The organism is Ruegeria sp. CDSC021 (assembly GCF_059610845.1).
The window spans coordinates 1-194,565 of sequence record NZ_JBXWOK010000008.1 but is presented as its reverse complement, the minus strand read 5'-3'; the positions used below and the strand labels follow the sequence as shown (position 1 = coordinate 194,565).

Here is a 194,565-nt window from a genome sequence, read left to right as displayed (position 1 = left end):
GATCAGACATGTTCACCGCTCGTTTTTGAACCGTGAATCACGCCGCAAAACGGAAATCAATGGGTCCTGACCCTAGAACTCTTGGGATGGACGACTAATACCTACTGTGATCCTATGCTGTCGCAGTTCATGGGCATTCAATGCGATCAGCTTCGTATATTGTAGGTATTTTGGTAGCCATTGCCGCCAGCATTGGCCTTTATTTGGTTTCTTACCAGTACTTCGTTTCGGAGGAGCTTTCGAAAGCTCAGGGCCGGCTCTCTCTCTACCAAAGCTCGGTAAACAGCGAACTCGAACGATTTTCCCACCTCACCTATGTGCTGTCACAGGATTCCTTTGTAATTGGAACAGCCGAAGGAGACGGCACCGGAGCTTTAAACCGACGCCTTGAGGATTTTGCGGAGCGGGCGGAGCTGGATGCTATCTACCTGATGGACGAAGACGGGATCACGATTTCCGCATCGAACTACCGCGACACAGGGAGCTTTGTTGGCCAGAACTACGCTTTCCGCCCATATTTCCAAAGTGCCATTTCTGGTAAACAGGGCCGCTTCTATGCCATCGGGGCGACGACTGGTCTGCCAGGATACTTCATCGCCAACGCAGTGCTTGACGACCAGGGAGATTCAACTGGTGTCATAGCGATTAAGATCGATTTCTCTAATCTTCAGGATAGTTGGAAAAACTCGGGCGAACAGGTTCTTTTGGCCAATGAAGACGGTGTCATTCTGCTTTCTTCGAACTCGGATTGGCAATATCGCGCGTTGACGCCATTGTCAGAACCACAGCGAGAGCGAATTCGAAACGCCCGGCAGTTTCCGGGGCAAGCCTTAGATGCGTTGGATTGGGTTGAGTTGCCAGGAGATCAGGCCAGAATTGCGGGGACGAAGCGCTTGCATCTTGCAGCAACGGATTTGCCTCATGGCTGGTCGCTTCACTATTTTGCAAGTGACGATCAGGCTGTAGCGCGCAGTTGGCTTGTAACTGCAGTTTTTGTCCTCTTGGCGGGGCTCACATTTATCTACTTCCAGATACAACGTGCGAGACGCGTCAGCGCTGCTTTGGCGCGGTCCGAAGAGGAAGAAGCAATGCTGCGCGAAGCAAATGAAAGGCTTGCCATCGAAATCGACGACCGCAAGACAGCCGAGCGGAGCCTCAGACGCACCCAGGGCGAGTTGGAGCGCGCAAGCCGACTGGCCGCTCTTGGGCAACTATCCGCGTCGGTCACGCATGAGCTGGGCCAGCCCATCGCGGCGATGCGCAATCATCTGGTGGCTGCAGAGATTTCATCTTCCGGGGAAACCAAGCTGCCACAAAAAATCGGCAGCCTGGTTGACAGGATGGAAGGGATCACACGCCAATTACGGTTTTTTGCACGGTCGGAGAGTGAGGCGTTCGACGACGTAGACTTACGCACTTCGGTTAATGCCGCGTTGGCTCTGGTTGCCCCAAACATCGAACAGGGCAAGGTGAAAATCTCAATTGATGCGTCGACTGGTCCGGCGTTTATCCGGGGCAGTGCCCTGCGGATCGAACAGGTCATCACAAATCTTTTGCGCAATGCCATAGATGCTACGGATGAAGCGGATGCGCCTGAAATCCATATCGCTGTCATGGCTTCTGATGATGAGGTCGTGTTGGAAATTCAGGACAACGGTCACGGGTTGGGCGAGGCAACGCTGGCAGAGTTGCAAGAGCCATTTGTAACCACAAGAGAGAGCGGGAGAGGCATGGGCTTGGGACTGGCCATTTCCACCAGCATTGTCAAAGATCACGATGGCACAATGACGGCCCGAAATCGAAATGGCGGCGGAACAATTTTCCGTGTCACCTTCCCGATAGCCTCAAATACTGAAGAAACGGACGAATGAACCTGCAGCAACCCTTCAAAGTTCTGGTCGTTGATGATGACAAATCGATGCGACAATCTCTTGTCGAGTTGCTTGAAGCCGCCGACTGGTCTGTCAACGCCTTGCCACGCGCGACCCAGGTGACGGAGCATCTGGCCAACGCCTCGCCCGATGTCATTTTATCCGATGTGCGTATGCCCGGCATGTCGGGCCTTGAATTGCTGGCCAGCCTGGACAGGCATGTGGCGCCTCCGGTGGTATTGATTTCGGCACATGGTGATATCCCGATGGCGGTTCAGGCCATACAGGACGGGGCATATGGGTTCATCGAAAAGCCATATGAACCACGGCGATTGCTTACGGTGCTGAGGCACGCGGCCGAACAATACCGAATGCGAAGAAGTAATGCCCGCCTCAAAGACCGTCTGTTCAAACTGTCAGGCCTTGACCGCATCCTGCTGGGCCAAACGGACGCCATTACAGACTTGCGACAAGAAGTACTTGATCTTGCTGATACGTCGGTTGCGGTTTTGTTGCAGGGAGATACGGGCACCGGGAAAGAGCTGGTTGCTCATGCTTTACATGATTTGGGCCGCTCGCCGGAGGCACCGTTTCTGGCGCTGAATTGCGCCGCATTGTCGGCCGATACATTTGAAGCGGAAATGTTCGGCGTCGCGGATGAATCCGACGGAAGGCTTGGGGCGGCATCGGGTGGGACCTTGTTTCTGGATGAAATCTGCTCGTGCCCACCAGCGGCGCAGGCCAAGCTGTTAAGGGTCATCGAAGATCAACAAGTGCTGCCGGTGGGGGCGGTGTCGCCGGTGCCGGTAAGCTTCAGGGTCGTGTCAGCAACCAACGAAGACGTTGTACTGGCGGCCGAGGAAGGCCGCCTGCGTCAGGACCTTTTGTTTCGATTGAATACTGTCGTCCTGTCCTTACCCCCGCTTAGACAAAGACGGGATGATCTGGTTCTGTTGGCAACGCATTTCTTAAACGAATACGCGCAGGTTTATGAGATAGACGTACCAGAACTTGATCAGGACGATTTGGCGGCTCTGCTTGCACATGACTGGCCCGGCAATGTGCGTGAATTGCGCCATGTCTGCGAACGGCGCATTTTGGCGGCCCGACGCGGAGGCGGTTCGGTGGCGCAGGCTATCCAAAGCGATCAGCACTTCGACGAAGTGCCGGATACCCTGCGCGATGCCGTTGCCGCATTTGAACGCGAGCTCATAGGCAAAGCCATCAAGGCGCATAAAGGCCGCATGGATGCCGCCGCCGAAGCGCTTGGGATTGGCCGCCGGACGCTCAACGAAAAGATCGTCAAACTTGGTCTCGATAAAGAGGCTCTGTTGTAGGCGAAAACAGCTCTGCGGAAATCCGCAGGGCGCCTGGGAAAACGCGCGCATTTTCCTTCATAGTCAGGACGCCGCGCATTCTGAATACTCCGCCCAAACGAATTGCATGATCTGGGAGGAGCCACTATGCGCAAACACCTTAACCGGGCGGCCATTGCCGCCTTGTCGCTGACCGTTGCATCCGAAGCACTGGCTGTCGAATGGAACGTATCCCTGTGGGGCAAGCGCCGTGCTTTCACAGAGCATGTCGAAAAGCTGGCTGAACTGGTGAACGAAAAGACCAACGGTGAGTTTACCCTGAACATCAGTTATGGTGGCCTGTCGAAGAACAAAGAAAACCTCGATGGGATTTCGATTGGCGCGTTTGAAATGGCCCAGTTCTGCGCTGGCTATCACCGCGACAAGAACCCCTCGATCACTGTCTTGGAACTGCCGTTTCTGGGCGTGACATCCCTTGAACAGGAAGTCGACTTGTCGATGGCTGTTTATCAACACCCGGCAGTCGTCGAGGATTTGGCACGCTGGGACGCGACTCTGCTGATGCCGTCGCCGCTACCGCAGTACAACCTTGTCGGGGTAGGTGACGCGCCGAAATCTCTGGCCGATTTTGAAGGTCTGAGTGTGCGCGCCACCGGCGGTATCGGTAAAGCGATGGAGACGGTCGGCGCAGTTCCGACTTCGATGTCCGCATCCGAAGTACGTCAGGCAATGGACAGCGGCATCGTCAAAGCCGTCAGCTTTGCACCACACGCCCATATGTCCTTTGGCACTATTGAAAACGGTACGTGGTGGACGACGAACCTGAACCCCGGAACCGTCAACTGCCCGGTCGTCGTGAATACTCTGGCACTGGAAGATCTGTCCGATGAACATCGTAAAGCTCTGCTGGGGTCGATAGACGAAGCGCTGGATCACTACGTTTCCCAATACCAAACCAAAACGATGGAAGCTTGGGGCCCCGAGCTGGATCAACGCGGCATCGAACGGGTCACATTCAGCGATGAAGAAATCGCGGCATTCAAAGAGGCCGCCGCCGCACCCGCAGCAGAAGCCTGGATTGCGGAAAACACCGAACGCGGTCTTCCGGCGCAAGAGCTCTATGACCTCGTGACCGGCAAGATCGCCAACGGTAGCTAATCCACTCACCACCCGGCGTCGGCCAAGCTGGCGTCGGGTGCCTTTTCCTCTGATAGCGGAGCACAACGATGGCCGGGTCATCCTTGGTGCTGTCCGACGACAGCCGTCTCAGCATTCTCGATCAACATCTCTACAAACTGGAGAGCTTTCTGGCCTTGCTCAGCGGTCTTGCGGTTTTCTCTCTGATGGTAATGGCCGTTGTCTCCGTCGGTGGTCGGAATATCGCCAATGCGCCGCTTCCCGGGTATGTCGACTGGATTGAACAGGCCATGCCGTTGATTGCCTTCATGGGGATATCTTATGCGCAGCGCGATGGCGGCCACATCCGAATGGACATGTTCGTTGGTGCACTTAAAGGCCGGACGCTCTATATCGTCGAATTCGTAACAACCGCCGTCATTCTGGCGCTGATCGTCTTGCTGATCTGGGGAAGCTGGGCGCACTTCGCGCGCAGTTTCGACTATGGTGCCCCACTGTGGAGCCGCGACAGTTCCATTGACATCAGCATCCCGCTGTGGCCCGCCAAGCTGTTGGCCCCCGTCGCCTTCAGTGTGCTTTGCATAAGGCTCTTTCTGCAGCTCTGTGCCTACGGTCGTGCGATTCGCCATCCTGACCAGCCGCCTATCGCCGTCCCGTTGATTCCCGATGCCGCCACCCAGGCTGCAATGGAAGCCGAGCATGTCTCGGGCCACGACAACTGAGGTAAATTCTGATGGAACCCATTGAAATTGGTCTGATCGTCTCGGGCGGAATGCTTGTTCTTGTGGTGCTGGGTATGCGCGTGGCATTTGCTGCCGCAACGGCCGGAATGGTTGGCCTGATCTGGATCTTCTGGGCCAAGTTTGGGTACGACCCAGCGCGGTTCGGCAAGGCTGTGACTGTAGCCGTCAAAACAGCGGGGCAGGTGCCGCATTCCAAGATTTCGAGCCAGGCGCTGAGCCTTATCCCGACCTTCATCCTGATTGGCTACCTCGCCTACTACGCGGGCCTGACCAAAGCACTGTTTGAGGCCGCCAAGCGATGGCTGGCATGGGTTCCTGGCGGGCTGGCGGTGTCGACCGTCTTTGCCACCGCCGGGTTCGCTGCGGTTTCCGGAGCCTCGGTTGCCACATCCGCCGTTTTCGCCCGCATCGCCATCCCCGAGATGCTGAAGATCGGCTACGACAAGCGCTTTGCTGCAGGTGTCGTCGCTGCAGGCGGCACATTGGCGTCGCTCATCCCTCCTTCGGCCATTTTGGTCATATACGCGATTATCGTGGAACAGGACGTGGGCAAACTGCTGTTAGCCGGTTTCATTCCGGGCATGTTCTCAGCTTTGATCTATGGCTTGCTGATCATTGGCATGGCTGTTGTGATCAAAGACTTTGGTCCCGCAGTCTCAGGCTTTACATGGAAAGAGCGTTTCATGTCTCTTCCGCCCGCACTGCCTATCTTGTTTGTCGTCGTTACCATCATCTTCTTTGTCTACAACCCATTCGGAGGCGATGCTTGGGGCACGCCAACCGAGGGTGGCGCAATCGGTGCCTTCGTTGTCTTTCTGATGGCGCTTTATCAGGGCATGCGTTGGTCCGAACTTAAAGACGCGTTGCTGGAGACGGCCAAGCTAAGCGTCATGATCTTTACCATCATCTGGGGCGTGCTGGTCTATGTTCGTTTTCTGGGTTTTGCCGAACTACCCAGCGCGTTCTCCGACTGGATCACCTCGCTTGAGATGTCACCAATGCTCATTCTGATCTGTATCCTGCTGGCTTATGCTGTACTGGGCATGTTCATGGATGCGATAGGTATGCTGCTGCTGACGTTGCCCGTAGTTTACCCAGCCGTCATGGCGTTGAACGGTGGTGAAGCGGTAAGTGCGGCCGATAGTACCTTTGGAATGTCCGGCCCGATGTGTGCCATCTGGTTTGGCATTCTGGTAGTCAAAATGGCCGAGTTTTGCCTGATCACCCCACCTATCGGGCTGAATTGCTTTGTAGTGGCTGGCGTGCGTGATGACCTAAGCGTTCAGGATGTTTTTAAAGGTGTAACGCCTTTCTTTCTGGCGGATGCAGCGACGATCGCAATGCTCGTTGCGTTCCCTGCTATCGTTCTGTGGCTTCCTGGACAGGTTTGAATTACATGGGATGATTTTTGAGCGCGGTTTGCCGGTACGGCTTAGACAAAGATGCAAGATGCGTGCCATTCATGCATAAGCAACGGCGACCAAACGCATAGATAGCTGGCGTCATTATCTGTTCAGTCGTGTAAAGGCGTGTCGACTGATTTGGGCCGTCCGCATGATCAGTTATTGGGTGGGGCAGGGGATCTTTCTGCAACGGCACCGGAGCCTGTTGTGAGCCCAAAGCAGAATCTTGGGAGATAGTGGAAAGAGCACTCCGCCGTCACCACGGCGAAGTGCTGAATAGTGTGTGTCTAGCTGCCCTTCGTCGAGCGTGCGAAATCCTGTAGAACGGTAACTCACGGTCTGCGGGACGGAGCCGACTTTTGCTCACGCCGCTTTTGCTGACGCAGAAACCCTTCGCAGGCGCGACACGCCATTTGTTGCATCGCAGAGGATTCTTCGTTTGCGGTCATTCATCGGCGCAAAATTCAGCCAATTCCAAACCGCCTTTTCGCTGCAGCTGGGTCCGGCAATCGAGGAGCGGACAAATTGGACTTTCCCATTGAAAATTTGAATGTCCGCTCTGCACGGCTGAGATAATCGGGCAGTTCAAAGTTTCATAGCCATCTCATGCCAAGTCATTCCTCCATGGTCAGAAGTCGATGGCTGTAAATAGCTGTATCCAAAATTCTCGTAGAGTGGGACGTGATGCTCTTTGCACATGAGATGGATTGTGGATTTACCCATCCTTTTCATGCGCCCCACGAATTCGACCATCAATGCCCGTGATAGACCCTTGCCCTGATGCGCGGGATCAACAACAACAGACATTATTACGACATTTGGGGCGTCGGGGTCATGGCCAACAAGCTCTTTGAACTCTTCATCAGACATTTCGACTTCATGAGCACATCCGCAATTTACAAAGCCAACTATCTCGCCTTCCATCAAAAGAACTAGGAAGCCATTGGGATAGACCTCAATCCTTTTAGAAATCTTTTCGAGCGTTGCTGCTTCGTCGCCTTCGTAGGCATCAATCTCTATTTCAAAGCAGCGAGTTGCGTCGGCAGGTTTGGCGTTTCGAAATTCTCTCATGTGCCTACACTATTCGGGATGGATAGAGTTGCAACGCCGCCGTTCGTACTCATCGCAGCATTGGTTACTGAGGGCTCACTCCCTGGTTTCGCCGCCTGAAGCGCGAACTATGGCTCCTGATTTCCCAACGTCCGCGCATTGAACAATAAGACACAAGATCAAAGACTTGACCCGATCCTCCTGTGGCCGGTTTCGATCAGCCGATCACAACGGCATTGCCGCGCGAGCATCGGGCCGCGCTGAGCCCAATCTGTCTTATGCTGCAGAACAGTCGAATGTCCGCTATTCTCTCAGGCGATCATCACGGTACGCGCCATCGCAATGACCTTAAGCCAGCGTGGAATAAACCTCGGCAATTCGTTGAAAGGTCCAAAAGCAGGCGATAGCCGCACATCCACCGGCTAAGCCCACTCGTAAGGACATCCACAAGCTGGAGTTCACGCGCCGACACATTATCAAGGCAGGCCAGAGCGCAAGAATAATGGCGACCTGGCCAAGCTCGACGCCAAGATTGAAGGCAAGTAGGCTTTGCCAGATGTTTGGAGATGTGACCTGCAAGATCTTGTGCAACACAAAGCTAAACCCAAGCCCGTGCAAGAGGCCAATCAGCGTTGTCAGAAGCACCATCGTGACTTCAGAGCGCGCATTGTCCTTAAAACCCACAAACGCCGCGACGGCTGCAAATATGATAGAAAGCGCGATTCCAGTTTCGACGGCAGGAACAAACCACGCGCCCGATGGTACAAACCCGAAAAACCCCAGCGACAGCGTTACGCTATGCCCAACGGTAAAACCAGTTGCACGCAGCAATAGCGCCCTGAGTGTCTGCGCTCCAATGACCAAACACACAACAAACCGAACATGATCCTAACCTTCGAGGATATGTCGTGTGCCTTCCCAGACAAAACTCAGGAATCCTCCGTACCCTTCTTGCTGAACCTCCACAGGGTCGGTCATCAGACCCCGAGACTGGAAAATCTGCGGTGTGTCAGACGCGTAATCGAGAATGAGGTTCGCCGTTTGGTCCTGATCCGGCAAACCGGGGTCCAGCACGTTGGCAATGCTGTACGATTGGACCGGGCCGTCAGTGTCATAATGCAGGACGAGATCGACAAATCGTGTCACCAACAAAAAGCGGTGGCGTTAAGGCCGTTTCGGTGTCTACTGCCTGTTGAGCCTCGGCTAAAGTTGCAAATCCGGGCTCAATTCCAACGCGATGCAAGCGAACGGCCTCAACTGTTCCTCTTAAGCGGTGGTCGTCGATCAACAGGTGCAACCCACCTTCGGCGATTTGCCCCAGCCCGTTGGGATCGCTCATTACAGCTTGCAAGTCGACAAAATGGACCAACTGACTGTTACTCATGGCATTGGTCGTGAATGGTGCAGCATCTGGCAGAGCGTCATCGTCCTGCTCGCCGACCTTGTCCGCAACCAGATAGGGCATGGGTGTACGCCTAAAGACGCGCAGATTATCCACGGAATGCTCGACATGCGTTACGCGGACATTGAGATTCAGCAAAAAATGCGCCGAGGCTGACAGCGTCAGTGACAAAATCAAGCTGACAAAAAAATACCGAAAGCAAAAACCTTTGGTCTTAAACACTTATGCATTTGGATCGCGAGCCTCGATTACAGTTAGTCCATCCAACTCCCATTGCCCGGCTTCTGGTATAACTTCAACCAGCGCCCTGAACGTAACGGCGCGTATGTGGGCGTGCCCCCAATGGCCGCCTTCGACTTTCACGGTCAATCTGACCAGAGTGCTAAATCCACCCGGTTTGAGGGTCGGATCAATGCGTTCTAATTTCAGGTCGCTAACATCGGTAACTGTAGCAAGACTGCCTCCTAGCGTTCGGTCGCGAGGCCACGTTCTGAGCAGCCTCATCTGACTGGTCCAAGTTGATTGTTAGTGCATCATTGGCCTGTGATCCATTGAGATGATGGTTTCGGGAGCTGGCGGGCGGTAGCCCAGTGCACTGTGGGGTCGACCTGCTGACTGAACGCGCCGGACCTCGCACTCAATGGCCGGTTGAGGTTTGGGGGATGATTGGTGTGATCCTGGTCGCTGCGGCTGTTCTCTACAGCGCGGTGATTATGGTGCAGTTCTCATACGATTTCGGGATCTATTCAGACGGGTATCTGAGCGTTCAAATGTGGATTCCGCAAGGCTTCCTACTCATCGGCATGATGATACTAATCCTTGCGGCTCTGGCTCGCATCTTTACGCTTCTGACGGTGCGCCGACCATGAGGACGTTTCTTATTTTGGCCGGTCTGATTGTCCTCTTGCTCACGGGTATGCCAATCTTTGCCGGGCTCGGGCTTACATCGCTAATCAAAATGATGCTGACGGAGGGCAACGTGAACAGCGCGGCTGATACGGTGTTTGCCAAACTGAACAACCGACTTCTTACGGCTATACCGATGTTTGCTTTCTTGGCTCACGTGATGATCCGTGCCGGCGTGGTTAAGGACCTTTACGATGCAGCAAATGCAATGGTCGGCCATTTGCGTGGTGGACTTGGGGTCGCCACGATCCTCTCCTGCACCATATTCGCAGCCATTTCCGGTTCGTCTGTAGCCACAGCACTTACTATTGGCTCGACGGCTATCTCGCAGATGAAGCGCTTCAACTACAGCCCCAGCAATTCCTACGGTGTGATTGCAGCGGGCGGTACGCTCGGGATTCTGATTCCTCCCTCTGGGCCTCTTATTCTCTATGCCATTGTAACCGAGGCCTCGATCGGAGCTCTTTTCCTAGCCGGGTTGGTGCCGGGTATCATGATGGCTGTCATATTCGCGGTTTGGGCGATGGTCAGCGCTGGGTTTGGGGGCACAGTTGTCTCTCAACCATTTGCAGGTATGGGCGTTATTTGGTCACGTATGAGACAGTCGATCTGGGCTTTGTTGATGCCGCCGGTGGTTTTGGGCGGGATCTACCTCGGAGTATTTACTGCCACTGAAGCAGCTTCTATTGGCTGCCTTTACGCGCTGTTCATCAGCGTAGTTGTTTACCGCAATTTCGGTCTGAACGACCTTTGGGTGACTGCGTTTGAGACTGTACGCACAACGGCGATGCTGTTCATGATCCTGGCTGCTGCGGCGCTGTTTGGTCACGCCGTAACCATTATTCGCCTGCCCATAGAGATCGTCGAGCAAGTGACGGCTATCGGCCTCAGCCCCGCCATTTTTGTCGTAGCCGTCATGCTGCTCATTCTGGTGCTGGGCATGTTTTTGGAGACCATCTCGATCATCCTGATCACGACGCCAATCGTTTTTCCTGTCATGCTGGCATTGGGGGTCGATCCAATTAGGTACGGCATCCTGCTAATGATCAACCTCGAACTTGCGCTGATCACACCTCCCGTGGGGATGAATCTCTTCGTCATCAAGGGCATTGCTAAAGCCCCTTTGTACGAGGTCATTCGCGGCGCCTTGCCATATGCAGCGCTAATGCTGCTGGGCCTGATCCTCGTCTTTGCATTCCCACCTTTGTCCACGTGGCTTCCCGAGGCGGCGGGGTTCGGCGGCTAAGCAACGCGTTCATGAAACTCCTTGAGTATTACCCTTTTCATCCTTAACGCCATGTCTCAGTAGGATTGGACCCCATGGCTAGGGCTCATTTGAGACACTAACCGTATACTTTCTGGGTCAGAAATGCCCGACGTTTAGGTTAGAATTGAATGACGTGATCCTCCGACTCATTGAGGTTTTGGCTGTCAATTGAGTCAAAGGTCAGTGGCGTTCCACATTTCTTGGTCTGGTCGTCATTTTGTGGATCAGTGTCGGAAAAAGTGAACTCTCTCCCCGTATTTCCCAAGTAGCATAACTTTGACAGCGAACGTTGTCAGTCACAGAAGCTGTCAAACGGGCCCGACCCGGAGCTGTTTTTAACCGGTGTCGTTACCGAAGGGAGTTGACCATGGCGAAACTACTTGATCCGTTTCAGCTCAAGCACCTGACGCTGCGCAACCGTATCGTCAGCACCTCTCACGCGCCCAATTACGTCGAAGATGGTCATCCGCGAGACCGTTACAGGCTGTATCACGAAGAAAAGGCCAAGGGTGGCGTCGCCCTGACAATGATCGGAGGATCGACGAATATCGCTGCCGACAGCCCCTCGGTATTCGGCCAGCTTTATGCCGGCGACGACAGTATCGTTCCCTGGTTTCGGAAGCTCACGGATGGCGTGCATCTGCATGGGGCCGCTATCATGTGTCAAATCACTCATATGGGACGCCGTACTGCTTGGGATGATGGGCATTGGTTGCCGGTTATTGCCCCGTCCGGCGTTCGCGAACGCGCGCACCGCGCCTTTCCCAAAGCAATGGAACAAGAGGACATTGAACGAGTGATCGGCGATTATGCCGCTGCGGCGCGACGTTGTCAGCAGGGCGGGTTCGATGGGATCGAGCTTCTGTCCCACTCGCATTTGCTGGGCCAGTTTCTGTCTCCGCTCACCAACCAACGCGACGATGCCTTTGGTGGCACGTTGAAGAACCGCATGCGCCTGACCCTGCAGGTATTGGATGCGGTGCGCGCCGAGGTCGGTCCGAAGTTCATACTGTCCATGCGCATCACCGGCGATGAGTTGATTGAGGGCGGGCTGAGCGCCGAGGACTGCATTGCCGCCGCCCGGATGCTGGAAGATAGTGGCCATGTCGACCTGCTCAACATCCTGGTCGGGGCACCCTACGATGATCTTGGCCTTGCTGAATGGGTGCGTCCTATGGGGCTGCCAGCCGCTCCGCATATTACTGTGGCCGGACGCATCCGCGAAGCCGTCAACCTGCCGATCCTACATGCAGGCGGCATCGCAGACATTGCAACGGCTCGCCACGCGGTTACAGGCGGCCATGTCGATCTGGTCGGCATGACGCGCGCCCAAATGGCTGATCCTTATTTGGTGGCAAAACTGGCGCGTGGGGAAGAGAATCGTATCCGTACCTGTGTCGGCCTCGGGTATTGCGTGGACCGGGTCAATCAGGGCAAGCCCGCCGTGTGCGGACACAATGCCGCCACCGGGCGGGAGCAAACTTTACCCCATGTCATTCCTGCCAGCCGCACCCGAAGGAAGGTGGTTGTCGTCGGCGGTGGACCTGGCGGTCTGGAGGCAGCGCGGGTCAGTGCCTTGCGCGGTCACGATGTGGTTTTGTTCGAGGCGTCAGATCGGCTGGGGGGGCAGCTTGTTTTGGCAGCCAAGGGCGGGACACGCAGGCAGATATGGGGTGTCGCCGATTGGTTGATTTCCGAGGTTAACACCCTTGGTGTTGATCTCCGCATGAATACCTTTGTCGAGGCCAGTGACGTGTTTAGAGAAGCCCCGGATTTAGTCATAGTTGCTACCGGAGGATGGCCCGAGCCAGTATCCATTCCAGGCGGCGATCTGGCGCTCTCCAGTTGGGAGGTTCTGTCCGGAGAAGCGCGTGTCTCGGGCGAAGTTCTATTGTTCGACGAGATTGGAGACCATCCCGCGGCAGTCACGGCCGACATGTTGGCAGGCGCTGGCCACAGCGTCGAACTTGTGACCCCCGACCGGGCGATTCTGCATGACCTTGGCCCAACGACCTCTGCCGTTGCTTTGCGCGATCTGGCAGCCAACGGGGTGACCTTTACCTGCCTCCACGAACTTCGTGCTCTAAGCCAAGAGGGAAACCGGGTGTGCGCCAGCCTGCGTCATACCTTGACCGGTGATATCACCAAACGTCTTGTAGACCACGTGGTCGTCGAGCAAGGTCTGATTCCGATAGACGAGCTCTATCATGACCTAAAGCCAGGTTCGCGAAACCTTGGACAGGTCGATCACAAGGCGCTGGTCAATGGTGCGTTCCCGTTCAGGGAAGAAGAGCCGGATGGCCAGTTCTATCTGGCCCGAATTGGTGACGCGATCGCAGGCCGCAATATGCACGCCGCGATTCTCGACGCTATGCGTATTTGCTGTTCAGCCTGAGCTGCGCTCCGAGCATTTTTCATCAGTTGCGGCGAAGGCAAAGCTGTACCTCGGCCCGCATCGAAATACCTTCAGGAAAGCAGAAGTTCGCAGCACTCGCACAGAGACCTAGTTTGCAGGCGAAAAGCAGATCTTAAGTTCGAAATACGATGCTTGCTCTACGCTGGAGGAAGCGGCCGCCCCAGCAAAGGGCTACCTAAACAATGCGGCATCAAAATACGCTCCCGATACTCAAACTTGGTGCTGTAAACAGGCTTGGCGGTTCAAAACCCACCGGTGCTGAAAACCAATGCTCGTTGAATTTTCTTGCAGAACCAACAGTACGGTGTTGAGATTGCTTTTGTCATTGGGAGGCTGGTCGGATGTTGATCTGGCCAACGCAATTAGATCAACTAGCGACTTAGAGCGACGGCCACTAACGACGAATTGACGAGTATCGCGCTGAAAATTTCGGCACGACACATAGGGGAGGAAAGAAATTGAAAAATCTGACGACGACGCTGGCGGGATCGCTGATAGCATTTGCGGCTTCGCTAACTGCGGCCCAAGCTGAAAAGCTGACGTTTTACTGCTCGGCACAGGAAGATTGGTGTCAACTCATGGCGCGCAGTTTCGAGGATGCCACCGGTATAGACGTCAATATGACCCGCAAGTCCTCGGGCGAGACGTTTGCACAAATTCGCGCGGAAAGTTCTAACCCTAAAGGCGATGTATGGTGGGGCGGTACCGGTGATCCCCATTTGCAAGCGGCCGAAGAAGGCCTGACGATGGAATACGTGTCGCCGATGCGTGACCAGCTTCACGACTGGGCGATCTCGCAGGCTGAAAGTGCAGGAAACAAGACCATCGGAATTTATTCAGGCGCACTCGGCTACGGCTATAACTCCGACCTCTTGGCCTCGAACAGCTTGCCCGAGCCCGCATGTTGGAAAGACTTGCTGAAGCCCGAATATAAAGGGCACGTGCAAATGGCGAACCCGAATTCCTCGGGCACCGCTTATACGACGCTTGCCTCGATGGTTCAGATATTTGGCGAAGACGACGGCTTTGAGTTCATGAAGGGCCTGCACTCGAACATCAACCAATACACCAAGTCGGGTTCGGCCCCAATCAAGGCCGCCGGCCGGGGTGAGAACACCATCGGCATCGTCTTTATGCATGATGCGGTCAAGCAGGCCGTATCAGGTTTTCCGGTCAAGGTCGTGGCCCCATGCGAAGGCACAGGCTATGAGATCGGTTCGATGTCGATCATTGACGGCGCTCGAAATGAAGAAGAAGCCAAAAAGTTCTATGACTGGGCGCTCAGCCCCGAGGCCCAGAACCTTGCGCTTGAGGTTAACGCCTTCCAGGTTCCGTCCAACAAAAATGCGGAAACCTCTGAAAGCGCACCTGACATGAGCCAGATCAAGCTTATTGACTATGACTTCAAAAAGTACGGCTCGTCTGACGAACGCAAGCGTCTCTTGCAGAAATGGGACGAAGAGGTCTCAGTACTGCCACAGTAAGTGACTGACACCACACCAAAAACGAACCACCCGGTTCTGATCTTCTGGATTGTTGCCGGGTGGGTTGGTTTCTGTCTGCTGCCATGGTTCATGGTGGAGGATGGCATTTGGTCATTCGTATGGCTGGTCGATGGATATCCGTTCGATGAAGATTATGCGCCCGCTGCTTTCCTGATCGGACAGGGCGAAAAGCTGTGGCTTACGCCGCTTTTGGTCCCGCTTACCTTGCCTTTGTTGATACTCGGCAAGCCAAAGTCCGATCCACAATATGCACGTATCCTGATTTTGGCTGGTGCCTTGGGTTTTGGCTGGCTGATTGCGCAAGGGTTCTCAATTGGCCTTCGCGGGTTCAATTTCGAATGGATGAAGGTGCTGTTCGGAGAACCGAAGATCCGCCAGTTCGGCATGGGATACGGCGCGATGATCTGCGCCACAGCGTTTCTGTTCCTTTTAACTCAGGGTATTGCAGCGCGCGGCGCTATCAACGGCGACGTTTTCGTCGTTAGCGCTATTGGTGGCGTAATCACCATTGTTACAATTTTCGTTTTCTTTCCAATTGCGAAGATGTTGTTTGCCGCCTTCGTTACCGAAGATGGTGTCTATTCAGTTTCGGTTTTTGCCTCGAAGTTCTTTGATGACCGACTTTGGGGCTTGGGCTGTTTTGCCGGTGCCAAATGCGGCGCCGCGTGGAACTCTCTGTTTCTTGCAGTTCTTGTGGGCTTCATCACGACGGCACTTGGACTATGTTTTGCACTTGTCGTCACACGGTCAGGTTTTCGTTTTAAACGCGGGGTGCGCGCGCTGACAGTTTTGCCGATTATCACACCGCCCTTCGTGATTGGTCTTGCACTGATCCTGCTGTTTGGGCTTTCCGGTTCGGTCACCAAATTTGTTGCTGAGATCTTTGGTGTGCAGCCTACGCGCTGGCTTTATGGTATGCCCGGGGTGCTGATCGCTCAGACTCTGGCATTTACGCCGATCGCCTTTCTGGTTTTGATCGGGGTGGTCGAAGGGGTGTCACCTTCGATGGAAGAGGCCGCCCAAACCCTTCGAGCCAATCGTTGGCAAACATTCAAAACCGTGTCCCTGCCTCTGATGCGTCCCGGCCTGGCCAATGCCTTCCTGCTTGGGTTCATCGAATCCATGGCCGATTTTGGCAACCCACTTGTCTTGGGCGGAAACTTCGATGTGCTTTCGACTGAGATATTTTTTGCCATCGTCGGTGCGCAATACGATCAGGGCCGGGCTGCTGTTCTGGCCATGGTGCTGCTGTTCTTCACACTTTCCGCCTTCTATGCGCAGCGCGCGTGGCTGGGGAAAAAGAGTTATACCACAGTTTCCGGCAAGGGCGACGCGGGTGTGCACCCCTTGATGCCGCGCGGCCTTGCCATACCGGTTCTGGGCATTGCAATTGCCTGGGCGGTTTTCACTGCCGTGGTTTACGGGATGATCATCTATGGAAGTATCGTCGAACTGTGGGGCGTTGATAACTCGCTGACGTTCAAGCACTACGTCACAGCCTTTTCGGTTCGCTTCGAAGAAGAAGGTATTCGCTGGACCGGAGCCGCCTGGGATAGCTTCTGGACCACAATCACCATTGCTGCCATTGCCGCACCGTTGACGGCCGCCGTAGGGTTGGTCACTGCCTATCTGCTGACACGGCAAAGTTTTGCGGGAAAGAATGCGTTTGAGTTTGGTACGATGCTCTCTTTCGCCATTCCCGGCACGGTTATTGGCGTAAGCTATATCCTGGCATTCAACGTGCCCCCGATCGAGATCACTGGCACAGGCGTTATCCTTGTCGTCAGCTTTATCTTCCGCAATATGCCGGTTGGGGTTCGCGCGGGTATTGCGTCTATGTCACAATTAGACAAGTCGCTTGACGAGTCTTCGCTGACGCTCGGTGCAAATTCCTGGCAGACTTTCAGGCGGGTAATTCTTCCTCTTTTACGGCCCGCTATCCTAGCTGCGCTGGTTTACAGTTTTGTCCGGGCCATGACGGCGATTTCGGCGGTGATATTCCTTGTTTCAGCAGAGTATGACATGGCTACCAGCTACATTATCGGTCGGGTCGAAAACAACGATTACGGTCTTGCAATCGCATATTCCACAACGCTGATCTTCGTGATGTTGGCGGCAGTCGGGATGTTACAAATCCTCGTGGGCCGTGTTCAGATCGGGCGACGTACACAACTCGGGACAGAGAAAACGACATGACCGAAACGACTATAGCAAGTAAAGCCGCGCCTGTTCGTTTCGAGGGGGTTTCGAAAGTGTTCGGCAGGGATGTGGTGGCTGTCGACAGCATCGATCTACACGTCCAGGCCGGCAAGTTGGTGACGCTTTTGGGCCCTTCTGGTTGTGGCAAAACGACGACGTTGCGCATGATCGCAGGTCTGGAAATGGCGACCTCGGGCCGAATTCTGATCGGCGACCGAGACGTGACCAAATTACCCGCTACCGACCGTGACGTGTCGATGGTATTCCAATCCTACGCGCTTTTTCCTCATATGAGCGTGCTGGAAAACGTCATGTATGGGTTGACCTTTTCCGGCTTCGACAAGCGCGAGTCCCGATCGCGCGCGCTGCATGGGTTAGACTTGGTTGGCCTGAAGGGCTTCGACAACCGTTTGCCAAGTGAACTCTCCGGAGGGCAGCAACAGCGCGTTGCCGTCGCTCGTGCGTTGGTTTTGGAACCGCAGGTTTTGCTCTTTGACGAACCTCTCTCAAACCTCGATGCAAAACTGCGCCGCCAGGTGCGCGAAGATATCCGCGCCATTCAGCAAGATCTCGGTTTGACCGTCGTCTATGTGACTCACGATCAGGAAGAAGCCCTTGCCGTTTCAGATGAGATTGTCGTCATGCGCAACGCTGCCATCGCACAGATCGGCACGCCGCGTAAACTCTATGATGCGCCGGTTGACCGGTTTGTGGCCGATTTCATTGGTGAGGCTAACCTGATCAGCTGCACTATTTATTCCGTCAAAGGCGATTTAGCCACGATCGAAATCGAGGGCTATCAACACACACTCCCCTCTCGTGGCCTAACGCCTGGTCCCGCAACACTGGCCGTGCGCCCGTCACGGATATTGATTGGATCTGATATCGGCATCCCGGCCAAAGTTGCCAAAGCGACCTATGTTGGCGTGCGGATGGAGTACACTCTGGCCGGTGCCTTCGGGCAGGTATTTGCTGTGCAGGACGACGTGGACGAGCCACTGGAAATCGGCTCGGAAGTCAAAATGTCTTTTGCCGAACGTGGCCCCGTTCTGTTGCCGGAAGGGTGACGTGGGTAAACTTTTAGTCGTCTCTCACCCGGAGGTCGTCCTTGAGCCAGAGAAACCAGTCACCGAATAGGGTTTGAGTGAAATTGGCCGCGCCCGAGCCGACACATTTTCACAAAGTAAGACCATGTCTAGCGTGACAGATATCTGGTCCAGTACCGAGCGAAAAGCGTCCGATACAGACGCTATCCTTGCAAAGCCTTTGGGGCTGGTCGCGAATTCCGAGCCTGGATTGAGTGAGAACGACCGAAACACTACCGGGTTCCTTCCTCCCTCGATATTCAAGGTCCGCCGCTGACACCTTTTTCAAGGCACCTATGTCCAGCTTCTGCAGTTGGGAAACAGCCCATGCCGCGCAACTGCGTATCGTTCGAACAGTCCTGTCAATCGTCATAAACCAAGACGGAAAAGACTTGGCCATTGTAACCCAAGGCGCGGTCGGAACACTGCTTTGGTGCCATCTTGCAGGGCAGAAAATCGATCGTCGGATTGTTCAACCTGGTCTGGGCCACTTCTGGCGTGCGGATATTAAAACTCTTCAACCTGAATTCGGGTCGAGCCCGATTGCCTGAAGGACGTCATTCGTTCCAAGCGTCGTCGCAGATCATTTTCAAGGTCCCGAACACGGCCGGTGTGCCAGCGATTACGCGACCACCGTCCCGGATCATCCCGTCGGCGTCTTGATCCTCGATCTCGCCACCTGCTTCGGCAATCATCAACTGACCGGCGAGGCAATCCCAGGCGTTCATGTGCTCTTCAGTGTACCCCAATAGACGTCCCGCCGCGACATAGGCCAGCGAAAGCGCACCGCTTGCATTGCGATGATAGAGAGCGCCACGTTCGATAAGGGCCGCAATCACCGGTATGACTTTTGATGCCTCGACCCGGTTCGAATAACCTATTGAGACGGTTCCACTTGCCAGCTCCACGCTTGAGGCAACCTGCATGGCGTGTCCATTCAAAGTGGCACCTTCGCCTCGGACCGCCACGTAAGTTTCACCAACGTTTGGCTCGAAAATCACACCGACCTGCGTCTGACTGTCCGAAACGCACGCTAAGACAATCGTCCAGGCCGGAATGCCATTGACGAAGTTCGTTGTCCCATCAATCGGATCGATCACCCAGTCAAAACCGCTGGAGCCAGCTTTTTCCGCGTGTTCTTCGCCATAAATCCCATCATCGGGAAAAGAGTTCACAATCTTTTGGCGAATGAAGGTCTCGACGTTGCGATCCGCCTCGCTGACCCAGTCTTGCGCGCCTTTTTGATCAATGACCAAGGTATCTCTGGAAGCAAAATACTCTAGTGCAAGCGCGCCTGCCTCTTCTGCTACCGCAACGGCGAAGTTTCTTCGTGCAATGATGTTATGCATAGGTCGGCTCACTTCCTGCTAAATGCAAAACCATCCCTAGTGGATGGGGTGTCAGAACACAAAACAGTGTTTGCCAGACAGAAATCCACTTTCTTCGAGTCGCCCGAGTTTCTGTCGAAAGAATATGCCAATCAAAGCACTCATTCACTTCCGTGCAGTGAAGTCGCCTATTGCTCGTGACCATTGCCGGATTTTGAGAACGCTGCATCGCAGCACTTGAAGTTGCGATGACGGTCCGCTTCGGGCTGCCTGCGAGAGCGGCCCAGAGATATTATATTTCAATGGCTTCGGAGATAGCCAAGGCATCTTCAAGTTCAACACCAAGATACGTGACCGTGCTGTCCATCTTTGTGTGCCCCAACAGAAGCTGGAAGGCGCGAAGCCCAAATTCCATATCCTGCGACCTGCATCATAGTCCGCTTTCGTTCAGTCGATCCAATGAGCCAAATCACATAATCACAATTGTTCCCTTCATATGTGGATGAAACGCACAGAAATATTTTGTTTCCATACCTTTGGTAACCTCAACTTTGGCGCTGACACCGTTTACCATCTCCCCAGTGTCCCACCCGAAGTCATCGGCTGTCGCGGTATGTGGCGCCAGATCCTCATTCGTCCATAGAATGGTGTCACCAACAGACACGTTCAGAAGCTTTGGCGTGAATGCGAATGCCTTGATCCTGACTTCATGGATTACGGGTTCTGCGGCTCGGGCCCGCGTTCGGGTTAAAGCGAGAGCGGCCGCCGATGCGACCGCTCCAACCATCACGCAACGGCGTGACTGAGTTTTTCCCATCACTGAAGCGCCTCGACCATCATTTCGGCGTGACCTTCATGGGCTTTAAAGATTTCAAGACCCTGCTCGAACAGGGCCTTCACCTCGGCATTGTCGATATTGGGGATCATTGTGTTCTCCACCAGATCATTCACCGCCTGATGATAGGCCAATTCATTGGCTGCATAAGCGGCATCAAACTCTGCGCCACGCAGCTTGACGAAGCCATCGATGATCTCTTCGGCATTGGCATTCAGCGTCTGGCTGAACGCGTTGTCCTGCGCTGACGCGCCCAGTTTGTCGAGCAAGCCCAAGGCCGCTTCGTTCACGGCAGTATGGTCGCGGATCATTGTGTTTGCGAATTCATGGATGCCGGGGTTCGACGACAAAGCCAGCGCCAGATAGGCATACCGAATGTCGATGTTGTCGGCCGTATAGGCAATGTGAGCGTATTCGAGATCGCTCATCTCGGCGACGTCTTGCGCAGAGGCTTGAGCGCCAGTCATGGCAAGTGCCACAGCAAATGGGGAAATCAGTTTCTTCATTTTGGAGACTCCACTGAGTGTTACGATGGCAATAGGAGTAATCCGACCCGGGAAGTGAGATACATGCGGGAACGTTCGATTTTCTGTGCAGATCGTTCAAGATACTGTACAAAAACGCCAAATACTGCCATGAAAATGCATGCTTGATTTGCTTAGCGATATCCTTACGAAACTGTCTGTTCAAGGCGCGCTCTATTTTCGAACTTCGTTGACCACCCCTTGGGGGATTGAAGTTCCCAAGTTCAATAACGTCGCCCGATTTCATTTTGCTCATAGGGGCAATTGCCTGATCGAAGTTGAAGGATATGAAAAAGTGGTGGCGCTGGAGCAGGGCGATCTGTTGATTGTTCCGCATGGCGCGTCACACAAGTTGTACTGCGCGGCTGAAACAAGAGATGCAGTTTTGCCGCTGGACACGGTAATCGAGCGGTCGGGATACACTGGAACTGGGGTTCTGGTTTACGGCGGCGACGGCGATGAACGTGACACGCAACTTATCTGCGGCCATTTTTCATTCGACCCTCATGCAAAACACATACTGTTGGAACGCCTTCCACCGATCATTCACCTAAGGAATTACGGGGAATCCGCTGGAAAATGGATGGAGGCGACACTGCGCATGATCGGAGATGAGGCCGGGGGTCTTCGCCTCGGTGGCGATCTCATTGCTTTGAAGATGTCAGAAGCCATTCTTGCGCAGGCAATACGTTCGTTTGTGGAAAGTGACGAATCCTCGAGGTGGGGCTTGAACGGATTCTCTGATCACCATCTGGCTCGGGCTCTTGACGCGTTTCACAAGGATCCAAGCGCATCCTGGACGATAGAAACAATGGCGCGCATTGCAGGCATGTCACGAACAAACTTTGCGGTTCAGTTTCAGAAAAAGATGGCGATGTCGCCAATGCAATACGTAACAGCTTGGCGGCTGGAGATCGCGAAACGCTGTCTTACTGACCCATCAAGTTCTGTTTCGGATGCGGCAGAACGCGCTGGATACGCATCGGATTCTGCTTTTGCACGCGTTTTCAAGAGGGAAATTGGCCTCTCACCTGCCGGCTTCCGTCGGCAGATCACATTATCATCGGCGCAATAAACCGGACGGGATCTGTTGCGAAGTTTTAACTTGCCACAGTGATATCTTTGTACCGGCGGACTAAGCCGCCAGCTCCGTAAATTGCCGAAACGGACAGACACCGGGCGTGATTTGCCCTTTGCGGATTATGTGCACCACTTCTATTCCGTCGAGCGTTTTGCCGTGGTTGTCGACGGCTGGGTAAAGATAGACCCACGCGCCTTTCCCCTTGATGTTGATCACACCATTCACGTTATAATAGGTATTGACAATGCCTATTATAGCACACAGATAGTGAGGCGTATCGTTAAGGTAGATCCGATGACTCGTACCATGCCAATTCGGCCACATATGTTTGACATCACAGCGGATGAAATCGCGACTTTGGTCAACCGGTTCTATGCGCGCATCAGAGTGCATCCTGATCTGGGGCCGGTATTTGACAGGGCAATCGAAGATTGGCCGGAACACGAAGAAAAGATCGCAGCCTTTTGGCGCGGCGCCATTCTACGAGAGACAGGCTATTCGGGTAACCCTATGCAGGTTCACCTGGCGAACTCTGAAATCCTGCCAGAACATTTTCGCCTGTGGCTCGACCTGTTCGAAGACACCGCAAAAAAAGCCCTTAAACCTGCAACCGCCGAAGCGTTCTCACATTTGGCCAGGAGGATCGGTAAGGGCTTGTCATTCGGAATTGAGAACTTTCGTCGAGAGGCTGACGCTCCGCCGGTGTTGTCATGACGGTCTCTGTCTATACCAAAGCTCAGGTCATCTCTGATCCTCCCGCACGCGTTGTCAAACGTTGGCTGCAGGCGGGCTGGGGCGACGTGAAACGCAACCTGGGATATTCCTTGCTTTACGGTGGTTCACTCGTAGTTCTGGGGTGGATTTGCGTTGCGGCCCTGATGCTCAACGATCTTGGTTGGGTTTTGTTGCCTTTGCTAGCTGGCGGCGTTTTGGTCGGACCACTTGCAACGATTGGTCTTTATTCCGTAGCAAGCGGTAAAACAGGGCTCAGAGCGGCCACGGGTCAGATTACTTTGGTGGGCGTCATACTGATGGTTTTTGCCCTAATCTGGATTCGCGCGGCCACAGTTATGTTCGCCATAGTCTACGGGCTGCGCCCATTCTCAAGCTTCGCAGATACGCTGCTTTTGCTGATTACTACGCCATCAGGATGGGCGCTGTTGATCGCAGGATCATTCGTTGGCGGGCTGTTTGCGGCATTAGGGTTTGCGGTGTCAGCGTTTTCATTGCCAATGCTGATCGACCGCAAGATCGATGGCTACTCGGCCATGGGGCTCAGCTTCAACGCCACCACTCACAACTTCAAGCTTTGCTTGTGCTGGGGAGCCATCATCACTCTTTTGACTTTGGTTGGAATACTATCCGGGCTACTGGGTTTGGTCGTGGTGTTCCCATTGCTCGGGTACGCGACCTGGCATGCTTATGCCGAGCTTTTTCATGGAGATGCATAAATGACCGAAGCGCTTCCAAAAGGCGTGGTGCACTATGCGACCTCGCGGTTCACGAATGAGACATTGCCAGAAAAGCTGCGCAAAGATCACAGCACCAAAGCGGGTGTCTGGGGTCAATTGGCTGTGCAACATGGGCAGCTTCTACTGTGCCGGGATGACAAGGATGACCTAGTTCTGGGCGTTGGGGATACTGCTGTGTTCGCACCACAGGAAACTCATTCGGTGAATCCGATTGGCGAAGTCGAGTTTGAAGTACGCTTCCACCGGCAGGAGGCGCCCGATGCTGCGTGAGAGTTTTCTTGAGGATGCTGCCGTCCTGTGTGCCCTTGCTTTGATCTTTGTCGGTGGCATAGCCATACTTGGTTGGGGGGTTCCTACCGCCTACGTGCTGCACGGTTGGTTGATCGCAATAGCCGCTGGTTGGGGGTTGATGTGGATGATCAACCGTTTGAGCGAGGCTCCAAAGGATATCCCTTTAGAATACAATGACAAGGTCATTCGGTTTGGTGTCATCGCCGCGCTGATTTGGGCAATCATAGGGTTCACGGTTGGCGATATCCTCGCCTGGCAGTTGGCGTTTCCAGCACTGAACGGTGATATGTTCTGGTCGAACTTCGGCCGGTTGCGCCCGGTTCATACATCTGCCGTGATTTTTGGTTTTGGCGGCAACGCGTTAATCGCGACATCGTTTTATGTGGTCCAACGTACCTCGCGCGCCAGATTGGCCAGTGAATCGCTGCCCTGGATGGTGTTCTGGGGGTACAATCTGTTCATGGTCCTTGCGGCGACCGGCTACCCCTTGGGGATCACCCAATCCAAGGAATATGCCGAACCGGAATGGTATATGGATCTGGTTTTGCTGATCGTCTGGGTTGGTTATCTTGGTCTGTACCTAAAGACGCTCTCTCGCCGAGCCGAACCGCATATCTATGTGGCTAACTGGTACTACCTGGCCTTCATCGTCGTCATCGCGATGCTGCATACGGTGAACAACCTCTCGGTTCCGGTTTCCATCGCCTATCCCAAAAGCTACTCGCTGTTTTCCGGCACACAGGATGCAATGACGCAATGGTGGTATGGGCACAATGCTGTTGGCTTCCTGCTGACCGCCGGGTTCCTAGGGATGCTGTATTACTTCTTGCCCAAAGCTGTGAACCGGCCGATCTACTCTTACCGAATGTCAATTGTTGGCTTCTGGGGGATCACCTTCCTGTATCTCTGGGCTGGTTCACATCACCTTCACTACACGGCACTACCGGACTGGGTTCAGTACCTTGGCATGACCATGTCGATCATCCTGCTGGTCCCCAGCTGGGCCTCTGTGTTCAACGGCATCCTTACGATCAACGGGGCTTGGGATAAGGTCCGGACGGATCCGGCGGTCCGGTTTATGATGGTCGCGATTCTGTTCTACGGACTGTCGACATTCGAAGGGTCGTTCATGGCAATCCGTCCGGTCAATTCGCTGAGCCACTACACGGATTGGACCGTCGGCCATGTACATGCGGGGGCGTTGGGCTGGGTCGCCTTCATCACCTTTGGTGCCATGTATAAAATGGTGCCCTGGATTTGGAAACGAGATGGCGTGTATTCATTGCGGCTGGAGGCATGGCACTTCTGGCTCGCCCTGAGCGGGACGCTGATTTACGTCGGCGCTATGTGGAACAGTGGCATCACACAATCGCTGATGTGGCAGACCTATGATGCGGATGGTGCGTTTCTTTATTCCTTCCTCGACAGTGTGATCGCAATGCATCCTTACTATGTCGCCCGTGCGATCGGGGGGCTGCTGTATCTGATCGGAGCGTGCATCGGTGCATACAACATCTACATGACGGTCAGTGGGCCGCGGCAAACCGAGACCAGGCAATCCGGACCTTTGGTCCAGCCGGCGGAGTAGCAGCCCATGAGTACACAACACCAAAAGCTCGAACGCCACTCACTTGGCTTTGCCATGGCCATCCTGCTGGTTGCATCAATCGGTGGCATTGTTGAAATCGCCCCTTTGTTCACCATCGAAAACACGGTGGAAGAAGTCGACGGCATGCGGCCCTACACTCCGCTGGAACTGGCCGGGCGCGATATCTATGTGCGCGAGGGCTGCTATGCCTGCCACAGTCAAATGATCCGCACCCTACGGTCGGATATCGAACGCTATGGGCACTACAGCCTGGCCGCCGAAAGCATATATGACCATCCGTTCCAATGGGGCTCGAAACGTACAGGGCCGGACTTGGCGCGAGTTGGCGGTAAATACTCTGACGCATGGCATGTGGCGCATCTGGAAGCGCCGCGAGAGCTGGTGGAAAGCTCGATCATGCCTGGTTATGCGTTTTTGTCTAACGCGCGGCTGGAAACAGGCCACCTGCCTGCCTCTTTAAGAGCCCTTAGCCGCGCCGGGGTGCCTTACACAGATGCTCAGATCGAAAATGCGGAAAAGGATGCTGCATGGCAAGCAGATGCCGAGCAATATTATGAAGGTGAACTGCAAGAAAGTTACGGTGAAAACGTTCAGGTCAGGGATTACGACGGGCACCCGAGTGAGTTGACGGAAATGGATGCCCTTGTGGCCTATCTGCAGGTTCTTGGCACATTGGCCGATCTGGATTCGGTAGATCACGAGGAGATTAATCGATGACACATGATACCGTTCTTGTCTTCTCCAAGACCTGGGGTGCAATCTACCTGCTGGTCGTCTTCCTTGCCGCAGTTGTCTGGACCTACTGGCCCTCACGGCGAAAAGTCTACGATGACGCTGCGCAATCTCCGCTGGACCATCAGGAGGATCAGCCGTGGCGCTAAAGGAAAAGGATCCGGTTTCCGGTACTGATCTGACCGGCCACGAGTGGGACGGTATCAAAGAGTTGGACACACCTGTTCCCTGGGCAGCCCGATGGGCTTTGTGGATCAGTATCATCATCGCAGCACTGTTTTGGGTGTTCTACCCATCCTTCCCAGGTGCGCGCGACTATGCAAAAGGGCTGTTGGGGTATTCATCCCGATCAGAGGTTGTTGCAGAACTTCAGCAAGCGAATGCTGATCGTGAAATGACATTTGCGCCTTTTGCGTCACAGGATCTCGAAGAACTGGCCGCAGACCCAACACTGGAGGCAAGGTATAGCGCGTCGATTTCCAAGCTTTACGCTGACAATTGTGCCGCTTGTCACCGGAATGATCTGAAAGGGCAGCCTGGTTTTCCCAATCTGGTAGACGGACATTGGCTGTGGTCAGGCGCACCGGAAGAGGTTGAGGCGACCATACGCTATGGGATCAATGCGCAGCATGACGATACACGGATTGCACAGATGATGGCGTTTGGCGCAGACGGTATGATCGAAAAGCAGCAGGTTGAAGAGGTTACAGAATTTGTCTTGGCCCTCTCTGGAAAGCAGCATGATGCGACGGCGGCTGGCGCCGGTAGATTGATCTTCGAAGAAAACTGTGCGGCCTGTCATGGCGATGACGGGCGCGGGGGCTATGAAATCGGCGCGCCCGATCTGGGTGATGAACGCTGGATCTATGGAGGCGACCGGGATGAGATTTACCATAGCATTTATCACGGTCGGCAAGGTGTGATGCCTGCGTGGGAAGGACGTCTGAGCGACGCCCAGATTCGAATGCTCACGTTGTATCTACTGTGGAATGCAGAAGATGCACCAAGTTGAAGAAAATCCACGATTCCGAAGGGCAATGTATCTGATGATACTGGCCCTTCTGGTCGGCTACATCGGGTTCAAGGCATGGCACCTTTCCGTGGCTTTCGAGGCATGGGAAGGACAGGCGATTGTAAAGGCTGTGCCTGGCGCGGCCAAGTAACAATCAAATTATTATAGGACTACAGTTTGCGCATTAATCGCTTGATGCCAGCGCATGACTGACTTCCAACGCTCGGATCAGGTTTTTCATGCCACGGTTTCCTTCCAATACGTCCTGTAAAGTCTTGGTGTCCAAGGCAGCAAAAAACGCCTCCTGAGCTTCGTTCAGAATTGGCAACAATCCACAAGCGGGCGTCATTACGCAACAGCCGCCGTCTTCCTTCATGCATTCCACCAAAGGTGTGCCGCGTTCGGATTTTCGTAGTAGGCCGCCAATCGATATCGCATTGGGAGGTAGGGCCATACGCATGCCACCGTTGCGCCCACGCATGGATTCTACATAGCCCTCGTGTGTAAGCCACTGCGAGATCTTGGCTAGGTGATTAAAGGGCAAGTTTTGCATAGCCGCGATTTCACGCGTCGACATCAACCCTTCTTCGTGGGTGGCAAGATGGATCAGGATGCGCAGGGCATAGTCGGAGAACTTGGTAATTTGCATAGTTATTCTTCCCATAAAAAATAGGCTTTGAAAATGCCTATTTTATTGACATCTTTTTCTTACCTTTATAATAGGCATTTAGAATACCTAATATAGGGAATAGCTCATGCAGCCCGTTGTGTTATTGATCTCGCTGATCCTGATGGCAGTGCTGTCACTTGTCTTCTGGTTGGCCGTGCGGGCTTTTGATGGGCCGGAACCCGGACCCAAGGCCAACTCGAAACGTTCGGGCTTGATCTGGGCAATGACGATTGTCGGCGTAATTGTTGCGGTTGGCACATTGCGACCGTGGCCGCATGCCGTAGCCAGCACAGACGACGCCTTGACCGTCTCTATCACCAGCGGACAGTGGTGGTGGGATATCGACACCGTCGAGATCCCCGCTGGAATACCCATAAATTTTAGCGCCACGACCGAAGACGTTACCCACGGATTGGGCATTTACACCTCAGACCTTCGCCTTCTGACGCAGGTCCAGGTGATCCCGGGCTACACAACCGAAGTCACGTATACGTTCGATGATCCAGGCTCCTACCAAATCCTGTGCATGGAGTTCTGCGGAGTGGCACATCAGGACATGGTCAACGAATTCGAAGTCGTCACGGTGGAGGAATAAATGAGCGCTGTATCTGAACTTGTCGTGGAAAAATCAAACGCCACTGAACCCCAGGTCGGGGCAGTTAAGCTGACCATGATCCTTTCTGGCGCGGTCTTTGCCTTGATGATGGTCTTTGGCTTGATCATGCGCGCCGCGCAGGGTCAATGGATCGAAGTGGATCCGGCATTGTTCTATCAGCTCCTGACGGCCCATGGTGCCGGAATGGTCGGTACAGCGGCGCTGTCTGGCGCCGCGATCATGTGGTATTTTTGCGGACGTCACATTGTCCTGACAGCTGCAATTTTCTGGGCTTTCCTTGCCCTGTTCCTGTTGGGTGTTGTCCTGATCCTAGGCTCGATCTTTATTGGCGGATATGGAGGCGCATGGACATTCCTGTTTCCGTTGCCCGCGATGTCCGGCGGAGCGTGGGAAGCGGGTGCAGCTGCAACTTTTATGCTGGGTTATGTTTCAATTGGCATTGGTTTTCTGCTTTACTACCTCGAGCTTGGCCGACAGATCCATGCCCGCTATGGCAATCTTGTCCGGGCGCTAGGTTGGAATCTGATCCTCGGACGTGAGGACGACAATCCTCCACCACCAACCATCGTTGCAGCGGCGGCGGTGACCATATTCAATTCGATCGGGATCATCCTGGGCGCAGCGGTTTTGGTGGCAAGCCTTGTCCATCTGCTGGTACCGGGATTTGAAGTATATGCGCTGCTGGCCAAGAACCTGATCTATTTCTTTGGCCACGTTTTCATCAATGCCTCGATCTATATGGCGGTGACTGCGGTTTATGAAATCCTGCCGGAATACACCGGCAAGCCTTGGAAATCGAACCGACTGTTTGCGATAGCCTGGAATGCCGTACTGATATTCGTGATGGCTGTTTACTGGCACCATCTGCTGCAAGATGTTGTCATGCCACCTTGGATGCTGGTGATCGGGCAACTGGTTTCGTACTTCAGCGGCATTCCCCTTATCGCGGTCACGGCGTTTTCCACATTCCTCTACGTGCGCGGCTCAAAAATGACCTGGGATCTGACGTCCTCGCTGCTGGTTCTGTCCGTGGCAGGCTGGGCGGTTGGCTCAATCCCCGCGTCGATCGATGGAATGATCAGCGTGAACAAGGTGATGCACAACACTATGTGGGTCCCGGGGCATTTCCATACCTACCTGCTGCTGGGCGAGGTGGCGATGGCCTTTGGTTTCATGGCCTGGCTGGTACGTGGCAAAACGATCGCCCAGATGAGCGGGTTGGACCGTGTCGCCTTTGTGACCTACCTCGCGGGTGCCGCAGGGTTTGTGACAGTGTTTCTGTTCTCTGGCGCGGCTTCGATTCCCCGCCGTTGGGCGGTGCACTACGAAGAATGGCTGACCCATGACCGCATTGGCACTTTGTTCAGCGTGCTTGTTGTGTTGGGAACGTTGCTCTTTGTTCTGCGCTTTGTGCTGCGTCTTGGGCGGAGTGACAGCTGATGATGGTCCGCGCTCTTCCCATCTGCAAGAGCCGTGCCTCCGATGACCAGCGCCAAAGTGGAAGTGAGCATTGAGAGTTTCATGAGTGTCTCCAATCAAATAATATCGAGTCGCTACTATAGCGAGAAATGCATTGCAACTATAATTTCGACTCGCTACTAAAAGTGTTATGAACACAGACCACCGCATACGCACGCTAATCAACCGTTTGGCCCGTATTGATGCTTCCGAAGGATGGGCGGGAGATTTGAACCCGACTCAGAGGATGGCGCTCGAGTACCTCGCAGAGGCGAACATGTTTTCGCGCTCGCCGTCGCAAGTTGCAGAGTATATCGGAACAACCCGTGGAACGATGTCACAAACGCTCAAGGCTTTGACGCGCAAGGGCTATGTAGAAGAGCATCGCAAAGAGCTTGATCAACGGTCGATCTCTTATGACCTGACCAAGGAAGGGGTCAAAATTGTACGTCAGCCGAACCCTGTTGCACAGGCAATTGGAGATATGCCCGTAGAAAACCAAGTCATGCTTGAACAGGGTCTGATGCAAAGCCTCAGTCTGGCTCTGGCCGCAAATGGAGGCCGATCATTCGGCCAATGCAAATCCTGCACATACCATGATACCACGACGGAAAACGGTTTCTGCAAACTGTTGGGTGTATCATTGGACGTCGGTGAAAAAGACAAGATCTGTATCGAGCACGAGGAAGCCAGATGAACCATTTTGATTTATCGGCGAACATCGACGGCATATTTGTCGGAGCGGTCAAAGATTGTTGGGAAGGCAAACCTCCATCGGCCATTCAAAAAGACAGGGTGGACGGGCGGCAGTTGATTACCTCGCTCGGATTTTCCGAGGATGCACAGGCAGATTTGACCGTGCATGGAGGCGAAGACAAAGCCATCCATCATTATGCTTTTGATCACTACTCGGCTTGGCAAGCAGAGGGCCTAATAGCACCCGGCACACTGCCAGTGGCGTTCGGTGAGAACATTTCAACAACGGGGCTGACCGAGGAAAACCTCTGCATTGGCGACATCCTGTCACTGGGTACGGCGGTTGTTCAAATCAGTCAGGGGCGGCAACCGTGCTGGAAACTCGGGCTACATACGGGGCACAAGGAAATGCCTTACCAGTTTCAGAAGACGGGCCGAACCGGATGGTACTATCGTGTGCTCGAACCTGGCGAAGTTGGTTCCGGTGATCGGATTACCTTGGTTGAAAGGTTAAATCCCAATTGGTCTGTATTGGCCGTCACACGTGCAAGGTTGACTCGTCGCATTCTGCCAGAAGATGCCGAGGTGTTGTCTCAGATGAAAGAACTGGCTCAAAGTTGGCGACAAGCGTTCTGCCGAATGGCGGAAGGCAACGCCATAGAGGATACATCGGCGAGACTAGGTGCCTGAGGCATTCTATGAAGCATTTAAGCCGTGGTTGGCGATAACGCACCTTCCTCGAACCGAAAACAATCGAGAATACGAAAGCAGCCAGCCGCCAAATATCAATCCTTTGGCAAACCGAACTCAATTGAGACATAAGCCTTAGCTTCGATGAAAGTTAGTAGCCTTGGGGCAGAACTACTTGACGTTAGGGTCAGAATTGAATGACGCAAACTGCTCATTGCTTGAGGACACCCTCTGATGGGCATGTTTCTCATATCACGTCGCGGCGAGGTCACCCGCCGCTTGAGCAAGAATCCAGTCAACCCCACGCAGAAAATCGTCTATTGTCAGGGGGCTGTCTTCTCCGCTCGAGGCTGAGAGCACAAACCCATGTGCATAGTCGATCAGCACGTGAACAAGAACATCACCGCCATCGCTGTTTTCGAGTTGGTCCGTGCTGACTTTTAATTCCTCGGCCACGTTCATGAGGTCCGCGCTCATGAGCGTTACATCGTCTAGGATTGCACGGAGTAGATTGGCGTTCTTCAAAGCGCAACCATAGTAAGTCGCCATAATGCAGCGTGCGCGTTTGACCGGGTTGCCACCATTCACTCCATCCAAGACGCCTGCAAAGGCAAGTTCCACCAGATCGGACAATAGTTGCTTCTTGCTACCTGCGTGATAGGTCACGGCCATCGGAGTGACGTCAAGCTGATCGGCAAGTATGCGAAACGATAGCGCATCAACACCTTTGCTTTGGGCAATCGGCAATGCGGCCTGCAGGATCACTTGCTTCGAAAGGCGCTGTGCAGCCTTTGACGGTCGCCCTGGTGGAGAAGCTTTCGTCACCTGGTTTTCAGTCTGTAATCGAGATCTACCAGACCGGAGGAAAAGCTGCTAAACGAAACCAATTCCAGATCAACGTCACCTTCTGTTTTACCAAAGATCCGAATGCCTTCACCGATCAGAATGGGAACCAAGGTAATCTGCATGTCCTCAATCAGCCCGGCTTTGAGGAAGGATTGGATGATTGCACCGCCATCCACATAAACTCGATTGTAACCACGCGCGCCAAAATCCTCCATCAAATCAGTGGGTGTTTTGTCTGAAACTTCAACTCTATCGCGCAGTTCATCTGGAATGCCTGAGGGTTTCATTGAGCGACTGAGAACCACCACCGGTTTCGTGTAAGGCCACTCCCCAAATCCCAGAACTGTCCGGTACGATCCGGACCCCATCACGATCACGTCGACGCTACTCTGAAACGCGGCGAACCCGTGATCTTCGTCGGCAGTGGGTTGCTTTTCCAACCAATCCAGCCTGTGATCTGGCCTTGCGACAAAACCGTCTAGGCTCATTGCCATCATGATATGTCCTGTCGGCATCTTCTGGGTCCCTGTGATTTATTTATATGCTGTATAATAACGGCTCTGAGGATACTCAAGGGGAATGACTGCTACGATTGACCCAGAATCCAGTCCGAGAAGGACTGTACTGCGCCGGTTGGAGCGGAGCTATGCGGTTGAACCAAAAAATACCCATAGTCGGGCAGATCGGTTTCCGACAACCGAAACAGTCTTTCAGCATTTAGATCGTCCCGAACCAGATCATCCATCAAAGCTATTCCCTGTCCGTCGATGACTGCTTGCGCCCGGACATTTGGGTCAGGAACGATTAGCGCATCTCTCCTTGATTGTCGGGGAAGCTTTGCGACGTTCAGCCAATCAGACCAGGCGTTGCTGTCATCACGATCTCTCAGCAGCGTAAGATGCGATATTGCCTCTTTCATTCCTAACTCTATCACTAGGTCAGCTGCCGCCCGGTCACCCACAGGATAGGGCGGCATGGGCATGAATGGAGTAACGGTGCCGCCGATCCAATTCCCGTTACCCCACCTGATTGCAAGATCCACATCCTGCATCTCAGCTTCTGAAAACTCGATCATCGGTTGAATGCGAATCTGTACGTCCGGGTGGCTTTGCATGAATGACATCAGGCGTGGCGACAGCCAGCGCGCAGCGAAATAGGTCGAGACCCCAACGGTTAGAGAACGCGTTGAAATCCCCTTTAATGCATAAATTTCAGCTTCGATTTCTTCATATCGGGTCTGGCAGATCGCGAGCAGTTTTAATCCTTCACCAGTGAGTGTGACACCACGCGATGTGCGCTGGAACAGGATCACCCCAAGATCGGCTTCAAGCGTTTTGATCTGATAGCTGATGGCGCCCTTTGTCATGTTGAGCGCCGATGCTGCCGTCGAGAAGCTGGAATAACGAGCAATCTCGGCAAATAGCCTGAGTAAGTCATGGTGATGAAATCGGGTACTCATATTCTTAGTGTACAAATTTTCTAAACGCTAAGAGTAGTTTTTTTCGATTTTCAAACATGTTTTTAAGGTCGACAACCGCATTCAAGCTCGTGGAGCGATGAAATGAAGTTGGACTTGTTGAACGCAAAAGCAAAAACACCGACACCGGCGGGGCACCGCGGCCGCGCGCGCAGGCGCCGCTTGGCCCGTAGTATTGCCCCTCCTGAGAACACACCGTTCACAGGTCGCAGGATACCTGCATACAATCTACTAAGTGAAACGGCCCTGACCCGGATCGAAGATCAAGCCGATTGGATTCTAAGCAATATTGGCGTCGAGTTTCGGGGGGATCGAACGGCACTGGATCACTTCGCCCAAACGGGTGCCCGCATCGATGGCGATCGCGTGCGGTTTGAATCGGGTCATGTCCGTGCGCTTTGCGCTACGGCCCCAAGTGAATTTCAGTTGCATGGCCGAGACCCGGTCAGAACGGTGACACTTGGCGGTGACAACGTTGTGCTGATGCCGGGATACGGCTCTCCCTTTGTCAGCGATCTGGTGACGGGCCGACGATATTCGACGCTGAAGGATTTCCGCAATTTCGTCAAACTGGCCTACAGTGCGGCTGCCCTGCACCATTCCGGCGGCACGGTTGTCGAGCCGACAGATATACCGGTGAACAAACGACATCTGGACATGATGCGGGCGCATCTGACGCTGTCGACCAAACCATTTATGGGATCTGTCACAGCACCCGAGCGTGCGCGGGATAGTATCGAGATGGCACGCTTAGTCTTTGGGCGCGGCTTCATGAAGTGTCACGCGGTGATGCAGGCAAATATCAACGTCAATTCGCCGCTGGTTTATGATGATACCATGTCGTCGGCTCTGCGTATCTATGCGGAGGCAGGCCAATGTGTCTGCGTCTCCCCAGCGATTTTCGCGGGTGCCATGGGGCCGCTTTCGCCGGCGGCGGTAGCGGCGCAAACTCTGGCAGAAGCGATGGTTGGCATTGCGCTTGCGCAACTGGTGCGCCCCGGTTGTCCGGTGGTCTTCGGCTCGTTCCACTCCACAATGAACTTGCGCACGGGCGCTCTAACCTTTGGATCGCCCGAGGCGAACATGACCACGATGGCACTTACACAATTGGGACGAAGGCTTGGCGTGCCTGTGCGGTCCGGTGGCGGACAGATCACCGCCTCAAATGCGCCAGATGGGCAAGCGATGCAGGACAGCACCGGTGCCATGTGGTCCACGCTTTTGTCCGGAGCCCATCAGGTCTGGCATGCGGCAGGCTGGCTCGAAGGTGGGCTTGTGATGTCCTACGAGAAATTCATCATGGATCTCGACCACTGTGGCGCGATGCTGAAACTGCTGCAGGGCTTCCAAACGAATGAGGAGGCATTTGGCCGTGATGCCTATTTTGAAACGGGCCCGGGCGAAAATTTCCTGTCGACCAAACACACGCTGCGCCACTATGCGGCAGCAAATTATGAGCCACAAATTTCTGACGCAGGGCCATTCGAGACCTGGTCTGAAAATGGTGCTCTCACGTCAGATCAACGCGCCACCGCGCGGTGGCATCAGATGTTGAACGATTACCAGCGTCCTGAAATGAAACCCGGCATACAAGCTGCGCTTGAAGACTTCGTGTCAGAACGCAAAGCGCGAATGCCGGATGAATGGTACTAGAACGGAATACCCAATACCTAAGAACTCTGCCGGGATTGCCAACTTGCTTGAGCAAGATTGAAGAACGTCGGCGCCTATGTCGTCAGGAGGACATTTCGCGGGCATAGCTGATCCAAAACTGGAAGGCATCTGATCGGGCATGGTGGTATAAAGCTGAAGTAAGTTGATAGCGGGGAGACGGGAGCTGATGGTGAACTGGTCATGGGCAACCAGAAATCTCTGAGTCTGCCAGAGTGACTTGTCGGGACCGATGATCTTTTCACGTTTTCGGGTTGATTGGTGGGATCCTTCAATCCGGTTACTTAGACCCTTGTGCACTGCGCAGTGCTGGGCTCAGGTTTTGGAAGACACTGAACAATTTCAAAATTTGATTTCGAGAACGAACTCACTTCGGTGTTTCCAGTTGCCTTTGTTCTCGCTCTTTTCTTGTCTTCGCATTGAGACCGGCTCGGGCCTATTCAGCAATTTCGTTGATCAATCGTGTCTCGAGAAGTTGACCGTTCTGGTATAGGACCGGGTAAGCAATCGATGCAATATGACTGTTGAACTCCCGGAAAGCCCGCAATGTCTCTAGATGAATATCACTGGTTTCGAAGCTTTCCGTTGTTCCATGCTGCAACCGGCGCAGGTGACGCTTGCGGCTTTCACGTTCCACGCGTTTGATTTCGGTTTTCTCAAGGCTGAGAAGCCGGGCGCTTTCCAGATCGTCTGAAACAAGTACATTTGATGCCAGTTTCATGTTTGCAAGAATACCTTCATGCATCTGAACAAGTTCGGACCAGCCATCTTGCGAAAAGCTTGAGCCTTTGGCCCGCATTTCACCGGCCAATACAGTCAGGCGTTTGGCAACAACGTCACCCGCCGTTTCAAGCCTGATCGCAAACTCCATAAGGTCGCGCGCGGTTTTAGCATCGTGTTTTTCATATAGCTCAGGGGGTATCGCGGCGACGAAGGCTCGAATACCCGAGAGGCACCGGTTTACGTCCTCGTCAATGGCCTGAACTGACCGGATCTGTTCTTTGTCTCCGCTGCGGTAAAGTTCAAGAGCAGGACGGAACATGGTTTCGAGAAGATCGCTCATCCGCAGCAGCTCACGCTTGAGGCTCGGCAAGGCCTGATTGGGATTTGCCACGTCTTCCATGTCCAATGCGCTGACCGGTTGTGCGGGTTGCGACTTCTGTACTTTCTGCTGGTCTGGCAAGAGCCTTTCGAGCAAGTTCTGCCAGTGTCCACAAAACGGAAGGGCTAAAACCAAAAGCGACAGGTTGAAAGCAAGATGCACGTTGACTAGCATTTGCCCCCCTTGCGGGTCGCCCAAAAGCCCGGTTCGTAGGGCAAAATTTGCTGCAAACAAACTAGCCAACGCCCAACTGCCTCGCAGCGCCAAATTTGCATAGGGTATTCGTCGGGCAGTCACTGGCATTCCTCGGGTTAGCCATACCGGAATGAAGGCCGAGCCAAAGTTCGCACCAAAAACCAAAGACATTCCGGCGGCAAATGGGATCGCTCCAATTTGCACAAGTGTCACACACATAAGGATGGCCGCAACCGAGGAATGCATGACGAAGGCTAAGGCACTCCCGACAAGAAATGCAGTGATATAGTCGCGCGACAAGTAATCCGCGACTGCGGGTAAAAATGCACTGTCCCGAATTGGGTCCATCGCCTCACGAAGGAACCGAAGTGAGATCAGGATAAAGGCAACGCCCATCAGAATGCGCCCTAGTTGTCGGGCTTTTTTGGCTTCGGTCTTGACGAATAGATAGCCTCCAATCGCCAGCAGCATTGGAATAAGCCAGTCCAACCGGAACGTAAGAATCTGGATGATCAGTGCTGAACCTAGATCGCCTCCGAGCACAATCGCCAGACCGGCAGGAAAACTCAACATTCCACTGGCAGCAAACCCAGAGGTCAACAGCGCCACTGCCGCCGAACTTTGCAGTACAACCGCCATCATCAGACCCACAAGTGAGGCCTGCAGGTAACTGTGCTGTCGCGTCAAAACGCGCTGGAACGACGCTCCATAGCTGCGCTCAATTCCAGTGCGTACCATTCGAACTGCAAAAAGCAGCAACATCGTCGCGCCAGCAAGGCTGATTAAAAAGCTGACTATCGCCATGCTCTACCTCACTCCCACGGTTTGCTTGGAATAACAGGGTGCGCTGCAATCCTGCCAACCAACGACCGGAGACCGACCCGGTGATTTTGCGGACGAGTAATTTCGATAAAACGCTCAGCGCCCGAGTTTGCTGAAAAAAATCGGACGCGCCTGTTCCACCGGGAAAACGCATTCACTTTCTTGGTGGTAGGCAGTGGCCCTTGGCGCCATAATTGAGAATTGATCTCCACGTCCATTGACCACTGTTTTCCTGGAAGCAGAGAGAGCAACGGCGTGTTTTGCTCTAAAGGTATGGCCACAAAGATTAACATTCGTCCTTAATCGCGTTGACAACAATGTCGATTGCACAGTCGAGATCCTTGCGCGTGATCGTTAGCGGCGGTGACAATGTAAGCACGCACCCCTGACTGATTTTGTAGCTTAGGCCAGCTTCCAAACAAGCATAATAGATCCGCTCGGCTCGTGCATTTCCAGGTGTCTTGTCGGCACGGTCATCGACAATTTCGACACCAAACATCAGACCACGGCCGCGAATGTCACCGACGATCGGGATATTCTGAAGCTCACCCATCAGACGATCCATAGCGTGCTCGCCCAACTCAGCCGCCCGGTCAACCAACCCCTCATCTTCGATGATTTGTATTGTGGTAAGCGCGGCGCGTGCAGTCACCGGGTTTTTTTCGTGTGTATAATGTCCAATGGCAAAGTCTCCGCAGACGTCCAGTTTGGTTCGCGCGATACAAGCTGCAATCGGCAGGATGCCTCCGCCAAGTGCCTTACCCAAGGTGACGATGTCAGGGATAATCTCGTCATGCTCAAAGGCAAACATCTTGCCGGTCTTTCCAAGCCCCGTGGGAATCTCGTCCATGATCAAGAGAGCCCCGTGACGATTACACGCCTCCCGCACAGCTTTCCAGAAGCCCGGTGGCGGCACATAAGGCACCGCGCGCATAGGCTCAGCGATGACCGCAGCTACGTCTCCCTCGCGTTCTAGAACGAACTCGACCATTTTTGCACAAGCCAACCCACAGGTATCTGGGCCGGCGTGATTGTACGGGCATCGGTAACAGGCAAAAGGTGCCACGTGCTCTGCACCCGGGAGAAGCGGGCCGGCTATATGGCTGCGAAATGTCGCCTCGCCGCCGACGCTTGCGGCGCCAAAACCGGCACCGTGGAAGGCATCCCAGAAGCTAATTGTTTTGAACCGACCGGTGGCAGCGCGCGCTATCTTGAGAGCGACCTCGTTTGCATCAGAGCCGCCGGTCGTAAACAGCATTTTCCCAAGGTCGTCTGGCGCGATTTCGGCGAGCTTTTCGGCCAATTCAACCGCGGGATCATTAGTGAAGCGACGGGGTGCGAAAGACAGGTCATCCAGTTGCGCCTTGATCGCGGTGATCAAACGGGGATGTCCGTAACCGATATGATGCACTGAATTGCCATGGAAATCCATGTAACGGCGGCCGTCTAGGTCTTCGACCCAAATCCCCTCAGCTTTGGCAATGGTGCTAACGCATGGCGAGGACAGTGACTGGTGGAGAAACGCGTTAGCGTCGCGTTTCAGCAAGGGTGAAGATTTAGGCCCTATAGATTCCTTCATCCATGCTTTTCGCGCGCTGGAAGTATTGGATTCGCCTTCCGTGTGGACGATTTGTGACATGCTTTTTCCTCAACGCCGCTTGTGAAAAAATGCGGACCTCGCAAAGTCCGCCAGTACCAGGGAGGAACTTGTGGTGCCCCGACCCGGGTCGGGACGGGGCACAAAAACTAGCGTGGCCAGGGCAGCGAGTAAGTTTTTACGTTAGTAAAAAACTTCATTGCCTCGATGACACCTTCTTTAACCCCATTACCGCTGTCCTTGATGCCTCCGAAGGGGGACATTTCGATACGGTATCCGGGTTGTTCCCAAATGTTGCAGGTGCCCACGTTCAGACCGTTGATAAAGGCAATCGCACGGTTCAAGTCGTTCGTACAGACGCCTGAGCTGAGGCCGAATTCGGTACCGTTCGAAATACGCATCACCTCGTCGTCATTGTCCGGAACCCGAACGATGGGCACAATGGGGCCAAAGGTTTCTTCCATCACCAGCTCGCTGTCATGGGGGACCTTATCGACCACGATGGGCGGCAGTAGTGCACCCTGACGGCCCGGATGATAGAGGATTTCTGCGCCGTCGGCCTCGGCCATGTAAACGCGTTTTTCGAACAGTTCAGCTGCCTTGTCATGGATGACACAGCCCAGTTCGGTCTCGGGGTCTTGTGGGTCGCCGAACTTGATCTTCTTCGCCTTTTCCAGAACCAATGGCACAAACTTGTCGGCCACGCTTTCTTGCACCAGAATACGTTTGATCGCAGTGCAGCGCTGACCCGAATTGCCGGTGGCGCCTGCCACAGCAATGGTCGCGGCCTTCTCAAGGTCCGCGTCAGAAAGATCGTTCAAAACGATCAGAGGGTCATTGCCCCCCAGTTCCAGAGCTTGCCGCTTGTAAACACCTTTTTCGGCGATCATCTTACCCACCGGCACGCCGCCGGTGAATGTGATGATGTCGATGTTTTCATTGGTGATCATCTCGTCGCCAATGTCACCTGGCCAGCCGGTAACCACTTGGAACATCTCGGGTGGTAGACCCGCGTCGTAGAGGATGTCAGCTAATGTCAGCGCCGTCAGCGGCGTCAGTTCCGTCGGCTTACACACCATGCAGTTGTTGGTCGCGATTGATGGCGCGATCTTGTGGCTGACCATGTTAAGTGGATGATTGAATGGTGTGATTGCCGAAATCGCATTCACCGGCTCGCGCATGGTGAATATTTTTCGATCTTTGCCATTATGGGTCAGGTCGCATGAAAAGATCTCGCCATCATCCTTCATCGCCTCAGCGGCGGCGAACTGATAGACATCTTGCGCACGCTTGGTCTCATAAATCGCATGCTGGTGACAGATACCCAGTTCCAACGTCAGCCATTTGGCAAGGTATTCACGACGTTCACCAATCAACTCGCCCGCACGCTGCAGGATCTGGCTGCGCTCATACCGTGTGAGCTTTGGAGTGTAATTCGCCGCGACTTCGAACGCTTTGCGCGCATGTTCTGCCTTGCCGGCGGGTACATGCCCGACAATCTCGTTTGTGTATGGGTACAGAACCGGCACCGTTTCGTCGGTAAAGACGATCTCGCCCCCGATGCGCATTCCTTCATTGCGGATTTCGATTTTAGACATGGTTTGATCTTTCATGGATTACTGCGCCGCCGCTGTAGTTGCATAGAAAAACGCATCAAAATTGCGCAACTCGGGCGCAGTCCCCAAGTCGATAACCCGGTTTACGATGAATGGAACTTCCTGCTCGGTCAGTCCACCGTGGCTGCGCAGCGGCTCGTTGAGAGCGGCCAGATCGTGGCGGTCTTCAGAGGTACCGATACAGATGTTTTCACCCGAGACCATCACGATATCACCAATGCGGTCACCGGGCAGTTCAAAACGCTTGATCGCTTCTTCCTTGGTCAACACGTGGGTGATGCCGGGTGTAGCTTTCAGTTTGCCGATGATGTCGTTGCGATCCGCGTCTTCGGGCAGATAGCAGGTGGCAAACGACCCGAGTGCGCCGTGGTGCACCACATAGGGGTCCGTGATCGGCAAGATGACACGGGCCGCGTCCTTGCCCAGCCATTCATCCACCAGATCCTGCACATATACCACGCTGGGCGAGCCATCGGCGTGGTGCTTGGGCTTCATGCCGTGGTCGGCGGTGACCACGATGGCAGCGCCCATGGCGTCCAGTTCGGTCAGATATTTGTCAAACATCTCATAGAATGCCTTGGCCTCGGCTTGATCGGGTGCGTATTTGTGCTGCACGTAGTCGGTGGTGGTCAGATACATCACATCTGGTTTCCACTCTTTCAGCAATTTGACACCCGCAGCAAAGACAAACTCGGACAACTCTGCCGAATAGACCTCGGGTTGGGCCATGCCCAACCATGCGCTTGCTTTCTCCTGACCATGCTCAGCCTGGGTCGACGTGTCGGACTTTTCCGCAGAGAAGCATTTGGCCCGGTCGTCGTCGAACTTTAGACCCGCCCCCAACAACGCGCGCAGCTTGTCCTTCGCAGTGACTATGGCCACCTTGGCGCCAGCGTCATAGAACTGCTTGAACACGGTCGGTGCACGCAAAAAGCGCACATCGTTCATCATCACTTCTTCACCACTGTCCGGATCAATCAGATAGTTTCCACAGATGCCGTGCACGATAGGCGGACGGCCAGTCGCAATGCTGAGGTTGTTAGGGTTGGTAAACGACGGGATCACCGAATGGGCCAGCCGGTCAGTGCCGGTTTCGCGCATTCGCTTGAGAGTCGGCATCAGACCGTCAGCAATAGCTTTGTCCAGGTATTCTGGCTCACAGCCGTCAAGGCAGATGGCAATGGCGGGCACTTTGGGCATCGGGTAGACACGCTCGTTGGCTTCAACAGGGGTGTGGATGGTCATTTGGTTTGTTCCTTGATCCTTAAGCGGCCAGTTTGGCGCGTTCTTCTAAAGCTTGGAGAGGAGGTGTGGCACTCGACACCCCCATTTTTTCCAAAGTTTCCTTGGCGGCAATTACAACTTTCCGCATAACCTTGTCGTCCATCTGACCGATGCACCCAACGCGGAAGCTGTCGACGACGGTCAACTTGCCCGGGTAAATGATGAACCCTTTTTCTTTCATCAGATTGTAGAACTGATCAAAGACAAAGTTATCATCGGCCGGGCAGAAGAATGTTACGATGATTGGGCTCAGCCAGCGATTGTCGAGCAGAGTTTCGAAACCCAGCTCACGCATGCCGGCGACCACAACATCCCTGTTGCTGGTGTATCGGGCTCCGCGACCGGAAACGCCGCCCTCAGCCGCATGTGCCCTGAGGGCTTCGATGAAAGCGGCAACCACATGGGTGGGCGGCGTAAATCGCCATTGACCGGTTTTGTTCATATGCGCCCACTGCGCGTGAACGTCCAGAGACAGCGAATGACTGTTGCCCTTGGCATCCTCAAGCTCGTTCTTGCGCGCGATTATGAACCCAAACCCCGGAACACCCTCAATACACTTGTTGGCGGACGAAACCATTGCCTCATAGCGGACTTCCGTAGGCTTCAACTCGATCGCACCAAAGGCTGACATTGAGTCGACAAGAAGCTTGCGACCAGCGGCGTAAACCGCCTCCGATATTTCCTCTATCGGATTCAGAATGCCCGAGCTTGTTTCGCAGTGGATAGCAACGACATGGGTGATCGTGGAATCATTCGCCAGAATCTCGGCAACTTCTGAACCACGCGGCGGCAGATAGTCGCCCTTGTCCAAGACAACATGATCGCGTTCCAGATACTCGAGCGTTTGCGCCGAGCGTTGACCGTAAGCGCCATTGGCCAGCACCAATGCCTTGCCATCGCGCGGAATGAACGAAGCCAGCATCGCCTCTACTGAAAACGATCCGCTCCCCTGCATCGGTACGCAGTCAAACTCATCGGCGCCCTCGCCAAGCAATGCCAAAAGACTGGAGCGTAACTCCTGGGTCATACCCCGAAAGTCATCATCCCAGCTTCCCCAATCCCTCAACATGGCTTCTTTCACGGCGTATGACGTGGTCAAGGGGCCAGGAGTTAGTAGATAGGGCTCGCCGAGACGCGGTTGTTCAATTTGAGGAAAAGAAGACGTCATAACCAAGCTCCAGATCAACGTTTCAAAGACACAGTTGCAGCAACCGCAGCTATATGTGAAATTGCAAATATCAATCTAATTATAAGCTCAGCCTATGCTCGAACCTTCAGGAGTTTGAAATGCGACATAGCCAGCTCAAAGCCTTTCATTTCGTGGCCAAATATGGTGGGTTTTCGCGTGCTGCAGAGGCGCTTTTTTTGACGCAGCCAGCAATCTCAGAGCAGGTTCGCAAACTTGAGCAGGATCATGATTTGTTGTTGTTCAAGCGTGAGCGAAAAAGAGTGAACCTAACCCCGGAGGGGACTCAGCTTTACCGGTACACCAAACAGTATTTTGAGATCGAGGATCAGATCGAGGACTATCTGTCAGAAACGAGGGCTGCGATCGACGGCGAGCTGCGGATCCTTGCCGATTCCGCGCACCACTTGACCGACTTTCTGGGACCGTTCCGAGAAAAATATTCGAACATTACGATTACCGTCCGCGCTGGCAACACCGAGGACATTTTGGAGGAGCTCAGATCTTACAATGCAGAAATTGGTGTTGTTGGCAGCGTGTCTCCCGGCAAGGACATGAGTGTTCTTAGCCTCGGTTCGACCGAGATCGTGGCATTCACGGCCCGCAGTTTGCTTCTCGCCTCAAAACCTACATTGTCCCTCGCAGAGCTGGCGGAGTTGCCTCTCATCTTCAGGGAACAGGGATCAAAAACACGCCAAAAGCTCGAAGATGAAGCCAGTAAACGGGGGGTGCCGCTGAAACCGGCGATTGTGGCCGAAGGAAGAGAGGCCGTCAGAGAGTTGGTGGCATCAGGTGCAGGTATCGGGTTCGTGTCCCAGGCAGAATACGGTCACGACGACCGTCTCAGACAAATCAAGCTGCAAGACGTCGACCTGCAAATGGGAGAAAGTATGATCTATCTCTCCCAACGGCGTGAGGTGAAGACCATTCGCGCCTTCATGAAATTCGCCAATTCTGTTCTAGAAGAAAAACAAAACCCCACCAATCAGTGATCGGTGGGGAGATGCCTAAATGGGTTTTCTTGTCAGCGGGTTCGCCAGGCTTGCGTGCGGCCGAGGACGCCTTTGGAAGCAATCAGGTGGATGATCCGCGCTGCGGCGTTTGTGTAGAAGATCATCATCCCCATTGCGGCAGCTGGCGCAATATCGCCCGCATCGTCCATGTTTAGCACTGCAATAGATGCCAACGTGGTTTTGGGCGAGTATAGGAACACAACCGCAGATACCGTCGTCATTGCGTTTACGAACAGATAGATTGATATGTCCAGCACGGCTGGCAGGCAAACAGGGACCGTGACACGGGCAAACAACTTCATCGTCGGTTGCTTGAGCGAGGCTGATACCGACTCGAATTCTCTGTCCATCTGCTTGAGCGCTGTCACTGCCGTCAGGTGCGACACAGTATAGAAGTGTGTCACCGTACAGATCACCAAAATTGCCATTGTTCCGTAGATACCGTTCAGCGGATTAGACGGGCTATTGAAGAAGAAGATGTATGACAGGCCCAGTACCATGCCCGGGATCGCCATTGGCAGCATCGCGAACATCTGAAAGATCGATCGACCTGTTCTAAACCCGTTCGACTTTTCAACCAGATAAGCACCAAAGAAGACGACTGAAGTACCGATCACCGCCGTCAAAAGCGCCAGCTTGATCGAGTTAATGTAAGAGCCCCAACCGCCACCATCCATCTTGTTGAAATCGTAGTTCTTCAGGCTCAGGCTCAGGTCGTAGGGCCAAAACTTGATTAGCGCCGCGAATTGGCACACAGCCAGCAGCCCAACGATGAACAAACCGATCAGACAGCAATAGACTAGAAAGAACCGATCTGCCTTTCGATTTGGGGTTGGCTGGTACGGGACCGACCGGGCCGACAATAAGGCAACCTGCTTTGATTGCACCATGCGGTCGATCGCGAACGCCAGGATTGCCGGGATCACCAGAACGACCGAGACTACGGCACCCATTTCAAAGTTCTGCTGGCCGATCACCTGCTTGTAGATATCAACCGCCAGAACGTTGAACTGACCTCCAATCACTTTTGGCAGACCAAAATCAGTTATGACCAGATTAAATACAACGAAAGCGGCCGAGATCAGACCATATCGCGCGCCGGGAACGGTGACCGTCCAAAAAGTACGCCACGGCGTTGAACGCAGGCTGACTGCAGCTTCGTATAGTCGTGCATCAGAGATCGCCAGCGCCGTTGAAATGATCAGGAAGGCGTGCGGGAAGGTGAAGAACACCGAGCCTATCACGATGCCAATCGGACCATAGATACTGGCGCCGAACAGCAACTCTTTTATCATGCCCTGATTGCCGAACAGATAGACCAGCGCGATCCCGGGCAAGAGCGAAGGCACCAGGATCGGAGCCATCGCAATCAGACGAAACACACCCTTGAACCGCATGCAACTCCGGTTGAGCGCATAAGCGAACCAGAACGCCAAAGTTACTGTGACAATGGTGCTAATTACAGAAATCCAAAGGGAGTTCTTGATAGAATTGAACAGTGCCGGGGTTGAGAAGTAGTTGACGAAATTTTCCAAGCCTCGCGATTGAACTGGCCTCAGCTGAACCCGCCGGAACTGATTGGAATCGAGCGTGACCCAATCCGTATTGTCTTGCAGCGTAGAACCGACAAGAAACCGCCCGGTGTCGCTTGTGTTACGGATTTGGTACATGACCGGACTGCGAAAGCTGAAATCGGGAAAAAGCTCGGTTACCGATAGCCGCCCGTCTGAGCCGGTAGACAGTTCGGTGCCTGAAAAAGCCCCGATTTGTTCGTTCAGTGTGTCGGCTGACAGGATGGTTCCGTCAAATTGCCCCGCTTCATCACTGACCTGAAACTCGTATTGTGACAACTCCATCCGATAGGTCGAGAATGACTTGGAAAGCATCGTGTAAAGCGGCAGGACCAACGTCGCGACCAGATAGAGTGCGATCACGATCATGCTGCCGCGCATCAGGACGTCATCCCTGCTGAGCTTGGGTTTGATGTCAGGTCCGGCTGGAAGAGTCCCCGGGTTGGTTGAAATCTCGCTCATGCTGCCGTCTCCGGAACATCGAAGGCCATTAGCCGGTTTTCGGGCAGCTCAATCACCATGGTCCTACCCTCTTCCAGTTCTAGGCGGCGCACGGCATTGATCGAAAAATCTGCGATCAGTTCCGAAGATCCAAATCGCTCGTTGCTTAAGCGGCATCGCCAGAATGAACCGAGGAATTCCATTTCATCGAGAGTGACGTCGATGCAATTCCTGTTGCCGCCGGTATCGAGATAACCAGCCTCATGCGGGATGATATCCTCCGGTCGGATCGCCGCAATCGCTGGCATTCCGTCGTTGAACGTGTGGCTGAGGCACGCAAAGGTCTTTTCGCCGACACTCAGTCGACCACCCTTGGTGACCTGAGACTGGATCTGGTTCATTTCCCCGATGAAGTCTGCCACGAACAAGTTTGCGGGTTCTCGGTAAATTTCTGTAGGTGACCCCACCTGCTCGATAACCCCATGATTCATGACCACGATCCGGTCCGCCATCGCCAGCGCTTCTTCCTGATCATGCGTAACCATCACAGTAGTCACACCCAGTTTGCGCTGCAGCTCTTTGATTTCGTGACGTAGATGGACGCGCACCTTTGCGTCCAATGCCGAAAGCGGCTCATCCAGCAACAAGAGACCGGGGTTGGTCGCAATGGCGCGGGCCAACGCAATCCGCTGCTGCTGGCCACCGGACAATTGCGCAGGATACTTTTTGCCTTGTTCAGGCAACCCAACCAAAAGAAGCAGTTCGCTGACACGAACGGCAATATCCGATTTGCTGCGACCAGTGTTTTCCAAGCCGAAAGCAATGTTCTTTTCGATCGTCAGGTTCGGGAACAAGGCGTAAGACTGAAACACAATCCCGAAATCACGCTCTGACGGCGGCAGATTTGACACATCCTTGCCGTCTTGCATGACAGTGCCCTTGGTTTGCAGATCGAGACCCGCAATCGCCCGGAGCAAGGTTGTTTTGCCGCAACCCGAAGGCCCCAGAAAGCAGACAAATTCGCCTTCGTTGATTTCCAGGGATATGTCCTTGAGTGCAAGAAAGCTGCCGAACGCCTTCCACAAATTCTGGATGCTTAGATACAGTTCACCGGGTGGGGTTTTCTGAAGCACGGGAGCGGTCCTCATATCTGCACCTCGGGAACGGCCGATCTGGGCCGGTTGAAGCCGGGCGCGCTGGTCGCGTTGTTTGGAAAAATAGAGTGGTGTGCAGAAGAGGTGCTTACACCTCTTCTGCAGGTTGGTTTACTTCGCTTCAGACTTCCCGTCATAGCGAGACTGCCATTCTTTCAGTATCGCCGCGCGGTTGTTGGCGGCAAATTCAAAGTCGTTGTCGATCATCGCATCCAGAAGACCTTCAGGGAAGTGCTCGACCGGTTTTGCGACGCCAGGATAGGCGACAACGGCGTACCCTGTATTGTACATCTCGTTGGCTTCCTTGGTGACGGTGAAATCAACCAGTTTCTGCGCGGCTTCGAGATTTGCAGTACCGGCAACAATAGCGGTCGCTTCCATGTCCCAGCCGACACCTTCTGACGGGACAATGATCTCAAGCGGCGCACCATCAGCTTTCGACTTAGCACCACGGAAAGCAAAAGAGATGCCAATCGGGATCTCACCTGCAGCAGCCAGTTTGCACGGCTTTGAACCAGAGTGGGTATATCGCGCGATGTTCTCGTGCAATCCGTCCATGTACTCCCAGCCGCCTTCTTCGCCGAACATCTGCAGCCAACTTGAAACATCAAGGAAACCAGTGCCCGACGAGTTCGGATTTGGCATGATCACCTGATCCTTATACATGGGGTCTGTAAGATCCTTCCACGAAGTTGGTGGCTTCAGTCCCGCCTTCTCGGCCTCGACGGTATTGTAGCAAACTGCCGCAACCCAAGCGTCCATGCCAACCCACGCCGGAGGATTGTCGCCATCGACAAATTTCGCGTCTAGGTCGCCAACACCCGCAGGCGCGTAAGGCTCCAGCATACCTTCGGACTTGAGCAACAACAGCGAAGTGGCTGCGAGACCCCACACGACGTCTGCCTGAGGGTTGTCCCTCTCGGCCAACAGTTTGGCGGTGATGATCCCGGTCGAATCCCGCACCCAGTTGATTTTGATGTCCGGATTGCTCGCATTGAACGTCTCAGCGTAGCGCGCCAGGTCTTCAGCTTCGACGGCTGTGTAAACTGTCAATTCGGTTTCAGATAACGCAACTGTAGCAGTCAAGGAGCTTACGGCCAGGGCTGCAAGAAATTTGGTCTTATGTTTCATCGTGATCCTCTGTCGGTTGATTATTCTCGGGAACGCCATTCTTGAGCAGCGCTTATTTGCAGTTCCATGCCCCGGCAGTGTGACAGATAAATAGATCAAGAAAAATCGATTATACCTTCCACATCATAAGCAAAACCTATGTAAGGCAATCCGCCCTAGCGCTCGGAATTGAGTGTCATACCCCATTGATATGAGATAGGAACTCTCCCTGCACCAGTCACCCAAGAGTTCCGTTCAAATCAGTACGCTTCGGCATTGGCCCATCGAACGGGCGGTGGGCTACGAAATCCGAGGCTACATACTGCTACCCGCAAGCACTATTCAGCGGAAGAGAAGATCAGGATCGTTCTGGACAGGCTCTAGGGTAAAGACAGCATTGCGGAGCTGTGCTGCCGGGCAGGCATCGCTCAGAGTCTGTACTATAGCTGGTCCAAAGAACTCCTTGAAGCTGGCAAGAAGCGCCTCGCGGGCTATAAGATACGTGCGGCGACCTTATCCGAAGTTAAAGACCTGCGCCTTGGACTCGTTATCCCGCAACTTCCTTCTCCTTAGTCCAACTTGTACGTCATCTTGTTAGGGCCAGAACCACAATTCCAACTGCCACGATTATCGCCGCCAGGAGCCTGTTGGATTTTGGACCCTCTCCAAACCACATCACACCAATTATTGAAGCGAAGATGACCGAACTTTCTCGGAGCGCCGATACGACACCCAACGGTGCGAAACTCTTAACATAGAGCACCAGACCATAGGCTAAGCCGGAAATGATTCCTCCTGCTAAACCTGACCAGACATATCTCTTTGGAAGTGCGATGAGGCGTTCCCATCGGGTCGAGAAGATGAACCCCGCCACGAGGATCTCGGCCACGAACAATACCGTGATATATCCAAGCGTATTCCCTGACAATCTCACGCCAATACCGTCAACCAAAGAGTAGGAAGCAATCATCAAACCAGTTCCGAATGCCGCCGCGATGCCTACCCAGTTCGTGCCCTTTCCAAGTCCGCCAAAAGACAGGCAACCGATGCCGGCCGAAATGCAGACAATACCGATCCACGCGCCCGGAGGAAGGAATTCACCGGCAAGAAAGACCGCTCCCAACGCCACTAATATGGGCGTTATCCCGCGCGAGATGGGGTACACCACCGATAAATCGCCGTAACGGTAGGCGGTGTTGAGAAACCAGTAGTATCCCCAATGAATCAAGGTGGAACCAATAATGTATGGAATTGCAGCCATTACTGGAAAGCCCGTAAAAGGAAGCACGGCAAGCGCAGGTATGGCATGCCCGATCGAGATTAATCCCAACATAATGGCCTTGTCAGGCGCGCCCTTTACGACCGCATTCCACAGCGCATGAAGGAAAGCCGCAAACAGTACGATGAGGATCGCATGTACTGTCATTGCTCGTCGCAATCAGCGAAAACGCCTTGTAGACACATATGATTTTGCACCTCTATGCGCTCTGCTTCATGAGCTGATCGACTGGTGTTCTACCAAATCTTCGCTTGTATCGCTGCGAAAGCGTCGTACAGGAAACAAATCCACAGGCCAATGCAATTTCTGTCATTTACAGGTCAGTGAATTCGGCGATGGCATGAGCCTTCTCCCACCGCTCTGCCATATAGTTTGGCTTTGAGTTCGTCATGGTTCGTAACGAGGTTAGGCATTGATTCGCGGTCAAAACTGTCCGGCTTCCGTGTCTTGAGAGAATTCAATCAGAATTGAAGAAAACGTATTATATGCGAAATGAACGCCGCAGGGCCCTATACCCGCCTCAAGGCCAAATCCGTTAACCATATTCAACACGCCAGCAGGCAGGATATCCGCGATCAGTTCACAGAACACCATGATCGTCGCTGGTGTTGCTTGGCCGGATTCAGGACCACGCAATAGCCAGCAGCTCCAGATTGTCGTCCAGCTTTTGCTCTATCCGCATGAGAACATTCGCGCGCTCGGTCACGCTGGTCGAACCTCAGGTATCGGCAGTCGAATGCGCTGGGTCCAGTGCGGCCTCAACGTCTGAAGCATCAGACCGTGCGATTTGGCCAATGGGCTGGCCGGTGATCGGACTTAGATTGTCAAAATACCGGCCTGCCTTTGGCTTGCAAAAGTCGCCTCCGATGAAATTGTCATAATGGGATAGAAAGGGCGAGATACTCGTTGGCGCGTGCAGATTGGTCATCTCATTCATTGAATTTCTCCATAAGTTCACGGTCGGGGTTTTTGACATCCCGCGCAACGGCTGATGCAGCGGTGTGGAATCCGGCCCACCGTTCTTGTTGTACGGCGACTTGGCTAACACGATGAATTTTCAGAATGTATCCGACCATAGTAGTATTACTTTGGTCGCTGCTTGGGGTCTTCCTTTCCGCAATCGCCGAGAGCGCCAAAAAATGTGCCTCGAATGTAAGCGCTTGCACGAATCAAATGTAAGCGCTTACAGTGTCGCTCAGAACTGCAACCTTTTCGGATCCTGTTTTATGTTCCTTACCGCCTCGCTGATCGTCTTTGTCATCTACTTCGCCAACGTCGCTCTGGGGGCCTTTGCAGCAAGCGCATTCCTTGGGGACGTGGGCGAAATGCTGGTTCTGTTTGCCGCGTCGATATTGTTTGTCGTCGCCATTCTTCAAAAAGAGGCTGACCGAAACAAAAAGAACGGCAGCTAAGGATTTCTGGGAGGAAACATAATGGACAAAGATCGCAAGGACCTTGCGTCGGCAGCACGCCGAAATTTTCTGAAATTGACGGCAACAGGCGGCTTCACGGCGGCCATGGTAGCTGGTGCTGCGGGGACGTTGTGGTCAACTGAAGCTGCAGCGCAAAGTGCCAGCGAAGAGCGCGACCGTGAGGCTGCCGCGGACCATATCATGGTTCTGGCAACTGCCTATCCAGTCGGTGCGTCGCGTGGTTATCCAATCATGCAGCTGGACCTGAAGGAAAACATCCAGAACGCGACCAACGGCAAGATCTATGTCAAACTCGCGCCTGGCGGGCAGCTGGGTGCAGGCGGCGCGCTGGTGCAGGCGGTGCAGGGTGGCACAATTCAGGCAGCACAGCATTCGCTTTCGAATTTCGCGCCGTTTGCGTCGACCGTTGACCTGATCAACATGCCGTATCTGTGCGGATCGAACCAGCGTTTCACAAACCTCGTCAACTCGCAGTTCTGGAAAGACTCGGTCGAGCCGAAGGTCGAAGAAAACGGCTTTAAGGCGCTGTTTTACATCAATATCGACCCGCGTGTCGTCGCCATCCGCAAGGGCGGCCCCGGACCGGTCCTGACACCCGGCGATCTGTCCGGCGTCAAGTTCCGCGTTCCCGGCTCGAAGATGCTGCAGCAATACTATCGCATGGTTGGTGCAAATCCGACGCCTGTGGCCTGGGGAGAAACCCCGTCTGCGATCAAACAGGGCGTCGCTGACGCGCTTGACCCGTCCGTGGGTGCGCTCGAAGTCTTTGGTTTCAAAGATATCCTGAGCCATGTGACTTTCACCCAGGCCGTGCCAGACAGCCAAGTTTATTCGTGCAACCTGGAATGGTTTAACTCAATGCCCGCCGACGTGCAGGAAGGGATCATGTGGGGGTCCGAGATGACCTCGCACCAGAACCTTGCCAAAGTGCCATCGGCCCGCGCCTACGCTATGGCCGAACTGATCAAAGCAGGTGTCGAATTCCACTCGCTCAGCGAAGAGCAACTGGCCGAATGGAAAGCCGCTGGTGGCTACCAACGGTCCGAATGGGACGAGTTCAAGATCGATCTGGCCGGGTCCATGGACAACTTCGCCAAGATGGAAGAAGCCGCAGGTACCCAAGGCAAGTACTACGTGCATGACGCTTAACAGTCGGGTCGGGCGTGCCTCCACGCGCGCCCGATCACCAATATTCTCCCGCCTCAGTAAAATCCAAACGCTTCAGCGCGGTTCGTTTTGCTAGGCAAATCAGCAGGTTCTCACATGAGCTTTTTGCGCCGAATTGATAGAGACGCCGAGCGCTGGTTGCTTCTGGTCTTCTACGTGATGCTTGTCATCACCATGGCGATCGAGGTGCTGCGCCGGGAAATATTCTCTTTTTCCTCGATCTGGGGCGAAGAAATTGTGCGGTACTCCTTCATCTATCTCGCATGGATTGGTGCTGCGGCTGCAGTGAAAGAGCGCGCGCATATCCGCATTGACGTGCTGATGCACTACCTTGGGCCGCGTCCGAAGGCTTTGCTGTATATCTTTGGCGACCTGGTGATGTTCGGTGTTGCTGTGATTGCCCTCTATTGGTCCTACGAAGCCGTGCATGTGTCTGCCAAATTCGGGTCGGTCACGGACGGGCTGCGCATTTCCAAAGTATGGTTCCTGATGGCGGTTCCATTGGGGTTCGGCCTGATCATATTGCGGCTGATTCAATCCCTACTGCGCGACATCCATTCTCTCAGAACGGGCAAACCCGTTTTTGAGGGCGACACACTCTTTGATTGAGGGATGAATTGAATGCTTTGGCAAACCTTTGATCAAACCGTCGAGCTGGGTTGGGATTTCTATCTCCCCGTTATCATATTCGTCTCGCTGATTGCACTGGCGGTTCCGGTTTGGGCCGCCATCGGGACTTCGGCGATCCTGATGCTGGTCATGTCCGGCGACCTTCCCCTGAGCCTTGTTGGTGAAAAGCTGTTCACCGGCATTGACGCCTTCGCGCTGACGGCGGTGCCGCTGTTTATCCTGACAGGGGACGTGCTGGTCCGAACCGGGCTCAGTCGAAAATTCCTTGATGTTGCCGAGGCATTGACGTGTTTCACCAAGGGTGGTTTCGGGTCTGCCACGGTTCTTGTCTGTGGCATGTTTGCGGCCATTTCGGGATCGGACGCAGCTGGTGCGGCCGCGGTTGGACGTATGACTATCGCACGCTTGGTCGAAAGCGGCTATCCGCGCCCCTATGCCTGCGCTCTGGTGGCGGCAGGCGCCTGTACCGGCATTTTGATCCCACCGTCGATCGCCTATATCATCATCGGCCTTGTTCTGGGGATATCCGCATCGACCTTGTTCCTTGCGGCCTTGATCCCGGGGATCGCGATCCTGTTGTCGATCCTGATCACGAACCTGATCGTTAACCGCATCTACGCCTATGAAGGTGGTGGACAGATGACGATGGCCGAATGGTTGGGTAATCTGGGCCGTGCTCTAAAATCCGGTTGGTATGCGTTTATCGTGCCGGGCATCATCTTTTACGGCATATTCTCGGGCCGCCTGACACCAACAGAAGCGGGTGCAACGGCCGTCGTCGTGACAATCATCATGGGCTTTATTCTGCGGACGCTGTCCCTTGCGGATTTTCCCGCCATGCTGGTCAGTTCGGCAAAGGTGAACGGCGTCATCCTTCCCATAATCGCTTTCTCGGCTCCGCTGGCCGAAGCGCTGGCCATCATGGGCGTGCCGCAAGGTTTTGTGACATCGGTGACCGGGCTGACGGATGAACCATGGTTACTGATCCTGCTGATGATCGGAATCCTGATCGCCGCCGGTTGCGTTATGGAAACCACGCCGAATATCGTGATCCTTGCGCCTATCCTGAAACCACTCGCGGACAACATCGGCATGAACGAGATACAGTTCTGCATCATGATGATCACAGCTCTTGGCGTAGGCTTCATCACGCCGCCATTGGGGCTCAACCTGTTCGTGGTGTCTGGCATAACCGGGGAATCCATCCTCAAGATTGCCGCCCGTGCCGTTCCCTTTGTTCTTTGCATGTTCTTGGTTGTGTTGCTGATTGCTTATATGCCAGCGATTTCGACTACGTTCTTGCCCGAAATCTACAAGTAGGACCTCGCTAAGATGAAACGTGAATACCTGAAAAAAGCGACCCTAACCGCTAAATCGGATGCTTCCGAAGTCCACGAGACGGTCAGGACAATTCTGGCTGATATTGAGGCAGGCGGAGATGCAAAGGCTATGGAATACGCCGCCAAGTTCGATCAGTACGAGGGCAATGTCCTTTTGACTGCCGAAGAAATCGAGGCGGCAGGAGCGCTTGTGCCGGAGAGGCTGAAAGCGGACATCCGGTTTGCGCATGACAACGTCAAACGGTTTGCCGAGGCGCAAAAGGCCACAGTATCCGATGTCGAGGTTGAAATCGTACCGGGCATGATTGCGGGGCAAAAGGCTATCCCTGTTGATGCGGCGGGCTGTTATGTGCCCGGCGGTCGCTATAGCCACATTGCTTCGGCCATCATGACTGTGACAACGGCCAAAGTTGCAGGTTGTCGCCACATTACCGCCTGTTCGCCACCCCGTCCCGGTGTAGGAGTTGCCCCGGCCATCATTTATGCCGCGAACCTGTGTGGTGCGGACAAGATTATGGCACTTGGTGGCGTTCAGGGTGTGGCTGCAATGACGTTCGGACTGTTTGGCCTGCCCAAGGCCAACATCCTCGTGGGCCCCGGCAATCAGTTTGTTGCAGAAGCCAAGCGCATTCTTTTTGGCCGTGTCGGGATCGACATGATCGCGGGCCCAACGGACAGTTTGATCCTTGCAGATGCAACAGCTGATCCGCATATCGTGGCAACGGATTTGGTAAGTCAGGCCGAACATGGCTACAACTCGCCTGTTTGGCTGGTCACAGATGACCGGGTGTTGGCCGAAAAGGTGATGGAGCTTGTGCCTGCCCTGATTGATGATCTGCCCGAGGTGAACCGCGACAACGCCTTTGCCGCTTGGCGTGACTATGCGGAAGTGATCGTATGCTCAGATCGCGAAGAAATGGCTGTTTGCTCCGATGATTACGCGCCCGAACACCTGACAGTGCAGGCCGAAGATCTGGATTGGTGGCTTGAGCGGCTCACATGTTACGGCTCGTTGTTCCTTGGGGAAGAGACGACCGTTTCCTATGGTGACAAAGCGACGGGTACCAATCATGTGCTGCCAACGTCAGGGGCCGCCAACTATACTGGCGGTTTGTCAGTCCACAAATACATGAAGATTGTCACATGGCAGCGTGCAACACGCGAGGGTGCCAAGCAGGTTGCCGAAGCCACAGCGCGCATTTCCCGCCTTGAAGGGATGGAGGGGCACGCCCGTGCTGCGGATGTTCGTCTGGCCAAGTATTTCCCGGATGAAGCATTCGACCTGACCGCAAATGGCTGATCCAAGATCACTGTTTGACCTGACTGGCCGCGTGGCCTGTGTAACCGGCGCCAGCTCCGGCCTCGGGCGGCGTGCGGTCATCGCACTGGCAAGTGCCGGGGCCCGCGTGGTGGGCGTAGCCCGGCGCGAGGACGCCCTGCAGCGCTTGCAAAACGAGGTCGGCGAAGATGTGGACTACGTTGCAGCGGATGTCGCCGACCGTGATGCACTCCCACACTTGGTAGAAGCGGTCAGCGCACCGTTCGGAGCGCCAGACATCATTGTGCACGCCGCTGGCATCAACATCCGTCAGACGGCGGATGACGTGACACCAGAAGGTTGGGATCAGACCGTGGCGCTGAACATCTCGGCTCCGTTTTTCCTGAGCCAGGCACTGGTGCCCGCCATGAAGGCCAAGGGGTGGGGGCGGATCGTGAATTTTGCATCGCTCCAAACCACGCGCGCTTTTCCCGGTGGCATCGCCTATGGGACGACCAAGGCGGGCATAGCCCAACTGACCCGCGCAATGGCTGAGGCCTGGTCGACCTATGGCATCACAGCCAATGCGATCGGACCCGGATTTTTTCCGACAGAACTGACCGAGGCCGTCTTTGCCGATCCGAACCGAGCCACGCGCAATGCCGTCCAGACCTGCATCGGACGCAATGGCCGTTTGGAAGACATGGACGGCCCCATGCTGTTTCTCTGCTCGGACGCGTCCGGTTACGTGACCGGACAAACCTTGATGGTCGACGGAGGGTTCACAGCAAAATGAAAGCGTTGGTCTACGAAGGTGTCGAAACGCTTGGTGTGCGCGAAGTCCCCAACCCGACGGTCGGCCAGGGCCAGTCGCTGGTTCGTATCGAGGCCTCGGGCATCTGCGGGTCGGACATGCACGCCTACCTCGGCCATGACGACAGGCGTCCTGCGCCCTTGATTCTGGGCCATGAGGCTGCTGGTGTGATTGAGGGCGGCGCGCGTGACGGCGAACGGGTCACGATCAATCCGCTGGTCAGCTGTGGCACTTGTCCCGCGTGTCAGACGGGCCGAGATAACCTGTGCCCGGACCGTATGATCATCTCCATGCCGCCGCGCGAAGGGGCCTTTGCTCAATATGTGGCAATGCAAGGCAGCAATCTTATCGTGGTGCCGGATCATGTTCCGTTGCAAAAGGCTGCACTGGCCGAACCTCTGGCCGTCAGTTGGCATTCCATACGGTTGGGGCTGACGGCGCTTGATCCGGGTGCCAGCCGCACGGCGCTTGTACTGGGGGGCGGGGCTATTGGTCTTGCCGCGGCCCTTGCCCTCAAGGCGCAGGGGGTCGATGACGTAACTGTTGCTGAACCAAGCGACAAGCGACGCACATTCCTGGAAGATCAATGCCTTGTGAAATCTGTACCCACAGGGGCAGGGCAGTACGGCATCGTGGTCGACGCCGTCGGATACGCGGCAACACGCGCGGCAGCTTCTGCCATGGCTGAACCGGGGGGTGTCATTGTCCACATCGGCCTGGGAGAAGACACGGGTGGCCTCGATATCCGGCGGATGACCTTGCAAGAGGTGACGTTCATTGGAACCTATACCTACACACCGGAGGACTTCCGGGATACCTGCAGCGCGCTTTTCGATGGCGCGCTTGGCCCGCTAGACTGGGCAGAACATCGCAGCCTGAATGATGGACCGCAGGCATTTGCCGATCTACGATCGGGAGCGGTTGCAGCCCCCAAGATCATCCTCGATCCGTGGGCCTGACACTTATGATCACCAACCAAATGGAGACACTTCATGTACTATAAAATCCTCGTCCCGATGGCGCTGGACCATGGCGTGTCGACTCATACACTTGAGATAGCCAACGCGCTGAGTGCAAAGGATGCCCAGATCTTCGCCCTTCACGTTCATGAGGCGCCCCAAGGCTCTGTTAGTGCGTATCTGGACGAAGAGATGGTTGCCGCCGGGTTTGAAAAAGCGCGTGCTGATCTTGAGGGCAAATTGTCTGGACATCCCGGTGTCACGCCTGTGATTGTAAAAGGACATTCGGCCCGCACTATCATCGACTATTCCGAGGCGCATGGCATCGACTGCATCGTGCTTGGATCCCACAAACCTGGTCTGAGAGATTATTTCCTGGGCTCCACAGCTGCTCGCGTCGTGCGGCACGCAGGCTGTGCCGTCCATGTGCATCGCGCGTCCTCTTGATGACGCTCTCCTCTCCTTTCAAGAAAGGCCCTTCTGCAACATGAACATAGACAAGAAGATCACCGATGATCTTGTCGCGAATGACATCTCGTTCGTGACGACGGTGCCCTGCAAACAGCTTGCGGGCGTTATCGAGGAAATAGACCAACACCCCGATATCTTCCATATTCCGTCGAACAAGGAAGACGAGGGCATGGGCCTGTGTGCCGGTGCGTGGATGGGTGGAAAACGCCCTGCGATCATCATGCAGAACACAGCCATTGGGGTGACGATCAACACTCTTGCGACGTTGATCCAGTATTACCGGATGCCGCTGCCGATGTTGATCAGCTACCGCGGAGAGCTGCGTGAGCCCGTGGCTTGCCAGGTGGAAATGGCGGTGCATACCAAGGCGCTGCTGGCACAGATGAATATCCCCACCTACCACTTCCATCACCAGAAGGATGTGGAAGAGCTGGATATGATCCTGAAGTATACCTTTATGTGCAACAAACCCGTGGCAATCCTGACCGATGCCAGTTTCTGGGGAGGCTATGGCGACCAATGATCCGTTCTGAAATCCTCAAGGAAATTGCACCTCAACTCCGTGATCAACTAGTGGTCTGCAACATTGGCATCCCCAGCCAAGAACTGCATGCCATCGACGATCAACCAACGAATTTCTACATGCTCGGCACGATGGGCCTCGCTTCGTCTATCGGCTTGGGTCTGGCGCTGGCGCAGCCTAAAACCGTGATCTCCATTGATGGCGACGGGTCGGTGTTAACCAATCTGGGCACCTTGCCAACCATTGGGAACAATATGCCTCCAAACTTTATCCTGATGATCATCGACAATGGATCATATGGATCAACCGGTGATCAGCCGACCTATACCGGGCGCAAGACCGACTTGGCGGGCATGGCGCGTGCGGCCGGATGTGACAATGTCGTTGAAGTGCAGGATGTTGATACCGGGAAAGCATTGCAAGAGGCGATGGACGCGCAGGTCGGCACGGTCATGATCGTGAAATGCGACAGCGGAAATGCCAAGATGCCAGTCATTACAATGGACCCGGTGATCATCAAGGATCGCTTTATGAAAGCGGTGGCTGGTTGATGAACCGCGCCGCGCGAATTCATTCCAGTGAGGATGCGCGGCGTTTGGCCAAGGCACGTCTGCCTTGGATGGTGTTTGACTATATCGATGGGGCCGCAGGGTCAGAAACGGGGGCTGCGCGTAACCGCGCTGCTCTGGATGACATTTGCCTTGAACCCCGGATACTGAAAGATGTCAGCCATCGGTCTTTGGACATGCCGCTGTTTGGCAAGATTGCCAAGCGGCCCTTTGGCATTGCGCCGATGGGCATGTGTAATTTGTCCAGACCTGGTGCAGATCTGATGCTGGCGCGGTTGGCCGCGCGCGCATCCGTGCCTTTGGGGGTCTCGACCGTGGCCTCAACCCCGCTGGAAAAAATGATCGAGGTCGCCGAAGGGCACGCGTGGTTCCAGCTTTATTTCAGCGGGGACGGAACGGGGTCATTCAAGCTGGCAAAGCGGGCGCAAGATGCCGGATACGAAACCCTGATCGTAACCGTCGACGTGCCCGAGGTTGGTCGCCGACCGCGTGAGTTGCGCCATGGTTTTACCATGCCATTCCGTATCGGACCCCGCCAATTTCTGGACTTTGCCCTGCACCCGCAATGGTCGCTTATGTCACTTGCCGCAGGTCGTCCGCAGATGGCAAATTTCGAGATGCCGGGCTTTGAATTCGACCGCACCGAAAGCCGCGCGAGGGCGACTTGGACAACATTGAAGGCTCTGCGCGATTTGTGGCAGGGCAACCTGGTAGTAAAAGGCGTGACCAACGCCGAGGATGCGCTGCAGTTGAAATCCGAAGGCGTTGACGCCATTCAAGTGTCAAATCATGGCGCACGGCAACTTGAAAGCGCACCCGCAGCCGTTCACGCGCTGGGCCGGATACGAGATAGCGTTGGTGCGGATTTTCCGCTATTTTACGACAGTGGCTTACGATCTGGCGAAGACGTTCTGAAAGCCCTCGATCAGAGCGCAAATTATGTGTTCTTTGGCCGCGTATTGCAATTTGCCATCGCCGCGGCCGGCGAAGAGGGTTTGCATAGACTGTGGAATATTCTCAGCGAAGAGTTGTCCAGTGCACTTGCTCAGGTTGGTCGGACGAAACTGACCTGAAGCAACGGAACAAATGTGAATGCCGTCGGTAACGCCTCTAACGCACACGATCCGGATGCCGTTACGAATTATTTTGCCCCGGACGCTGTGTTCGACTACGCCAGCGGCCCGAGGTGTTTGCCGGCAGGTTCGAGAGTGCAAATACCCTGAATTGGGAAGCGTTGGGAAACCTAAGCAACCATTCATTTCAGACGCGCATGCGTGCGCTTTGCAGGAAGCGAAAGCCGATCACGTTTCTCTCGCCGACCGCGATTTTAGCCAGTTTACGACTTGCATCACCGCGTGTTGGTTTGCGGCCGAACGCTCTATGAGGAGGTAAAAATCGCTACCACCGATGTCTCTTGCCGCACCAACCTCTACCAGGCGTCCTGCCTCAAGATCTCGGGAAACCATGAAACGGCTGACAAGGGCCACACCCTGCCGCGCGATGGCAGCGTCGACCGCAAGCGCTGTCTGGCTTAATCGAAGGCCGCGTTGCGATTTGTCACGAACCCCTAGGTTTGCAAGGTATCGCGGCCAAAGGTCATGCGTGTCATGAATTTTGGGCAGGTGTGCAAGGTCATCTGGTGTTAACGAATCGAATGCGTCGCTGATAAACTCGGGTGCGGCTACGGCAATCACCTCTTGTCTGAAAATAAGCGCCGCCCGAAGCGCGGCGCCAAACGGCGGCGATCCCTGCCGGACGGCAAGGTCGATCCCGTCGCTGTGAAAGCTGGAGACTTTTTCAGTGGCCATGATCCGCAAGTCGATTTCCGGATGGCTCTCTGCAAAGTCCGGCAGATTCGGGATCAACCATCTCGCAGCAAAAGTCGGGGTAACGCTTATTATAACCTTGTCCGGTTCCGGCTTTAGCTCGGCGGTTGCAGATCTAAGGCTCGCAAAGGCAACCGATATACGTGCGTGATAGCTACGGCCAACCGAGGTGAACTCCAATCCTTTGGGCACCCTTTCGAACAATGTGACTTCTAGGTGAGCTTCCAGCAGTCGCACCTGCTGCGCCACCGCCCCTTGTGTTACGCCCAACTCATCGGCAGCGGCGCGGAAACTGAGGCGGCGCCCAGCGACTTCGAATGCCCGTAAACCGTTGAGGGGAGGAAGATCAGCCATGAGACAATAGTATTTCTACTGTAATGAAACATCAAATCTCAATCGAACGATCCATCGAAACAGGATATTTTCACAGAATACAAAAGGGGAATCGTCAGATGGCAGTAGAAAAAGTAGCTTTGATTACCGCGGGCGGGAGTGGCATGGGGGCTGACGCGGCGCGCCGGCTTGCCAAAGATGGCTTCAAAGTCGGCATCCTCTCTTCTTCGGGTAAAGGCGAAGCACTCGGCGCCGAGCTGGGTGGTTTTGGCGTCACTGGTTCTAACCTCAGTGGTGACGATCTGACTGCTTTGGTCACGGGCGCGACGGAGCGTTGGGGCCACGTCGATGTCTTGGTCAATTCCGCCGGTCATGGCCCGAAAGGGCCCGTATTAGAGATCGGTGACGATGATTGGCATCAAGGGATGGAGGTCTATTTGATGAATGTGATCCGCCCAACACGGCTGGTGACACCCTTGATGCAGCAACAGGGCAGGGGGGTGATTATCAACATCTCTACTTTCGCGGCGTTTGAGCCCGATCCGCTGTTTCCAACATCAGGCGTCTTCCGGGCAGGATTGGCCGCCTTTGCCAAACTCTATTCTGATAAATATGCCGCAGAGAATATTCGCATGAATAACATCCTGCCGGGTTTCATCGACAGCCTGCCCGAAACAGAAGACCGCAAAGCCCGGATTCCGATGGGACGTTACGGTCATGCTGCGGAGGTCTCTTCGCTTGTCTCATGGCTGGCGTCTGAAGGCGGTGGCTATATGACGGGTCAAAACTTGCGCGTTGATGGGGGATTGACCCGAGCTGTCTGAGGCAACGTATCTGTTTGCACAACATCAAGCCTCAATGCATTTGTGCATTGCCTGAGGCAGTACAAAAGGAAGCGGGCCGGTCGGCACAATGCCGATCGGTAGGTTGATGCCGTAAACTTGCTGCATCAGGTCGTCGGTGAGGATATTTGAAGGTGTACCAGAGCCCCAGACAGTGCCCTGTGACATCACGTAAACACAGTCTGCAAATAACGCGGTGAGGTTCAGATCGTGCATCACCACCACCACACCTCCACCTTGGGCGGCAAAATCGCTTGCGATACCAAGGACCGTAAATTGATGCGCGATATCCAGGCTGGCAACCGGTTCGTCCAGTAAAAGCCAACTGGGATGATCGGCCCGTTGTGCCTGCCAGACCTGCGTCAAAACACGGGCTAACTGTATACGCTGCTGCTCACCCCCGGACAGGGTCTGGTAAGACCTCTGCTCGAACCCGGCTAAGTCGACATGTGCCAGGGCGGTAGTGACCGAACTGTCATCTTGTGCGGCCAACCCGTTTGCCAGCCCCAGTCTGACAATCTCGTGCACTTTGAAAGGAAAGGCCACGCTGGTCGATTGTGGCAGCACGCCCCGTTTTGCGGCCAGTTGCCAGGGCTTTAACTCTGAGATGTCGTGGCCATTCAGGGTGATGGTTCCGGTCGAGGCAATCTCTCCGGCCAATGCCTTTAGTAAGGTCGACTTGCCCGATCCGTTGGGCCCGATGATTGCGGTGACCTGACCGGGATCGGCCTTGAAATTCACGTCGTGCAAGATGTCCTTTCGGCCCAGACTGACGCAGATATTCTTACCTTGCATGATTTACATTCCCATAATGCCGTGGCGGCGCAGGAGGATCCAAAGAAAGACCGGTGCGCCGAGAATTGCCGTGACGATCCCGATTGGCAGTTCCGCCGGGGCCACCACGACCCGGCTGATCATGTCGGCGCATAGCAGCAGACTGGCACCCAGCAGGGCGGAATTCATCAAAAGCCTGTGGTGGTCCGGCCCGGTTGCCAGACGTAGCAAATGGGGGACCACAATTCCGATGAATCCGATGCCGCCGGACACGGCAACAGCGGCCCCTGTTGCACCGGAAACTGCAAGAATGGCGATGTTCTTGCTGCGCTGAACCGGGATGCCCATGTGATGGGCGACAGCCTCTCCCATCGCCAGACCGTTAAGCGCGCGAGCCAGAAATTGTGTGCTTGCAAGGGCAACCAAAATGATTGGCGCAGCCGAGGCGATTTTGGTCCAGGTTGCCCCAGCTAACGATCCCATTCCCCAGAACGTCAGGTCGCGTAATTGCTGATCATCGGCCATGTATACCAGAACACCCGATGCGGCGCCGGATAAGGCACCTAATGCAATGCCGGCCAGTAGCATGGTTGCGACCGAAGTCTGCCCCCCGCTGGTCGAGACACGGTATAGGATCAGAACAGACGCCCAGCCACCAAGAAAAGCAGCAATGGCCACTAACCCGTTTCCTGTCCAGACCAAAACCGACACTGGCAAGTGGCTGCCAAGGATGATGGCTGAAATTGCGCCCAGACCTGCGCCCGCGCTGACGCCGACAATTCCGGGGTCCGCCAACGGGTTTCGGAAAAGCCCTTGCATGACCACCCCTGAAACAGCCAGCGCGGCACCGACCAGAATCCCCATGGCAAGCCGGGGCAAGCGTATGTCCCAAAGGACAATCCGATTCAGGTCAGACAGGGACCGCCCATTGATTAGGTCGATCACCGCCATGTTTAACGACGCATCCGAAGCACCGACTGAAATGCTTGCGGCGCTGGTCAGGCCAAGCAATACCAGTAAGGCCAAGGTAACCCGCCGTGCGGTTGCTCGCCGATTGTACCCGGGTGCCTCGGCGCTCATATGATCCAACGTCAGCGTCATGAGCCACCTTCATCCTGCAGGGCTGCTGACAGATCAGAAATGGCACTGGCGGTTCGAGGGCCAAACCCAAGAAGATATGCACCCTGCATGCGGATCAGCATCTTGTTCTGGCCCGCCGGGGTCAGCTTGACTGCGGGCAGTGAAAAGAGCGCGGCATCCTCGGTATTATTATCACCCCGCCGATCCATCATAAGGATGACATCAGGCGCAGCCGACACCAGCGCTTCGGGCGTCATTGGCTTGTAACCTGACACTTTGGCGGCGGCATTTACACCGCCAGCCAATCGAATGATGCTGTCTGCTTGGGTATCCACACCTCCCACTGTGATCCGGTTATCCTGCACCGACAGAACAAACAGAACCCGTTTCGGGTTGGATCCTGCGGCACTACTAGCCGCCAATTCCGCCTGATTGATCTGGCGTATGGTTTGCGCTGCCAATCCCTCGGCAGCAACGTCAGTGCCCAGCACGGCCCCAACGGTTTGGATTTTTTCGACCACGCCTTCCAGAGAGAACTCATCCTTGATCGTGACGTATTGCACGCCCGCTTCCTGCAGAACCGCAATCGCCTCTGGTGGTCCTGAACCTTCAAGCGCCAGGACCAAGTCTGGTTCTACCGACAAAACGCCTTCGGGCGACAGCGCGCGTCGGTATCCGATATCGGGCAGGTTCATCGCTTCTGTCGGGTAGGTTGATGTTCGGTCGCGACCAACTAGCCTGTCTTGCTGACCCAGAGCGTAGACGATTTCAGTGATGGAACTGCCGATCGCGATGATCCGCTTTGGTTCGTCGTCCGCAGCCTGCGCGACCTGTGTACTTAGCAGCATAGCCAAGGCAGGCCAGATCACTCGCATCCTGTTCATGTCAGCGCGGCCTCGGGTTGTGGTTCAAGTTCGGCAACCAGCGCGTCCCAGACCGGGCGATGGTCGGTTTCGCCAGTGCGCAGACCGAATATCTGGAAGATCAGCCCACCTTCGGCATCGAACGCCTCGACAGAGACGGCGGGGCCGCGCTGCGTCGGTTTGGTGACAGCCCAGACCTCTGCAATATGGTCCGTCCTCAGATGCAAATTGAAACGCGGGTCTAGCACATTGAACCAGGGTCCCATCTGCTTGATCGTTCCGATACGGCCACCGTGAATTTCGATACATCCACGATTGCCAACAAAGATCATCACCTCAATCTCCTTGTCGCACACCTGTTCGAACATTGGTGATATTACCGACGGCGTCAGTTCCCTGACGAGCGGTTGGCCGGCGATGCGATAGGCCCCCAATCGGTTCATCTTGAGCTTTGAGGTCAAGCGCATGAACTGGTGGGTGTCCGTCATCTTGGCCCATTCCGCACGTAGGATTTCCGTCTTTTCGGGGTTGGACTTGGGCGCTTCGGTCGGTCGGCGCGGTTCTAAATCAAGAGTTTGCGATTGGTCCTCAGACGCAAGGGCGCTGACAAGCTTATCCCAATGGTCCAGATCCGATCCTTCGCGCAGGAATATCTTGTGCACCGCATCGCCTGCGGCATCAAAGACCTGAAGCGAGCGTTTCACACCGCTGTCGGTTTTGCGTTCGATCGCAAAGGCATGGACCCAATGGCCGGGAAACATGCGCAAATCAATCTCATCTGTCAGAACCATCGAGGCATGAGCACCCGAATGGTAGTTGTCGTATTGACCGACCTTTTCGATCACGCAGGAGATATTGCGCGTCAACCCCATAACCTCTCCCAACCCGTTGAGCATTGGGAAAAGGTCATCAAGTTTTGCCGTCAGCCGTGTAACGTCGTTCCCGGCGAAGGCAGCGACCAACTGGCCTTCGGTAAGTCCAATCGATTCTGCCAGATCGCGGTCACGTTTGCCGCTGTTTTGCGCATAGGCTGCACGAATTTGAGCCGGGGTGTTAGGCACCTTTTCCGTCATGGGTTTTCCCATCTTCGAGTTGATTTTCAGAGGTGCTGGCCCGGCAGCCGAATTGTTCGGGTGCCCGCTGGCGAGAGTCGGCGATGCGACAACGATTTATTGTTGACTGTTTTAGTAACCTTTATTAACGAGCACAAGTCGCCAAAAAAAGGCGGCTCCAAAAAACAATAAAACAGACTGACCAAAGCCAGCATGGCGCAAGCATTTCAGGTCCTCCTACTGTTTCGAAGGGACAGAGATGCGTGTGCAAATACGGAAGATAGCTTTGCTGGGAACGGCTTCGTGCCTCAGCATGATTGCGGCTGGCGCTATGGCGCAAGACCAAGACGATGGTTTCCTGGGCACCCTGATACTTGGGGAAAGCAAACGAGAGATTCAGACAGACACTGCCGTGCCGGTCACAAATATTGATCAGGAAGAGATCAACGACCGGCAGGCCAATACGGTTGCAGAGCTGATCGACTCGGTTCCGGGGGTAAGCCTGGTGAACGGCTCGACCCCTCAGGGATCGGGCATCAATATTCGCGGCTATGGTGCAAACGGCACGTTCGGAACCGACCAGAAGGTTCTGATCCTGGTCGATGGTGCCACAACGGGCGCGGAAGAGCTGTATCGGATCGGCAACCAGCTTTTTACTGACCCCCAGCTTTACAAAAGCGTCTCGGTCATTCGGGGCACTGTCGGGTCATTCGAATATGGGTCCGGGGTTGTTGGCGGTGTCGTTCAGCTGGAAACCAAGGACGCGTCAGATTTCACCGGTGGCGAGCCGGGTTTTCGGTTCCGTCAAACCTTTGAGGGGTATTCGAACGGCAACGGTTTTGCCTCGTCCTCTATCCTGGCTTGGCAGCCGAATACCCAAACGGAATTCCTGTTCAACTACACCTATCGCGATCAGGACGATCAGGAGGATGGAAACGGCAATACGATCGGCAACAGCGCGTTCACGCTGCCGTCGCTTCTGGCTAAGGGCAAATACAGTTTCGGCAACGATCTCGAACATTCGTTCACCGCATCCTACAACCAGTCCACATCTGAAGAGCGCGACGTCCCTTATGACTCGTTTGGCACCACGTCGGATGCCTTTGGTAATGTAGACCGTGATATCGAAACAAAGATCGGTATCCTGCGGTATCAATATCAACCCACTGGAAATGATCTGGTCGATCTGGATGTGAACCTCAGCTATTCTGAGCAGGCGATCGAAAGCAGCTATGTTTCCGGGTCTTCCAGCCTTGAAGGCACGCCATTCTTCCCCGGCATTCAGGCCCTGGCAGATGCCACACATAACTATGAAACGACAAAGCTGACGATCAAGAACACGTCGTATTTCCAGACCGGCATCGCCTCGCATGACCTGCGGGCCGGGATCGAGTTTATCAACCGCGAACGGTTGGACGCGGCCTCGGCCCCGGGTGGAACCGACCGTCGATTTGCCCTGTTTGCTGTGGACGATGTGCAGATCGGTGACAATCTGACGATTACCCCCGCGGTGCGATATGAGACGCAGGACATCGACGGTGATGATGACGCCGCGGCCCCGTTCAACGAAAGCTATGACAACAACGCGCTTATGGGCGGGTTGTCGGCGCGGTACGCGTTCAACAGCGGTTTCGCGATCTTTGGTGGTGCCGCCTACACGGAAAGCCTGCCGATCATCGATGATCTGGGCACGCCGCTTTACATGACGCAACCCGAGAGATCCCGCACGTGGGAAGCTGGTTTTTCCTATGATCGCGGTGACGTGTTTGCCGAGGGCGACGTGATCCGCGCCAAGGTCAATTTCTATCAAACGACCCTGTGGGATATCACCTCCTACGTCTCTGGCACCCCGTCTCAACCCCTGTCCGAAGTGGAAACAAAAGGCGCCGAGATCGAAGCCTCTTATGCCAATGCGGGTGGGTTCTACGTCGATTTCAACTCGAACATCGTGACGGGTACGGAAACCAGCGTCACCGGCGATGACTCGCGTTGGCGGAATGAGCCGTCGGATTCCGCGCGCCTGACATTGGGCAAGCGGTTCGGTCAGACGTTGGACGTCAGCTGGGAAATCTTCGGTGCCCGGGCCGGAACGGACTCGAGCGGGGACGCGACCGCGGGATACGGAGTAAACTCTCTGCGTGCGACCTACATGCCGCAAGAGGGTGTGTTTGAAGGCTTTGAGCTGCGCGCCGGTATCGAGAACATCCTTGATAAGGACTACCGCCCGAACCTGTCGACCCGCAATTCGACGGGCCGGACCTTCAAGCTCGGCCTGGCCAAAACCTTCTGATCCCAAGGAAAGGACCCGTTATGCGAAGTGCGGCAGCAAACAAAGCCAGCGCTGTCCTGTCGACCCTGCTCTCAGTCTTGGGGGCAGGGATCGCCAGCGCCGAAGACGTGCCCAAGACTGGCGGCGTATCAATCGAACTCAGCTCTGCCGAAGCAAGGGGGCAAAACTGTCTGCTCAGCTTTGTCGCCGAAAATATGCATGAGGTCGACATCAACGGTGCGGTCTATGAAACCGTCCTGTTTGGCAAAAACGGTGCGGTCGCGTTAATTACCCTGCTGGATTTCGAAGAACTGCCCGCAGGCCGCCCACGGGTCAGGCAGTTTCAATTCACCGACATGGCCTGTGACCAGATCAGCCGGATTCTGTTCAACGGCGTGCAGGAATGCATGACCCAGAGCGGTAACAAAGATGCCTGCATGAATGGCCTCAGTCTAAAAAGCCGCCTTGAAACTGAGATGATAGGATAAAGCCATGTCCAAAATGCTGCAAAAACTGATGGAAATCCTGCAATTAGGGGGCCCGGTGGTGGCGATCCTGATTGCAGCCTCAATCGCGACCCTCGCCTTGGTCTTTTACAAAATCTGGCAATACAAAGCGGCGGGGGTCGGCCGTCACGTCGAATTGTCCAGGGCGATCGACGCATGGGACCGAGAAGACCCCACGGCCGCCAGAACATACCTGAACAAAAGCCGTAGTTACCTGGCGCCGGTGATCGCAATGGCATTGTCCGGGAATGATCGCACCTTGTCCGAGCGGGTCGATGCCGAGGCTGAGACGCAATTTGCTCAGCTGGAACAGGGCCTCAATGTACTGGACATCGTCTCGCAACTTGCGCCCCTGCTCGGATTGTTTGGCACGGTGCTGGGCATGATCGAAGCTTTCCAGACTCTGCAGGGGGCGGGCAACGCCGTTGACCCGTCGCTGCTGGCTGGGGGCATCTGGGTGGCGCTGATGACAACAGCAGCGGGGCTGGCCGTAGCCATGCCGACGTCACTGATCCTGACCTGGTTTGAGGCCCGCGTGAACCGAGAACGCGTCTTTACCAACCGTGCGCTCAGAACAATATTTGCCCCCGGCCATGCCGAGGAGGCCGAGCAAACGGCAGGGGCCGCGATTACGGCACTGGCACATGGCGCTTGAGGTTCAAAGAAAGCGGCGCAAACGCCTGTCGATGACATCGCTCATAGATGTCATCTTTTTGCTGCTGCTGTTTTTCATGCTGACATCCACATTCTCGAAATTCGCCGAGATTGAGTTTTCGACGGCCTCAGTCGGCGGCGCAGAGCCAGACCAAGCCATCCGGTTTATTAAACTGAATGCAGACCGAATTCTGGTCGATGGTGCGCCTGTACCATTGGCGCAGGTGGCTCCAATGCTGCTCGACGCCAAATCCCAAGTTGCGCTCATCAGCCTGGGTCCGAGGGCAACCTCTCAGCAGCTGATTGATCTGTTCATCGTGCTGGCACCTGTCGAAAACCTGCGCACTCAGGTATTGGGCTGATGCAGTTGAAATCGAAGCCCAGACAAAGCCGAGAGCCAACCATCGCGCTGATCAATGTCGTGTTCCTGATGCTTATATTCTTCATGATCGCGGGCACCCTTACGCCGCCGCTCAACGGATCAGTTCAGCTTGTCGAAACGATGGATCTGGAGGGGCGCGAGCCACCTGATGCATTGGTTATCCGTGCGGATGGCACACTTGAATATCGCGGGGCAGAGCTGACCAATGCTGCGGCCTATGTAGAGCGGGCGGCTGTTGATCTGCCCCTTGATGCGGTTCGGATCGTGCCGGATCGATCCTTGCCTGCGGTTGCGCTCAAACAGATCAGCGATGACTTGCGCGGGTTGGGTGCAAGTCAGGTTTATGTCGTGACCGAAAGGGGATTACGGTGATAACCAAATCCCGCGCGGTGGTTGTGATTTCTGTCGCATTGGCCGTAGCGACACATGGCCTTGCGCTTTTGGATTATTTGACCGCCGAACAGGTGCAGGTCGAAGGTGGCGGAGAGGAGAGCGCCGCCGCGCTGGGATCTGTATTCAAGGACTTCGTCGCCGGAACAAATGCACCAGCACCGGCCAGCACGCGCAAGAAACCGGCAGCACCTCATCGGTTGCAACCCAAGGCCCGCCCTGTCAAGCAGCAGCGCACAACGTCGCCGCAAACTCTCAGCCCGGTTGTGAGCAGCGCTACGGCCGCGACCGCTGTTGCGCCAAGCCCTCTCAGGCCTCAGGACGCTGAAACACCGAACAGACAGGGTGATGCTGCTTCGGTGTCGCCGACCGAGGATGCCAAGCCGCCGGAACCGAAGAAACAGGCAAGCAATCAAACTGCCACCGCGCATGGCAACGCGAAACAATCGGGGAAAAAAGGCGACGCCACCGGGAAAACCACGAAAGGCGCGGCAAAGGTTGTTACATCCACGTCAGCGCTGACCGCATCCGGCAATGCCGACGCCAGCAACTACGCCGGACAGATTAAACGCAAGATTATCCGCGCCCGGAGAAAGAGCGCCAATATTCGAGGTGCCGCGTTGGTGGCCTTTCGAATAGCTGAGAACGGGACATTACAGGCGGTTGGAATAGTACGCAGTTCAGGGTCAAAGCGGTTGGATCAGATCGCCCTTGCCCAGGTAAAAGCGGCTGCACCCTTCCCGCCACCTCCGGCAGGGGTGAGACGAGATTATACTTTCGAAATCATCGGGCAGCAATAAGTGCCATATCCCATCGAGCCATAGGGCCCCTGTGTAAAGATGGGGACAGGGCTGCGCTTTGCGCCATCAACTATGTACACCGGTGATCATGGCGACAATTTCGTTCTTGTCGGTCTCGGCAGTTGTTCTGACGCCTATCTGTTCACCCCGGCGTAAAACGCAGATGCGGTCGGCAAGACGAAAAACCTGATCCAGGGAATGGCTGATTATCAAAATTGCCAGATTGCGATCCTTAAGTGACGCGACGAGGTCCTCAACCTTCGCAGTCTCTGCAACGCCAAGTGCTGCAGTTGGTTCATCCAGAAGGATCAATTTGCTGGCCCAATGGGTTGCTCGCGCGATAGCAATGCCCTGTCTTTGGCCTCCGCTCAAATCACGTATGGCTGCGCGCTCAGAGGGGATGCGCACGTCAAGCTGATCAACAAGGCTTTGGGTTTCGGCACGCATGCGTGCTTTATCCAGCAGTCCAAAGGGTTTGCGCGTCAGTTCGCGGCCCAGAAACATGTTCATATAAACCGGCTGTTCGTCAGCCAATGCGAGGTCCTGATAGACCACCTCAATACCATGTGATCGAGCCGCGCTTGCATCCGAAAAACCGACTTCTTCGCCGTCAAGCGCGATCTCACCGCTGGTTGGTCGATGCACGCCAGAGATGATCTTGACGAGCGTGGATTTACCCGCGCCATTATCACCGACCAGAGCCACGATTTCACCGGGGTAGAGGTCCAGTGAAAAATTCTGGATCGCGACCACTCCGCCAAAAGATTTGTGGATTTGCTTGAGGGAAAGAACCGGAGTCATTGCGCAAAGGCTCCCGGCCAGCTGACGTGGTCGCCAAAGCCGTTTTCGATTGAGGTAAGCTCTGGCATTCCGCTGTCTATGCCTTTTATCCCGGCAACCAAAGCGCGGGTCACAAAGGCCTGCCCACGGAAACCGAAGACAACCGTGTCGCCTGGTGCGGGGTTTTGATCGCTGTCGCTGTCGATCATGGCGTAGTAATCTATTGCGGAATAATCAGGAATTTCGACATTTCGCAGGGCTGACCGGCTGATTGTCGGGCTGCTGCTGACCAGCGCCCGAACCTGGTATTTCGGGAAAACCGGATCGATATAGAGCCCGCCGCCAAAGCAATAGGCTTTCCCGCCGTGATGGTGCGAGACCTCGGAAAGGTAAAGTACGGCGGGATCCTCAGGAAGGTCTTCTACCGCATGGAGAGGCGTCGTGCCATGTAGGCCATTGCCCGGTTCAACCTGCGTGGCCCCGGCTTCGGCTAATGCTGGAAGAACAGCTGAAGATGTCGTTCCGGGGGCATTGATTTCGATCTCCGTACGCCCAGCACGCGCCAGAGCTTCTGCAGCCATGTTGAGCGTGTGGAGGTTTGGGGTCGGCACAACCTTGCGGGCATCCTGGTCAAAAAGCAGGGCGGGAAAGGTTGTAATGCCTGCAAAGCGCCCGCCCTGCAGCGCATCCAAACGGTCGGCCACCGCCAGGATATCATTCGCGTCAAATCCTCCCTCGTGGCCACGATAGAACGTATCCCCTTCGGTCTGGATGCGCGCCATCAGTGCCTGTTCTCTCTCGGCCCGAGCCGAGGCGTCTGCCGCCTCTTTTGCCTTGTTGTCCGAGAATACCGTCCAATAGTCCGGGCGTAGTTTGGCTGCGGCGAAGAAAGCTTCTTGGCGGGGTACCTGTACAAGGTGACCCAAATGACCTGTCCTTAAGCCAGCGCGGTCACATGCCAAGGCGCAGGCCATATCCACGGCGACGGACCGGCTGATGCCACCGCGCATGACCGCCTGACAAAAGCCGGAATGGCGGCCCACCTGTTTGGTCATGGCAAAAGTTGTAAGGCCATGCCCACGGGCCACATCAGAGAAAAGGCGCGCGTTGCGTTCGACGACATCCAGGTCAAGCACATAGGCGTTTGCGGGGATCTTCCCTTGTTGATGCAAGGCCATGGCGGCCTCGATGAACTTGGGGTTGCGACGTATGAGAAGATCAAGAAACATTGGGTTGCTCCGGTGTCTATCGGCGGATTTCGCGGAGTGAAATTGCTACGGCGATCAGTATGATCAGCCCGCGTACGATCATCTGGTCCGAGACCTGAAGCCCCATCAGGATCAGCCCGTTATTCAGCATTCCCATCATGAGCGAGCCCAAAAGCGCACCTATTATGGATCCCTTGCCGCCATTAAGCGCAGTGCCACCTACGATGACAGCGGCAATGACCGTCATCAGGTCGCTTTCGCCCATTGTATATTTGGCGGCTTGAATACGCCCGGCATAGAGCAAACCAGCCAGCCCAGCGGTTGCACCGCACAAGGTTAGAACCATCAGCCGGATACGGGGAACCCTGATGCCAGAGACTTGGGCTGCGCGGGCATTGTCTCCAACGGCCAGAACGTGTGCGCCAAAACGTGTGTGTCGGTAGATGACATGGCCAATCAGCACTGCAATCACGGTCCAGATAACAAGTGAAGGTACACCAAACAGCTTGCCCGAGCCGAAGACCCCGGTGAAAGTCCCGTTAACGACAGGAATGGATCGCAGATCGGTCATCGAACGCGCAATTCCGGCAAATAATCCCATGGTGGCCAAGGTCACCAGAAATGATGGCAACCGCAGATAGGCCACCAATGCACCATTGAACGCGCCGATCAGAATGCCTGCGCCAAGCCCCGCTGCGACACCCAGGATCATTGGGCCGTTCTGCATCGCAACAGCTGCCGAGAGGGCTGCAACAGCTACGACAGAGCCAAAACTCAGGTCGATCTCTCCGGCTGACAGGGCAAAGACCAATCCGATGGCCATGATCGTGGCCGGGGCTGTCTGAAGGACGATATTTGTCAGATTCCGACTGGTCAGAAACCCGTCATCGTAGAGAGTGATCCCAAAAAACAGAAAGATCGCAAGAAAGCCGAAATAAATGACGCAGCGCTGTAGATCCAAGTCGCGCATACGTTGAAAAGCCTGTTCCATGGATGCCTCTGGGAATATCCGGTTGCGGCAGGTCGCCAGAGGCGACCTGCCCATCAGGTCTCTACTTCGATGTCAGACTGGCTGGTGCATCAATATTCAGCGAGTTTTGCCATCCATCGGCAACGTTGTCCGCTGTGACTGTCAATGCAGGGGCTACAACAAAGGATGGTACCTCCTCGCCCAGCAGGTCGAGCACGGCACTGGCGGCCATTGCACGCCCTAGTTCATAGGCTTCATCGGCAACAATCGCCGCGACATTACCACCCTGAACCATATCAAGGGCAATCGGCTCTGACAGATCCAATGTCACGATCTTGGTCGAGGTGTTTCCGTTCGTCCGCAGCGCTGCAAGAATACCCTCTGCCGGACCAGCCCAGGTTACGTAAATTCCACCCAGGTCTGGGTTTTTCAGCAGCATCGCATTGGCAATCTCTTCGGCGCGCGCAGGATCAGATATGCCTTGTTCTGCAACGATTGTGATGTTCGGGTAGTCGTTCTCAATCGTGGTCTTGAAAGCGTTGTCGCGCTGATTGGTCACGTAATAATCTGCGTCGTGATAAATCCACCCAACTGTTCCTTCATTGCCCATGGCAGCCGCAAGCGCATCCGCCGCTTGTTTGCCCATCTGAAACAGGTCATCCGTCACGATTGCCGCATAGTCGTCCGGGTGCTTGTAGCCGGCCGGCAGGTTCGAGAGGAAACTTAGGGCAACTCCGGCCTCTTTTGCCTCTGCAAATGCTGCGGCAGAGGTCACCGGGTCCAGAGGAAGCGACAGAATGATATTGGGCGATTTGGCCATGACCGTCTCGATATCGCTACGTTGTTTAGCAGCATCAAATCCTGCGCTTGTCACGGCAACGACCTCGATCCCCAGACGCGCAAATTCATCGCTGGCACCTGCTGTTACCGCATTCACAAAGTCGGATTGGTCATGCCACAGCAAAGCAGCGGAATATCCAGCCTCTTTCACCTTTTCGACATCATCATCAGCGACAACAACCATTGATGAAGGGGTGGCACTTTCCCCCGCTGGACCGATGGTTTCAGCGTATAAGCTGCCCGCCAGCGCGAACATCGCGGTAGCGGCAAATGTGCTTCTAACAAGTGACATGTTTGTCCTCCTCAGGTTGGATGCATTGCGAGCGTGTCCGACGCACCGAACTGCGCTATGAAAAGCGCAAAGGCCCGGACGGCGGCGAGGTATTCTTCGACCTCAATTCGTTCTTCAAAAGTATGCGCCACGGCGATATCCCCCGGTGCGCAGTAAACGGTTGGACAGCCGATCTGTTCTGTTAAAAATGGCATCTCAGACCAGTAGGGCGCGCCGCCGATTTCTACTTTTCGGGATAGAGTTTGCTGTACACAGTTTTGCAACAGGCGAACCGCCTCAGTATCGGGGTCGTTTTCAACTGGTGAGCCGCCCTTTGGATGATCACGACCGGCTGGGTAGTCGATGCACACCTCTATACCTGTAGGTAGGCGATCCAGGCCAAGCGCTGTTTCCAATGCTGCCACTGCATCATCAAGCATTTCGCCAGGTCTAAGTTTCCGGATCAGTGAGAGCCTGCATTCTCCGGGCACTGCGATAAACCCGCCGCCATCGATATGCGTCACCAGAACAGAAGAGGCACCGACAAGGTCATGACGCGGGCCCGCGTTCAGTTCTTTTTCATGATCCCAGATTTTCGACAGAAGCGTATGCGTTGCTTTCAATGCATCGACCCCCAATTCGGGTCGGCCGAAATAAGCTGTTTTTCCAGTTATCGTGATCTCGGCGATAAAGAACCCGATCTGGGCGGAATAAATGTCCAAACTCGTTGGCTCGACATAGATCGCGAAATCAGGACGGGGGATCTCGGCGGATTTGATGCGTCCAACCAGATCTTTCGCCCCGGCGCTGACGCCGCTGCCAGGTTCACCGCTTTCTTCGTCACCGATGAAGGCAAAGGTCAGACTGGCTGAAGGCATAACGCCAAGTTTTTGCAGCAGGCGATACCCGGCAATCGCAGCGCAAATCCCACCCTTGAGGTCGCTTGCCCCACGTGACCAGATGTGCCCGTCCTTTTCGGTCGCGCCGAATGGATTTTTGCGTGCATCGTCTTCCCAATATTCCTCCCAGCCCCGGATATGCACCGTATCCGTATGGCCCAAAATCATGAGGTTGGGTCCCTCCACAGAAGCAATTCCCCAGACATTTTCGCGTTCACCCGCGAAACAGCTCCGTCCGGTATTCAGCCCCAGGGCCATAAGTTGCTGGTCCAGAAAACGCGCAAAACGTGTTTCATTGCCCGTCACGCTTTCGATGGACAGGGCATTGCGCAACAGAGTCAGGTCTGCATCAGCATCCTGTTCTTGACGCAAGCGTTCTGAAAGAGCCATAGCGGTCATGACATACTTGCCTTGAAGGTATCGAGCGCTGGAGGTGGTACGTTGATCTCGGCACCTTTCTGACCCTCGGCGAAAAGAGAAATATGTAGGTGCGACAGGGCAATAGACACACCTCCGGCAAGGGCAGCATGCGGACCCAGCTTTGAGGGCTGGATCTCTATTTCACGGGGGTAGCACTGGGCGGCAAAGCGTCTGATCCGGTGCATCAACTCGTCACGCGCGCCGATAGAGCCCCCCATCACGATAAGGGACGGATCAAGGACCGCTACAATCGACGCCGAAGCCCGCGCGATCTGATAAGCGACATTGTCCAGCGTTTGCTCGGCTGCTTTGTCGCCGTTATTGGCAGCCTCAAAGATCGCAGGAACTGAGCAAGTTTTGCCCGTAAGCATCCTGTATTCGCCGATGATTGCATCGGTGGCGGTTACGCGTTCCAGCGCGCCTATTTTATGGCTTTCCTTTGCAATGGGATCGGCACCAAAGGGAAGAAAACCTATTTCGCCAGCTGCACCAGATGCGCCACGCAGCAAAATACCTCCGACGACGATTCCTGCACCAAATCCGGTTCCGACGGAAACGAAGACCAGATCATCCTGGTCGCTTCGATGATCCATCCAATGCTCGCCCAGAGCGGCAAGGTTGACGTCATTTTCGACAAGGATTTCTATCCCAAGCCGTTCGTTCAAAGTGCCAGCAAGATCAATCTGATCCAGCCCGGTTATGTTAGGCGCCATCAGGACCGCGCCGGTCCTGCTGTCCGGCACGCCTGGGACACCGACGACAGCTATTTTCAATTCGCCTGACGGGCATTGGGGGTCGTCTGCGGTTGCGCGAACCATACGGGCAACCTGATCGACCACTTGTCTGCCGCCGCTTTGTTCTGTCGGCTCTACGCGCTCGGCCAGAACGCGACCGGTCAGATCGCATAGTGCGACCCTGATCTTTGTTCCACCCAGATCGACGCTGGCGACCGTTGCCGCATCCGGAGCGATCTCATATACCACAGCGCGGCGTCCGACATGCCCCTCGGTCTGACCGACTGTCCGCACCCAGCCATCGCTTTCTAGGTTTCCGACAATTTCCGAGATTGTCTGTTTCGAAAGACCGGTCAGCTTCGACACGCTGGCGCGCGAAATGGGCCCATAGGTCGCAATCGCCTGAACGACCGCACTTTGAGACATTCGTCGAGAGATTTTCGTCTGCGTTGCCACGTCGATTCCATTTATTCGTTCTGTTACCGAACTAAATATGGAGTGCGATTTGAGTCAACCCGGTTTTTCTGCGCTAAAGCATGAAATACGAAAAATGAGCCTGCTGCGTCCGGGTCGAATTTTGGCTAAAGGCTTGGAAGCCGTTCTGAAAATTGGTGCTGGGTCAGAAGGTTTGGGTAAGGGTGCCCGAACCAGAAAGAATCTGATTGCGGGCTAAGAAAACCGGCTTATCCTAAGATGGCCTCGATCTTTTCAAGGGTCGCAATATTTACAGCCACGCCTTGTGTGGCCGATGCGACGCGTTTTGCGCGTCGGCCATCGCCAGGCAAATGTGCATCGTCTTGCGATCGAATGGCGTCGACGAGTTCCTCGATGCCCTGAGCAAAGCCACCCGACGACGATGTCGCCACAGGGTCGATCGCAATGAAAAACTGTCCGGTCTTGGGCGGGCCGCCAGCGGTTCCTGAAAAGGGCGAGGCGTTGATGCCCAGAGTGGCCCCTGTAAGAGCGGCCGCCATAACTTCGGTCAGAAGGGCCACACCGACGCCCTTGTACCCACCAGAAGGTGCCATGGAGCCCTTGAGGCCCACATTGGGATCAGTGGTCGGGTTGCCCTCGGCGTCCAATGCCCACCCAACGGGGATCGGCCTTCCTTCTCTGGCATGTTTCATGACCTCGCTCTTGGCGATTGTGCTGGCGCTTTGATCGATCAGCAGGGCGGGTTGCCCATCTGTACCGGGTACGGCAACGGAAAAGGGGTTGGTCCCTACAACCGGCTTTGCGCCACCCGATGGCGCGATCGAGGCTGGCGCGTTGGTAAAACCAAGCCCGACAAGCCCGGCCTGTGCCAGACGATAGGTGTGATAGCCCAGCACGCCGCAGTTATAGCTGTTGCAGATGCTCAGCACGGCAACGCCCTGTTCGCGCGCAGCGGTGATCAGCGTCTCATACCCGAGATCGATGGCTGAATGGGCAAATCCGGTTGCGGCATCTACGGTAACTACACCTGGCTTGGGCCGTGTCATGACCGGTTTGGCAAGCCCGTCGACCTTGCCACATTGGACATGCTCACAATAGATCGGGATATAGGCCAGTCCATGGCTTGCCACGCCGTCCGCCTCGGTTGCCGCGGTCGCAACCGCCAGCGGGCGGGCGTTTTCCGGTGAAGTCCCCGCAGCAACAAGCGCGCGAAACGACAGGTCTTCGATTTCGTTCAGAGTAAGGGTCCGGGTCTCGGTCAAATCAGTACCTCATCAGTCATTATCAGAAAGCCCGGCCCCTGCACCCAGCAGGCGGGATTCCTCGGTTGCGGGGGCATAGGTGCGGTGGGCAAAGCGATTCAGCGTTGCCCAAGCCTGATCAGTCGGGGCGGCGCGGGTCTGATGTGGGCTGGGGCCTGTACGCTGTTCCCCCAGCGAAACCACCACCCTGCGCGCCTGGGCGGGTAAGGTATCTGGGGTCGACACGGAATACCCATCACATGCCGCCAGATGCCCATCACAATCAAGCACCACACAGCCCTTGAGTTCACGTGCCGCATAGGCAGCAAAGGGCAGTAACAGGGCAGGGATTGCAATGTTGGCCATCTCAACCGGTCCGGCGCGCAGCTGTTCGGCACAATCCGACAGCAAGGTGCCAGTGGCCAGAGGGCACAAAGCGCCCTTGCCCTGCCATGGGCCCTGCATCGCATCTGGTCTGTGATCTGCCGGCGCCGCAGCCAAACCCAAGTCCAGCAGGTGGGCCAGCTCTGCAGTCCCGTTCAGCCCATGCCCGCACAACCAGCGTGTGGCTTTGGCGGCCTCTTCTGCCAGACCCCAGGCATACCCTGCCCCTCGGGCAGCGCGTTTAGAGGTGGCTTCGATCTCGTTCAGTGAATAGGTCATTGCGGCAACTCCGGATAAACCCACAGATCGGCATTTTCCGACGTTAGCTCATCAGGATATGGTGCGCCGGAATACATGCAGATCCGCACCCAGCGGTCCGACCGGGGGTCAAAATGGGTTGCCCCAAAAAACGACAGCTTGGCCCGCAGCATGTCGATAGGCAGGACAGTGGCGCTAATCGTGTTGTCGTGGATTTCACCATAGGGGGCTACTCGGCTCATTTGAGCGCGGCGCAGGGTGTGGCGATGTTCAGGATGGCGCAGCAGAAACTCTGCAACGGAGGAGCGAGTATCCCATTCGGCAAGCGCCTTATACGCCATCGCGGCGTCACGGGCCGGGGCAAGGGGCTGTTCGTAACCGGATATCGGTTCCTCAAAGCGCTCACCCAGTCGCGGCTCCAGCTTCTCCTCGGAGACATACCAGGCCCGCGCACAGTTTTCCGCTGCGTTCCAATCCAGATCCAAGGCCCAGCCAAAACTGTTACTGATCAGATCGCGCGCAGCGCCTACCGACATTGATCCATCAATCACATGGGCACTTGAATTACTGTCGGCCATACAACAGCTCAGCCCATCGACCAATTCGCCATAGGGCTCAAGGATAAGCGAGGCGAGCAGTTCCTGGCCCTCCTCGCTCAGCGCGGATTGCGACCACAGGATCAACCGATCCCAGGGTTGGTTCTGCGTCAGATCATCCCTGTCCAGATACCCAGAGATTGCCTGCAGATCGTTGTTGAGCGCCGCCAGCTTATCGCGCTGGACCGGATGCTCAGACTGCCACCAGGACATCGAGAGTTTGCTACGATCATAGATGCCACGGAATTGACGGGCCTCATCTTCCGAGGCGGTCAAGAGCGACCGTACCCGGGCGATGGCCTCCTCTCGCGCCATGATCCAGTTATTGAACAAGATCGGATGGTTGACGATGAACGGGGCCATGCCCAGACCTGTGGAATTGCCAATGCCGAGCCAACTGGCGATCTGCGGATCTAACTGCGCGGTTTGACCGCCGCCCTTCACTTGGGCCATATGCTGCACCAGATCGCGCACAAAGGTCCGGGTCAGGTAGACCGACAACATCTCGGTCTGGAACGGGCCGTTGACCTCGGGGCGACTGGCTGTTTTCTCGCGATCTGCAGCCCCAAACTTGCCGGAACCATACACGGCGGTTGTCCGCATCAGGTAGCCAACCTGATAAATCTGTTCCAGATCGGGTTGTTGACCAGCGGCCAGACGGTCGACCACATGTGCCCACAGGCGGACTGACCGGTTGGCGCGCGACAATGACAGTTCTGTCTCGCTGACGCGCCCGGCCTCTTGCACTGGTACGTTTTGCGACAGGCGGTGAATATCATCCGCCGTCGGAATGCCGTCAAATAGCGCGAAGGTGGCATCCCAGGCCTCGGCGATGACCCGGTCCGAGCGTTTTTCGGGCGGCAGATCATGGGCAAACGCCACCAGAGAATATGCGTGATCAGGGCCTTGCGCGGTATAGACCGCATGGCCAACGCCGTGTTCGTCAATCTCGAACGCAGGGCGGGAAAAACTCCAGTTTTCCTGCGCCATACGGCGGGTCAGTTGCCGCATAAAGCTGAGACGGCATTGATGCAGCGAGCCCAGCCGCGACAGCCGCATGACCATCGCGGGATCACGTCTGACATTTTCAGTCTGCACGCGTGTATTCATAGTGTTACCCTTGTGGGACGAAGTTCTCGGCAAAGAACTGATACCAGTTCCTGCCCATGATCCCGGCCACTTCGTCATCGTTCAGGCCGGTCGCGCGTAACCCTTGTTCGATGTTCCCAAAATCTCGGTTGTCCTGAAACCAGCCCGGCATGGGCGGAAAGCCTGGTGCCGAAGCGGATCCCTCGCCATAGTCGATTTCCTTGGTCCAGCGGCCAACCCGCATCCATTCCACAATGCTGTCGGGTTGATCCTGACACAGGTCTGTGCCGATCCCCAGATGCTGCGCGCCGTATTTGTCGGCGGCGCGTGCGATCATCTCGCAAAAACTGTCCAGCGTGCAGTCGGATTTATCTTTCAGATGGTGGGGATAAACCGAAAAGCCAAGCATCCCGCCATTTTCCGTCACTGCACGAATGACATCGTCACGCTTGTTACGCAGCGCGGGCGACCAATCATACGGGTTCGCGTGAGTGATGGCTATGGGACGCTCGGACCATTCTGCGGCCTCGATGGTGGAACGGTCCGCCGAATGGCTCATGTCCACTACAAGACCTACGCGGTTCATCTCTTTGATCACCTGCTTGCCCATACGGGTGATGCCTGTGTCATCGGCCTCATAACAGCCGGTCGCCAGCAAGGACTGGTTGTTATAGGTCAGCTGCATGAAACGGGCGCCAAGATCGTGCAGGATTTCGACTAGCCCGATATCGTCTTCGATGGGCGAGGGGTTCTGAAAGCCAAAGAACACAGCCGTCCGTCCCGTTTTACGAGCCGTATCGATATCGCTGGCCCAGCGCCCTTTCATGATCAGGTCCGGGTATTGTTCGAACCAGCGGTTCCATTTCTCGAAATTCAGAACCGTTTCGCGAAAGTTCTCGTGGTACGAGATGGTGACGTGGATCGCGTCCACGCCCCCGTCACGCAGTTGGCGGAAAATCTTTTCCGACCAGTTGGCATATTGTAGCCCGTCGATCCGCATCACACGGGGCCCGCGCTGATATAGGCGGTTTTGACCGTGGTATAGAACTCGGCCGCAGCCTTACCCTGTTCGCGCGGCCCGTAAGAGCTGTCGCCGCGGCCGCCAAAAGGCACGTGGTAGTCGGTGCCTGCAGTGGGCAGGTTCACAGTCACAACACCAGTGCGCGCATTGCGACGGAAATGCGTGGCGCGGGCCAGCGATTTGGTCACGATGCCCGAGGTCAGGCCAAAGTTGGTGTCGTTGACGACGCTCAGCGCTTCGTCATAGCTGCCAACCTTGATGACACTGGTCAGGGGCGCGAACATTTCTTCGCGGTTGATGCGCATGTCGTTGTTGGTGTTCAGAAACACGCCCGGCGACATGTAGAACCCGTCATGAGGCATCTCCAGCCGGGTTCCGCCACAGGCCAGCTCGGCCCCTTCGGATTTGCCCAGATCAACATAGGCCAGGTTTTCGCTCAGCTGCTGTTGGCTGACGACGGGACCCATCTGCACGCCTTCCTCCAGCGCGTGGCCGACCTTCATCGCTTGCGCACCGGCCACCAGCTTTTCGACAAACGCGTCATGGATACCCGCATGCACGACAAGGCGCGAAGACGCCGTGCACTTCTGTCCGGTGCCGCCAAACGCTCCTCCCAATGCCAGAGTAACGGCCAGATCCAGATCGGCATCGTCCATCACTGCCAGCGCGTTTTTTGATCCCATTTCCATCTGAACTTTGGTCAGGTTCTGGATGGCGGCTGCTGCGATACCCTTGCCGACCGGGACTGACCCGGTAAAGGAAATTGCATTGACCTTGGGGCTTTCGACCAGGCGTTGCCCGATGCTGCGCCCCGAACCCATGACCAGACTGAACAGACCTTTGGGGATGTCCTGACGTTCGATGATTTCGGTCAGTGCGACAGCGGATGCCGGGGTGATGTTGGCGGGTTTCCACACAACCGCGTTGCCATAGCACAGTGCTGGAGCAATCTTCCAAGAGGCAGTCGCGGTAGGGAAGTTCCATGGGCTGATGATGGCGACAACACCGACAGCTTCGCGGCGAACGTCTACTTCGATATCGGGGCGCACAGAATCCGCGTTCTCACCGATTTGACGCAGGCATTCAGCTGCGTAATAGGTAAAGAACTGCCCGGCGCGGAACACTTCGCCTTTGCCTTCGGCCAGCGGCTTGCCTTCTTCGCGCGCCAAGAGCGTACCCAGTTCTTCGGCCCGGACCATCATTTCATTACCGATAGCGTTCAGAACAGCTTGCTTCCGTTCGATGCCATAGGCGGCCCATTCAGCCTGTGCAACACGGGCTTGATCCAGCGTCGCCTCAAGCTGGTCAGCGCTGGCCTGTGCAAACATGCCGACCAGATCGCTCAGGTCCGAAGGATTGCGGTTTTCGATTTCAGACTCACCTGCCAGCCATTCGCCAGCAATCAGATTCAGTTGTGTCACGTTACGCCCCAGTGCGATTTCATTTGACCTAGGATGGATTTTTTGGCGAACATCAGTCAAACTCAATTAAATGAAACAAATTGCAGAAAAACTGAAGTATGGCGATCAAGATTGAAACACTGCGCAGTTTTTGCACGGTTGTGCAGACTGGTAATCTGACCGAGGCCGCCGACCGTCTTGGGCGAACGCAATCGGCGGTGTCGATGACGCTGAAGCAGCTTGAGGAGCACCTGGGTAAGAAGCTGTTCGAGGGAGAGCGCAAAAACCGACTGTCAGAAGTGGGTCGGCAGGTTCATGATTTGGCTTTGAAGCAGGTCAGACAGTTCGATCAAACAGTTCAGGATATCGAGGCAATAGCCAGCGCAGAGTACGGGCTGTTGCGGATCGTGTCTGTGCCGTCGGTGGCGGCTCTTGCCTTTCCCAAGGTGCTGAGTCACATGAATAGCCATTTCCCCGATATCAGGATCGAGCTCCGCGATACCGATACACAGCAGGTACTGGACGCAGTTGTGCAAGGAAAAGCGGATATCGGTATTGCATCCGGGTATCTTGCGCTAAACGGGGTCACAGCCACGCCCTTGTTCGAAGACAGGTTTGGGGTGGTTTGCACGGCTGCACACCCGCTGGCACAGCAATCAGAGATGCCAACCATCGAACAGGTGGCTTCGGTCCCCTTCATACGCAATGCTCTGTGCGATTTGGTTCAGTCCCCGCGGTTTCACGCGGCGATTTCGAAGGCCGGTGTGACCATTCAGAACACCCATTCACTGATCGCATTGGTGCGCACCGAGGAATGGGTGACGGTTTTGCCGCAAACCGTTGCACGGTCTCTTCCTGAGGCTATCGTCTTCCGTCCTATCGCTGATCTCGAAGATCAAAGGCAGGTGTATCTTTATGTCTCGCAACGCTCGCGCTTTCAAACGCTGACGGACGCGTTTGGGGACTTCATCCTGAAGCAGGATCTTGTACTGGGATCTGAGGACTGACTGGATAAAATCTGTGCCCCTGTCTGAGATGGCGCCGCTTAGGGGATATTGATGGCAGACAAGCCCACTCAAGAATCGGCTGCACCTATTTCAGGCCTCATATCGACCAAGATCAGAATAAACCGAAACTAATATTCGAGAAAGACGCATATATTGATTTGTGGCATGTTGTTCTTGATGGGTCATGTGTCGGCATGTTTGAATTTTCCTGTCAAACCGGCGCGCCCGGTAACTGGCTAAGAAAGGGGGATGGAACGTCATCCCGATGTCGTTTGGTAGGCGTACCGCTGCCCATAGGGTAAGAAGAACAGCGCCACGAACGCCCAACACGGAGAAATAATATGAACAAACTCACTATGTTACTGGGAGGCGCGTCGATGATGGTCGCTGTGCCTGCTTTTGCTGCTGACATTGTGATCGGTGTGCCGAACTGGCCATCGGTAAATGCAACAGCGCACATTCTAAAGGTTGCGATCGAACAAAATCTGGGGCTAGAGGTCGAGCTTCAGAATGGCACCAACCCGATCGTGTTCGAGGCGATGGATTCCGGCGCCATGCACGTACACCCCGAAGTGTGGATGCCGAACCAGCAGAACCTGCATGACACCTATGTAACCGAAAAGGGTACAGTTACCTTCAATTCCAATGGCGTTGAGGCGTTTCAAGGAATGTGTGTCGACAAAGCGACCGCTGATGCCAATGATATTCGGTCCATTGACGACCTGACCAATCCCGACATCGCGGCACTGTTCGACAGCAATGGCGACGGGCAGGGCGAAGTATGGATCGGTGCCCCCGGCTGGGCGTCGACCAACGTCGAGAAAATCCGGGCCAAATCATATGGCTATGACCAGGTCATGGAACTGACCGAGATAGACGAAACCGTCGCCTATGCGAACCTTGATAACGCGATCAAAGCGGGTGAGCCTTGGGTGGGTTTCTGTTATACGCCGCATTACGTGTTTGAACTGCATGATCTTCAGATCCTGGAAGAGCCGGCCTATGACGCGGCAAAATGGAATGTCCTGCAGCCCACGGATGATCCGGATTGGCTGGAGAAATCCGAAGCAGGTGTCGCCTGGGATTTGGCCTATCTGCACCTTCACTATGCCAAATCTCTTGAGGATGAGTACCCCGAAGTTGCTCGGCTGTTGTCCAACATGAAACTGGATACTGCCGCTGTCTCGGCCATGACTTATGCGCTTGTCATAGATGGCAAAGAGCCGCTCGCATATGCCGAAGAATGGGTCGGTGCGAACGAAGATGCAGTTCTGAACTGGATGTCAGAGTGATCGGTAACGCTCGGAACTGAATTACAGATAGGCCGCCGGGAATGCCTGGCGGCCTGTTTTGCATTGAAGGGGCAAGTATGACCGAAACAGTCGTTAAGCTGACAGATGTCTGGAAGATTTTCGGTGCGCGGGCAGAAGAGGCCATGACCGCAGTACGGGATGAAGGGATTGGAAAGCCTGAAGTTCTTGAAAGGTATAATTGTGTGGTCGGCGTACAGGGTGCGTCTTTCGAAGTCCCGCGCGGCGAAATCTTCTGCATTATGGGTCTTTCGGGATCCGGGAAATCCACGCTGGTGCGCCACGTGAACCGCTTGATCGAGCCGACCTCAGGCAAGATCGAGATTCTGGGCCAGGACGTATCCAAAATATCCGAGGCTGAGCTGCGCCGTATCCGCGCGCAGCAGATCGGGATGGTTTTCCAGCATATGGCGCTGATGCCGCACCGATCTGTCAGAGACAATGTGGCCTATCCTTTGGAAATTCGAAAAGTGTCCAAATCCAAGCGCTGGGCCGTCTCGGACCATGCGCTGGGTTTGGTGGACCTGACCGGGTACGAAGATCGCCTGCCCAAAGAATTGTCGGGCGGGATGCAGCAGCGTGTTGGAATTGCCCGCGCGCTGGCCTCTGATCCGGAAATCCTGTTAATGGACGAGCCCTTTTCTGCGCTCGATCCGCTGATCAGGCTGCAGCTGCAGGACCAGTTCAAAGCGCTGGTCGCCCAGTTGCAGAAGACCACATTGTTCATCACCCATGATCTGGACGAAGCTATCCGCATTGGCCACCGAATTGCGATCATGAAAGATGGTGTCATCGTTCAGATTGGCACACCGGAAGACATCGTGATGAATCCGGCCGATGACTATGTGCGCGAGTTTGTTCAGGGCATATCCAAACTGAAACTGGTCAAGGCGCATTCAATCATGGAGCCACTGGACAGCTATTCCGGCCCGACCGACGGCGCGCCGCGCGCGGATGAGGGGGCCGATCTGGATCAGTTGATCGACCTGGCTGTCGACACGGACCTGCCGGTGATCATCACCGATGCAGGACAGGACGTGGGCGTCGTGACCAAACCGCGCCTGCTGCGCGGAATTCAGGGGGGCAAGAATGACTGATGTAACCACCGAAGTGAAAGTCACCGCCGCCTCGGATATCGAGGTCGACCATGAGGCACTGGATCGGTCCATTCACGAGTTTGCTGGTCCGAATGGGGACTATTACGTCAAGGCGTTTCACAAGATCCATGATGCAACCAGCGCGGTTCCGAATACGTTCAATCTCTGGGCCGGGGTTCTGGGGCCTTTGTGGTCAGCATCACGAGCCATCTGGGGGATGTTCTGGACCTTTCTGATCCTGGAAATCATCGCTTGGGTTCAGATCGGGCGTGGTGCCTGGGGCAATCCGGGCGCTGACATGGTGGAACGTGCCGAACGTCAGCAGGCACGCGCCGACGAGCTGCTGGCGCGGGCGGCCGATGCGACAGAGAAGGCCGATATTGACCGTTTCACCAAGCTGGCAGCGAATATACAGAAAGCCGCCGATGCCAGCTTTGGAAAAGCCGCGGCCGCGCAGTCTGAAGCGCTGAGCATCATGATCACCGGATTGCTGATGCTGCTGGTCTTCAAACTGGCACAGGGCTTCTATGCCGACCGCGTCTATGAAAAACAGTATTCAAAATGGCGGACCGATCCGGACAGTACCGAAAGTGGCCAGTCCAGGCGAAATATGGTGCTGGGGGCTGTGCTTGTTGCGGCGATTGGGCCGTTGATCGTCTACAAATTCACGGTCAATGCTTCGCTGGCCATGTTGGATGCATTCCCCGAAAAAGAAGTGTCCGCACTGATATTGGGTGAGGGCGGCGGGACCCTGTTTTCAAACCTTGCAAGCTGGATGGAGGCGCAGATAGATGCGGCCGCTCTTGCTGGCGGGGACGTATTCGATGGGATTGTCGCTGGGGTTCGGTCGGTTCTGGATGCCCTGACCATTGCGCTGATCGGGTCGCCTTGGCCGGTTGTGATGCTGGTGATATGTGTGACGGCTTGGCGGGCTGCAGGCCCCCGAGTGGCGATCTTCACGGCGTCTTCATTGGCCTATATCGCCTTGCTGGGATATTGGGATGTGGCGATGGAAACCGTGGCGCTGGTCGGTGCGGCGGTGCTGTTATGCGTTGTTTTTGGCATTCCACTGGGCATTTGGTTTGGCAAGTCCAGGCGTGCCTACCGCGCGGCAGAGCCCGTGCTGGACTTGATGCAGACTTTGCCGGCCTTCGTCTATCTGATCCCGATTATCGCCTTCTTTGGCACCGGCAACCCGCCCGGCATTCTGGCCACGATCATCTTTGGCATGCCGCCGGTCATCCGACTGACCGCGCTGGGCATGCGCGGAGTGCCCGACAGTATCAAAGAGGCTGCTGTGGCTTTTGGGGCCTCGAAATGGCAATTGCTGAAGGATGTCGAGATACCTCTGGCCTTGCCGTCGATCATGACCGGGGTGAACCAGACTATCCTGATGTGCCTATCGATGGTGGTGATCATTTCGCTGATCGGTGGCGGAGGGCTGGGCAAGGAAATCCTTGAGGCGTTGCAATATGCAGCCAAGGGGCCCGGCCTGTTGGGCGGCTTTGCCATTTTGTTCCTTGCTATGGTCATGGACCGTATTGTTCAGGGCGCATTTCGGCGAGAAGACGAAAGAATCTGAACTTCTATGCCCTCTGCTCAGGCCGGGGGCATTTTTTTACCGGAGGATGAAATGGTCGACCGCTATGAGCAGTCCATGATGGACAATTTGTACTGGTGGGGCATACCGACGATGTTTCGCTGCCCCAATATCGGACCCGAGGGGCAGGATATTGCACTTGTCGGTGTGCCGCATTCGACCGGAAACGGGACAACCGAAAGGGATCAGCATCTGGGCCCGCGCGCCTTGCGGAATGTCTCGGCGGTACAGCGCAGGGTCCATTCGGTTTTTGAGATCGACCCCTGGAGCCGCGCGAAGATTGCCGATGTCGGCGATGTACCCTTCCCGCGCGCCAACGATAACGAAGACTGCATCGAACGCATTACCGCCTTTTACAAGGACATAGATGCGGCAGGTGCGCGCCCGGTATCCGTTGGCGGTGACCACTCCATTACCGGCGGGATCGTACAGGCGCTAGGATGTGGGAAGCTGGCCGGAGGAGAGCCGATCAGTTTTCTGCACCTGGATGCCCATACGGATGTGTTTACAAAGGTCGATCACTTTTTGGGGGCAAAGAAGTCGGCCGCTCATTGGGGGGCTTATCTGGCCGATCAGGGGCAGGTTGATCCTACCTGTTCGATGCAGATCGGCCTGCGAGGCCATCCGCGCAGCCTGGACTGGTTGCAGCCGTCCTACGACTACGGGTACAACATCGTCACCATGCGCGAATTTCGTCAGCGCGGGCTGGCCGATGTGGTGGCGCAGACCAAAGAGGTTCTGGGTGACCGGCCGGTCTATATCACCTTCGATCTGGATTGCCTTGACCCGACTATTGCCCCGGCGGTGTCCAATCTGGAGCCGGGCGAGAAGGGGTTCGACATTGATGAGGCCGTGGGCATTCTGCGCGCCGCGCGCGGCTTGAACATTGTCGGCGGTGACGTTGTTTGCATGATGCCCACCAAGGACAGCCCCAACGATATCACCGCCCTGACCGCAGCGGCGGTGATGTTCGAGATGATCTCGATGATCGCCGAAAACACCGGTTAGCGGCGGGCGTCCACAGCCTCTGCCAGAACACATAACAGCTCGAACATCAGTGAGATGCCCAGCCAGGCCGTGCCCCCAGCGGCATCGAAGGGGGGTGCGACCTCGACCAGATCAGCACCAACCAGATTGACACCGCTTAACTGGCGGATCACCTGCTGCGCCTGAAAACTGTTCGGCCCGCCGATCTCTGGCGTGCCGGTGCCGGGGGCATAGGTGGGGTCCACAAAGTCGATGTCATAGGTGCAATAGGTCTGACCTGTTCCGACGATCTCCCGCACCTCCGCCATGACATCGTCAATGCCGCGGTCGAACAGTTCTTCGATGCGGATGATGCGGATGCCCTGTGCCTCGGCCCAATCGATATCTTCTGTGTTATAGGCCGTACCGCGTATGCCGACTTGGACAAAGCGCTTGGGGTCCACAAGGCCCTCTTCAACGGCACGACGAAACGGTGTGCCATGGGTGTATTTGTAGCCACCGAAATAGCTGTCGAACAGGTCGGTGTGGCTGTCGAATTGAATAAGGCCCAATGGCTCCGACTTGGCCAGAGCGCGCAAGACGGGCAGGGTGGTCAGGTGGTCGCCGCCTGCGGTTAGCGGCGTTATGCCCCGTTCGGTCAGATCGTCATAGAAAGACGTGACTCGGTTCATGGTGTCTTCGATGTCCACCGGGTTCGGCGCGACATCACCCAGATCGGCGCAATTCACCATGGCAAAAGGAGCTACACCGGTGACCGGGTTCATTGCGCGGATCATGGTCGAATAGTCGCGCAACTGCCGAGGCCCATGCCGCGCGCCTGGGCGGTTTGTGGTGCCGCCATCCCACGGGATCCCGATGATCCCAATATCAACTTCGTTGATCCGGTCGTCTTTGGGGGTCAGTCCGGGAAGGCGCATGAACGTGGGGACGCCGGCGAAACGCGCAAGCTCCATTGCCGAGACCGGCTGAAAGAAGGGGTTTGTCATGAGGGCCTCATCTGAGTGTATGTGCTGCAAGCCTACTGGCTAGAGTCGGTCGACGTAAGTCTAATAGAGAATGCGAAACCGTCTGCGGATTTCAGCGTCCTGTTCTTCGGTCAGGTATTGCGGATGATGTCGTGCCAGGATGTCCTTTGCGTGCCGGCGGGCAACCGTCCACGCATCTGCGGCCCCTTCGGTCTGCCATGTCCGGGGTTCGTTCCGGTCAGCCAGCGCTGGATAGAAGTAGTCCCGTTCCATCGCAGCATAGGTGTGGGCGCTTCCCAGAAAATGACCGTCGCCCAGTACCGCATGACAAATGGCGTCGAATCCCAGGTTTTCGTCGGTCACTTCGATGCCGCGCAAAGCGCGATAGGTGTGAGAGTGCATTTCGTCGTCAAGGACGAACCCTTCGAAACTGACGCCCAGCAACGAAGCGGTCATGCCCGAGCTTTCGTAGATCAGATTGCCGCCAGCCAGCGCCGCAGCGAGCGAGGTCATTCCTTTCTCGGCCCCGTACTGTGCGTCGATAGCTTTGGCATCAGTCATCGAGGCGGCCACTCCCGAAGGCAGCCCCAGTGCGTTAGTGATCTGTGCCGACGCCGCGTTCAGGATGGCGGTCTCACCGCTGCCACCTGCGAAGGATCCTGTGCGTAAATCAACAATGAAAGGCCAGTTCGAAAACACCATCGGAAACCCAGGCTTGATCGCGTTGACCATAACAAGGCTGGCCAGTGTCTCGGCCAAAGACTGCGCCAGAAACCCGGCGAGTGTCGCGGGTGCTGTGGCGCCCGCCTGTGCGGCTGTAATGCAGGACATCGGGATATTATGTGCGATACATTCATAGACAACATCCACCGCATCCTCGCCATAGCGCAGCGGTGAAATCACCGGGCTGATATGGGCCTTCAGAAACGGCCGCTTAGCGAACTCACCCGGCCCGCCTGCAACGATGTCGAGCATTTCGACGATCGGGGCCACATGTTCGGCAAGGGTAAACGACGTGGCAATCGGTTTGGTGGTATTGCGAACCAGAGCGTAAACCGTGTTCACGTCCAGATCGAAAACATCTGGCAGATCAGTCGCGACACAGCAGCGCGTAAACCAGCTGACATTGGCCAGCGTATCCTGAAGCCGCGTGAAATCATGCAGATCGGCCAGCGTGGATGGGCGATAGTGGCCGCTCTCCAGATCCAGCGTCTGCACCGCCGCACCGCCGGTGCCAAAGAACACACGATTTCCGCCCACTTCGATCGAGCGCGCTTCGTCCCGGCCATGAAAGGAGAAAGTCTTGGCAGCGGACCCAATAGCGTCTTCAACCAAGTTTCGAGGAAATAGCAGCCGCCCTTGCTGTCCGGTTTGTGCACCGGCTGACCGCAGGTCGTTGGCCAGCCTGTCCGGGACCTCGCCCATGCCCAGAGTTTCCAGAAGCCTTAAGGCGGTATTGTATATTTGTTTGACTTCGGACTGTGTCAAAGGTTGAAAGCGACCACCGGCTTGCCCGGGGGGGCACGGATCTATGGCGGGCTCTGCTGCGCGTTGCGCAAGACGCGCATTTCGACCGCTTCTTTTACTGCCCTTTGACAACGCCCAATCCTTTTCATGTCAGAATTCCCGGAACCGTAAAAGGCGATGCGGGGTCTCTGCAAAAGGGAAATGCGCCTTTCAGAATCCTCAATCGTAGTTTCGATTTTTCAGCACAAGCCATTCGTAAGCTGTTGCGAAGACCCGTTTTCAGCAAAACCTATTGGGGTTCAGAGGAGCAAAGCCAATGAAGTCGCGGACAAAAGTAGTGGTAATTGGTGGCGGGATCGCAGGGTGCTCAACTCTGTATCACCTGACGCAAGAAGGATGGGCAGATGTCGTCCTGGTCGAACGAAACGAGTTGACCTCTGGTACCACCTGGCATTCAGCCGCGCAGGTGACGAATTTTGGAACAAACCAGACCATGGTTGGACTGAAATCCCATTCGATCAAACTGTACCAAGACCTGTCTGCGAATCCCGACTATCCCATCAATTACCACCATGGTGACGGCGGAATCAGGTTGGCGAACACCCAAGCACAAATGCAGGGATACCGTCATTTCGCTTCGATGGCCCGGGGGATGGATGTCCATTTCGAGGTTATTGATGCCGAAGAATGCGCTCGGCGGCACCCTCTGATCTCGACCGAAAACCTAATTGGCGGGCTGTGGGATCCTTTGGACGGGGATATTGATCCGGCTCAGCTGTGTCAGGCGTTGGCCCGGGCTGCACGTTTGGCCGGGGCTGAAGTGTACCGGAATACCCCGGTTGTCGGGTTGATCCAGCACAAGGATGACACCTGGACGGTACAGACCGAACACGGTGATATCGACTGTGACATCGTGGTGAATGCCTGCGGATATCGTGTGAACGAAGTGGGCGCCTTGATGGGAGTGCACCACCCCGTGGCCTCGATGGAGCATCAGTATTTTCTGACGGAAGAAATTCCTGCAATCCGCGATGCCGGCAACCGAATGCCTTTGCTGCGATGTCCGATCAGCGATTTCTACTGTCGACAAGAAAAGAACGGCCTCTTGCTGGGGTTCTATGAACAGGACTGCAAGACCTGGGGCATGGACGGGATCGATCCAAATTTTGTAAATGCGCTTTGCCCGGACGATCTGGACCGCGTGTCGGACGTACTGGAAGGCGCTTTTGCTCGGATGCCTGCGCTGTTAGAGGCCGGGATTCACACGGTCGTCAACGGGCCGATAACCTATACGATTGATGGTGCACCACTTGTCGGGCCGATCCCGGGCAAGCGCAACGCCTTCTGTATTATCGGCCTGCGGGCTGGATTGGGTGAGGGCGGTGGCCATGGTTGGCTGTTGGCCCAGCAGATTGTGCATGGAGAGGCCTGTTATGACACCTGGTGCCTGGACCCGCGCAGGTTCACCGACCATGCGAATGTCGAACTGACGGCATTGAAGGCGGTTGAGGATTATCAAAACGAATTTCGCTTTCACCTCCCGCATGAACACCGCCCTGCAGGAAGGCCCGCCAAGACCACTGCTTTGACCCCGGTTCTAGCGGCCGAGGGCGCCGAATTCACTGTCGTCAATGGATGGGAAAGGGTGGATTACATCAAGCCTGACCCCAGCTTTGAACCGACCCTCAGTTTCGATTTTGACGAAACCTATGATCTGGTCGGGGCCGAGGTGGCAAATGTTCAGTCCAATGTCGGGTTGTCCGAGGTGAATGGTTTCAACCGTATCGAGATTACCGGCGCGGATCGGCATGCCTTTCTGGATCGTCTGTTTTGCGGTGCTGTCACGCGCCGCGACGGCAGGATTGGGCTGGGCTATCTTTTGAACCATCACGGGATGGTCAAAGCCGAAGCGACTGTGGCGAACCTGCCCGCCAGCGATCGCGGCCCTGCCCGGGTCTGGTATGGCTCCGCGGCGGCAAGTGAATTCCACGATATGGATTGGCTAAAGCAGAACCGCCACCTCGATGAAGACGTGCATTTACGCAGTCTGACCAACGACTACACCATTCTGATCCTTGCCGGCCCGAAATCACGTGATGTGCTGGCGTCCTGCGCGCGCGGTGATTGGTCCCCGCTGGCTTTTCCATGGCTGAGCGTCAGGGAGTGCTTTGTTGGGTTCGCTCAGGCAACGGTGATGGCGGTAAGTTTTTCTGGCGAACTGGCATATGAAATCCACGTTCCCAACCCTTCGCTTTATAGCGCATATCTGGCGCTGCGGCGGGCTGGAGAGCACTTCGGCCTCAAGCTGTTTGGCGCTCGGGCGATCGACTCCATGCGGATGGAAAAGACGTTCCTGCACTGGAAGGCTGATTTGATCACCGAGTTTGATCCTTTTGAAACAGGTCTGAATCGGTTTGTGAGGTTGGAAAAGGGCGACTTCATCGGGCGCGATGCCCTGCTGAACCGTGATGCTTATGGGCCGCGGAGAAAACTCGTGCCGCTCCGGTTGGAAACCGAACAGGGATCTGCCCATGCCGGAGCTTCGCTGATGCTGGGTGACACGGTTGTCGGAACAATCACCTCGGGCGAGTGGGGGCACCGCACCGGCCTCAATCTTGCCCATGGATTTGTCGATCCGTCACTTGCAGAAATCGGGTGCAAGATAGAGTTGGATCACTGTGGAAAACGGGTCAACGCAACCGTGATCGCACCTTCGCCCTATGACCCGGACCATAGCAGGCTCCGGGCTTGACGCAGAACGGGTTGCAAGTTCATCATTGCAATGAGGGGCGTTCTTTGTTTCGCTAGTTTTGATGTAATCGAAACAACGGACTGTAAATGTGCCAAAGTCGCTAAGCCTCCGCTGGCTGGAAGTTTTTCAGTTGGTCGCAAAGTCAGGATCGATCCAACAGGTCGCATCGGAAACCGGTTTGTCTATCAGCACAGTTTCCAATCACCTACGAAGCCTTGAGACCGCGTTGGGCATTGATTTGGTGGATCACGGGCGTCGTCCAATGGGTCTGACACCTGCCGGTGAAGTCTATGCGCGCCATGTCCGCGATGGGCTGATCGTTTTGAAAAAGGCCGAGGCGGAGATCCGGTCGGGTAACTGGCGCCATGCGACGGATTTGAGGCTGGCACTGATTGATGATTTCGACAATCAAATCTCGCCAGACTTGTTTCGGTTTCTTGCGCATGCTTTGCCGCGCTGCAGTTTTCGGCATTTCACACGCCCCAGCCATGAGATCATTGCCAAGTTACAGGAACACAAGCTGGATGCAGGGGTGGCGACCCGACCGTTCGAACGGACCGAGGGCCTGATCGAATACCCGTTGATGCGCGACCCTTTTATCGTTGTTTTGCCCGGCGGGTTCAGTGGCATGCCCGAGGAGATGTTTTCATCAAACGCAGAATTGCCGTTGCTGCGCTATTCGCGTGATTACGTGATCGGCAAGCAAATTGAGATACAGCTCAGGCGAGGTAAATTTGATCTGCCCAACAGGTTCGAACTGGAATGCAATCAGTCGATCATAGGATTGGTCGCTGAAGGCACCGGTTGGACCATTACCACGGCCGCAAGTTTTCATAGGGCCCACAGATTTCACGACCAAGTTCGGGTGGTGCCATTTCCCGGCCGAAACTTTGTAAGAACAGTGTCTTTATTCACGACCGACGTATACCCCGAGACCACTTCGAAGCTAATCCAAAGAGCGATGGGAAAGCTCATCCGTCAACATTTTACCGACCCGATGTGCGCAAGTCACGCCTGGTTGAAAGGTGAGTTTCGCACCATGGAAAACGAGGCCGCCTGAAGTCAGCCGGGGCGCCCCAGCGATTGGCGTTCGACCAAATTGGTTCGCAACTGTACATTGCAACTTTCGGTGGGCTTTTCGATCAACCCAACCAGTTCCAGCGCAGCCCGTCGACCCATCTCGCGATGTGGGACATGCACGGTCGTCAAACCTGGATCGGTGATCTGCGCCAGTTCGATATCGTCAAACCCTGTGACGGATACGTCTTGAGGAACTCTAAGCCCCATCTCCTTGGCCCGGCGCGACGCACCGATAGCCAGAACATCGTTCCCGCACAGCACCGCTGTTGGTCGATCTTGCCGAGACATCAGACGGGAAAACGCCTCTGCCCCGTTTTCGATTTCATATGGCGTTTCTACGATCGTCAGCCGGTCATTTGGGATATTGTTGCGGCGCATTGCTTCTTGCACCCCTTCGATCCTCAGGCGGGCACGGTCGTTTCCGGTGCTGACACCAGAAATCATACCCAGGGTCCGGTGACCCAGCTTGATCACTTGATTTGCCAGTTCGGCCATGGCCGCACGGTTGTCAAATCCGACCGAAGGGACTGGTGCGTCTGCCTGAAACGACCACGCTATCAGAACCGGAATCCTGCGTTTTGCGAGATAGTCATAGATCCGCGAGTCTCGATCATGCCCGATCAGCAGCAACCCATCCGCCCCCCGTGCGACCAGGTTGCGTATCTGCTCTTCTTCGATCTCAGGCTGATAGGCCGAACTAGAGACAAGCAGGGTATAGCCATGCTGGCGCAGCTCTTCCTGAAAGGCCTGAAGTCCACGCGCAAAGATCGCGTTTTCCATGGTGGGAATGATGGCGCCGATGGTGTGCGACCGTCTGGCAGCCATAACACGCGCGGCAAAATTCGGCGTGTATCCCAAAGCGTCAACGGCAGACTGAACCCGATCACGCGTAGCCTGCACCACCAGGTTCGGAGAATTGAGGCAACGTGAAACCGTGGCGGTCGATACGCCCGCGAGTTTCGCAACATCCTCCAGGGTCGGTGCAGTTTTTGCCTTTGGCATTGTCAAACCTGAAATTTGATTTTGCAAATATGTGTAAGCTCTGCGCCGTTCAGGTGAAAGCGAAATGTAACCGCTTACAGAGATTGATTGCTTTGTCGCAGGCAAACCGGTGCTGGCTTGGCTCAGGAAAATACCAACCCGTCGCGAATTTGTGGTTGGTTATTCAGAATATATAAACTTCAAGTATAAAATATTTTTACTTGAAGGGATGCGCCACCTGGTCTAGCGTTTCAGGTAAAGCTGCGAATGGGGGAAGGTAACGATGCGTGTTGCATGTCTCGGCGGCGGGCCGGCTGGCCTCTATTTCGGGATTTCAATGAAGCTCCGCGATCCGGATGCCGAAGTGGTTGTTATCGAGCGAAACCGCCCGGATGACACCTTTGGCTGGGGCGTCGTGTTGTCTGATGAGACGCTGGATAATCTTGCCGCCAATGACGCAGCCAGCGCGACGGTGATACGTAAACACTTTGCCTATTGGGATGACGTAGCACTTGTGCATAAAGGTCAGCGCACCGTGTCCAGCGGCCACGGATTTTGCGGGATCGGACGCAAGCAACTGCTGCTCATTTTGCAAGACCGAGCGCGCGAGCTTGGTGTCGAGATGCGCTTTGAGACCGAGGCGGCATCAGCCTCGGACTATATGATGAACTACGACGTCGTTGTGGCTTCGGACGGGCTGAACTCCAAGTCACGGGCCGAGTTCGCAGATGTTTTTCGACCCGATATAGACCAACGACGGTGTCAGTTCGTCTGGCTGGGTACGCATCAGAAGTTTGACGACGCCTTCACCTTTATTTTTGAGGAAACGCCAAAGGGCTGGGTCTGGGCACATGCCTATCAGTTCGACCGGGATACGGCGACTTTCATCGTGGAATGCTCGCAACAGACCTTCGATGCTTTTGGGTTTGGTGAGATGACCAAGCAAGAGTCCATCGCTTTGTGCGAAGACATTTTCAAAGATCATTTGGGCGGCCATCCCTTGATGAGCAATGCCAGTCATATCCGCGGCTCGGCCTGGCTGCGGTTTCCTAGGGTCTTGTGCGAAAAATGGAGTTACAAAAACCTGGTATTGCTGGGAGATGCCGCAGCGACCGCACATTTTTCCATTGGCTCGGGAACAAAGCTGGCACTGGAAAGCGCTATAGCGCTGGCTGACTTCGTCCATAAAGAAGATACGCCTGAAGCGGCTTTCGCGCGGTATGAGGACGAGCGTCGTCTTGAAGTGTTGCGCCTGCAATCGGCAGCGCGGAACTCGGTCGAATGGTTCGAGAATGTCGAACGTTACCTCGATCAGGATTCGGTTCAGTTGAATTACGCGATGCTGACACGGTCTCAGCGGATCAGCCACGAGAACCTGCGCCAACGCGATGCCAACTGGCTGGGGCATGCCGAGGCCTGGTTCATGCAGCAGTCTGGGGGCGCTGTTGATGGTATGGCCCGGCCCCCGATGTTTGCGCCATTTCGCCTGCGGGGGATGCAGTTGAAGAACCGGATCGTAGTGTCACCCATGGCACAGTACAAGGCGGTTCATGGGTGCCCGGTTGACTGGCACCTGATCCATTACGGTGAAAGGGCCAAAGGTGGCGCCGGGCTGGTATACACCGAAATGACCTGTGTCAGCGCCGAAGGCCGGATCACCCCAGGATGCCCGGGGCTTTATGAGCCCGAACACGAGGCCGCATGGGCTCGACTCACCGAATTTGTCCATGCGGAAACCGACGCCAAAATATGCTGTCAAATCGGCCATTCGGGCCGCAAAGGTTCAACCTGCATCGGGTGGGAAGGAATGGACCAGCCGCTGAAGGAAGGAAACTGGCCTTTGATATCAGCTTCGGCCATCCCTTGGTCCGACGGTAACGCTGTGCCCAGCGCGATGGATCGTGCAGATATGGATAGGGTCACGTCCCAATTTGTGACAGCAGCCCGGATGGCAGATCGTGCTGGGTTTGACATGATCGAGCTGCATGCGGCGCATGGCTACCTCATCTCGTCCTTTATCTCTCCTTTGTCGAACACGCGCGACGACATGTATGGGGGCAGTCTTGAAAACCGTATGCGTTATCCGCTTGAAGTTTTTTCAGCTATGCGGACGACCTGGCCCAAAGATAAGCCGATGGCGGTGCGCATTTCTGCCAATGACTGGGTCGGACCTACTGGCGTGACGCCGCAACAAGCTGTGGATATAGCGGCGATGTTCGATGCGGCGGGTGCAGATATCGTGGACGTTTCCGCCGGGCAGACTTCGACCGATGCTAACCCGGTTTACGGCCGTATGTTCCAGACCCCTTTCGCGGACCGCATTAGAAACGAATGCGGCATCAGTACTATGGCGGTGGGGAACATCTATGAAGCCGATCACGTAAATTCGATTCTCATGGCCGGTCGTGCAGATCTGGTGTGCCTTGCCCGGCCTCATCTGGACGATCCGTACTGGACCTTGCACGCGGCTACGGCGTTGGGGGATCGGCAGGAAACTTGGCCCCGCCCCTATGAAGCCGGGCGGGATCAGGCTTGGCGCCTGGCAGATCGCAAGGCGGAAACGGCGGGTGAAGTATGAAACATGTCGTCATAACCGGCGGCGGCACCGGCGTTGGTGCGGCTATAGCCCAAGATTTCGCGAATGGCGGAGCAGCCGTTACCATTTTGGGCCGTACAGAGGCCAAGCTGCAGCAGCAAGCCTTGCCGTATGTCCTTTGTGATGTGACCGATGACAAGCAGGTCCGAGCTGCTATTGAAACAGCACGGGCAGAACGCGGCCCGATTTCAATAGCGATTGCGAACGCCGGCGCGGCCCATTCGCTTCCGTTTCATCGGATGACAGCCGATGATCTGCGGACCCTGACGGATGTGAATCTGGTGGGTGTTTTCAATTTATGGCAGGCGGTTTTGCCTGACATGCAAGCCGCTGGAACGGGCCGTCTGATTGCCATCGCGTCCACCGCCGGATTGAAGGGCTATCCTTATGTTTCCGGCTATTGTGCGACAAAACATGCGGTGGTCGGGCTGACGCGGTCTCTGGCGGGCGAACTTGCGGCGACAGGCATCACCGTCAATGCGGTTTGCCCGGGGTTTGTGGAAACGCCGATGCTGGATCGCTCGATTGCGAACATCGTCGAGAAGACGGGAATGAGCGCGGAAAATGCGGTGAAAAGCCTGAAAAAGATAAACCCACAGGGTCGTTTCATCCAGGTCGAAGACGTAGCAGGTGCCGTGAGGTGGTTGTGCTCGGATGCGGCAAATTCAGTCAACGGCCACGCGCTTAGCCTGTCCGGAGGCGAGATATGAACCCAAACCCGCTTCAAGCACCATTGGAAGATCCATCCAAAGAGAGGTTGCGGTTATGGCTGCGGCTGCTCAAGACCACGCGTGGCATCGAGGCAGCACTAAGAGAGAACCTCAGGGTAGAGTTTGACACGACACTGCCGCGTTTTGACGTGATGGCAGCCCTGTCGCGGTTCGAAGATGGGCTGAAGATGAGCGAAATCTCGGGTGCGCTGCGCGTTTCGAACGGGAATGTGACCGGAATCGTGGATCGGCTGGCTGATGACGGCCTGCTAGTGCGCGTACCTGTGCCTGGGGATCGTCGTGCCCATCGCGTACGCATGACACAAAAAGGATGCGAGGAATTCGCACGTCAGGCCGCGGCGCATGAGGCGTGGATATCCGATATGCTTGGCCAGTTTTCCGCCGAGGACGCCCGCACTCTGACAACCGAACTCACTATTTCGGAGGAAATCGATGGCCAGTGACGTCAAACATTTTCGCTGCGAAATCCGGAACCGAGTTGCAACGATTGCACTGAACCGACCAGAGCGTAAGAACCCTTTGACCTTCGACAGCTATGCCGAACTACGTGATTGGTTCAGGGATCTGGTCTATTCAGAAGAGGTAGATGCAGTGGTGTTCGCCTCAAATGGTGGAAATTTCAGCTCGGGCGGCGATGTGCACGATATCATCGGTCCGCTAACGCGCATGAAGATGAAGGACCTGTTGCTCTTCACGCGAATGACCGGAGATCTCGTCAAGGCGATTGTGAATTGTGGCAAGCCGGTGATTGCTGCGGTGGACGGTATTTGCGTGGGGGCCGGGGCCATCATCGCTATGGCTGCGGATTTGCGTATCGCCACCCCGCAGGCCAAATGTGCATTCCTGTTCACGCGGGTGGGGCTGGCAGGGTGCGATATGGGGGCCTGCGCCATCCTGCCTCGTATCATCGGGCAGGGGCGTACGGCCGAACTGCTCTATACCGGACGCAGCATGACCGCTGATGAGGGGCTTTCCTGGGGGTTCTACAATGCGGTGGTTGATCCATCCGAGCTTGACGCTACCACGCAATCTCTGGCTGACCGTATCGTGGCTGGCCCCAATTTTGCGCATATGATGACCAAGACCATGCTGGCGCAGGAGTGGTCTATGTCGATCGAACAGGCAATCGAAGCAGAGGCGCAGGCCCAGGCGATCTGTATGCAAACCGGAGATTTTGAACGCGCCTACAAGGCCTTTGTTGCAAAAGACAAACCAGTATTCGAGGGCGATTGATGGCAGATCAGAGCTTTCTTTCGTGGCCATTCTTTGACCCTCATCACCGGGGCTGGGCGGATCGGGTGCAAGAGGTTGCTCGGGGACTGACTATTGACCATGGCGACCCGGACCAGGCTTGTCGCGATCTGGTCCGCCAGCTGGGCGACGCTGGGCTGCTGCAGCCTACTTCGGACGAAAGCGGCCATTTGGATGTCAGGACGCTGTGCCTCAGCCGTGAAACACTTGCTCGCCATGATGGGTTGGCCGATTTCGCCTTTGCAATGCAGGGGCTTGGAACCGGTGCGATCTCGTTGTTCGGCTCAAAAGGCCAAAAGGCGCATTGGCTGCCGAAAACGCGCTCTGGTCAGGCTATCGCGGCCTTTGCATTGACTGAACCTCAATCGGGGTCGGATGTGGCAAATTCGACAATGACGGCTATCCGTGATGGCAACGACTTTGTCCTGAACGGTGAAAAGACATGGATATCGAACGGGGGTATCGCAGATGTCTACACCCTGTTCGCCCGTACTGGCGAGGCACCCGGGGCCAAAGGGTTGTCAGCTTTTATCATCACTCCTGATCTGAAGGGTTTCGAAGTTGTCGGGCGCCTGGACACAATCGCGCCACACCCATTGGCGACATTGCGTTTCAATGATGTGCGTGTGCCGGCTAGCGCGATGATCGGTCAAGCTGGCGCAGGATTTCGTATTGCAATGTCTGTGCTGGACCTGTTCCGCCCGACGGTGGCCGCCGCTGCGCTGGGATTTGCACGACGCGCGCTGGATGAGGCGCTGACACGGGTATCGGAACGGCAGGTGCAAGGCGCCCCGTTGTTTGAATTGCAGATGGTGCAGGGGCACATCGCCGAGATGGCATTAGATGTCGATGCTTCGGCGCTTTTGATCTATCGGGCAGCGTGGGCCAAGGACAGCGGAGCGGCGCGCATTACACGTGAGGCGGCGATGGCCAAGCTGTTTGCTACCGATCAGGCGCAGTTGATTATCGACAAGGCGGTTCAGTTGTTTGGTGGCGATGGGGTGCGTTCTGGGATGGCGGTTGAATCTCTGTACCGAGAAATCCGTGCCTTGCGCATCTACGAGGGCGCCTCGGACGTTCAAAAAGTAATCATTGCACGTCAGACGATGGCCGCGCACATGGAGGGAAGGTGATGCTTGGACCGTCTGCACATACCGACACGTTCAGCCGCGATAACCTGCCCCCCCAGGATCAGTGGCCCGACTTCCTGTTGGCGGGTTTTGCATATTCCGATCATGTGAATGCAGCATATGAGCTGACCGATGCCATGGTTGCCAAGGGCTTTGGTGATCATACCGCTTTGATCGGCAATGGTCGGCAACGAACATATAAAGAGCTCAGCGACTGGACCAACAGGCTGGCACATGTATTGGTCGATGACTTGGGGGTCGAGCCGGGAAACCGGGTGCTGATCCGATCGGCTAACAATCCGGCAATGGTTGCGTGCTGGCTTGCCGCAACCAAGGTGGGAGCGGTTGTCGTCAATACTATGCCGATGTTGCGCGCTGCAGAACTGACGAAAACTGTCGATAAGGCGGAAATCCAGTTTGCATTATGTGATACCCGGCTGATCGACGAAATGCAGTCCTGCGCCAGTGATAGCCGGTTCCTGCAGCGGGTCGTCGGGTTCGACGGAACTTCAAACCACGATGCCGAGCTTGATCGTCTTGCACTTGAAAAGCCGGTACAGTTCGATTGCGTTAAAACCGGGCGCGACGACGTGGCCTTGTTGGGTTTCACCTCCGGCTCGACAGGTGAACCCAAGGCCACCATGCATTTTCACAGAGATATTCTGATCATTGCCGACAGCTATGCGCGTGAGGTGTTGCAGGTCGTTCCGGAGGACGTTTTTGTTGGTTCTCCACCTTTGGCCTTCACATTCGGGTTGGGTGGTTTGGCGGTGTTTCCGTTGCGGTTCGGCGCGACTGCAACCCTGTTAGAACAAGCCTCGCCTGCGGGCATGATCGAGATAATCAAAAAATACAAAGCGACTGTCTGTTTCACTGCGCCGACCGCCTATCGGGTCATGCTGCAGGCGATGGATGACGGTGTTGATCTGTCTAGTCTGCGTGCGGCCGTGTCGGCGGGCGAGACCTTACCGCAGCCAATCTATGACGAGTGGATTTCCAAGACAGGCAAACCAATGCTCGACGGGATCGGCGCGACCGAGATGTTGCACATCTTTATTTCAAACCGGTTTGACGATCACCGCCCGGCCAGTACCGGCAGGCCGGTAACCGGATATGAGGCCAAAGTGTTAAACCCAGACGGAACTGAAGCTGCAGTTGGAGACATCGGACGCCTGGCTGTTCGTGGTCCGACAGGGTGCCGGTATCTGAATGATAAGCGGCAGGCGGGATATGTAACAGATGGATGGAATATCACTGGTGACAGCTTTCATCGGGACGCGGAGGGGTATTTTCATTTTTCTGCGCGCAATGACGACATGATTATCTCGGCCGGATACAACATCGCCGGACCCGAAGTCGAAGCCGCACTTCTGGCGCATGAGGCAGTTGCGGAATGCGCGGTGATCGGCGTCCCAGATGCTGAAAGGGGTCATATTGTCCAAGCACATGTTGTTCTGGCTTCAGGTACGGCTGATGACGCTATGCGCGAAGCCCTTCAGGCTCATGTGAAATCTATGATTGCCCCGTATAAATACCCGCGCTCGATCCGGTTCTGCGATGGTTTGCCCAAAACCGCGACCGGAAAAATCCAGCGTTTCCGACTGAAATCATGATCAATGTATCTAGAATATAGCGGACAGAAAGAATGTAAGAAAAAGACCGAATTGCCAAAGGCATAGACCGAACGTTGAGAATAATGACATAAATCGCGTTCATAGGGCCAACGAAGGGAGAAGACGATGAAGAGACTATTGGCGGCTGCAGCGATCACCGCGCTGTGCGCGACGGGTGTTACAGCGGAAGTTAAGGTGGGGATGATCACAACGCTTTCAGGCGGCGGGGCCGGTTTGGGCATCGACGTACGGGATGGGTTCATGCTTGCGATTGCTCAATCGGGGCGGGATGATATCGAGGTGGTGATCGAAGACGACCAGCGCAAACCGGATATCGCGGTACAGCTGTCAGACAAGATGATCCAATCCGAACGTGTAGATGTGATGACCGGTATCATCTGGTCAAACCTGGCGATGGCGGTTGTGCCAGCCGCCGTGAACCAGGACGTTTTCTATCTGTCACCCAATGCGGGCCCGTCACCTTTGGCGGGGAAGGGCTGTCACCAGAACTATTTCAACGTCGCCTGGCAGAACGACAACCTGCACGAGGCCGCGGGTGCATACGCCAATGGTGCGGGTTACAAGAGCAGCTTCATACTTGCTCCGAATTACCCGGCGGGTGTCGACGCGCTGACTGGCTATAAACGCTTTTTCGAAGGTGATCTGGCCGGTGAGATCTATACCGAGCTTGGCCAGACTGACTATGCAGCTGAAATCGCGCAAATCCGCGCAAGCGATGCGGATAGCGTCTTTTTCTTCCTGCCCGGCGGGATGGGGATTTCGTTTCTGAAGCAATATGCCGACAGCGGGATCGATCTTCCAGTTGTTGGCCCAGCCTTCAGCTTTGATCAGGGCATTCTGCAGGCGGTAGGCGATGCGGCGCTGGGCGTGGTGAACACTTCGCAGTGGAACAAGGATATCGACAACCCGACCAACGCTGCCTTTGTTGAAAGCTTTCAGGCAAAATACGGACGTCTGCCCTCGCTTTACGCCAGTCAGGGATTCGATACCGCCAACCTGTTGCTTGCCGCGCTTAACAAGGCTGACCCGTCAGATGCGGATGCCTTCCGCGAAGCGCTGAGGGCGGCGGATTTCAACAGCACACGAGGGGATTTCAGCTTTGGCCCGAACCATCATCCGGTTCAGACCATCTATGCGCGCGAAGTGATCAAAGAAGGTGATGTATTTACCAATAAGATCCTTGGCGTAGCTCTTGAAAACCACTCTGATGCCTACGCGGCCGAGTGCAAAATGTAACTGAATTTCTGCCTGCCCCTAAAAGTGGGGCGGGCAGATCACCGGAGTTTCCATGTCCTCGATCCTGATTATCGAGCAGATCCTGAACGGGCTGCAGTTCGGCGTCATGTTGTTCTTGATGGCTGCTGGCCTGACGCTGATCTTCGGGGTGATGGGCCTGATCAACCTGGCCCATGGCTCTTTGTACATGGTGGGTGCATTTGCCGCTGCAGCAGTTGCAGGGGCGACCGGGTCATTTCTGCTTGCTCTGATTGCTGCTCTGGCTGCGGCCGCACTGGCCGGGGTGATCGTAGAAATGCTCGTTATCCGGCGGCTTTATCAGGCACCACATTTGGATCAGGTTCTGGCCACCTTTGCACTGATCCTGATCTTTTCCGAAGGGACAAGATGGGTCTTTGGGTCTTTCCCATTGTTCCTGGATATTCCAACGGCACTTTCGGGTCCGATCACGCTGCAGGGCGGGATCGAATATCCCCTCTATCGCCTAACCCTGATCGGGATTGGTCTTGCTGTTGCAGTAGGTTTGTGGGCCCTGATCGAACGCACGCGTTTGGGTGTGCAGATACGGGCCGGTAAGAACGACCGGGAAATGATTGCCGCACTGGGCGTCGACATCTCGAAACTTTACACTTTGGTCTTTGCACTAGGGGCGGGGCTGGCGGGGCTTGCCGGTGCTTTGGTTGGGGCAATTCAGTCGGTACAGGTGGGCATGGGTGAACCTGTTCTGATCCTGGCCTTCGTGGTTATCGTAATCGGTGGCATAGGCTCGGTTCGGGGGGCGTTCATCGGGGCGCTGTTGGTTGGGCTAACCGACACGCTGGGCGGGGTTTTCCTGCCCGAGCTGTTCAAACTGTTCATGGAACCGGGAGCCGCTCAGAAAAGCGGCTCGGCTCTGGCATCAATGGGAATCTATGTCCTGATGGGACTGGTCCTGATCTGGCGCCCAACAGGTCTGTTCGGAGCCCGCGCATGAGAATGAATGAAAGATACATCAATGGCCTGATGATCGCCGGCCTGCTGGCGCTGCCCCTTTGGGCGCTGGCCGCGGACCAGCCCTTCACAATCACGCTTGTGACGCGGGCGGTGATCTTGGCGCTTGCAGCGGCTGGTCTGAATGTCATCCTGGGAATTGGGGGGTTGGTCAGCTTTGGCCATGCTGTTTTCTTCGGGATCGGCGGCTATGCGATGGGCATTCTGACCTATCACGCGCAGACCTACACGGCACTGGATCTGGGCTTGATTTCTATCGAAGGCAGTAAATCCATGCCCGTGATCTGGATAGTTGCGATGCTTACTTCGGGCATTGCTGCCTTTTTCGTCGGTCTTCTGTCCCTAAGAACGTCAGGCGTTTATTTCATCATGATTACGCTGGCCTTCGGACAGATGTTTTACTACTTCGCGATTTCTTGGGCGCAATACGGGGGCGAAGACGGATTATCCATCTATGTTCGCAACGGTTTTCCCGGCCTCAACACATTGGATCCGATCCAGTTTTACGGCATCTGTTTCGCGCTGCTATGTCTCGTCCTGTTCCTGTTTGCGCGGATGCAAGCCGCGCCATTCGGGCTGGCTCTTAATGCGACACGGCAATCTACGGCGCGAGTCGAGACTGTGGGATTGAACCCCATGCGGCTGAAACTTTTGGCCTTTGTTCTGTCCGGCGCTGTCACTGGTCTGGCCGGGGCGCTGTTTGCCGATCTCAACCGGTTCGTTTCGCCGTCTATGTTCAGTTGGCAGCTTTCGGGCGAATTGATTGTGCTGATAATCATCGGAGGTGTCGGACGCCTGATGGGTCCGGTAATTGGGGCTTGCGTGTTTGTCGCGCTCGAGCATTTTCTGGGTGAACTAACCGATTTCTGGCATGTATATTTGGGTATTGTTCTGCTGTGCATCGTTCTGTTTGGTCGCGGTGGCCTGATTGGGCTGCTAACCGGGAAAGAGGGGGCACATGTCTGATCCCGTCCTTGCCACCGAGAGTCTGAACAAAAGCTTTGGTGCGTTAAAGGCTACGGATAACGTCTCGATTGATCTTAGGCCAGGAGAGATCCACGCCATCATTGGTCCGAATGGAGCGGGAAAATCCACGTTGATCCAGCAGATCTGCGGAGGTTTGCAACCGGATTCGGGGCGTGTTTTGCTGGGCGGACAGGATGTGTCGGACCTTGGCACGCAAAAGCGGGCAAGGGCAGGGATGGGGCGGACGTTCCAGATATCGGAACTGTGCATGGAAGATACGGTTCTGGAAAATGTCGTGTTGAGCGCCATGGGGGCGGAAAACCTCGTATGGCGGTTCTGGAAACCTGCCTTGAAACGGCCAGAGCTGCTCGAAAGGGCCGAGGCTGCGCTGGAAAGGGTGGGCCTGGGCGATGAACGCGAAACGCGTTGCGCAAATCTCAGCCATGGTCAACGCCGCCAGCTTGAAGTCGCCGTGGCTTTGACTTTGTCACCTCGGGTCTTTGTTATGGATGAACCGATGGCCGGGCTTGGCGCTGGAGGGTCCAAACGGTTGACCGGGTTTCTTGACGGTCTGCGGGAAGAGGCGCCCATCTTGCTTGTTGAACATGATATGGACGCCGTTTTTGCGCTGGCTGATCGGATCAGCGTATTGGTCTATGGCAAGGTGATTGCAACCGGGACGGCAGATGAAATCCGCGCAAGCCGTGAGGTGCGCGATGCCTATCTGGGGGATGAGGCATGACTTTGTTGCGGGTAGAAAACCTGACCGCGACATACGGCGTCAGTCAGGCTTTATTTGGTGTCGATCTTTCTCTGGCGCAGGGCGAGGTTACAGCCCTTATGGGGCGCAATGGGATGGGCAAGACCACGACTGTCAAAGCCATTTGCCGGATGATCCGGTCCGAGGGCACCTTGTCGCTGAACAATCAGAATCTGCACGCTTTGCCCAGCTATAAGGTCGCGCGTCTTGGTGTCGGGCTGGTACCCGAGGGGCGCCGGTGCTTTGCCGACCTGACGGTGCGCGAGAATCTGATCGCCGCTGCCAGACCCGGCGAGTGGACATTGCAGAAGGTGGCTGAACTGTTCCCACGGCTAGAGGAACGTCAGGGCCAAAGGGCAGCCTCACTATCCGGCGGCGAACAACAGATGCTGGCTATTGGGCGCGCCCTGATGACAAATCCGCAGCTCTTGATCCTCGATGAAGCAACCGAAGGGCTGGCTCCGATCGTGCGACAGGAAATCTGGTCGGTCTTGCATCGCCTGAAACAGGAAACCAATGTTTCGATCCTGTTGATCGACAAGTCTCTGAAAGAGTTGGCGCTGGTGTCTGATCGCGCGGTCATTCTTGAGCGCGGTAAAACAGTCTGGTCTGGCGCGATGGTGGATCTCAGTCATGACATCACAGAAAAATATGTGGGGGTCTGATGACTTTTGAATTCCACCAAAAGGTTCTGTTCAAACATTGCGACCCGGCGGGGATTGTCTTTTTCCCGCGCTATTTCGAGATGATCAATGATTGCGTTGAGACCTATTTCGATCAGGTGCTATGCAAACCGTTTGAAGAGATTCATCCTGTTGGCGCAGTGCCTACCGCACAGATACAAACCCGATTTTCAGCGCCCAGCCGTCACGGTGACCATTTGATATTCCGGATGAAGATCACAAAGATCGGACGCAGTTCAGCCGAATACTCGGTCGTGGCCAGTTGTGCGCAAGAGGAGCGACTGACAAGCGTAGCAACGCTTGTTCATGTAGATTCAAAGGGCGGTCCAACGGCCTGGCCCGCAGACATCCGTAAAAAACTCGAGGCATTCAGGGACGACGCGCTATGAGCCACAAGACAATTCACCCCGATGGCTGGTTGCCTGCCAAAGGATATGCCAATGGCGTTTTGACCAAAGATGGAACGTTACATATCGGCGGGCAAATAGGATGGGACGCGAACAAGAAATTTGTCAGCGGCGGGTTCATCGGACAGATGAAACAGGCGCTGCAGAATATCGTTGATATTGTCGAGGCCGCTGGTGGCTCGGCCCGCGATGTGACCCGCCTGACCTGGTTCGTAACAGACAAACGCGAATATCTGTCTCTGCAAGCCGAAGTTGGGGCCGCCTATCGTGAGGTTTTCGGCAGGCATTTTCCTGCGATGTCAATGATCATCGTGGCGGGTTTGGTCGAAGACGAGGCCTTGTTGGAAATTGAAGCGACAGCACATTTATCCTGAAGGCAAGCGACATTGAAACGGGCCCAGCGGAATGAATTTGAGCGATTTTCACCATAGGAGGTGAGAATTCTGCCAAACCTCTTTTCTGAAATCACAGGGCCGCCGAAGCGGGTTGCAGCGGCCTAAACCGGGCTGGATTTTGCGCTCGTACCAGAGTGAAAAGGCCAACGTGCAGGGCGTAACCAAGTCATTTGGGCGACCGATTGAATGGTGAGGGGAGACAAAAACAAACTTCCGCCGCTATTTCGTCAGATCAATCACAAATTCATATCTCAAACAGATCCTCAACAAAACATGAGGGTCGACGCAGTGAAAAGAGTCACAAGGCATCTAAGTCTCGAAAGACGGCGGTTGTCGCTGATTGCGGCTCTGGCTTTTGCCTCAGGTTTCACTCTTTACTCACATATAGAGGCAACGCGTTTCGGATTACCCGTCCCGGTTGTTATCGGCCTGATCTATATGGCTGTCATTGTATGCGCGACGGCTTTATCCACCTATTTCCTTCCTGGCTTGCGCCGCGTCACGGATACGGTGGCGATGACGCGTCTGGCATTTGCTCTTTGGGTGGCCGGAACCCAAAGCCATGAGATCGCAGCCTCGCCCACAATCAGCGCCGCCGTTGTGGTAGGGGGCGCGATCTTCGTGTTGCAAACGGGTTCTTTGGTTCAAAAGCTGGCCGGTAATCGACCGGATTTCGGCTTTGTCCCTCACATTGTTGGAAACACGCGTCTGTTTCTGGCCTGGTTGGATAACGCCTGCGAATATCAGGGTGCCCGGGTCCAGCCGGTATTTGCAGGAAAGACGCCTCGAACGGTGGTCTGATGGCAAAACTCTGGTTTATTTGGTCAGCGTTGCACAGGCCGTCTGGGCCCATCTAAGGGCCAGAGGCGAAAGATGCGGCCCGACCTGTCTGAGAACCTTGGCATGATAGTCATTGATCCAGTCAATTTCTAACTGATTCAGCATATCTGGCATCAACATATCCGTCTGGATCGGGATCCAGGTCATGTTCGAGAACTCCAGAAATCCGTCATCTGCCTCGACAATTTCGAACAGGTTTTCGATGCGAATGCCGAACCTGCCGGCCTCGTAATATCCCGGCTCGATCGACATAACCATGCCAGGCATCAGGTCGACCGGGTTGTAAGGTTTGCCAATGCGCTGCGGATGTTCATGGACAGACAACCGGTGGCCAATTCCATGACCCGTACCGTGGTCATAATCCAATCCCAGATCCCACAGCGGGCGGCGACAGATTGCATCAATGTGATGGCCCTGTGTGCCTGCAGGAAAGCGCAGCGTGGCCAGAGCGTGAAAGGCCTTGAACACTGCGGTATAGGCCCGGTCATATCCATCAGGCCGCTGAGGCCCGAACGAAAAGCTGCGCGTGGCATCCGTTGTGCCGGTGTCGTACTGCCCCCCGGAATCCAGCAGGTATGTGCCCCGCGGTTGGATCGGAACGGTATTGTCGGCCTCGGTAGCGTAATGGCACATCGCGGCATTGCCATCGGCGGCCGAGATTGTGTTGAAGCTTTCGTGGATGAACCCATCCTGAGCGCGGCGGAAGGCCAATACCCGCTGTTCTGCTTCACGCTCGGTCACCGGTTCAGCCTGTTTCTGTACCTGAGCCGCCAGCCAGGCGCAGAATTCGGTCCAGGCGATCCCGTCCCGGATATGGCAAGCGCGCAACCCTTCCAGTTCCGTTGTATTCTTGCGGGCTTTGGTTTTGCTTAACAATCCGTTGACCGGCACGCCCTTTGCTCCGGTACGCTCCAGCACTTGTTTGACCGCCGTCGGCGAAAAATCGGGGTCGAAAATCACAGCCTGGCCGGGCGCTGTGAGATCACTGAGTGTAGACAGAAAACCATCCGGCGCCTGAACCGAAACATTTTCCGGCATGTGGTCAGTGACATCGGCATCCAGTTTTTGGTCAGACACGAACCAGTGAACCTGGCCCGAGCTTTGCAACAGAAGGAAAGAGTTGGGAACAGGGTTGAAAGCCACGTCTGAGCCACGCACATTAAGCAGCCAGGCGATGTTGTCGGGCTGAGTTTCCACCAGCAAGCCGGCCTCTCGGCGTGTTAGCTCAGTGGCCAGATCCGAGATCTTATCACCCGCCGCCCGGCCCGAAAACTGAAGTGGAAATGGCTCGATCTGTCCTTGGGGGGCAGCGGGTTGGTCGGTCCAGACTGCATCGACCGGATTTGAAGCCGTCGCTACCATCGCGGCACCGCTGCCTTCCAGCCCGTGCTCAAATCGGTCAAACCAGACCGGCGGTAGGTGCATCGAGTCAAAGCCGATTTTCCATCCTTTCTGTGCAACTGCGGCCAGCCAGTATTCGGGCGGCTCGTTAAACAGATGATGGTGCGAGAAAACAGCCTCGGCACACTGGTTTGCAGCCTGCACCACATAGCGGCCATCGACAAATAAAGCGACAGTTTCGGGTGTGACGATGGCCATGCCTGCCGAGCCGCTGAAGCCAGTTACAAAGGCGAGGCGTTCATCATGAGGGGCAACATATTCGCCCTGATGTGCGTCGTAGCGGGGCACGATAAAGGCATCCAGACCTTGTGCTTTAAGCTCTGCGCGCAAGGCCGAAACAATCGCGGATCGGTCGGTTCCGGGGGCATCAAGCATCGGCATTTATCTCTTCAACATGGTGACAGGCGACCTCGCCACGATTTTCAAAAGGCATCAGGGCAGGCACTTTGGTTTCGCATATGTTGCTGGCGTGAGGGCACCGGACATGGAACGGACACCCTGAGGGCATGTTCAGTGGTGAAGGCAGCTCTCCCTCAAGCCGCTTGACGGCACCGCGGTTGTCGGGGTCCAGCGAAGGGGCGGCTGAAAGCAGAGCTTGGCTGTAAGGGTGGGAGGGGGCGGAAAACAAGGTTTCGCTGTCGCCGATTTCAACGATCCGCCCAAGGTAGATTACCGCGACCCGGTTTGAAACATGACGGACAAGCCGCAGGTCATGGGCCACAAACAGGATTGTCAGATCAAGTTCCCGCTGCAGGTCCAGCAACAGGTTTACCACCTGCGCCTGAACCGAAACATCTAGTGCCGAGACCAGTTCGTCCGCAATCAGAACTTCGGGTTCGACCGCCAATGCGCGCGCAATGGCGATCCGCTGACGCTGACCTCCGGAGAATTCGTGCGGCAGCTTGTCTTGCGCGTCCTTCGGAAGGCGGACCAGATCAAGCAACTCGGCCACACGGTCGGGAATTTCTGCTTCTGGGCGCATGTTGTGAACGCTCAGGGCTTCGGCCAGAATTTGCCCTGTCGTCATCCGGGGATTGAGCGATGAATAGGGGTCCTGGAACATCATCTGAACCCGGCGGTTATAGGTGCGGTCAGCTTTGATTTCGCCGTCGAATATGTCCTGACCTTCAAAGTGGATTGAACCGTCGCTGGGCTTATGAAGGCGCACGATACACCGGGCTAGTGTGGACTTTCCACACCCGGACTCTCCGACGACGCCCAGAGTTTCGCCCCGGGTCAGATCTAGGCTGACACCATTCAGCGCCCGTACTTCGCGACCAGGACGCCGCGAAATGACATCGCCGATGCTACGGCCCATTGGGAACCGCAGATGCAGGTCACGGATTTGCATCAGGGCGGTCATGCGGCGTTCCCTTGGGTTTTGGTTATCGGGTTGAAACAGGCGACCTGTCTATGATCGGTGATCAGGGTCATCGCTGGGCGCTCTTGCGTGCAGGCGTCTATGCAGGCGGCACAGCGCAGTGCAAACGCGCATCCAGCAGGCAGGGCATCCAGTGCTGGCGGCACTCCGGGAATAGAATATAGCGGCGTGCGAGGAGCGATGTTTTCGGGCACAGACCGCATCAGACCCACAGTGTAGGGGTGATGCGGTGCCCGCAGCACATCGCGGACCGGCCCTTGTTCGACGATCCGCCCCGCATACATAACGGCCACGTTGTCGCAAGTCTGGGCAACCACGCCAAGATCATGGGTGACCAGCACAACCCCCATATCCATATCCTGCGCCAGTCGCAGGATCAGATCGAGGATCTGCGCCTGTATGGTCACGTCCAGTGCTGTGGTGGGTTCATCCGCCAGCAACAGTTTGGGTTCTGCGGCAAGCGCTATTGCGATCATGACCCGCTGGCGCATTCCGCCGGAAAATTGGTGAGGATAATCCTTCAAGCGTTGCGCTGCCGAGGGGATGCCGACAAGGTCCAGCATTTCGATTGCCCGATCCAAGCGCGCGGCGCGGGGCAGGTCGGTATGGGCGCGCAGGGTCTCTTCCAGTTGCAGTCCGACTGTCAGCAGTGGATTCAGCGAGGTCATCGGTTCCTGAAAAATCATCGCGATTTCGCGACCCTGAAACCGACGAAGAGCCCTGTCTGACATGGATATCAGATCACTTCCATTCCAGCGCACCTGGCCGGTCACGTCGCCATAGCGGCGCGCCAGCCCCATGATCGAGCGCAACGTGACGCTCTTGCCCGACCCGCTTTCGCCGACCAGCCCCAAAACTTCACCCCGGTTCACGCCGAAACTGACATCGCGCAGCGCAGGCAGCGCGCGACCGTTCTTGTGAAAGGTTGTGCTTAGCCCGGTAACTTCTAGAAGTTTCGTTTGATCCTGCATCGCTATCCCCGCGGTCTCAGCAGATCGGCAAGCCCATCGCCCAAAAGCGAAAAGCCAAGGCCGGTCAGAACGATGGCGATGCCAGGCATCAGGCTCAGCCACCAGGCGGTCGAGATAAAGTTGCGCCCTTCGGCGATCAGCACGCCCCATTCGGCCTGCGGTGGTTGCGCCCCCAAACCAAGATAGCCCAGGGATGACCCCAGCAGGATCACCAGCGCCATGTCGGTCATCCAATAGACGATAACCGGCGTTATCGCGTTTGGCAGCAGGTGGCGAAAGATGATGCGCCGGTCAGAATAGCCCATGACCACCCCGGCCGAGGCATAGTCATTCCCCATTTGAGCGATCACCTCGGCCCGCATCAGGCGCGCATAATAGACCCAGTAAACAACTGAAATCGCGATATACATGTTGATCAGGCCCGGCCCTAGAACCGCAACCACGGCAATGACAAGAACCAGGAAAGGAAAGGTTATTACAGCGTCAACGATGCGGCCAAAGATCATGTCCGCGATGCCGCGATAATACCCGACCAGCGCGCCAACCGTTATACCGGTGACCAACGCGAATACAGTCCCGAAAATTGCCATCTGCATGTTGACCTGATAGGCCCAGATGACGCGGGATAGGCTGTCGCGCCCTAACAGATCTGTGCCGAACGGATGTGCCCATGATGGTGGTTGGCGCAGGGCCTGATAGTCGATTGCGCTTGGGTCATAGGGCGCGAATACGCCGGGAAACAGGGCAAGCAGCACCGAAAACCCGATGATGATGCACCCGGCCACAAACCCAGGCTTGCGCAAGGCCCGCTGCATGAAGGTGGGGCGCTGCGAGGTGCTGTTGAAGGTCGCGTCACTCATTGCAGGCGCATCCTTGGGTCAAGGCGACTCTGAAACAGGTCGGTCATCAGGAAAACCACGGAAACCAGAACAGCAAATGTCAGGGTCAGCCCCTGAATCAGGGGGTAGTCGCGGGCAAAGATAGCCTCGAGCATCAGGCGCCCCATTCCGGGCACGGCGAATACGGTTTCGGTGACCAATGTCCCGCTCATCAGATTGCCGATGGACAGGCCCAGCAGGGTTACCGTGGAAATCAGCGCATTGCGCAGGACGTGGCGACCCAGAACCAAACGAGGCGGCAGGCCTTTGGCACGCGCGAACTGAACATATTCGGCGTCCAGAACCTCGATAATCGCGCTGCGCAGGTTCCGCATGATGATGGCCGAGGTGTAAAGCGCTACGGTCACTGAAGGCAGGAACAGGTGATAGAGCCGCTCGGTAAAGGTGTCGCCATATCCTCCGACCGGAAACAGGCGCAGCTGTGCTGCCAGAAAGGTCAACAGAACGAGGCCAATATAGAACACCGGCATCGACAGCCCGATCTGAAAAACGGTGCGGATCACCGCATCAGGCCAGCGGCCCCGATTGAGCGCAGCAACAAAGGCCAGCGGACCGGCAATCAGCAGCGACAAAACCACCGAATACACGGTCAGGAAGACAGTGATAGGAAGACGGTCAGAAATCACATTGATCACATCCGAGCGCATCAGGATAGACCGACCCAGATCGCCCTGCACGGTATTGGTAAGGAACAGCCAGAATTGCACCAGCATAGGTTCGGTCAACCCAAGCCGTTCACGGATGGCCTGGATGTCGGCGTCCGAGGCACGATCACCGGCCATCGCAATGGCAGGGTCTCCCGGTAGCAATCGAACAAGAAGAAAAATAATGATCATGACCAGAAAAAAGGTCGGGATCATCATCAGGAGTCGTTTGAAGATATAGGACAGGCTGGACAAAGCGAGCTCCGCAAATTTGTCCCGCCGCCTGAAAGCGGCGGGACCAGGGGTCTTACCTTAGCGGCTGACGGTTGCTTGATCGAAGATATTGTTGCCCAGAGGGGTCTGGACATAGCCTTCGACAGCCGAGCCAACTGCAACGGCAAAGGGGGTCTCATACATGAACAGCAGGGGGGCTGCTTCGGCATAGAGCTCTTGCATTCGGGCGAATTTCGCTTTGCGCGCCTCGGCGTCCATTTCACCGGCGGCTTCGTCGAACAGGGTGTTAAACTCGGCGTTTTCCCAGCCGGTTCCTACTGCCTTGGCCGTGGGTGTGTGGCCCAGCCAGCCCACCACCTGACTGGGATCATTTACATCGTTGACCCAGCCATAGGTGTGAATGTCAAACTCACCTGATCGGTTCTTAGCGCCGCGTGTTGCGCCGTCCACTTGCTCGACCACAAGATCGACGCCCAGAGGAGCCCACATCTGCTGAAGCGCCGCAAAGATGGTTGCATCGTCCGCAGAACCTGCCAGCGTGGTAAAGGTGATTTCGGTTCCATCGGCAAACCCGGCCTCGGCCAACAATGCCTTGGCCTTGTCCACGTCATAGCCATAGAGCGGGGTCATGTCGGCGGCATATTGGGTAGCCTTGGCCATCAACGGCGAGCTCATCGGTTGACCCGCGCCATGCAGTACCAGCCCGATCAACGCTTCTTTGTTGGTGCCATAGTTCAGCGCCTGCCGGACGCGGGCGTCGGCCAGTGGGTTTGCAGAACCATCGGCTCGGTTATCGCGCGTATTGATTGGCGAATAGATGATCCGCGTCGACGGATAGAGGTTCATGTTGATGTTGGAATCCTGCTCCAGCTCGGCCACGCGGCTGAACGGGATGAATTCTGCGGCATCAACTTCTCCGGCCTGCAAACTCAGGATGCGGGTTGCGTCATCCGGGATGATCTCAAAATGTACGGCATCCAGATACGGCAGAGCTTTGCCGTCTGCGCCCATGCGCCAATAGTTTTCATTGGCGCAGAAATCCATCGATGCACCTTGTTCAAAGCCACACAGATAGAAGGGGCCAGAGCCTACTCCGGCGGCTGTGGCGGCAAATATCGCAGCGGATTTTTCCTGATCTGTTGCACCTTCTGCGGCCTCAAAGGCCGCTTTGGACACGATTGCCGTGTTGAATGTGGCCAGCATGGACAGGATGGTTGGATCCGGGCTGCCAAGGGCAACCGTGATCGCGTTTCCATCTGCGGTAACCGCGTCGATCGAACCCAGCAAGCCAGCCCAGGGGCTCAGGTCGGGATTGCGCGCTCGGTCGAGGGAAAAGACTACATCGTCACCTGACATGGGCGTACCGTTTGCGAATTTGATCCCCTCGCGCAGGGTCAGTGAAACCGTTTTACCATCGTCAGAGACCGTATAGGTCTCAGCAAGGCCGGGCTCGACGGAATTACCGTCGGCACTGCTGCGCAGCAGGGTGTCGAACAGGCTGCCGACCATCCAGATATCGGGGTTGCGATCCGCATAGATCGGATCAATCAGGCGCGACCCGTCATAGCGTGCAAAGTTGAGTGTGCCGCCCCTTTCCTGTGCCAAAGCAGGCATGGCCAGGGTGGCGGCAACGGTTAGTCCCAAAACCGTCTTCAATTTCATAATCAGTCCTCCCGCAGAATGAATTCATGCTCGAGGTGACCATATCCGATTCTTAACAATACTAAAGCTTTTTTTAGTGGTGGGTGAAAAATGGCCAAATGTATTTAGGCTGACCTCTGTTCGGTTGGTTAATTTAACTTGTCACAAAGCCGGAATCATTGATCGGAGAGGTTGTTACCCAAAGCTCTACGGCTTCTACGTCCCCCAATACGACCGAGAAATGACGGGTAGATGTGTCGTGGTGAACGACGTCACCTGGCGACATAATGAAAACCTTGTCACCAAGGTGATATTCAAGCCGTCCCGAGATCAGATAGCAAAACGCCTCGCCCTCATGCCGCATCTTTTCGGAAACGTGCCCCGGGGGGCGATGAACGATCTGTGGGTTGAACAATGCACCGGCAAAACCAGGGCCCAGCTTCTCATAAAACCTGCCCCGCATACCCAGGGAATATGTCTGGCGGTTGTCCTTTGCCACATATTCGCTAAACACCTCGGGTACGCTGAGCAGCTTTTCGATGCTGGTTTGAAGTGCCGCGGCAATCGCCATCAGCGAGGTCAGCGAGGGTGAGCTCAGGCCGCGCTCGACCTGAGACAGAAAGCCCGTTGTCAGATCAGAGGTCTGTGCGACCTTGTCCAAAGTCAGGCCCATCGCCTTGCGCCGCCTGCGAATTGCCTGCCCCAGTTCGGTCGGCGTGCCCTTCGGCTTTGATTTGTCGCTCGCGTTTGCTGCGTTCATTCCCTGTCTCCCGGAATCGTGGGTTGCCGCGCATTCAACCGGATCGCAGAGGAAATATCAAAATTTTTTTAGCAGAGGTAAATTTTTTTGGGAAGATCCGGGTGTAAACCTTCAAACCCCTCAATTTTTCCAACGGCTTAGTATCTAGCAAAACAGAATCAGAGTTTGATTGAGTGACGCCGATCCGCCGAGATCATGTCGCGGATGTTCTGGACGATTTGTTCCGCATGGGCGCTCGCCAACCGGTCGGCCTCGGTGATGTCCTGGGCCGCTATAGCTGCGATTATGTCGTCATGTTCCAGGGAATACCGATCCGGTAACCGATCCCCAAAGGACGAATAATAGGGCCGCATGATCCGTTGCCCTTCGTTCAGCAGTCTGCGCGTCAGGCTTTCGTAATATGGGTTGCGCCCTGCTTTGGCGATTGCATTATGAAGCTCTGCGTTTTTTGCGATCATGGTCAGAACGTCATTTTTGGCAGCTGCATCTGAAAATTCCTGCTGCCGCATGCGAATGTCGCACAGATCCTGGTCCGTTCGGTATTCGGCGGCCAGCCGGGTTGTAACGCGATACATCAGGGTCATCGCATCAAAGAATGTGTGAAGATTCAAAAAGTCTATGGGCGCCACGATGCTCGCGCGGTTCGGCAGTGTCGCCACCAACCCTTCCGATGTCAGCCTGACAAGGGCTTCGCGGATCGGGGTGCGCGACATCGAGAACCGCTCGCTCAGCTTGGCCTCGTCTATGGCGCTGCCGGGCGCAAGGGCGAGGTCGATGATTTCGTCCCGCAGGGTTTCATAGACGAACTGAACGCCTGATCCACGTTTGCGGCCGGCTTCGACCGGCTTTCGTTTTTCCATGTCAGAGCATTCCCTAGCCGCTGGATCGCGGTCCATCTGCGTTCGCACATCAATTTTGCCACACGTACCGGTGCTAAGTCGAGTGTTAATCCCAGCCAAAAACCAGTTGTTTTTCACGTATTTTAGGGCCTTATTCCCTCTTGTCGAAAATTTGTCGACAAATAAAATATTTAAAGTAGACTGACGGCAAGATTACACGAATCCCTAACCCGGTGGGGCAATCCACCGGCCCGGCAAAAAAATACGGAGACCCAAATCGTGAACCCGAATGTCTTTTCCGGATGCATCCCGGCCCTGATGACGCCCTGTCGCGCGGATCGCAGTCCTGACTTTGAGGCGCTTGTGCGTAAAGGTCTTGAGCTGATCGAGACGGGCATGTCCGCGGTTGTCTATTGTGGCTCGATGGGTGATTGGCCCCTTTTGACCGATGCGCAACGTATGCAGGGCGTCGAGGCGTTGGTCGGGGCTGGTATCCCTGTGATCGTGGGAACAGGCGCGATCAATTCGGCCCTGGCAATCCAGCATGCGGCACACGCACAGAAAGTGGGCGCCAGCGGCTTGATGGTCATTCCCCGTGTACTGTCACGCGGCGCGTCCATGACTGCGCAGCGGCACCACTTCAAAGGCATTCTGGCCGCGGCACCGGATCTTCCCGCAGTGATCTACAACAGCCCTTATTACGGATTTACCACCCGTGCGGATCTGTTCTTTGATCTGCGCAAGGACCACCCGAACCTGATCGGTTACAAGGAATTCGGCGGCGCCGAAGATCTGCGCTATGCCTCCGAAAACATCACCAGCGGTGATGACAATGTTTCCCTGATGGTCGGCGTGGATACCGCGGTGTTCCACGGGATCGTGAATTGTGGCGCTACCGGCGCCATCACTGGGATCGGGAATGTGCTGCCCGATGAGATTCTGCATCTGGTGGATTTGTGTCAGGCGGCGGCCAAGGGCGATGCCAACGCGCGTGCCCGGGCGTTGGAGCTTGAGGCGGCTTTGGGCGTTTTGTCGTCCTTCGACGAAGGCACCGATCTTGTGCTCTACTACAAACACTTGATGGTTATGACGGGTCATCCCGAATACACGCATCATTTCAACGAAACAGATGCCCTTACTGACAGCCAGCGCGGCTATGTTGAACAACAGTTCAGACTGTTCCGTACCTGGTACGAGAACTGGACTAGTCAGGCCGATTCTTCGGCGCAAAATGCAGCGTGAGGATTGGGTATGTCGTTGAATAATGGATATGTTTTTCGCGGTCAGCACTTGATTGGCGGTCAGTGGGTTGGAGCTGATGAAAGCTTTGCCTCCAGCCCCGTCTCGGGTGAGGGGAGCAACTTTGCTGCGGGTACGCCTGAGTTGGTTGATCAGGCCTGTACCCTGGCCGAGGCCGCCTTTGGAGATTACGCCAATCGCAGCCGAGCGGATCGGGCCAAGTTCCTGAATGCTATCGCGGATGAGATCGAGGCCCGTGCCGAGGCCATCACCAGCATTGGCAGTGCAGAAACCGGTCTGCCTGAGATGCGTCTTCAAGGCGAGCGGGGACGCACGGTTGGTCAGTTGCGCATGTTTGCCGAATTCGTCCAGGATGGTGCGTATCTAGAGCGCCGCCATGATCTGGCGATGCCGGATCGCCAACCCGCCCCACGTCCTGACATCAAGATGATGCAGCGCCCGGTTGGCCCGGTGGCTGTTTTTGGCGCTTCGAACTTCCCCTTGGCATTTTCGGTTGCCGGAGGTGACACCGCATCGGCACTGGCCGCAGGTTGCCCGGTCGTGGTCAAAGGCCACCCCGCCCATCCAGGCACCGGCGAAATCGTCGCTGATGCCATTCAAGCGGCGGCCAAGGCGACCGGTATGCCCGACGGCGTATTCTCATTGGTGCAAGGTGGGGACCGCAGCATCGGAGAAGCATTGGTAATGCATCCAGCAATCCGTGCCGTGGGCTTTACCGGTGGGCTGGCCGGAGGCAGGGCGCTGTTTGACCTCTGCACAACGCGCCCAGACCCGATCCCGTTCTTTGGTGAATTGGGCTCGGTCAATCCGATGTTTGTTCTTCCAAACGCTATGGCCGCCAGAGGTGAAGAGATCGGCAAAGCCTGGGCGGGGTCAATGACCATGGGGGCAGGGCAGTTTTGCACCAATCCGGGTGTTGCCGTGATGATCACAGGCGATGATGCTGACCAATTTATCGATGCTGCTGCGAGTGCCCTGAGTACAGTGCCGTCACAGACCATGCTGACCGATGGGATTGCCGAGGCATTTCGATCCGGCCAATCGCATTTGGCCGAACATCCCGCCGTGCACACGATCCATCAAGGTTCCACTTCAGGCCGTTCAGCTGAACCGGCGCTATTCGAAACCGATGCCGAAGCGTTTCTGGCTGATCCCAGCCTCAGCGAAGAAGTGTTTGGGCCCGCATCGCTGATTGTGCGCGTGGGCTCGGAAAAAGAGATGGTTGCCTTGTCAGCCCAGCTGGACGGGCAACTTACGGCCACGATCCAGATGGATGACAGCGACACTGCGCTGGCGCAGCAACTCTTCCCGATTCTGGAGCGCAAGGCCGGGCGATTGCTGTTCAACGGCTTCCCAACCGGCGTCGAGGTGGTAGGGTCCATGGTCCACGGGGGGCCTTATCCTGCCAGCACGAATTTCGGCGCGACAAGCGTCGGCACAATGGCCATCCGCCGTTGGCTGCGACCCGTAGCATATCAGAACATGCCCGCCGCACTCAGCCCCGAAGATCTGGAAGGCTCGACGCAATAAGCGGTGAACCACAGGGCTGAGGCAAGAAATTCCTTCGGCCATATCAAAGGCTTTGGCCCCGGTGAACGGGGCCGGGCAAGGACACCCAGATCGGCTGTTCCGTATCATCCGCAACACTCTGCCATAGAAGCAGATCACCGGAAATTCCGCGTCATTCGACGTGCAAAATCGGGCTTTGGCCCATAACAGGAGGACAAGATGAAACTCTTCTCGAACTTTGCCGCCCTGGCGGTAACAGCCACGCTTGCAATGCCCGCAAGCGCCGCAGAAATTGAATGGAAGATGACCGCTGCGATTGGTGAAGGTTCATTCTTTTACCAGAACTTCATGGAACGATTTGCGGCTAATGTGGACACACTGACCGCGGGGCGCATGCATGTCCAACCTTTTGGCGCGGGCGTTCTGGCCCCGGCCTTCAAGGCGTATGAAGTAGTTCAGGACGGCATCGTCGAAGCCGGACATTCCACGCCGTCTTATCTGGTAAACCAGGACCCGACCAATGCCGTTTTCGCCAGCTTCCCCGGTGGAATGTCCGGCGAGGCGACCCTGCACTGGATCTATGAAGGCGGCGGTGAGCAGATGCTGCAGGATTTCCGCCGCGAAGAAATGGGTCTGCACACGCTGGTCGTCGGGGTCGGTACGTCCGAAGTTATGGCGCATTCGAACGTCAAGATCGAAACAACCAACGATCTGAAGGGCGTCAAATACCGGACCTCGGGCGCATGGGCCGCTGTTCTACAGGACAGCTTTGGCGGCGTTCCGACGGTTGTCCCGGGAAATGAAATCTACACTTTGCTGCAGCGTAAGGGTGTGGACGCGGTCGAATGGTCGACACCAGGAGGCAATATCTCAGAAGGTTTCCACGAGGTTGCGCCCTATATGATCATGCCCGGCGTGCATCAGCCGTCCTTTCTGTGGGAAGTCTTCGTCAAACAGGAAACCTGGGATGCTCTGCCCGAGGATATCAAGCTTCAGGTTACCGCAGCGGCCAAGCTGACAACATACGAAAGCTTCACACATTTCGGTCACGCGGACATTCAAGCCATGGCTGCCTTCCGCGACACCAAAGTTGAAATCATCAACATGGTACCAGCGGAATCCGAAAAGATCCGCGCCGCCGGGCGCGATTGGGCCCGTAGCCAGGCTGCCAAAAAAGCCGAAGACGGAAGCGCCCGGATGCAAGAGGTTCTGGACAGCTACCTCACCTATCAAGCGAACTGGGCCGAGAATTCGGGTTATTTGGTTCGCGACAGCGCCGAATAGGCTCTGCCCTGACATTGGTTGGATGACCGGATATTCGTGCCGGTCATCCGTTTCCGGGGACATACATGACCATTATTCTCAGAGTCATCGACGCGATTGCCGGGGCGCTGGCCCTGCTGGGTCGATGCGTAATTTTTGCCCTGATCGTGGCAATGCTGTACGAGGTTGTTGCTCGCTATGCGTTTGGTGCGCCGACGCTTTGGGCGTTTGATATCTCGTACATGCTGAACGGTTCGGTTTTTCTGCTTGGGGCGGCTTATGCCCTGCGCTGTGACGTGCATGTCAGGATCGACTTTCTGTCGCAGCGTATGCCAATGCGGGCGCAGCAGCTGTTGAACGGTGCTGTCTTTCTGTTGGTCATGACACCGATCACGACCATTTTTGCCTGGGTTGCAAGCAAAAAAGCCGGGAAAGCACTGATCACCGGAGAGGTCGAAAGTGTCAGCCCCTGGGCGCCGGTTGTCTGGCCGTTTTACACGGTCATCGCCGTTGGTCTGGCGGCCTTGGCGCTGCAATTCCTGGCTGAGGCGATCAAGTTGCTTTCGGGGCGCAAGAACCCTGGTGAGGCACCGGGCGAACTGGACGGCATGGAAGAAAACCAATGACACCATTACTGATGTTTGCAGCCCTTTTTGTGCTGGTCTTTGCCGGAGTGCCGGTGGCCTTTTCGCTCATCATCATCTCCGTCGCCTTTGGCTACATGGTGTTCGGCGAGCTGATCTTTTTGCAGCTTTATGGTCCGCTGCTTCATACGGCTTCGAATTTCGTACTGGCAGCAATCCCTCTGTTCATTTTCATGGGGGCGATACTTGAGCGTTCGGGGATCGCGAAACGTCTGTTCTTTGCACTGCAGTTGTGGCTGGGCGGCTTGCCCGGTGGATTGGCGCTGTCGACGATTGCAATGTGCGCGGTTTTCGCCGCCGCATCCGGCGTTGTAGGTGCGGTCGAGATAGTTGTGGGGTTGATGGCCATCCCAGCCATGACCAAAGCGGGTTATCGTAATGACCTCATCGCGGGAACAATCTGTGCAGGGGGCTCACTGGGGACAATAATTCCACCCTCGGTCATTGTGGTCGTCTATGCGTCGATTGCGCAGCTGTCGATTGGCAAGCTGTTTGCCGCATCTATCCTGCCCGGCCTGCTGATGGTGGTGTTCTTCGTGCTCTATATCTTGGTGCGCAGCATGGTCCGACCTGCTGACGCTCCTCCGTTGCCACAGGCAGAGCGCGCGATGCCAACCGGCCGTAAGATGAAGGTGACGTTGACGGCATTGTTGCCCCCGCTGGCATTGATTGTCCTGGTGCTGGGCTCGCTTCTGGCCGGTGTCGCCTCGGCTACCGAAGCTGCCGCAGTCGGGGCCGCCGGTACGATCCTGCTGGCTTTGATGTTTCGGGAACTAAACCTGAAACTGATGTCCGAGGCACTGAATGTGACCCTGCGCATCACCGCTATGATCATGTTGATCGTGGCCGGAGGCACGATGTTCACCAGCATCTTTGCGGTCACCGGAGGCGGACAGCTGGTGCGCGATACCGTTGCCGGGATCGGGTATGGCAATGCCGGTATCATCGCATTCTTTTTGTTGGTGGTCTTTTTCGCGGGCTTTGTACTGGACTGGGTGTCGATCGTTCTGATTTTCATTCCGATCTTTGCCCCGATCGTGAAATCCGCCGGAATCGATCCGATCTGGTTTGCCATGATGGTTCTAGTGGTGATTCAGACTTCGTATCTGACACCGCCAATGGCACCGTCGATTTTCTATCTTCGCTCAATCGCTCCGCGTGACATGAGCTATGGGCAGATGTATCGCGGCGTGTTGCCCTTTGTAGGGGCGCAAATGCTGGTTCTTTTGGTTATCATCCTGATCCCCGAAGTGGCGACATGGTTGCCAGAGATATTGGTCGGGCTTTGACATAGATCTTGGTCTTGCCCCTTCAGATGCCTGGCCCCTGTTCAATGGGCTAGGTCATCGCCCTAGTTGTTTCGAAAGATCTTTCGGTTCCGGTAACTTGTCCGCATTCTGCGCCGCCCATTGATGCATCTCATACAGCAGTGGAAGCAGGCTTTGACCCAGAGGTGTGAGGCTGTATTCGACATGCGGCGGTATGGTCTTGAAGTCTTTGCGAGAGACAAAGCCCGTCGTCTGCAACTCGGTCAGCTGGCGCGTCAACGTTCGATGCGTGATGCGTCCGAGGTTTCGCTGAAGCTGGTTGAACCGGCAGTCCCCCTGCGAAAGCCAGTAGATGATCAACAGCTTCCATCGACCTGAGATCGCTGAGATCAATGCTTCGATCTGACAATGATCCTCTAACTCATCATGTTTCAAGGCAGTATCCTATATGACCGTACTTGTTCGTGTGAACGTGCAATTTTAGATAGTGGTCAGAACGTTATGCCGCAACGGGGGGACCCTATGGCGAAGAAGAAAATTGTGATCATTGGCGGGGGCTATGTCGGGTTTGAAGTTGCCCGGGAACTGGACGCTTGCGCGGACGTCACCCTGATTGAGCAACGCGAAGCGTTCGTGCATCCGCCTGCAGCGATCCGCGCGCTGGTTGAACCCGCCTTGCTGGACCAGCTCATCCTGCCATACGACAATCTGCTTCAATCGGGTAAGGTCGTGCGCGGGCGCGCCGTTTCGGTCTCTGAAACCGAGGTCACTTTGGAATCTGGAGCTGTCTTTCCGGCGGACTATATCCTGATCGCCACCGGATCATCCTATGCAGCGCCGTTCAAGCCGTCGGGTGACAGCATTGCGGATTTTCAGCAAGCGAGCAAAGACGTCAGCGCGCTATTGGCCAAAGCGAATTCAGTTGTGATCGTAGGGGCAGGCGCTGTCGGGACAGAGCTTGCGGGCGAAACCGCCTCGGCACATCCGGGTAAATCCATCACCCTGGTTTCGTCGGATGATATCTTGTTTCCCAAGTACCCGGCCAAGCTAGGCGCGCAGCTCAAAGGTAAGTTGGAACGGCTGGGCGTCACTGTCATTCTCGGCCAGAGGGCGCAGGATTTACGCCATTTGGATCGGCCCTACGAAGGATCCGTGAGCTTGACCGACGGTAGAGTGATTGCGGCAGATCTTATATTTCCGGTGGTTGGATCGAAACCCCAATCGTCTTTGGTTCAAAGCCTTCCGGGCGTGTCGGCTGATGCATTGGGTAGGGTCAAAACCGACAAATGGTTGCGACCGTCAAGCTATCCGAATGTCTTCGTCGGCGGTGACATTGCCGACATTGGCGACGGAATGACAATCGTAGCAACGGCACGGCAGAATCCGTGGCTGATCAAAACGCTTAAGAAAGTAATCGAGGGCGCACCCGTTGAAAGTCAGAAACCCTACGCGCCCTGGAAAAAAGCACCCATTCTGGTGCCCCTTGGGCCGGTCATCGGCAGCAGCTGGCTTTTTGTGACAGTGGGTGACTGGATCACACGCAAGATAAAGGGGAAAGATATTTTCATTCCCAAATATCGAAAGGCTTTTGGGATTTCGAGCTCCGGAAAATAGTTCCTCCTGAACATTGCGATTTGCCAACGTTCAGGCATCCCACACAGATGATGTCTCTGACATTCGTGTTGGCCTGCCTCTAGTCGTGTGCGAGGTTGCGACTGGCTTGTGCCTGCTGAATATCTTTCGGCCATGTGGAACGGATATAAGCCAGAACATCCCATATGCCGTCATCAGTCAAAGTGCCTTCGAAACCCGGCATGCCACTGTTGAAATTCTTGACGCCGCGTGCGGCCAGTGTCTTTGCACCGCCGAATTTGGTGTAGTCAAACAAAAGCAGGCTATCATGGTGCCATGTGTGCCCGGTCACGTCATGTGGTGGCGCAGGCATCACACCGTCTTCACCCGGTGTTTGCCAGTTGGGTTGGCCTTCCAGGTTAACGCCGTGGCACGCGGCGCATTGATCTACGTAGAGCCTCTGTCCATTCGCCACGTCTCTGTCTGTAAACGTATGATCCGCGGCAACGCTGGAATAAACGCTGCATAGGACCAATATTAATAAGTGCCTGGTCATCTCCACCCACCTCAATTCGGAAGCGTCAGAACGGTTGTTAGTGTCGCCGTAGTTGTCAGCACCGCCAGAACGATCAGCGCCTCAACTTCGATGGAACGGGCGAGGTGCTGCGCCGCCTTGGTATCTCCGTCTAGCATTGCCGGAACAAATCGAAGCTTGTTCGCGGCGGCTAGGATCAATAGCAGCCCTACAAATAGTACTTTGAGCAACAGGGCCTGCCCATAACCAGTGGAGATGAGCGCTCGGAGATCACCAACAAGCAACCAAGCCATCCAGAAACCTGCGACGATCAATGCGGGTACCATCAGTGCCGCAGCTTGGCCAAACCTATGCCCAAGTGCAGCAGCGTCTGCAATTTGCTCAGGTTGAAGAGCCATACTCCGCAGCGGGCTGAATATGCCTACCCAGAAGGCTACACAGAGCAGGTGTGCTAGTAACAAGAGTTGGGTACCAAAATTCTCTAGATCCGATAGGTGCCCGATCTGTGCAAAGGACCACAGAGCCATCGTGCCACCCACAAGTGCGATCCCTAAACCAAAGCGCGGAACAGACAATCCGACAAGGATCATTGCTGCGCCTATCACTCGAAGAACAAATACATCGCCTACGGAAGTCTGCCAGAGTAATCCAAGCATTTCGGGGTCGACCAGCCCATCCGCTCCGCCCGTCAAGAGGGCACCACTAAGCATGAATCCCAGTGCCGTCGCGATGAGAGCAAGCCACGCCAAGGCCATGGATTGGCGTTTCATCGCCAGGCTTATCGGTGTGACCAAGCTGGAATAGAGACACTTAACGACCACAAGGCCAGTGGCCCCCGCAAAGCCGATATAGAGTGCTAGCTTTGCGAGGATTGCAGCAATTTCCCAGATGTCTGGCATGCTCATTCCACAGTAAAGGTAAACGCGCCCTGCATAGCATGACCATCCTCACCTAAACCGCGCCACTCGATGACATAGGTGCCCGCGCCATTGCCTGGCAGTGGAATTTTGAACTTCTGAGCAAATCTTGCCTGGTCGCCTAGATCCAGTCGTACTGCCCCGTGTTCTTCATGTGCCATCTCTATCCGGGTCAACCGGATGTCTTTCGAGAAATTGAGGCCAATTTCAGCGGGCACAATCGTTACTGTGGTTCCATCTGCAGGTGTTGTTTCTGTGGCCTTGGAATGCGCCAGCGCAAAATTGGGGAGCGCGGCCAAGAGTATAAGCGTTACAATCTTCTTCATGGGGCTATCCTCAATTTATTCCGTTGGCGCGCTGGATATCGCGAATGTAGGCGATCACCATAGCGACGTCACCTCGCGTCAAGCCGTCGACGGGTGGCATGTCTCCAAACTGCCAATGGTGACTTCTTACACCCTGTGAAACCGCCCTCTGAAACGCTTCATCAGCGTGGTGACTAGGTTCGTAAATCTTGTGGATCAGTGGCGGTCCTGCGCCGTCAATTCCGACCGCATTGACACCGTGGCAAGTGGCACAGGAGGCATCAAAGACCCGCTGGCCGATTGCTGCATTGCCCTCAATAGGCGGCATCTGAATTGCGACTAGGCCGTCTCTTGAAACTGTCGCCTGGGGGCTGGCTTCTTCGATTGGGTCTGAACGAAAAACTATGAAAGCGGCAACAGCCGAGACGACGCAAGCGCCGATTAACACGTGACTTTTCTTCATGGGTTGAACCTGACTTTGTAGAAGCTGGAAGTGCTGCGGCACATCGCAAACAGCCGCAAGGGCCGGTCACTTAGGCGCGCGCGGATTTTGGCAGCTTCAAAGGTCAGGGGGTCTGTAGGGGCTATCTGGTTCAGTCAACTTGGATTGGGATACAATCTGGAACTCTCGGTCAAGCTGATATTGATTCCACACGACTTGGCTGTTCGGCGAGATCAGTACGACGGCTTGGCAAAGCGAAGGGTTACACTCTCCGGTTCCGGCATTATCCGTGTCGTGATGGCTGCTTTGGGCCGAGATGTCAGGGATGCTTTTCACCGCGGCGGAGTGTCCCGCCGATTGCATATGGTCCCCGCAGTGAAGCCCGAGGCAGGCATGAGACTCGCCACCAAATCCGGCCAGAATGACCAGAAGACTCGTCAATAGCGCAAATGTGTTTCGTCGGATGACCATGATTCCGGACGCTAATGCAGCGGAACACACAAGACAACGCCTGCAGCTTCATTATGCCCCACGCCGTTCTAAAGGAAATTACGACGCTGATTTTCGTGATGGGGCATTCCCCGCTCTTGTCCGGCGCGCGATTCTCATCAAATGCAGAGAGTCCGGGTCTATTTTGATTTCTATCAGTCGGGCCTAGCAACTGATTAGCGGCCAAACGGCAACACAGGTCGCAACATTGTCAACGCGCAGAATCTCACTGGAACCAGCCAAGTTCCAGCCGTGCGGTGCCATTAATTTGGGGCAACGTTGTGGTCTGAGGGTGCTGGTGTTTCTGCTTCTTTGACCCGCGTTCAGGCGCGCTTATTGAGAACTTTGAACCAAAGATATATTTTGACCGGATTGCGAACGAAAAGGAAAGTTCATGATCAGAACTACTGCTCTGGCGCTCTTAGCGCTCCACTCGGCAACCTCGGCATTCGCAACTGTCGGGCTGTATTGCGAGGCCCCTGATGGATCAGGCGCTGTATTTGATGTCGGATTGGGAACTGTCCCTGGTCTCGCAGTCGTAAGCGCGACCATTCACGCAGACGGCAAACACTGGAGCCTTACTGAAGTCGATGGTGCGATACCAATCATCGTGGCACAGGGGGCCGATGTCGATATGCGTACTGTAATCGACTTCGCCGATCCCGAATACAGTCGGATCGTTGCCTCTGTTCGATTGATAACCGCTGTCGAAGGAGACGAATCCGTCACTGTAGGCACGCTCACAATTCCGGAAATCGGTGCCTTCCCGCTGGTTTGCGAAGGGCCGTAGCCGCCCGATGTTGTTCAATGTACGGGGCTAACTCGGCGGAAGCGGTCATCCCAAATTCTGCTTTGCTCAAATGTCTGAAATGGGCCGCGAGAGAGAGTAGTTTTAGATTGGGGGTGCTGCACGTTCTGTGACCAAATGTCTGGCTACGACTCTTTCGCGATGAATCATGTAAAGCCCTGCACTGATGATGATTGCAATACCAAGTAGGCTAAGCGTGTTCGGGAAGTCATTGAAGACAAGATAGCCGAACAGGGTCGCAACTGGCAGCTCAAAGTACTGCAAAGGCGCCAATGTGGCCGAAGGCGCGAACGAAAGCGCATAGGTCATCATCATGTGGCTCACCGTTGCAAAAAAACCAGCTCCCAAAAGCCACAACAAAGCGATGTCTGTCGGCCAAACAGGATCGAACAGCTCCGAACCAGAGCCTTGCGCAAATATTAAGATTGGAATGGAAAACAGGCTGGCAATCAGGCCAGTGTGGAATTGCAGAGCCACGGGATGCATCCGACGCGACAATCCTCGCGTCACAAGAATGTAGAAAGCGAAAGCAACTGCCGTACCAAGCGGAATTATTGCAACCGCGCCGAAGGCCGCGAAACTGGGCTGGATGACGAACATTACCCCAACAAACCCGACAAGAGCTGCCCCGACACGACGCGGACCTACGTCTTCACCAAAGTAAAACTTACCAACCAACAAGACAATGAACGGGGCCACAAACACGATCGCCAACGCATCGGCGAGTGGCATCACACGGATGGCAGCAATGAAGCAAAAAGTTGCGAACAGCAAAAGTAATGAGCGGAATGCGAGTACGATCAATTTGCCTCGCGCTACATGCAACGACAGCCCCATTATCCAGACGAACGGGGCCATCAACACGCACTGCACTACAAACCGAGCAGCCGTAATCTGCCCAACTGGTACGCTAGCCGATGCGAGTTTTGCAGCTACGTCCAGCAAAGGAGCGGTGAGGCAAAATCCAAGCATCAGTGCAACTCCTGCAAGGATGCGATCCGTAGATTGAGGTATGGAATCAGCCGAGGACATCTCATCTTGTAGAAACGTCGCTAAACGCGTGTCTGTTCTCTATGCGACGCGGAGCAAAAATCCCTCAACTTGCGAGTTGGGGGTGGGTTAGAATTTGCGCTAGCAACGAACAGCAGGTTCGATGAGATGCGCAGCAGCAGATGGCCGGTTCAAAATTGGTCTACAAGCTCTTGATCTCGATTGCGGCTGCGATGGCAAAGGCGTCTTCAAGCTCGACGCTTAGATGCCGAACCGTGCTTACCATCTTTGCATGACCCAAGAGCAACTGAACCGCCCGAAGATTTCCTGTCTTTTCTTGTCGAACTGCGTGACTTTGGTTCGGCGCATTGAGGGAGTTCCGTAGGCGCTGGCCCCAAAGCCAATGGGCTTCATCCAGTCCCGGACAATCCGCGCAAACTGGCGTGTTGAGATGTGCAGGAAAACCAAGTGATAGATCCGCGGTCACAGCAACTACTTTCTTCCCAATGGAGACACATACAAAAAGCTGTAATTCCGACCCCTGTGAAGCTCTTTGTGATTGATCTGCTTGTTCGCGAATTCGAATTGGTTACTATTGTCGCATGACAAATTGGAAGCCAACCCGAGATACGCTGAGTTCCCCGCTGCATACGAGCCTTGCCACGATGATTGCAGGCGCGATTGAAGACGGCAGTTTGTCACCGGGACAGAAATTACCAACACACCGGAAACTGGCCGATGACCTGAGGTTGAGCGTTAATACCGTCAGCAAAGCTTACGACATTCTGCGTCGCCAAAACCTGATCGATGGTCAGATTGGGCGTGGCAGCTATGTTGTCGACACTGACAAAACCGACGGACAGCCATTCAAGTTGGAGTCAGAACCTCGAAACTTGTTCGACATGTCGATTTCGCGCCCCTTGTTTAATGGCCTGCATGTTGAGGCGATGCAATCAACGCTGAGGACTTTGCATGCCGGGCTCGACCCGGCCATATATCTTTCTACACGTCCGAATGTAGGCCACGAGACTCACCGAAAAACGGGAGTCAAATGGCTTTCACATTGCGGCCTTGAGACAAATGCAGATTCAGTCCTCATGACGAACGGGGTAACGCATGGAATGTCGGCAGCAATGTCTGCGATATTGCGTCCTGGCGACGTCATTCTGTCAGATATGGTCACGCATCACCTCTTGGTTTCGAGTGTCGCATATTTCGGATACCGACATGTTGGCCTTGAAACTGATGAGCACGGAATCCTGCCCGATGCATTGGAAAAGGCGTGCGTTGATAAGTCCCCTAAAGCATTGTATTTATTGCCATCTCTTGCCAACCCTAATGTACATATGATGCCAGAGGAACGTCGGCGCCAAATTGCTGCAATCGCCCGCAAACATAAGCTGCATATTATTGAAAACGATGCGTTTGGTCCGGTCGCAGCGGATCGCCAGCCGCCTGTTTCGATGTTCGCACCAGAACTGTCGGTCTACCTGACAACGTTCACCAAATGCACGGTCAGCGGGTTGCGTGCGGGTTATGCCGTTGCTCCGGACCATTTGCTTCCTGCATTGACAGCGAGACTGATCGTATTTGGTTGGATGGCAACGCCGCTGATCTGCGAACTTGCCTCACGCTGGGTGGAAGATGGCACAGCACAAGCGCTGGCGGATTGGCAGCGCGCAGAAATAGTCAAGCGGTATCACATAGCAACGCAAGAGCTTGCTGGTTTTAAATGGACGGGCCATCCGGCCAGTTTGCATCTTTGGTTGCAGCTCCCTCCAGATTGGGATTCCAACAGTTTTGTCGCCCATGCCCGCGAACTAAATGTTGCGGTGTCCCCTGAAAGCCCATTCCTTTCTCCCAAGGCTACCCCAACAAATGCAGTGCGCATTTCGGTGGGAAGCATTCGCGAAATCGAACGTTTTCGCCAAGCTCTGAAGCTTCTGGCCGGTTTACTTTTGCGCCCACGCGAGCCTTTGCCGCAATTCGCTTATTAGAATGTAGCGCAACAATATAATAATTGACTCGCAGTACAATCTTCGGGATGTGGTGGAACATCACTAACAAAGAAGGTGATATCTGGGAGGATATGATGACCAAGACTGCACGTTTTACCCTGCGCGTCTGCGCACCCCTTGCTGCTGCATTGCTAACCTCAACTGCTGCTTATGCGGACAATTGGCGCTATGCTATGGAAGAGGGGCTGACAGATCCGCAAGGCCTGTATGCCACCAAGTTCAAAGAGGAAATCGAAGCCAACTCGGATCACACAGTCCAGATTTATCCTGTGGGTACGCTTGGTGAATCGGCCGACGCCATGGAGCAGGCCCAGGCTGGATTGCTGCAGTTCATTGATCAATCTCCAGGTTTCACCGGTGCGTTGATCCCAGAAGCCGAAGCCTTTCTGGTGCCATATATCCAGCCGACGGACCCTCAAGTCGTGCGCAAGTTTTTCAAAGAAGGCGTCGCTGTAAACGAGATGTTCCACGACATCTATCGCGAACAGGGACTGGAATTGTTGTCGGTGTTCCCGGAAGGTGAAATGGTGGTCACTACAATGGAGGAATTTCGGACACCTGCCGATTTGGAAGGTATGAAAATTCGGACCATGACCTCACCATTGCTTTTGGAGACTTACACGGCCTTTGGCGCTTCCCCGATTGCTATGCCTTGGGGCGAGCTGATCGGCGGACTGAAAACTAAAATGGTTGACGGGCAAGAAAACCCGGCAATTTGGATCGAGGCCTATGATCTGGATAACCTGACTAATGTGATGACCTATACCGGACATGGTCAGTACACGACTGCTGTGATGGCCAATGCCGAGTTTTACGACGCGCTAAGCGATGCGGACAAAGAACTTGTTCAGAATGCGTCGCAAGTCGCACTCGATTATATTCTTGATGTTGCCGTCGAACTGGATGCAACCGGTCTGGCAAAAATTCAGAAGAGCAATCCGGGTTACACAATAAACCGGCTAACCGAGGAAGAGCGTGCACCCTTTAAAGAACGTGCAAAAGCGGTCGAAGCAGCCTTTGTCGAAAGAGCGGGCGAACGTGGCGCTGCTATCCTCGAGCAAATGAAGAAGGATCTAGCCGCTGCGCAGCAGTAGCGCTTTGCCACAGGCATCCATCACGTTTGCGATGTGTTCGCCTGAAAAATCGGTGCAGGCCCAGAACCATAGTTCGGGCCTGCAATTTGGAAATAGTAAACCGGCGATCAGCCCATATTGCGAATGTTCGGGGGGAATATGAGCGAAACGACGAAGAAAAAGTCGGGCCTTGCCGGAATTGTTGATGGCATTGACAAGGGGATCGCTGCGCTTGAGCGGGTGATCATGGCCACAGGCGTCATTCTGATGGCAGTCAACACCATCGCAAATGTCATCAGCCGGTTTGTTTTCAACCACTCTATTATTTTCGCCGAAGAGTTGAACAGTATATTCATATTGTTGGTGACATTTGCTGGTATCGGCTACGCCGCGCGCCATGGTCGGCATATCCGCATGTCCGCCATCTCAGACGCGTTACCCGAACGGGTCAGAAAAATCTTGATGGTTGTAGTCACGGGAGTCACCGCTGTGCTGTTGCTGCTCTTGGCGTGGTACGCTGTGCAATACATTATCAGCATGTACGCCAAGGGGCGGGTCTATCCGGCCCTCGGATACCCTGTTTATCTCAGCTACATCTGGGTGCCGATTGGGCTGTTTGTGACCGGGGTTCAATACGCGCTCACTTTCATCAAAAACCTTCAGGAACCTGAAATCTACCTGTCAACTGACCTGCGAGAAGCAGATGCGCGGGAACTGGAAGTGGAGCTTTAACCATGGCACTCTTAATGTTTTCCGCAATGGTTGTCCTGCTGCTTATGGGTTTCCCGATGATGGTTCCCCTCATTGCCGGCGCGTTCATCGGCGTGATCGAGCTGTTTGGCACAATCGACAAAACCGAGTTTATGATTCAGCAAATGTTGGGTGGTATCCGGCCCTCTTCATTGATCGCCGTGCCTATGTTCATTCTGGCAGCGGATATCATGACACGTGGCCAGTCCGCAGGGCGGCTGATTGATATGGTCATGGCCTTTGTTCGCCATGTTCGAGGGGGGTTGGCCGTCAGTACAGCTGCGGCTTGCGCATTGTTCGGTGCCGTGTCCGGGTCCACCCAAGCCACGGTCGTTGCGGTGGGAACGCCACTCAGGCCCCGAATGCTGAAAGGTGGCTACAAGGATTCTTTCATTTTGGCCCTGATCGTCAACTCAAGTGACATCGCGTTCCTGATCCCACCCAGTATTGGGATGATCATCTACGGTGTAGTTGCCAAGGCCTCCATCCCTGAACTGTTCATCGCGGGCATCGGGCCCGGATTGTTAATCCTGTTCATGTTCTCGGTCTACAGTATGATCTACGCCAAAATAAATGACGTCCCCACTGAACCGGCCGCCACATGGTGCGAACGCGCGGCAGCGGTGAAACGGGCCTTGTGGCCGCTGGGTTTCCCGGTTCTGATCATCGGCGGCATCTTCTTCGGCGTTTTCAGCCCGACCGAAGCCGCAGCAATCAGCGTGGCCTATGCGGTGTTGCTGGAAGTCTTCATTTTCAAAACAATGAAAATCACCGGCCTATACCAGGTCGCCCTGTCAACGGGCATGGTAACGGCGGTAGTTTTTATTTTGGTGGGGGCAGGTGCTGCCTTTGCCTGGGTTCTGTCATTCGCGCAGATACCGCAACAGATTTTGGGCGCTCTTGGCATTGATGAAATGGGGCAGATCGGCGTCCTGTTCACAATCGCGATTGCGTTCTTCATCGGCTGTATGTTCGTGGATCCCATCGTGGTCATCTTGATCTTTGTTCCGATCTTTGCGCCCGTGGTCGAGAAAACCGGGCTGGACCCAATTCTGGTCGGCACTTTGATCACATTGCAGGCCGCCATCGGCTCGGCCACCCCGCCGTTCGGATGCGATATCTTCACGGCGGTTGCGGTGTTCAAACGTCCCTATCTGGAAGTAATCAGAGGAACGCCGCCTTTCGTGATCATGCTTTTGAGTGTCTCGGTCTTGATGATCTTCTTCCCGCAGGTGGCACTGTTTTTGCGCGACATAGCCTTTAACAAATAAAAGGAGCGACAAATGTTCAAATCAATACTCGCTGCTTTTGACGGGTCTGAAGGATCAGAGGCCGCCCTTCGCAAAGCCGCTGAATTGGCTAAGTTGTGTGATGCGGAAATGTTGGTACTGACGCTTTACCGTCATCATTCGATACTGGAAGGATCGATGTATGTCATCGATGCAGAAAAGCCCGATGATATTGACGGGATCATGCGCGATCACGCAAAGATAACTGCTGAACGCGGCGCGTCCATTGCGCGCGAGGCGGGGTGCGAGAACATCCGGGCCTTTGTCAAAGGCGGGCCGACGGCGCGGACTATCGTCAGCTTTTCCAAAGAACATGAGAATGACCTGATCGTCATGGGCAGCCGGGGATTGGGATCGATTGAGGGCTATTTGCTGGGCAGCGTCTCTCACAAGGTGACCAGCCTTGCGCAATGCCCAGTTCTGGTGGTGTGAGGATGGCAATGGCTTTGGATATACAATCTTCGACTTCGTCTGTGGCTCTCGCCCTGGATGCTCGCCCTGTCACACATCGTATCGGGCTGGTCACGCTGGCCACGGATCATACGACGGAAACTGACTTCGCACGCATTCTGCAAGGGCATGATGTGGGCGTATATGTAAACCGGATCGGGTTTGAAAACCCAACCACACATGAAAGCCTTTTGAAGACAGGGCCGCTGCTGACCGATGCCGCAGCAGAGATTCTGCCTGGCGAGGCGCTAGATGTATTGGTCTATGGATGCACGGCAGCTTCGGTAGTTTTGGGGAACGACAGAGTGGCCGAGCACATGAACAGCGCAAAGCCGGGCACGCCTTGCGTCACACCCAGCTCGGCAGCCTTTGATGCATTTGAGGCTTTGGGGGTAAAAAAAGTAAGCGTTCTTACGCCCTATACGCAGGATGTGACGGATTCTCTGGTCACCTATTTCTCGCAACACGGCCTCGACGTGGTGAACGCTGTTTGCTTTGGATTGTCCGATGATCGCGACATGGCGCGCGTCTCAATGGACAGCATTATCGAAGGTGGTGTTGCTGCGTGCGATCCCGATGCTGATGCGCTTTTTATTTCCTGTACGGCGGTGCGTGCCGCCCCATGTGTCGCACAATTGGAGGCCCGGCTTGGCAAACCGGTTGTTACCTCCAATCAGGCGATGGTTTGGCGCTGCATGAGGCATCTTGGGATTACTTCGAATTATCCCGCGGGCGGTATGTTGTTCAGTAAATAGGAAGAAAGTCAGGACAAGAGATGAGCTCTGAAATCACACTTCAGGATAGTTTTGCTGCGCGCGCGCGGATCGCACAGTCGATCCGGGTTACACCGACGATGTCTTCAGACGTGCTGAGCAAAACCACGGGCAGTGATATTCGCCTCAAGCTGGAGCAAGGCCAGATCACCGGTAGTTTCAAGCTGCGCGGGGCATCCAATGCTGTGTTGTCACTTAGCGATGCGCAGCGCGCCAAAGGTGTGGTAGGTGTATCGACGGGCAATCACGGGCGCGGTTTGGCCTATGCGGCAAAGCAGGCCGGGGTGCGGTGTATCATCTGCATGTCCGAGCTGGTTCCACAAAACAAAGTGGATGGGATCAAGGCGCAGGGCGCAGAGGTGCGCATTGTCGGGCGTTCTCAGGATGACGCACAGGTAGAAGTTGACAGGCTGGTCGCCGATGGGATGGTCATGCTTCCCCCGTTTGATCATCGCGATATCATTGCCGGGCAAAGCACCGTTGCACTGGAAATGCTGGAACAATCCCCGGATCTTGAAACGGTTCTAGTGCCGCTGTCGGGCGGCGGGCTGATTTCCGGCGTCGGGATGGTGATGAAGGCGGTTAATCCGCAGGTCCGCGTTATCGGAATTTCGATGGAGCGCGGGGCGGCTATGTATGAAAGCCAGAAGGCGGGGAAACCGGTTCTGGTCGAAGAACTGTCGACACTGGCCGACTCGCTGGGCGGTGGGGTTGGATTGGACAACCAGCACACTTTTGCCATGACTCGTGCCTTTGTCGATGATCTGATTTTGGTGACCGAGACCGAGATCGCTGCTGCCATCCGCCACGCCTATTGGCAGGAACGTCAGATCATTGAAGGGTCCGGCAGTGTCGGCATTGCCGCGCTTCTGGCGGGAAAAATCAAAGACCCAGGTCGGTGCGTCGCGCTGATCTCGGGGCGAAACATCGACATGCAGCTGCATCACCGGATCATTTCCGGCGAAGATGTAGATGTGACGGCGGAGGGCTAAAATGGCGCAGATTAAAATTCTGACAGAAGCCGAATTGCGCGATCTGGTGCCGCTCGATATCGATGCAGTGGACTGCATCGAACAGGGTTTTTCGACACTGGCCGGGGGCAAAGTGGTCATGCCGCCAATCATGACACTGATGGTTCCAGATCATAACGGTGAGGTATGTGTAAAGTCCGCCTATGTCCCGGGCATCGACAGCTTTGCCATGAAGATGAGTCCTGGCTTTTTCGATAATCCCAAGCTGGGCCTGCCCAGCACATCAGGCTTGATGGTGCTATTCTCAAGCACCACTGGCGTTCTGGAAGCTTTGCTTCTGGATAATGGTTATCTCACGGATGTGCGCACCGCCGCTGCGGGAGCGGTATCTGCGCGCCACCTTGCACGCGCGGATGCGACACGCGCGTGTATCATCGGTGCTGGTGTGCAGGCGAAGCTACAACTAAAGGCGCTGACCCTTGTGCGCGGAATCGAAAGCGCTGTGATCTGGGCGCGGGATGCGGCCAAGGCCGAAACCTTGGCTTCCAGCCTTCGCGAAGAACTTGGGGTCGACGTCACGGCCAGCACTGATAGGGCGGGTGCCGTGTCCTCGGCAGATATCATCGTCACGACAACCCTTTCGGACATTCCGCTGATCAAAGCGGACTGGCTGCAACCGGGGCAGCTTGTCATTGCGATGGGTTCGGATCAGGAACACAAGGTCGAGCTTGACCCGGGTTGTCTTGCCAAGGCAACGCTCTATGTGCCCGACAGCCAAGCCCAATGCGCCCTCAAAGGCGAGCTGCGCAGCGCCATTGCGGTGGGCATTTTCCCGGCTGATGGCAGGTTTGCTGAACTGGGTGATATCACCTCCGACAAGGCGCCGGGGCGACAATCCGACAGTGACATCATTATTGCTGACCTGACAGGTACGGGTGTCCAGGATACCGCCATTGCCACGCTTGCTCGCCAGCGCGCGGAAAACTCAGGCAAAGGCACCACGTTTTCAAGCTAACAACGGATTAATTCTATGCCAGAACCAAAACTCCACTTCTCACGCGATGAGTTCAGCCAGCGCATTGCAAAAAACCGCGCCGCCATGGCCGAACGTGGGCTTGACCTTCTGATCGTGACGGACCCTTCGAACATGAACTGGTTGACCGGCTATGACGGTTGGTCTTTTTACGTGCATCAATGCGTAGTGCTGAGTCTCACTGGCGAGCCGGTCTGGTACGGCCGTGGACAAGATGCCAATGGCGCGCTTCGCACCTGCTTTATGGATCCCGCCAATATCATCGGTTACCCGGACCATTATGTACAATCCACCGAACGTCACCCGATGGATTACCTGTCGGCACAGCTGGCCGATCGTAAGCTGGATAAGGGCCATATCGGCGTTGAGATGGACAACTACTGGTTCACAGCTGCGGCCTTTGCCGCGCTACAGCACCACATGCCAAATGCCAAATTTTCCGATGCGACTGCGTTGGTCAACTGGCAGCGCGCGGTAAAATCTGAAACCGAGCTGGAATACATGCGCCAAGCAGGCCGCATTGTGGGCCGTATGCATGAACGTATCTTTGAAAAGGTCGAGCCGGGCATCCGTAAATGCGATCTGGTGGCGGAAATCTATGATGCGGCCTTACGCTATGACGCACAGATCGGTGCGGGCGGAGACTATCCCGCGCTGGTGCCACTTTTGCCCTCAGGCGCGGATGCCTCAGCCCCGCATTTGACATGGGACGATCAACCAATGAAATCCGGCGAAGGCACGTTTTTCGAGATCGCAGGTGTCGTCAAACGCTACCACTGCCCGCTGTCGCGCACGGTCTTCCTTGGAAAGCCCACGCAAACATTCCTCGACGCTGAAAAGGCTGTGCTTGAGGGCATGGAGGCCGGGCTGGAGGCTGCAAAAGAGGGCAACCTCTGCGAGGATGTCGCCATTGCCTTCTTCAGCGTGCTAAAGAAATACGGGATCACCAAAGATAACCGCACCGGTTACCCGATCGGTGTCAGCTACCCGCCTGACTGGGGCGAACGGACCTTCTCGCTTCGTCCCGGCGACAAGACGGTTCTGCAGGAGAACATGACCCTGCATTTCATGACCGGCCTCTGGATGGAGGATTGGGGTTTTGAGATTACTGAAAGCATCCGCATCACTAGATCCGGCCATGAGTGCCTGGCCAACGTGCCCCGCAAAATGGTTGTGAAGGACTGAGTAATGACACCCAACCCAATTTCCCCGACGATCCCGCTGGATTGCGATGGTATCCACCACGGTTTCCTACGGCTGCCTTACAGCCGGGATGACAGTGCTTGGGGGTCAATTATGATCCCGCTAACGGTTATCAAAAACGGAGATGGGCCTACGGCTTTGCTGACCGGCGCCAACCATGGCGATGAATATGAAGGGCCCGTGGCGTTGCAAGAACTGACGGTTACGCTAAAGCCCGAGGACATCACCGGACGCGTGATCATCGTGCCTGCCTTCAATTATCCCGCTTATCGCGCCGGGTTACGTACGTCCCCCATCGACAAAGGCAATATGAACCGTGCCTTTCCGGGCCGGCCAGATGGCACCCCAACCGAAAAGATTGCCGACTATTTCCAGCGCGTTCTTTTGCCAATGGCCGATATTGCGGTGGATTTTCACTCGGGCGGAAAAACGCTGGATTTCGTGCCCTTCGCGGCGGCCCATATCCTTGAAGATAAAGCCAATGAAGCGGCCTGTTTCGCCGCGATGGCCGCCTTTAACGCCCCCTATTCGGTGCAGCTACTGGAGATCGACAATGTCGGAATGTACGACACCGCGGTCGAAGATATGGGTAAGGTTCTGGTTTCAACAGAATTGGGCGGTGGTGGCTCTGCAACAGCCAAGTCGATTGCTGTTGCAAAAAAGGGCCTGCGCAATGTGCTGATTCACGCTGGAATTCTGAAGGGCGAGATGCAGATTGACCCCACCGTGCGCCTGGATATGCCCGATGGTGACTGCTTTGTTTTCTCGGAAGACGATGGCCTCTACGAGCCGATGGTTGATCTTGGTGAACAGGTCAGCCAAGGCGATGTTGTGGCCCGCGTTTGGCCCGTTGATCGCACCGGGATTGCCCCGATTGAATACCGCGCCAAAGTTACGGGCCTTTTGATAAGTCGCCACTTTCCCGGTCTCATCAAAGCGGGAGATTGCGCGGCGGTGATCGGGTTGAACGCTGGATAACTTTATTCCCCGGAGGTGAGACCATGCGGCTCGACGCCCGCGATCTGGATATTCTACGGGTGCTTTCAACCGACGGGCGCATCACAAAAACGGCTTTGGCCGACCGCGTTGGCCTGTCGCCCACCCCCTGCTGGGAGCGGCTGAAAAAGTTGGAAAAAGCCGGGTTGATCAAGCGATATAGAGCCGAGATCAACCTGCGCAAACTTGGGCCACATGTAACTGTTTTTGTTGCGGCCGAACTGTCCGATCATACCGCTGCCAGCTTTCAGGCTTTTGAGGCCGCAATGCAACGCTATGAAGAAGTGTTGGCCTGCTGGGCGCTTGGCGGAGGATTTGATTACATCCTGCAAATCGTGACGCGCGATATCGATGCCTATCAACGCCTGATTGATGAAATGCTCAATGCTGACATAGGTCTGGAAAAATATTTTACCTATATTGTCACCAAACCAGTGAAGGGGCAGGGCGTTCCGCCGTTTTCCCTCATTGCTGGATGGCAGGAGTAACCCTCTGCCTGAGAGATGGTTGACAGCAGAATACTCTGCTTTGGACCCGAAATTTGGTCTCATCCTTTGCCTGTAATGCCCGACATTGTCGGGCATCGAGGGAGAGGTTTCCATGAAAGACACTGCACTTTCTGCGCGCGATGATATTGCTGACAAATCTTTGGCGCGCAGTTTTTCCTATGTGAATGGTAAATGGTGTGCAGCTTCGTCGGGTTACACCATCCGCGTCACCGATCCGGCAACTGGCGATGTTATCGGTGAGGCCGCCAGCCTTTCGGCAGAGGAATCCTCTGCCGCCGTGGATGCGGCACAAGCTGCCTTTCCGACCTGGTCGGGCCTCTTGCCACAAGACCGATCCGCCATTCTGCGCCGTTGGTTCGACCTGATGCTGCACCACAAAGAAGATCTGGCACGGATCATGGTACTGGAACAGGGCAAGCCCCTGTCCGAGGCGCGCGGTGAAATTGATTATGCTGCGTCTTTTGTAGAATTCTACGCAGAAGAGGCCAAGCGACCCAATATTGAAGGCGTCACCAGCCATCTGCCCGATGCCGAGGTCGAGGTTTGGCTAGAGCCGGTCGGGGTGGTGGCAATGATCACTCCGTGGAATTTCCCTGCTGCCATGCTGACCCGCAAAGCAGCAGCAGCCATGGCAGTGGGATGTACGGTTGTGGCTCACCCCTCAGGTGAAACCCCGTTTTCGGCCCTCGCGTTGGCTGAACTGGCGGAAAAGGCGGGTATTCCGGCGGGCGTGTTCAACGTGGTCACCGGCCAGGCCTCGACCGTGGTCGAACCTTGGACGAAAGACACCCGTGTTCGGGCACTCTCGTTTACAGGCTCCACCGAAATCGGACGGTTACTTTACCGTCAGTCCGCCGACACAGTGAAAAAACTTGTAATGGAACTAGGCGGGCATGCACCGGTGATTGTGTTCAAAGGGGCCGATCTTGAAATTGCGGTTTCTGAAACGATCAAGGCCAAATTCGCCACATCCGGGCAGGACTGTCTTGGCGCCAATCGGATATTTGTGGAGCGCTCAATTTACGACGCATTCTGCTCGCAGTTTACCGAAGCGACCCGCAGGCTGTCCCTTGGCATCGGTATGGACGACCCCGACATCGGCCCTCTGATGAATGAAAAGGCGGTTCAAAAGCAGGAAGAACATGTCGCCGATGCGCTGGCCAAGGGGGCCAAACTGGCGTGCGGAGGTGCAAGGGATCCTCTCGGCCCGCTGTTTTATCAGCCCACGGTTCTGACCGACGTGCCCGCCGATGCCGTGCTTATGTCAGAGGAAACATTTGGCCCTGTGGCGGCCATTGCGCCCTTTGATACCGAAGAAGAGGTGATCGCCCGGGCCAATGACACCGAATACGGTCTGGTTGCGTATCTGCACAGCCATGACCCACGCCGTATTTACCGCGTATCTCGTGAATTGCAATTTGGCATGGTGGCGGTGAATCGCACCAAGGTCACCGGCGCGCCGATCCCCTTTGGCGGCACCAAACAATCCGGTCTGGGCCGTGAAGGGGCAAGGCGGGGAATGGAAGAGTTTACCGAAATCAAATATGTCTGCCGCGACTGGGCATGAGGAGTGAAAAGATGCTGAAGAACGATCAACTTGACCAATGGGACCGCGAGAACTTTTTCCATCCCTCCACTCATCTGGCCCAGCACGCGCGGGGCGAAACAGCGACCCGTGTGATCAAAACCGCAAGCGGGGTCCATATCGAAGACCGTGATGGTACCAAATTGCTGGACGCCTTTGCAGGACTTTATTGCGTGAATGTGGGCTATGGCCGTCAGGAAATTGCCGAAGCGATTGCGGATCAAGCCCGCGAGTTGGCCTATTATCATTCCTACGTAGGCCACGGCACAGAAGCCTCCATCACCCTGTCCAAGATGATCCTTGATCGCGCGCCTTCGAACATGTCCAAGGTCTATTTCGGTCTGGGCGGTTCAGATGCAAATGAGACCAACGTCAAATTAATATGGTATTACAACAATATCCTGGGCCGCCCCGAAAAGAAAAAGATCATCTCGCGCTGGCGAGGGTATCATGGCTCGGGCCTTGTCACCGGGTCGCTGACTGGGCTGGAACTATTCCACAAAAAGTTCGATCTGCCGCTCACGCAGGTGGTTCATACCGAAGCGCCCTATTATTTCCGCCGCGATAATCTGGACCAAAGCGAAGCCGAATTCGTCGCGCATTGCGTTACTGAACTGGAGGCGCTGATTGAACGTGAAGGCGCTGATACAATCGCCGCGTTTATTGGCGAGCCGGTGTTGGGAACCGGCGGTATCGTGCCCCCGCCCGAAGGCTACTGGGCCGCCATCCAGGCCGTATTGCGCAAGCATGACATCCTGTTGGTTGCCGATGAAGTTGTGACCGGGTTTGGCCGCCTGGGCAGCATGTTCGGGTCGGAGCATTACGGCTTGGAATCCGATCTCATCGCCATCGCCAAAGGCCTCACCTCGGCCTACGCGCCGCTGTCAGGTTCGATTGTTTCTGAAAAAGTGTGGAAGGTGCTGGAACAGGGCACGGATGAAAACGGCGCCATCGGCCACGGCTGGACCTATTCGGCACACCCGATCGGGGCGGCGGCCGGTGTGGCAAACCTCAAACTGATTGATGATCTGAACCTGATCGAAAACGCAGGCAAAGTCGGCGCTTATCTGAAGCAGTCGATGAAGGATGCACTGTCAGCACACGCCAATGTCGGCGATGTGCGCGGCGAAGGAATGTTGTGCGCGGTCGAGTTCGTGAAGGATAAAGATAGCCGCACCTTCTTTGACTCCGCGGACAAGATCGGCCCGCAAGTCTCAGCCGCTCTTTTGGCACAGGATAAGGTCATCGCACGCGCTATGCCGCAAGGCGACATCTTGGGCTTCGCGCCACCGTTTTGCCTGAGTCGTGAAGAAGCTGATACCGTCGTCGCCGCAACTCTGCGCGCGGTTACAGCAGTATTAGGCTAGGGGATGTCTGTCTCGCCCACCCTTGGCTGAGTGGATAGTGGTCGACATTACCGCATCAAACTCCGGGGTGGGCACAGCACTCGATTGAGACCGCTTTGATTTGGCAATATTGCCTGGATCAGGCCGCAATTCCAAGATTCCTTACTATACGGCCCAATCCGGTCAAAGCGGCCAAGATTGAAACTTGAAACAAGCACACGTCACAATTGTCGCAATGTGCTACAGACCAGATATTATCAATCATGGGTGGAGCGGCGGAAAAGTCCGCAACGTGTGGGTTGTCATTCCTGTAGCCAGACAGACGATGAAGCAGGAAGAGCTCAAGCGGAAGTTGGAAGATTTCGAAGTTCCGCATAGGAATTTTGAAGAGATGTTCGAACCGGTCGCCGAAATTCTGTCAAAATCTTGGAAAGTATGGAAAAAAGCGACTATAGGGGCAAGAGAGCGCTGCTTAGAATGCAATTTGTTCAGAAGGGAAGTTACTCTTCCAAATCGGGTCTTCGAACCGGAGAATTATCTTTTCTATTCAGAGTCTTAAGTGACGCAAAATATCTGAATGAGGTTTTGGTGGGCCTAACGGGAGAAAGCTCGAACCAGCTTTTTCAGGTCCTTGAAGAATGGGAACACCATCTCGCATCGTTAGACTCTGAGAGTCTGAGGTGTGATAATGACCCATTCACGCCATAATTTCAACAAGATAGCGAAACCAGACGCGGAGAAACCAAAATACCCGCCGCCGTTCTCGCTGCGCCTGACTTATGAAGAACGGGCAAGGCTCGACGCTGAGCGGGGCGACAAAACCCTTGCCGCCTATATCCGCGAGCGGCTGTTCGGCGATGATGCTGCACCGCGCAAACGAAGCGGTAATAGCCCTGTTGGGGACAAGGAAGTCCTTGGCCGCTTGGTGGGAGCGCTTGGGCAGTCGCGCCTGTCTTCCAACCTTAATCAACTCGCCAAGGCGGTGAATACAGGCTCCCTGCCTGTCACGCCGGAAACTGAAGCTGAACTGATCGAAGCCTGTCGTGATATCTCCGAAATGCGCGATGCACTCCTGGCTGCGCTCGGAAAAGTGCCGGGGCGCGAGCCATGATCCTGAAAGCCAAAGAACGTGGCAACGCCCCGCAGCTTGGGCGCTATCTGCTGGCGATGCGGGATAATGAGCATGTCGAACTGCATGAGGTGCGCGGCTTCATCAGTGATGATCTGATCGGGGCATTCGGCGAAGCCGATGCCATCGCGCGGGGAACGCGCTGCGAGAAGTATCTGTTCTCAATGAGCTTCAATCCGCCCGAAGGTGTGAACGCCAGCATCGAAGATTTCGAAGACGCTATCCGCAAGGTTGAAGAAAAGATGGGGCTAGAAAATCAGCCCCGCGCCATCGTCTTCCATGAAAAAGACGGGCGGCGTCATGCGCACGCTGTGTGGTCGCGGATCGATAGTGAGCGGATGCGGGCGCTGAACCTGCCCCACTACAAAATCAAGCTGCGTGATGTCTCGCGCCAGCTCTTCCTGGAACATGGCTGGGACATGCCGCGCGGACTTGAGGATCGCCGCCTGCGTGATCCCCTCAGCTTCACGCACAATGAATGGCAGCAAGCCAAACGGGCGGGACTCGATCCGAAGGAGCTGAAGGCCGTCTTCCAGAATGTATGGAAGGCGTCCGATAACCGTGCGGCCTTCAAACAAGCATTGAAAGAGCGTGGGTTCTGGCTCGCCAAGGGTGATCGGCGCGGCTTTGTTGCCGTTGACTATCGCGGCGAGGTCTATGCCATTGCACGCTATAGCGGCGTAAAGGCAAAAGACGTTGAGGCCAAGCTTGGTGATCCGCAGACTCTGCGCTCCGTCAATCATGTGAAGGCCGAGATCGCAGGCGGCATATCTGCCAAGCTGCAACAATTCATCAAGGACGTGGAGCGCGATGCGGCACGGCGTTCATTGCAGATCAAATTCCAAAAGGCGGAGGTCGTTGGACGGCACCAGGAAGAACGCAGGCAGATGACCGAAGCCCATGAGAAGCGCTGGGAGGCGGAATCGCGCCAGCGTGCAGAGCGTATGCCGAAGGGTTTCTCTGGCATCTGGGATCGGCTGACCGGACGCTATGCGAAGATGAAAGAACAGAACGAGCATGAAGCGCTTGAATCCTTCCGCCGTGACCGCAGTGAGAAAGATACGCTGGTAGTTCGGCAGATTGAAGAGCGGCAAGGGCTTCAGCGGGAGATCATGGCTCAGCGGGAAGCATCGCAAGAAGAGCTTCTGAAACTGCGCGAGGATGCAGCACACTACATGCGCCTTGATCGGCCTGATCCCGATCACACGCGGACGAGCAAAAAGGAACGAAACCGTGATGAGGAAAACCGACAACGTGCCCAGCGTTCTAGGCACAGTCGCAGACGGGGCTTTGAGCCATGAAAGCCACTTTAATTTAAACTGCTAGCGCTAAGGAGGCTTGGCAGAGCCGAAGTCAAGAACCTCAGCAATAAAGCCTGCACCGTATTGATCAAATATTCGCAAATTTTGATTTTGCAGAAGACACCTTTGAACAAAAAAGCCAAATATTAAAATCTATTGCCGCGAGCTTTCTTGAACTTTGATCTCGGCAATTCTGGCGCGACGGTGCTCTGAATTCGTTCTAAACGCATGTGGTATTTTCTTGATAATTTCCAGAAAGCGATGAAAGTCCTGTACGTCCCACGCGTCGCATGCGCTGCCATGCAACCCTCCATACTCCATATCTTCAATCATCTCAGCGTAGCGCTGATTATACACACCAACTGCGCGTTTTAGCGCCGTCTCGTCTCCGGATAGCAGGCCGTTTAGCTCTTGATTCATTGCCGATCCAAGTCTGGTCAGACATCGGCCCAAGACATCTATCTCGTATGCAGACAAGCCCAACTTATACTGCTCTAACTCACCACCAAAGGCTTCAGCTAGGTCCCCCAAAGAAAGGGTTATATCTTTTTGGGTTTTCGATTCGATGGATAAATCAACGTAGCCAGAGCGCTCTTCATACTCAAAACGAATGCAAAAATCAGAATTGTCGTATGCGGCCACAATTGCGTTAATGCCGGTGAAATTATAACCCAGATCATCACTTAAGAAGCGGAACGCCACTTCGACAGAGTTAATAAATTCATTTCCCTTTATCTCTGCCATAGCCTCACCACTATTTGAACGAACACATATTTTTGCAGAGAGGATACCATGCAGACAATCATATTTTTGATCTCATCCACAGGCTGTCACAGGGCAGCGACGACGTGATGCCTGCCTATTTCCGATCAACCCGTGATCAATCCTGTAGTGCTTTGGGCGATAGCAGCCACAAACCGTCGATGCGTTCCCTGCGCATCCTCCTGTGACGTTCTAGCGTCAGTCCGAACCATCAGAGCCTTCATTGACCAATGATGTGTGCCAGGGCCGAAAGGCCCTGAGCGGTTCGGGGCCTCCTTGAAGCCAAAGGAGGATGACATGAAACTTGTCTCTCGATTTGAAGCGGCAACGCTGAGCACCGCCGAATTGTACGGTCTGCGTAAAGAGGCATTCATAGCCTTCACCGCCGCCCCGCGCGGCTCGCAGGAACAGCGCCAGGCGCTTGTCACGATGCGAAACGTTGAAGCTGAGCTGGCGACCCGTTCGCCAAGCCTGTAACTTCAGATGCGGCTGGCTGCATGGTCAGCCGTATTCCCTTGCTTTTCTAAATCTGGACAGTCGGTTGCGCATGCAACCGGACTAGGCCCGCGCCAATGAGCGGGGGGAGACCGTCACAGACCGGAGGCAGCGGTGGGAGATCACCCGTCCTGCACAAGCGGAGTGCGGAAGGATGGGGAGACCGCTGACCCCGCCCGCAGCACATGCGAAGGGCTTGGTCTTGACGGCGAAGGGGGTCGCAGACCCCAAAACAAGGAAGACAAAGTCAGCCCGCCCCGAAGGGTGCGCCAAACTAAAAATGTGGATCTATAGAGGTCTTAGCCGATTAGGCATAGCGTAGATGCGTAAGGTTCTTCTATGCTGATCGTATGAAAACGCCTGATTTACTTGAGTTTTTGCGCAGCGGCATGTCTATGACGGATGTCTATCAACCGGTTGTTGTTAAGGAACTGCTGCTAAACAAAGGCACCTGCACCAAGGCAGAACTAGCAACTGCTCTAGCGGGTCATGACCTTGCAGTGCAGGAATACTACGAACGCATCGTTATGCGTTGGCCTAAGATCACGTTGACCAAGCATGGCATCGTTGAATATGAGCGTAATGGCTCTATTTTTCGGCTACTCCCGTATCCCGCGCGCGCAGATGATCGTGATGAAGCGATGGCTATCTGCGATGAAAAGATCGCCACTTGGGTGGAGCGTAAGAGATCACGTGAACGAGCGCCTGATGCGGGAGCGTCAGTTCGCTATGAAATCCTAAAATCAGCTAAGGGCAAATGCCAACTCTGTGGCATCTCCGCAGAAGTGCGTCCCATTGATATCGACCACATCGTGCCGCGTTCTAAGGCCAACAAAGACGGAAAAGTCCGTTTGAATGGCAAACTTATCGACGTCAACGATCCGGAAAATCTTCAGGCGCTCTGTTTCTCTTGTAATCGCGCAAAAAGAGATAGGGACGAAACGGATTTCCGGCGTCGCGACAAGCTTGTACGCGACCATATCCCTGATCTGATCCGCGCCGAGGGGCGAAGCCCAGTTATCAAAGAGCTAAAAGGGAAAGCGTTGACAAGCGCGCTCTACGACAAGCTGACAGAAGAGCACGCGGAACTGATTGCTGCCAAAGATGAGCAGCATAAACGCGAAGAATTGGCTGATCTTATTGAGGTTATATTCGCCCTTGGCGATCAATACGGGGTGAGCAACGATGAACTTTTGCGCCTCGCGAAAATGAAAAAGAATGAGCGCGGCGGTTTCCGCAAAGGCTACTTTTACCAGCGCGATGAGCAGGACAAGGGACAAAATAATAAGACGGCTAGGAGCAAAAGATATTGAGCGCGGAGCAAGCTGATACAATCCATATCGCTCTGCCGGAATGGACAGAGTATCAGAAAAAGAACGGGCTTGACCCACTCGGCATGCAGAACAGCAGTGTCAATCTCTACCAGACGTTCCTGCCTGGTATCAGTAACGTGACTCTGCGTATGCGTTATTACGGCCTCTATGCTTGGCTTTGCCGAACCTACGCAAAGACTGATGGCTCAAATGATCCGGAGCGCTGGAAGACATTTGTGCGGCGCGCCGAGGCATTATACGCGCTCATCTCTTACCGTGCCGGAAATCAGGGAGGTGTAGCTGGAATTCAATGGGCCGAAAAAGCATATGAGAACACGCTTGGCGAAGTCATAGATTTTGCGGCGGCTGCTGATCCTGATAGTGAAACCAAGTATCTCAAACAGGCGTGGGGCGCATATGGTGCAGCCTATGGCAGCCAGCTTTTTGCGATCGGCATCTTCTGGGAAAGCCCGGATCATATTCTGCCAGTGCCGAGCAAGACCTTTGGTGATCGTCTTGCGCAAATCCTCGAAGATGAGCTCGGTGAGCTTGCGTCACTCTTCATAGAGCTCATTGCGCGCGGTTCAGCCTCCAAGCAGGAAATAGATAGGCTGGCACCGATAGTCCCATCGGAAATCCCGACTGCTGGCGATGAACGCGCGCTCTATCAAGACCTTTTGCTGTCCGCTCAAGATGAGGATGATCTGAATGCACGCTCCCGCCGTTTGAGCTTGCTACTCATTCTGAAGATTTCTGCCCTGCTCAAATGCGAACCCTCGGGCGATCAGGTGCGTTGGGTGCTTTACGCGGGGCAGGATCAGAACGGTCGTGCGCTTGAGCTAGAAGATCCGGCACTTGAAGATCAAAGGCAGCGCTGGTGGGTGTACCAGGCCAGTGACCTTTGCCACATTGCACTGGAAACACTTCTAAAATTCACGCTCGACACGCTTGGCAACCACAGCACAGGACTGCCGCTAGATCAGCTGATATCAGAGTGCGTCGATCAAATCCTTGACGTGGCAGTGCCGGCACCTGAGAGCTGGGCCGCTCTGCTGCAAGGAACCGAAACAGCGGCCAACCCCTACGAAGAAAGTAGTGAGCTGTCTGAATACCGGTTCTGCACAGACATCATGCGGGGCGCTGGGCGGAGAAACGAAAGCACTTGCTCACCGGAGATCGCCTGGAAAGCCGTGCAGCTTCTTGCGGTACTTCACAAGCGTGTGCGAGATGAAGAACATCCGGTCGAGGCTGAACTTGGTGGTTTCACTTCCGAGGCCTTCCAGACGATCCTGACAGAGACGCGGTTTCTAGATGAGCATGCTGATCTTCCGTTCCGTGAGATACTTGGCAAGATCATTGAGCTGAAGATCGTGCGGCGTCACCTATGGGTTGCCGCACGCAAATTTAGGAGCGGAGACTACACCTTCCTGATCGAGTCCGATGAAGGGAGGCTCCGTTTGCGCGAGAAGGATGGCCCGGTATTCACGAACCCTCGGCTGGGTCCGGCCATCACATTTCTTAAGGACGTTCATTTAATTGGCGGTCAGGGCCTGACCGACTACGGAGTGGAGGCCGTGACCGCTTCATGAGGCTGTACGAGCGATTTGCTGACAAGAATTTTCACACGAGCGTTGCCACCACGTTCAGTATTGATTTCGATTCCTATGAGTCAATCGCACTCTCACGGCTGCGCGGTGCCGGTTGTCGCAACAACTTGGTAATCGCAGATGGTCGCATGCTGAGCCATGCGCTAGGTGGTGCTTCGGAACTGCCACAACGCGCTGGCACGCATTACACGGTGAGCGGCGCAAGTGCTGCAGGCGTTTTCCACCCGAAGCTCTTTCTTCAATTTGGCAGAAAAGGAGGTCGGCTGATCATCGGTTCTGCGAACCTTACCCCATCGGGTCTCGCTGGTAATCTTGAGATCATTGGCACGCTCAGCTGCGATGAAGATAGCTCTGGTGAGCAGCAACTCATCGCTCAGGCCTGGCACTATGCCGCGCGCTTTGCCGACGGTGCGCAGCAGTCTGTAAACGACCAGATTGCATGGCTGCGCTCACGCGCCGGATGGCTCGAAGCCACGACGCCAGCGAGTGGCCCGGTTGAGCTAGCTGACGGCACGCTGGCAGGGCTTCTGCTCAGCGGTGAGACGGCCGGGATCGCGCGGCGCTTTGCTGATTTGATCGAAGGGCCAGTTACCCGTCTGATTGTCATTAGTCCTTATTGGGACCCTGAACTTGACGCCTTGTCTTATCTCACAGAGCGACTAGAGCCTGAAGGTGTCGTTGTCCTCGTTGATCCGGACACCAAGGAGTTCCCGAAAGATGCCGCGCATCGCATAGAAAATCTTAAACTCTATAATCGTGGCACGTTTCGCGAGGGACGCTTCATTCACGCCAAGGTCATAATCGCTCAAACGGAAAGTATCGATCACGTCCTATTCGGCAGCGCCAACTGCACGAGCGCAGCGCTCGGCGGCGCTAATTTTGCGGGCAGCAACGCCGAGGCCTGCCTTTACAGGGCACTGCCTGCTGGCACCCTTATCGAGTCTCTCAAGCTGGGCGACATTCTCACCGACGACCAGATCATCGCTGCGCATGATTTAAGCGAGCCTGACTATGCCGAGGACCTGCCACTGGCAGAGCTAGCTGCTAAGAATCCCGGCACCTTCGAGGGTCGAGCCGATAGCCTGATATGGCGCAGCAAAGCGATCGAAAATCCACAAGACTGCACGATCTCACTCCTAAGCATCCGTGGACTGCCGATCGCATGCACTCTGAAACCGTTGCTTGCTGGCACGGAGCAAGATAACCGCTATCAAATCGAAAGTGCTGATCAGCGTCCGGCCTTTGCACAGATCACTTTTCCGAATGGAATCAGGTCCTCTCCGGTGATCATAACCTGGATCGACACGCTGAAGCTGGAGATCAGAGAGAGGCGGCGCTCCGGCATCCAGAATCGGCTTGATGAGCTCGAAGGGGATACAGAAGCGAGCCTCGCGCTGCTCGATATTATGAACGAGCTTCAGGCACTTGAGAAAGACGAGAGCACGCCAAAGGCACCAATCTCGCTTCCGAAATACAGCGCAAATGACGATAGCAGCGCGCCTGAAAACCACACATCTCTAAGTTATGAGGAATTCATCGCAGGGCGTCGTCCTCGCACAAGCGGCCATGAGCTGTCATATAACAGCCTTGTTGGAAGTGATGTCTCAATCGTGCGCGTCATCCTCAATCGCATTATTGGCTTCGGTGCGGAGTACGAAGATCAGGCCACTGATGATCAGCATGACGGTGCCTTCGATCTTGGCGATGAAACCGAAGACGCCGAAGGTGCCATGGACGCAGGCGCTGAGTTTGGCACCAAGAGTCCCGAGCAAGAAGACATCGAGCAGGAGAAGCGTATCCGCCGTGCGCAGCAGCGCCGCGCGACGCAAGGCCAGCTCATTAATGCCGTGAAGAAGTTTCAGGAGGATATCAAGGGCCGTCAAAGCGCCAATGAGCCTCTGAAGAATTATGATCTTATCCGTCTCCGAGCGCTGATTATGATCCTTGCCACAGCAGCGTCACCGCATGCACACCAGAGCAAGGAAGCGAAGGATAATCCCTCAACACTTCGCGTGCTTCCGGTCGAAGGGGATAAAAATAGCTGGCCTGTGCTTATCGGACGCCTGCTCTTCACGTTCTTCGGCGGCAACAAACCGGCAATCAAGCTGTTGCATCTCACAAAAGAGCATGACCAGGTTCCAGGAGATTTCAACGAGTGCTGGGCAACCTGTTATTGGGCGCTTCAGGCGTGCATGAAGGCTCCACTTTCGGCCAAAGAGCAAAGCCGTATCGAAGGCTTGCTCAAGCCCATGGCGAAGACAGCCTTTTTGCTTACGCTCCCCTCAAGAGACGAGGTTCTTGCCAAGGACATCATCAGCGTTATGGATCAGATGAACAAGAGCTACGCTGAGCCACTTGGCATCGATCCTGCTCTAATCCTCAAAGGGCACCGTGCTTTAGTCGAAGAAACCTTCGCGGGTGCAGATGCCAAAAACCCGATCAGGGCATGATCGTTTTCAATTAAATGGAACACGAGAAAAAAGCGTTTTTTCAGTGCGTTAAGTCGACAGAGTTTCTGAACGGGACATCGCCCCGAAGCCGGATCGCCGAGGCGCCAAACAGTTAATCGGATGCGACGATATCACGAACCGTGTCAAAGCGGCGGACAATATGTTCCGTGGCAAGAGCTCGTTTAACGTCCTTGTCGTCTAAAAGCTTCTCGATCTGTTCGGAGACCAAATGCGGCGAGTCTCGAAACAACTCTTCAATTACGGGCGCTGCTGTGTTGCTGTAATAGACATGACGAACATTGCCATACCTCGTCTGGCCACCTGGGGTTCCAACATAGGTGAGAACCATCCATTTTATGATCTTTGATCGAACGTCGTCGGGGCAACTTGCTAGCCCTCCATAGTCTTTAAAAGATCGTAGAAGTTCCCCGTGTTGCTCATATACCGACCAGTTCGTGCCAACTTTCTTCATTTGATCAAAAACGTTCTCAAAGAAAGATTTCCGCGCAGCTTGTCTCAGATATGGGAAAACTCCAGCTGCTTGCGCAACGCGCGCCATGCGCTCATCAATAGTTCGACCAGCTTTTTCTTGAAGATACTCGCCAATCGCCACGCGAGCCGATTGCTGAGTTATATTCTTTAAGTACAACAGGCAGGAATAAGCGTTCTGTTGCACAACATCGGCGGAGCTCTTGTCTAGCGCATGCGAAATTAGATACTTGAGAATCTCTTCTTGTCTTGTCTGCGGTGCGCTCTCGTAATCCTCGAGCACTACTGCATCTGGTATTACAGGCGTTGCTTGTTCTATTAATTCTTTGAAATCTGTAACCTTAATGAGCTGAATGGGATCGCGCGATAAAATAACCTCAATGCAGGTTGTGAAAATATATACACAATCCTCTACCCCCGCTTCATACTCATCATCTTCGTGTTCTAGGTCGCGACGAATTTCATAGCATCGCGAGACCCTGCGCCATTCAGGGCGGCTGAGTAATCCCATTCTATAAGCAAGGTCAATTAGTTTTGCTGTGGGGTAATTTTCAACATCGTCTGCACTGGTGACAGGTGGAAGTTTGTTTTGTTTTGCTGCTTCAAGGGCAATGTCAGTCCCGGCTATTATGACCTTTTCCCTTAGGTCGTGTATGGCTGCGTTTAGCAACCGTTGGCATGCACTGCTTGGATCAACATCAAGCAGCCGATGCACTCGTTGAATGAGGCTCTTAGCCTGCCACTGTGGGCGTACCTGAGACAATAGTCCCGGAACATTGGATGCCTGAACTAAGCTTACGCTTGGAGATGCTATGATGTTGCTTGCCATTTTCTAGTCACTCCTAACGTTTGCTTTCGTGCTGATGATTGATTCAACACTCTTCTGCCAAGCAGCTTTGAAAGCTGGGTCGTTAGCAAAAAGCTTGTAGAGCTCCAACTCGTCTTTCCGTCGTTTAAGCATCACATCGCGCAGCATCTTTTCGAATGCGAGACCTCGGTTCTGAGGATCAGCGTTATTCTCATACTTATTCTCAAAATCTGGATGGGCTCGGATGCTTTCAACGATATTCACGAACTTGACCCGCTGTTCTTCTGGGGTTGCGCTCCAACCTTGAAACCACCTTTCGTTAAAACTTCGAACAATCTCATCCAGAGGATCTTTTTCAACTTCTCCTTCACGATAACCACGAGGATTGGCGTTCTGCGGATCAACTTGCGTTTCGGAGGCATCTAGCCCGATGTTGTGACCCAGCTTAACTCGCTCAAGTCCATAGGTGGAAAGATCGACGGCCTCGAGAAGCTCGTCTAATGTATCTTGATCCGGGTCCTGTATCTTCAGCTTTGGGACCAAGAATTTTAAGAACCAAAATAGCTTCTCCCATTCGACAACTTCGAATGGAATGATCGCAGCCATCTGGCCATATATTTTGACAAATTGTTTGACCTTGATCTTAAAGTCAATCTTGTCAGGGTTTTCCAGCTCAAGCTCTTCGTTGAAGCGGGCTGCTGCGCGGTCGATGATGGGGCTCAACTGCTGTGCATCGTCGCCTGCAAAATAACGAGCTGTGAAGTCATCAACCTCAGCTTTCTCGTAGATGCCAACATCGTCTAGTATATTCTTAAGCTCGTGGAGAACGTTGATATCCGTTGCCTCGGATAGCGTCGTCACAGTATAAAAAGGATCGAACGAAGTCTTGATTTCATCGACTGAATTAAAGAAATCCAGAATAAACAGGTCTTCGGTGCGTTTGCCCAGTTTGGCAGACGATCTGTTCAGCCGCGACAAAGCTTGAACCGCCAAGACGCCTTGAAGTTTTTTGTCTACATACATGGCCGATAGCTTGGGCTGATCAAAACCTGTTAGATATTTGTTGGCGACAACCAATAGCCTGAAATCGTCCGTCTCAAATTTATCGCGCGTGTCAGTTTCGGCGAAACCGTTCATTCCAGCCTCGGTGTAAGAAATACCATCGACTTCCTTCTCACCAGAAAATGCGACCAAGACTTTGAACGGATTTCCTCTCTCGTCCAACAGTTTTGCGATGGCTTTGTAGTATCGAATGGCGGCTTTGATGTCTTGGGTGACTATCATCCCCTTTGCCTTGCCCTTGAGCTTTTTGGCATTGACCACCTGATCAAGGAAGTGGTCCAACATGATCTCGGCCTTGGTGTTGATAGTCTGCTGACTGCGCTCGACGTAGGAGCGCAACTTTTTCTGCGCCTTCTTGGTGTCAAAATCAGGATTGTCTTCAATAGATTTCTGAATTTCGTAGTAACTTCTATATGTCGTGTAGTTCGCCAATACGTTGAGAATAAATCCTTCTTCTATTGCCTGCTTCATGCTGTAGAGATGAAACGGCTCAAAGCTTCCATCGGGTTGCTGCTCGCCAAATTTCTCCAGCGTTGTGTTCTTGGGCGTTGCAGTGAAGGCGAGATACGAGGCGTTGCCGCGCATTTTTCGTGCATGCATAGCGGCTAAAATCTTGTCTTGGGGATCAAGATCGTCTTCCTCAGAAGATTCAGTCCCAAGTGCTTCATTCATCTTTCCAGCGGCGATCCCGCCTTGGCCAGAATGGGCCTCATCGATGATCACGGCAAAGCGCTTGTCGCTCATGTCCGCGATGCCATCGATGATGAAAGGGAACTTTTGGATCGTCGTGATGATAATCTTCTTACCTGCTTCCAACGCGGATTTCAGGTCTGCTGAACGGAACGCCGGGGCCACGATGTTTTTGACTTCGGAGAAATCTTTGATGTTCTCTCGTAGCTGCTTGTCCAGAAGCCGACGGTCGGTCACGACGATTACACTGTCAAATAGAGGGCGCTCCATCCCTCGATCACCTGCGGCTTCGGTGCTCGCGGGGTAAGTTTCAATGAGTTGATACGCCGCCCAGGTAATTGAATTTGATTTACCAGACCCTGCTGAGTGCTGGATAAGATAGCTATGCCCAACGCCAGTGGTAGCAGCATGATCCAATAGCTTTCGAACTACGTCCAGTTGCTGATAGCGTGGGAAGATCAAAGTCTTCTTTGCTAACGGCGATTTGGCGTCACCCTCCAATAGAACAAAATGTTGAATAATGCCTGCAAGGCTTCGTTTCTCAAAAACCTCTTCCCATAGATAGGCGGTCTTGTGACCGTTCGGGTTGGGCGGGTTGCCTTCGCCCTCTTTGTAGCCCTTGTTGAACGGCAAGAAGAACGTGCCTTTGCCTGCCAGCTTGGTGGTCATGAACACTTCGTCGGTGTCCACGGCCATATGCACAAGGGCGCGACCAAACTGCAAAAGCGGCTGGGTAGGATCGCGGTCTTCGCGGTATTGTTTTTGCCCGTTGTACCGGGCGGTTTGCCCCGTCCAAGCATTCTTCAATTCCAGCGTGATCAGAGGCATACCGTTCAGGAACAGCACCATGTCGATCTCTTGCAGCGGGTTGGCTTGGCTGTAACGAACCTGCCGCATGACGCTGAACAGGTTGGCGTCGAAATTCTCATGCACCTTGGCCGAGGAACTAGCTAACGGCGCGGGATACATCAGCACCAGAAAGGCGTTGTCCACCTGCAAACCCTTTTTCAGGATATGCAGCAGACCCTTTTGCTTGATGATCCGGTCAAAGCGTTCCAGCACCTTGCGCTGCCAGTCATTCGGGGAATGCTTGCGAAGCTTGTCCAGCTCTTCGGATTGTGTGCCTTCCAGAAACTGCCAAAAGAGCTTGGTGTCGAGCGCATATTGCGCATCAAAATACTGTGGCAGGCCGATGCGGAACTTAGCCGGATTGTCGGGCTGCGGCTGGCCAGCCAGCTCTTCGCTGGTGTAGCCCGTCAGATGTTTCTGGATCGCCTGTTCCAGTGCGATTTCTTTTGTGTTGCTGACCATGCCCGCCCCCTTAAATCACTTTTATCTTGCCCGTCACTGCCGCATTGATCAGCGTGGCCTTATATTCTTTCAGCGTCTCGATCTGACGCTCTTTTAGTTCAATCGCCTTATCGACTTTGTCAATTTTGCTACGAATACGTGAAGCAATTTCCGCCTGCTCATCTTTGGGAGGAAGGGTCGTGTAAACTGTCTTTAAATCATTGGTATTAAACCTAAAAACTTTTACTCCGGTAGCACATTTTCTAAGTTCTTTTAGAAATGCTCTAGTCGAGTAAAATGTGTATAAATGGTCCAACAAATCAGAATCTGGCTTGATTAGAATTTGCTCCCCGCCCAACAGGCCAGCGTCATCCCTATTGTAAATTGCCGAATGACCCAAGTCTTCTACCGTTTCAGACGTCGAGATAATAATAGTGTCGCCAAAATTGACCACTTGTGACCTTTTGTAAAATTCTTCGTTTACATAAAAATTATAGGAGCTATCGACCTCATCAACTTTGTAAGTCTTGCCATATTGAAGGGCAACAAAATCACCCTCATTCAGCAATTCATCCTTGGCGAAAGCTGAATTCCCTCGAACAAAACGGCAAAGGCCAAACAATTTCTCTACCTCCCAATGCGCCGGGATTTGGCCTATCCAGTCGATTCCGCTGTCTTTCATGGGGGCGTCGGGGTTCAGGCCCTTGGTGACGGCCTCTTGGATGATGATCTGCTTGCGCTCGCGCAAAAGGGCAATCTGCTCCTCCTTGATCTTCACCGACCGATCAATCTTGTCGGATTTGTCGTCGAGAAATCGGGCAATGGCTTCTTGTTCTTCGAGGGGAGGAACAAGAAACGGGATGGCCTTCATCCGCGTCTTGTTCAAATCCCACTGGCCAATCCGAACCCCGTCAGACGCGCTACCAAAATAGGAGACATAAAGTTTGCTTCGGATCGCAATGTTGAAAAAACGCGGATAGAAAGGCTTCGCAAAATCAAAGACATAGTAAGCAGGGCTGACGATCCCTGTGTGTTCAGAAACCCCATAAGAACCCTGCCACGCCTTCATCTTGTTCATGGCGAACTGCCCTTCGCGAACAAGCTTGTAGTTGCTCAGGTCGTCGGGGATGAAGTTGTGATTGCTGTCCTGATCCTCAACATCACGCTCGATCACCCCCGCTTCGCGGGTGATCGAAAGAAGCTGCTTGTCGCCGTGGTTCTTCTTAGAGACCGGAGAAAGGCAAGAACCCAGCTTGGAAACGGTCCAATGGCTTGGAACGCTCTTGATCCAATCAAACCCGGAGTCTGCATAGTCTTCATATCGCGGATATTGCGGCAGCTGCATTACGCCACCTCCACGGTGGGCTTTTCTTCAAGTCCGAGGATATCCGCGATCAATCCGTCAGCCTGCGCCTCAAGCTCCAAGAGGTCAGCGGTTACTTTTTCAACGGCGCGTAGCGGTTTGTGGCGGTAGAAGTATTTGTTGAAACTGATCTCATAGCCGATCTTGACGCTGTCCATGTTGATCCATGCCTCGGGCACATGGGGCTGAACTTCGGCCAGGAAATAGTCGTGGATGCTGTCCTTCAGCGGCACGCTTTCCGCATCGCGCAGGTCTGAATTGCTCTCATAGGTCAAATAGGTGCCATCGCTTTGACGATAGTACCCGAAATCGGCCAGTTGCCCTTCGGTGCAGCCAAGGCGGTGCAGCAACGCATCCAGCTTGTCGCCTTTCAGCTTCAGCTCTTTGCCAATGACTTTTTCGGCGTCTTCGTCATACCAGCTGACCGCATTCAGGATTGCGTTTTTCTCGGTCGCGGATAGTTTGATCTTTTGCGCCTTCAGAGTCGCCGTGACGGTAACGCGGAAGGCGTTATAATCACTCGTCTCGCCCGTGCCGATGATGTCCATCAGGCGCAGCCCCGTGGCGTGCAAGTCGCGCAGAGATTGCCAATACTTCACGTCCAGCAACTTGCCCCGCGCCTTGGCATTCAGCGTGATCTCTTCATCCTCGCACCATTTCAGGATGTCCTTGGAATGGTCCTTCAGGAAGCCCGCATCATAAACCTGATCGCCGTGCTCCTCCCAAAGATGCTCCATTGGGGCGCGCAAGGATTTGTCAAAGCGCAGCGGTGCGAGACGTTCAGCGGAAAAGCCTGCGCTGCGGCGGTCGGGTCGTTCAATGGTGACCTTGTGATAGCCAAAGTCCTCATTGTCGAAAATTTGCACGGCGATGCCCGTGGGATCGCCGTTGTCGTCCAGCTCACGCTCAATCGGGTCAAATCCCAGATAGGCGCGGGTGATCGCCTCGATATGCTCGGGAGCGAATTCACAGTTCTTGTCGCCCAGGTTCTTGCGCAGCTTGCGATACAAAAGGTTCGCATCAATCAGCTGAACCTTGCCTTTGCGAGCGTCAGGCTTGGCGTTTGACAGAAGCCAGATGTAGGTGGTGATGCCGGTGTTGTAGAACAGGTTATTCGGCAGCTGGATGATCGTGTCCAGCAGGTCGTTTTCGATGATGTAACGGCGCGTATTGCTTGCGCCACCGCCTGCGTCACCTGTGAATAGGCTGGAGCCATTGTGAACCGACGCAATGCGCGAGCCCATTGGGCTATCACTTAGCGGCTTCATCTTCTTGACCATTTCCATGAGGAATAGAAGCTGGCCATCTTTTGAGCCCGGTGTCGCATCTTGTGTTTCGGTCTCGCCCCAATAGTCGGCCAAATCGACCTTGAAGCGCGGATCGATCACGTCCTTGCCGTCCTTGATAAACTTCTGCTCGCTGGCCCAGCTTTTGCCGTAGGGCGGGTTAGACAGCATGAAGTCGAATTTACGGCCCGAGAATTCGTCGGTGGAGAGGGTCGATCCGACCTTGATGTTCTCGGGGTTGTTGCCCTTGATCATCATGTCGGATTTGCAGATCGCGTAGGTCTCGTCGTTTATCTCTTTCCCGTACAGATAGACATCGCTCTTGGCTTGGATTTGGCCTTCGGGATCGATGACATAGTTTTGGCCTTCGGTCAGCATGCCACCTGAGCCGCACGCAGGGTCATAGATCGTAAGGACCGAGGGAAGCCGATCCTTGATCGGATCAAACATGAGGTGCGTCATGAGGTGGATCACCTCGCGCGGGGTGAAGTGTTCCCCGGCTTCCTCGTTGTTCTCTTCGTTGAACTTGCGGATCAGCTCCTCAAAAACGTAGCCCATGCCAAGGTTCGAAAGCCCAGCCATTAAGTTGCCGTCAGGGTCTTCCTTATCGGTTGGAGTCAGGTTGATCCGAGGTGAGACAAACTTCTCCAAAACGTCGAGAAGTACGTCCTTTCCTGCCATGTGGCGCATTTTGGCCATGAGGTCGAAGCGCTCGATAATTTCCTTAACGTTGTCGCTGAAGCCGTCGAGATATTCTTCCATGTTTGCCAAGAGGATTTGTCGATTGTTGGTAGTCGTGTCGTAAAGCTTTTGAAGCGTCCATTTGCTGGTGTTGAAAAAAACGTAGCCAGAAGCGGCTTTCAGTGGCTCGTCATCGAGCTCTGTGGCTTTCATTTCGTTGCGTTGAAATTCAACCTCTTCAAGCACAGCATCTTTTGTTGGTTCCAACAATGTATCCAGGCGGCGGAGAACGACCATAGGCAAGATAACATCTCGATATTTACCTCGGACGTAGACATCGCGGAGGCAGTCGTCCGCGATCGACCAAATAAAGGATATCAGTTTATTGTGGGAAGCTTCGTTCATGTTATCTCTGCTCATTGGGCAATATCATCTAATGTCCAACTTCTTGCCGGTGGCGGTTGGACGATTTTTACTCACCATAGCAAATCAGTCGGGCTTAACCAGCCTCAGTGAGGGGTCTATCCACAGACTTGCCATACGCGGCGGGGATTAGTGTGACTCAACTTATCAATCGGCGGTGTGGTGCTCATGGTTCGGAGCCGGTAAAGAGGCATTTCTCCAGGTCCGGCGAGCTGGATTCAGGGGCGGTGATAGGCCCTTGAGAGTGATCCAAATTCGGCAAGATGGCGGCATCCAATCCGCGCAGGGTTGGTCGATGGGAGGTCCAGGCAGGGAGAGCGAAGTCTCGCTCTTGGTCAGGGATGCAAGGGGCGCGAAGGCTCCTGCTCGATGGGGAGGTTCCAAGGTAAGGGCAGCTATGAAATGCTCCCTTCCATGGTCTCGATGAAGTCGCCTCCATGGCATGGTCAGGATTTCACAAGGGCAGGATCGCCCTTTGATCAATGGGTGCAGGGAGAGCGAAGTCTCCCGCGAGTGTTTGACCGGCGATACGGTCTAATGGCTCTGGCATGTGTTCCATGCCCTGACAGAGCCATGGCCTGGGGGATGCAACGGGGGCGCGCAGCGAGCCCCCTTGCCAAGAGGGTTTTGTACTACAAAACACATCTTGCAGCACCGCCTTAACACAAGGCTAAACGTTTGTATTACAATGACTTGCTGCGTCGCACCAATATACGCCCACACTGCGATGTAGCATCCTCAACCGTCGCTGAGGATGCTTTCCAGACGGGGTCCAACTTTCTCCTGTAACAGCGCAACAAGCTCAGGATCGCCGCGCTCATACTCGTCGGGTATGTGCAGCGTAATGATCCTGCTGTCGGCTGGCCGTTGCTTGAACTTCCTTCTGATCCGATCACGATGATGAGGTTCCATCGCGAAGATCAGATCGGAACTGGCAACAAGCTCCTTGCTCAGTGGTCTCGGAGCGTCAGGAGCTGTCCCTGCTGAGATCGCCTCAATACCAGTATAGGCCCTGAACACGTCTTCGGCGGTCGGACTTCTGAGCTTGTTGGCGGTGCAGACAAAAAGAACACGCATACGTACATTTATAAGCGTATTGCCTGACGATTGGAATCCGTCAAAACGTCGTTTCCCAAAAAATATGTTTCGCAAGAACTTGAACTTTGTGGGCCTGAGCCACTATCTGAAAAACTGCTGAGATCATCGACGGAGCTGCCCCGCATGCAAGCGGCATCCTAGATGCGGTGATTTCCCCATGAAGCGTGCTCACTGTCGCTAACCACTTTCGTGGTCTGAATGCGGTGTGGGTTAGTCAGTCGCTCTAGGGAAACAGCAAATGAACACCGGACATAATCCTAAACGTGAATCCCCGACGGGAGCTTTGCTCGTCGGGGCTTTCTTTATTGCGCTGGCGCATTACGCGCCCGCCATGCTCGGGGGCACTGACACAGCCGATGATCTTTACCTTGGGTTCTTCAAATTGGTCGGCGGTGCCGCCGTCTTTGGCGGTCTTGCCGGATACTACAAACAGTGGAGGCAAGCCCAGGATCGCAAAGAGACCGAAAAGCCCTCAGGCGTTTTTGGGAAAGCTGCGTTCGCGACGTTAGATGAGTGTGTGCAAGCGGGCCTTCTGAACCCGCAAGGGCTCTATCTCGGCCTGCTTGACGGTCAGCCCCTCTTCTACAGTGGCAAGGCCCATCTTCTGACCTGTGCGCCCGCGCGTCAGGGCAAAGGGATCAATGTCGTATTGCCGAACCTGCTGCACTATGGCGGGTCGGTCGTGGTGACTGATCCCAAAGGCGAACTGGCCGCCGTGACGGCGCAGCATCGCCGCGAGCGTTTCGGTCAGCGTGTTGTTGTTCTCAATCCGTGGGGACTTCATGGCCTGCCGCAGGATAGGATTAATCCGCTGGAAAGCGTGATTGCGCTTGCTCGTGATCCGGCGCGTCAGCGCGGCCTGACCGATGAGGTCAAGGTGATAGCCCTGCAACTCTACCCAGAACCCGAAGACACGAGAAACCGGTACTTCCGCGAGGGCTCCCGCACGATCCTGCGCGGTGTGCTACTGTATCTTGCGCTTCATGCGCCCAAGCGCTGCAACTTGCCGGAAATGTGGAGGGTCGTTGCAAACCCCTCGCGGCTTGCGCGTGCTGTCAGCGCCATGCAGCGCTCAGACGCATTGGGCGGTGTGCTGTCTGATCTGGGCGATGATCTGGCCTATCAGATCGACGACAATGCCGACCAGTTTGCCGATTTCCGTGCCGGTGCCGTGCAGGCGCTCGATGTCTATGAGCCTGGCGGCTATCTCGCGGCGGCTGTTAGCGGCTCAGATGTTGCGCTCGATGATCTGAAAAGCGCCAATGTCAGCCTGTATCTGGCCTTCCCGCAGGAGCGGGTCGCTTCGCACGGCGCGGCGCTTGGCCTGATCGTCAACCAAGCCATCGCGGCAGTCGCTCGCTCAGAGCAGAAGGGTGAAGTCCTGTTCATGCTCGATGAGTTTGCCAATATGGGCAAACTCTCGGGGCTCGCTGAAAGCCTGACTGCACTGCCAGGTCTGGGCGTCCGCGTGTGGATGTTTGTGCAGGAGCTTGCAGAGCTCACGCGCCTCTATGGTCCGCATACGGCCAGAACGCTGCTTTCGCAGGCGGAAGTCACGCAGTTCTTCGCAGTCCAAGATCACACGCTGGCAAAAACGCTCTCAGACGCTCTTGGGCAGAAGACCGTCAAGACGCACAATTTCAATCTCGGAAAATTCGATGACGATGAAGTCGGCGAAAGCCTGTCTGAGACCGGCAGGCCGCTCCTGGCGGCTGATGAGATCAGACAGATGGCGAGGGATGAACAGCTCTTGTTCATTAACCGCTTGCCTCCGGTGAAAGCGCAGCGCGTGCCCTTCTGGTTCATCTCACCATGGCGCGAATGGGCGCAAGAGAACCCTGTCGAGGGAAGTTTTCCAAGCCCCGAACCGCTTGTGCGGCTGAGCTACGAACTAACAGGCAAGAAGTGAGAAATGACCATGAGAAAATTTGAGATCAAAGTACTGGGAGCCAAACCGCAACGGCCTCCGCATGGTCCGGTCAAACAGCTGCGCGAGCGCATTGGCAAGGCGGCAAAGGTCGTCTTCATGCGCCCAAGGATGATCTTTCTGACCGCACTTGCCGGTGCGGTCCTTACCTTTGGCACGCCGCATGTCGGGTGGAAATACCAGTGTAGTCATTCCACGCGCGGTTTCGGCTCCTGCCGGTATGTGAGCTGGTGCGCCTACTACGGCGTCCAGGGTCGCAGGGTTGAAAGGCCACGTTACGGCGAGCGCTGCCAATTGGTGACTGTGTTGCCGCTCGATTGGAACAAATTGATGGGAGGGTCGTGAGATGACCGAATATTCTTACACACTCGATCTGGGAGAAACTTATGGGTCAAAGCTGCAATTGTTGGCTGTCCATGCAAGTTTCGATGATATCGAAGAGTTCGCAGCATTGATCCTCAGACACGCTTTGGATGTGATGGAGCTTGAACGTCAAATTGAAATCGAAATGACCAAAATTTCCATTGCGAAGTACGAATTTCAAAGATCGATATCCGGTACAGGAACGGACGACGATATCCCGTTTTAGTATCTGAAATTTGAAGCAACACAACACTTAGTGGTAAAATGAAAATAGGTATAAGAAATACCTATCTCCGGAAAGGTTAGGGAGATGAGAGACGAGTATAATGCTACCGGACGCAACGACCTTCAAAAAAGCGTTGCTGTTCATTCGAAACGGAAACTCTCCGTTGATGTTGAAAAGTATCAGGCTTTCCTTGATGGTTCCGACATGACCGATGTGCAGAAGGAAGATTTCCTGCAAGCGCTGTGGTCCATCATTGTCAACTTCGTTGATCTGGGCTTTGGCGTTCATCCGGCTCAAGAAGTCTGTGGAAAAGCTCCAGAGACCGGCGTTCAGGCTGCCAAAGAAGGCTTCGATGAGGTATCCTCAACCGAACCCTAAGACACCGATTACACCAATGAATTCAGCGCCTAAAGGCGGACTGGAGGTAAAATGAACAAGACTAATCATAAAGATCAAGAGGCTACAAAGGCAGTCATTTACTGTCGTGTGTCGAGCACGAAGCAAAAGCTGGAAGGTAGCGGCCTTGAAAGTCAGGAGCACCGCTGCCGCCAGTATGCAGAGCTTCAAGGCTATGACGTTGAGGCGGTGTTCCCCGATGATGCGTCCGGTGGCGGCGATTTCATGAACCGTCCAGGGATGGTCGCGCTTCTGAGTTATCTTGATGCTCAACCAGGTCGAAATTACGTCATCATCTTCGATGATTTGAAGCGGTTTGCCCGTGATACCGAGTTCCACATGAAGCTTCGTAGGGAATTCCAAACGCGCGGAGCGCGCATTGAATGCCTGAATTTCAAACTCGATGACTCACCTGAAGGTAAGTTCGTGGAAACGATCTTTGCGGCGCAAGGCGAGCTTGAGCGAGAGCAGAACCGCCGTCAGGTCATACAGAAAATGAAAGCACGCGTGGAGAAAGGCTATTCTGTCTTCAACGCGCCTGTCGGCTACAAATACGCCGCAGATCGCGCGCACGGAAAGATTCTGGTGCGGGATGAACCTGTGGCCTCGATCCTTGCCGAAGCTCTTGAAGGTTTCGCCTCTGGGCGTCTGCAATCGCAGGCCGAGGTAAAGCGATTCCTGGAGTCAAAGCCTGCCTTTCCGAAAGACACACCGGATGGCGAGGTTCGTTGGCAGCGTGTTCAGCGGTTGCTGTCGCACTTGAGCTATGCTGGCTACGTGGAAGCGCCGAAGTGGGACGTGTCGCCACGCAAGGGTCAGCATGAACCGATCATCAGTCTTGAGACTTTCGAGCGGATACAGGAACGCGTGCAGGGCAAGGCACGGGCTCCGGCACGCAAAGATATCAGTGAAGACTTCCCGCTGCGCGGTTTCGTTCTTTGCGATGATTGCGGGGAGCCGATGACTTCGTGCTGGTCCAAAGGCCGCTCGAAGCTCTATCCCTATTATCTCTGTGATACGCGCGGCTGCGAGAGCAACCGCAAGTCAATCCCGCGCGATAAGATCGAAGGTGGGTTTGCTGAGATTCTGAAGAGCCTTCAACCGACCAAACAGCTCTTCATGCTGGCCAAGGCGATGTTTTCGGACGCATGGGACATGCGGCTGGCACAAGCGCATCAGGACAAGGATGAGATTGCAAAACAGCTCCGCGATACCGAGAGGCAGATCGAAACGCTGCTTGAGCGCATCGTCGACGCCGAAAACCCGATTGTCGTGAAAGCTTATGAAGGCAAGATCGCGAAACTGGAGCGGAATAAGGCTGTTTTGGCCGAAAAATCCACTCGAATCGTGCCTCCGAAGGGTAGGCTAGAGGAGTTTATCGAACCGGCGCTTCAGTTTTTGGCAAGTCCTTGGAATATATACGAAAATGGTAGTTTGGCCTTCAGGAGAACAGTACTTAGGTTGGCCTTTGCAGAGCCATTGCGGTACTCACTGAATTCGGGTTATCGAACCGCTGAAATTGCCTTACCTTTCAAGGTGTTAGCGGAAATTTCAACGTCTAATTGCGATATGGTGGAGCCTAGGGGAGTCGAACCCCTGACCTCTTGCATGCCATGCAAGCGCTCTCCCAACTGAGCTAAGGCCCCATACAGGTACTGCAGAAGCAGTGGGCGGACGTTTATGAGACAGTGGCGCTAAGCGCAAGTCCAAAAACAGGCGTCGCCGTTAAAATTTTGCAACCAGATTGCAAATGGCGCGAGGCGGCGCGAGGCCGCCTCTGACCGTGATCAGCTATCGTCCTCTGCTGGAATGTCAGTGATGTCGTCCAGCGGAACTTCATCACTGCTGTCATCATCGTCATCCAGCAGATCATCATCCAGATCGACTTCGACATCGTCGTCGTCATCCAGAACCAGTTCTTCCTCAGGTGCGTTTTCGCGCGCCTTGGCCGATGCGGCATCTTCTGCATCTGCTGCGATCATCCGGCTTTTACCGGTTTCGAGTTCCACGATCTCGCCGGTATAAGGGCTAACGATCGGGTCTTTGTTCAGGTCATAAAACCGTTTACCGGTGGTCGGGCAAACGCGCTTTACACCCCATTCTTCCTTGGGCATGTCCAATCCCCTTGATATCAGGTGAGTCGTATCGACGATTCAGGTCAGGTGCCACAAGCAGCGGGCACTGTCAAAGCCTTTGAGCAGGAGAAACAGACCTATGGGAGATCACGCACTGCCAGGATCGCCTCCGGTGCCGCTGACATTGCGCAAATCGGCGCGGGCACGGCGGATCAGTCTGCGTATATCCCAGTTGGACGGGCGTGTTACACTGACCTATCCAAATGGCGTTGCTGAATCCGATGCGTTGAACTTTGCCCGCCAAAAAGAAAGCTGGATTCGGCAGCACCTGAGTGATCGGCCAGACCCCTCGGTGGTTCAATTTGGGCAGCATATTCCTGTTGAGGGCACCCAACGGCGCATTGTCCGGGCAACGGGCCGACGCGTTCTGTTGCAGGCGGATCAGATTTCAGTACCTGAAGGCGCTGAAGCGCGACGTTTGGCGCGCTTTTTGAAAGAACTGGCACGCGACCGGCTGACCGGCGCATGTGATGACTACGCAGCGATGTTGGGTAGGGCTTATGCCAGCATCTCCATTCGGGATACCCGATCGCGCTGGGGATCATGCAGTTCTGAGGGTGGGTTGATGTTTTCCTGGCGGCTGATTCTCGCTCCACCAGACGTCCTGCATTATGTTGCCGCACATGAGGTGGCGCATCTGGCCGAGATGAACCATTCCCCAGCCTTTTGGGCCCAGGTCGAGCGGTTATTCGGAGATTACAAAGAACAGCGGCGCTGGCTGCGTGACAACGGGGCGCAGTTGCATCAGTACAGATTTGATGCGCCTGCGAGTTGACCTGTGCGGTGTTTGTGATCACATAGAGACATGTTGAACACACGCCCCTCGGAAACGCAGACCGCAACGCATGACCGGGTGTACCGGGCCCTGCGATCCCGCATCATGCATGGCGACATCGCCCCCGGTCAGGCGCTGACCTTGCGGGGAATTGGCAAAGAGTTCGGAGTCTCGATGACACCGGCCCGCGAGGCGGTGCGTCGGCTTGCGGCTGAAGGGGCGCTGTTTCTGTCGTCCTCGGGCCGCGTCTCGACGCCCGAGCTGACCAATGACCGGATCGAGGAGCTTGCTGCGCTGCGGGCCTTGCTTGAGGTCGAGCTGGCCAGCCGGGCATTGCCCCGAGCGCATATTGCCCTGATTGACCGATTGCAGAGCATCAACATGACGGTAGCCGAGATGGTCACCAAACGGGATGCCGTTGGATATATTCGCACCAATCTGGAATTTCACCGAACTCTGTATCTGCGGGCGCAGGCCCCGGCGATGCTGGCGATTGCCGAAACCGTATGGTTGCAGCTTGGGCCGACGATGCGCGCGCTTTATGGGCGGCTGCGGCGAACGGAACCACCGCATCACCACAAGCTGATAATTGCGGCGCTAAAGGCCGGGGATGAGCCGGGTCTGCGCCTTGCGGTTCGCTCGGATGTTACACAGGGCCTGCGGATGCTGGTCAGCTAAGCGGCTTGTTGCCGAAGCTGCCGAAATCGCCCGGTTCGGTATCGCTGTTCTGGCCCCGGCGATTTCTCTGCGCTAGGCTGTGAGAAATCACAATAAGAGCAGTTTTCAACCATGATTGATCGACGGTTATTTTCCCTTGGGCTGGGCTCCGGCTTGTTGGTTGCCTGTACGGACAGCGTGCCTTCTCCTTCGGCGCCGGCCGCGCGCATGCAACCGGTTCGGAACGCGGGCTGGGACGCCTGGGTGGCGGGCTTCAAAAGCCGCGCGGCCGCACAGGGGATTTCGCAAAGCACAATTAACCGCGCCTTCCAGGGCGCCGGATATCTGCCCGGAGTGATCGAGCGGGACCGAAATCAGGTCGAGTTCAAGAGGTCGCTTGAAGACTACCTGGCGATTGCAACCTCGGATGAACGGATCGCGACCGGCAAGCAAATGCTGGTGCGTCATGCGGGAACGCTGTCTCAGATCGAGGCGCAGTACGGCGTGGACAAAGAAGTTGTCGTGGCGATTTGGGGGCTGGAAAGCCGCTATGGTGCGCGGCGTGGGGATGTGCCTGTTGTATCGGCCCTGTCGACGCTGGCCTATGACGGTCGGCGCGGGCAGTTCTTTGAGAGCCAACTGATGGCAGCGATGAAGATTCTACAGAACGGCGACACGACGCCTGCCAACATGACAGGCAGTTGGGCCGGTGCCATGGGGCACACGCAGTTCATTCCGACCTCTTATCTGGCCTATGCGGTGGATTTCACCGGCGATGGACGGCGCGATATCTGGTCCGACGATCCAACGGATTCGCTGGCATCAACGGCGGCTTATCTGGCGCGTTCCGGTTGGGTGCGTGGGCAGCCCTGGGGCGGTGAGGCCGGGACGGTATCCGGTACGCCGGTTGCTGTGCTGCAACCCCAGGTGCCAGGGCCCCGCATTGCCGTGTTCCGCAATTTTCAGGTGATCAAACGGTATAATAACTCGGACAGCTATGCGATCGGGGTAGGGCATCTATCAGACCGAATTGCCGGAGGGGCGCCGTTCCAGGCCTCGTTCGGCCCGGATGAGACTGGGCTGACACTTGAGAACCGCAAAGAGTTGCAGCGCCGTTTGACATCCGCGGGCTACGATACGCAAGGGGCGGATGGTGTCATCGGGAATAACACGACATCCGCGATTTCTGCGTACCAGCGGGCCAATGGGCTGCCCGCGACCGGAGAGCCCTCAGTTGCGCTGCTGAGGCAGTTGGGGGGCTGAGGGTTACGCAGCCAGCCCTTTTGAGCCGATGTCGAGGAATTTTTGACGACGATCTCTGATCAGGGCGGCAGAATCCTTGCCGTCCAGATCCTTGAGCATCGCCGTAATCGCATCCCGCACGGAGTCCACGGTCGCGGCGCGATCACGATGTGCGCCGCCTTTGGGTTCCGAAATGATCCGGTCGCAAACGCCCAGCTTGTGCAGGTCTTGCGCGGTCAGCCGCAACGCTTCGGCTGCTTCGCGCATTTTCTCTGAATCTTTCCAAAGGATCGAGGCGCAGCCTTCGGGTGAAATGACCGAATAGACCGAATGTTCCAGCATCGCGACACGGTTCGCCGTTGCAAAAGCCACCGCACCGCCTGATCCACCTTCGCCGATGATGACCGAGACCAACGGGACGCCGATCTTCAGGCACATTTCGGTCGAGCGGGCAATCGCCTCGGACTGGCCGCGCTCTTCGGCGCCTTTGCCGGGATAGGCGCCAGCCGTGTCGATCAAGGTGATAACCGGCAGTCCAAAGCGTCCTGCCATCTCCATCAGTCGGACAGCCTTGCGATACCCTTCGGGGCGAGCCATGCCGAAATTGCGTTCGATGCGCGATTTGGTGTCGCTGCCCTTTTCGTGGCCGATCACCATAACAGGTTGATCGTTGAACCGCGCCAGACCGCCGATCACGGCCAGGTCGTCAGCAAAATTCCGATCGCCTGCCAGAGGTGTGAATTCGGTGAACAGATCTTCCACGTAGTCTTTGCAATGGGGACGTCCAGGGTGACGAGCGACCTGACATTTTCTCCATGGCGTCAGATCGGCATAGAGTTCGTCCAACAGCTTTTCAGCCTTGGCATCCAGAGCAGCGGCCTCTGCGGCTACATCCATCTCTTCATTGGTGCGCGCCAGCGCACGCAGTTCCTCGGCCTTTCCTTCGATCTCGGCCAAAGGTTTTTCGAATTCCAGATACTGGGTCATGACGCCTCTCAACGCGGAAGTTCCCTGCTATATGGCCTGACGTTGCCCCGGATGCAACTCAGCAAGATTCAAAGGGTTGGTAGGGGTGCCCGTATTCACCCTCAAAAGGGCCTTGATGACCGGCCATTGCTAGCCTGCGAACGTTCTCAAACGGGCCAAAGCACAGGGTAGAGCGACGCGACCAGCAGCCCCGCCATCACCCAGTTGAACAGCATCAGTCGGTGTGGGTTCGTGAGAATCCGCGCCATCTGCTGCCCGAGTACCGTCCATGTGCTGACCGAGGGCAAATTGATTGCGCCGAAAACAATCGCGACAATGACGATGGCGTTCAGGGAGCGATCGGGGGTGTATACGGTTGTTGCTGTCAGGGCCATGGCCCAGGCTTTTGGATTGACCCATTGGAATGCTGCGGCCTGTAAAAACGTCATCGGTGTCCCCGCAGGTGCGCCCGCTTCGGCTGGGGACGAATGCGCAATTTTCCATGCCAGATACAGCAGGTATGCGACTGAAGCCGCTTTCAATACGGTATAGCTGATCGGATAGGCATCAAACACCTGTACCAGCCCCGTTCCGACCAGAAGGACCATGACTGTAAAGCCCAACCCGATTCCGAACATATGTGGGATTGTGCGTCGAAACCCGAAATTCGCGCCCGAGGCCATCAGCATCAGGTTATTGGGTCCCGGCGTGATCGACGAGACGAAGGCAAAGGTGACGAGGGCAAAAAGCAATTCAGGATTCATATCGCAGATAATTGATGGAATCCGCCCAAATGAAATTGCGTTTGCGCTGGTTATTGCGGTAATTCTGCAATTAATGATCAAGTTGGATGGAATAAATAGCCATATATTGCGTGAGCTGACACGTGATGGGCGGATAAGCAACCTTGAATTGGCCGATCGGGTCGGGCTGTCAGCCTCGGCCTGTTTGCGCCGTGTTCAGGAATTAGAGCGCGCGGGCGTGATCTCGGGCTATCGTGCTGTATTGAACCCACCTGCGCTGGGCATCGGCTTTGTCGCCTATATTGGCGTGGGGCTGGGCGAACATACAAAGGCCGCTCAGGAAGGGTTCGAGCGTGCATTGCAGCGCGCGCCTGAGGTGGTGGAGTGCCATAACATCACCGGCACGATCGAATACCTGTTGCGCGTGGAATGTGCCGATCTGTCGTCTTACAAAACTTTTCACACCGAAGTTCTGGGGACTTTGCCCCATGTCACGTCGATCACGTCCTATGTCGTCATGGGCTCGCCCAAGGATATGCGGGCCTGACATTGGAAAGATGATTCTGTACCGGCTTGCCGGAGTTGGATTCACGTTTTACTGTCTTGCCAAAGATTTGACCAAAAATGGGGACAACCCCAACCGGTCGTATTCAGGGAGAAGACGATGAAACTTGTTCGGACCGGAGCACTGGTCGCAACTTTGGTGATGATTTCGGGTGCATCTTTTGCAGCTCCGTTAAAGCTGCAACCTGCCAACCCACAGCCCAGCCCCAAGGCGGGATTGAATGTGAATTACTTTGGCACTGGCAATCAACACAAGAAGATCCGAGATCTGAGCCATGCAAAAAGCATGCTGTCTAAAGCGCAGCCCGGACAACCGTTGCGGGGCTTGGATTACAGGGACACCAGTAAGGGTCAGGACGTCATGACGTTTGACGGCGCTTACAATGTCGCCGCCGAAATTACGGGGTACATGCGGTTCGACTCTGCTGGAATCTACGAGTTGGAAACGTGGTCAAATGACGGGATAGAGGCATTCGTCGGAGGCCAGAACATTGGACAAGTCTCGGGCATTCAGGGCTGCGAGGCCAATCAGCGGACCGAAGTCGATGTGCCCAAAGCCGGGTGGTACGCGCTCAAGATCATCTATTTCCAGAAGCTCGGAACATCCTGTCTGATGATGAAATCTGGTAAAAAGGGCGAAAGGTTCACCTGGACCCCCAATGATGTCTTCGGACGGTAAGAAAAAGGCGCCCGATGAGGCGCCTTTCTACTTTTAGCTATTGGCAGCGATCAATTCGGCCTGGGCCACGACCACCTCGGCCTGTTTGATCGAGGCGATATCGACCAGACGCCCTTTGTAGACAGTCGCACCTTCGCCATTGGCCTTGGCTTGCTCCATGGCGGCCAAGATTTCGCGGGCCTCTGACACCGCCTCGTCCGAGGGGGTGAAGACCTGGTTGGCCAGCGCGATCTGTTTGGGGTGGATTGCCCATTTGCCGACCATGCCCAAAGTGGCAGAACGTTTGGCCTGCGCGATATAGCCTTCGTCATCGCTGAAATCGCCGAACGGTCCATCCACCGGCAGCACGCCATGGGTGCGGCAGGCGGCAACGATAGCGGCCTGCGCCCAGTGCCACGGGTCGGACCAGTGTTTTTCACCTTCGCGCAGCATGTAATAATTTTCCTGCGTGCCGCCGATGCCAGTTGTCTGCATGCCCATCGAGGCCGCAAAGTCGGCGGCCCCAAGGCTCATGGCTTGAATCCGGGGGGACGAGGCAGCGATTTCTTCGACATGGGCGAGGCCAGCTGCGGATTCGATGATGACCTCAAAGCTGATCGGTTTGGTACGGCCTTTTGCGCGTTCGATGGCGGTGACCAACGCGTCCACCGCATAGACATCCGCCGCACAACCGACCTTGGGGATCATGATCTGGTCCAGTCGATCTCCGGCCTGCTCCATCACATCCACGACATCGCGGTACCAGTAAGGCGTATCCAGTCCGTTGATTCGTACGGACATGTATTTGGTACCCCAATCAAGGGTGCTCAGCGCCTCGATGACATTGGCACGCGCTGTATCCTTGTCAGATGGTGCAACCGAATCCTCAAGATCAAGATTGATCACATCCGCCGCAGAGGCCGCCATCTTGGGGAACAGCTTGGTGTTCGACCCGGGGCCAAACAACTGACAACGGTTGGGGCGCGCGGGGGCGGCGGGTTGAATGCGAAAGCTCATCTGGACCTCGTGCAGGAAAGGAAATTGCGATTTTGTTGTCTTATGAGGTATTAAATTGCGCAGGTCTCCGCAAGCATGTTTGTGCATCTGCGGCAATGCAGTCGCAGCATTCGCCGCAATGCGCCGTGTCTCTGGTGATTAAAGTTTAATCGCTTTAAAAACTTGAAAGAATTTTGCGCAAGCTGCGATATTTGCGCGAAATTTTCCTGCGGGATCCAGCGATGCTGGGCGAAATCGAGAAACACTCGCCTTGCCCGTCCCATAGCCTGCGCCAGAATCAAAGGAGTGCACCGCAATGATCGAGACACCGTATCTGTTGTTTTTGGGCGATGCGCCCGACCAGCTGGCGGCCAAGGTTGCCGTTGGAATCAAGGACTGGCGTCCGGAAAACGCCGTGGGTCAATACCGGATGGAGGGCTGTAAAGCCGATCTGGGCCTGACCGACATGTCCCTGGCTAAGGCCAAAGAGGCCGGGGCCAAGACTTTGGTCATTGGCGTGGCCAATCGTGGCGGTGTGATCAGTCAGGAATGGAAAAAGGTGCTGGTCATGGCATTGGAGGAAGGTTTCGACCTGGCCTCGGGCCTGCACAACCTTTTGTGTGATGAACCCGATCTAGTCGCAGTCGCCGAAGCAACAGGCCGCAAGCTGCATGATGTGCGGGTTCCGTCGGTCGACTACCCAATCGCCAACGGCATCAAACGTAAAGGTAAGCGCTGTCTTGCCGTGGGCACCGATTGTTCGGTTGGCAAGATGTACACCGCGATGGCTATGGATGCCGAGATGCGCAAGCGTGGCATGAAGTCGACCTTCCGAGCTACTGGCCAGACTGGCATTCTGATCACCGGTGACGGTGTACCGCTGGACGCGGTGATCGCAGATTTCATGGCGGGATCGGTCGAATGGCTGACACCCGACAATGATGACGACCACTGGGATTTGATCGAAGGGCAAGGGTCACTGTTTCATGTGTCATATTCCGGTGTGACAATGGCGTTGATCCATGGCGGTCAACCGGACGCGTTGATCCTGTCCCATGAACCCACCCGCGAGCATATGCGCGGTCTGCCGACCTATAGTTTGCCATCTTTGCAGGCTCTGCGGGACACGGCGCTGGCGCTGGCCAAGGTTGCCAATCCTGAGTGTCAGGTCATCGGTGTTTCGGTCAACACGCAGCATATGAGCGAAGCAGACGCATCCGCCTATCTGGCACAGGTCGAAGCCGACATGGGGCTGCCCGCGACGGACCCGTTCCGTTTTGGTGCAGGCAAGCTGGTCGACGCGCTGGCAGCAGTATAAAGCGGTCTGGTCCCGCCGGCCCGGATCTAAATTGGAAAATCCGGGCGGCTCAGCCAGGAAAAGGTATGTTATGCAAATTGACGTCTCTCGCGATGTATTCAGGCTGGCTCAGGTCTTTACAATTTCACGTGGGTCACGGACCGAGGCCAAGGTTCTGACTGTACGCATTTCTGACGGCCAGTATCAGGGCTGGGGCGAATGTGTGCCCTATGCGCGTTATGGTGAAACACTGGATTCGGTCGAGGCTGAAATTGCCGGATTGCCCGACAGTTTCGACCGAGTGCAACTGATGGACCTATTGCCTGCGGGCGCTGCACGGAATGCCGTAGATTGTGCGCTGTGGGATCTTGAGGCCAAGCGTGCCGGTAAACGCGTCTGGAATCTGGCTGGGCTGCCTCAGCCGGGCCCCGAAATCACGGCCTATACATTGTCATTGGACACCGCCGAGGCGATGCAGGCGCAGGCGGCTGCGAATGCACATCGCCCGCTTTTAAAGATCAAACTGGGCACGCCGGATGACATGCCCCGACTTGAAGCCGTTCGCGCAGGCGCACCGGATGCGACAATCATCGTGGACGCAAATGAAGGTTGGTCCGCCGCCGTTTACACCGATCTTGCGCCACATCTTGTACGCCTGGGTGTGGCCTTGGTCGAGCAACCTCTGCCCGCCGGTGACGATGACGCGCTGATCGGGATGGAGCGCCCGGTTCCCGTATGCGCCGACGAATCCTGCCATGATCGTGCCAGCCTGCCCAAACTGAAGGGCAAATATGATGTGATCAACATCAAGCTCGACAAGACCGGAGGTCTGACCGAAGCGCTGGAGCTGCGCAAAGCGGCGATTGCTGAAGGCTATGACATCATGGTCGGCTGTATGGTCGGCAGCTCTTTGGCGATGGCCCCTGCGACATTGCTGGCGCAGGGTGCGATGGTAACGGACCTTGACGGACCACTTCTGTTGGCCGAAGACCGCGACAACCCGCTGACTTTTGATGATGCCGGAGTGTACCCGCCATTGGCGGCGCTCTGGGGCTAAGGAGATTGACATGACCCGCACCGTTTATGTGAATGGCGACTACCTGCCCGAAACCGAAGCCACAGTGTCGATCTTTGATCGTGGCTTCCTGATGGCCGATGCCGTGTATGAGGTGACCAGCGTTCTGGACGGCAAGCTGATCGACTTCGAAGGCCACGCGGTCCGCCTCAAGCGCTCGCTGGACGAATTACAGATGGCTGAACCCTGCGCGAAGGACGAGCTGCTGGAGATCCACCGCAAGCTGGTTGAGTTGAACGGCATTGAAGAGGGGCTGGTCTATCTTCAGGTCACGCGCGGCAGCGACGGCGACCGGGATTTTGCATTTCCTGCGGCTGATACCAAACCCACACTGGTTTTGTTCACCCAAAACAAGCCGGGTCTGGCAGACAGCCCTGCTGCCCGGAAAGGTGCCAAGGTCATCTCGATCGAGGATATCCGTTGGGGCCGGCGCGACATCAAGACGACACAGCTGCTCTATCCCTCGCTGGGCAAGATGATGGCCAAGGCCGCGGGCTGTGATGATGCCTGGATGGTCGAAGGCGGCTATGTGACCGAGGGCACCAGCAACAACGCGTATTTTGTCAAAGGCAACAAGATTGTCACCCGGCCCTTGTCGAGCGACATCCTGCACGGCATCACCCGCAAGGCCGTTCTGCGAATGGCAGCCGAAGCGCAGATGGTTGTCGAAGAACGCCTGTTCACTATCGACGAGGCCAAGGAGGCTGATGAGGCGTTCACCACCTCTGCCAGTGCTTTTGTCATGCCTGTGGTTGAAATTGACGGCACAGCGCTGGGCGACGGCACGCCGGGACCCATAGCCAAACGTCTGCGCGAGATTTATCTGGACGAAAGCCGCAAGGCAGCACTCTAAAGAAATCCCATGCTGGGCGTTTGTGTGGCATGGGGTGGTCGCAACGAATTTGACAACATTTGGTGCCGCGTGCAGATCTTGGTCGGGATGAACGGCGCAAAGAAGGTGCGGCACCAAAATCTCAGAGCGCGCACTGAACACGATAGTTGGTGATCCTGCATCCTGACAGGCCGCTTTGAGAATAGGCATACTCAGCCTGACAAAGGGTATTGGTATGGCCGAAACCAGGCGGCATATTACGCGCTGAGTTGCGGTTTTCAGGAGCCAACTTCACACATGATGATGGCGAAGCCCCTACGTGTTGCTGGTGTAGCTAGGGGGCAGAGGGCCGGAGATGCCCCGTCACACGACCAATGGGCCTCAATGGCCGCTATTGGTGCCGATGAAAATGTTGGTCTATCATGTCCTCCTGTGGTCCATTTCAAATGAGTTAACTTATGGCCGATCCATACTCTGACCTAGGCGCACAAGACACCGCCCTTCAAGAGCGGATCGCAACAGCAATGGAAGTGCGCTGTTTAGAGCCTGCGCAGATTGCAATTCGCAAAGCCTACATGGAAAACCTGAGTCTCCCCAAAGGTGCACGGGCGCTGGAGCTTGGTTCAGGAACAGGACACGTTACCCGAGATTTGTTGGAGCTTGCAGGAGCCGCAACGGCCCATGGAATTGAACCCTCGCCCGTCATGGTCGCTCGGGCCCAGAAGAGCTTTGGGGATGATGATCGACTTAGCTTCGATATCGGGGATGCCAAAAACACAGGTTTTGAAAGCGAGACCTTTGACCTTGTGTTAATGCACACGTTGTTGTGCCACGTCCCTGGACCTGAAGACGTTGTCCAAGAGGCCTTCCGCCTTTTGAAGCCCGGAGGTGTACTGGCAATTTGTGATGGCGACTACAGTACCGCAACTGCGCAGATCGCGGACTTTGATCCGCTCGATCAACTCATCAAATTCATGATCAATCAAAATGTCACTAATCTTTGGATAATGCGTCAGATTTCAGGCATCCTGGTCGATGCCGGATTTCAACTTGGGGCCCGGAAAGGTCATGGATATGTGGCAGAAGGGGAAGCGACCTATTTTCTCACCGTAATTGAACGCGGAGCGGACCGCATGGTGGAAGAGGGTCTGTTATTTTCCGAAACTGCAGAGGCTTTGAAATCAGAAGCGAAACGCAGAGTATCTGCCAAGATGTTTTTTGGTTTTATGTCCTATGTGAGCCAAATCGCAAATAAACCCAAGATCGTTTGACCGTTCTCAGTAATCGGGCAGACAGACATTGCACAGCATCCGGCCTTCTTGGTTCAAAGCGGACCCTACCAGTTACCAGTAACAAAAAAGGCCGCCCCAAACGGAACGGCCCTTTATTCACTGTCTCTTTACAGAGGATCAGGCGGTCAGAGCAGCCTGAGCCTGGGCGACGATCGCGCCGAACGCTTCCGGTTCGTGCACGGCCAGATCGGCCAGAACTTTACGGTCCACTTCAATACCGGCCAGGTTCAGGCCGTTGATGAAGCGGGAATATGTCAGGGCTTCGTCATGCGAACGTACAGCAGCGTTGATCCGCTGGATCCAGAGCGCGCGGAAGTTACGCTTGCGGTTCTTACGGTCGCGGGTTGCATATTGGTTGGCCTTGTCTACGGCCTGACGGGCAACCTTGAAGGTGCTTTTGCGGCGGCCATAGTAACCTTTGGCGGCCTTGATAACCTTCTTGTGACGGGCGTGAGTTACGGTTCCACCTTTAACGCGGGACATGTCTTAATCTCCTCTTATCGATCGTAGGGCATATAGCCCTTGACGATTTTGGCGTCGGGGGCGGACAGGGTGGTGTTGCCACGAGCATCGCGGATGAATTTCTTGGTCCGCTTGATCATGCCGTGACGTTTGCCGGCCTGGCCAGCAAGGACCTTACCGGTCGCAGTCACCTTAAAGCGCTTTTTGGCGCTCGACTTTGTCTTCATCTTAGGCATTTCCGTCTCCTTTCGGGGTTCGGTTCGAAACGCGACTCGGCATGCCATCTCGGCCGGTCACGCGATCAGAAGCGCCGTTTACGCAAGTTCGACCATACTGGCAAGGGGGTTTTGGCTGAATCTGCAATTTTAGCAGCCCAGTCAGGCACCGGGGCGACGCAGGCCGCCCCGGTGGTCTATTTAGTGACCGTATTTGCGGATCTCACCGCTTTTCAGTCTTTCACTATACGATGCCAGTTCCTGACGAACGATCTTCATCAGGAAGTAGAGCGCAAAGACGTTCACAACCGCCATCGCAAAGATCGCCGCATCCGAGAAGTCGATAACCGGGCCGAGGTTGGCCGCAGCACCGATCACCACGAAGACGCAGAAGATGATCTTGAACACCAGCTCTTTGGTGTGCCCCTCACCGAACAGATAGGTCCAGGCCTTCAGGCCATAGTAGGACCAGCTGATCATAGTCGAGAAAGCAAACAGGATCACCGCAATCGCCAGAACATAGGGGAACCAGCTGAACGCGCTGCCAAAGGCGGCAGAGGTCAGGCTGACGCCCGAGTTGCCGTCAACGGTCGCAATAGCGCTTCCTGCTTCGTTCAACATATAGTTGCCGGTCTCGGGGTCGATGATCAGCTGCTGTGTGATGATGATCACCAGCGCGGTCATGGTACAGATCACGACCGTATCGATGAACGGCTCAAGCAGCGAAACAAAGCCTTCTGTGATCGGCTCCTTTGTGCGCACCGCCGAGTGGGCAATCGCAGCAGACCCAACGCCGGCCTCGTTCGAGAACGCGGCCCGTTTGAAGCCCTGGATTAGAGCACCGACCATTCCGCCGGCCACACCAAGACCGGTAAACGCACCGGCAAAGATCTGACCAAAGGCCCAACCGATCATATCCGCATTCATGACGATGATGACCAGAGCCGCCGCGACATACATCACGCCCATAAAGGGCACAACTTTTTCAGTCACTCGCGCGATGGATTTAAGTCCACCGACGATCACCATGAACACGACAACCGCAAAGACCACACCGGTGATCCAACCCGGGTAATTCCCGACGATGCCTGCAATCTGCTGATGCGCCTGATTGGCCTGAAACATGTTGCCCCCGCCCAGCGCTCCAAGAATACAGAAGATCGAGAACACAACCGCCAGGATCTTACCTCCGGGCAGGCCAAGCTCGTCAAAACCCTTGGACATATAGTACATCGGGCCGCCCGAGACGCTGCCGTCTTCGTATTCGTTGCGATACTTTACGCCAAGTGTACATTCGGTGAATTTTGACGCCATGCCCAGAAGACCAGCCAGGATCATCCAGAAGGTCGCCCCGGGGCCACCAATGCCAACAGCAACGGCAACGCCTGCGATATTGCCAAGCCCGACCGTGCCCGACAGGGCAGTGGCCAATGCCTGAAAGTGGCTAACCTCACCAGCATCGTTGGGATCGGAATAGTCGCCTTTGACCAGACTTATCGCGTGGCCGAAAAAGCGCATCTGCACAAAAGCAAAGTATAGAGTAAAGACCGACGCCGCGATAACCAACCACATCACGATCCAGGGAAATCCTGTCCCGGGAATTGGTGCGAATATGAAGCTAACGAATGGCCCAGTGATATCAGCAAAAGCCTGATTGATCTTTTCGTCCAACCCGGGCGCCTCTTGCGCGGCGACGGGGCTGGCCATCAGGGTGGCGGCTGCCAATCCCAGTTGAGATAGTGTTTTCATTCCTGTGCCTCCCTCAATTCACGACCGTGACCGGTACATCGGCATGCATTACAAGGTTTTGCGTTGAGCTGCCGAAGATACGCTTTTTGAGGCCATCCGCGGACGAGCGTCCAACGACAATCTGTACGGCCTTGCTGTCTACCGTGATGGCATTCAGCGTTTCAGCCACATCTCCGTGGCGCACCACTCCGGTCGCGGCGAAACCCGCGGCCTTCAGGGCGTCGACGGCGGGTGCCACCACCCGTGTCGTTGCTAGTTCAATCTCCTCCTCACGCCGCATGTGCCGCTTTGCGTTTTCTTCAGGTGTCTGAAAAGTGTAGGGCGACCATTCAATGACATATGCAACCAGAAGCTCGCATGAACCAATTCTTTCAGCCAAATCTTTGGCGAAGGCGATGGCACGTTCTCCGGATTCTGTCCCGTCCAGTCCTATGACAATTTTTGTTGTCATCTCGTTCCTCCATTTATTGTTCATTTGACCGGGGCCCGTGCCCCCGGCAGGGCAGCCGGAACTTGGAGCATTTATTGTAGACTGCCCTCAAGTCAGTATCAGGAAAAATCACTAGGAAATGGTATTATTTTTGGTCTATTCTCAGTAAATTATCCCATTATGCGCCAAAATTACAGGGAATTTACCTAATGGACAGAGAATTGGACAAGATCGATCAACGCATCCTGCAGGAATTGGAAGCCAATGGCCGCCTGCCAATCGTCGAGCTTGCCATGCGGGTAAACCTGACCAACACCCCGTGCTCAGAGCGTGTAAAACGACTGGAAAGAACCGGCTATATCACCGGATACAGCGCCGTTCTGGACAAGGAGCGGTTGGGTCTCGGGCATATGACGGTTGTGCAGGTTTCCCTGGCTGCAACGTCTGAGAACTCATTGGATAAATTCAACGATGCCGTGCGCGATGTCACCGAAATCGAAAGCTGCCTGATGGTGGCGGGGTCGTTTGATTATCTGTTAACCGTTCGCACACGCGACATCGCCCATTTCCGCCAGACCCTGGGGGAAAAGATCAATAAGCTTCCGGGCATTCACCAGACCAGTTCCTTTACCGTGATGGAAATCGTCAAGGAACCGGTCGGGCAGAATGTCATACCCGCCTGATCAGCCAGGATCCGTGTTATAGATCAGCCTTTCGTCGCAAGGCGCGATCCGCAGGATATTGGTCGTGCCGGGCACGTTGAACGGAACACCAGCGGTGACAACGATCTGATCCGTGTCAGTTGCAAATCCACCAGAACGAGCAGCACGGGCGGCGCTCACGACCGCCCCTTTGAAACGCTCTAGCTCGGGCGTCATTACGCAATGGCAGCCCCAGCTCAGGCATAACCGACGGGCTGTTCCCTTTGCTGGGGTCATTGCAATGATCGGAACTCCGGGGCGTTCGCGCGCGGTCAACAGCGCAGTTGTGCCGCTTTGAGTGAAACAACAGATGGCCTTGATATCCGTTTTCTCGGCAATTTCGCGGGCGGCGGCGACGATGCCGTCGGCCACGGTAGTCCCCTTCGCCGTGCGCGATGCTGCGATAATCTGATCATAAGTGGGGTCGGCTTCGACCTCGATGGCGACCTTGTTCATGGTCTGCACGGCCTCGATCGGATATGAGCCAGCGGCAGATTCCGCACTCAGCATGATGGCATCCGTGCCTTCGTAGATTGCGGTTGCCACATCTGAAACCTCGGCGCGTGTGGGCATCGGGCTTTCGATCATGCTTTCCAGCATCTGTGTGGCCACAATCACCGGCTTGGCGGCGCTACGGCACCGGCGGACCAGACGTTTCTGGATCGGGGGCACCGCGGAAACCGGTAGCTCCACGCCCAGATCTCCGCGCGCAACCATAATGCCGTCAGAGGCATCGAGGATGTCGTCAAACGCTTCAACCGCAGCAGGCTTTTCAATCTTGGACAGGATCGAGGCGCGCCCATCGGCCAGTGCCCGAGCCTCAAAAACATCCTTGGCCCGCTGAACGAAACTCAGCGCCAACCAATCCACACCCAGCTGGCAGACGAATTCCAGATCACCACGATCCTTGGCGGACAACGCGGCCAAGGGCAGCACGACATCCGGCACGTTCACGCCCTTTCGGTTCGAAATTGTCCCGCCGACCTCGACGGTACAATTCGCATGATCCTGGCCGCAATCCTGTACGATCAGGCGAATTTTGCCATCATTGACCAACAGGCGCGCACCGGGTTCCAGCGCAGCAAAAATCTCGGGATGGGGCAGGCATACGCGGCCTGCGTCGCCCGGGGCCGGATCCAGATCCAACCGAAACACGGCACCCTCGATCAGCTCTTCCGCATCATTGGCAAATACGCCGACACGCAGCTTTGGCCCCTGCAGATCTGCAAGAATGGCGATAGGGCTGTCCAGATCCTTTTCGACCTGACGGATGATCCGGTGCCGCTCACGGATTTCGTCATGGCTGCCATGGCTCATGTTCAGGCGAAATACGTCGGCTCCGGCTTCGTGCAATGCGCGAATGGTGTCATAGTCATTGGACGCCGGCCCCAGCGTCGCCACGATTTTCACATTTCTCAGGCGTCGCATTGACCTTGTTCTCCTCAAATCATGTCCTGAATTTGCGTGAATGTTACCGCAAACATCGACTCTGCCCGCTTATTGCGCAATTCCCTTTCCGAAGCAACTGTCCTAAACCTGCCGGAAACAACATGACAGGCTTATGACGTATTCTCCGTTTTTTATCCATGGCGCGGATCGCCCTTCCCGCTGGCTGATCACATGTGACCACGCGACCAATACTGTTCCACCGGGAATCAATGGTGGAGATCTTGGCCTGCCGCGTGAGGATATGGAGCGCCACATCGCCTATGACGTGGGCGCCTATGAAGTATCGAAACATCTGGGTGAAATTCTGAACGCGCCTGTGATCGCGGCGAATTTCTCGCGCCTTGTGATCGATCCGAACCGAGGCGAGGACGACCCGACTCTTGTGATGAAACTGTATGATGGGTCAATCATTCCCGGCAACCGTAACGCCGATGCGGATGAGCGCGAGCGGCGTCTGAACATGTGTTACCGCCCTTACCATAGGGCATTGGCTGAGCTGGCCGCACTGTCCCATGCGGTGATCGTGTCGATGCATTCCTTCACCCGGCAGTTGCGTGGACGCGAACCGCGTCCCTGGCATGTCGGTGTGCTGCACACTCCGGATGAGCGTTTTTCGCGCCCACTGATCCACCGGTTGCAGGCTGAAAAGGACCTATGTGTTGGCGTCAATGAACCCTATACTGGCGTTCTGCCGGGCGATGCGATCGACAAGCATTGCACTGCCTTTGGCCGCCCTAATGCGTTAATCGAACTGCGCAATGACCTGATCGCCGACCACGCGGGGCAGCGCGCATGGGCCGAACGTCTGGGAATTGTCCTGGAAGACGCCCTTTCGCAAAGCGAATTGTGACTTTTGGTGGCTGAGAGCCTGCGCACCATTGAGCGACCACGCCCGAAACCCCATATATCAGGCGAAAGGAGGCGATCATGACGCAAGAGCTTTTGACATCTGTTTTCGGCTGGATGGCGGTGATCAACCTTGCTGTGTTACTATTTTCGACCCTGATGGTCGTGCTGATGCAGGATTGGGCGGCTGGCATCCATAGTCGGATGTTCCAAATGGACCGCGCGGATGTGAAACGTGCGTATTTCAGGTATCTGGCCAATTACAAAATTCTGGTGCTTATCTTTTCCATCGTGCCCTGGCTGGCGTTGAAACTGGCCTAGCGCACTGAGGTGTTGCTGATGATTGAAACGGCCCGCTTTGGTTGTTAGGTCATCTTGAACATATTGGGCAAGCATCCGGAACGAGAACATGGACCAGAAAACTGAAACCGAACTTCAGGCCGCCGCATTCCGCAGGTTGCAGCAGCACCTGATGGAAGACAGGACCGATGTTCAGAACATCGACATGATGAACCTGGCCGGATTTTGCCGCAACTGCCTGTCGCGCTGGTATCAGGAAGCGGCCAATGAACAGGGCATTGAGATGGACAAGGACGAAGCCCGCCAGATCTTTTACGGGATGACCATGAGCGAATGGAAAGCGAAGTATCAGACCGAAGCCAGTCCTGAAAAGCAGGCGGCTTTTGAAGTCTCATTCGAAGAAAATGTCGGCAAAAAGAGCTGAACGTGAAAATAGAAAGGCCCACCATTTCGGCGGGCCTTTTCTCAGTGAGGCGGCTGTCAACAAAGGTTTCACGGCGTCCGCTACATTCGCTTCTTACGGTTGTTCCGATCCGAAAGCGACTGGCGCGGCGAATTGCGCAAATGCCCAGCTTTACCTCAGCGCTCCTAAGATTTTGCCTTTAAGGCCTGCGCCCGACATTTACGCTTTCTCCGAATTAAGGGATGGTTCTTCTGCTGACTTTCAGTGCAAGAAAGGATGTCTTTGCTCTTACTGACGGGTATGAAACGTGTTGAAACTGATCAAGAATGCGCGGCTCTATACGCCTGAGCCTGTTGGTTTAGGCCATATTCTCACCGCGGGTGAACGCATTATTTACCTCGGTAGCACTCAACCCGAACTGCCGGATCCGCTTCAGGCTGAAGTCGTTGACGTCGAAGGTGCATCGGTTGTTCCGGGTTTGATCGACGGACATGCGCATATCACGGGTGGTGGCGGTGAAACCGGGCCAGCCAGCCGGGTGCCGCCGATGGTCCTGTCCTCGTTCACCCGTGCCGGGGTCACCTCGGTTGTCGGGGTATTGGGTACGGACGATCTGACCCGCAACACGCAGACGTTGGTGCAGCAGGCCTATGGGCTGCGGGAGGAGGGGCTTTCGGCTTGGTGTCACACTGGTGGCTATCACGTCCCTCTGACCACCCTGACCGGTTCCGCCCGGGGTGATATAGTATTCCTTGATCCGGTTATCGGCGTCGGCGAACTGGCGATCAGTGATCACCGGTCAAGCCAACCGACACTGGACGAGTTTCTGCGGATCGCAAGTGAGGCGCATGTCGCGGGCCTGATGACCGGCAAGGCAGGGATCGTGCATTGCCATATGGGCGACGGCGACAGGGGCCTGTCGATGTTGGAACAGGCTATCGCGACCTGCGAAATCCCCGCACGCGTCTTCAATCCAACTCATGTCAATCGCAACAAACCCCTCTTTGAACAGGCTGTCGCGTTGGCGCGGCACGGATGTTACATCGACGCGACCGCATTCCCCTGCGAGCATATCGAGCCGGGCATATCAGCCGCCGAGGCCTATATCCAATTTCGCGATCTGGGTGGTCGTGCGGACCGTTTCACCATCAGCTCTGATGGGGGTGGCTGCCTGCCGGCCTTTGACCGTGAGGGCAATCTGACACGGTTTGGTGTGGGGTTGTCCGACACTCTACCAGAAACGCTGCGCGAGCTGACCGACAAAGGAATGCCCCTGTCAGATGCGCTGGCCCCGCTAACGTCAAATGTCGCCGATCTGCTCAAGCTGCACCGAAAAGGCCGTTTGAACGTAGGTATGGACGCCGATCTGGTGGTTCTTGACGAAAACACCGCTGTGCGGCATGTGATGGCCCGGGGGGAATGGCATGTCCGCGATGGCCAGATAGCCCGGCGCGGCATGTATGAACAGATTTGAACGTCCGCGCGGTCCCCGGTGGCTGCCCGCTATAGCTCCGGAAGGTAGTTAAGATATGTGCCCTGCACCCATTGATGCAGAGACCCCGCGCGGGTTCATCATCCCGATCGGCGGTGGCGAAGACCGCGTCAAGGAAATGCAGATTCACCGCAAATTCGTGGAGCTGTCCGGCGGCGGCGATGCCGATATTGTCGTGATCCCGACAGCCTCGATGCTGGAAGAAACAGGGCCGGATTATAACCGCATTTTCTCTGAGCTTGGAGCGGGTCAGGTTGAGTTCCTGCCCATCTCGCGTCGCGCCGATTGCGACAATCCCGACTATGCCGAGATGTTGGACCGCGCCACCGGGATATTCATGACCGGCGGGAACCAGCTGCGCTTGTCGGCGATTCTGGGTGGCACGCTTGTTGCTCAGAAAATCCGGCGCCGGAATGCGGCGGGGATACCGATTGCGGGAACCTCAGCCGGGGCGTCGGTCATGTCCGAGCATATGGTTGCAGGCGGCAGCAGCAATTCCGCCCCAGCCGAAGGCAATATCACTCTGGCCCCGGGCATGGGTTTGACCAATGCAGTCATCATTGACCAGCATTTCACGCAGCGTAACCGCCTGGGGCGCCTGTTAACCGCCTCATCTTTCAACCCTTTCCTGATCGGGTTGGGCGTTGACGAAGACACGGCGGCCTTCATTGGGCCCGATAACGTCCTTGAGGTAGTGGGCAGCGGAACGGTCACTGTGGTGGATGCCAGCCATCTGACGCATTCATCGATGTGGGATGCCCGCCGCGGAGAGGCGTTGAGCCTTCTGGGACTTCGGCTTGACGTTCTGGGCGAAGGGTGCCGTTATGATCTGACGGCTCGCCAGGCGTTTCCGCCGGATGAGCATATGGCGTTCTGTACATTGCCGGACCTGTCCGGGGACGAGGGCGCCGGCGGGGGAAAATAAAAACTAACCAACAGGGTGCCTCATGAAAATAATTTCGACCAACGTCTTTGTCGGCCCGAATGTTTGGGCAAGTTTTCCGGTTATTCGCCACGTTATCGATCTGGGTATTCTGGAAGAATGGCCTTCGGCAAAAATTGGTTCGGAATTTATCGACGCTCTGGTCGCGGCACTGCCCGGTTTGGCAGAACATGGCTGTTCCTATCGCGAACCCGGCGGGTTCATCCGCCGCCTGCGCGAAGATGAGGGCACATGGCTGGGTCATGTGCTGGAACATTGCGCTATCGAGGTTCAAAACGTAGCCGGTACGGATGTGACTTTTGGCCGAACGCGCGGCACTGGCGAACCCGGCCAGTACAACATGGTCTATGAATACCGCCAGCGCGATGTCGGACTGGATGCGGGCAAGCTGGCGATGCGTCTGCTAATGCATCTGTTGCCACACTCCCTCAAGGACCAGGTGGATTACGATTTTGATCCGGATTTCAACTGGGATGATGAGTTACGCAGCTTTGTGCTGCGGGCGCAACGCAAAGAATTTGGCCCCTCGACCGGCTCGTTGGTCAAGGCGGCACAAGAGCGGGACATTCCGTGGATCAGGCTGAACTCTGGCTCGCTGGTGCAGTTCGGACACGGGAAGTATCAGAAACGCATCCAGGCTACCATCACTTCTGAGACCAAACATATCTCGGTCGAGATTTCCTGCGACAAGGAAGATACCCACAATCTGCTGAACGATCTGGGCTTGCCGGTACCACAGCAGCGCATGGTCTATTCGGCACGCGAGGCGGCAAAAGCAGCGGGGCGTATCGGGTTTCCTGTTGTCGTCAAGCCGCTTGACGCCAATCATGGGCGTGGTGTTTCGATCAATCTGAATTCAGAGTCCGAGGTCGAGGCCGGTTTTGCCGAAGCCAAGGAACATTCTCGCAGCAGGGCCATTCTGGTGGAAAGCTTCATCACCGGTTTTGACCACCGAATGCTGGTTGTGAACAACAAACTGGTTGCGGTGGCCAAGCGTGTCCCCGGACATGTCGTTGGCGACGGCACACACACGATTGCCGAACTGGTTGACATCGTGAACCAGGATCCGCGCCGTGGCATCGGACACGAGAAAGTGCTGACAATGCTGGAAATCGACAATCAGGCCAAACGCCTGATGGAGAATGCGGGCGTGACCGAAGAAACCGTGCTGTCGGAAGGCGAGATTTTCTATCTTCGTTCAACGGCAAATCTGTCGACGGGGGGGACAGCGATTGATCTGACGGATGTGGTGCATCCTGACAATCGTGACATGGCCGAACGCGCCATAATGGCGGTTGGATTGGATGTGGGAGGTGTGGATTTTCTGATCGACGACATCACCAAATCCTACAAGGATATCGGCGGTGCTATCGTCGAGGTGAACGCCGCCCCGGGCTTTCGGATGCACGTGGCGCCGTCCGAAGGTCAGCCCCGCGACGTGGCGGGCAGGGTGATCGACATGCTGTTCCCCGCCAATGAGGAAACCCGCATCCCGATTGCGGCGATCACAGGCACCAACGGCAAGACGACGACCTCGCGGATGCTGGGGCATATTATGAAAACCAGCAGCAAGACCGTTGGCATGACCTCGACCGATGGCGTCTATGTGGACGGTAAACTAAGCGTTAAGGGCGATATGACGGGACCGAAATCCGCACAGATCGTCCTGCGTGATCCGGCGGTCGATTTTGCGGTGATGGAAACCGCACGCGGCGGGCTTGTGCGGTCCGGTCTGGGCTATCAGCGGTCGAACGTGGCGGCGTGTCTGAATGTCTCGGCCGATCATTTGGGTCTCGGCGGCATAAACACGGTCGAGGAGCTGGCCGTTGTCAAGCGCGTGGTGGTTGAAAGCGCTGTGGATACTGCAGTGCTGAATGCCGATGACATCAACTGTCTGAAAATGGCCGACTACGCTCAAGCGGATCAGATTTTCTATGTCACGACCAATCCAGCGCACAGTCTGGTCAAGGAACATATCAAGGCCGGCGGCAAGGCTATCGTGCTTGAAAAAGGCATGAATGGTGACATGCTGACCATCTATGACAACGGGCTTCATATCCCGGTTCTGTGGTCGCATCTGATCCCGGCGACGTTGGAAGGCAAGGCAATTTTCAACGTCCAGAATGCGATGTTCGCCGCCGCGATGGCCTATAGTTTCGGCGTGGACCTAGATAATATCCGCCATGGGCTGCGCACCTTCGACACCAGCTATTTTCAGGCACCTGGACGGATGAATGTCTATGACGAACATCCCTTCAAGGTGATCCTCGATTATGGCCATAACCCCGCCGCGCTGAAAGCGATGGCGGCGCTGGCCGATCAGTTAGAGATCAAGGGCCGCAGGCTGTGCGTTGTAGCGATGCCTGGCGACCGGCGCGACGAAGATATCGTCGATGGGGCCGCCGCCCTGGCCGGACATTTTGATCATTTCATCTGCAAGGCAGATGACCGCCGTCGCGGACGCGGGCATGACGAGGTGCCGCAGATGATGCGTCAAGCCCTGATCGACAACGGAGTGGATGCCGCAGCCATCACGGTCATCCCCGACGAGGTCGAAGCGGTCAGTGCCGCGTTGGAACAGGCCGGACAGGGCGATCTGTTGGTGATCTTTGGTGATGACACAACGCGCTGCTGGAAACAGATCATCTATTTCAATTCTGATGGCGAAGAACCCGAGGTCGCACCTGTGGCAGCCCCCGCCGAAACCTCGTTCGAAGATATGTTCGAAGGCGACCAGAACCTGATCCGGGATGAGCGTGGCGTGCGTCTGGCCCGTGAAATCAGCGAAGACGCGGATTGAGCGGAGGCACCGGAATGGACCGGATCGAAGAGCTTGAGACCGCGCTGACAATAGAAAGCGCGACCGTTGACCATATTCAGGTGGATGACGCCCGGCGTCTGACCGGGCCGGGCCTGCTATGGAACCGACCCGGCGCTGTGATGGATGTTTTCTTCACTGATATCGACGCGACGCAGATCACCGACTTGTGGGAGAAGCATGCGCGCCGGGTTCTGGACGCACTGGGCTGGCAGGGGCAGGGTCTGATCCACCGTACCTTTACGGGCGGCGTCAATCTGGCGATCTCGGCACCGATGGATCAGCTCTATTCCGGGATATTCGCAGCGCAAACCGCCTGGCATTTCTGTGCTGCAGAACTGCTGGCATCCGAGCCCGGAGATTTCGATCAGATGGTTGCGGATGTCAAAGGCGTCATGGAAATGGAAGCCAATCCTGCGCTGATCGCCTTGATCGCAGCGGCTGAGGCGCATGGCGTGGATATCCTTTGCGATGATGACGAGGTGTCGATCGGGCATGGCACAGGCAGTCAGACTTGGCCTGTTGATGGGCTGCCCACCCCGGGTGAGGTGGACTGGTCTGCGCTGCATGATATCCCGGTCGCGTTCATCACTGGAACCAACGGCAAGACCACTACGACCCGGCTGCTTGAGGCTATCGCGCGCGCTTCGGGCAAGGTCGCCGGGCTAACCTCGACCGAGTTTGTCCGCGTGGGCGATGATATACTGGACCGTGGCGATTACTCGGGCCCCGGCGGCGGGCGGATGTTGCTGCGCGATAAAAGGCTGGAGGTTGCCTGTCTTGAAGTCGCCCGTGGGGGCATCCTGCGCCGGGGTCTGCCGACCCGCGCCGCCACGGCGGCGGCTGTCACCAATGTGGCCAACGACCATCTGGGCCAATACGGGGTCAACACGGTGCCGGAACTGGCCCAGGCCAAATTCGCCGTACATCGAACATTGGCCGAAGGGGGCGTGCTGGTTCTGAATGCCGATGATGACTTTGTCCGTGCCGAGGCGGAGAGTACCTCGGCGAATATCTGGTGGTTTTCGCTGGACGCGCAGAACGACCTGATCCGCCAGGCGCGCGATGCAGACAGGTGCTGCGCCTATGTGCGGCAGGGTGATATCGTGTTTTTCGACGGTGCGGCGGAACAGGTGGTGATTGCAGTTTCCGATGTTCCCCTGACCATGGGCGGCGCTGCGAAATACAATATCCTGAACGCGCTAGCGGCCTTGTGCCTGGCTTTGGCGCTGGACTTGCCCGTTCAGGCGGCTCGGGATGGATTGGCCGGGTTCAAACCAGACGCCAAGGATAATCCAGGCCGTTGCAACGAGTTCCGATACAACGGGGCACGGGTCTTTGTGGATTTTGCACATAACCCGCATTCGATTTCCGCCGTTTGCGATGCGCTGTCGAGCTTGCCAGCAAAACGGCGTTTCATCATGCTCAGCCATGCGGGGGACAGATCGGATCAGGATATCCGGGACGTAACCGCGACAGCGCTGAATTTCCAACCTAACGTGGTCGTCGCAACCGAGCTGGAAGGATATCTAAGAGGCCGCGATTCGGGGGAAATTTCTGATCTGATCGAAAAGACAGCGTTGGAACATGGGTATGGTGCAGAACAAATACTCAGAGCCGCTTCGCCCACACAAGCCGCATCAATGATACTTGAAAAGCTACAACCGGATGATATCGCTTTGTTGCTGGTTCTGTCCGATCGTGACGCTGTTCTCGCTATGCTCGACGGGTAAGAACAGAGGCGCGTGTCGGGATCACAGAGAGGGCGTGTTAGGAAATGAGTTTTTGGGCGGTCGGCAGTCCACATCCGACGCCCTCACCCAGTGTCAATACGGCCCTGTCGGACCTTCGTCCCTATCGTATATCCGCCTCATCCTCGGATTTTTTGTTTTGCGCATTGCATCATACCGTCCCGCAATTCGAGGCCGAGTAAGCTGGTGCGACGCCGTTCAAAGGGCATTGAGCCTCTGAGCCTCTGAGCATTGGCCGTCGGGGCAGGTATGATACCTGCCCTCAACTTGCTCGTGGCTGCTGAAACGGGCTCTAGCTGCCGGCAGAGACGCGCGACGAACCCTGCGGGATCACCTCGTATCCAGGCTCTTCTGGTTCGTCATCCGCCATTTCCGCAGGGAAGCCGGGGGCAAGGATGGAAAGACCGGTGGCGTCCTCTAACCGGCGGATAATGTTGGGCGATAGCTCGCGATCGCCATAGCGTGCAATGCCGTCGTCAAAAATCTGGCAAATCAAGGGTGAGACTTCCAGCGGCACATTGTTTCGTTCGGCAATACTCTGGAACAGGCCCACATCTTTTTTCACCAGATCCATGGTGAATGAGATATCGCGCGAACCGTTCAGGATTACCTGGCTTTCGGTAACATGGGAAAAGCTGTTACCGGACGAAATTTTGATCGCCTCGTAGGCTGTGTTCAGGTCCATACCTGCAGCCTTCGCCGTCACCAACGCTTCGGCATTGGCGACCAGATGGACGGTGGCCAGATAATTGGTAAGTACCTTGAGCATCGAGGCGCTGCCAAGTTCACCGGTATGCAGGATACGGCGTCCCATTGTCTTCAGCAACGGCAGAACTCGCTCGAACGTTGAGCGGTCACAGCCCGCAAAGATCGAGATATTACCAGTGTCGGCGCGGTGGCAACCGCCAGATACCGGGCAATCGACTGCGGCACCACCGGCGGCGATGACGATACCGCCAAGGCGTTCGGCTTCGGCTTGGTCAGTGGTAGACATCTCCAGCCAGATCTTGCCTTCTTTCACCTCTGGCAGCATCTCCTGCATGACAGCGTCCGATGCGGTAGGCGAGGGTAGGCAGGTGATGACGACATCGCAATCACGCATCAATGCTGCGGCATTTTCCGCCAACTTGGCACCCTTGTCCGCCGCCGCTGCCATCAGGTCGCGGTTTAGATCAAGAACCGTCAGGTCGATTCCGTTCCGCAACAGGCTGCCTGAAAGCTTTCCGCCGACATTACCAAGTCCAATGAACCCTACTTTCATCTTCTATTCCTTCCGAGTGTACGAAAAATCCAAACAAACAGATCCGCTAGGTGAGCGGTCGATAAGCGATTCCCGAGAACAAGGTGCCACCGACCCCTTTGTCTGATAAACGACGTTGGAACCTGCAATAACGCCAGGGCCGGCCGCGTTTGCCACGAAGTCGAAGCCAAGCGCCGGATTGGCCACGAATGTGGCAATCCTGACTTTCGTCGATGAGACGTCTGGTTTGATCAAGTCCAGATTTCCTGTTCGGATTTGAGACAATTCAAAAACTTGTATCGCGACCTGAGCTGCAAGTGAAAATGATAAAACAGGCTATCTACCACAAAAACTATTTGTCGCTAGATTAGATCAAACCCAATACCCATAGTTGGTTATGCAGCTTCGAGGCAGCGGCCCGGCATTTGAACGTTTCGCATATCGATGTCGACCTGTTCAAAGCTTGGCTGCGTGGACAGTTAGCCACGGCTTAGGTTCTGGACCTGTTAATTTGGTTGCCGTCATCCCGCCTGCGTGATTCATACCCGTGAGTTTCAGGGGTATGACATGAGCAATCTATTCT

Annotated in this window: 182 protein-coding genes, 1 tRNA gene and 5 pseudogenes; 114 read left to right on the top strand and 74 right to left on the bottom strand. The window is 55.3% G+C overall.

What is annotated here, in order from left to right; all coding sequences use genetic code 11:
• The first annotated feature begins 140 nt into the window (after positions 1 to 140).
• The 5 genes from AC2FGB_RS13955 to AC2FGB_RS13935 all read left to right on the top strand — a co-directional run bounded on the left by AC2FGB_RS13955 (position 141) and on the right by AC2FGB_RS13935 (position 6,458).
• Positions 141 to 1,871 (top strand): sensor histidine kinase, encoded by a 1,731-nt coding sequence (locus tag AC2FGB_RS13955; protein WP_142637614.1) that lies wholly within the window; start codon positions 141 to 143, stop codon positions 1,869 to 1,871.
• Complete coding sequence (locus AC2FGB_RS13950; RefSeq protein WP_496694057.1) at positions 1,868 to 3,208, top strand: sigma-54-dependent transcriptional regulator; 1,341 nt, start codon at positions 1,868 to 1,870, stop codon at positions 3,206 to 3,208. The genes AC2FGB_RS13955 and AC2FGB_RS13950 overlap by 4 nt, the downstream gene beginning before the upstream one ends.
• Before the next feature lie 126 nt (positions 3,209 to 3,334).
• Entirely contained in the window at positions 3,335 to 4,345 is a 1,011-nt protein-coding gene (dctP, locus tag AC2FGB_RS13945) for a TRAP transporter substrate-binding protein DctP (protein ID WP_281995470.1), read from the top strand.
• Positions 4,346 to 4,413: 68 nt separating this feature from the next.
• Positions 4,414 to 5,046 carry a TRAP transporter small permease subunit gene (locus tag AC2FGB_RS13940; protein WP_496694056.1) on the top strand — a complete coding sequence of 211 codons (633 nt, stop codon included), beginning with the start codon at positions 4,414 to 4,416 and terminating at the stop codon, positions 5,044 to 5,046.
• Positions 5,047 to 5,057: 11 nt separating this feature from the next.
• Positions 5,058 to 6,458 carry a TRAP transporter large permease gene (locus AC2FGB_RS13935; RefSeq protein WP_142637621.1) on the top strand — a complete coding sequence of 467 codons (1,401 nt, stop codon included), beginning with the start codon at positions 5,058 to 5,060 and terminating at the stop codon, positions 6,456 to 6,458.
• A gap of 597 nt (positions 6,459 to 7,055) precedes the next feature.
• Here the strand turns inward: AC2FGB_RS13935 and AC2FGB_RS13930 are convergent.
• From AC2FGB_RS13930 to AC2FGB_RS13915, 4 genes and pseudogenes are all read right to left on the bottom strand, one after another.
• Complete coding sequence (locus AC2FGB_RS13930) at positions 7,056 to 7,541, bottom strand: GNAT family N-acetyltransferase (RefSeq protein WP_496694055.1); 486 nt, start codon at positions 7,539 to 7,541, stop codon at positions 7,056 to 7,058.
• A gap of 327 nt (positions 7,542 to 7,868) precedes the next feature.
• Positions 7,869 to 8,396, bottom strand: a pseudogene (locus AC2FGB_RS13925) (HupE/UreJ family protein); the annotation flags it as partial.
• Between the two features lie 12 nt (positions 8,397 to 8,408).
• Positions 8,409 to 8,666 carry a hypothetical protein gene (locus AC2FGB_RS13920; protein WP_496694054.1) on the bottom strand — a complete coding sequence of 86 codons (258 nt, stop codon included), beginning with the start codon at positions 8,664 to 8,666 and terminating at the stop codon, positions 8,409 to 8,411.
• A complete protein-coding gene (locus AC2FGB_RS13915) occupies positions 8,632 to 9,099 on the bottom strand; it encodes a hypothetical protein (RefSeq protein WP_496694053.1) in 468 nt (155 codons plus the stop codon). Before AC2FGB_RS13915 ends, AC2FGB_RS13920 begins: the two co-directional genes overlap by 35 nt.
• Positions 9,100 to 9,512: 413 nt before the next feature.
• Between AC2FGB_RS13915 and AC2FGB_RS13910 the strand changes: the two genes are divergently transcribed.
• The 6 genes from AC2FGB_RS13910 (at position 9,513) to AC2FGB_RS13885 (ending at position 18,282) form a co-directional block, all read left to right on the top strand.
• Positions 9,513 to 9,791, top strand: coding sequence for a TRAP transporter small permease subunit (locus AC2FGB_RS13910; protein ID WP_496694052.1), 279 nt, complete (start codon positions 9,513 to 9,515; stop codon positions 9,789 to 9,791).
• On the top strand, positions 9,788 to 11,074 hold the full coding sequence (locus tag AC2FGB_RS13905) for a TRAP transporter large permease (RefSeq protein ID WP_496694051.1): 1,287 nt from the start codon (positions 9,788 to 9,790) through the stop codon (positions 11,072 to 11,074). Before AC2FGB_RS13910 ends, AC2FGB_RS13905 begins: the two co-directional genes overlap by 4 nt.
• Positions 11,075 to 11,462: 388 nt before the next feature.
• Positions 11,463 to 13,490, top strand: coding sequence for an oxidoreductase (locus tag AC2FGB_RS13900; protein ID WP_496694050.1), 2,028 nt, complete (start codon positions 11,463 to 11,465; stop codon positions 13,488 to 13,490).
• 479 nt (positions 13,491 to 13,969) lie between these two features.
• The gene (locus AC2FGB_RS13895) at positions 13,970 to 14,995 is read left to right on the top strand and encodes an ABC transporter substrate-binding protein (RefSeq protein ID WP_496690064.1); all 1,026 of its coding nucleotides are present in this window, start codon (positions 13,970 to 13,972) and stop codon (positions 14,993 to 14,995) included.
• Complete coding sequence (locus tag AC2FGB_RS13890) at positions 14,996 to 17,212, top strand: ABC transporter permease (protein ID WP_496694049.1); 2,217 nt, start codon at positions 14,996 to 14,998, stop codon at positions 17,210 to 17,212.
• Positions 17,209 to 18,282 (top strand): ABC transporter ATP-binding protein, encoded by a 1,074-nt coding sequence (locus tag AC2FGB_RS13885; RefSeq protein WP_496690062.1) that lies wholly within the window; start codon positions 17,209 to 17,211, stop codon positions 18,280 to 18,282. The genes AC2FGB_RS13890 and AC2FGB_RS13885 overlap by 4 nt, the downstream gene beginning before the upstream one ends.
• Before the next feature lie 575 nt (positions 18,283 to 18,857).
• Here AC2FGB_RS13885 and AC2FGB_RS13880 read toward each other — a convergent pair.
• The 4 genes and pseudogenes from AC2FGB_RS13880 to AC2FGB_RS13865 all read right to left on the bottom strand — a co-directional run bounded on the left by AC2FGB_RS13880 (position 18,858) and on the right by AC2FGB_RS13865 (position 20,969).
• Positions 18,858 to 19,649, bottom strand: a complete 792-nt coding sequence (locus tag AC2FGB_RS13880; protein ID WP_496690061.1) for an inositol monophosphatase family protein — start codon at positions 19,647 to 19,649, stop codon at positions 18,858 to 18,860.
• 271 nt (positions 19,650 to 19,920) lie between these two features.
• Positions 19,921 to 20,031: pseudogene (locus tag AC2FGB_RS13875) on the bottom strand (integrase); the annotation flags it as partial.
• Positions 20,032 to 20,097: 66 nt separating this feature from the next.
• Positions 20,098 to 20,445 carry a cupredoxin domain-containing protein gene (locus tag AC2FGB_RS13870; protein WP_496690060.1) on the bottom strand — a complete coding sequence of 116 codons (348 nt, stop codon included), beginning with the start codon at positions 20,443 to 20,445 and terminating at the stop codon, positions 20,098 to 20,100.
• Complete coding sequence (locus AC2FGB_RS13865; protein WP_496694048.1) at positions 20,445 to 20,969, bottom strand: DUF4142 domain-containing protein; 525 nt, start codon at positions 20,967 to 20,969, stop codon at positions 20,445 to 20,447. The genes AC2FGB_RS13870 and AC2FGB_RS13865 overlap by 1 nt, the downstream gene beginning before the upstream one ends.
• Before the next feature lie 139 nt (positions 20,970 to 21,108).
• Here AC2FGB_RS13865 and AC2FGB_RS13860 point away from each other — a divergent pair, with 139 nt between their 5' ends.
• From AC2FGB_RS13860 to AC2FGB_RS13820, 9 genes are all read left to right on the top strand, one after another.
• Complete coding sequence (locus AC2FGB_RS13860) at positions 21,109 to 22,062, top strand: AraC family transcriptional regulator (RefSeq protein WP_496694047.1); 954 nt, start codon at positions 21,109 to 21,111, stop codon at positions 22,060 to 22,062.
• A gap of 81 nt (positions 22,063 to 22,143) precedes the next feature.
• Entirely contained in the window at positions 22,144 to 22,782 is a 639-nt protein-coding gene (locus AC2FGB_RS13855) for a group III truncated hemoglobin (protein WP_496694046.1), read from the top strand.
• Complete coding sequence (locus tag AC2FGB_RS13850; RefSeq protein ID WP_496694045.1) at positions 22,779 to 23,519, top strand: DUF2189 domain-containing protein; 741 nt, start codon at positions 22,779 to 22,781, stop codon at positions 23,517 to 23,519. Before AC2FGB_RS13855 ends, AC2FGB_RS13850 begins: the two co-directional genes overlap by 4 nt.
• Entirely contained in the window at positions 23,520 to 23,810 is a 291-nt protein-coding gene (locus AC2FGB_RS13845; protein WP_496694044.1) for a TehB-like domain-containing protein, read from the top strand.
• Positions 23,800 to 25,419, top strand: coding sequence for a cytochrome-c oxidase, cbb3-type subunit I (gene ccoN / locus AC2FGB_RS13840; RefSeq protein WP_496694043.1), 1,620 nt, complete (start codon positions 23,800 to 23,802; stop codon positions 25,417 to 25,419). The genes AC2FGB_RS13845 and ccoN overlap by 11 nt, the downstream gene beginning before the upstream one ends.
• 6 nt (positions 25,420 to 25,425) lie before the next feature.
• A complete protein-coding gene (gene ccoO, locus AC2FGB_RS13835) occupies positions 25,426 to 26,157 on the top strand; it encodes a cytochrome-c oxidase, cbb3-type subunit II (RefSeq protein WP_496694042.1) in 732 nt (243 codons plus the stop codon).
• Positions 26,154 to 26,321 (top strand): cbb3-type cytochrome c oxidase subunit 3, encoded by a 168-nt coding sequence (locus AC2FGB_RS13830; RefSeq protein WP_281973918.1) that lies wholly within the window; start codon positions 26,154 to 26,156, stop codon positions 26,319 to 26,321. The genes ccoO and AC2FGB_RS13830 overlap by 4 nt, the downstream gene beginning before the upstream one ends.
• Positions 26,312 to 27,184, top strand: coding sequence for a cytochrome-c oxidase, cbb3-type subunit III (gene ccoP, locus AC2FGB_RS13825; protein WP_496694041.1), 873 nt, complete (start codon positions 26,312 to 26,314; stop codon positions 27,182 to 27,184). The genes AC2FGB_RS13830 and ccoP overlap by 10 nt, the downstream gene beginning before the upstream one ends.
• A gap of 25 nt (positions 27,185 to 27,209) precedes the next feature.
• The gene (locus AC2FGB_RS13820; RefSeq protein WP_496678063.1) at positions 27,210 to 27,335 is read left to right on the top strand and encodes a hypothetical protein; all 126 of its coding nucleotides are present in this window, start codon (positions 27,210 to 27,212) and stop codon (positions 27,333 to 27,335) included.
• 33 nt (positions 27,336 to 27,368) lie between these two features.
• On the opposite strand, the gene AC2FGB_RS13815 is transcribed toward AC2FGB_RS13820, so the two are convergent.
• A complete protein-coding gene (locus tag AC2FGB_RS13815; RefSeq protein WP_496791781.1) occupies positions 27,369 to 27,848 on the bottom strand; it encodes an RrF2 family transcriptional regulator in 480 nt (159 codons plus the stop codon).
• 91 nt (positions 27,849 to 27,939) lie between these two features.
• On the opposite strand from AC2FGB_RS13815, the gene AC2FGB_RS13810 reads away from it, so the two are divergent.
• The 4 genes from AC2FGB_RS13810 (at position 27,940) to AC2FGB_RS13795 (ending at position 31,314) form a co-directional block, all read left to right on the top strand.
• Positions 27,940 to 28,449, top strand: a complete 510-nt coding sequence (locus AC2FGB_RS13810; protein WP_496694040.1) for a cupredoxin domain-containing protein — start codon at positions 27,940 to 27,942, stop codon at positions 28,447 to 28,449.
• Positions 28,450 to 29,910, top strand: a complete 1,461-nt coding sequence (locus AC2FGB_RS13805; protein ID WP_496694039.1) for a cbb3-type cytochrome c oxidase subunit I — start codon at positions 28,450 to 28,452, stop codon at positions 29,908 to 29,910.
• Between the two features lie 169 nt (positions 29,911 to 30,079).
• Positions 30,080 to 30,625, top strand: coding sequence for a MarR family winged helix-turn-helix transcriptional regulator (locus tag AC2FGB_RS13800; protein WP_281995484.1), 546 nt, complete (start codon positions 30,080 to 30,082; stop codon positions 30,623 to 30,625).
• The gene (locus tag AC2FGB_RS13795) at positions 30,622 to 31,314 is read left to right on the top strand and encodes an MOSC domain-containing protein (RefSeq protein ID WP_281973215.1); all 693 of its coding nucleotides are present in this window, start codon (positions 30,622 to 30,624) and stop codon (positions 31,312 to 31,314) included. Before AC2FGB_RS13800 ends, AC2FGB_RS13795 begins: the two co-directional genes overlap by 4 nt.
• 252 nt (positions 31,315 to 31,566) lie before the next feature.
• Here AC2FGB_RS13795 and AC2FGB_RS13790 read toward each other — a convergent pair whose 3' ends face one another.
• From AC2FGB_RS13790 to AC2FGB_RS13780, 3 genes are all read right to left on the bottom strand, one after another.
• Positions 31,567 to 32,139 (bottom strand): TetR/AcrR family transcriptional regulator, encoded by a 573-nt coding sequence (locus tag AC2FGB_RS13790; protein ID WP_496690050.1) that lies wholly within the window; start codon positions 32,137 to 32,139, stop codon positions 31,567 to 31,569.
• Positions 32,136 to 32,654, bottom strand: coding sequence for a dihydrofolate reductase family protein (locus AC2FGB_RS13785; RefSeq protein ID WP_496694037.1), 519 nt, complete (start codon positions 32,652 to 32,654; stop codon positions 32,136 to 32,138). Before AC2FGB_RS13785 ends, AC2FGB_RS13790 begins: the two co-directional genes overlap by 4 nt.
• A 92-nt stretch (positions 32,655 to 32,746) precedes the next feature.
• Positions 32,747 to 33,619, bottom strand: a complete 873-nt coding sequence (locus tag AC2FGB_RS13780) for a LysR substrate-binding domain-containing protein (protein WP_496690048.1) — start codon at positions 33,617 to 33,619, stop codon at positions 32,747 to 32,749.
• A gap of 102 nt (positions 33,620 to 33,721) precedes the next feature.
• On the opposite strand from AC2FGB_RS13780, the gene AC2FGB_RS13775 reads away from it, so the two are divergent.
• On the top strand, positions 33,722 to 35,290 hold the full coding sequence (locus AC2FGB_RS13775) for a trimethylamine methyltransferase family protein (protein ID WP_496694036.1): 1,569 nt from the start codon (positions 33,722 to 33,724) through the stop codon (positions 35,288 to 35,290).
• A gap of 454 nt (positions 35,291 to 35,744) precedes the next feature.
• Here the strand turns inward: AC2FGB_RS13775 and AC2FGB_RS13770 are convergent, their stop codons facing one another.
• The 5 genes from AC2FGB_RS13770 to AC2FGB_RS13750 all read right to left on the bottom strand — a co-directional run bounded on the left by AC2FGB_RS13770 (position 35,745) and on the right by AC2FGB_RS13750 (position 43,092).
• Positions 35,745 to 37,409 carry a Na/Pi cotransporter family protein gene (locus tag AC2FGB_RS13770; protein WP_496694035.1) on the bottom strand — a complete coding sequence of 555 codons (1,665 nt, stop codon included), beginning with the start codon at positions 37,407 to 37,409 and terminating at the stop codon, positions 35,745 to 35,747.
• Positions 37,410 to 37,713: 304 nt separating this feature from the next.
• Positions 37,714 to 39,066 (bottom strand): (R)-1-hydroxy-2-aminoethylphosphonate ammonia-lyase, encoded by a 1,353-nt coding sequence (gene pbfA, locus AC2FGB_RS13765; protein ID WP_281973209.1) that lies wholly within the window; start codon positions 39,064 to 39,066, stop codon positions 37,714 to 37,716.
• Between the two features lie 107 nt (positions 39,067 to 39,173).
• Complete coding sequence (gene phnY / locus AC2FGB_RS13760; RefSeq protein ID WP_271949908.1) at positions 39,174 to 40,637, bottom strand: phosphonoacetaldehyde dehydrogenase; 1,464 nt, start codon at positions 40,635 to 40,637, stop codon at positions 39,174 to 39,176.
• Positions 40,638 to 40,640: 3 nt separating this feature from the next.
• The gene (gene phnA / locus AC2FGB_RS13755) at positions 40,641 to 41,885 is read right to left on the bottom strand and encodes a phosphonoacetate hydrolase (protein WP_271949911.1); all 1,245 of its coding nucleotides are present in this window, start codon (positions 41,883 to 41,885) and stop codon (positions 40,641 to 40,643) included.
• Positions 41,886 to 41,904: 19 nt separating this feature from the next.
• A complete protein-coding gene (locus tag AC2FGB_RS13750) occupies positions 41,905 to 43,092 on the bottom strand; it encodes a 2-aminoethylphosphonate--pyruvate transaminase (RefSeq protein WP_496690044.1) in 1,188 nt (395 codons plus the stop codon).
• A 119-nt stretch (positions 43,093 to 43,211) separates the two neighbouring features.
• Between AC2FGB_RS13750 and AC2FGB_RS13745 the strand changes: the two genes are divergently transcribed.
• Complete coding sequence (locus AC2FGB_RS13745) at positions 43,212 to 44,102, top strand: LysR substrate-binding domain-containing protein (protein WP_142637687.1); 891 nt, start codon at positions 43,212 to 43,214, stop codon at positions 44,100 to 44,102.
• Between the two features lie 32 nt (positions 44,103 to 44,134).
• Here the strand turns inward: AC2FGB_RS13745 and AC2FGB_RS13740 are convergent, their stop codons facing one another.
• The 3 genes from AC2FGB_RS13740 to AC2FGB_RS13730 form a co-directional block, all read right to left on the bottom strand.
• A complete protein-coding gene (locus AC2FGB_RS13740) occupies positions 44,135 to 46,156 on the bottom strand; it encodes a putative 2-aminoethylphosphonate ABC transporter permease subunit (protein WP_496694034.1) in 2,022 nt (673 codons plus the stop codon).
• Positions 46,153 to 47,268 (bottom strand): putative 2-aminoethylphosphonate ABC transporter ATP-binding protein, encoded by a 1,116-nt coding sequence (locus tag AC2FGB_RS13735; RefSeq protein ID WP_496694033.1) that lies wholly within the window; start codon positions 47,266 to 47,268, stop codon positions 46,153 to 46,155. The genes AC2FGB_RS13740 and AC2FGB_RS13735 overlap by 4 nt, the downstream gene beginning before the upstream one ends.
• A 132-nt stretch (positions 47,269 to 47,400) precedes the next feature.
• Positions 47,401 to 48,420: a putative 2-aminoethylphosphonate ABC transporter substrate-binding protein gene (locus AC2FGB_RS13730; RefSeq protein ID WP_271949918.1), complete on the bottom strand. Its 1,020-nt coding sequence runs from the start codon at positions 48,418 to 48,420 to the stop codon at positions 47,401 to 47,403.
• Positions 48,421 to 48,675: 255 nt separating this feature from the next.
• Between AC2FGB_RS13730 and AC2FGB_RS13725 the strand changes: the two are divergent.
• Positions 48,676 to 48,936 (top strand): annotated as a pseudogene (locus AC2FGB_RS13725) (transposase); the annotation flags it as partial.
• 49 nt (positions 48,937 to 48,985) lie between these two features.
• Here the strand turns inward: AC2FGB_RS13725 and AC2FGB_RS13720 are convergent.
• From AC2FGB_RS13720 to AC2FGB_RS13710, 3 genes are all read right to left on the bottom strand, one after another.
• Positions 48,986 to 49,825, bottom strand: a complete 840-nt coding sequence (locus AC2FGB_RS13720; RefSeq protein ID WP_496694032.1) for an EamA family transporter — start codon at positions 49,823 to 49,825, stop codon at positions 48,986 to 48,988.
• Positions 49,826 to 49,877: 52 nt separating this feature from the next.
• The gene (locus AC2FGB_RS13715) at positions 49,878 to 49,991 is read right to left on the bottom strand and encodes an AraC family transcriptional regulator (protein ID WP_496690043.1); all 114 of its coding nucleotides are present in this window, start codon (positions 49,989 to 49,991) and stop codon (positions 49,878 to 49,880) included.
• A gap of 405 nt (positions 49,992 to 50,396) precedes the next feature.
• Positions 50,397 to 50,615 (bottom strand): hypothetical protein, encoded by a 219-nt coding sequence (locus tag AC2FGB_RS13710; protein ID WP_496694031.1) that lies wholly within the window; start codon positions 50,613 to 50,615, stop codon positions 50,397 to 50,399.
• Positions 50,616 to 50,904: 289 nt separating this feature from the next.
• On the opposite strand from AC2FGB_RS13710, the gene AC2FGB_RS13705 reads away from it, so the two are divergent.
• From AC2FGB_RS13705 to AC2FGB_RS13655, 11 genes are all read left to right on the top strand, one after another.
• Positions 50,905 to 51,090 (top strand): hypothetical protein, encoded by a 186-nt coding sequence (locus tag AC2FGB_RS13705; RefSeq protein ID WP_142637697.1) that lies wholly within the window; start codon positions 50,905 to 50,907, stop codon positions 51,088 to 51,090.
• Between the two features lie 21 nt (positions 51,091 to 51,111).
• The gene (locus tag AC2FGB_RS13700; protein ID WP_496690041.1) at positions 51,112 to 52,260 is read left to right on the top strand and encodes a TRAP transporter substrate-binding protein; all 1,149 of its coding nucleotides are present in this window, start codon (positions 51,112 to 51,114) and stop codon (positions 52,258 to 52,260) included.
• 114 nt (positions 52,261 to 52,374) lie between these two features.
• Entirely contained in the window at positions 52,375 to 52,887 is a 513-nt protein-coding gene (locus tag AC2FGB_RS13695; RefSeq protein ID WP_281973202.1) for a TRAP transporter small permease, read from the top strand.
• A 12-nt stretch (positions 52,888 to 52,899) separates the two neighbouring features.
• Positions 52,900 to 54,228 (top strand): TRAP transporter large permease, encoded by a 1,329-nt coding sequence (locus AC2FGB_RS13690; RefSeq protein ID WP_142637703.1) that lies wholly within the window; start codon positions 52,900 to 52,902, stop codon positions 54,226 to 54,228.
• Between the two features lie 12 nt (positions 54,229 to 54,240).
• Entirely contained in the window at positions 54,241 to 55,548 is a 1,308-nt protein-coding gene (gene hisD, locus AC2FGB_RS13685) for a histidinol dehydrogenase (RefSeq protein WP_142637705.1), read from the top strand.
• A complete protein-coding gene (locus AC2FGB_RS13680) occupies positions 55,541 to 56,302 on the top strand; it encodes an SDR family NAD(P)-dependent oxidoreductase (RefSeq protein ID WP_282022013.1) in 762 nt (253 codons plus the stop codon). The genes hisD and AC2FGB_RS13680 overlap by 8 nt, the downstream gene beginning before the upstream one ends.
• Positions 56,299 to 57,279: an alcohol dehydrogenase catalytic domain-containing protein gene (locus AC2FGB_RS13675; RefSeq protein ID WP_496690040.1), complete on the top strand. Its 981-nt coding sequence runs from the start codon at positions 56,299 to 56,301 to the stop codon at positions 57,277 to 57,279. The genes AC2FGB_RS13680 and AC2FGB_RS13675 overlap by 4 nt, the downstream gene beginning before the upstream one ends.
• A 33-nt stretch (positions 57,280 to 57,312) precedes the next feature.
• Positions 57,313 to 57,726 carry a universal stress protein gene (locus AC2FGB_RS13670; RefSeq protein WP_282027722.1) on the top strand — a complete coding sequence of 138 codons (414 nt, stop codon included), beginning with the start codon at positions 57,313 to 57,315 and terminating at the stop codon, positions 57,724 to 57,726.
• Between the two features lie 40 nt (positions 57,727 to 57,766).
• On the top strand, positions 57,767 to 58,273 hold the full coding sequence (comD, locus tag AC2FGB_RS13665; protein ID WP_496690039.1) for a sulfopyruvate decarboxylase subunit alpha: 507 nt from the start codon (positions 57,767 to 57,769) through the stop codon (positions 58,271 to 58,273).
• Positions 58,270 to 58,824: a sulfopyruvate decarboxylase subunit beta gene (gene comE, locus AC2FGB_RS13660; protein ID WP_142637717.1), complete on the top strand. Its 555-nt coding sequence runs from the start codon at positions 58,270 to 58,272 to the stop codon at positions 58,822 to 58,824. Before comD ends, comE begins: the two co-directional genes overlap by 4 nt.
• Positions 58,824 to 59,915, top strand: coding sequence for an alpha-hydroxy acid oxidase (locus AC2FGB_RS13655; protein ID WP_496690038.1), 1,092 nt, complete (start codon positions 58,824 to 58,826; stop codon positions 59,913 to 59,915). Before comE ends, AC2FGB_RS13655 begins: the two co-directional genes overlap by 1 nt.
• Positions 59,916 to 60,143: 228 nt before the next feature.
• Here the strand turns inward: AC2FGB_RS13655 and AC2FGB_RS13650 are convergent, their stop codons facing one another.
• Positions 60,144 to 61,022, bottom strand: coding sequence for a LysR substrate-binding domain-containing protein (locus tag AC2FGB_RS13650; protein ID WP_496694030.1), 879 nt, complete (start codon positions 61,020 to 61,022; stop codon positions 60,144 to 60,146).
• A 98-nt stretch (positions 61,023 to 61,120) separates the two neighbouring features.
• Here AC2FGB_RS13650 and AC2FGB_RS13645 point away from each other — a divergent pair, with 98 nt between their 5' ends.
• Positions 61,121 to 61,825: an SDR family oxidoreductase gene (locus AC2FGB_RS13645; protein ID WP_496694064.1), complete on the top strand. Its 705-nt coding sequence runs from the start codon at positions 61,121 to 61,123 to the stop codon at positions 61,823 to 61,825.
• Between the two features lie 24 nt (positions 61,826 to 61,849).
• Here AC2FGB_RS13645 and AC2FGB_RS13640 read toward each other — a convergent pair whose 3' ends face one another.
• From AC2FGB_RS13640 to AC2FGB_RS13625, 4 genes are read right to left on the bottom strand one after another with little or no spacing between them, the layout of a single operon-like run.
• Entirely contained in the window at positions 61,850 to 62,638 is a 789-nt protein-coding gene (locus tag AC2FGB_RS13640) for a heme ABC transporter ATP-binding protein (protein ID WP_496694029.1), read from the bottom strand.
• 3 nt (positions 62,639 to 62,641) lie between these two features.
• Positions 62,642 to 63,718 carry a FecCD family ABC transporter permease gene (locus AC2FGB_RS13635; RefSeq protein ID WP_496690034.1) on the bottom strand — a complete coding sequence of 359 codons (1,077 nt, stop codon included), beginning with the start codon at positions 63,716 to 63,718 and terminating at the stop codon, positions 62,642 to 62,644.
• Positions 63,715 to 64,581, bottom strand: coding sequence for a heme/hemin ABC transporter substrate-binding protein (locus AC2FGB_RS13630; RefSeq protein ID WP_496694028.1), 867 nt, complete (start codon positions 64,579 to 64,581; stop codon positions 63,715 to 63,717). Before AC2FGB_RS13630 ends, AC2FGB_RS13635 begins: the two co-directional genes overlap by 4 nt.
• A complete protein-coding gene (locus AC2FGB_RS13625) occupies positions 64,578 to 65,633 on the bottom strand; it encodes a hemin-degrading factor (RefSeq protein WP_496690068.1) in 1,056 nt (351 codons plus the stop codon). Before AC2FGB_RS13625 ends, AC2FGB_RS13630 begins: the two co-directional genes overlap by 4 nt.
• 310 nt (positions 65,634 to 65,943) lie before the next feature.
• On the opposite strand from AC2FGB_RS13625, the gene AC2FGB_RS13620 reads away from it, so the two are divergent.
• From AC2FGB_RS13620 to AC2FGB_RS13595, 6 genes are read left to right on the top strand one after another with little or no spacing between them, the layout of a single operon-like run.
• The gene (locus AC2FGB_RS13620) at positions 65,944 to 67,902 is read left to right on the top strand and encodes a TonB-dependent receptor domain-containing protein (RefSeq protein WP_496710129.1); all 1,959 of its coding nucleotides are present in this window, start codon (positions 65,944 to 65,946) and stop codon (positions 67,900 to 67,902) included.
• Between the two features lie 20 nt (positions 67,903 to 67,922).
• Complete coding sequence (locus AC2FGB_RS13615; RefSeq protein ID WP_496690031.1) at positions 67,923 to 68,369, top strand: hypothetical protein; 447 nt, start codon at positions 67,923 to 67,925, stop codon at positions 68,367 to 68,369.
• 4 nt (positions 68,370 to 68,373) lie between these two features.
• On the top strand, positions 68,374 to 69,042 hold the full coding sequence (locus tag AC2FGB_RS13610) for a MotA/TolQ/ExbB proton channel family protein (protein ID WP_496690030.1): 669 nt from the start codon (positions 68,374 to 68,376) through the stop codon (positions 69,040 to 69,042).
• A 31-nt stretch (positions 69,043 to 69,073) separates the two neighbouring features.
• On the top strand, positions 69,074 to 69,403 hold the full coding sequence (locus tag AC2FGB_RS13605; RefSeq protein WP_246097242.1) for a biopolymer transporter ExbD: 330 nt from the start codon (positions 69,074 to 69,076) through the stop codon (positions 69,401 to 69,403).
• Positions 69,403 to 69,795 (top strand): ExbD/TolR family protein, encoded by a 393-nt coding sequence (locus AC2FGB_RS13600; protein ID WP_142637739.1) that lies wholly within the window; start codon positions 69,403 to 69,405, stop codon positions 69,793 to 69,795. Before AC2FGB_RS13605 ends, AC2FGB_RS13600 begins: the two co-directional genes overlap by 1 nt.
• Positions 69,792 to 70,613, top strand: a complete 822-nt coding sequence (locus AC2FGB_RS13595; protein WP_496694027.1) for an energy transducer TonB — start codon at positions 69,792 to 69,794, stop codon at positions 70,611 to 70,613. Before AC2FGB_RS13600 ends, AC2FGB_RS13595 begins: the two co-directional genes overlap by 4 nt.
• A 66-nt stretch (positions 70,614 to 70,679) precedes the next feature.
• On the opposite strand, the gene AC2FGB_RS13590 is transcribed toward AC2FGB_RS13595, so the two are convergent.
• The 11 genes from AC2FGB_RS13590 to AC2FGB_RS13540 all read right to left on the bottom strand — a co-directional run bounded on the left by AC2FGB_RS13590 (position 70,680) and on the right by AC2FGB_RS13540 (position 83,180).
• Entirely contained in the window at positions 70,680 to 71,414 is a 735-nt protein-coding gene (locus AC2FGB_RS13590) for an ATP-binding cassette domain-containing protein (protein WP_496692973.1), read from the bottom strand.
• The gene (locus AC2FGB_RS13585; protein WP_496694026.1) at positions 71,411 to 72,622 is read right to left on the bottom strand and encodes an alanine racemase; all 1,212 of its coding nucleotides are present in this window, start codon (positions 72,620 to 72,622) and stop codon (positions 71,411 to 71,413) included. Before AC2FGB_RS13585 ends, AC2FGB_RS13590 begins: the two co-directional genes overlap by 4 nt.
• Positions 72,623 to 72,638: 16 nt before the next feature.
• Positions 72,639 to 73,592 (bottom strand): ABC transporter permease, encoded by a 954-nt coding sequence (locus AC2FGB_RS13580; RefSeq protein WP_282022025.1) that lies wholly within the window; start codon positions 73,590 to 73,592, stop codon positions 72,639 to 72,641.
• 61 nt (positions 73,593 to 73,653) lie between these two features.
• A complete protein-coding gene (locus tag AC2FGB_RS13575; protein WP_496694025.1) occupies positions 73,654 to 74,703 on the bottom strand; it encodes a substrate-binding domain-containing protein in 1,050 nt (349 codons plus the stop codon).
• Positions 74,704 to 74,714: 11 nt separating this feature from the next.
• Positions 74,715 to 75,980: a M20 family metallopeptidase gene (locus AC2FGB_RS13570; protein ID WP_496694024.1), complete on the bottom strand. Its 1,266-nt coding sequence runs from the start codon at positions 75,978 to 75,980 to the stop codon at positions 74,715 to 74,717.
• A complete protein-coding gene (locus AC2FGB_RS13565) occupies positions 75,977 to 77,161 on the bottom strand; it encodes an ROK family transcriptional regulator (protein WP_496694023.1) in 1,185 nt (394 codons plus the stop codon). The genes AC2FGB_RS13570 and AC2FGB_RS13565 overlap by 4 nt, the downstream gene beginning before the upstream one ends.
• Positions 77,162 to 77,418: 257 nt before the next feature.
• The gene (locus AC2FGB_RS13560; RefSeq protein WP_281973183.1) at positions 77,419 to 78,432 is read right to left on the bottom strand and encodes an Ldh family oxidoreductase; all 1,014 of its coding nucleotides are present in this window, start codon (positions 78,430 to 78,432) and stop codon (positions 77,419 to 77,421) included.
• A 12-nt stretch (positions 78,433 to 78,444) separates the two neighbouring features.
• Positions 78,445 to 79,074 carry a DUF3726 domain-containing protein gene (locus AC2FGB_RS13555; protein WP_496690022.1) on the bottom strand — a complete coding sequence of 210 codons (630 nt, stop codon included), beginning with the start codon at positions 79,072 to 79,074 and terminating at the stop codon, positions 78,445 to 78,447.
• Positions 79,071 to 80,759, bottom strand: a complete 1,689-nt coding sequence (locus AC2FGB_RS13550) for a hypothetical protein (protein WP_496694022.1) — start codon at positions 80,757 to 80,759, stop codon at positions 79,071 to 79,073. Before AC2FGB_RS13550 ends, AC2FGB_RS13555 begins: the two co-directional genes overlap by 4 nt.
• Positions 80,760 to 80,763: 4 nt before the next feature.
• Complete coding sequence (locus tag AC2FGB_RS13545; protein ID WP_496690020.1) at positions 80,764 to 81,738, bottom strand: membrane dipeptidase; 975 nt, start codon at positions 81,736 to 81,738, stop codon at positions 80,764 to 80,766.
• On the bottom strand, positions 81,738 to 83,180 hold the full coding sequence (locus AC2FGB_RS13540) for an aldehyde dehydrogenase family protein (protein WP_271949981.1): 1,443 nt from the start codon (positions 83,178 to 83,180) through the stop codon (positions 81,738 to 81,740). The genes AC2FGB_RS13545 and AC2FGB_RS13540 overlap by 1 nt, the downstream gene beginning before the upstream one ends.
• Positions 83,181 to 83,278: 98 nt before the next feature.
• On the opposite strand from AC2FGB_RS13540, the gene AC2FGB_RS13535 reads away from it, so the two are divergent.
• The 5 genes from AC2FGB_RS13535 (at position 83,279) to AC2FGB_RS13515 (ending at position 89,181) form a co-directional block, all read left to right on the top strand.
• Positions 83,279 to 84,166, top strand: coding sequence for a LysR family transcriptional regulator (locus AC2FGB_RS13535; RefSeq protein ID WP_142637763.1), 888 nt, complete (start codon positions 83,279 to 83,281; stop codon positions 84,164 to 84,166).
• Positions 84,167 to 84,507: 341 nt separating this feature from the next.
• The gene (locus tag AC2FGB_RS13530) at positions 84,508 to 85,458 is read left to right on the top strand and encodes an ABC transporter substrate-binding protein (RefSeq protein ID WP_142637765.1); all 951 of its coding nucleotides are present in this window, start codon (positions 84,508 to 84,510) and stop codon (positions 85,456 to 85,458) included.
• A 77-nt stretch (positions 85,459 to 85,535) separates the two neighbouring features.
• Complete coding sequence (locus AC2FGB_RS13525; protein WP_142637767.1) at positions 85,536 to 86,573, top strand: quaternary amine ABC transporter ATP-binding protein; 1,038 nt, start codon at positions 85,536 to 85,538, stop codon at positions 86,571 to 86,573.
• Positions 86,566 to 88,155, top strand: coding sequence for an ABC transporter permease (locus AC2FGB_RS13520; RefSeq protein ID WP_271949986.1), 1,590 nt, complete (start codon positions 86,566 to 86,568; stop codon positions 88,153 to 88,155). Before AC2FGB_RS13525 ends, AC2FGB_RS13520 begins: the two co-directional genes overlap by 8 nt.
• A 51-nt stretch (positions 88,156 to 88,206) precedes the next feature.
• Complete coding sequence (locus AC2FGB_RS13515; RefSeq protein WP_496690019.1) at positions 88,207 to 89,181, top strand: arginase family protein; 975 nt, start codon at positions 88,207 to 88,209, stop codon at positions 89,179 to 89,181.
• Here AC2FGB_RS13515 and speB read toward each other — a convergent pair.
• Positions 89,178 to 90,146 carry an agmatinase gene (gene speB / locus AC2FGB_RS13510; RefSeq protein ID WP_496694021.1) on the bottom strand — a complete coding sequence of 323 codons (969 nt, stop codon included), beginning with the start codon at positions 90,144 to 90,146 and terminating at the stop codon, positions 89,178 to 89,180. The two genes, AC2FGB_RS13515 and speB, sit on opposite strands and share 4 nt — an antisense overlap.
• Positions 90,147 to 90,206: 60 nt before the next feature.
• Positions 90,207 to 91,724, bottom strand: coding sequence for a trimethylamine methyltransferase family protein (locus tag AC2FGB_RS13505; protein WP_142637775.1), 1,518 nt, complete (start codon positions 91,722 to 91,724; stop codon positions 90,207 to 90,209).
• Positions 91,725 to 91,908: 184 nt separating this feature from the next.
• Here AC2FGB_RS13505 and AC2FGB_RS13500 point away from each other — a divergent pair, with 184 nt between their 5' ends.
• Positions 91,909 to 94,344, top strand: coding sequence for a GcvT family protein (locus AC2FGB_RS13500; RefSeq protein ID WP_496694020.1), 2,436 nt, complete (start codon positions 91,909 to 91,911; stop codon positions 94,342 to 94,344).
• Positions 94,345 to 94,432: 88 nt separating this feature from the next.
• On the top strand, positions 94,433 to 95,404 hold the full coding sequence (locus AC2FGB_RS13495) for a LysR family transcriptional regulator (protein WP_142637779.1): 972 nt from the start codon (positions 94,433 to 94,435) through the stop codon (positions 95,402 to 95,404).
• A gap of 2 nt (positions 95,405 to 95,406) precedes the next feature.
• Here AC2FGB_RS13495 and AC2FGB_RS13490 read toward each other — a convergent pair whose 3' ends face one another.
• The gene (locus tag AC2FGB_RS13490) at positions 95,407 to 96,426 is read right to left on the bottom strand and encodes a LacI family DNA-binding transcriptional regulator (RefSeq protein WP_281973175.1); all 1,020 of its coding nucleotides are present in this window, start codon (positions 96,424 to 96,426) and stop codon (positions 95,407 to 95,409) included.
• Between the two features lie 262 nt (positions 96,427 to 96,688).
• On the opposite strand from AC2FGB_RS13490, the gene AC2FGB_RS13485 reads away from it, so the two are divergent.
• The 14 genes from AC2FGB_RS13485 to AC2FGB_RS13420 all read left to right on the top strand — a co-directional run bounded on the left by AC2FGB_RS13485 (position 96,689) and on the right by AC2FGB_RS13420 (position 109,985).
• The gene (locus tag AC2FGB_RS13485; RefSeq protein ID WP_496694019.1) at positions 96,689 to 98,983 is read left to right on the top strand and encodes a bifunctional salicylyl-CoA 5-hydroxylase/oxidoreductase; all 2,295 of its coding nucleotides are present in this window, start codon (positions 96,689 to 96,691) and stop codon (positions 98,981 to 98,983) included.
• The gene (locus AC2FGB_RS13480; protein WP_496694018.1) at positions 98,980 to 99,711 is read left to right on the top strand and encodes an SDR family NAD(P)-dependent oxidoreductase; all 732 of its coding nucleotides are present in this window, start codon (positions 98,980 to 98,982) and stop codon (positions 99,709 to 99,711) included. The genes AC2FGB_RS13485 and AC2FGB_RS13480 overlap by 4 nt, the downstream gene beginning before the upstream one ends.
• Positions 99,708 to 100,175: a MarR family winged helix-turn-helix transcriptional regulator gene (locus AC2FGB_RS13475; RefSeq protein ID WP_142637787.1), complete on the top strand. Its 468-nt coding sequence runs from the start codon at positions 99,708 to 99,710 to the stop codon at positions 100,173 to 100,175. Before AC2FGB_RS13480 ends, AC2FGB_RS13475 begins: the two co-directional genes overlap by 4 nt.
• Positions 100,165 to 100,965, top strand: coding sequence for an enoyl-CoA hydratase family protein (locus AC2FGB_RS13470; protein ID WP_496694017.1), 801 nt, complete (start codon positions 100,165 to 100,167; stop codon positions 100,963 to 100,965). Before AC2FGB_RS13475 ends, AC2FGB_RS13470 begins: the two co-directional genes overlap by 11 nt.
• On the top strand, positions 100,965 to 102,116 hold the full coding sequence (locus AC2FGB_RS13465; protein WP_496694016.1) for an acyl-CoA dehydrogenase family protein: 1,152 nt from the start codon (positions 100,965 to 100,967) through the stop codon (positions 102,114 to 102,116). The genes AC2FGB_RS13470 and AC2FGB_RS13465 overlap by 1 nt, the downstream gene beginning before the upstream one ends.
• On the top strand, positions 102,116 to 103,726 hold the full coding sequence (locus tag AC2FGB_RS13460; protein WP_496694015.1) for an AMP-binding protein: 1,611 nt from the start codon (positions 102,116 to 102,118) through the stop codon (positions 103,724 to 103,726). Before AC2FGB_RS13465 ends, AC2FGB_RS13460 begins: the two co-directional genes overlap by 1 nt.
• 126 nt (positions 103,727 to 103,852) lie before the next feature.
• On the top strand, positions 103,853 to 104,983 hold the full coding sequence (locus AC2FGB_RS13455; RefSeq protein ID WP_496694014.1) for an ABC transporter substrate-binding protein: 1,131 nt from the start codon (positions 103,853 to 103,855) through the stop codon (positions 104,981 to 104,983).
• 52 nt (positions 104,984 to 105,035) lie between these two features.
• Positions 105,036 to 105,956: a branched-chain amino acid ABC transporter permease gene (locus AC2FGB_RS13450; protein ID WP_142637797.1), complete on the top strand. Its 921-nt coding sequence runs from the start codon at positions 105,036 to 105,038 to the stop codon at positions 105,954 to 105,956.
• A gap of 2 nt (positions 105,957 to 105,958) precedes the next feature.
• Positions 105,959 to 106,939 (top strand): branched-chain amino acid ABC transporter permease, encoded by a 981-nt coding sequence (locus AC2FGB_RS13445; protein ID WP_496694063.1) that lies wholly within the window; start codon positions 105,959 to 105,961, stop codon positions 106,937 to 106,939.
• Complete coding sequence (locus AC2FGB_RS13440; RefSeq protein WP_496694013.1) at positions 106,932 to 107,681, top strand: ABC transporter ATP-binding protein; 750 nt, start codon at positions 106,932 to 106,934, stop codon at positions 107,679 to 107,681. The genes AC2FGB_RS13445 and AC2FGB_RS13440 overlap by 8 nt, the downstream gene beginning before the upstream one ends.
• The gene (locus AC2FGB_RS13435) at positions 107,678 to 108,364 is read left to right on the top strand and encodes an ABC transporter ATP-binding protein (protein ID WP_496690008.1); all 687 of its coding nucleotides are present in this window, start codon (positions 107,678 to 107,680) and stop codon (positions 108,362 to 108,364) included. The genes AC2FGB_RS13440 and AC2FGB_RS13435 overlap by 4 nt, the downstream gene beginning before the upstream one ends.
• A complete protein-coding gene (locus AC2FGB_RS13430; RefSeq protein ID WP_142637803.1) occupies positions 108,364 to 108,771 on the top strand; it encodes an acyl-CoA thioesterase in 408 nt (135 codons plus the stop codon). Before AC2FGB_RS13435 ends, AC2FGB_RS13430 begins: the two co-directional genes overlap by 1 nt.
• Positions 108,768 to 109,163 carry a RidA family protein gene (locus AC2FGB_RS13425; RefSeq protein WP_142637805.1) on the top strand — a complete coding sequence of 132 codons (396 nt, stop codon included), beginning with the start codon at positions 108,768 to 108,770 and terminating at the stop codon, positions 109,161 to 109,163. Before AC2FGB_RS13430 ends, AC2FGB_RS13425 begins: the two co-directional genes overlap by 4 nt.
• A gap of 309 nt (positions 109,164 to 109,472) precedes the next feature.
• The gene (locus AC2FGB_RS13420; protein WP_142637807.1) at positions 109,473 to 109,985 is read left to right on the top strand and encodes a hypothetical protein; all 513 of its coding nucleotides are present in this window, start codon (positions 109,473 to 109,475) and stop codon (positions 109,983 to 109,985) included.
• Positions 109,986 to 110,000: 15 nt separating this feature from the next.
• Here the strand turns inward: AC2FGB_RS13420 and AC2FGB_RS13415 are convergent, their stop codons facing one another.
• The 8 genes from AC2FGB_RS13415 to AC2FGB_RS13380 form a co-directional block, all read right to left on the bottom strand.
• Positions 110,001 to 111,800 carry an aminopeptidase P family protein gene (locus AC2FGB_RS13415; RefSeq protein WP_185956703.1) on the bottom strand — a complete coding sequence of 600 codons (1,800 nt, stop codon included), beginning with the start codon at positions 111,798 to 111,800 and terminating at the stop codon, positions 110,001 to 110,003.
• Positions 111,793 to 112,788: an ABC transporter ATP-binding protein gene (locus AC2FGB_RS13410; RefSeq protein ID WP_496694012.1), complete on the bottom strand. Its 996-nt coding sequence runs from the start codon at positions 112,786 to 112,788 to the stop codon at positions 111,793 to 111,795. The genes AC2FGB_RS13415 and AC2FGB_RS13410 overlap by 8 nt, the downstream gene beginning before the upstream one ends.
• Entirely contained in the window at positions 112,785 to 113,777 is a 993-nt protein-coding gene (locus AC2FGB_RS13405; RefSeq protein WP_496694011.1) for an ABC transporter ATP-binding protein, read from the bottom strand. Before AC2FGB_RS13405 ends, AC2FGB_RS13410 begins: the two co-directional genes overlap by 4 nt.
• Positions 113,778 to 113,779: 2 nt before the next feature.
• Positions 113,780 to 114,637 (bottom strand): ABC transporter permease, encoded by an 858-nt coding sequence (locus tag AC2FGB_RS13400; protein ID WP_271950018.1) that lies wholly within the window; start codon positions 114,635 to 114,637, stop codon positions 113,780 to 113,782.
• Positions 114,634 to 115,575, bottom strand: a complete 942-nt coding sequence (locus AC2FGB_RS13395; RefSeq protein ID WP_142637818.1) for an ABC transporter permease — start codon at positions 115,573 to 115,575, stop codon at positions 114,634 to 114,636. Before AC2FGB_RS13395 ends, AC2FGB_RS13400 begins: the two co-directional genes overlap by 4 nt.
• A 57-nt stretch (positions 115,576 to 115,632) precedes the next feature.
• Entirely contained in the window at positions 115,633 to 117,216 is a 1,584-nt protein-coding gene (locus AC2FGB_RS13390; RefSeq protein WP_271950020.1) for an ABC transporter substrate-binding protein, read from the bottom strand.
• A gap of 133 nt (positions 117,217 to 117,349) precedes the next feature.
• Positions 117,350 to 117,955 (bottom strand): helix-turn-helix domain-containing protein, encoded by a 606-nt coding sequence (locus AC2FGB_RS13385; protein WP_496694010.1) that lies wholly within the window; start codon positions 117,953 to 117,955, stop codon positions 117,350 to 117,352.
• Positions 117,956 to 118,113: 158 nt separating this feature from the next.
• Positions 118,114 to 118,815 carry a GntR family transcriptional regulator gene (locus tag AC2FGB_RS13380; protein ID WP_142637824.1) on the bottom strand — a complete coding sequence of 234 codons (702 nt, stop codon included), beginning with the start codon at positions 118,813 to 118,815 and terminating at the stop codon, positions 118,114 to 118,116.
• 255 nt (positions 118,816 to 119,070) lie between these two features.
• Between AC2FGB_RS13380 and AC2FGB_RS13375 the strand changes: the two genes are divergently transcribed.
• The 5 genes from AC2FGB_RS13375 to AC2FGB_RS13355 all read left to right on the top strand — a co-directional run bounded on the left by AC2FGB_RS13375 (position 119,071) and on the right by AC2FGB_RS13355 (position 124,759).
• Entirely contained in the window at positions 119,071 to 120,036 is a 966-nt protein-coding gene (locus AC2FGB_RS13375) for a dihydrodipicolinate synthase family protein (RefSeq protein WP_416383930.1), read from the top strand.
• Between the two features lie 9 nt (positions 120,037 to 120,045).
• The gene (locus AC2FGB_RS13370; protein ID WP_496694009.1) at positions 120,046 to 121,584 is read left to right on the top strand and encodes an aldehyde dehydrogenase (NADP(+)); all 1,539 of its coding nucleotides are present in this window, start codon (positions 120,046 to 120,048) and stop codon (positions 121,582 to 121,584) included.
• Positions 121,585 to 121,782: 198 nt separating this feature from the next.
• The gene (dctP, locus tag AC2FGB_RS13365; protein WP_496694008.1) at positions 121,783 to 122,847 is read left to right on the top strand and encodes a TRAP transporter substrate-binding protein DctP; all 1,065 of its coding nucleotides are present in this window, start codon (positions 121,783 to 121,785) and stop codon (positions 122,845 to 122,847) included.
• Between the two features lie 65 nt (positions 122,848 to 122,912).
• Positions 122,913 to 123,452, top strand: coding sequence for a TRAP transporter small permease subunit (locus AC2FGB_RS13360; protein ID WP_496694007.1), 540 nt, complete (start codon positions 122,913 to 122,915; stop codon positions 123,450 to 123,452).
• On the top strand, positions 123,449 to 124,759 hold the full coding sequence (locus AC2FGB_RS13355; RefSeq protein ID WP_281995521.1) for a TRAP transporter large permease: 1,311 nt from the start codon (positions 123,449 to 123,451) through the stop codon (positions 124,757 to 124,759). Before AC2FGB_RS13360 ends, AC2FGB_RS13355 begins: the two co-directional genes overlap by 4 nt.
• A gap of 54 nt (positions 124,760 to 124,813) precedes the next feature.
• Here AC2FGB_RS13355 and AC2FGB_RS13350 read toward each other — a convergent pair whose 3' ends face one another.
• Positions 124,814 to 125,173 carry a winged helix-turn-helix transcriptional regulator gene (locus AC2FGB_RS13350; protein ID WP_142637835.1) on the bottom strand — a complete coding sequence of 120 codons (360 nt, stop codon included), beginning with the start codon at positions 125,171 to 125,173 and terminating at the stop codon, positions 124,814 to 124,816.
• An 87-nt stretch (positions 125,174 to 125,260) separates the two neighbouring features.
• Between AC2FGB_RS13350 and AC2FGB_RS13345 the strand changes: the two genes are divergently transcribed.
• Positions 125,261 to 126,352 carry an NAD(P)/FAD-dependent oxidoreductase gene (locus tag AC2FGB_RS13345; protein ID WP_496694006.1) on the top strand — a complete coding sequence of 364 codons (1,092 nt, stop codon included), beginning with the start codon at positions 125,261 to 125,263 and terminating at the stop codon, positions 126,350 to 126,352.
• Positions 126,353 to 126,431: 79 nt separating this feature from the next.
• Here AC2FGB_RS13345 and AC2FGB_RS13340 read toward each other — a convergent pair whose 3' ends face one another.
• The 4 genes from AC2FGB_RS13340 to AC2FGB_RS13325 form a co-directional block, all read right to left on the bottom strand.
• Entirely contained in the window at positions 126,432 to 126,785 is a 354-nt protein-coding gene (locus AC2FGB_RS13340; RefSeq protein WP_425472001.1) for a c-type cytochrome, read from the bottom strand.
• Positions 126,786 to 126,877: 92 nt separating this feature from the next.
• Positions 126,878 to 127,750 (bottom strand): CopD family protein, encoded by an 873-nt coding sequence (locus AC2FGB_RS13335; protein ID WP_496694005.1) that lies wholly within the window; start codon positions 127,748 to 127,750, stop codon positions 126,878 to 126,880.
• A complete protein-coding gene (locus AC2FGB_RS13330; RefSeq protein ID WP_142637842.1) occupies positions 127,747 to 128,088 on the bottom strand; it encodes a copper resistance CopC family protein in 342 nt (113 codons plus the stop codon). Before AC2FGB_RS13330 ends, AC2FGB_RS13335 begins: the two co-directional genes overlap by 4 nt.
• 10 nt (positions 128,089 to 128,098) lie before the next feature.
• Positions 128,099 to 128,530: a c-type cytochrome gene (locus AC2FGB_RS13325; protein ID WP_496694004.1), complete on the bottom strand. Its 432-nt coding sequence runs from the start codon at positions 128,528 to 128,530 to the stop codon at positions 128,099 to 128,101.
• Between the two features lie 862 nt (positions 128,531 to 129,392).
• Here AC2FGB_RS13325 and AC2FGB_RS13320 point away from each other — a divergent pair.
• The gene (locus AC2FGB_RS13320) at positions 129,393 to 129,788 is read left to right on the top strand and encodes a hypothetical protein (RefSeq protein WP_496694003.1); all 396 of its coding nucleotides are present in this window, start codon (positions 129,393 to 129,395) and stop codon (positions 129,786 to 129,788) included.
• A 102-nt stretch (positions 129,789 to 129,890) separates the two neighbouring features.
• On the opposite strand, the gene AC2FGB_RS13315 is transcribed toward AC2FGB_RS13320, so the two are convergent.
• Both AC2FGB_RS13315 and AC2FGB_RS13310 read right to left on the bottom strand, forming a co-directional pair.
• Entirely contained in the window at positions 129,891 to 130,838 is a 948-nt protein-coding gene (locus AC2FGB_RS13315; RefSeq protein ID WP_496694002.1) for a DMT family transporter, read from the bottom strand.
• Positions 130,839 to 130,998: 160 nt separating this feature from the next.
• Positions 130,999 to 131,255 (bottom strand): annotated as a pseudogene (locus AC2FGB_RS13310) (site-specific integrase); the annotation flags it as partial.
• Between the two features lie 143 nt (positions 131,256 to 131,398).
• Between AC2FGB_RS13310 and ehuR the strand changes: the two are divergent.
• From ehuR to AC2FGB_RS13235, 15 genes are all read left to right on the top strand, one after another.
• Entirely contained in the window at positions 131,399 to 132,793 is a 1,395-nt protein-coding gene (gene ehuR, locus AC2FGB_RS13305) for a MocR-like ectoine utilization transcription factor EhuR (RefSeq protein ID WP_496694001.1), read from the top strand.
• Positions 132,794 to 132,888: 95 nt separating this feature from the next.
• Entirely contained in the window at positions 132,889 to 133,908 is a 1,020-nt protein-coding gene (gene dctP, locus AC2FGB_RS13300) for a TRAP transporter substrate-binding protein DctP (RefSeq protein WP_496694000.1), read from the top strand.
• Positions 133,909 to 134,046: 138 nt separating this feature from the next.
• Positions 134,047 to 134,619 (top strand): TRAP transporter small permease, encoded by a 573-nt coding sequence (locus tag AC2FGB_RS13295; RefSeq protein WP_496693999.1) that lies wholly within the window; start codon positions 134,047 to 134,049, stop codon positions 134,617 to 134,619.
• A 2-nt stretch (positions 134,620 to 134,621) separates the two neighbouring features.
• Positions 134,622 to 135,908 (top strand): TRAP transporter large permease, encoded by a 1,287-nt coding sequence (locus tag AC2FGB_RS13290; protein WP_282027707.1) that lies wholly within the window; start codon positions 134,622 to 134,624, stop codon positions 135,906 to 135,908.
• A 12-nt stretch (positions 135,909 to 135,920) separates the two neighbouring features.
• The gene (locus tag AC2FGB_RS13285; RefSeq protein ID WP_496689996.1) at positions 135,921 to 136,358 is read left to right on the top strand and encodes a universal stress protein; all 438 of its coding nucleotides are present in this window, start codon (positions 135,921 to 135,923) and stop codon (positions 136,356 to 136,358) included.
• Positions 136,359 to 136,366: 8 nt separating this feature from the next.
• Positions 136,367 to 137,131, top strand: a complete 765-nt coding sequence (gene eutA / locus AC2FGB_RS13280) for an ectoine utilization protein EutA (protein ID WP_281995530.1) — start codon at positions 136,367 to 136,369, stop codon at positions 137,129 to 137,131.
• A 20-nt stretch (positions 137,132 to 137,151) separates the two neighbouring features.
• Positions 137,152 to 138,141 carry a hydroxyectoine utilization dehydratase EutB gene (gene eutB / locus AC2FGB_RS13275; RefSeq protein ID WP_496689995.1) on the top strand — a complete coding sequence of 330 codons (990 nt, stop codon included), beginning with the start codon at positions 137,152 to 137,154 and terminating at the stop codon, positions 138,139 to 138,141.
• Between the two features lies 1 nt (position 138,142).
• Complete coding sequence (eutC, locus tag AC2FGB_RS13270) at positions 138,143 to 139,135, top strand: ectoine utilization protein EutC (protein WP_496693998.1); 993 nt, start codon at positions 138,143 to 138,145, stop codon at positions 139,133 to 139,135.
• 15 nt (positions 139,136 to 139,150) lie between these two features.
• The gene (gene doeA / locus AC2FGB_RS13265; RefSeq protein ID WP_496693997.1) at positions 139,151 to 140,338 is read left to right on the top strand and encodes an ectoine hydrolase DoeA; all 1,188 of its coding nucleotides are present in this window, start codon (positions 139,151 to 139,153) and stop codon (positions 140,336 to 140,338) included.
• A 3-nt stretch (positions 140,339 to 140,341) separates the two neighbouring features.
• Entirely contained in the window at positions 140,342 to 141,334 is a 993-nt protein-coding gene (gene doeB / locus AC2FGB_RS13260; RefSeq protein ID WP_496693996.1) for a N(2)-acetyl-L-2,4-diaminobutanoate deacetylase DoeB, read from the top strand.
• A gap of 23 nt (positions 141,335 to 141,357) precedes the next feature.
• The gene (locus AC2FGB_RS13255; RefSeq protein WP_496693995.1) at positions 141,358 to 141,840 is read left to right on the top strand and encodes an Lrp/AsnC family transcriptional regulator; all 483 of its coding nucleotides are present in this window, start codon (positions 141,358 to 141,360) and stop codon (positions 141,838 to 141,840) included.
• A gap of 112 nt (positions 141,841 to 141,952) precedes the next feature.
• A complete protein-coding gene (locus AC2FGB_RS13250; RefSeq protein ID WP_496693994.1) occupies positions 141,953 to 143,428 on the top strand; it encodes an NAD-dependent succinate-semialdehyde dehydrogenase in 1,476 nt (491 codons plus the stop codon).
• A gap of 11 nt (positions 143,429 to 143,439) precedes the next feature.
• Positions 143,440 to 144,813, top strand: a complete 1,374-nt coding sequence (locus tag AC2FGB_RS13245) for an aspartate aminotransferase family protein (protein WP_496693993.1) — start codon at positions 143,440 to 143,442, stop codon at positions 144,811 to 144,813.
• A 667-nt stretch (positions 144,814 to 145,480) separates the two neighbouring features.
• The gene (locus AC2FGB_RS13240) at positions 145,481 to 145,903 is read left to right on the top strand and encodes a hypothetical protein (protein WP_496693992.1); all 423 of its coding nucleotides are present in this window, start codon (positions 145,481 to 145,483) and stop codon (positions 145,901 to 145,903) included.
• The gene (locus AC2FGB_RS13235; RefSeq protein WP_496693991.1) at positions 145,900 to 147,222 is read left to right on the top strand and encodes a relaxase/mobilization nuclease domain-containing protein; all 1,323 of its coding nucleotides are present in this window, start codon (positions 145,900 to 145,902) and stop codon (positions 147,220 to 147,222) included. Before AC2FGB_RS13240 ends, AC2FGB_RS13235 begins: the two co-directional genes overlap by 4 nt.
• A 153-nt stretch (positions 147,223 to 147,375) precedes the next feature.
• Here AC2FGB_RS13235 and AC2FGB_RS13230 read toward each other — a convergent pair whose 3' ends face one another.
• Positions 147,376 to 147,966 (bottom strand): hypothetical protein, encoded by a 591-nt coding sequence (locus AC2FGB_RS13230; RefSeq protein ID WP_496693990.1) that lies wholly within the window; start codon positions 147,964 to 147,966, stop codon positions 147,376 to 147,378.
• Positions 147,967 to 148,281: 315 nt separating this feature from the next.
• On the opposite strand from AC2FGB_RS13230, the gene AC2FGB_RS13225 reads away from it, so the two are divergent.
• From AC2FGB_RS13225 to AC2FGB_RS13210, 4 genes are all read left to right on the top strand, one after another.
• Positions 148,282 to 148,461 carry a hypothetical protein gene (locus AC2FGB_RS13225; protein WP_496693989.1) on the top strand — a complete coding sequence of 60 codons (180 nt, stop codon included), beginning with the start codon at positions 148,282 to 148,284 and terminating at the stop codon, positions 148,459 to 148,461.
• 368 nt (positions 148,462 to 148,829) lie between these two features.
• Positions 148,830 to 149,792 carry an HNH endonuclease gene (locus tag AC2FGB_RS13220; protein ID WP_496693988.1) on the top strand — a complete coding sequence of 321 codons (963 nt, stop codon included), beginning with the start codon at positions 148,830 to 148,832 and terminating at the stop codon, positions 149,790 to 149,792.
• Positions 149,789 to 151,381, top strand: a complete 1,593-nt coding sequence (locus AC2FGB_RS13215) for a hypothetical protein (protein ID WP_496693987.1) — start codon at positions 149,789 to 149,791, stop codon at positions 151,379 to 151,381. The genes AC2FGB_RS13220 and AC2FGB_RS13215 overlap by 4 nt, the downstream gene beginning before the upstream one ends.
• Entirely contained in the window at positions 151,378 to 153,849 is a 2,472-nt protein-coding gene (locus AC2FGB_RS13210; RefSeq protein ID WP_496693986.1) for a hypothetical protein, read from the top strand. The genes AC2FGB_RS13215 and AC2FGB_RS13210 overlap by 4 nt, the downstream gene beginning before the upstream one ends.
• A 112-nt stretch (positions 153,850 to 153,961) precedes the next feature.
• Here the strand turns inward: AC2FGB_RS13210 and AC2FGB_RS13205 are convergent, their stop codons facing one another.
• From AC2FGB_RS13205 to AC2FGB_RS13185, 5 genes are all read right to left on the bottom strand, one after another.
• Positions 153,962 to 155,167, bottom strand: coding sequence for a hypothetical protein (locus AC2FGB_RS13205; RefSeq protein ID WP_496693985.1), 1,206 nt, complete (start codon positions 155,165 to 155,167; stop codon positions 153,962 to 153,964).
• A 3-nt stretch (positions 155,168 to 155,170) separates the two neighbouring features.
• Entirely contained in the window at positions 155,171 to 158,209 is a 3,039-nt protein-coding gene (locus tag AC2FGB_RS13200; RefSeq protein ID WP_496693984.1) for a type I restriction endonuclease subunit R, read from the bottom strand.
• A gap of 10 nt (positions 158,210 to 158,219) precedes the next feature.
• Entirely contained in the window at positions 158,220 to 159,533 is a 1,314-nt protein-coding gene (locus AC2FGB_RS13195; protein ID WP_496693983.1) for a restriction endonuclease subunit S, read from the bottom strand.
• Positions 159,533 to 161,923: a type I restriction-modification system subunit M gene (locus AC2FGB_RS13190; protein WP_496693982.1), complete on the bottom strand. Its 2,391-nt coding sequence runs from the start codon at positions 161,921 to 161,923 to the stop codon at positions 159,533 to 159,535. The genes AC2FGB_RS13195 and AC2FGB_RS13190 overlap by 1 nt, the downstream gene beginning before the upstream one ends.
• A gap of 756 nt (positions 161,924 to 162,679) precedes the next feature.
• Positions 162,680 to 163,018 carry a low molecular weight protein tyrosine phosphatase family protein gene (locus tag AC2FGB_RS13185; RefSeq protein WP_496693981.1) on the bottom strand — a complete coding sequence of 113 codons (339 nt, stop codon included), beginning with the start codon at positions 163,016 to 163,018 and terminating at the stop codon, positions 162,680 to 162,682.
• A 259-nt stretch (positions 163,019 to 163,277) separates the two neighbouring features.
• On the opposite strand from AC2FGB_RS13185, the gene AC2FGB_RS13180 reads away from it, so the two are divergent.
• From AC2FGB_RS13180 to AC2FGB_RS13160, 5 genes and pseudogenes are all read left to right on the top strand, one after another.
• Complete coding sequence (locus tag AC2FGB_RS13180) at positions 163,278 to 164,948, top strand: type IV secretory system conjugative DNA transfer family protein (RefSeq protein WP_496693980.1); 1,671 nt, start codon at positions 163,278 to 163,280, stop codon at positions 164,946 to 164,948.
• Positions 164,949 to 164,957: 9 nt separating this feature from the next.
• Positions 164,958 to 165,311: a hypothetical protein gene (locus tag AC2FGB_RS13175; protein WP_496693979.1), complete on the top strand. Its 354-nt coding sequence runs from the start codon at positions 164,958 to 164,960 to the stop codon at positions 165,309 to 165,311.
• A gap of 1 nt (position 165,312) precedes the next feature.
• Positions 165,313 to 165,555 (top strand): hypothetical protein, encoded by a 243-nt coding sequence (locus AC2FGB_RS13170; protein ID WP_496693978.1) that lies wholly within the window; start codon positions 165,313 to 165,315, stop codon positions 165,553 to 165,555.
• An 84-nt stretch (positions 165,556 to 165,639) separates the two neighbouring features.
• On the top strand, positions 165,640 to 165,933 hold the full coding sequence (locus AC2FGB_RS13165) for a hypothetical protein (protein WP_496693977.1): 294 nt from the start codon (positions 165,640 to 165,642) through the stop codon (positions 165,931 to 165,933).
• A 51-nt stretch (positions 165,934 to 165,984) separates the two neighbouring features.
• Positions 165,985 to 167,016 (top strand): annotated as a pseudogene (locus AC2FGB_RS13160) (recombinase family protein); the annotation flags it as partial.
• Between the two features lie 505 nt (positions 167,017 to 167,521).
• Here AC2FGB_RS13160 and AC2FGB_RS13155 read toward each other — a convergent pair.
• Both AC2FGB_RS13155 and AC2FGB_RS13150 read right to left on the bottom strand, forming a co-directional pair.
• Positions 167,522 to 167,597 (bottom strand) — tRNA-Ala (locus AC2FGB_RS13155).
• 141 nt (positions 167,598 to 167,738) lie between these two features.
• Positions 167,739 to 168,065: a TIGR02300 family protein gene (locus AC2FGB_RS13150; protein WP_271950067.1), complete on the bottom strand. Its 327-nt coding sequence runs from the start codon at positions 168,063 to 168,065 to the stop codon at positions 167,739 to 167,741.
• 100 nt (positions 168,066 to 168,165) lie between these two features.
• Between AC2FGB_RS13150 and AC2FGB_RS13145 the strand changes: the two genes are divergently transcribed.
• The 3 genes from AC2FGB_RS13145 (at position 168,166) to AC2FGB_RS13135 (ending at position 170,781) form a co-directional block, all read left to right on the top strand.
• A complete protein-coding gene (locus AC2FGB_RS13145) occupies positions 168,166 to 168,861 on the top strand; it encodes a M48 family metallopeptidase (RefSeq protein ID WP_496693976.1) in 696 nt (231 codons plus the stop codon).
• A gap of 30 nt (positions 168,862 to 168,891) precedes the next feature.
• A complete protein-coding gene (locus AC2FGB_RS13140; RefSeq protein WP_271950069.1) occupies positions 168,892 to 169,539 on the top strand; it encodes a GntR family transcriptional regulator in 648 nt (215 codons plus the stop codon).
• A 111-nt stretch (positions 169,540 to 169,650) separates the two neighbouring features.
• On the top strand, positions 169,651 to 170,781 hold the full coding sequence (locus tag AC2FGB_RS13135; protein WP_496693975.1) for a lytic murein transglycosylase: 1,131 nt from the start codon (positions 169,651 to 169,653) through the stop codon (positions 170,779 to 170,781).
• A gap of 3 nt (positions 170,782 to 170,784) precedes the next feature.
• Here AC2FGB_RS13135 and AC2FGB_RS13130 read toward each other — a convergent pair whose 3' ends face one another.
• Complete coding sequence (locus AC2FGB_RS13130; RefSeq protein WP_496693974.1) at positions 170,785 to 171,747, bottom strand: acetyl-CoA carboxylase carboxyltransferase subunit alpha; 963 nt, start codon at positions 171,745 to 171,747, stop codon at positions 170,785 to 170,787.
• Positions 171,748 to 171,893: 146 nt separating this feature from the next.
• Positions 171,894 to 172,490: a LysE family translocator gene (locus AC2FGB_RS13125; RefSeq protein WP_496693973.1), complete on the bottom strand. Its 597-nt coding sequence runs from the start codon at positions 172,488 to 172,490 to the stop codon at positions 171,894 to 171,896.
• Positions 172,491 to 172,563: 73 nt separating this feature from the next.
• Between AC2FGB_RS13125 and AC2FGB_RS13120 the strand changes: the two genes are divergently transcribed.
• Positions 172,564 to 173,016 (top strand): Lrp/AsnC family transcriptional regulator, encoded by a 453-nt coding sequence (locus tag AC2FGB_RS13120; RefSeq protein WP_496693972.1) that lies wholly within the window; start codon positions 172,564 to 172,566, stop codon positions 173,014 to 173,016.
• 117 nt (positions 173,017 to 173,133) lie between these two features.
• A complete protein-coding gene (locus tag AC2FGB_RS13115) occupies positions 173,134 to 173,712 on the top strand; it encodes a PA14 domain-containing protein (RefSeq protein ID WP_496693971.1) in 579 nt (192 codons plus the stop codon).
• A gap of 33 nt (positions 173,713 to 173,745) precedes the next feature.
• Here the strand turns inward: AC2FGB_RS13115 and AC2FGB_RS13110 are convergent, their stop codons facing one another.
• On the bottom strand, positions 173,746 to 174,708 hold the full coding sequence (locus AC2FGB_RS13110) for an L-malyl-CoA/beta-methylmalyl-CoA lyase (protein WP_496693970.1): 963 nt from the start codon (positions 174,706 to 174,708) through the stop codon (positions 173,746 to 173,748).
• A 295-nt stretch (positions 174,709 to 175,003) separates the two neighbouring features.
• Here AC2FGB_RS13110 and dgcN point away from each other — a divergent pair, with 295 nt between their 5' ends.
• The 4 genes from dgcN (at position 175,004) to AC2FGB_RS13090 (ending at position 179,162) form a co-directional block, all read left to right on the top strand.
• A complete protein-coding gene (gene dgcN, locus AC2FGB_RS13105; protein ID WP_271950080.1) occupies positions 175,004 to 176,005 on the top strand; it encodes an N-acetyltransferase DgcN in 1,002 nt (333 codons plus the stop codon).
• A gap of 70 nt (positions 176,006 to 176,075) precedes the next feature.
• The gene (gene dgcA, locus AC2FGB_RS13100) at positions 176,076 to 177,041 is read left to right on the top strand and encodes an N-acetyl-D-Glu racemase DgcA (RefSeq protein WP_496689979.1); all 966 of its coding nucleotides are present in this window, start codon (positions 176,076 to 176,078) and stop codon (positions 177,039 to 177,041) included.
• 10 nt (positions 177,042 to 177,051) lie between these two features.
• Positions 177,052 to 177,912 (top strand): D-amino-acid transaminase, encoded by an 861-nt coding sequence (locus AC2FGB_RS13095; RefSeq protein WP_142637899.1) that lies wholly within the window; start codon positions 177,052 to 177,054, stop codon positions 177,910 to 177,912.
• 437 nt (positions 177,913 to 178,349) lie between these two features.
• The gene (locus AC2FGB_RS13090; RefSeq protein ID WP_496693969.1) at positions 178,350 to 179,162 is read left to right on the top strand and encodes a methyltransferase domain-containing protein; all 813 of its coding nucleotides are present in this window, start codon (positions 178,350 to 178,352) and stop codon (positions 179,160 to 179,162) included.
• A 138-nt stretch (positions 179,163 to 179,300) separates the two neighbouring features.
• Here the strand turns inward: AC2FGB_RS13090 and rplT are convergent, their stop codons facing one another.
• The 4 genes from rplT to AC2FGB_RS13070 form a co-directional block, all read right to left on the bottom strand.
• A complete protein-coding gene (rplT, locus tag AC2FGB_RS13085; protein WP_142637903.1) occupies positions 179,301 to 179,666 on the bottom strand; it encodes a 50S ribosomal protein L20 in 366 nt (121 codons plus the stop codon).
• Between the two features lie 14 nt (positions 179,667 to 179,680).
• Complete coding sequence (gene rpmI, locus AC2FGB_RS13080; protein WP_010443552.1) at positions 179,681 to 179,881, bottom strand: 50S ribosomal protein L35; 201 nt, start codon at positions 179,879 to 179,881, stop codon at positions 179,681 to 179,683.
• A 180-nt stretch (positions 179,882 to 180,061) separates the two neighbouring features.
• On the bottom strand, positions 180,062 to 181,609 hold the full coding sequence (locus AC2FGB_RS13075) for an alanine/glycine:cation symporter family protein (RefSeq protein ID WP_271950089.1): 1,548 nt from the start codon (positions 181,607 to 181,609) through the stop codon (positions 180,062 to 180,064).
• Positions 181,610 to 181,622: 13 nt separating this feature from the next.
• Entirely contained in the window at positions 181,623 to 182,060 is a 438-nt protein-coding gene (locus AC2FGB_RS13070) for a universal stress protein (RefSeq protein WP_142637907.1), read from the bottom strand.
• 188 nt (positions 182,061 to 182,248) lie between these two features.
• Here AC2FGB_RS13070 and AC2FGB_RS13065 point away from each other — a divergent pair, with 188 nt between their 5' ends.
• Positions 182,249 to 182,722 (top strand): Lrp/AsnC family transcriptional regulator, encoded by a 474-nt coding sequence (locus tag AC2FGB_RS13065; RefSeq protein WP_271950091.1) that lies wholly within the window; start codon positions 182,249 to 182,251, stop codon positions 182,720 to 182,722.
• Here AC2FGB_RS13065 and pyk read toward each other — a convergent pair whose 3' ends face one another.
• Positions 182,723 to 184,168 carry a pyruvate kinase gene (gene pyk, locus AC2FGB_RS13060; protein WP_142637911.1) on the bottom strand — a complete coding sequence of 482 codons (1,446 nt, stop codon included), beginning with the start codon at positions 184,166 to 184,168 and terminating at the stop codon, positions 182,723 to 182,725.
• Positions 184,169 to 184,301: 133 nt separating this feature from the next.
• On the opposite strand from pyk, the gene AC2FGB_RS13055 reads away from it, so the two are divergent.
• The 7 genes from AC2FGB_RS13055 (at position 184,302) to AC2FGB_RS13025 (ending at position 192,724) form a co-directional block, all read left to right on the top strand.
• Positions 184,302 to 185,039, top strand: coding sequence for an N-formylglutamate amidohydrolase (locus AC2FGB_RS13055; protein WP_496693968.1), 738 nt, complete (start codon positions 184,302 to 184,304; stop codon positions 185,037 to 185,039).
• A 77-nt stretch (positions 185,040 to 185,116) separates the two neighbouring features.
• The gene (locus AC2FGB_RS13050; protein ID WP_142637915.1) at positions 185,117 to 185,356 is read left to right on the top strand and encodes a DUF6868 family protein; all 240 of its coding nucleotides are present in this window, start codon (positions 185,117 to 185,119) and stop codon (positions 185,354 to 185,356) included.
• An 88-nt stretch (positions 185,357 to 185,444) separates the two neighbouring features.
• Positions 185,445 to 185,759, top strand: coding sequence for a DUF1244 domain-containing protein (locus AC2FGB_RS13045; protein WP_142637917.1), 315 nt, complete (start codon positions 185,445 to 185,447; stop codon positions 185,757 to 185,759).
• A 286-nt stretch (positions 185,760 to 186,045) separates the two neighbouring features.
• A complete protein-coding gene (iadA, locus tag AC2FGB_RS13040) occupies positions 186,046 to 187,212 on the top strand; it encodes a beta-aspartyl-peptidase (RefSeq protein WP_496693967.1) in 1,167 nt (388 codons plus the stop codon).
• A 55-nt stretch (positions 187,213 to 187,267) separates the two neighbouring features.
• Positions 187,268 to 188,155 carry a cyanophycinase gene (locus AC2FGB_RS13035; RefSeq protein WP_142637921.1) on the top strand — a complete coding sequence of 296 codons (888 nt, stop codon included), beginning with the start codon at positions 187,268 to 187,270 and terminating at the stop codon, positions 188,153 to 188,155.
• Positions 188,156 to 188,177: 22 nt separating this feature from the next.
• On the top strand, positions 188,178 to 190,973 hold the full coding sequence (gene cphA / locus AC2FGB_RS13030) for a cyanophycin synthetase (RefSeq protein ID WP_496693966.1): 2,796 nt from the start codon (positions 188,178 to 188,180) through the stop codon (positions 190,971 to 190,973).
• A gap of 14 nt (positions 190,974 to 190,987) precedes the next feature.
• Complete coding sequence (locus tag AC2FGB_RS13025) at positions 190,988 to 192,724, top strand: Mur ligase family protein (RefSeq protein WP_496693965.1); 1,737 nt, start codon at positions 190,988 to 190,990, stop codon at positions 192,722 to 192,724.
• Between the two features lie 310 nt (positions 192,725 to 193,034).
• Here the strand turns inward: AC2FGB_RS13025 and AC2FGB_RS13020 are convergent, their stop codons facing one another.
• A complete protein-coding gene (locus tag AC2FGB_RS13020) occupies positions 193,035 to 194,003 on the bottom strand; it encodes an NAD(P)-dependent oxidoreductase (RefSeq protein WP_496693964.1) in 969 nt (322 codons plus the stop codon).
• Positions 194,004 to 194,565: the final 562 nt, after the last annotated feature.

Bases quoted from the DNA above. Each gene is read 5' to 3' on its own strand.
- AC2FGB_RS13955 (WP_142637614.1), top strand. From the start codon at position 141: ATGCGATCAGCTTCGTATATTGTAGGTATTTTGGTAGCCATTGCCGCC.
- AC2FGB_RS13950 (WP_496694057.1), top strand. From the start codon at position 1,868: ATGAACCTGCAGCAACCCTTCAAAGTTCTGGTCGTTGATGATGACAAA.
- dctP (WP_281995470.1), top strand. From the start codon at position 3,335: ATGCGCAAACACCTTAACCGGGCGGCCATTGCCGCCTTGTCGCTGACC.
- AC2FGB_RS13940 (WP_496694056.1), top strand. From the start codon at position 4,414: ATGGCCGGGTCATCCTTGGTGCTGTCCGACGACAGCCGTCTCAGCATT.
- AC2FGB_RS13935 (WP_142637621.1), top strand. From the start codon at position 5,058: ATGGAACCCATTGAAATTGGTCTGATCGTCTCGGGCGGAATGCTTGTT.
- AC2FGB_RS13930 (WP_496694055.1), bottom strand. From the start codon at position 7,541: ATGAGAGAATTTCGAAACGCCAAACCTGCCGACGCAACTCGCTGCTTT.
- AC2FGB_RS13905 (WP_496694051.1), top strand. From the start codon at position 9,788: ATGAGGACGTTTCTTATTTTGGCCGGTCTGATTGTCCTCTTGCTCACG.
- AC2FGB_RS13900 (WP_496694050.1), top strand. From the start codon at position 11,463: ATGGCGAAACTACTTGATCCGTTTCAGCTCAAGCACCTGACGCTGCGC.
- AC2FGB_RS13885 (WP_496690062.1), top strand. From the start codon at position 17,209: ATGACCGAAACGACTATAGCAAGTAAAGCCGCGCCTGTTCGTTTCGAG.
- AC2FGB_RS13880 (WP_496690061.1), bottom strand. From the start codon at position 19,649: ATGCATAACATCATTGCACGAAGAAACTTCGCCGTTGCGGTAGCAGAA.
- AC2FGB_RS13870 (WP_496690060.1), bottom strand. From the start codon at position 20,445: ATGGGAAAAACTCAGTCACGCCGTTGCGTGATGGTTGGAGCGGTCGCA.
- AC2FGB_RS13865 (WP_496694048.1), bottom strand. From the start codon at position 20,969: ATGAAGAAACTGATTTCCCCATTTGCTGTGGCACTTGCCATGACTGGC.
- AC2FGB_RS13860 (WP_496694047.1), top strand. From the start codon at position 21,109: ATGCTTGATTTGCTTAGCGATATCCTTACGAAACTGTCTGTTCAAGGC.
- AC2FGB_RS13850 (WP_496694045.1), top strand. From the start codon at position 22,779: ATGACGGTCTCTGTCTATACCAAAGCTCAGGTCATCTCTGATCCTCCC.
- AC2FGB_RS13845 (WP_496694044.1), top strand. From the start codon at position 23,520: ATGACCGAAGCGCTTCCAAAAGGCGTGGTGCACTATGCGACCTCGCGG.
- ccoN (WP_496694043.1), top strand. From the start codon at position 23,800: ATGCTGCGTGAGAGTTTTCTTGAGGATGCTGCCGTCCTGTGTGCCCTT.
- ccoO (WP_496694042.1), top strand. From the start codon at position 25,426: ATGAGTACACAACACCAAAAGCTCGAACGCCACTCACTTGGCTTTGCC.
- AC2FGB_RS13830 (WP_281973918.1), top strand. From the start codon at position 26,154: ATGACACATGATACCGTTCTTGTCTTCTCCAAGACCTGGGGTGCAATC.
- AC2FGB_RS13820 (WP_496678063.1), top strand. From the start codon at position 27,210: ATGTATCTGATGATACTGGCCCTTCTGGTCGGCTACATCGGGTTCAAG.
- AC2FGB_RS13815 (WP_496791781.1), bottom strand. From the start codon at position 27,848: ATGGGAAGAATAACTATGCAAATTACCAAGTTCTCCGACTATGCCCTG.
- AC2FGB_RS13810 (WP_496694040.1), top strand. From the start codon at position 27,940: ATGCAGCCCGTTGTGTTATTGATCTCGCTGATCCTGATGGCAGTGCTG.
- AC2FGB_RS13805 (WP_496694039.1), top strand. From the start codon at position 28,450: ATGAGCGCTGTATCTGAACTTGTCGTGGAAAAATCAAACGCCACTGAA.
- AC2FGB_RS13800 (WP_281995484.1), top strand. From the start codon at position 30,080: ATGAACACAGACCACCGCATACGCACGCTAATCAACCGTTTGGCCCGT.
- AC2FGB_RS13795 (WP_281973215.1), top strand. From the start codon at position 30,622: ATGAACCATTTTGATTTATCGGCGAACATCGACGGCATATTTGTCGGA.
- AC2FGB_RS13785 (WP_496694037.1), bottom strand. From the start codon at position 32,654: ATGGCAATGAGCCTAGACGGTTTTGTCGCAAGGCCAGATCACAGGCTG.
- AC2FGB_RS13780 (WP_496690048.1), bottom strand. From the start codon at position 33,619: ATGAGTACCCGATTTCATCACCATGACTTACTCAGGCTATTTGCCGAG.
- AC2FGB_RS13775 (WP_496694036.1), top strand. From the start codon at position 33,722: ATGAAGTTGGACTTGTTGAACGCAAAAGCAAAAACACCGACACCGGCG.
- AC2FGB_RS13770 (WP_496694035.1), bottom strand. From the start codon at position 37,409: ATGGCGATAGTCAGCTTTTTAATCAGCCTTGCTGGCGCGACGATGTTG.
- pbfA (WP_281973209.1), bottom strand. From the start codon at position 39,066: ATGTCACAAATCGTCCACACGGAAGGCGAATCCAATACTTCCAGCGCG.
- phnY (WP_271949908.1), bottom strand. From the start codon at position 40,637: ATGAAAGATCAAACCATGTCTAAAATCGAAATCCGCAATGAAGGAATG.
- phnA (WP_271949911.1), bottom strand. From the start codon at position 41,885: ATGACCATCCACACCCCTGTTGAAGCCAACGAGCGTGTCTACCCGATG.
- AC2FGB_RS13750 (WP_496690044.1), bottom strand. From the start codon at position 43,092: ATGACGTCTTCTTTTCCTCAAATTGAACAACCGCGTCTCGGCGAGCCC.
- AC2FGB_RS13745 (WP_142637687.1), top strand. From the start codon at position 43,212: ATGCGACATAGCCAGCTCAAAGCCTTTCATTTCGTGGCCAAATATGGT.
- AC2FGB_RS13740 (WP_496694034.1), bottom strand. From the start codon at position 46,156: ATGAGCGAGATTTCAACCAACCCGGGGACTCTTCCAGCCGGACCTGAC.
- AC2FGB_RS13730 (WP_271949918.1), bottom strand. From the start codon at position 48,420: ATGAAACATAAGACCAAATTTCTTGCAGCCCTGGCCGTAAGCTCCTTG.
- AC2FGB_RS13720 (WP_496694032.1), bottom strand. From the start codon at position 49,825: ATGACAGTACATGCGATCCTCATCGTACTGTTTGCGGCTTTCCTTCAT.
- AC2FGB_RS13715 (WP_496690043.1), bottom strand. From the start codon at position 49,991: ATGACAGAAATTGCATTGGCCTGTGGATTTGTTTCCTGTACGACGCTT.
- AC2FGB_RS13710 (WP_496694031.1), bottom strand. From the start codon at position 50,615: ATGAATGAGATGACCAATCTGCACGCGCCAACGAGTATCTCGCCCTTT.
- AC2FGB_RS13705 (WP_142637697.1), top strand. From the start codon at position 50,905: ATGTTCCTTACCGCCTCGCTGATCGTCTTTGTCATCTACTTCGCCAAC.
- AC2FGB_RS13700 (WP_496690041.1), top strand. From the start codon at position 51,112: ATGGACAAAGATCGCAAGGACCTTGCGTCGGCAGCACGCCGAAATTTT.
- AC2FGB_RS13695 (WP_281973202.1), top strand. From the start codon at position 52,375: ATGAGCTTTTTGCGCCGAATTGATAGAGACGCCGAGCGCTGGTTGCTT.
- AC2FGB_RS13690 (WP_142637703.1), top strand. From the start codon at position 52,900: ATGCTTTGGCAAACCTTTGATCAAACCGTCGAGCTGGGTTGGGATTTC.
- hisD (WP_142637705.1), top strand. From the start codon at position 54,241: ATGAAACGTGAATACCTGAAAAAAGCGACCCTAACCGCTAAATCGGAT.
- AC2FGB_RS13680 (WP_282022013.1), top strand. From the start codon at position 55,541: ATGGCTGATCCAAGATCACTGTTTGACCTGACTGGCCGCGTGGCCTGT.
- AC2FGB_RS13675 (WP_496690040.1), top strand. From the start codon at position 56,299: ATGAAAGCGTTGGTCTACGAAGGTGTCGAAACGCTTGGTGTGCGCGAA.
- AC2FGB_RS13670 (WP_282027722.1), top strand. From the start codon at position 57,313: ATGTACTATAAAATCCTCGTCCCGATGGCGCTGGACCATGGCGTGTCG.
- comD (WP_496690039.1), top strand. From the start codon at position 57,767: ATGAACATAGACAAGAAGATCACCGATGATCTTGTCGCGAATGACATC.
- comE (WP_142637717.1), top strand. From the start codon at position 58,270: ATGATCCGTTCTGAAATCCTCAAGGAAATTGCACCTCAACTCCGTGAT.
- AC2FGB_RS13655 (WP_496690038.1), top strand. From the start codon at position 58,824: ATGAACCGCGCCGCGCGAATTCATTCCAGTGAGGATGCGCGGCGTTTG.
- AC2FGB_RS13650 (WP_496694030.1), bottom strand. From the start codon at position 61,022: ATGGCTGATCTTCCTCCCCTCAACGGTTTACGGGCATTCGAAGTCGCT.
- AC2FGB_RS13645 (WP_496694064.1), top strand. From the start codon at position 61,121: ATGGCAGTAGAAAAAGTAGCTTTGATTACCGCGGGCGGGAGTGGCATG.
- AC2FGB_RS13640 (WP_496694029.1), bottom strand. From the start codon at position 62,638: ATGCAAGGTAAGAATATCTGCGTCAGTCTGGGCCGAAAGGACATCTTG.
- AC2FGB_RS13635 (WP_496690034.1), bottom strand. From the start codon at position 63,718: ATGACGCTGACGTTGGATCATATGAGCGCCGAGGCACCCGGGTACAAT.
- AC2FGB_RS13630 (WP_496694028.1), bottom strand. From the start codon at position 64,581: ATGAACAGGATGCGAGTGATCTGGCCTGCCTTGGCTATGCTGCTAAGT.
- AC2FGB_RS13625 (WP_496690068.1), bottom strand. From the start codon at position 65,633: ATGACGGAAAAGGTGCCTAACACCCCGGCTCAAATTCGTGCAGCCTAT.
- AC2FGB_RS13620 (WP_496710129.1), top strand. From the start codon at position 65,944: ATGGCGCAAGACCAAGACGATGGTTTCCTGGGCACCCTGATACTTGGG.
- AC2FGB_RS13615 (WP_496690031.1), top strand. From the start codon at position 67,923: ATGCGAAGTGCGGCAGCAAACAAAGCCAGCGCTGTCCTGTCGACCCTG.
- AC2FGB_RS13610 (WP_496690030.1), top strand. From the start codon at position 68,374: ATGTCCAAAATGCTGCAAAAACTGATGGAAATCCTGCAATTAGGGGGC.
- AC2FGB_RS13605 (WP_246097242.1), top strand. From the start codon at position 69,074: ATGACATCGCTCATAGATGTCATCTTTTTGCTGCTGCTGTTTTTCATG.
- AC2FGB_RS13600 (WP_142637739.1), top strand. From the start codon at position 69,403: ATGCAGTTGAAATCGAAGCCCAGACAAAGCCGAGAGCCAACCATCGCG.
- AC2FGB_RS13590 (WP_496692973.1), bottom strand. From the start codon at position 71,414: ATGACTCCGGTTCTTTCCCTCAAGCAAATCCACAAATCTTTTGGCGGA.
- AC2FGB_RS13585 (WP_496694026.1), bottom strand. From the start codon at position 72,622: ATGTTTCTTGATCTTCTCATACGTCGCAACCCCAAGTTCATCGAGGCC.
- AC2FGB_RS13580 (WP_282022025.1), bottom strand. From the start codon at position 73,592: ATGGAACAGGCTTTTCAACGTATGCGCGACTTGGATCTACAGCGCTGC.
- AC2FGB_RS13575 (WP_496694025.1), bottom strand. From the start codon at position 74,703: ATGTCACTTGTTAGAAGCACATTTGCCGCTACCGCGATGTTCGCGCTG.
- AC2FGB_RS13570 (WP_496694024.1), bottom strand. From the start codon at position 75,980: ATGACCGCTATGGCTCTTTCAGAACGCTTGCGTCAAGAACAGGATGCT.
- AC2FGB_RS13565 (WP_496694023.1), bottom strand. From the start codon at position 77,161: ATGTCTCAAAGTGCGGTCGTTCAGGCGATTGCGACCTATGGGCCCATT.
- AC2FGB_RS13555 (WP_496690022.1), bottom strand. From the start codon at position 79,074: ATGACCTATTCACTGAACGAGATCGAAGCCACCTCTAAACGCGCTGCC.
- AC2FGB_RS13550 (WP_496694022.1), bottom strand. From the start codon at position 80,759: ATGAATACACGCGTGCAGACTGAAAATGTCAGACGTGATCCCGCGATG.
- AC2FGB_RS13545 (WP_496690020.1), bottom strand. From the start codon at position 81,738: ATGCGGATCGACGGGCTACAATATGCCAACTGGTCGGAAAAGATTTTC.
- AC2FGB_RS13535 (WP_142637763.1), top strand. From the start codon at position 83,279: ATGGCGATCAAGATTGAAACACTGCGCAGTTTTTGCACGGTTGTGCAG.
- AC2FGB_RS13530 (WP_142637765.1), top strand. From the start codon at position 84,508: ATGAACAAACTCACTATGTTACTGGGAGGCGCGTCGATGATGGTCGCT.
- AC2FGB_RS13525 (WP_142637767.1), top strand. From the start codon at position 85,536: ATGACCGAAACAGTCGTTAAGCTGACAGATGTCTGGAAGATTTTCGGT.
- AC2FGB_RS13520 (WP_271949986.1), top strand. From the start codon at position 86,566: ATGACTGATGTAACCACCGAAGTGAAAGTCACCGCCGCCTCGGATATC.
- AC2FGB_RS13515 (WP_496690019.1), top strand. From the start codon at position 88,207: ATGGTCGACCGCTATGAGCAGTCCATGATGGACAATTTGTACTGGTGG.
- speB (WP_496694021.1), bottom strand. From the start codon at position 90,146: ATGACAAACCCCTTCTTTCAGCCGGTCTCGGCAATGGAGCTTGCGCGT.
- AC2FGB_RS13500 (WP_496694020.1), top strand. From the start codon at position 91,909: ATGAAGTCGCGGACAAAAGTAGTGGTAATTGGTGGCGGGATCGCAGGG.
- AC2FGB_RS13490 (WP_281973175.1), bottom strand. From the start codon at position 96,426: ATGCCAAAGGCAAAAACTGCACCGACCCTGGAGGATGTTGCGAAACTC.
- AC2FGB_RS13485 (WP_496694019.1), top strand. From the start codon at position 96,689: ATGCGTGTTGCATGTCTCGGCGGCGGGCCGGCTGGCCTCTATTTCGGG.
- AC2FGB_RS13480 (WP_496694018.1), top strand. From the start codon at position 98,980: ATGAAACATGTCGTCATAACCGGCGGCGGCACCGGCGTTGGTGCGGCT.
- AC2FGB_RS13475 (WP_142637787.1), top strand. From the start codon at position 99,708: ATGAACCCAAACCCGCTTCAAGCACCATTGGAAGATCCATCCAAAGAG.
- AC2FGB_RS13470 (WP_496694017.1), top strand. From the start codon at position 100,165: ATGGCCAGTGACGTCAAACATTTTCGCTGCGAAATCCGGAACCGAGTT.
- AC2FGB_RS13465 (WP_496694016.1), top strand. From the start codon at position 100,965: ATGGCAGATCAGAGCTTTCTTTCGTGGCCATTCTTTGACCCTCATCAC.
- AC2FGB_RS13460 (WP_496694015.1), top strand. From the start codon at position 102,116: ATGCTTGGACCGTCTGCACATACCGACACGTTCAGCCGCGATAACCTG.
- AC2FGB_RS13455 (WP_496694014.1), top strand. From the start codon at position 103,853: ATGAAGAGACTATTGGCGGCTGCAGCGATCACCGCGCTGTGCGCGACG.
- AC2FGB_RS13450 (WP_142637797.1), top strand. From the start codon at position 105,036: ATGTCCTCGATCCTGATTATCGAGCAGATCCTGAACGGGCTGCAGTTC.
- AC2FGB_RS13445 (WP_496694063.1), top strand. From the start codon at position 105,959: ATGAATGAAAGATACATCAATGGCCTGATGATCGCCGGCCTGCTGGCG.
- AC2FGB_RS13440 (WP_496694013.1), top strand. From the start codon at position 106,932: ATGTCTGATCCCGTCCTTGCCACCGAGAGTCTGAACAAAAGCTTTGGT.
- AC2FGB_RS13435 (WP_496690008.1), top strand. From the start codon at position 107,678: ATGACTTTGTTGCGGGTAGAAAACCTGACCGCGACATACGGCGTCAGT.
- AC2FGB_RS13430 (WP_142637803.1), top strand. From the start codon at position 108,364: ATGACTTTTGAATTCCACCAAAAGGTTCTGTTCAAACATTGCGACCCG.
- AC2FGB_RS13425 (WP_142637805.1), top strand. From the start codon at position 108,768: ATGAGCCACAAGACAATTCACCCCGATGGCTGGTTGCCTGCCAAAGGA.
- AC2FGB_RS13415 (WP_185956703.1), bottom strand. From the start codon at position 111,800: ATGCTTGATGCCCCCGGAACCGACCGATCCGCGATTGTTTCGGCCTTG.
- AC2FGB_RS13410 (WP_496694012.1), bottom strand. From the start codon at position 112,788: ATGACCGCCCTGATGCAAATCCGTGACCTGCATCTGCGGTTCCCAATG.
- AC2FGB_RS13405 (WP_496694011.1), bottom strand. From the start codon at position 113,777: ATGCAGGATCAAACGAAACTTCTAGAAGTTACCGGGCTAAGCACAACC.
- AC2FGB_RS13400 (WP_271950018.1), bottom strand. From the start codon at position 114,637: ATGAGTGACGCGACCTTCAACAGCACCTCGCAGCGCCCCACCTTCATG.
- AC2FGB_RS13390 (WP_271950020.1), bottom strand. From the start codon at position 117,216: ATGAAATTGAAGACGGTTTTGGGACTAACCGTTGCCGCCACCCTGGCC.
- AC2FGB_RS13385 (WP_496694010.1), bottom strand. From the start codon at position 117,955: ATGAACGCAGCAAACGCGAGCGACAAATCAAAGCCGAAGGGCACGCCG.
- AC2FGB_RS13380 (WP_142637824.1), bottom strand. From the start codon at position 118,815: ATGGAAAAACGAAAGCCGGTCGAAGCCGGCCGCAAACGTGGATCAGGC.
- AC2FGB_RS13370 (WP_496694009.1), top strand. From the start codon at position 120,046: ATGTCGTTGAATAATGGATATGTTTTTCGCGGTCAGCACTTGATTGGC.
- dctP (WP_496694008.1), top strand. From the start codon at position 121,783: ATGAAACTCTTCTCGAACTTTGCCGCCCTGGCGGTAACAGCCACGCTT.
- AC2FGB_RS13360 (WP_496694007.1), top strand. From the start codon at position 122,913: ATGACCATTATTCTCAGAGTCATCGACGCGATTGCCGGGGCGCTGGCC.
- AC2FGB_RS13355 (WP_281995521.1), top strand. From the start codon at position 123,449: ATGACACCATTACTGATGTTTGCAGCCCTTTTTGTGCTGGTCTTTGCC.
- AC2FGB_RS13345 (WP_496694006.1), top strand. From the start codon at position 125,261: ATGGCGAAGAAGAAAATTGTGATCATTGGCGGGGGCTATGTCGGGTTT.
- AC2FGB_RS13335 (WP_496694005.1), bottom strand. From the start codon at position 127,750: ATGAGCATGCCAGACATCTGGGAAATTGCTGCAATCCTCGCAAAGCTA.
- AC2FGB_RS13330 (WP_142637842.1), bottom strand. From the start codon at position 128,088: ATGAAGAAGATTGTAACGCTTATACTCTTGGCCGCGCTCCCCAATTTT.
- AC2FGB_RS13325 (WP_496694004.1), bottom strand. From the start codon at position 128,530: ATGAAGAAAAGTCACGTGTTAATCGGCGCTTGCGTCGTCTCGGCTGTT.
- AC2FGB_RS13320 (WP_496694003.1), top strand. From the start codon at position 129,393: ATGATCAGAACTACTGCTCTGGCGCTCTTAGCGCTCCACTCGGCAACC.
- AC2FGB_RS13315 (WP_496694002.1), bottom strand. From the start codon at position 130,838: ATGTCCTCGGCTGATTCCATACCTCAATCTACGGATCGCATCCTTGCA.
- ehuR (WP_496694001.1), top strand. From the start codon at position 131,399: ATGACAAATTGGAAGCCAACCCGAGATACGCTGAGTTCCCCGCTGCAT.
- dctP (WP_496694000.1), top strand. From the start codon at position 132,889: ATGACCAAGACTGCACGTTTTACCCTGCGCGTCTGCGCACCCCTTGCT.
- AC2FGB_RS13295 (WP_496693999.1), top strand. From the start codon at position 134,047: ATGAGCGAAACGACGAAGAAAAAGTCGGGCCTTGCCGGAATTGTTGAT.
- AC2FGB_RS13290 (WP_282027707.1), top strand. From the start codon at position 134,622: ATGGCACTCTTAATGTTTTCCGCAATGGTTGTCCTGCTGCTTATGGGT.
- AC2FGB_RS13285 (WP_496689996.1), top strand. From the start codon at position 135,921: ATGTTCAAATCAATACTCGCTGCTTTTGACGGGTCTGAAGGATCAGAG.
- eutA (WP_281995530.1), top strand. From the start codon at position 136,367: ATGGCTTTGGATATACAATCTTCGACTTCGTCTGTGGCTCTCGCCCTG.
- eutB (WP_496689995.1), top strand. From the start codon at position 137,152: ATGAGCTCTGAAATCACACTTCAGGATAGTTTTGCTGCGCGCGCGCGG.
- eutC (WP_496693998.1), top strand. From the start codon at position 138,143: ATGGCGCAGATTAAAATTCTGACAGAAGCCGAATTGCGCGATCTGGTG.
- doeA (WP_496693997.1), top strand. From the start codon at position 139,151: ATGCCAGAACCAAAACTCCACTTCTCACGCGATGAGTTCAGCCAGCGC.
- doeB (WP_496693996.1), top strand. From the start codon at position 140,342: ATGACACCCAACCCAATTTCCCCGACGATCCCGCTGGATTGCGATGGT.
- AC2FGB_RS13255 (WP_496693995.1), top strand. From the start codon at position 141,358: ATGCGGCTCGACGCCCGCGATCTGGATATTCTACGGGTGCTTTCAACC.
- AC2FGB_RS13250 (WP_496693994.1), top strand. From the start codon at position 141,953: ATGAAAGACACTGCACTTTCTGCGCGCGATGATATTGCTGACAAATCT.
- AC2FGB_RS13245 (WP_496693993.1), top strand. From the start codon at position 143,440: ATGCTGAAGAACGATCAACTTGACCAATGGGACCGCGAGAACTTTTTC.
- AC2FGB_RS13240 (WP_496693992.1), top strand. From the start codon at position 145,481: ATGACCCATTCACGCCATAATTTCAACAAGATAGCGAAACCAGACGCG.
- AC2FGB_RS13235 (WP_496693991.1), top strand. From the start codon at position 145,900: ATGATCCTGAAAGCCAAAGAACGTGGCAACGCCCCGCAGCTTGGGCGC.
- AC2FGB_RS13230 (WP_496693990.1), bottom strand. From the start codon at position 147,966: ATGGCAGAGATAAAGGGAAATGAATTTATTAACTCTGTCGAAGTGGCG.
- AC2FGB_RS13225 (WP_496693989.1), top strand. From the start codon at position 148,282: ATGAAACTTGTCTCTCGATTTGAAGCGGCAACGCTGAGCACCGCCGAA.
- AC2FGB_RS13220 (WP_496693988.1), top strand. From the start codon at position 148,830: ATGAAAACGCCTGATTTACTTGAGTTTTTGCGCAGCGGCATGTCTATG.
- AC2FGB_RS13210 (WP_496693986.1), top strand. From the start codon at position 151,378: ATGAGGCTGTACGAGCGATTTGCTGACAAGAATTTTCACACGAGCGTT.
- AC2FGB_RS13205 (WP_496693985.1), bottom strand. From the start codon at position 155,167: ATGGCAAGCAACATCATAGCATCTCCAAGCGTAAGCTTAGTTCAGGCA.
- AC2FGB_RS13200 (WP_496693984.1), bottom strand. From the start codon at position 158,209: ATGGTCAGCAACACAAAAGAAATCGCACTGGAACAGGCGATCCAGAAA.
- AC2FGB_RS13195 (WP_496693983.1), bottom strand. From the start codon at position 159,533: ATGCAGCTGCCGCAATATCCGCGATATGAAGACTATGCAGACTCCGGG.
- AC2FGB_RS13190 (WP_496693982.1), bottom strand. From the start codon at position 161,923: ATGAACGAAGCTTCCCACAATAAACTGATATCCTTTATTTGGTCGATC.
- AC2FGB_RS13185 (WP_496693981.1), bottom strand. From the start codon at position 163,018: ATGCGTGTTCTTTTTGTCTGCACCGCCAACAAGCTCAGAAGTCCGACC.
- AC2FGB_RS13180 (WP_496693980.1), top strand. From the start codon at position 163,278: ATGAACACCGGACATAATCCTAAACGTGAATCCCCGACGGGAGCTTTG.
- AC2FGB_RS13175 (WP_496693979.1), top strand. From the start codon at position 164,958: ATGAGAAAATTTGAGATCAAAGTACTGGGAGCCAAACCGCAACGGCCT.
- AC2FGB_RS13170 (WP_496693978.1), top strand. From the start codon at position 165,313: ATGACCGAATATTCTTACACACTCGATCTGGGAGAAACTTATGGGTCA.
- AC2FGB_RS13165 (WP_496693977.1), top strand. From the start codon at position 165,640: ATGAGAGACGAGTATAATGCTACCGGACGCAACGACCTTCAAAAAAGC.
- AC2FGB_RS13150 (WP_271950067.1), bottom strand. From the start codon at position 168,065: ATGCCCAAGGAAGAATGGGGTGTAAAGCGCGTTTGCCCGACCACCGGT.
- AC2FGB_RS13145 (WP_496693976.1), top strand. From the start codon at position 168,166: ATGGGAGATCACGCACTGCCAGGATCGCCTCCGGTGCCGCTGACATTG.
- AC2FGB_RS13140 (WP_271950069.1), top strand. From the start codon at position 168,892: ATGTTGAACACACGCCCCTCGGAAACGCAGACCGCAACGCATGACCGG.
- AC2FGB_RS13135 (WP_496693975.1), top strand. From the start codon at position 169,651: ATGATTGATCGACGGTTATTTTCCCTTGGGCTGGGCTCCGGCTTGTTG.
- AC2FGB_RS13130 (WP_496693974.1), bottom strand. From the start codon at position 171,747: ATGACCCAGTATCTGGAATTCGAAAAACCTTTGGCCGAGATCGAAGGA.
- AC2FGB_RS13125 (WP_496693973.1), bottom strand. From the start codon at position 172,490: ATGAATCCTGAATTGCTTTTTGCCCTCGTCACCTTTGCCTTCGTCTCG.
- AC2FGB_RS13120 (WP_496693972.1), top strand. From the start codon at position 172,564: ATGATCAAGTTGGATGGAATAAATAGCCATATATTGCGTGAGCTGACA.
- AC2FGB_RS13115 (WP_496693971.1), top strand. From the start codon at position 173,134: ATGAAACTTGTTCGGACCGGAGCACTGGTCGCAACTTTGGTGATGATT.
- AC2FGB_RS13110 (WP_496693970.1), bottom strand. From the start codon at position 174,708: ATGAGCTTTCGCATTCAACCCGCCGCCCCCGCGCGCCCCAACCGTTGT.
- dgcN (WP_271950080.1), top strand. From the start codon at position 175,004: ATGATCGAGACACCGTATCTGTTGTTTTTGGGCGATGCGCCCGACCAG.
- dgcA (WP_496689979.1), top strand. From the start codon at position 176,076: ATGCAAATTGACGTCTCTCGCGATGTATTCAGGCTGGCTCAGGTCTTT.
- AC2FGB_RS13095 (WP_142637899.1), top strand. From the start codon at position 177,052: ATGACCCGCACCGTTTATGTGAATGGCGACTACCTGCCCGAAACCGAA.
- AC2FGB_RS13090 (WP_496693969.1), top strand. From the start codon at position 178,350: ATGGCCGATCCATACTCTGACCTAGGCGCACAAGACACCGCCCTTCAA.
- rplT (WP_142637903.1), bottom strand. From the start codon at position 179,666: ATGTCCCGCGTTAAAGGTGGAACCGTAACTCACGCCCGTCACAAGAAG.
- rpmI (WP_010443552.1), bottom strand. From the start codon at position 179,881: ATGCCTAAGATGAAGACAAAGTCGAGCGCCAAAAAGCGCTTTAAGGTG.
- AC2FGB_RS13075 (WP_271950089.1), bottom strand. From the start codon at position 181,609: ATGAAAACACTATCTCAACTGGGATTGGCAGCCGCCACCCTGATGGCC.
- AC2FGB_RS13070 (WP_142637907.1), bottom strand. From the start codon at position 182,060: ATGACAACAAAAATTGTCATAGGACTGGACGGGACAGAATCCGGAGAA.
- AC2FGB_RS13065 (WP_271950091.1), top strand. From the start codon at position 182,249: ATGGACAGAGAATTGGACAAGATCGATCAACGCATCCTGCAGGAATTG.
- pyk (WP_142637911.1), bottom strand. From the start codon at position 184,168: ATGCGACGCCTGAGAAATGTGAAAATCGTGGCGACGCTGGGGCCGGCG.
- AC2FGB_RS13055 (WP_496693968.1), top strand. From the start codon at position 184,302: ATGACGTATTCTCCGTTTTTTATCCATGGCGCGGATCGCCCTTCCCGC.
- AC2FGB_RS13050 (WP_142637915.1), top strand. From the start codon at position 185,117: ATGACGCAAGAGCTTTTGACATCTGTTTTCGGCTGGATGGCGGTGATC.
- AC2FGB_RS13045 (WP_142637917.1), top strand. From the start codon at position 185,445: ATGGACCAGAAAACTGAAACCGAACTTCAGGCCGCCGCATTCCGCAGG.
- AC2FGB_RS13035 (WP_142637921.1), top strand. From the start codon at position 187,268: ATGTGCCCTGCACCCATTGATGCAGAGACCCCGCGCGGGTTCATCATC.
- cphA (WP_496693966.1), top strand. From the start codon at position 188,178: ATGAAAATAATTTCGACCAACGTCTTTGTCGGCCCGAATGTTTGGGCA.
- AC2FGB_RS13025 (WP_496693965.1), top strand. From the start codon at position 190,988: ATGGACCGGATCGAAGAGCTTGAGACCGCGCTGACAATAGAAAGCGCG.
- AC2FGB_RS13020 (WP_496693964.1), bottom strand. From the start codon at position 194,003: ATGAAAGTAGGGTTCATTGGACTTGGTAATGTCGGCGGAAAGCTTTCA.